Raw genomic sequence first — 230,686 nt, 5'->3', positions numbered from 1 at the left:
TCATCGCGGCGAGCAGGCTGCCGAATTCGACCACCGAGCCGTTGATCTTCAGAACCCACCATGCGAACGCGTAACGGAACGCGTCGCTGGCGAGCCCGACGCAGACGAGGCCGATCTGGAGCCGCGTCACGTTGACCGAGATCGATTCGATCTTCAGGATCTTCAGGATTCGATTGGCGTTCATGCCGAGGCGCGCGAACGGTCGGCGCGTTCGATGTCGTTTACGTCCGGGCGCCCGTCGAGATCGAGTTGACGGTGCTCGGGCCGATCGTGCGCGCCGGGCCGCTTCATGACCAGTTTGGCGCGCAACAGGCGGATCTCGTGACCGGCGTTGACGGGGAGAACCGCGCAGCGCAGCCATGCCGGGTAGCAGACGTATGCGCCGGGCCGCGCGACGAATTCGAACGGCCGGCCATACGGCAGGCCGGGAACGAAGACGCTGGCGCAGCCCGCGCGGGGGTCGCGGATCATCAAGGTGCCCGAATAATTCGCCGGTGGCGCGGCCTCGTCGCTCGACACGTCGAGCACGACGATGACGATGTGCGTCGCGTCGGGCATGTCGTCGCACAGCGCTTCGAGGTGTCCTGCGGACCAGGTCTCGATCCGCGGCTCGCGGAGTTCGGCGTCGCCGAGCGCCCGCGCGTGCGGCGCGTCCGCGACGATCGGGCCGATCGCGTCCTCGAGACGCAGGATGCCGGCCGGATCGGCGGCGCGCTTTTGGGCGGCGGCCAGCGCATCCGGCGGCATCGTTCCCGACAGGATGTAGGTGGGCCATTCGAGTATCAGGTCGATCATCGGCTCATCCTCGGCATCAGGTAGATGTTGAACGGCACGCAGATGCGCTCGCCGGCCTCGTAGTGAGGATGCACCCAGTGCTCGAGCCAGCTCGGGAACAGCAGCAGCGATCCGCCGACCGGGCGGATCGTCCGGATGCTGCGCGCGGTCACGGGCGCGGCATGGCGAGGGTCGATGAATTCGATCGCGCCGTCTCGCGCGGCGGATGCGCAGCCGGCCGGGGTGCGAACGTAATACACGCCGGACCAGACCGAGCTGTGGTGGATGTGATGGTTGTGGTGATGCCCCGCGCGATTGATGACGCTCCACCCTTCCAGGATGACGTCGAAGTCGTCGGTGGTGATGCCGGACAGCCGGTTCATCTGGCGCATCGCGGTGGTGATGCGCTCGACGAGGAACGTCCTGTCGGCGTCGTCGTGACCGAAGAAGTCCGCCGCGGATTGCCATGCGTCGGCGTTGCTGGCCTTCGCGCTCGGCTCGGTCGACGCGCGCTTCGAGATCGCGTCGGCGAGCCGCGCGTTGATCTCGGCCGCGTCGTCGAGCACCTGCCGGTAAATGAACACGGGCCAGCACTGCCACAGTGACGGAGCAATTTCACGAAACAAGATCGCCTCTCCTGGGGAATCGTTCATTGGATCGGGCAAGGAGCGACGCGATTTCGGCGCCGGCCGGAAGCAATGAATCGTGCGGCAGCGCGCGCAGAATGCCGACGCAGCCGTCCAGATAAGTGAGCAGGTCGCGGACGCGCCGTTGCGACGGCGCATCGGCCTGCCTCGCGTACCAATGCGCGAGCGTCGCGGCGACGTGCGCCGCGCCGATGACTTCCGTCGGATTGCGATTGGCGGTTCCGGAAGGCAGGACGAAGACTTCCCGGTAGTCGATTCGATGAAACGGCATCAGTTCCTCGAGGAAGTACATCCAGTTATGGCAATGCTCGTGGATGATCTGCTCGCAGAGTTCTCGTGGCGTGGCGAATGCGGCGTCGGAGAGGAACACGCGTTGCGGTGTCGCGTAGCACGAGCACCCGATCACGTCGCTGCTGTCGAGCCGGTGGTATTTCACCGGGAACAGGATCAGCCGCTGCCATTCGGGCGCCGCTTCGACGATGCTCGCGCGCGCCGATCGCACCTGCTGCAATTGCAGGGCGGAGAGCGGGAGCAACGGGAGATCGCAACCGATGCCGGCGGCGCCTCGAAGCTTCAGGGCTTGATCGGGATCGAGCCAGTCGGCGTCGATGGCGGGACCGACGATGTCGTCGCCCAGGATTTTTCGCACCCGGCCGATCAGCGTCAGCAGCAGGTCCGATTTGAACGGCTCGTCGAGGAAAGGGAGTCCGTGAAAAATCTCGTCGATTTTTTTCATGTCAACTTGCCCAGGGCTCGTCATGGAGGAAGTTCTCCAGGTCCCGCGACTTGACCCGGTAGCGCTGCGGATCGCCGAGCGCGCGAAGGAGCGCGCTTCGGTCGACGCCCTGTTGCGCGGCCGAATCGATCAGCGTCTCCCAGGTCCGCTCGCCGAACCATCGTTCGCGCAGATCGCCGATGATTCGCGCTGCCTGTTCATCGGACAAAATTTCGCGGGCGACCAGGTGGCGCGCACCTTCGCGCAAATGAACCAGCGGCTCCGAAATCGGCGCGTACGGAGGGCGAGGCGAGTGAAGCATCATCACTTCGTCATCCGGAAGATCGGGATCGTCGACGAAGCGCTGCGCCACCGAGCCATACGGCGTCATGCCGTACCGTTGCAATTCCGCGGCGCGTATGGCTCCCATCGAGGACAGCCCGAAGACGCGCACGCCGGCGTCGAGCATTTCCAGAATCTCCCAATGGGCGACGGACGGCACGTCTCCAAAGCGGCCGTCGATCAATGCGACGGCCGCGCCGCGCGAAAGCGTGCCGCCCAACGCGCGGATGTCGCCGCGCGCGGCCGGTCCGTGAATCACCAGATCCGGGCGGACCAGGAGCCGATTCGGCAAGCCGAACGCGGTGGGGCCGACGAACACGTGGCAGATCACGGCCGCCCTCCCGTCGAGCGAATGTAGTCCAGCAGGCGCCGCCCCACCTTGCCGGTGGCGCGGGAGAAGTGCTCCATTTGCGGAATGACGACGCGCACCACCTGGAGAGGATCGTCCGGCTGCGTGAAACGATGGCGCAGGACCCGCGCAAAGCCGGCCGAGCGGATCTCGTCGATCAGCCGCGCGACGGCGTGCTCGGGCGAGCGCTTGCGGATGTCCTGTTCCGTGACCTCGATGCCGCTCGAATACGCGTCGAGGATGTGTTCGATCTCGGCTTTGCTGGCGTCGTACGTCTTGCTTTCCGATGGCGCGAGACGTTCGTCGAGATCGTCGCGGCCGCCGTGGATCACCGTCAGGCGGCTTTGAACCGCTTCCAGCAGGGCGGCGCGAGCGGCCGACTGGAAATCCGAGTGGCACGCCGTCCCGCCGTTCACGTACGACAAGCTGGCGCCCTCCGTGGCCGCCACGACGGCGTCGACGAAAAAGAGGCCCATGTCGTACCGGGAGCGCATCTTGAGCGTCAGTCCCGCCGCGTCGATCCGCTGCGCAAGCCCGGCCGCGTCCCCGGCCAGCAGGCGCAGCGGCGTCGCGCGGGAGCGGGGCGAGACGGTGTCGAACGACTGCTGATGCCGTTCGACCACCTCGCAGATCGCGTGCAAGGTTGCTTGTTCGATCGTCGTTCCGCACGCCATCCCGCAACTGGTGGCCCGCAGGAAGTTCGCTCCGTACGGGGGCGGGCACGGCATGAACACGCACTCCATCGGCACGAATACGTCGCCCGCGCCCGAGAGGTTTTCGAGCGGCACCCAGCCGATGGGTTGCGTGCGCTTCAACGTCGCGCCCAGTTCCGGGCAAAAGTCGAGTATCGAAATGCCGTGCTCGGCCTGCATGGCGGCCGAGGACGCAAAATGCGCGGTCTCGGCCGGTATCCGCTCCGCATGCCAATACTCGATCGCCTCCATGATCGCGCTGATCCTGGCCGCTTCGCGCGTCATGCCTTTGCCGGCATTGACGGCGAGCGTCAGCGACAGCGGGCGAATGGCCGAATACACCGGCACGCCGATGACGTCCATCCGCGTGATATCCGTCACCCGCGTGATTCCGCAGCGTTCGAGATAGGGTTGCGTCAATGCCAGCGTTTCGGCCAGGTCATGTGACGACGGCGGCATGAACGACTGATTCGAAGATGAGGATGTCTCGAAATAGACCGGATGTTCTTGCATCACACTGCCTGTATGAAAAGCAAATGTGGCATGTCAGTCATGCGCAATAAAGATGGAAATCATTGAGGCGATAAATGAATCGATAATCGCCCGACAGTAAATGCTGCACTGCGGGGCGACTTGAATCATTTAGGGGTGATTCGTCGAGACGAAAGGATCAGTTCTTGAAGACCTTTTTCGATTCGATCGTTTCGTCGATGGTGCTGCGACTGACGATTTCCTCGACCCTGGCGCCGTCCTCGCTCTGGATCGGCCGGGACAGGCGGACGGAAACCTCGGCGCGGATCTGGAAGTTGTTTTGCACGGCGGCGCTGTGAAATTGCGCCGTTTCGCGCAGGCCGTCGCGGAACAGATCGACGAGACGTTCGATGTCGCCGTCGTTCAGATCGATGCGTTCGATTTGAGCACGTTCCTCGTCGGTCGTGCGGCGCGTGATGTTTTCATACGGGAAAGGTCCAGCGACGATACTCATATATTGCTCCTCAATGGATAGATCAACATAAGAAGACATCAGTCAGCATGAAGTCGGATTGCCGCCATGGAATTTTTGTAAATAATCAAAAAAATTGATTATCCGGTTTGACAAATATCCAAGGCCTGGGAAGGCTAGCATGTTAAATAAACAAACAGCAAGCTAATTTAAAGGTTCCTGTCTAAGATGACAGGTTATTGATTCGGCGCATGAATTGAATCGAAAGACATGGCCCTAATTCACGGTAATGGCGAGTTGCACGAAAACCGCGACGTTCGGAGGGAGGCGTGCCGTGTGAAATCGGTTCGACGGCGCTTCGGCGGCGTGCATGGATCGCACGCGTGCGGCCTTGCGCGATACGCGGCGTGAAACGATCGGCCGGTTAGTGAGGACGGGTGATCCGGCTGGCGCCGCGCGTGCTCGCATGCGGCATTCGGAATATTCCGCGTTTGTCGAGATTGTCGCGTTTATTGCGTTGATCTCGTTGATCGACGCGCATCGGGAACGAGAGATCCTCGGATTTGTGCGACGCGCAACCGGCGACGGCCGAACGTTCAACAGGATGTCGCCGAGTTGCGCGGTGCGCGCGGCGCCGTGCCGGACACAGGCGCGCCGAGCGCATGTTCGATTCAAGTGTCGGCGATGGCCAAGGTTGCCCGTCTGCATTGAACGTTCGCGAATGAGTTTGCTGCGGTCGTCGCGCGATCGATGGCGGCCCGCCGACGGCATGCGGGACGTTTCCGGTTCGGATGATGTCGGAGCCGTCGAGATGCCGGCTTCGCGCATGCGGCGGCGGACGATTTCGGCGTACGCGTTCGGGCGGCAACGCATCGCGTGCCGGTCACGCTCAGGTGTGCTGGCTGTCGTTCGCTTCGTCGAACGCGCCCGTTTCTAAATCGTTCTTGAAGTGCTGGAGCCAATCGCTCGCGTCGCCGAGCGGATATTCCCTCGTCACGTGCGTCGAGCGTCGGGTGATCGTGACGAAGCCCATCTGGCCGAAGTTTTCGTCGCTCTTCGGGTCCGTCGTGTCCGTTTCGCGAAGCGCGAAATCGCTTCCCGACAGGCCGCGGCCGTGCAGCGCCGCGAGATAGTCCTTGTGTTCGTTCGGTTCGATCAGTCGCATGGTCGTTCTCCCGTGCGTTCGATGTTCAATGAGCGCGCCGCGCGTTTCGCCGCGCCGACGCGATCGGCGTCGCGCGCCTCACGCGCGGCGGGGCCGACGATCGACATACGTCGTCTCGCGTGGCGGGGCGTCGTGCGGGGCGGCTTCGTGGCGCGGGAAGGGGCGTCACCGACGCAGGCCCTTCATGTTTTCCGCTTCCATGGCCGCTCGCCATTCCTCGTTTGCCTCGATGGGGTCCATCTCGTCTTCCACCGACGACATCGCGCGTTCGGCGACCGCTCGCGTCTCGTCCGACAGGAAATCCGCCGCGCCGGCATCCTCCTCCGGCGGCAGCATCATGTCGCGAATCATCGCCTGCAGTTCAGGCGTGTCCCACGGTAAGCCGCGCTGAGTTCGAATCTTGATGTAATGCCTTACTTCAGCGTTCTGCTCGGGCGTCAACGGCAAGCCGCGGAAGGTGCTTTCAGGGTCGGGAGGAATCATGGTGTGTTCTCCGGCTTTGGCGCCTTTAGTTTAGCGCTGTGGGACGGCCGGAGGGGATAGCGGAAGTTGATCCATGCGGAGATTCGCGCCTGTTCGGCCGTCGGTCGGCATGCGCACCGGTGTGTCGTCACGCGCCGTTCGTCGTTCGCGTCTTGCCTTCGTCGCCGGCTTTCGGATGCACATACGGCAATTCATGGGGAATCCCTTGGCGCAGGAAATTGCTGATCGCCTGGTTGATCCGCCTCTCGGAGGCCAGGTTGTCGGCCATCGGAAAATGCAGCCCCTTGACCATGTCGAACCGGTGGATGTCGATGGCCGCATTCATCACCGCGCCGAAGGCGGCGGCCGATTCCACCGCCGCGCGGTAGCCGAGGCACGCCATCGCGACGAACCCGAAGGGCACCAGAAGCCAGTATCCGTGACGCAACAGGAATCCGAACGACACGAGTGCGCAGACGACGAACGTGGGCACGAGACGAACGGAAACGTCGAGCTGGTTGCGGGCGCTATCGACGAGGCGGCCCAGCCCCTCGCCGATGTGCGGGTAGAGCCTCGGCCAGACGGTCACGGCGTCGAGCCCGTAGCGGCTGGTCGCGAGATCCTCGGCCGCTCGGAGCGCGTTGCCGAGGCTCGTCGGAAGCAGCCGGTCTTCGGCGGGGTAGTACTTGAGCAGCCGGCGCGCCGCCGAGTCGACTTCCGATTTCCGGCTCGGTGTCGGCGGCTGTTCGATGTTTTGCACGATGGCGACCAGCGCGTCTCTTTTCTTCTTCTGCCGATTCAAAAAGAGCTTCCCGAGGCGGCTGGATGACGCCAGTTTTCCCCAATAGCCCTCGAGCACCCGCACCAGCGCTTCCTGCAACGGCATGGTGAGGAGAGACAATACGAGCACGGCGAATATCAGCCCGAGCGATTGGGTCAGGTCCAGTTCTCGTATCGCCTTCGCAAAACTCGCCCATGACGGGGACGCCGCAGGCGCGCCCGACGCATTCAGTCCCACGATCAACACGGCCACCGACAGGATCGGCAGGAACGCGACGAGGAAGAACCTGGCGCCCAGCTCCTTGAATCCCGCTTCGAACAGCGCGTCGAACTTCATGCCGGGGACCCCGCCGCGACTTCCATTTCACGGGGCGAATGGCCGTTCTGACACTTGGGCGGCGGCACGCCGTCGAGTGGAATGATGTCCACCTGGCGATGACATTCCGGACATTCGTATGTCCGCAGCACGAATCGGGCGACGCCCGGCAGCGATCCTTGTCCGGCGCCGCCGAAACTGGTCAAGAGAAGCTGAAAGTCGCCGGAACGTTTCGCCTGCGCCATCGATTTCTTCGTCACCAACGCCGAGATCGATTCGAATTTGGGATTGGCTCGGTGGATATAAAGTTTTACGACGAATTCAGGATGGGCGTCCAGGTAGCCGCTTATCCAGTCGAAAGTCGCGGTGACGTCGGTTTTAACCGGAATCCCGATGCGAGCCGATACGGGCTCCACCGTCTCGGCCTGAATGGCGTCGAATATTTGCCTGAACGCTTTCATCGCACTCTCCAGCCTCGCGGCATCTCGCTTCGGCGCCGGCGTCCGGTTCAGTCGGCCGGTTGCGCCTGTCGGGGCACGCTCGAAATCGAGCGCGTGCGGCCTCGCGCGAAGCCACATGCGCCGATCGGAGCGGCGGGCGCTTGCGTCGACGCTCGGTCGCGTGCGCGCGGGTTCAAAAGCGCCGACGCGTCGAGCGCGCGAGACGACGCGCGCTCAGGAGAGCGAACGGATCTCGGCGATGTTCCGCGTGAGCGAGCTCGCCGCGGGCGAGCATTGCGCGGCGGCAAGCGATCGCCGACATTCGACGCCCGGCGATGCGTGCGATGCGTGCGGCGTCGAGCGCTTCCCATTTCGTTTTCTGTCTCGTTTCCCATGTCGTTCCGTTTGCGAGCACGGCGAACCGCGATCCGGGTTCGTTTGCGTCACCCCGTGTTGCTCGGATTCCCCGATCCGAACGCCTTGTTGAACGCCGTCTCGAAGCTGTTCACGCCGTTCGCGTCGACGATTTGCGCCATCGTCGCCGCGTAGTCGATGAAGTAGGGCGCGGCGCCGAGCAGCAGCGAGATCTGGTGCGCGTAGCTGAGCCCCGCCTGGTCGAGCGCCATCGACGTGTCGACGAGCCCCGCGAATCCCGCGTCGTTCAGCACGCCCGGCCCGAGCCATCCGATCGGAATCGAGAACCAGCCCGCCGCCTGTTCGTTCGTCGTCACGAGGTTCGGCAGCAGGCCGAGCATGTTGCTCGCGTTGAAGCCGTTCGGCATCGACAGTTGCGCGAGCGATTCGGTCACGCCCGCTGCGTTGTCGGCCGAGTTGATCGCCGTCGACGTGCTCGTGAAATCCGCGAACTTCTGGCCGAACGCGCCGATGTTCAGGAAGTTGTCCGGCTTCGCCGCGCCGCTGATGCCCGTGCCCGCGATCGCGCCGATGCCCGCGCCGAGCAGCGTGCCGAGCACCGCGCCCCATGCGGCGCCCTTCGCCATCGCGATCAGCATCGATTCGGCGTTGCCCTTGCCGCCCGCATAGCCGATCGCGAGCCCCGTGCCCGCGCCCGCGAGCGTGCCCTGGATCGCGCCCGCCGCGACGAACGACAGGAATGTTTTCGTGCCGCCGATCAGCGTGTCGATGCCCGCCGCGGCCGCGCCGCCGAGCGCGCCGCCGATCAGCGACGTCGCGCCGCCCAGGAACGCGCCGAGGAACGCGCCCGCCCACAGATTGCCGCCCGCCTTCTGCGCGGCGAGCTCGCCCGCGATCGCGCCGCCCAGGCTGCCGAGCGCGACGCCCGCGAGGAGCCACCCGCCGATGTTCGCGGACAGCACGCCGAGCGCGACGAGCGTCGCGCCGCCCGTGAAAATCGCGCCGACGACGCAAGCCGCCGCGAGGATCGCGACGCCGATGATCTCGAGCACGCTCAGGAAGCTGCAGCCGTTCGGGTCCGCGAGCAGGATCGGATTGCCGAGGCAGTACGCGTACGGGTTCCACGAGCCGACCGTGTACACGCTCGTCACGACGGGGTCGGGGCTGATGAACTGGCCTGCGCGCGGGTCGTACCACCGCAGGCCGTGGCAGACGAGGCCCGTCGCGTCCGTCGCGCCGAGCGCGAGCGCCACCACGGCGACGCCGCCCGCAAGCGCCGCGCCGTCGGCCGGGCGCGCGTAACCGAACGGCGTTTGCCGCACGCGCGTGCCGTACGCGCCGTTCGAATCGGTGACGAGATCCATCACGCCGAGCGCGTTCGGATGCACGAAGGTCAGCGCGCCGCCGATGTCGGCCGCGATCCGCTGCCTGCCGAACGTGATCCATACGATCGCCGCGTCGCCCTGGAATTCGATGTCCTCGGTCGGGCTGAAGTAGGTTTGCGCGCCGTTCTTCGTCGAGCGCGCGCGGCGGCCCTGGTAGTCGTAGGTGTGCGCGATCTGCGTCGCGTCGGGCAGCGTCACGCCGCTCAGATGATCGGCCGCGTCGAACGCCGCCGCGCCGAAGCGGCCCGTCGTCATCCGGCCGGCGGCGTCGAACGCGATCGCCGCGCCGCCGATCGACGCGAGCCGGTGCGTGCCCGGCTCGTACGTCAGCGCGCCCGCGTCCGTGGCGGCCGTCGCGTTGAACGCGTCGTCGAAGGTCCAGCCGTGCGTGTCCGCGGCCGTCGCGCCTTGCCGGTAGTTCGCGCTCGTCAGGCGGCGCAGCGCGTCGTAGCCGAAGTCGACGCTGTCGTCCGCGGCGTTCGCGCTCGCGAGCGTCGTGGCGAGGCCGTCGCGGCGCGTGAGCGTCGTGTCGCGCAGTACGTTGCGCGATGCGTCGAGCACGCGTATGCGCGCGATGCCGCCCGCGTTCGCCGCGTAGTCGATCAGCGTCGACGCGCCGTTCGCGTAATCGATCGACGTCAGGCGTCCGAACAAATCGTAGGCCGCGTCCTTCACGACGCCCGATGCGCTCACGAGCCGCCCGTCGGCCGCATAGCCGTAGTCGATCGTACGGGCCGCGCCGCCCGGCGCGGTCGCGGGCAGCGTCGCATTCGCGAGGCGGCCGAGCGCGTCGTACGCGCGCCGCATGACGAAGCTTTGCCCGGTGGCGGCGACGGTGCGCGCGGTGGTCGTCTTGCGTCCCGCTTCGTCGTATTCGAAGACGACCGCGCCGATCTCGTCGGTGATGCGCCATACGCGCGTGAAGCGATTCGCGGTAATGCCGTCGGCGGGCGGCGCGCCGCTCGCGTCGGCATATTCGTAGCGCACGCGCGGCGTCGCCTCCGCGTCGTGATACACGTTCGTCACGCGGTTCATCGCGTCGACGTCGGTGCGCACGATCTGGCCCGCCGCGTTCGTGCGCGCGCGCTGGTTGTCCGATGCGTCGAGGAAGAACACCGTGCGGCCCGTGTCGGGGCTTTGCTGCGCGAACACGCGGCCGAGCAGGTCGAGCGTGAACGCGACGTGCGCGCCGCCCGGCAGCGTCACGTCGCTGACCTTGCCCGACGGCGCATAGCCGTAGCGCTGCTCGACCCAGTGATCGCCCGCGTTGCGCGCGACCGACACGAGCTGGCCCGCCGCGTCGTACACCTGCCGCTCGACGTCGGCCGCCGCGGCGCCCGGCCATGTCTCGCTCGTGATCACCGTGTCGCCTTCGCGGCGGCTCGTCACGACGAGCCCGTCGGGCCGCGTGAGCTGCACGAGGCGGCCGAGCGCGTCGTAGATCGAGGTGGTCGCGCCGGTGCCGTCGGGCGGCGGCTGCCAGCCCGCGCCCGTCGCCGCGTACGGCAGGAACGATGCGGCGACGAGGCCGCGCGCGTTGCGCCGCACCGCGTTCGTGACGGTCCATTGGCCGGGCGCGGCGGCGGGCGTGCCCTTGCCGAGCACGTTGCCCGCGCCGTCGATCCACGTGACGGCGGGCACGGTGTCGTTGCCGCCGTGCGCGCTGCGCGTGGCGCTCGTGATCGTCGAGATCGCGCCCGCCGCGTACGCGAACGCGATCGTCGGCAGCGCGGCCGTGTCGAGCGGGCCGATCGTCGCGACGACGCGGCCGAGCGCGTCGAATGCGTCGGTCGTCAGGTGGCCGTTCGCGTCGGTGAGCGACGCGGTCTGGAACACGCGCGCGTCGGTCGTCGCCGACACCGCGTTGCCGAGCGCGTCGATCACCTTGACGACGCGCTGCCCGTTCGCGTCGTATTGCAGCGTCTGCTGCGCGCCGAGCGGGCCTTTCGTCGCGAGCGTCGGCCCCGTCGCGTTCGATCCGCGCGCGTGCGCGCGCCGCGTCTTCCACCAGCCGGACGCGTCGCCGCTCAGCCGGTGGTAGCCGTACTGCGTGAGATCGGGCGGATGGTCGCCCCAGACCGACGCGGCGAACGCGTCGTCGAACACGCGGTCTTCGATGCGTGTGACGAGGCCTTGCGTCGCCTGGCCTTCGGGTAATCCGGTGAACGCGTCGCCGTCGTAGAAGCAGATCGATGCGGACACGATGCCGCCGCCGGGCGCGGTCTGCGTGATGCGTGCCGGCAGCCTCAGGTTCTTGCCGCCCGTCGCGAGCGTGGTCGTCGTCGTCACGTCCTGGTCGAGCGCGGCGACGCCCGTGCGCTGCGCGCGCGTGCGTTGCGACGTGACGTCGCCTTCGTTCGTGATCGCGAGATAGTCGACGGTGCGCGTCGACACGACCGCGCCTTGCCGCTCCCAGCGCTCTTCAGTCGACGTCGTGCAGTACGGCACCGCGATTTGCTTGCCGTTGCCCGCCGTCGACGCGACGAGCAGCGCATCGTACGCATGCCGCGTGATCGAATACGGCCGGCTCTCGAGCGGCGAGCCGTCGAGCCCGTACGTCGCGGTGACGAGCGGCTTGCGGCGCAGCGCGCCTAACTTGAGCGCGTCGTCGTTCGTGAGCGGGCGGCTCGGATCGGCCGGATCGAGCCCGAGATGAAACGTCGTCTCGACGCGCAGCGTCGGGCACGACGCGTCGCCCAGCTGTTCGCTGTCGACGCGGCCGAAGCCGAGGAACGTGCGCGTCGCGGGATCGTAGCGCGCGTCGTGATAGGCGTAGCGGGTCGACGTCGTCGCGCCGGTGCCGTGGTCGGTCTGGTCGGTGCGCGCAACGCACTGGATCGGAAACGGATGATAGGTTCGCCACGGCGCGCCGGCGGTGGCGTCGTCGCGCGCGTATTCGGTGCTCGTCCGGTAGCCGATGTGCGTGCTCTGCGCCGCGCCGTGCGTGAGATCGGTCAGCAGATACGGCTTCGCGCCGCCGCCGAGATCGAGATAGGCCTGGCGCGACGCGCCCGCGATCGACGGCAGCTGGAAATGCACGCCCGCCGTGCCCGAGCCGAGCAGGTCGACGACCCGGTAGCTGCCCGGCAGCGCGACCGGCGTGCCGGGAATCGCGACGGGCGCGGCGAGCCGCGTCGCGCCGACGTTGCGCCATAGCGTGACGGATTGCAGGCCGACGTAGACGAGGTCCGCGCAGCCGTCGCCGTCGACGTCATACAGCGCGAGCCGGCGCGGATCGAAATCGCGCGCGAACGCGGGCGACGGCGTCATCGCGATCGCCGCGTCCCAGCCGCCGTCCGCGCGCGCGGGCCAGTACGTGAGCCCGCTGCCCGTCACGCGCACGATGTCCATCAGCCCGTCGCCCGTCATGTCGGCGAGATGCACGTGCGGATCGGCGAGCGATACGGGCGGCGTGCGCGCGGGCGGCAGCACGCGCGGCGCGTCGGACCACGTCGTCGGGCCGTCGCGCAGGTACATCAGCCAGCCGCGCCCGGTGTCGAGCAGGATGTCGGTGATGCCGTCGCCGTTCAGATCGAGAAAGCGCAGCCGCACGTCGCTCGGCGAGACGGCGGGCGCGCGCTCGAACACGATCGGCCGGCCGAAGCCCGCGGGCTCCGAGCCGCCCGGCGCGGATAGCGGGTAGTAGCCGGAGAACGGCTCGTCGAGCACGAGCACGTCGACGCTGCCGTTGCCCGACATGTCCGCGAACGCGACGGACGGCGCCGACAGGCGCAGCGGCGCGGCCGTGCGCGCGAGCGGGCGCGGCGCGCCGAACCGGCCGCCGCCGAGGTTCGGATGCATCGTCGGCATGCCGTCGCCGAGATGGACGATGTCCGGCAGCCCGTCGCCGTTCAGGTCGACGAGATCGGTGTTCGGATCGGACAGCGGCGTCGTCCAGCCCGTTACCGGCACGAGCGCGGGCGCGCCGGGCTTCGAGTACGCGAACGTGCGATCGGGCGCGGCGAGGATCGAGCCGTCCGCCGCGTGGCCTTGCTCGCGGATCGTCGCGAGCAGCGAGCGGCCGTGGCCGTTGTCGTCGTCGTACAGCAGCGTCCAGCTGCGCACGAGGCTCTGCGCTTCGGTTCTCGCGTGCAGCTCGATGCGGCTGCAGCGCTTGTCGAGCGTGACGGGCGCGCCGTAGCCGCCGTCGACGAGCACGTCCGGCCGGCTCTCGTAGACGAACACGAGCTGGTACGTGCCCCACGCGATCGTCTGCGGCACGCGGTTGCCGCCGTCGGCGAGCCACGTGTACGCGATCGCGTTGCCGGCGCTGTCGGTGCAGCGATCGACGAGCCACGCGGCGGGCAGCGCGCCGCCGTCGCCGATCTGCGCGTTCGCGCTCGTGCCGAGCGTGTACTGCGTATCGGTCTTGTCGGTGGCCGTCCACGACGCGCCGGTGAATTCGATCAGCAGTCCTGTCGCATCGACGATCGGCCGAAAGCGCCGCGCGCCCATGTCGACGAGCTCGCCGACGCCGACGAGCGTGCACGCGCCGGGCGGCGCGGGCTCGGCCGCGCCCGTCGCCGGCGTGATCCTGCGGCGGATCGTCATCAGCCCGAGCGACCAGCCGAGGCCGAACGGCCCGTCGCCCGCGCCCGCCGAATACTGCAGCGTGTGCGGCGGCGTGATGCCGTTCGGGCCGGCCGGCACCGTCAGATCGAACTTCAGCGTCGCGGTGCCCGTGTTCAGATCGACGCTGAAGTCGCCCCCATCGCCGCTGACCGATCCGCCGCCGGAAGGCAGGTTCAGGATCTCGTCAGCGGTACCGCTTGTCTTGGCCACGGTTCGCCTCCCGATCGGAATTCAGCTGCGCGGCTTGAACGCGTAGTCGATGACGAGCACGAGATTGATGAGCGACGACAGATCGAGCTTGCCGCCCGGCGCGAGCGACGGATTCGCGGCGGCGCCGAGCGTGAGCGTCCAGTCGCCGAGCGCGGAGCCGCCGACGGCGCCCGCCCACGCGCTGCCCGCGCCCTGCGACGAGATCGCGCCCGTCGCGTCGGTCACGCCGGACAGCGCGCTCTTGCCGGGCGCGGCCAGCGCGATCGTGACGTTCGACGCGGACGTGCCCGGCTTCATCGCGACGAGCAGGCTCGCCGCGGTGACGCTCGGCGCGGTCTGATCGATCGGGAAATCCGCGGCGGACAGGTTGAGCGTCAGCGCGCCCGTCGACACGAAGCCGTAGAACAGGTCCGGATACAGCCATGCGAGCGGAATCGAACGCTCGCGGTTGTAGAAGCCGGGCCGGCTCGCGAGCTGCGCGAGCACGGGCTGCACGAGGCGCGGATCGAAGCGCGCTTCGTAGATGAACGTCAGCACGACGTCGGTCAGCGTGCCGTAGTTGATGTCGTTGAGCGCGGGCGGCAGGCTCAGTGTCCAGCTGCTCGCGACGCCCGCGCCTTCGAAGATGCCCGTCTGGTTGTCGGGCGGCGGCGCGAGCACCGCGTCCTGCACGGGATCGTAGTCCGAAATGATTTGCGTCTCCGCGCTCTGCACGCGCACCTTGCTCGGCGCGGCGGGCGTCGCGACGTCGGCGGGCAGCCGGTAGAACGAGATGCCGTCGTTGCCGAGCGTGCCGGACACGCCCGTGGGCGGCACGATGCCCTGCACCGACACGAGCACGCGCCGGATGCGGCCCTGGTAGGTGCCGGGGTAGGCGGAATCGAAATCGTCGAGCGTCGTCTCGAACGTCATCGTGCCCGTCTTGCGGAGCTGCGTCTCGAACAGGTAGCCGTAGCGGCTCGCGAGCGAGATCGACTGCTTCAGGTACTGCTTCTTGCCGCGCTTCGCGTTGACGAGATCGTCGGTGAACGACTGGATGTCGGCCATCAGCGCGTCCGCGGCGAGCAGCCCGTCGACGACGCCCTGATACGACGCCTTGATGAACGACACGCTCGTGTCGTTCTCGAAGTTGTACGCCTGCTGCATCAGCTTCGCCGCGCGCAGCGCCATGTCCATGTAGCGTTCGTAGATCTGATCGACGAAGTTGCCCATCGCTCGCCAGACCTGCGGCGTGAACGTGTCCGCATCGAACACGCCGAGCGTCTGCGCGGCCGCTTGCGCGTTGAGCTGAGCGACCGCGAGATTCGCGCCGGCCGCGCTCACCTGCGCGTTCGCCGCGGCGGCCTGCGCCTGGGCCTGCGCGAGCGCCTGCTGCATTTCGCTCGTCGTGCGGTTCATGCTGTCGATCTGGAACTGCTGGCTCAGGCGGTTCGCGGCGAGATTGGTGGCGGCCGCGACGGTCGCCGAATCGCCGGAGATCCTCTGGCCCGACAGATATTGGTTCGCCATCGCGCTCACGCCGTTGTAGTCGCCGTCGTCGCCGCCCGACACCTGCTGGCCCGTCGCCTGGATGATGATCACCTGGCTGTTGAGCGATCCGTACTCCTGCGCATTCTTCGCGGCGTTCGTCGCGCGCGTCTGCGCGACCGTCACGCCTGCCTGATACGCCTGCGCCTGCGCTTGCGCGACGGCGAGCTGCTGCTGCGCGGCGTTGACCTGGCCGTTCGCCTGCGACACCTGGTTCGCGAGCTCGGTGCGCGTCAATGTCGCCTGGTCCGCCTGGTTCCAGAAGTTGATGACCTGGTTTTCCGCCTGCTGCGCGAGCTGCGCGAAATTGATCGCGACCTGCTGCAGATAGCTGAACGACCAGATCGGCACGGCCGCCGCGTAGGTGCCCCAGTAGTCGAGCCCCGCGCCGATCTGCACGAGCTTCGCGTAGACCTTGAGAAGGACGGCCGCGATCGCGACGTCGTCGGCCGACACGCCGCTCGTGCCCGTTTGCGCGAGCGTCGCGAGCTGCGGCAGCAGCGCGGTCGCGCTCTTCGCGGCGCTCGCGAGCCCCGCGATCTGGTAGAGCGACGCCGCGGGCGCGGCCGGGCTGCCCGGCGTGACGACCTTGCTGTAGATCGCCGTCGCGCCCGCGCGGTCGCCCTGCTGGTAGAGGCTGTCACCCCAGGCGCCGTAGAGCCCCGCGAGCGCGACCCACACGTACGGGCCTTCCGTCGTCGTGTTGATGTACGCGTAGGCCGCCGCCTGCAGGTAGTAGGTCTCGGCGTTCGCGTAGTCGCCGAGCGCCTGGTAGCACTGCGCGATCGCGAGCGGGATCGTATAGAAGTAGTCGTGCGGGAGCAGCACCGAGCGCTCCCAGAGGCTGTTCGCGTTCGTCAGCGCGTCGGGCAGCGCGGTCGCGGCCGCATGCGGCGCATAGAGGATCGTCTTGATCGACGCGATGTCCGGCGTGCCGCTCGCCGCCCACTGGATCGTCTTGACCGCGGTTTGCGCGCCGCTGCCCGTCAGGAGTCCGACCTGCTTTTGCGCGAGCAGCGTGATCGGCAATTTCGGTATCGGCAGGATCTTGATCGGCGTGAGCGCCGCGGGCGCGAGGTCGATGCCGCGTTGCGGCAGCGCGCCTGTCACCGCCGGATGAAAGGCCGGCGTCGCGCCCGGCGCGGCCGGCGGCGCGACGTTCGGATTCGCGGCCGGATGCACGGTCGGGTTCGGCATCTGCGGCGGCGAGAACGCGCCGGCGACGGTCGCGTCGAGCGCCTTCGCACGCGCGACGGCCACGCTGCTCGCGGCGCTGTTGCCTTGCGCCGTGTAGACCGATGCGAGCTGCATGTCCGACAGCGCCTGCGCGGTCGCGGCCGGATTCGCGCTGACGGGCGTGAGCCCCGCGCCGTGCAGCGCGGCGGCGCCGGCGAGCGCCTGCGCGGGCGGCGGCGTCGCGGGCCGCACGGGGCTCGCCGGCGCCGGCACGGACAGCACGTTCAGCCATTGCGACGTCGCGGACAGCAGCGAATCGAAGAGCGCGGGATCGCGCGGCAGCCGCGAGCGCAGCCTGCCGCCCAACTCGGGGTCCCATTGCGGATCGAGCTGCGAGTAGATCAGCGATTCGCAGGCGAAGTAATCGTCGAGCGCGTCGTCGTACGCGCGGGCCTTGAACGACGCGGCGGCCGACGCGAGCAGCGCATCGATCTGCGCGAGCAGCGCGGCGTCCGTGTTCGACGTGCCGACCGCGCGCGGATTGACGGGCGGACGATCGATGAAGCTGTAGGTCAAAACGCGCTGTGTGAGCGAAAGCATCGTGGCGCCCCCCGGCAATGGCGCGCGGCCGCGTTCGATCGCCGGATGGCGGTCGGCCGGCCGAGCACCTGGTTCACTGTTGCAACTTCGTTCGCGCGGACAGCGATGACGGCGTCGAGCGGTGCGCGCCGCTTTTGCCGAGGCAATGCGAAATCGAAAACCGGCGTGTCGAGACAATGGGAGTGCATGCCCGTGTGCATGCGGGCGCGTCGTCTCTTTAAATGATTCCTTGTCTCAATATCGTTATTGTCAGATCAATTCGACTGTCGAAATTTTTCCAATTCGCCCGAAAAGACAAACCGCCGACAGCCAGGTCGAGACGCGCCCTGTTCTTGCGCGGATGCGTGGGACCCCGTCGCGGCGTGCGCCGCGCACCGCGAGCAAGCGGTTTCTTTCTGACTTCGCGCGCTTGCCGGAACGTGGCTTGCTCTACTTTAGGCGGATATTCGGTTAAGTCAATTCGCAACTTTGAAGCAATTCGTTCGCCATTGGATCGGCTGGCCGATTTCATTTAAAAGGCCATTCAATTGCGTCGGCAATTAATTAAGAATTACATGCCGGCATGCAAGGGCGAGCAAGCGGGCGCTGCCGGTTCGATGCGAAGGCGCACGGCGCTTGCGCCGCGTGCGCCGCCTGCGGCCGGTGCATGGCCGGTGCGCGGCCGCCGCTTGCCTCGAATGCGACGTGCGCCGCCTGCGGCCGATCACGTTCGGTCACGCTCGACCCTTCGGCGCGCACGGAAACGAGACGGCCGATTCGCCGCGCGTCATTCGGCATCCTGACAGAACAATTTCAATCCGATGTCGGAATCGTCGACGACATAGCGGGCGCGCCGCGTCGCTCATGCGCGTGTCGCTTCGCCCGCCGCGCGAAAAACAAAACCCGGCGGGCCCCACCGGACCGCCGGGTTTTTCGTTTGCGCGTTGATTGTTCTATCGATCCCGCCGAATTTGGGCGAGAACGCTTGTGTTATCGCGCAACGACTCCAAGGTGCCACCGAACGCGTTTTTATTCCGGACGGGCGATGCGTTGCCCGCCGGGCGCCGTTTCGAATCGACGACGCACGATTTGCCGCAGCCGATGTCCGTCGCGCGTGCTCCGCTCGCCGCCGCCGCGGTTCGCCGCGGCGGCCGGTTCGCAGTCAGCCGGCCCTCGTTCGACGGTCACAGGCCGAGCGTGCCGCTCTTGCTCGTCCCCCCGATGATCGGCGCGCAGACGGTCAGCCGGTAATCCAGCTTCTTGCCGGGCACGTCGAGCGTCAGATCGACTTCGGACTTCAGCTTGTCGACCGCGCCGCCGAACCTGCCGCTCGGATGCGCGGGGTTCAGCGTGCAGCCGCCGATCCACTGCCGGGCGATGTACAGCTCGGCCGTCGCGGAAGCCGGTTCCCCGCTGACGCGAAACTCCAGCGTGACCGGGCCGATCGTCACCGAATGGCCGGACGCGTTGAAGATACTCTCGTCGAGCTGGTCGGCCCGAATGTGTGCGAGCAGGTCCTGGTTCATGCCCGTTCTCTTGTTGTTGTCGTCAGGAGATCGAAGCGGACGAGCGGCGATCGTCCGCTTACTCGGCGTCGAGCGTCGCCGCGGCGGCCGACACGGCCTCGTGACGAAACAGCCCGACTCTCACGGGGATGATCCCGTTCGCACCGCGAATGAAGATCTCCTTGTGATACTGGCTCTCGAACGAGCAAGTCGGCGTGCGGTACTTCTTGACGGTCGGCGACGGGCGCCCCGCGATGCCCGCGACCTCGAGCAGCACCCCGCCGATGAAGCCGGGATCGTGCACGAGATGGATGTTGCCGACGTTGAGCGGCGCCGCGCCTTCCGCGACGATGTGCAGGAACCCCGGCGTATGCGGGCTCAGGGCCGTGAACGTGGCCGTTGCGCTCGTCACCGAGACGAGGACCCGGCGTGGCTCGATGATGTCCGACGAACTCATGTTGGTCTCCGCGCGCTGCTTGTCCGCAGCGTCATGTATCGAGAGAAGCATCGTTGCCGGCATGCGGCGGTGCCGGTGAAACGAACGATACGGCGGCGGCGGAGCGAAATCCATTACATGCGATTACGCGCGGCGAGCCATGCGACGGATCGTTCGTCCTTCCTGCGCTCGCGTGCCGCAGGCGACATGACGGGCCGTCGAGGCGGCGGCCCGCGTTTCCGTTTTGCGTTCGATTGCATTCGAGCCAGGCGACGCACGCGCGACGTCGCGACGTCGCGACGTTCGGCGCTGTCACGGCGCTGTCACGGCGCGGCGCCATGCGCGATCGATTCGCGGCGCGCGCGGCCTGCATCGATGCGCGCGGCCGTCGCCGACGCCGGGGTTCGACGCGCAATCGATTTCGTCGCCGCCGCCCGTTGCCATGCAGGCCGGCGTGCGCGTGTGCGCATGCACGCGTGAAAACATCCTGTTTCCGACCGGCGCTTATATCGACTGTAACAGTCGACGATGCATTCGATTCGACGGCCGCGTGCCTATTGCGCGGCGTCGCGATGAAGCGCATTCGACGCGCCGCGTTTTCGCATCCGCATATCGATAATCGCGACGCATCGCGCGCGTTTCGAGCGGCCGTCGGTCATTCGATAAAAAAGGCCCGGCGATCCGTCGCCGGACGCCGGGCTCTTTCGTTCGCTTGTTGTTGTTCGACGATTTTCTGGCTTTGACGGAATTCGTCGTCTGTTGTCATGCAAACGATTCGGAATGCGGTGCGGTTCGCCGCCGGCCGGTTTCGATCCGGCCGGCGCGCCGCGCTCACGCGGCGTCGAGCGACTGCAGGAATGCGTCGGCTTCTTCGTGCGGGATCTGCTTGACCTCGACGACTTCGGTCTTGTTGCTGCCGTGCACGACGATCGTCGGGTGGAACACGCCCTGGAACGTATGTCGCACGCGATACGGCCGCGTGCCGTTCGTGAGCGGTCCCGTCCAGCCCATCACGTCGATCTTCAGTCCGCCGACGAAGTGCGGATCGCGTACCAGTTGAATGCCAGTCGTGAAGCGCGGCGCGTTGCCTTCCACCTCGACGATGAGGGCGCCGGGCACGCGCAGACCGAGCCACACGTAAGTGGCGCTCGCTTTTTCGAATGGTTCGGGTCCATAAAATCCCATGGCGGTCTCCAAACGCTAGATATCCGTAACATTTTCGGAATATTGAATCGTGACCGGCTTACGGCCGCGCCGGTGAAACAAAAAATAGGCAACGCGATCGGCGAAATCCATTACACCCAATTACGGCTTGTCGGCGATGCGGCGCTTGCCTATGATTCAACAGAATCTGATATTCGACCGTCAATCATTCACATAAGACGCGCACGACGTCCTAATCGGGTGCCGCCGGACGCCGTGCATTTTTCCGCAGGTCGACGAAATGGCGTTATTGGAAAACGGTCTTTCCGGGGAAGCCAGTCTGCTGCGCGCGCACCACGTATTGGGTCGCGATCCGCAGCGTTGCGACACGGTCATCGCCGATCCCTACGTGTCGCGCATCCATGCCAGCATCTGCTGGGCGGCGGGGCAGTGGGAACTGCACGATCACGGCCGCAACGGCACGTTCGTATCCGGGAGGTTCGTCGGCGAAGGCGAGTGCGTGGCGTTGCGCGACGGCGACCTGATCCAGTTCGGCAGCAGCGGCTCGGTGCGCTGGCGCGCGCGCCAACTGAGCGAGCCCGTCGACATGCTGTGGCCGCTGCGCGCGCCCGCGCAGCCGATCGCGCTCGATCGCGCGCAGGCGCTGCCGGGCGCGGCGATCACCGTGAGCCGCTCGGCGCAGGGCGACTGGCTTTGCAACGACACGGCGCCCGCGCGCGTGCTGCGCGACGGCGACGCGGTGATCTGCGGCGATTTCGCGTGGCAGCTCGTGCTCGCGCATCGCAACGTCACCGCCGCGCTGCCGCGCGTCGTGCAGGCCGCGACCTTGCCGCAGCGCGTCGACTTCACTGTGAGCCGCGACGAAGAGCACGTGACGGCGACGCTGCATACGCGCGGCGGCGCCGTCGACCTTGGCGCGCGCGCCCATCATTACTGCCTCGTGACGCTCGCCCGCGCGCGCTTTGCCGATGCGCAGGCCGGTTACGACGCCGCGTCGCAGGGCTGGATCGAGCTCGACGTGCTCGCGCGCATGCTCGGCCTCGACGAATCGCACGTCAACGTGCAGATCCATCGCGCGCGCACGCAGTTCCTGCCGCTCCTGTCCCCCGGTTCTCCCGAGCTCGTCGAGCGCCGCCGAGGCGGCGTGCGCTTCGGCGCGCTCGCTTTCCGCGTCGTGCGCGGCGACCGGCTCGAATGCCAGTCGGCCGAGTCCGACGCTTTCACGATACCGCCCGATCCGGTCGCGCGCGGCGCGTCGACGCTCGTCTCGCCCGCCGCGCTGGGCTGAGCGGCGCTTCATGTCTGCTTCCGCACGGGCCGATCGCGCGCGCGCCGGCGATCGCGGCGCGCTGCGCGCGATCGCGCCGCCGCTGCCCGGCGACGGCGACGAGCTACAAGGCGAGCACCGTTACCGGCTCGGCGCCGTGCTCGGCGAAGGCGGCGCGGGCCGCGTGCACGAAGCGGTGAGGCTCGACACGTCGCAGCGCGTCGCCGTCAAGCTGCTGCGCGAGGACGCGCCGCGCGGCGCGCGCGAGCGCACCCGCCTGCGCGCGCGCTTTCGCCGCGAGATGGCGCTGTGCGCGCGGCTGTCGCATCCGAACATCGTCGCGCTGCTCGACAGCGGCGAGACGGCGGACGGCGTGCTGTTCGCGGTGTTCGAGCACGTTGCGGGCCGCACGCTGCGCGCGCTGCTCGCGGCCGACGGCGCGCTGCCCGCCGAGGCGACGGGCGCGCTGATGGCGCAGGTGCTCGACGGCCTCGCGCACGCGCATGCGAACGGCGTCGTGCATCGCGACTTGAAGCCGCAGAACGTGATGGTGACGACGCGCGACGGCGAGCCGTGCGCGAAGATTCTCGATTTCGGCATCGGCGCGCTGCTGCCGGACGCGCATGCGGGCGACGAACTGACGCTCACCGCGACGACCGAGGTGCTCGGCTCGCCGCAGTATTGCGCGCCCGAGCAATTGCGCGGCGAACCGCCGACCGCGAAGAGCGACTTCTACGCGTGGGGCCTGATGGTGATCGAATGCCTGACGGGGCAACCGGTGATGCAGGGCGCGAGCGTCGCGGACGTGCTGTATCAGCACCTGAGCCCCGTCGACGTCGCGCTGCCGCCCGCGATCGCCGCGCATCCGCTCGGCGACGTGCTGCGCGATGCGCTCGGCAAGGACCCGCGCCAGCGCGCGGAATCCGCGCAGACGCTTGCGAACCGGTTTCGCGCGATTCATTTTCCGGCGCTCGTCGGCGGCTTGCGCTACGGACGGCGCGCGCAGGCGGAGCCGGGCGTCGCGTATCGCGACCCCGGCGGGACGATCGCGGTTGACGCGCCCGTCGGGCGGCGGCAGATCACCGCACTGTGCTGCCGTGTCGCGGTCGCCGCGAACGGCGCGCAGCCGGACGACGCCGCGGCGGCCGAGGAAGCGCTCGACGTATTCCACGCGCAGTGGCTCACGCGCTGCTCGGACATCGCGGTGCGCTATGGCGGCCACGTCGCGGGCGCGCTCGGCGATACGCTGCTGTTCTACTTCGGCTATCCGGAAGGCATCGATCGGCCCGCTCAGCGCGCGTGCCGCGCGGCGCTCGAAATGACGCGGCACGCGGGGCAGACGGCGCTCGCGCCGCAACCGTCCGCCGACGGCGCGAGCGCGCCGGCATGGCGCATCGAGATCGCGGGCGCGATCCACGTCGGCACCGCGCTTGCGAACGCACGCGGCGCGTCGGGCGGCGCGATCGCGAGCGCGGCCGTCGGCCTGCAGCGCATCGCGCAGCCGGGGCGCATCCTGTTGAGCGACGAAGCGGCGCGCGCGCTCGAGCGCCACGTCGACGCCGCGGCGACGTCGCTCGCATTCGCCGCGCCAGGCGCGGCGCCGCAGCCCGTGCGCGAACTGCTCGGCGAGCGCTACGAGCGCGGGCCGTTCGAATCGCTCGAGCTCGGCGACGCGGCGCCGATCGTCGGGCGCGACCGCGAGCAGGCGGTGCTCGCGCGCGCGTGGCGCGATGCGGTGCGCGCGGCGGCGGGCGGCCCGCGCGCGGCCGCGCGGCGCGCGACGCTCGTCGTCGGCGAGCCGGGAATCGGCAAGTCGCGGCTCGTTCACGCGCTGCGCGAGACGGTGCGCGCACAGCACGGCGCGTGCGCCGCATGCGTGTGCCTGCCCGAGCAGACGAACCACGCGCTCTTTCCGATCCTGCGCTTCGTGCGCGCGCACTGGCAGCTCGACGCGGGCGATCCGCATGCGCTCGACCGGATGCTCGGAGCGTTCGACGGCGATCGCGCGTCCGCGCGCGCGACGCTCGCCGCATGGCTCGGCCTGCCGGGCGGCGCGGACAAGCTGCGCTGGTCGGGCGCGCGGCAGCAGCAGGCGCTCTTCGACGTGCTGTGCCAACTGCTCGGCTCGCTCGGCGGCGGCGGCCCGGTGCTGCTGATCGTCGACGACGTGCAATGGGTCGACAGCGCGACGGGCGATTTTCTCGACACGCTCGCGCGCCACCCTGCATGCGCGGCGGTGTGCGTCGTGCTGACGTCGCGGCCGGAGCAGCTCGAGCGGTGGCGGCGCGGCGCCGAGCGGCTGATGCTGCGCCGCCTGTCGGCTGCCGCGACGCGCAACCTGATCGTGTCGCTGATGCCCGACGCGGGCGCGGACCGCGCGGCGCTCGACTTCCTCGTGAAGCGCACGGGCGGCGTGCCGCTGTACGTCGAGGAAACGATTCGCGCGCTCGTCGAAGGCGGCATCGTGCCGACTGCGGGCGCGCGCCTGCCGGATCTCGCGGAAGCGGGGCGCTGCCCGCTGCCGGGCAGCCTGCGCGAGACGCTCGAGCTCGCGCTCGAACGCGCGGACGACGCGCTCGACACCGTCCAGCTCGCCGCGACGATCGGCCTCGAAGTCGACGCGCGGTTGCTTGCCGACGCGTCGCCGCGCGCGGGCGCGGAGCTCGACGACTGCCTGCGGCGTTTGCTCGAAGGCCGCGTGCTGTACGCGCAGCACCGCATCGGCGGCGCGACGTACGTGTTCCGTCACGCGCTGCTGCGCGAGGCCGCGTACGAATCGATGCCGGCCGCGACGCGCCGCGAGAATCATCGGCGCGTCGCGCAGGCGCTGCTCGCGCGTCCCGCGGGCGGTGATCCGGCGGCGCGCTCGGCGAGCATCGCCGATCATTTCGCGCGTGCGCATGCGTTCGCCGATGCGGCGCCGCACGGCATCGAAGCGGCGCGCCGCGCGCTCGAGCGCGCGCTGCACGACGACGCGATCCGCTATGCGGGCGCGGTGCGCGGCTGGCTGCTGCATTGCGACTATCCGGGGCGGGACGAAGACACGGTCGCGATCGATTTGACGCTCGCGCACGCGCAAATGGCGCGTGACGGCTGGGGCGATCCGCGCGTGCGCGAGCACACCGACCGCGTGCTGTCGCGCGTCGGTGCGCTGGGCGACGCGAAGGCCGCGGCGAGCGCGCTGTGGACGATCGCCGTGTATCACCACGTCGCCGGCGATCGCGCGGCGGTGCGCCGCATCGGCGCGCAGCTGTCCGAGCTCGCTCGCGCGTCGGCGCGTGCGGATCTCGGCGTCGCCGCCGATACGCTGCACGGAATGAGCCGCTGGATCGACGGCCACTACGCGCTCGCGCTCGGCGCGTTCGACGCGGCGCTCGCCGCCTACGATCCGCGCCGCGACGGCGATCATCGGCGCACGTTCGGCCTCGACACGCGTGCGTGGGCGCTGTCCGCGCGCGCGAGCGTGCTGTGGGGCATCGACGACGACGTCGCGCGCACGCTCGCGCTCGCGCACGACGCGGTTCATGTCGCGACCTGCAGCGATCATCTGCCGACGATCGGCGTGACGATGATGTACCTCGCGCGGATGCAGCAATGCGCGGGCGATCGCGACGGCGCGCGCGCGACGTCGGACGCGGTGCTGCGGCTGTCGCGCTGCTACGGGCTCAACGCGGTCGAGCGCTACGCGGCCGTCGTGCGCGCGTGGTGCGACGGCGATCGTGACGCGGCGCGCGCGAACGTCGACGCGTTGCGCCAATCGGGCTGCATGCTCGGACTCACGTATTACGCGTCGGTCGTCGCCGACATCGACGCGGCGCGCGGCGACGCACGCGCCGCGATCGCGACGCTCGACGAATGTCTCGCGCTCGCCGAATCGACGGACGAGCGCTATTACGTTGCGGAACTGCTGCTCAAGAAGGCGCGCTGCTTGTGTGACGCGCAAGGTCGAAGCGCGGCCGACGTGAGCGAAGCGGCCGGCGCGGCCGAATTGGCCGAAGCGGCCGTCGCGCTATGCGCGCAGGCGGCCGCCGTCGCGCGGCAGAGCGGCATGGCGCGAATCGAGAAGAAAGCGCAGACGGAGCTGCGCGAGTTGCAACGAGAACTCCGTTCAACCACGGGAGAAAAGCGATGATGGACCGAAGCCCCAGTATGCCGTCGTACGACCAGTTTCTCGAATACCGCGCCGTGATCGTGCAGGCGATCGCCGTGGCGTGGCATGACTCGAAGTTTCGCGAGCGGCTGGTCGCCGATCCGGTCGGAACGTTGCATGAGTACTTCGACTATCGGTTTCCGATGAAGATGCATTTGGAGGTGCACGAGAACAGCTCGGCGTGGACGCCGCTCACGAACGGCGGCTGGACGACGAACGAGGTCAACCGGCTCGCGCTCATGCTGCCGCCGGCGCCGCCGCCGGAGCAGCGCGCGGCCGCGCTCGCCGCGTACAACGCGAAGCACATTAGTCTGTTCGGACCGGACCGCAAGGAGATCTGACATGGCCGACAACAACGCAGTCCCCACTCAGGAATCACTGCTCGAGTTTCAGGAAGTCTATCTGCGCGCAATCGCGCTCTCTTGGGAGAACGAAGCGTTCAGGCAGATGCTGCTCGCCAATCCGTACGATGCGCTCGAACGCTATCTCGACTATCGCTGCCCGTGGATTCTGGATCTCAAGATCGTCGAAGTCGCCGCGAAGGACGGGTACGGCTGGCATCGCGAAACGCAGCGCTGGCATCTGCCTGTCAACACGATGAGCGTCGGCATTCCGACGCGGCCCGCCAACATCGCCGAGGAAGGCATCGCGCTCGCCGAATACAACGACGCCGGGCCGGCGTATCTGTTCACCTGCTGCTGAGCCGTCCACACGGCGACGCGCGGCGCGGCCCGAGGCGCTTGGTTCGCGGGCCGCGCCGCCCACTTCGATCGCGGTGTCCGATACGGGGGGACGATGCTCGACGACTTCTCGCGCGTGCTGCGTTTCAAGCCGCATCTGCTGGTGCGTGACGCCGGTCCCGGCGCGTTGTATGTGGTGGACGAATTCAGACGCTCGGTGCTGCCGGGCGACGTGTTTCCCGCGCTGGCCGCGTGCATGCGCGACGGCCTGACGATCGCGCAGACCTTCGCGGCGCTCGCCGCGCGCTTTTCGCAATGGGAGTTGCTCGGCGCGCTCGATCATCTGGCGCGGCGCGGCTACGTGCGCGCGGACGCGCCGGGCGAGCGCGACGCCGCGATCGGCTTCTTCGAACGAACGGGTGTGGACGGGGATGCGGCGGCCTGCATCGCATCGCGGCTCGCGGTCGCCGTCGAGGCGTTCGGCGTCGATCCGCGCGCGCAGCTCGACACGTTCGCCGCGTGCGGCATCGGCGTGGCGCCGGATGCGGCGCTGACGGTCGCGTTGACCGACGGCTACGATCGCGCCGAGCTGACCGATGCCGCCGAACGCGTGACGGCGCGCGGCGGCGCGCTGCTCGTCGTCGCGCCCGATCGTGTGGAGCCGCTGATCGGGCCGCTGCTTGGGCCGCTGATCGGGCCGCTGTTCGGCGCGTCGATCGGTCAGCCTGCGGCTGCAGCGGCATCGTCGACGGCGTCCGGCGAGACCGACGCGCCGCCGTGCATCGAATGCGTGCGCTACTGGACGGCGCTGAACCATCCGGTCGAGACGCTGCTTGCGCGCATGCACGGCAGCGGCGCGGCGCGCCTGCCGAGCGTGCACAGCCGCGCGAGCGCCGCGGCCGTCGCGGCCGTCGTCGCGTCGTTCGTCGAGCAGATCGCGGTGAACGCGCAACGCCGCCGTCATGCGGGCTCGCACATCGTGTCGCTTCGCATCGATACGCTCGCTACCGCCGCGCACCGCGTGGTCAGGCGCGCGCAGTGTCCGCGCTGCGGCAATGCGGCGTGGATGCGCGAGCAGGCGGAGCGTCCGGTGACGCTCGCGTCGGCGCAAGCCGGGGCGCACCGCGAAGGCGGCCATCGGACGCTCGCCGCCGGCGATCTCTTCAAACGCTACGGACATCTGATTTCTCCGGTGAGCGGCCCGATCGCCTATCTGCATCCGATGCCGGGGCGCAACGCCGGCATGCGGCACGTGTACGTCGCGGGCTATCTGGTGTGTCCGCAGCGCGCGCCGCGCGAGAACCGCTTCGACAAGCTGTGCTCGGGCAAAGGCGCAAGCGATGCGCAGGCGCGCGCGAGCGCGCTCGCCGAAGCGCTCGAACGCTTCAGCGGCGTTTATCAGGGAGACGAAGCGGCGTTGCGCGGCAGCCTCGCGGAGCTGTCCGCGCACGCGCCGCCGCATGGCGCGCCGATCGACGTCAACGCGCTGCAGCAATACAGCGATCGCCAGTTCGAGCGGCGCGAGCGCCACAACGCGACCACCGACGATCCGCGCAAGCAGGTGCCGCAGCGCTTCACGCCGCAAAGCGTGATCGACTGGACGCCTGCGTGGTCGATCGCGACGGGCGCGCGGCGGCTCGTGCCGCTTGCCTATTGCTACGCGGAAGCGCCCGCGTCGAGCGGCACCGCGTATTGCGTGCACAACCCGAACGGCTGCGCGGCGGGCGCGTGCATCGAGGAAGCGATCCTGCAGGGCCTGCTCGAGCTCGTCGAGCGCGATGCGGTGGCGATCTGGTGGTACAACGAACTTTGCCGGCCGGGCATCGACATCGCGAGCTTCGGCGATCCGTATTTCGACGCGCTCGTCGCCGAATACGCGTCGCTCGGCTGGCGCTTGTGGGCGCTCGACATCACGCACGACCTGCGCATTCCGGTGTTCGTCGCGCTCGCGCGCGAAACGGCGACGGGACGCTTCTCGATCGGTTTCGGCTGTCATCTCGACAGCCGGATCGCGCTGCAGCGCGCGCTCACCGAGGTGAACCAGTTGCTCGACGTCGGCGCGTCGGCGCCGCCGCCGTGGGACGCCGACAAACTGTCCGGCGAGGCCTTCCTGCATCCCGATTCCGCGCTGCCGCCGATGCGCGCGCCGTTGCGTGCGACGGGGACGGCCGCCGATCTGAAGAGCGACGTCGAACGCTGCGTCGCGCGGCTGTCGGCCGCGGGCATCGATACGCTCGTCGTCGACAAGACGCGGCCCGACATCGGGCTGCCGGTCGTGCAGGTGATCGCGCCCGGCCTGTGCCACTTCTGGCCGCGCTTCGGCGCGCAGCGGCTGTATTCGGTGCCCGTTCTCGAACGTTGGCGCGAGCGGCCGCGCGACGAAGACGCGCTCAATCGCGCGCTGCTGTTTCTGTAGCGGCGTGGCCGGCGGCCGCGGCTGCCGGGCTTTCGGGCGCCGCGCCCGTTGCGCGCGCGCGGCGCGTTCGCATCGATGCCATTCGACGAGGAACGCACGTCATGACTCAAGCACAGAATCAGCCGTTCGCCCGCCCGTCGCGCATTGCCGAAGCGGAGTGGCAAGCGCGCGTTCAACTGGCGGCCGCCTATCGGATCTTCGACCATCTCGGCTGGAGCGAGCTGATCTACAACCACATCTCGCTGCGCGTGCCCGGCGAGGCCACCCATTTCCTCATCAATCCGTTCGGGCTGCATTACCGCGAGGTCCGCGCGTCGAATCTGGTGAAGGTCGACGTCGACGGCCATCCGGCCGGCCATGCGGACTGGCCGGTCAACCCCGCCGGCGTGACGTTTCATGCGGCGATTCACGCGGCGCTGCCGGATGCGCACTGCGTGATGCACGTGCACACCACGCCGACGATGGCCATATGCGCATCTCGGCGCGGGCTGTCGTTCTCCAATTTCTATGCGGCGCAACTGCACGGCCGCGTCGCCTATCACGATTTCGAAGGCATCACGGTGCGGCCCGACGAAGGCCAGCGGATCGTCGACAGCGCGGCGGGGCGCCCGGTGCTGCTGCTGCGCAATCATGGGCCGGTCACGATCGGCCGCACGCTTGCGCATGCGTTCTCGCTGATGTGGCTGCTCAATCGCGCATGCGAAGTGCAGGTCGCGACGCAGGCGGTGGGCATGCCGCTCGAGATCGACGCGCCGATTCTCGACGCGTGCGCGCGCGATTCGCTGAATCTCGATCCGCGCTACGGCGCGGGGCAGGATGCGTTCGATGCACTGCAGCGAATCGTCGATCGGCTCGATCCGAGCTATCGGAGCTGAATGCGCGGGGCGCGATGATTGCGCTCGAAATCGTTCACCGGATCGACTTCAAATATTAAGAATCAATTGATCCGGAACATCGTCATTCGGAAGCAAAATTTGATGGTTTATTGTTTGAATTTAGATTTCAATAGATTATTTTCGCATGCTGTCGATGCGGCATGCATACGAATGTATTTTCGTCCGATGTTTGGCCGAACGGCATGCCAGAAGAGCCAAAGCAGGAAAAGCGGATGTCGCGTACGGAGCGCCTTAATTTGAAATGAATTGCGTCACCCAGCCCACACACTCGCGTCACGATGTCGTGGATGATCGCATCAAGTCGAATGGGCGCAAATCAAAATCGATTTGGTATCCGAATTTCGGATCGATTAACGGAATGCGTCCTCGAAATGATCGCGGCCTGCCGCTTCCGGTGATGCATCGATGGCTTCCGTCCCCAGTCGATTGTTTTGCGATCCGATCGCACGGCGCGTTCGGCGCTCGCGCGCGGCCATCGCGATCGCGCTGACGGCGGCCTTGCTCGGCACGGCGCTGCTGTCGGCCGAGCTTCGCGAAATTGCGCGCGGCCGCGCGTATTTCGCGATGCCGGCGAGCATTTGCGCGCACCTTTCCCGTCGCGCGTTCGGCGCGGGCGGCATCGTCGCGGCGCCGTCATGGCACGCGGCGCAGAGCGGCGCGGCGGCGTTCGTCCACGCGCCGCGTGACGATGCGGCGCCGGATCTCGACGCGATCGAGCGCGTGCTCGGCCGCATCGGCGTGCACGAGCGGCGCGCACGCGGCACGACGTGCACGGCGGATGCGGCGAACGCGATGGCCTCGGACGAATTGCTCGGGTGGCGGCTCGGGCCCGCGCGCGCATGCACGCTCGCGCAGTCGGCGTGGGGCGATGCGCCCGACCGCAGCACCGACGCCGTGCCGCGCACCGCTTCGAACACGATGCCGCGACGGTCCCAGGCGGGCGCCGCGGCAGTCCCACAATTTCGCTCGCACTCGAACATGATTCACTCGACGTTTCGCGAACCGCTCGCCATCATGCTTGCCCTCGGCGTACTCGGCATGATCGCGCTCGCACTGCTGCCCGTGTTCCGGATCAGACGGCTCGCGCTTCGCCTCGGCGAAGCGGAAGGGGCACTCGCCATGAGCGAGGCGCGCGCCCGCGCGGCGCTCGTCGCCGTCGGCGACGGCGTGATCTTCACCGGCCGGGCCGGGCGCGTCGAATGCCTGAATCCCGCGGCCGAGCGATTGATCGGCATGCTTGCCGACGATTGCCGGGGCCGCCCGCTCGTCTCGGCGCTGCGCTTGTCGCGCGCGGACGGCGAAGCGGCCGATTCGTCAGGCTCGCCCGTCTCGCCCGACGCATCGCTCGGCGATCTCGAGGAAGGCGGCAGCCGCGATGTGATGCTGCATCGCACCGACGGCGGCGCGATCGCCGTGCGCGCGACGGCGTCGTCGATCGCGCCGCCGTCCGGGCACGTGCCGCGCGCATCCGGCAGCGGCCGCGTGCTCGTGCTGAAGAGTCTCGCGACGGAGCACGACCTCGTGCGCCGCCTTGCATGGCAGACGACGCACGATCCGCTCACCGGCCTGCCGAACCGCGCGGAGTTCGAACGTCACGTTCACTTCGCGCTCGCGGCCGATGCGTGCGGCCCGGTCGCGCTGCTGTTCGTCGATCTCGATCGCTTTCGGATCGTCAACGACACGTGCGGCTACGCGGCGGGCGACGCGATGCTCGCCGCGCTCGCCGCGCGCCTCGTCGCGTGCGCGGCGTCGGCCGGCATCGTCGCGCGGCTCGGCGGCGACGAATTCTGCGTGCTGCTCGACGCGCACGACGAAGCGGCGGCCGTATGCGCGGCCGAGCGCTTGCGCGCGAGCGTCGACGGCTTCGTGTTTGCGTGGGACAGCCAGCCGTTCTCGGTGACGGCGAGCGTCGGCGTCGCGCTGCTCGGCGCGCCGGAACGCACGCGGCGCGTCGAGGATGCGGTGCGCCTCGCGGGCATCGCGTGCGACGTCGCAAAGGCGCGCGGGCGCAATCGCGTGCAGCTCGCCGATCCGCACGATCGCGAGCTCGCGCATCACATCAGCGATGTCTCGTGGTGCGCGCGCGTGAGGCAGGCGCTCGAATTCGACGATTTCTGCCTGTACGTGCAGCCGATCGTCGATACCGCGACGCACGGCGAGACGGGCTTGCCGCCGCGTGCGAGCCGAGGCGAGCTGCTGCTGCGGATGGGCGCGCTCGGCGAGCGCGACAGCGTCGCGCCGCCCGGTCTTTTCATACGCGCGGCCGAGCGCTACGGGCTCGTGACCGACATCGACCGCTGGGTCGTGCGCACGGTGCTCGACGCGCTCGCGCGCACGCGTTGCCGGCGCTTTACCGAATATGCGATCAATCTGTCCGGGATATCGATCGGCGACGAACGCTTCCTCGGCTACGTGCTCGAGCAGTTCGCGCGCACGGGTGTCGCGCCGGCGCTGATCTGCTTCGAGATCACCGAGACGGCCGCGATCGCGAACCTCACCGGCGCGCTGCGCTTCATGCACGAGCTGAAGGCGCTCGGCTGCCGGTTCGCGCTCGACGATTTCGGCGCGGGGATGGCGTCGCTCAGCTATCTGAAGCAACTGCCGGTCGAGTATCTGAAGATCGACGGCAGCTTCGTGACGGACATCGCGAACGATGCGGCGAGCCTCGACATCGTTGCTTCGATCAACGACATCGGGCATGCGATGAACTGCAAGACGGTTGCCGAATACGTCGACAGCGCGGCGACGCTGCAGAAGCTCACCGCGCTCGGCGTCGACTATGCGCAAGGGTATTACATCGGGCGGCCCGTGCCGTGGTGCGAGGCGGCGTATTCGTAGCGGCGCAGGCGGCGCAGGCGGCGATCACGGGCGGCGATCGTCAGCCGTGCGCCGCGTACCGTTCGTCGTGCTTCGCTCGCCAGTCGCCAGTCGCCGGTCGCCCGACGTCAGACATCGGCCGTCAGCCACCAGCCACCAGCCATCAGCCATCAGGCTCAGGCTCAGGCTCATGCATCCGCCGCGGGCCGCGGCGCAGGCCGCGCGAAGATCGACACGCGGCGCCGGTACAGCACGTACGCGAGCGTCGCGGCGACCGCCGTCTCGGCGATCAGCACCGCGGCGGCCGCTCCCTGCTCGGCGAAGAACTTCGCGAGCAGCGGCAGCAGCGCGACGTTCAGCACGCCGGACGAAATCAGCACGCGGCTGAACGCGGTCTTCATGCCGAGCGGAAGCATCGTCTGCACGCCGAACAGATCGGTCATGCCGGCCATGAACGGAATGAACGCCATGCAGCGCAGCACGCCGACGGTGGGCTCGTAGGTCGAGCCGTACAGGATGTGCACGGCGAGCGGCGCGAGCGCGAAGATCGCGAGCGAGATCGTGAGCACCATCGCGCCCTGCACGACGAGCAGCTTGCGCAGAAACGACATCGCGTCCTCGCGCGCATGGTGCATCAGATAGCTGACGTGCGGATATGCAGCCGCCTTCAGCGGCTGCAGCAGGCTGATCGCCGAGCGGATCAGCTTGTCGCCGGCGGCGAAGTAGCCCGCCGCGACGTTGCCCGACACGAAGCCGAGCAGCACCGTGTTCGTCGATGCGTAGAACGCCACCGACGTCGACGCGAGAAACACCTGCCAGCCGCCCTTGAGCGCCGCTGCGACGTCGGCTGCGCCGATGCGCACGAACTCGACTTCGCGTTGCACGATCAGATAGCCGAACACGAGCACGCCGCAGACGAGCGGCACCGCCGCGTTGATCGCGACGGCGTCGATCAGGTCGGCGGGCGAGCGCACGAGCAGATACATCGCCGGCACGCTGAGCGCGCGGCACGCGAACAGCGTCATGCTGTAGATGCGCAGCTTCTGGATGCCCTGGAAATACCAGCCGGGCGTGAGCGCCGCGCCGACCGTCATCCCGAAGCCGATCACGAGCAGTGTGCGATCGATCGCGAAGCGGTCGATCACGAACGTGAGCGCGAGCAGGATCGCGAAGCCCGCCGCCGTGATCGCGGCCTGCGCCGCGAACGTCGCCCAGAAGATCTTCGAGCGCGCCGCGAGATCGTCGTGCGCGAGCGCGACGCGCGGCGTCGCGGTCAGATCGAAGCTGTAGTTCGTGAAGTTGATGAAGTACGTGATGACGGCGAGCACGAGCGACAGCTGTCCGTAGGCTTCCGGCCCGAGTACGCGCGTGAGGAGCGGCAATGTGACGAGCGGCACGACGTAGGTCGAGATCTGCAGCGTCATCAGCAGCAGAAAGTTCTTGCGGACGGTCGTCATGCGTGGCCTTCGCGTCGCACGGGCGACATCGTGTCGCGCGCGCTCGTGGCGCGCGCGATGGGGTAAATCGGGTCGATCAATCGCATTGCGGCGCGAGTTCCCGGGCTTCGTCGGCGCTCAGCTGCAGCAGCGCGCTCAGGCGTTCGGCGTAATGCTGTCGCGTGTAGAGCGACCAGTCGTAGCGGCGCTGCGGGTCGCGCAGGTGCGCGCGCAGCGCGTCGAGCGCTTGCGCGAGGCTCGCGTCGTTGCGCGCGTAACGGATCTTGTTGCCGATCTCGTCGCCGAAGCTCGACAGGCTGCCGACGTCGTGGACGAGCACGGGCAGCCCGATCATCGCCGCCTCGACGATCACGAGCGGCGCATTCTCCGCCCACACCGACGGCAGCACGAGCGCATCGTGCTCGCGCAGCGCGACGAAGAGCTGCGCGTGATCGAGGCGGCCGGCGAAACGCAGCTGGCCCGACGCGAGCAGCTCGGCGTACTTGCTTTCGAGCGCCGCGCGCTGGCCGCCGTCGCCGTAGACGGTCACGCTCGCGATGCGTTCGAAGCGCGATGCGCGCGCGAGCTCGAGGAATTCGTCGAGCCCCTTTTCGGGATCGATGCGGCCGACGAACGCGAGATCGAGCCGCTCGCGATCCGCGCATTTCGGCTCGCGCGCCGTGAGCGCGGTGCTGACCGGATTGTGCAGCAGCGCGGTGCGCGTGATGCCGCGCTGCGCGAGCGCGTCGCGCATGTACGGGCTCGGGCAGAGCAGCAGATCGAACACGTCGGCCGGCTGCACGAGCGCGTCGATCGCGTGCCAATGCAGCTTCTTGATCGCGTCGTGCAGCACGCCGCGCGGGCTCGAGCGCTCGAAGAGCCGCGTGCGGCGCGTGAGCGCGTCGAGCGGCAGCGGCGTCGCGCGGCCGCCCGGATACGTGAGCAGGTTCGGGTTGTAGAAGACGAGATGGTAGTCGTGGCACGTGAGGTACACGCGACAGCCGGCGCGCCGCTTGTAGCGTGCGATCACCGGCACGACGGAAGGCGACAGCAGGTTGTGGTAGTTGTGCACGAGCACGCGCTGCGGCGCTTCTCGTTCGAGGGCGGCCGCGAGCGCGCGCGCGGCGGGCGCGTTCCATGCGCGCGCCGCGCCGTTCGACGCGCCTTCGAACGCGCTCTCGTCGAACGTCGCGACTTCGACGCCCGGCTGCGCGCGCAAGACGTCGACCGATGTCCGGTAGACCTCTTCGGCGCCGCCCTTGCGGGCGAAATCGTTGATGACCAGTACTTTCATGCGAAACGACGCGGGCGGTTCGCCCGCGTTTGTCAGTGCTCGCCGAGCGCGCGGACGGGCTCGGCGGTGGGCGCGAGCTCGGCTGCGGCCGGCTTCGCCGCTTCGGGCGCGGGTTGCGCGCTCGCGCGGCCGTAACGGTCGTCGAAGCGAACGATGTCGTCTTCGCCGAGATAGTCGCCCGATTGGACTTCGATGATCTCGAGCGCGATCTTGCCCGGATTCTCCAAGCGGTGAACCGCGCCGACCTCGATGTACGTCGATTCGTTCTCGCTCAGGAGGAACGTCTCGTCGCCGCGCGTGACCTTCGCGGTGCCGCGCACGACGATCCAGTGCTCGGCGCGATGATAGTGCATCTGCAGCGACAGCTGCTTGCCCGGATCGACGACGATGCGCTTCACCTGGAAGCGCTCGCCGCGATCGATCGAATCGTAGTAGCCCCACGGGCGCTGCACCTTGCGGTGGTCCCGCACCTGCTCGTGCTGGCCGGACTTCAGGCGCGCGACGACGGTCTTCACGTCCTGCACGCGATGCTTGTTCGCGACGAGCACCGCATCCGGCGTTTCGACGACGACCACGTCCTTCAGCCCGACGCACGCGATGAGCCGGCCTTCGGAGCGCGCGAAGCTGTCTTCGGTGCCTTCGAACAGCACCTCGCCGCGCGCGACGTTGCCTGCTTCGTCCTTCGGCAGCAGTTCCCAGATCGCGTCCCACGAGCCGACGTCCGACCAGCCCGCCGCGAGCGGCACGATCACGCCCGGGATGCCGAGCGCGCGCGCGCCCGTCAGGCGCTCCATCACCGCGTAATCGATCGAGTCGGACGGGCATGCGGCGAATTCGGCCGCGTCCGCCTTGAAGAACTGGCCGTCGTTCGTGCCGTTGCGCCACGCGGCTTCGCAAGCCGCATGCATGTCCGGCTGCAGCGCGCGGATCGCGGCGAGCCATGTCGACGCGCGCACGACGAAGATGCCGCTGTTCCACCAATAATCGCCGGATTGCAGGTATTGCTGCGCGAGCTCCTGATGCGGCTTTTCGACGAAGCTGTCGATCGCGTGGCCGCTTGAGGCACCGTGCGAATCCGCGAGCGGCGCGCCCACCTTGATGTAGCCGTAGCCCGTCTCGGCGCGGCGCGGCAGCACGCCGAGCGTGACGATCGCGCCGTCTTGCGCGTAGCGCGCCGCTTGCGCGACCGCATCTTGGAACGCGCGCGTGTCGGACACCGCGTGATCGGCGGGCATCGCCGCGAGCACCGGATCGCCGTGATGCGCGAGCGCTTCGAGCGCGGCGAGCGTGAGCGCGGGCGCCGTGTTGCGCGCGGCCGGCTCGAGCAGGATGCGCGCGCGCAGCCCGCGGGCGCTCACTTGCGCGGCGCTCGTGAAGCGATGCTGTTCGCCGCAGACGAGCAGCAGCGTGTCGGCGAGCTCGGCATTTGCAATGCCCGTCAGGCGGCGCGCGGTCGAGGACAGCGGCGATTCGTCGGCGATCAGGTCGATCAGCTGTTTCGGATGGTGTTCGCGCGACAGCGGCCAGAGGCGCGTGCCGGAGCCGCCCGCGAGAATCACGGGCAGGATGCGCGGCGGCGCCGGTTGCGGCGCGGCGGAAGTCGGGTTCGTAGCGAGATCGGTCATCGGTTCATTCCGGAATCGGCCGGAAGGCGGCCGGCGAGCGCGTAGCGCTCGTTGGTGGAGTCGGCGTCGGCTTGGCGCGTCGTGCGCGGTGCAGCCGTTGCAACGGCGCCCGCGCTTGTCGCGGTGCCGACGCGATCGAGCAGATCGCGCACGGCCTTCGACGGGCTGCTCGCCGGGCGCAGCATGCCGATGTACGGCGCGCCGTGCTCGAGATACGGCCCGTCGACCTTGCGGAAGCCGAAGCGGCTGTAAAAGTCTTCGCGGTGCGCGCTCACCTGCACGCGCACCGGCGCATCGGGCCAGCGCGCGTGCGCGGCGGCCAGCACGTGTTCGATCAACGCGTCGATCGTGCGGTCGTCACGATGCGCGGCGCTCGTCAGGATCTTGTCGATCGTCGTTTCGGGATCGATGTCGTCACCCGGCAAGAGACGCGCGTAGGCGGCGATCGACGGCCGTTCGCCGCGCTTGTCCGTTGCGAACACGTGGATAGCGAATTCGTCCTTGCCGTCGATGTCGAGATACGTGTGCGCATCCTCGACGACGAGGACTGCATTGCGTGCGCGAAGGATCATGTAAAGCTCGTTCGAATTCAGATACCTGAATTCGCAGCATGTCCAGTCCATGATGGAGATTCCTCGGTTCAGGGCCGCGTGCCGCGTCGTGCGGCGCGGGTTTGGTGCGCCGCGACATGAGAAGTTTCCGATGCGGCCTATGGACGCAACGATACGAGCGGACCTCCGGCCGTTCTGTTCGAAAGCGTACCGTGCGCGTTGCGAGCGGGACGCGGTGTGCGGCGCGCCGCCGATGTGTGCGGTGCACACGAGGCGTGCCGCCGATCCCTGCGTACTGTGCGCTTCCGCACATAGGGCGTGCGAGCTTGTTCGGATAATGGCCGCGATGCGATGACGACGCGCCACCGTGCCACCCGCGCCGCTCGCTGACGACGCGACCTGCGTTCGATTCGACGCGCCTTTGCGCACATCAAAAGGACTTCCTGTTTGAAGGTAGCAATCGTTCACGACTGGCTGGTGGTGTATGGCGGCGCGGAGCGCGTGCTTGCGCAGATGATCGACTGTTTTCCGCAGGCCGACATCTACAGCCTCGTCGATTTTCTCGACGACCGCTCGTGCCTGCGTGGCCGGCCGGTACACACTTCGTTCATCCAGAAATTGCCGTTCGCGCGCAGCAAGTACCGTAGCTACCTGCCGCTCTTTCCGCTCGCGATCGAGCAGTTCGATCTGTCCGGCTACGACCTGATCCTGTCGAGTTCGTATGCGGTCGCGAAGGGCGTGCTGAACGGCCCGGACCAACTGCACGCGAGCTACGTGCATTCGCCCGTTCGCTATGCGTGGGATCTGCAGCATCAGTATCTGAACGAGGCGGGGCTCGCGCGCGGCGTGAAATCCGCGCTCGCGCGCACGCTGCTGCATTACATCCGCAATTGGGATGCGCGCTCCGCGAACGGCGTCGATCTGCTCGCGGCGAACTCGCACTTCGTCGCGCGCCGCATTCGTAAGACGTATCGCCGCGACGCGACGGTCATCTATCCGCCCGTCGACGTCGATCATCTCGCGCTGCGCGACACGAAGGAAGATTTCTATCTGACCGCATCGCGCCTCGTGCCCTACAAGCGCATCGACCTGATCGTCGAGGCGTTCTCGCACATGCCGTCGCGCCGGCTCGTCGTGATCGGCGACGGCCCCGAGGCAGAGAAGATCCGCGCGCTCGCGGGGCCGAACGTCACGCTGCTCGGCTATCAGTCGTTCGACGTGCTGCACGATCATCTGCAGCGCGCGAAGGCGTTCGTGTTCGCGGCGGAAGAGGATTTCGGCATTTCGCCCGTCGAGGCGCAGGCATGCGGCACGCCCGTGATCGCGTACGGCAAGGGCGGCGTGTGCGAATCGGTGCGCGCGGCGGGCCCGGTGCCGACAGGGCTTTTCTATGCGAAGCAGACGTGCGACGCGCTGATCGATGCAATCGACCGGTTCGAGGCAATGCCCGCGGGTACGTTCGATCCGCACGCGTGCCGCGCGAACGCGCAGCGTTTCAGCGCCGCGCGATTCCGCTCGGCATTCTCGCGTTTCGTGCTCGAAGGCTACGCCGCGCTGCAAGCGGAATTGGGCGAGACTTCCGGCGCCGCGCCGGCGCACAACGCCTCGATCGTCGCCTCGGCGCAGGCCGAGCCGCTCGCATCGGGCGTCGCGACGGACGACGGCGCGTCCGTCGAGCGCGCCGCGCCGACCTCGCCGCTCGACGCCTCCCGAAGCGACACGCTCGCGCGCATCTGAGCGCGAGCGTTTCCTCGATCCGACGCAATGCGACTTTTTTTCCTGCTGACCAATTTTGGCGATCCGTTTCTCACGGCGCCGCTCGCCGTCGCGGTGCTGAGCTGGCTCGCGGCGACCGGGCGCCGTCGCGCCGCGCTTTATTGGGCGTTCGGCTTCGCTTGCGCGGCGGGTCTCGTCGCGTTGACGAAATTTGTCTATGCGGGCTGGGGAATCGGCATTGCCGCGTGGCGTTTCACCGGTGTAAGCGGTCACACGATGCTCGGCGCGGCGGTGTATCCGCTCGTCGCGGCGATCTGCGTGCGCGACGCGCACGTGCGGCGCGCGATCGCGGCGGGCCTCGCATTCGCGCTCGCGATCGGCGTTTCGCGCGTGCTGCTCGGATTTCATTCGTGGTCCGAAATCGCATCGGGCTGGTTGGTCGGCGCGGGCGTCGCGCTGCTGACGGCAAGCCGTTTGCGTCGCGCAAGCGCCGCACAAGCCGATCCGGCGGGTTCGGCACCGCTACGCGCACGCCGCATTGAGCGCGTGCGCGCCGGCGCCATCGCGGTACGGCGTCCGGCAAGCGTTTCGCGATCGACGATCCTGTTCGTCGCGGCTGCCTGCACGATCGCGGTGTCGTGCTACGGGCGCAGCGCGCCCGTGAGCGCATGGATCTCGCACGCGGCGCCGAAAATCGCGGAATGGAGCCGTGTCTGGCTCGACGACGATGCGCGCTGAACGCGCGAGGCACATTCAAGCGGCATAAACGAGGTACACGGACAACTCGAAGAGACTTTCAATGAAACGATCGAACGGAATTGCACACATGTCTTATCTCAATAATATCGGGCGCAAAACGGCGGATCTGGAGGAATTTGTTTCATTCATACACAAACATTACGGCGCGACTGCGCGACAATGAGCGGGCAGGGGTGAAAGTGTCCTATTCGGGCCGTGTCAATTGCCCAATAAATGGTCAACGATGGTCAAATCACGGTTGGAAATCGATCGCAAAAGAGCGCGAATGGTAGAGTAACTTCGACAGTCGGCTTCACGAGCACGACGCTGTAAAGCCATCCTGAGAGCGAGGTGAAAAAGATCACGCGGCATGCCGCGCGATCCGACCGGACGAGTTCAACGAGCCCGGCCAACGGGCGATTCGACGTGTGCCTCGGCTTTCGGAGCCGGCCATGCGTCGCTCGTTCAGGGCCGCTTGCCGATTGCGCGGCGCGCCGCATGAATGAAAACGCGGCCGAAACGATACGTCGCCGCTTTCTTTGCGAAATCTAACCATCAATCAGAGACCAACGAGGCATCTGACGTGCGCTCCCGAACGATACGAACGGGTGCGTCCCGGCATCGTGTACGGGCGGGGCGCGACACCCTCCCATCTCGCACTGTATTGCCGGTAGGCGGACGATCGTCGGCTTTCGCCCACACACGAATTCGTCGAGTCACACAGTCAGTTCATGATCGGAGGCACCAATGACGACTAGCGCGATCATCGGGGGTCTCTCCCGGGGATCTATCCGACAGCGACCGTTGATTTACTGGACGCATCAGCCATCGACGCTGCTGCGCAAGGAGCTCGCGCGCCGCGACTGGAAGATCTCCATGGTCACGAGCGCGAACCAGGTGCGCACGACGGCGGGCGAAGTGACGGGCGGCATCCTCGATCTGAGCGCGGTGTCGAGCGGCGAGATGAACGCGGTCGCGGCCGTGTGCGCGTCGCTGCGCAACGTCGCGTGGGTCGCGCTCGTCGAAGCGCATCAGGCGAACGTGCCGGAAGTGCGCGCGCTGCTGCGCGATTACTGCTTCGACTACATCACGCTGCCCGCGTCGCACCAGCGGATCGCGGACGCGGTCGGCCACGCATACGGGATGGAGTGCCTGTTCGCGCCGAGCACGGCGCCCATCGCGTCCGCCGATCAGGGGATGATCGGCACCTGCGATGCGATGCTGCAATTGTTCGACACGGTGCGCCGCATCGCGCGCACCGACGCGCCCGTGCTCGTGTCGGGCGAAACGGGCACCGGCAAAGAGCTCACCGCGGCCGCGATCCATCAGCATTCCGCGCGCCGCACGGGGCCGTTCGTCGCGGTCAACTGCGGCGCGATTCCGCCGCATCTGCTGCAGTCCGAACTGTTCGGCTACGAGCGCGGCGCGTTCACGGGCGCGAGCACGCGCAAGATCGGCCACGTCGAATCGGCGAACGGCGGCACGCTGCTGCTCGACGAGATCGGCGATCTGCCGCTCGAGAGCCAGGCGAGCCTGCTGCGCTTTCTGCAGGAGCGCACGATTCATCGGCTGGGCGGCAGCGATCCCGTGCCCGTCGACGTGCGCATCGTGTCGGCGACGCACGTCGACCTGCGCGGCGCGATGAACGAAGGGCGGTTCCGCGCGGACCTGTATCACCGCCTGTGCGTGCTGCGCGTCGATCAGCCGCCGCTGCGCGCGCGCGGCAAGGACATCGAGCTGCTCGCGCGGCACATGCTCGAGCGTTTTCGCGCCGATGCGCGGCATCGCGTGCGCGGCTTCTCGACCGACGCGATCTCGGCGCTCTACAAGCACGACTGGCCGGGCAACGTGCGCGAGCTCATCAATCGCGTGCGCCGCGCGCTCGTGATGGCGGAAGGGCGGCTCGTCACCGCGCACGATCTCGAGCTCGACCATTGCACCGAAGTCGCGCCGCTGTCGGTCGCGGCGATTCGCAAATCGATCGAGCGGGAAGTGATCGAGCTCGCGCTGCTGCGCAATCGCGGGCGTCTCGCCGGCACGGCGCGCGAGCTCGGCATCTCGCGCGCGACGCTGTATCGATGGATGGAAGCGTACGGCATCGAGCGTCCGCGCAGCACCACATCGACCGCCAACTGACGTGCCGGCGAGCCGAGGCGAATGCGGCGCGCTTGCGCGAGCGTCGTCGTCAGGGCGACGCGGCGGCATCGGCGGAAGCCGCGTGCGGCGCGCCGTGCCGTGCGCCCGTCGGCCGGGGTCGCAATTGCGGCCCGCGCGTCCTGTCTCCCCAGCCCGTCAGCGTGTCGATGCAGAGCTCGATGACCATCTCGGCGGCCGACGTGCCGTACACCGAATGATCGAGCAAGCGGATCATCTCGACGCTCACGAGCGGCGAGCGCTTGAATGCGCGGCGCGGCGAGCCGAAGTAGCGGGTGAACTCGTCGACGCCCGGATCGAAATCGCCGTAGACGAGCATCGTGTGGATGCTCCGGTCGGTGAGCGCCCTGATCAGGCCGCGCGGCGTGTCGGGTTTCGGCCGGCGGCCGAGCCGCTCCGCGAGGCGTCCCGCCGGCGCGCTCAGGCGCGCGGTGACGTGGCGGCGCAGCGCGCTCAGCACCGGGCGCAGATCGCGGCCCTCGCGCAGCAGACGGCGCCATTTGCTCCAGTCCCGCATCGATGCGAGATAGCCGCGCGCGGAATTCGTCTGCTGTTTGCGCGCCTCGGCGATCGTGAGCCCGCGCGGCCAGATGAAGCGCGGCAGATTGACCGCGATCACGCCGGCCGCCGCGCGCGCGTGCGCGGCCGCATGCAGCGCGGCGAACGCGCCCGAGCACACGCCGAACGCGACGACCTGCCGCCGGCAGCGCGCGCCGAGCCAGTCGACGGCCGTGGCGACGTCCGCGATGGCCGGATCGGAATACAGCACTTCGGCCTGATCGTCCGGCGCGTGCGCGCCGCTGTCGCCGATGCCTTCGATGTCGATCCGCAGCGACGCGATGCCGCGCTGCGCAAGCGTGCGCGCGAGACGCACGCCGATGCGGCCGTCCGCGCTTCGCGGGTTCGCCGCGGTGTTCGCGATCAGCAGGCAAGGCGTGCCGGCGCGCGCGGGCGCGACGGGCTCGCACAGCGTGCCGACGAGCCGCTTCGGTCCGATGTGGACGAGCGTTTCGGCGATGCCGTCGAACGCGAACGTGATGGGTGACGCGGCATTCGGCGCGGGCGCATGATGACGCGCGTCGCGAGCGTGCGCGATGTCGGGCTTGCGCGCGGCGCGCGATGCAATGGTGATCGCGTCGTCGTGCGCATGCGCGGCGGCCGCGCGATCGGCGTGGCCGGCCGCGATCGGTTCCGCTGCCGCCGCCTGTTCGCCGAGGCCGATCCAGCGCGCGACGGATTCGAGCGCCGCGTGCGGCACGCGCGAGCGCGCGCCTTCCTGCAGCGCGCTCGGCCACTCAGGGAACGATTCGATGTGCGTCGACACGCCGCGCGCGACGAGCGCGGCGCGCAGCGCGGGACTGTCCCCATAGTCGGTGTCGACGAGCAACGCGGCGCGCGGCAGCGCGATCGTCGTCGCGACCGCGTTGCTCAAATCGACTTGCTTCAGATCGGCGACGAAATCGGCCGGGTAGCGATGGCCGAGAATGTTGAGCCACGGTTCCACGTGATGCTGCTCGCGGATCGCGGGCGGCGTTGTATCCAGCCAGCGCTTTTGGACGATCGACAACTCACGCAGATACGCGCGGCCGCGCACCACGGGCGCGAGCCCGACGAACGCATCGACGGCGGGCGCGTCGTCGCCCGCGAGCGCGAGCATCGCGAACGCGGCGCCCGCGCGCAGGCCGACGAGCGTGACGCCATCGACGCTCGCTTGATCGCGCAGCACGGCGAGCGCGCGGCGCACGCTCGCGACGCTCGCGGGCAGCCGGCCCGGCGCGAGATCGTCGCCCGCCGAATCGCCCGCGCACGGGTAATGAAAGCGCAACACCCACATGCCGTCTTCGGCGAGGCGCTCGGCGAGCGCGCGGACCACTTTGTGCGTCCACAGCGCTTCGTGCCCGAGCGCCTCGCAGATGAGGACGCCGCGCCGCGTGCGTCCCTCATGCAGCCATCCTAAGCAATCGTCGAATCTGACTGGTCTCAATTTTCTATCCTCGGGCGAATGGTCTTGTTGGAATTCAGTGCTCGCACCTCGATCGCGGGCGGCGCAGCGAGGGCGGCGGACGCGTCGGGCGGATTGTCATGGGAATGGGGAGAGTGAGGGTCGGCGGCGAGCTCGATCCGCGCGGCGGCACCCGGCGCGAGATGAAACCAGTCGATGTCGGGCAGCAGCCCGGGCGCGGACACGTGCACGTAGCGCGCGAACGTACGCGTCTGCACGTCGACGCACCAGCGGCCGTCGCGATAGGCGGCGCTCGCCTCGAGGCCGATGTCGGCGCGCTCGAACACGGTCGGCGCGGTGCGTTCCGGGAAGTGGAACGCTTGCGAAAGCAGCGCGCCGTCGGCCGCGTGCAGCGATGCGATCACGACGTCGTGCTCGCGCGGGCCGAAGCGGTATGCGTACGTGAAGTCGAAGAAACGACCCAGCAGGTCGGCGGAGTTCACGCATTCGCCCGCGTGCGCGTCGATGCGCAACGTGCGGCCGGCGCGCGCGATCGGCGTCTTCCCGTCGCGCAGCGCGACGAGCTCGATGCGCGCGTCGAGCGGCGTCGGCGCGTCGTTGAGCACATGCACGTCGAGGCCGTTGAGTCCCTCGTCGGTGAGCAGGATCTGCCGCGGCTGCGACACGCGCTTCAGCGCATGCCACGCGGATTTCGGCCGTCCGTGCGCGTCGACTAGGCCCCAGCCAGCGCCCGGCATCACATCCTGGAACTGCCAGACGAGCGCGCCCGCGCACGACGAGCCGACGCGCCGCCACTCCGACAGCGTCTGCGCGATGAGGTCGGCGACGATCGCGCGCGACAGCGTGAGATAGCGCGCCGGGTCGCAGCTGCGCAGACGCGCGGGCTCGACGCCGTACAGCGTGCGCAGATAGTGATCGCGCACGTCGTCGAAATCCCACGGCGCGCCCGGATCGCGCGGCACTGCGCGTTTCCAGCTGGGCTCGTGCGCGGCGGGCGAGCCGATCGACGCGAGGGTTGCGTCGCACGGCACGTTCGCGAACGCGAGGCACTCGCTCGCGAAGCGCACGCCGGCGCGGCGCGCGTCTTCAGGCGGCCGCAGGTACGCGCCGACGCCGTAGTAGTGCGCGACGCCTTCGCGCGGCGCGAACGGCAGCACGCCGCCGTGCGGCGAATCGGCGACGTAGATCGCATCGGGCCGATGCGTGGCGCACAATTCGGCAAGCAGTTGCTCGGTCGCGGGCACGCGGCGCTCGTCGGGCGCAAGCCCGACCATCGCCGCCTGTTGCGCGATCTCACTGCCGCCGCACAGCACCGCGATCGACGGCCGCGCCGCATGCCGGCCGAGAAACTGCTCGGCCTCGCGCTTCAGCGATTCGGCAAAACGCGGATCGGCGCTCGGATAGTCGAAGTTCGCGAGCATGAAGTCCTGCCAGACGAGGAGCCCCAGTTCGTCGCACAGCGCGTAGAACGCGTCGGCTTCGTAGGTCATCGTGCCGCCGACGCGGATCATGTTGCAGCCGGCGTCGCGCGCGAGCGCGAGCGCGCGGCGGTAGGCGGCCGGATCGGCCTGCAGGCCGAGCGGGTCGGCGCTCGTCCAGCATGCGCCGCGCGCGAAGACGGGCGTGCCGTTGACCGACAGCGCGAAGCCTCGGCCGTCGCCGCCGCGTTCGACGGCGATCGTGCGAAAGCCGGTTCGCGCGAGCGGAATCGTCGCGTCGCCGATTTCGACGCCGACGTCGTACAACTTCGGTTCGCCATGCGTGTGCGGCCACCACGGCGTGACGTTCGGAATCCTGAGCGTTGCGCGCGCGGTGCGCGGGCCGGTTGTCTCGAGCGTCGCCGCGTGCGCGCCGCACACGAGCCGCGCACGCATCGTTTGCGCGAGCGGCGCGGCGAATTCGAGCGTGGCGTCGAGCACGCCGTCGCGGCCGTCTAGCGTCGCGCGCAGCGTGTCGCGCACGATCGTCGGCGCGCCGGCCGGATTCACGATCTCGATCGAGCGCCACGGCCCGATCGGTTCGATCGCCGGGAACCAGCCCGGCATCCGGCCGAGAAACGTCGTGCGCACGCCGCGCAGCGCGGGCGTGTCGACGAGGCGCGTGCGCCAGCGCGCGCGGCCCCGCGGCGCATGCGCGGCGAGGTGGCGTTCGAGCGAGCGGAAGCAGAGGGCAAGACGATTCGCACCGCCGAGCGTCACGGCGATGTCGTGCGCGACGTACATGTTGTCCGAGCAGAGCAGCAGCGCGTCGTCGAGCCAGACCTCGGCGATCGTCGCGAGCCCGTTCAGCCGGACGATGCGCGGCCCCGCGCCGTGCAGCGTCGTTCGATACCAGTAGTCGCTATCGCCGAGCGGATACGGATGCGCCGGATCGAAGCGCCGCGCGCCGGCAAGCGCCTGCGCGACCGTGCCGGGCACGGGCGCGGCGCACCAGCCGGCTTCGGAGAGCTCGCTCGGCCGCGCGATCGCGCCGGCGGGCGTCGCGATCAACGTCCATTGAGCGGCGCTGCGCGCCACGCGATCCGGCGCGGATTTCATCTGACCGTGGAGACGGGCCTCGGCGGCACGTACAGCGTGCCGAACGGCGGATTCGGCTCGGCCTTGCCGGGCGGCGCGATTCGCGCGACGCCGTCGACGAGCGAGGCGTACGCGCGCTCGAGAATGTCGAGACTGCTCTCGCCGCGTTCCTCCTTGCCGCGTGCGCTCGCACGCGCGAGGCGGAATTCGAGCACCATCGATTCGGACGCGATCGTGTCGCACGCGGCGACGAGCGTGTCGAACGCGCCGTTGCAGCCGCTCGCCTCGAGCCAGCGCAGATAGCGGCCGAACAGCTCGAAGTTCGCGCCGAGCTGGCGCAGCGTATTGAACGAATACACGTGGAAGTACGAGATCGGCCGCGACGCGATCGTCTTCGCGTCGCGCGCGAGCTGCTCGCGGAACGCGGCGATCGGGTTCGATGCGGGCCGGCGCTTCAGGTGGCGCGCGAGGAGGCCGAGCGACGCTGCGCACAGCTCGCGTTCCTCGAGCGGCTTGAATCGCCGCTTCGCGCATTCGACGTACGGCACGAGCTGCGTCGGCCCGTGCTTGCCGAACAGGCCGTCGTAATCGATGCCTTCCGCGAGGTAATAGCCGCTGTTGTGGAAGTAGCCGACGCGGCGGCGTTCGCGATCGATCGCGTCGATGCCGATCGTCGTTTTCGTGTGCTCGGTCTGATAGCTGTTGCCGCGCGTGTCGGGCAGATACCATGCGTCGACTTCGACGAGCATCAGGTTGCCGCGCGCGACCTGGTTCTCGACGTGCGCGTCGACGGGTTCGAAGATCGCGTGCTCCTGCACGACGATTCCGTACAGCGTCTCGAGATCCTCGAACGGAAACTTGAAGAACGAGAACTGGTCGCCCTCGAAGTCGAGCGTGATCGTAAACGGCAGCGCCGCGTACGGATTGAGCCCCCACCAGCCGAGCACCTCGATCCACAGATCGACGTAGCAGTTGGTTTGCTTCCAGACCATCTGCGGCCCGTGCAGCGCGTGCGGGCGGTAGTGCCGCACGCGATGCCGGATGTCGGTGAAGATTTCTTCGAGCGACGCGCCGTTCGCCGGCGCGTCGAGCAGGATGCTGCTCATCGATGTCCCCACAGTACGTCGCGTACCGCTTGCGGCCATGCGTCCGGATCGAAGCCGTGATGCCTGAAGAGGCCGAGCGTCAGGCGCTCGAGGCCGAAGCCCACGCAGCCCGTGTGCGCGACCGCGGCCTCGGCCGTCTTGATGCCCCACAGCAGGCCGAAGTGGTCCATGTGGTAGTTGAAGCTCAGGCACGCGGTCAGGCGGCCGTCGTATTCGATCGGAATCAGGAGTTCGAACTTCAGGTTCTGATCGCGCTGGCTGCTCGCGACGATCTTGCCGCCGCGGCCGAAAAACGGATCGTTCGCGAGATCGATGCTGTTCGGCAACTGCAGCGCGTCGATCATTCGCGTGCCGCGCTCGATCCAGTCCTGGCGGAACGCGAGGATCTGCTCGGGTGTGCCGATCCGGATGTATTCGCGCATCCGGAACAATTGCATGCGCGTCGGATCGAGCGACGGCTCGTGGCGGAAGCAGTACGAGAACGCATCGACGATCCGGCCGTCGGCGGGCAGCGCGCCGCGCTGCGCGACGACCGGATAGACCGGGTAGCATGCGGCGGGCGTCATCACGACATAGGTCGGCTTCTGATTCTCGGTCCAGTCGTCGCCGCGATCGAGGCATTGCAGCACGCGCTGGTGATCGTGCTCGTTGCCGCAAAAACTGTGCACGGTGCCCGCGAGTTGCGGGAAGCTCTTCAGATATTCGCTGCGCTCGAACTCGGGGCGGCTCATCGCGGGCGGGAAGCGCAGCACTTCCGCGTGCTGGTCGGCGCCAAGGCGCGTGATGTAGCCGTCGAGCGCGTCGACGACGCGTTCGAACTTCTCGCTGCGGCCGAACAGGCCCTGAATGCCCGTCGAGATCAGCAGCCCCGCTTCGACGAGTTCGTCGCGCAACGGGTTCACGCCGCCGCGATCGATGGGCGCCCGAGCCGCTTCGGCCGCGCGCGCGGAAGGGTTGGTCATGTCGTTCAAATCTCTCTCTCCAGCGTTGCGGGACGCAACGCGAGCAGCAGGTTCGCCGTGTTGGCTTCGATGCGATCGTTGCTGATCATGAGCGGCGCCGAATGCAGGTCGCGGATGTGGCGGCCGAGCGTGTATGGCGTGCCGTTCTTGTACGACGCCATCCCGCAGATCATCGTCGCGTGCTTGACCACGTCGAGCGCGGTCGTCGACACGTAAGTCTTCAGCGTGTTGATCTCGGCCGCCTGCGCCATCGACGCGGACCACGAGCGCGCGGCGCTCTGCTCGTGCAGGCGCAGCGCGCCGTCGATGCGCGCCTGCATCGCCTGCAGCAGCGCGAGCGCGTCGGCGATCCGGCGGCCGGACGGCGGCAGCGTGCCGCCTTGCTTTTGCATCTGCGCGCGGAAGAACTGATGCGCGCGCAGGAACGCGTCGTTCGCGATGCCGGTCCACACGGCCGCCCACAGGATGTGCGACGTTGGCACCATGGTCCGCTCGGCGATCTGCGCGAACGGCACCGGGAAGATCTGCTCGCAATAGCCGCGCGCGTCGAGCGCGAAGCCTTCGCTGCAGGTGCCGCGCATGCCGAACGTATCCCAGCCGCTGCGGCGCGTGAGGGTTGCGTTTTCCTTCAGCAGCGTGACGAGCACCTGCTCGGCGGCGGGCGCGTCGCGATCGCGCCGCGCGGTGACGAGGATCGCGTCGGCCTGCGCGCCGTACGAGATGGTCGGCGCGAGTTTCGCGAGCGTGAACATGTCGCCGTCCGCTTCGATCGCGCAGCGGCTGTTGCGCAGATTGCCGCCGACTTCCTCTTCGGAGGTCGCGGAGGCGAGCAGCCATTCGCGCTCGGCGAGCTGCTCGATGAAGCGGCGATGCCAGTCGCTCGACAACGCATGATCGACGATGCTGGCGACCTGCGTCTGATGCATCGCGTAGATCATCGCGGCCGACGAGCACGCCTGGCCGATGATCCCGCACGCGGCGGAAACGGCCGCGAGCGACGCGCCCCGGCCGCCCAGCTCGGTCGGCACGAGCGCGCCGAGCAGACGTTCTTCGCGCATCGCGTCGATCGCTTCGGTCGGAAAGCGCGCGTCGCGATCGACGGCATCGGCGAAGCGCGCGGCGACTTGCGCGACGCGGCGCGCTGCTTCGTTCAACGTATGATCTTCCGCAAGCGGGGATTCGACGGCAGCGACGCGTGCGCTGCCGGTTTCGGCGTCGAAGCGCTTCATGCGGATTGCTCGGCGCGCTGCAGTTGCGTGACGGCCCCGGCGAGCGAATCGATGCTTTGGAACAGCTGGCGATTCAGCATTTCGTCCGGAATCTCGATGTTGAAGTGCTTCTCGATGGCAAGCATCAGTTGAATCGTGTTCAGCGAAGACAGACCTGCCTCGTACAGATCGTCGCTGTCCGCGATGTGGTCGATCGACGCTTCGAGATGCGCGACGTCCTTGATGATTGTTCTCAATTCGTTTTTCATCTGGCGGCTCCGGCTTGAATGAGGGTCCCCGTACCTGCGGGCAAGACTCATGACGCCCGCGTGGCGTATCGTGGCTAGTAGACCATCGGGCATGCGGTGGTTCTGTTCGGCACCTAACCGACGTAGTCGCGCACCGCGCGGAGGGCGTGCACCGTGCGCCGCGCGTGCGTTGACGGTGCCGTACGAAGATGTCGCATGAAGCGCGCGCCGCCGCGAGCGTGCGGCGCGAAGCGGGGTCAGCTGCGCAATTCGGTGAGCGCGCCGGACGCGCTCGTCGGCGCGGACAGGATCTTCTTCATCTCGTCGCGGATGATCGTGTGGCATCCGCACGACTGTGCATCGAGCCCGGGCAGGTCGACGAGGATGATCGAGCTGCGGTACTGGCGGATCAGCCCCATCTTCTGGATGTCGCCCGCCGCGTCGGTGACGGTTTCGCGACGCACGCCGAGCATCTGCGCGAGCATGCTGTGCGTGACCTGGATTTCGACGCTGCGCGAGCGGTCGTACGCGAGCAGGAACCACCGGCAAAGCTGGTTCTTCAATACGTGATGCCGGCTGCAGAACGAGATCTGCTTTGCCTGCGCCATCAGCAGATGCGTGCAGCGAAAGATCGCCTGGCGGATCTGCGCCGATTCCTCGAGCAGGTTCGACAGCACGCGCGCGCTGAGCCGATACGAAAAGCCGTCGCGGCAAGTTATCACGCGGCACGGCGTCGCACCGTCGCTGCCGACGAGCTGCGGGCTCACGATCCCTTCGTTGCCGATCTCCGCGATCTCGAGCGTCATGCCGTCCGACGATGCGTACTGAATCGAGATGACGGTCGTGACCGGCAGGTAGACGTGCTCGAGCGGCGTGCCTGGCTCGCACAGCACCTGCCCCGACTTCACGTGCACGAGCTGCAGATGGCTTGCGAGCGTCGCGCGCTCGGCGACGCCGAGCGATGCGAGAAAACGGTTGGCGTCGGTGCGGTGCGGCAGCTCGATGATGCCGCCTGTCCTCGTCGACGGCTCTTTGTATTCGCGGTAGGTCACGGCTTGTCCTTCCCGGATCGGAGATCCGGAGCAACGGCGCAGGGCCCCCTGAAGGCGCCGCGCACGATCAAACCTGCCTGGCTAGACAGGTGTGGTTTTTATTTGTTAATTCGACTTGACGTTGAAAATCCAATTTCAGATTATCACGGCGGATTTTTTGAGGTTTGCGTGCGATGCGCATTTCACAAATTTTGACATTTAGGAATATTCCTAGATTTTTTGAGAAAGTACTTAATTGCTTCGTAAGGAATAATCGGTTTTACCATTTTTAATGCATTGCACGCCGACATTTCGGTATCTATTTCCGATTCAAGAAATTCGTTTGGCAATTTTTACCATTTCCCGAGAGAGGTGGTCGGTGAGCTTTTTGTGTTTTTGTTAAATCGTTTGTAATCAATGAATTACAGACGTTGTGTGGGCTGGATGACAGAGTGTGTCAACTGTTCGTTGACTCACCTTTGCGACAGTTTTCAAAGAACCGCTGCGAACTTCCGTTTTATTGAGATGAAATGGTCATATCATTCCATTGGCGCCTGTAAAAGTGCGCCGGCCGTTGTGCGGGAAGGGTTAAGCGCTAAGCGCCGGGGGCGTTGTAAAGATTACGAAATTGTTAGATGAGACACCTGCTGTCGCTCGAACTGTATCAAAGTGTCCACGGATGAGACGCTTTCGGTTGGCGGCTAAATATTCAGATAGGAATTCTCCGGCCAATGCCTTTATATATTAAGGAATTGCACCAATTGGCACGTTAATCGCTTAAGGGTTTTCACCCCCGCGAAGAGGGTGGTGCGTCAGTGTGTAAGAGGACGACCAGAAGGGCCGCCGACACGATTCCGAGGAACATACGATTCTTGCTGTGACCGTGTCTTGCGAAACGGAATCCTGCGCCGCAAACGAGCGGCGCCGACAAACCGGGACACGAACATGCTTCATCAGAACAATGGGTTTCATGCCAACGCCCTGCTGGGCTCGCTCGACGACGACAGCCTTCGCGCGCTCGCGCCGCACCTCGAGCTCGTGAAGATCAAGAGCGCCCAGCTGCTCTGCGAAACCGACGAGCCGATGCGCCACCTGTATTTCCCGACCACCGCGATGATGTCCGTGCTGTATCTGATGGAAGACGGCGCGATGGTCGAAGTCGCCGCGGTCGGAAGCGAAGGCGTGGTCGGCGTGTCGACGCTCGCCGACTACGGCAGCGGCGGCGCATCGGGCCGCATCGAGGTGCGCAGCGGCGGCTACGCGTATCGCGTGCCGACTCAGGTATTCCGGCGCGAATTCGATCGCTCGCTCGACACCTTCCAGCTGATGCTGCGCTACTGGCAGGCCGCGATGACGCAGATCGCGCGCGGCGCGCTCTGCAACCGGCATCACTCCGTGAGCGAGCAACTGAGCCGCTGGCTGCTGCTCGCGCACGATCGCGTCGAAGGCGACGAGCTCGCCGTCACGCAGCAGACGATCGCGAACATGCTGGGCGTGCGGCGCGAAGGCATCACGGAAGCGGCGGGCAAGCTGCAGGAGGCGGGACTCATTCGCCAGCGCCGCGGCCACATCACGGTGCTCGACCGGCAGGGTCTCGAGGCGCACGCGTGCGAGTGCTACGGCGTGATCCGCGGCGAATTCAACCGCCTCATTCTCGAGGCGAGGCGCGACGCGCATGCGCCGCAGCCGGTTCCGGCGGAAGGGCGGCCGCTGCGCGTCGCCGCGTATCACGGTGCAGTGCGTTCGGCTGCTTGAGACGAAATAACAAGAAACGCGGAGATTCACTGATGTTGGGACTCTTGAACAAGTTGCTCGATGTGTTGCTGGTCGCGGCGGGGGCGCTGGTCGCGCAATTGCTGTACGACGGCGGCATGCTCGACGTGTCCGACGAGCAGCGTACGGCCATCGCGCTGCTGTGCACGCTGACGCTGATCGTGTTTCCGGCGATCGGCGTCTATGACGGCGCGCGCGAACAGATGTCGTATCGCACGCTGTCGCGTGTGCTGCTCGGCTGGCTCGGCGTCGCGGCGGTTGCCGCGACCTTCACGTTGCTGCTGCACGGCGACGCCGACGCGTCGCTCGCGTGGCTTGGCCGAACGATGCTGATGTCCGGCACGGTGCTGCTGCTCGGCAAGGTGTCGATTCACGGCGTGCTGACCGGCTGGCGCAGGCCGGGCGCGAAGCCGCGCGCGGTCGCGATCGTGGGTTCCGAGGTCTACGGGCGCGCGGTGCTCGAGCAATTGCGCGCGGCGTCGTCGCACGGCTACGAGGTCGTGTGCGTGTTCGACGAAGGCGTGCAAGCCGTCGATGCGAAGCGTCAGGTCGGCGGCGTGCCCGTCGTTTCCGATCTGCGCGAGCTGAAGCGCCACGTGCGCGCGGGTGCGATCGACGAGATCTGGCTCGCGCTGCCGCTGTCGCACGAGCGGCAGATCCAGCGGATCGTGCGCGAGTTTCGCCATGATTTCGTGAACCTGCGCTTCCTGCCCGACGTGCGCGGCATCACGTTCTTCAACCGCTCGGTCACGCAGGTGGTCGGCATGCCGGCGATCAATCTCGCGACGAGCCCGCTGTCGATTCCGCAGCTCTGGCCGAAGTTCATCTTCGATCGCATGTTCGCGCTCGCGGTGCTGATTCCGCTGTCGCCGATTCTCGCCGCGCTTGCGCTCGCGGTGAAGCTGTCGTCGCCGGGGCCCGTGCTGTTCCGGCAGAAGCGCAAGGGCGTGGACGGCCGAGAGTTCGAGATCCTGAAGTTCCGCACGATGCGCGTGCATGCCGAGGCGGCGGGCGTTGTGCGCCAGGCGTCGCGCAACGATTCGCGGATCACGAAAGTCGGCGCGTTCCTGCGCCGCACGTCGCTCGACGAACTGCCGCAGTTCTTCAACGTGCTGTTCGGCCAGATGTCGGTCGTCGGTCCGCGTCCGCACGCGATCGAGCACGACGATATCTACAAGGAGCTCGTCGACGGCTACATGTACCGTTATCGCGTGCGCCCCGGCATCACCGGCTGGGCGCAGGTGAACGGCTATCGAGGCGAGACGCGCAAGGTCGAGAAGATGGCCGCGCGCGTGAAGTTCGACCTCTTCTACATGCAGAACTGGACCTTCTGGTTCGACATCAAGATCATCCTGATCACGCTCGTCAAGGGATTCGTCGGACGCAACGCGTTCTGAACGCCGAGCGCTCGCGCATCGGAACGCGACCGCGGAGAACTCCGCTTCGACGACCACGCTACCAAGGAGAAACCACAAGATGTTCAAGCCCCTAGCATGGGCGGCCGCCGCGGCGGCCGCCTTGTCGGGCTGTGCGCTGGCCCCCGGGCCGGCGCTCGATTCGAGCCGCATGAACGACAATCTGAGCGCACCGACGGATTCGGCGGTGTACGACGTCAAGCTGATCACGCCGCAGCTCGTCTACACGCTCAAGCAGGCCGACGAGGCCGACACGCGCGCGAAGGAAGCGGGGATCGCGCAGAGCCTGCCCGCCGCGCCCGCCGACTATCGCGTCGGCCCGGACGACGTACTCGGCATCGTCGTATGGGATCACCCCGAACTCACGCGCGGCGGCAGTAACGGCACGGGCACCGACACGTCGCCGCTCGCCGACATCGGCACGCTGCAGGCGTCGGGCGGCCTGGGCGGCGTGCTGCCGCAGCAGGTCAGCGCGTTCGGCACGAACGGGCAGGGCGAGGTCGATTCGCCGGGCCAGCGCGTCGCCGCCGACGGCACGATCTTCTTTCCGACGATCGGGCGCGTGCGTGTCGAAGGGATGAGCCCCGTGCAGATCGCCGCGCTGCTGTCGCATCGGCTCAATAAACAGATCAGGAATCCTCAGATCGACGTGCGCGTGACGCAGTACCGCAGTCAGCGCGTGCAGGTGACGGGCGACGTGAAGAACCCGGGCCAACTGTCGCTGACGGGTTCGCATCTGCGCGTCGTCGATGCGCTCAACCGCGCGGGCGGCGGCAATCCCGACGCCGATCTGCAACGCGTGCTCGTCACGCGCGGCGACCAGGTGATGACGATCGACGTGAACCGCATCCTGAATCGCGGCGACTTGCGCCAGAACATCGTGCTGCAGGCGAACGACATCGTTCACGTGCCCGATCGCACGCAGAACCGCGTGTTCGTGATGGGCGAGGTGCCGAAGCCGCAGACGGTCTACATGAACCAGGGGCAGTTGTCGCTCGCGGATGCATTGAGCGCGGCGGGCAGCATCGATCCGACGGGGGCGAATCCGCGCCAGGTGATCGTGGTCCGCCATCCGAATCCGCCGCTTGCTCAGGCACCCGGCGTGCAAAGCGGACTGCAGGAAGGCCTGAAGAAGGTCAACTACGCGCCCGAGCACAACAAGCCCGAAGTGTTCCGCCTCGACATGACGCAGGTGGACGCGCTGATGCTCGCGACCGAGTTCGACATGAAGCCGCTCGACGTCGTGTACGTGGGCACCGCGCCCGCCGCGCGCTTCAACCGGATGCTCGCGCAGATCCTGCCGACCGCCGAGTCGTTCTATCTGATCTGGTCGGTGAGCCACGGCCGCTGACGCATGCGGATGCGGCGCACGGCGACGTTCGCGCGCCGTGCGCCGCCTTGTGCGCTGCGTTGTGCGCCGCGTTGTGCGACGGAACGCACAGACCGCGCGCCACGGAACGACGACACTTGAACGTGTATAGCGTACATCCGCGACTGTCGCGGATGCGACCGTCAACCAGGTGTCGTCACGCCGCCGCTGCCGCCATGAATCTGTCTTCCCCCTTATCCAAACCGTCGCCGCATGTGCTGCGAGATCGTCAGGACTTCGATGTAATGACGGCGAGCGTGTCGCAGGCGGCGAGCGCCGTGCACGACGTGCCGCCTCGCGCCGCGCTCGCCGCCGAGCGTTCGGGCGTCGCGGCGTTGCCGGCGCCCGTCGCGATCAACGGCAAGTTCACGTCGCAGCGCCTCACGGGCGTGCAGCGCGTCGCGCACGAGTTCACGTCGGCGCTTGCGCGTCTGTTGCCGGGCGAGCGTAATCCGACGCTCGTCGTGCCGCGCGATCACGCGAGCGATGCGCTGCCGCCTGCGGTCGCGCGTCGCGTCGTGCCGCGGCTGCGCGGCGCGCTGTGGGAGCAACTGGCGCTGCCGTTCGCGACGCGCGGGCAGACGCTCGTCAGCCTCTGCAACGTCGGGCCGCTCTTCAAACGCAACCAGGTGGTGATGATTCACGACGTCGCCGTGTTCGACTTTCCGCAGGGCTATTCGCTCACGTTCCGCCTTTGGTATCGCTTCGCGTTCTGGATGCTCAAGCGCCGCGCGCGGCACATCCTGACGGTGTCGCGTTTCTCGAAGGAGCGGATCGTCGCGCGTCTCGGCGTCGCGCCGACGGACGTGTCGACGATCGTGTCGGGCGTCGACCACTTCGGACGCGTCGAAAGCGATCCGTCGGTGCTAGAGCGGCTCGGCCTCGCCTACGACGGCTACGTGCTGATCGTCGGCTCGATCGCGCCCGGCAAGAATCTCGCGCGCACGCTCGACGCGATCGCGCGGCTCGAGCGCACGCACCCCGAGCTCAAGTTCGTGATCGCGGGCGGCAGCAACGTCAAGATTTTCGGCGCGTCGCAGCTCGGCGAGAACGCGAGCGCCCGGAACGTCACGTGGGCGGGCTACGTGAGCGACGGCGAGCTGAAGGCGCTTTACGAGCATGCCGGTTGCTTCGTGTTTCCTTCGTTATACGAAGGATTCGGCCTACCGCCGCTCGAGGCGATGTATTGCGGGTGTCCCGTGATCGTGTCGCGGGCGGCGTCGCTGCCCGAGGCGTGCGGCGACGCCGCGCTGTATTGCGACGCGCACGACGCGATCGACATCGCGGCGACGATCGCGCAGCTGATGGGCAATGCCGAGCTGCGCCGCGAGATGCGCGAGAAAGGGCGCAGGCACGCGTCGCGGTATCAATGGGACGTCGCCGCGAAGCAACTGATCGGCGTGCTGCGCGCGCTCGATTGACGCAAGCCAAAAGAATGTCGAGAGGGCGTCGGAAGCGGTGGCCGAGCCCGGCCTGAATCGCGTCCGTATTGCGGTCGTTTGGCGATCGTAACGCGTGACGACGCGATTCCACGTAACGCGCGCGAGCGATCGTCGAACCGGTAGCTCGCCGGCATCGACGCGATGCCGGACACGCGGCCGTCGCTGTCGCCTTCGCCGTCGCCTTCGCCGGTGCGGCCGCGGAGGCTGCGCGCGTTGAGCGTGAGGTACGCGCCCGCGCCGGCGGAAAGCCTGACCTTGTCATCGAGGAGCGCGTGCGCGAGCCACCGATGCGACATGTAGTACGCGGCGCGCACGCCCATCAACATGCCCCAGCCGTGCGAGTTCGAACAGCCGCGCCCTTCGGACGCGGCGGTCGTGTCGAGATACCGGTACGGGCCCGCGACCGCCGAGATCACGAAGCGGTTGTCGCGCAGCGGCGGCCGGCTCCAGAGCCGGACCGCCTGGCCGTCGCGGTGGTGATTCGTAATGTGTCCCTCGTTGTACTAGGCGAAGCCCCGGCGGCCGCATAGCGGCCGAGCCCTTCCTGATAATCGAACGCCCGCGTGTAGCTGTGAGCGCCTCTGCCCGAGAGCAGACCGCCGAACGGCGCGAATTCCTGCGCGTGCGCGGATGTCGCGGCGAGCGCGGATGCGCGGACCGCGCTTCGCAGCGGAAACCGGCGGGACAGGGCGGTGCGAAGAGGCGACGACGACAGGCGGAGAACTGGCGCAACCTTTCACATGGTTTGATTCGGGTCGAACCGATTGTCGCGTAAATGGCAGGAACGTGACGTGACGCGCCGGCGCGCGACGCTGATTTCGCAAATGGCGGAAGAGACGAGCGGGAGCCGTTCGCGCGCGATGCGACGATGCAACGATGCGGCGTATTGCGCGTGCGGTGAAAGTCCGGCGGCGGCGCTTCGTACGAGCTCGCATCGCCGTGCGAGCGACGTCGCCGCGCAATCGTGCGCGGGCGGACGAGCCGGGCAAAAAAAGCGGCCCGAAGGCCGCGTCCAAACTCGCAGATTTTCCTTCGGACGGAAGGAAACAAGCAACTGTGTGCAACGAGTGTAGCGAAACCTCGCGTGCGGATTCAGCCCGTTTCGTGCAAATCTGTGTTCTCGGCGGCAGCTTTCCGCCTGCCGGCATCCGTGCATCGGCCGCCGGACGCGATGTCGCGCGCGGGCGGACGCGGCGGGGCGATCGCATCGCGCCGAGCGCCGCGCGTGCAAGATCGTCTACCATCGGAATTCAAGCGGGCGGCGTGCGCGCCCGCGCAATGTGCTCGACGATCGTAAGGAGGAGCCATGTTGACATTGCGCAAGATTGGAATCGGCGTGCTCGCGTGCGCGTTCGCGGCGGGCATCGCGCGTGCGGAGACGGTGAAGCTCGCCGCGAACCTGCAGCCGTCGAGCGAGGTGCCGCCGACGACGAGCAAGGGCTCGGGCGCGCTCGACGCGACCTACGACACGGCCACCCACACGCTGCGCTGGAACGTCGCGTACCGCGACCTGACGGGCCCGGCTACGGCCGCGCATTTTCACGGCCCCGCGCCCGTCGGCCAGAACGCGGGCGTTCAGGTGCCGATCCCGAAGGACGCGCTCGCGAGCCCGATCGCGGGCGAGAAGGCGCTGACCGACGAGCAGGTCGGCGACCTGATGGCGGGCAAGTGGTATTTCAACGTGCATACGAAAGCCCATCCGGGCGGCGAGATTCGCGGCCAGATCCGGCCGGCGAACTGAGCCGCGCAGGCGGATTTAGAGGGGCCAATCGACGGACGCGCGCCGAATCGCACGTAGTATCGTCACGTTCTTCTGGTTCGGAGTGCGTTCGATGAGTTGGCAGAGCAAAGTCGCGTGCTGGCTGCTGCGCCGGCAATTTCGGCCCGAGACGCTGCGGCCCGTGATCGATCCGGCGCGCGCGCGGCGTCTGACGAAGCTGCGCATGCGCGTGCCGCGCCGCCCGCCCGCGGGCTGGCGGCTGCGCGAGCGCTACGCCGACGGCGACGCGCCGCTGCGCGGAGAATGGCTCGAGCGCGCGGACGCGCTGCGCGGCCACGCGCGGCACAGCCGGATGCTGCTGTATTTCCACGGCGGCGGCTATTACTTCTGCTGCCCGCAGACGCATCGGCCGCTCGTGTTCGCGCTGACGAAGCACGCGGGCGTGCGCTCGTTCTCGCTCGACTACCGGCTCGCGCCCGAGCTTCCGTTTCCGGCCGCGCTCGACGACGCGCTCGCGGCGTACCGGCATCTCGTCGCGGCGGGCACGCCGCCCGAATCGATCGTGTTCGGCGGCGATTCGGCGGGCGGCGGCCTTGCGCTCGCGACGCTCGTCGCGCTGCGCGACGCGGGCGATCCGCTGCCCGCGGGCGCCGTGCTGTTCTCGCCGTGGACCGATCTCGCCGCGACGGGCGACACGCTGCGCTCGCACGACGGCCTCGATCCGATGTTCGCGGGCGCGGCGCTCGGCCGCGCGGCGCGCCTCTATCTCGGCGACACGCCGGGCACGCATCCGTACGCATCGCCGCTATACGCGGATTACACGGGATTGCCGCCGCTCTTCATCCAGGCGGGCAGCACCGAGGTGCTGCTCGACGATTCGCGGCGCGTCGCGCACAAGGCGCGCGCGGCGGGCGTGCACGTCGAGCTCGAGGTGTGGCCGGAGATGCCGCACGTGTGGCAGATCTACGTGCCGTTCGTGCCCGAATCGTCGCGGGCGCTCGAGCGCGCGGCCGCGTTCGTGCGGCGCGTCGCCGTCGAGCGCGCGACTCAGCGCACGGCCGACGCGTCGATCGCCTGATACGCGGCCTTCACGGCCGCCTGCCCGTACTTGCGCTCGAGCCGGCGCACCGCGAAGTGGCCGTGCGCGGCCTGCTGGAAGTGGTCGATGAAGAGCGTATTGACGGTTGCGCCGAGCACGGCGCCGATCGCCGGAATCGACTTCGCGGCGATCTGCTCGGTCACCTGCACCGAAAAGCGCGACGCGATCGACTGCACGAGGCGTAGCAGGGCGGTCGAGCCGTGCGTCGCGAAACCCTTCGACGCCATCTCCGACGAGGCTTTCGACACCGCCTGCGCGAGTGCGCCGCGCAGCACGAAATAGCCGATGTCGGCGTCCTCCTCTTCCTTCTCGCGCCTGTCCCGCCGCGCATTGCCGCCGGTTTTGTCCGCGCCCGGCAGCGGGCCGAAGCCGCCGCCCATCCCGAGCACCGCGAGGCATTGCAGCTGCGCCTCGGCGGCCGACAGATCCTCGCCCTCGCTGCGCGCGATGTCGCAGATCGAGCGGAACATCAGCGTCGTCGTGACGGGCAGCTCGACAGGCAGCGCGAACAGGCCGAACGCGCCGCCCGCCGCGCCCGTCGTCGCGACGGCGAGCTTGTGCAGCAGGTTGCTCGGCTTGCTCGGCGTCTCGCCCTCGCTCGCGACGCCGTCCGACTTGCCGAGCGTGCGCAGCGCGATGTGCAGGCACTTGCGCAGCGCGAGCTGCGTCGCGTCGTTGATCTTGTCGGTCGCGAAGCCGGGCAGCTTGCCGATCATCTTCTCGACGGGCGCGCCGACGACGCTCGTCAGCTTGATCGTCAGCGACGGGCTTTCGAGCGCCTGCTTCGCCCGGCGCAGCGTGTCGAGATCCTCGGCCGACAGCGTCGGCCCGGTAACGATTGTGAGCGGTTCCATCTGACTCCTTCGCGGCGCGCATCGCATGGGGGGCGCCGGCTAGGTTACCCGATGCATGATAAAATTTTTAATTCGTTGACGCATCAAAAGTTGCGCGAACAAAAAATGGCTGTCCATACCGCCGCCCACCATTCGAGCGGGCAAGTCCTTCCGTTTCGAGAATCGCTGCTCGCGATGCTCGGCATTTCCTTCGTGACGATGCTCGTCGCGCTCGACCAGACGGTGGTCGGCACCGCGCTGCCGACGATCGTCGCCGAGCTGCGCGGCTTCGACCTGTACGCGTGGGTCGCGACGTCGTACCTGCTCGCGTCGGTGATCACGGTGCCGATCTTCGGGCGGCTCGGCGACTATTACGGGCGCAAGCCGTTCGTGATCGCGTCGCTCGTCGTGTTCACGGGGGCGTCGGTGCTGTGCGGGATGGCGCAGGACATGCTGTCGCTCGTGCTCGCGCGCGGGTTGCAGGGAATCGGCGGCGGGATGCTCGTCGGCACCGCGTTCGCGTGTATTCCGGACCTCTTTCCCGATTCGGTCGTGCGGCTGCGCTGGCAGGTGCTGATGAGCTCGGCGTTCGGCATCGCGAACGCGATCGGGCCGTCGCTCGGCGGCGTGCTCACGCAGAACTACGGCTGGCGCTCGGTGTTCTACGTGAATCTGCCGGTGGGCCTGCTGTCGCTTTTCTTCGTGTGGCGCTATCTGCCGCACATGCGGCACGTCGAGCACAGCGCCAAGATGCGGCTCGACTGGCCGGGCGCGCTCCTCATCGCGGCGACGCTCGGCGCGATGCAGCTTTTCGTCGAATGGCTGCCGAAGTACGGGATCGGCGGCTGGCCGACGCTGCTGCTCGTCGCCGCGCTTGCGGGCGGCGTCGCGCTGTGGCGCTGGGAGAAGCGCTGCGCGCAGCCGATTCTGCCGTTCGACATGTTCTCGAACCGTGCGCTGTCGGCGCTCTTCATTCTCGCGATCCTCGCCGGCTTCGCGATGTTCTCGCTCCTTTTCTACGCGCCGCTGCTGTTCCAGGGCGGTTTCGGGATGTCGCCGCAGCAGGCGGGCGTCGTCATCACGCCGCTCGTCGTGTTCATCACGATCGGCAGCATCATGAACGGCCGCGTGATCACGCGCATCCGCCACCCGAATGCGATGCTGTACGTCGGTTTCCTGCTGTTCGCGATCGCGTGCGGGGGCGTCGTCGCGTCGACGCACGCGACGCCCGGCTGGGCGCTGATGGCGCTGATGGTCGCGGGCGGCGTGGGCCTCGGCTTCGTGCTGCCGAACCTGACCGTGTTCGCGCAGCAGACGGCGGGCCGCGAGCATCTCGGGATCGCGACCGCGCTGCTGCAATCGCTGCGGATGGTGGGCGGGATGGTCGGCACGGCGCTCACGGGCACGCTCGTCAACCAGCTCTACGCGAGCGGCGTGCGCGACGCGCTCGCCGCCGACGGCGCGCTGCGGTGGCAGGCGAGCCTCGCCGATCCGCAGGTGCTGATCGACCGCGCCGCGCAGGCGCGCCTGGTGGACGAACTCGCGCGCGCCGGGCATCATGGCGCGCGTTTGCTCGAAGCGGCGCGCGAGTCGCTCGTCGGCGCGATTCATATCGGCATCGCGCTCGGCGCGCTCGTCGCGCTCGTCGCGGTGTGGCAAAGCCGCCGCGTGCCGCCCGTCGAGCTGCGCCGCAAGCTCGAGCCGACCGTCGTCGCCGAGTGAGCGGGCGCTTGCTCGCGCCATCCCTATCAGTTTGCTTATCGGAGCCGAAGTCAGCGCATGGAAGAACAGGACCGCATCGCGATCTTGCAGCAGTTCGGACGCACGTACCGCGCGTTCATGGCCGCGTTCGAGACGCACGTCGGGCAGCCGCTGCCGCGCTGGCGCATCATGGTCGCGCTCGAGCAGCAAGGCGGGGCTTCGTCGCAGAAGCGGCTCGTCGAGCTGTTGCGCGTCGATCCGGGCGCGCTCACGCGCCAGTTGAAGACGCTCGAGACGCTCGGCTGGATCGACCGCGAAGCCGATCCGCGCGACAACCGCGTGACGAACGTGAAGCTGACGAGCGCCGGGCGCGCGGCGTTCGAGGCGTGCCTGCCGCGCCGCAATGCGTTCCTGCACGACACGATGGCGTCGCTGCCGGACGATGCGCTCAATGCGCTGTCCGGCGCATTGGCGATGCTGGAGGCGCGCGTCGCCGAAGTGGGCGGCGCGCCGCAGGCGAAGGCCGCGACGCGCTGAGCGCGCGGCGTGCATGCGGTGCGCGCCGCCGCGCGCGCCGGCTCAGAGTTCGATGCGCGTGCCGAGCAGCGCGAGGAATTGCGACAGCCACGCGGGATGCGCGGGCCACGCGGGCGCGGTGACGAACGGCGCGTCGGTGACGGCGGCGTCGACCGGGATATCCGCATATTCGCCGCCCGCGAGCCGCACTTCCGGCGCGCACGCCGGGTAGGCCGAAATCCGCTTGCCGCGGATCACGTCGGCCGCCGCGAGCAATTGCGCCGCGTGACAAATCGCCGCAATCGGCTTCTTCGCTTCGGCGAACGCGCGCACGAGCGCGATCACTTTCGGGTCGAGACGCAGATACTCCGGCGCGCGGCCGCCGGCGATCGCGAGCGCGTCGTAGCCCGTTGCGTCGACGTCGTCGAACGTCGCGTTGAGCGTGAACTGGTGGCCGGGCTTTTCCGTGTACGTCTGATCGCCTTCGAAATCGTGAATCGCCGTCTTCACCTTGTCGCCCGCGCGCTTGCCGGGGCAGACGGCGTCGACGTGATGGCCGATCGCGAGCAGCGCCTGGAACGGCACCATCGTCTCGTAGTCTTCGGCGAAATCGCCCGTCAGAAACAGAATCTTCTTTGCTGCCATGGCCTTCTCCTGTTGAACGACGTCGGATGATCCAGGACGAACGGGCAGTGTACTCCGGCCCGCCGCGATGCAGATGACGCGCGCGTGAAGCGCGCGTGACGCAAGGGGCGATCGGGTGCGCGGCCGCCGCACCGGCGCGGCGCGCACGGATGATGGGGCCGTCGGCGTCAGGATGCTTGGCGAGGCGGCTGCCCTCTCGGCGGCGCGGAGAAGGTGGCGCCGGACGGAATGAAATGATGCGCGGAGCGCGGCGCGGATGGGCGAAGCGTGCGGCGTGCGGGCGTTGCGCGAGCGTGCGCCGCCGATCGCGAAACGAACGGGCGCGGGAACGGCGAATCGAGCGGCGACTCGGCATGCACGGCACGCGCGGCATGCACGACGCGCGTGGCGCTAGCGCGCGCTCGTGCGCGACTGCTTCGCGCGAACGCCGGCTGCCCGTGCGCCAGATCGCTACTGCGGCCCGCCAAACGTGCGTCGACGCCGCAAGTGCGCGTGGATCGCCTCGGTCACGTGACGGCGCGAATCGATGACGAAGTAGCGAAGTAGCGACGAAGCGACGAAGCGACGAAGAGCGGCGGCCGCCGCTCGGGTGCGACGCGGCACACGCGGCGTCGCGCGTCGTCATGCCGCGCCGTGCGTTGCCGCACTCGGTCGCCCCTCGCGAGCGGCCGCCGCTCGCGCCGCCGGCCGCTTGCGTGAAACGCGAGTCGACGTCAGAAGTACGTCTCGATCACTTCGGTCACGCGGTACTGCGGATCGACGACGAGCAACTGCCGCCATTTGTCGAACGTGAGGCACGGGTGCGAGATGTCGAACGCCACCATGTCGCCGACCTTCAGGTCCGCGCCTGCCGGAATCTTCAAGTACGCGTGCTGATCCATCAGCCCGGTCACCTCCCAGCCTTCGCCCGGCGCGATCTCGCGCGGCAGCCCGCCCGCGCTCGGGCGGAAGTGGCGCGCCGGCTCCGGCAGGCCCGCGTCGAACGCCGAGTCGCGCTTGCCGAGCGCGATGATCGCGCGCTCCGGCTCCGGAATCGATTGCACGTACGCCCACAGTTGCAGCGCCGGCAGCAGGCCTTCGCCCATCTTCCGCGCGATCGGGTTGCGCGCGAAGATGTCGGTCTGCGCCTTCTTGTAGATGCCGACGTCGTGCGTCAGATAGCAGCCGGGGCGCAGCACGACGTCGATCACGCCGGCGTCGGACGCCTGCGCGAACTCCTCGGCGACCACGTCGTACCATGCGGAGCCCGCGCCCGACAGCAGCGCCGGCGCGCGCGCGAAGCGGCCCGCCGACGCGAGCTCGTGCACGAGCCCGACCGCGCGCCTGAGGAACGCGCGGATCTCGCCTTCCTCCTTCAACACGCCTTCGTACAGCTCGATGCCCGCGAGCTTCAGCACGCCCGCGTGGCGCGCGATCGCGGCGAGCACCGCGTCGCGTTGCGCGTCGTCGCGCACGCCGGTGCGCCCGCCCGGCACGCCGAGCTCGAGCAGCACGTTGAGCGGCTTGCCCGCCGCGCCGAAGAAGCGGCCGAGTTGCTCGACGCCGTCGACCGAGTCGACGAGGCAGAAGAATTCGAAATCGGGGTCGGTCAGCAGCTCGGCGATCATCGCCATGTTGTGCTTGCCGACGAGCTGGTTCGCGAGCAGCACGCGCCGCACGCCGCCGTGGTACGCGGCGCGCACCTGATGCGCGGTCGCGAGCGTGATGCCCCATGCGCCCGTTTCGAGCTGGCGGCGGAACAACTGCGGCGCCATCGTCGTCTTGCCGTGCGGCGCGAGCTTCACGCCGTATTCGGCGACGAACGCCTGCATCCACTTCAGGTTGTGCTCGATCCGCTGCGCATACAGCACGGCGGCGGGCAGGCTCACGTCCTCGGCGAGCAGATTCCATTCGAGGCGGCCCGCGTCGGCGAGCGGCACGCTCGCGCTCGGCACGTTGCCGAGGCCCTTGCCGAACGGATCGATCGTCGCTTCCTGATAGTTTGTAACTTTCATCTCATCTCGCTCCATCGTCCATATATATCGATGCGAAGTTGACTTCGCGATAGTACAGAAAGTAGCATCGCTGCGGTGATGTTATTTATTAACAAGCCGGTTCGCACCGGCTGCCCCTGCAAGCACGCCGCGTCCCCATGACCTCGTCCATCGAGCAGCCCGCCTTCGACATCGTCGCCCGGATCACCGAGTGCGCGCCCGAGCTGCGCGACGCCGAGCGCAAGGTCGCGGCGCTGATCCTCGGCGATTTGGCCCAGGCCGCGCACGCGAGCATCGGCGCGCTCGCCGCGCAGGCGGACGTGAGTGTCGCGACCGTCACGCGTTTCGCGAAGGCGGTCGGCTGCCGCGACGTGCGCGAGCTGAAGCTGCGGCTCGCGCAGGCGGCGGCGGTCGGCCAGCGCTTTCTGACCCCGGCCGAGGCCGACTCGGAGCGCGACGCAACGCCCGTCGCGCGCGTGTACGAGGACGTGCAGATCGCGCTCGAGCACAACCACCGGCTGCTGCGCCAGACGCCGTTCGACGGGCCGGCCACGGCCCTCGCCGCCGCGAACATGATCTACGTGTACGGCCAGGGCGGCGGCTCGACCGCGCTCGCCGACGAGCTGCGCTTTCGCCTCGTGCGCTTCGGCCGGCCGGTCGCGAGCTACCAGGACGCGCTGTTGCAGCGGATGGTCGCGAGCACGGCGGCGCCCGGCTGCGTCGTCGTCGCGCTGTCGGTGTCGGGGCGCGTTCCCGAGCAGATCGAGAGCTGCGCGCTCGCGAAGCGCTACGGCGCGACGCTCGTCGCGATCACCGCGCCCGCGTCGCCGCTCGCGCAGCTCGCCGATCACCTGATTCCCGTCGTCGCGTTCGAAACCGATTTCATCTTCAAGCCGTCGACATCGCGCTATGCGATGCTGATGGCGCTCGACGTGCTCGTCACCGAAGTCGCGCTGCGGCTCGGCGACGACTGCCGCGAGCTGTTGCGCCGGATGAAGCACGCGCTCGACCTGCACCGCGGCGGCGGCGACCGCCAACCGTTAGGAGACTGACATGCACTCGCATCCCGAAGCGGCCGATACGCTGATCGTCGGCGCGCAGTTGTACGACGGCACGGGCGCGCCTCCCGTCGAGCGCGACGTCGCGATTCGCGGCGACCGGATCGCCGCGATCGGCAACCTGTCGAACTGGCTCGCCGAGCAGGTGGTCGAGGCGAACGGCCGCGCGCTCGCGCCCGGCTTCGTCGACGTGCACACGCACGACGATACGCACGTGATCGACGCGCCGCAGATGCTGCCGAAGATTTCGCAGGGCGTGACGACGGTGATCGTCGGCAATTGCGGGATCAGCGCGTCGCCTGTCGCGCTGAGCGGCGATCCGCCCGATCCGATGAACCTGCTCGGCGCGCGCGAGGCGTTTCGCTATCCGACCTTCGCCGCGTACGTCGACGCGGTGGGCGCGGCGCGGCCGGCCGTGAACGTCGCGGCGCTCGTCGGTCATACCGCGCTGCGCAACAACCAGATGGACCGGCTCGACCGCGCGGCAACCGAATCCGAAATCGCCGCGATGCGCGTGCAGCTCGAGGAGGCGCTCGCGCACGGCGCGCTCGGCCTGAGCTCGGGGCTCGCGTACGGCTCCGCGTTCGCCGCGCCGACCGAAGAGGTGATGGCGCTCGCCGAGCCGCTCGCGAACGCGGGCGCCGTCTACACGACGCACATGCGCACCGAATTCGACGCGATCCTCGACGCGATGGACGAGGCGTACCGCGTCGGCCGGCATGCGCGCGTGCCCGTCGTGATCTCGCATCTGAAGTGCGCGGGGCCGTCGAACTGGGGGCGCAGCGGCGAAGTGCTCGCGTCGCTCGAGGGCGCGCGGCGCATCCAGCCCGTCGGCTGCGACTGCTATCCGTACAGCCGCAGCTCGTCGACGCTCGACATCAAGCAGGCGACGGGCGACATCGACATCACGATCACGTGGTCGCGGCCGCATCCGGAGATGGCGGGCAAGCTGCTGAAGGCGATCGCACGCGAATGGGGCGTGCCCGAGCAGGACGCGGCGCGCCGATTGCAGCCCGCGGGCGCCGTGTATCACAACATGTCGGAGGACGACGTGCGCCGGATTCTGTCGCATCCGGCGACGATGGTCGGCTCCGACGGCCTGCCGAACGATCCGCTGCCGCATCCGCGCCTCTGGGGCGCGTTTCCGCGCGTGCTCGGCCACTACGCGCGCGACGAACGGCTGATCCCGCTCGAGGAGGCGGTGCGCAAGATGACGTCGCTGTCGGCGCGGCGCTTCGGGCTCGCGCAGCGCGGCGAAGTGCGGGTCGGCCATCACGCGGACCTCGTGCTGTTCGACGCGGATCGCGTGCGCGACGCGGCGACGTTCGAGCAGCCGCAGCAGCCGGCGCACGGGATCGAGGCGGTGTGGGTGAACGGCGTGCTGTCGTATTGCGGCGGCGCGCCGACGGGCGAGCGCGCCGGCCGCTTCGTCGCGCGCGGCGCGCGCGCCGCGGCGACGGCGGACGACGCGTTCTGAACGTGCCTGATTGCCGTGATGGAAGCGGCTCCCGATCCGGTCGAGGCGCGTGGCGGTAATCGAACGTCGGCAATGGAACGTCGGCAATGGAACGTCGGCAATGGAACGTCGGCAATGGAACGTCGGCAATGGAACGTCGGCAATGGAACGTCGGCAATGGAACGTCGGCAATGGAACGTCGCGCGCCGCGCGCCTTGCGCGGGCGGCGCGCGTTGGCAAACGAAACGAAGGAGTGAAACGATGAAGCGATATGGCGTGGGCGAAGCGAAGGGCACGGGCGGTCAGGTGATGCCGTTCGCGCGTGCGGTCGAGGCGGACGGGTGGCTCTACGTGTCCGGCCAGACGCCGATGGTGAACGGCGAGGTCGTCGAGGGCGGGATCGTCACGCAGTCGAAGCAGGCGATCGAGAACGTGATCGCGATCCTGAAGGAAGCGGGCTACGGCCTCGAGCACGTCGTGCGCTGCGGCGTGTGGCTCGACGACGCGCGCGATTTCGCGTCGTTCAACAAGGTCTTCATCTCGTATTTCGGCGAGCATCCGCCCGCGCGCGCGTGCGTGCAGTCGAGCATGGTGATCGACTGCAAGGTCGAAGTCGACTGTATCGCGTACAAGGCGCCGGCGAAGTGACGCGGCGCGCGCCGCGCGCGGCACGTCGGCGGTAAACGAAAAACGGGGCCCCGAGCGGGCCCCGTTTTTTCATGGGCGAACCGGATCGGCGCTCGCGGGCGGGGCGCGGCTGATCGATCGCCTCGCACCATCCCGCGCCATCTCTCGCCATCTCGCGGCAAGCCGAGCATTCGCACGCAGGCGGCGCTCGGTGACGGCCGATGGCGGCGCGCGACGCTCGCGCCGCGAGCGTCACCGCCCGCGCGTCACTGCCGCGCGGTGCGTGCGTTGTCCGGCATCGGCTGGTTGTAATTGGTGCGGAACGGATTGATGTCGAGCCCGCCGCGGCGCGTGTAACGCGCGTAGACGGCGAGCTTCACCGGCTTGCACGCGCGCAGGATGTCGACGAAGATCCGCTCGACGCACTGCTCGTGAAAGCCCGTGTGATTGCGAAACGAAATGATGTAGCGCAGCAGGCCGGCATGATCGATCGGCGCGCCGATGTAGTGGATCTGCACGCTGCCCCAGTCTGGCTGGCCCGTCACCGGGCAGTTCGATTTCAGCAGATCGGTGACGAGCGTCTCCTCGACGGGCGCCTCGTCGTGCGATGCGGTGAGGAACGACGGATCGGGCTCGTAGACGTCGGCTTCGAGATCGAGGCGGTCGAGCGACAGCCCGTCGAGCTCGTCCATCTGCAGCTTGCGGAATTCGGCGGGCGGCGCAAGGCGCACCGTCACGTTCGCGCCGCATGCGGCCGACACGTCGCGCTTGAGCGTGTCGCGCACCGCGTCGATCGATTCGAACGCGGTCTGCGCGAACGAGCCGAGATACAGCTTGAACGACTTCGATTCGACGATGTTCGGCGATTCGGCCGGCACGTAGAACGTCGCGATCGCGACTTGCGGCTTGCCGCGCGCGTTGAGCCACGACAGCTCGTACGCGTTCCAGATGTCGGTGCCGAAGAACGGCAGCTGCGCGCCGATGCCGATCTGCTCGCGCGCGCCCGCGCGCGGGATCGGAAACAGCAGCGACGCATCGTAGGCGCCCGAGTAGACGGTCGTCTTGCCGAGCGGGGAGTGTTCGGGGTTCATATCGTATGGGGATTGCGGATCAGGACAGGAAGAGGCGATACGCGGGATTGCCGCTCTCTTCCCAGAACGGATAGCCGAGCGCCGCGAGGAAGCGCTCGAACTCCGCGTGGTCGGCCTGCGGCACTTGCAGGCCGACGAGGATCGAGCTGTAGTCGGCGCCCTGGTTCCGGTAGTGGAACAGGCTGATGTTCCAGTCGGGCGCCATCGACGACAGGAACTTCATCAGCGCGCCCGGCCGCTCGGGGAATTCGAAGCGGAACAGCCGCTCGTCGTGCGCGAGCGGCGAGCGGCCGCCGACCATGTAGCGGACGTGCTGCTTCGACAGCTCGTCGCCCGACAGATCGACAGTGTCGAAGCCGTGCACGGCGAAGTTGCGCGCGATCTCGTCCGATTCGTCGCGCCGCTTGATCTGCACGCCGACGAAGATGTGCGCCGATTGCGCGTCGGCGATCCGGTAGTTGAACTCGGTCACGTTGCGCTCGCCGACGAGCGAGCAGAAGCGCTTGAAGCTGCCGCGCTCCTCGGGGATCGTCACCGCGAACACCGCTTCGCGCGCCTCGCCCACTTCGGCGCGCTCGGCGACGAAGCGCATCCGGTCGAAATTCATGTTCGCGCCGGACGTGATCGCGACGAGCGTCTCGCCTTCGATGCCTTCGCGCTCCGCATACCGCTTCGCACCCGCGACCGCGAGCGAGCCGGCGGGCTCGAGCACGCTGCGCGTGTCCTGGAACACGTCCTTGATCGCCGCGCAGAGCGCGTCGGTGTCGACGGTCAAGACGTCGTCGAGATACGCGGTGCAGAGCCGGAACGTCTCCTCGCCGACGAGCTTCACCGCGGTGCCGTCGGAGAAGAGGCCGACCTCGGCGAGCTCGACGCGCTCGCCCGCGTCGAGCGAGCGCTTCATCGCGCACGAATCGTCGGTCTGCACGCCGATCACCTTGATCTCGGGCCGCACCGCCTTCACGTACGCGGCCACGCCCGCCGCGAGCCCGCCGCCGCCGATCGGCACGAAGATCGCGTGGATTGGTCCCTGATGCTGGCGCAGGATTTCCATCGCGACCGTGCCCTGGCCCGCGATCACGTAAGGATCGTCGAACGGATGGACGAACGTGAGGCCGCGCTCGGCCTGCACCTTCACCGCGTGCGCGTAGGCGTCGCTGTACGATTCGCCCGCCTGGATCACCTCGACGGTCGGGCCGCCGTGCGCGCGCACCGCGTCGACCTTCACCTGCGGCGTCGTCACCGGCACGACGATCACGGCCTTCACGTTCATCCGCGCGGCCGAGAACGCGACGCCCTGCGCATGATTGCCCGCCGACGCGGTGATCACGCCGCGCGCGAGCGCGTCGGCTGGAATGTGCGCCATCTTGTTGTACGCGCCGCGCAGCTTGAACGAGAACACCGGCTGGTTGTCCTCGCGCTTCAGATAGACGGGGTTGTTCAGTCGCGCGGACAGATTGCGCGCGCGTTCGAGCTCGGTTTCGAGCGCGACGTCGTACACCCGGGCGGTCAGGATTTTCTTCAGATAATCGTGGGAGGCCATGAGAGGGCGTGAAAAGCGTGGATGCGGCGGAAAAAGGCAATGATAGCGCCAACCCTCGCCGTTTCGGCCTTAACTGAATGGTTACCGACCGTCCGGACGGCGAATCGGGCGCTTGCCGGGCGCCGTCGGGCGACTGAAAGGGGCGCGCGCCGCGCCGCGTCGCCGGCCGCAAACCCTCGTCGCCCGGGCGGCGCGGCGGATTCGACGGGTCATTCGGCCGCCGCGCCGACGATTAACGCGTTCGTCCAACCTGGGTTAGAATTTCGTTTTGAATCAAGGATCGGAAGATGCAAAGGCAGTCTCGGATCGTCCTGTTGAAGCCGTCGCCGCGCGCCGCGGGTCCTGCGGCGCAACGGCACGCGCGCCGCGCGCGATCGTGTTGACGGTACCGAGCGCCGCCGGGCCGTGTCGACCGGAGTCGCGCGTGAGCGCCTGCTCCGGCTCCTTGCGAAGCGGTCGTTCCGGAATCGCGCTCGAACGCGCGCTCCGGGCCCACGCAAAGCAGTCACGCGCCGGGTAACAGAAGATTTCCCCAAAATCGCGCACCACGCGCTTGCCGGATTCGCGCTCCTTCGTCGCGCGCCGGCCTCCGAATCGTCCGAACATGAACGCACCGCAAGTTTTCGATCCGCACGGCGCGGCAGCCGCCGTCGCCGCCGACCCCGCTCCGCGCCTGCGCGAAATCCCCTACAACTACACGTCGTTCTCCGATCGCGAGATCGTGATCCGCCTGCTCGGCGACGAAGCCTGGGCCGCGCTCGACGAGCTGCGCGCCGAACGCCGCACGGGCCGCTCGGCGCGGATGTTGTACGAAGTGCTGGGCGACATCTGGGTGGTGCGCCGCAATCCGTATCTGCAGGACGATCTGCTCGACAATCCGAAGCGCCGCGCGCTCCTCGTCGAGGCGCTGAACCACCGCCTGTCCGAGATCGAGAAGCGCCGCCGCGCGGATCTGTCCGAGCACGGCGACGTGGCGGGCCGCGAGCGCGCCGCGCGCGTCGAGATGCTCGCCGCGGCCGCGCAGCGCGCGGTCGACGAATTCGCGCACGAGTTCGAGAAGATGGCGGAGCTGCGCCGCCGCGCGACGAAGGTGCTCGGCCGCTGCACGCAGAAGGACAACATCCGCTTCGACGGTCTCGCGCGCGTGTCGCACGTGACGGACGCGACCGATTGGCGCGTCGAGTATCCGTTCGTCGTGCTGACGCCCGATACCGAAGCGGAAATCGCGAGCCTTGTGAAGGCGTGCTTCGAGCTCGGCCTGACCGTGATCCCGCGCGGCGGCGGCACGGGCTACACGGGCGGCGCGGTGCCGCTCACGCCGTTCTCGGCCGTGATCAACACCGAGAAGCTCGAGCAGCTGGGCGCCGTCGAGCTGACCGAGCTGCCGGGCGTCGCGCACAAGGTGCCGACGATCTTCTCCGGCGCGGGCGTCGTCACGCGCCGCGTGACCGAGGCGGCGGAGGCGGCCGGCTACGTGTTCGCGGTCGATCCGACCTCGCTCGACGCATCGTGCATCGGCGGCAACGTCGCGATGAACGCGGGCGGCAAGAAGGCCGTGCTCTGGGGCACCGCGCTCGACAACCTCGCGTGGTGGCGGATGGTCGATCCCGAAGGGAACTGGCTCGAAGTCACGCGCGTCGAGCACAACCTCGGCAAGATCCACGACATTCCGGTCGCGCGCTTCGAGCTCAAGTGGTTCGACGGCGCGCGCGCGCCGGGCGAGAAGCTGTTGCGCGCCGAGACGCTCGACATCGAAGGCCGGCGCTTTCGCAAGGAGGGCCTCGGCAAGGACGTGACGGACAAATTCCTCGCGGGCCTGCCGGGCGTGCAGAAGGAAGGCTGCGACGGCCTCATCACGTCCGCGCGCTGGGTGCTGCACAAGATGCCCGCGCACACGCGCACCGTCTGCCTCGAATTTTTCGGCCAGGCGCGCGAGGCGATCCCGAGCATCGTCGAGATCAAGGATTACCTGTTCGAGACGTCGAAGCAGGGCGGCGCGATCCTCGCGGGCCTCGAGCATCTCGACGAGCGCTACCTGCGCGCGGTCGGCTACGCGACGAAGAGCAAGCGCCAGGCGTTTCCGAAAATGGTGCTGATCGGCGACATCGTCGGCGACAACGCGGACGCGGTCGCGCACGCGACGTCCGAAGTCGTGCGGATGGCGAACGGCAAGAGCGGCGAGGGCTTCGTCGCGGTGAGCGCCGAGGCGCGCAAGCGCTTCTGGCTCGACCGCAGCCGCACCGCCGCGATCGCGAAGCACACGAACGCGTTCAAGATCAACGAGGACGTCGTGATTCCGCTCAACCGGATGGGCGAGTACACCGACGGCATCGAGCGGATCAACATCGAGCTGTCGATCAAGAACAAGCTGCAGCTCGTCGACGCGATCGAAGCGTTCTTCACGGCAGGCAGCCTGCCGCTCGGCAAGAGCGACGACGCGAGCGAGATCCCGAGCGCCGAGCTGCTCGAGGACCGCGTGCAGCAGGCGCTCGATCTGATGAAGCGCGTGCGCGCGCGCTGGGAATTCCTGCGCGACAAGCTCGACATGCCGCTGCGCGAGGCGCAGCACTATCTCGTCGCGCTCGGCTGCGAGGCGCTCGCGGAGAAGTTCGCGGACCGCGTCGACGCGCAGCCGGACGCCACCGTCTTCCACGTGGCGCAGGACCGCACGGTGCGCGTGTCGTGGAAGCAGGAAATTCGCGCCGAGCTGCGGCAGATCTTCAACGGCGGCGCGTTCAAGCCGATCCTCGACGACGCGCAGGCGATCCACAAGCAGGTGCTGCGCGGCCGCGTGTTCGTCGCGCTGCACATGCACGCGGGCGACGGCAACGTTCACACGAACATTCCGGTGAACTCCGACAACTACGAGATGCTGCAGGACGCGCACGCGGCGGTTGCGCGCATCATGACGCTCGCGCGCTCGCTCGACGGCGTGATCTCCGGCGAGCACGGCATCGGCATCACGAAGCTCGAGTTCCTGACCGACGACGAGATCGCCGAATTCCGCGCGTACAAGCAGCGCGTCGATCCGCAGGGCCGCTTCAACAAGGGCAAACTGCTCGAAGGCGCGGACCTGCGCAACGCGTACACGCCGAGCTTCGGCCTGATGGGCTACGAGTCGCTGATCATGCAGCAGTCCGACATCGGCGCGATCGCCGAATCGGTGAAGGACTGCCTGCGCTGCGGCAAGTGCAAGCCGGTGTGCGCGACGCACGTGCCGCGCGCGAATCTGCTGTACAGCCCGCGCAACAAGATCCTCGCGACGTCGCTGCTCGTCGAGGCGTTCCTGTACGAGGAGCAGACGCGCCGCGGCGTGTCGATCAAGCACTGGGACGAGTTCAACGACGTGGCCGACCATTGCACCGTCTGCCACAAGTGCGCGACGCCGTGCCCCGTCAAGATCGACTTCGGCGACGTGACGATGAACATGCGCAACCTGCTGCGCAAGATGGGCAAGAAGAAGTTCAACCCGGGCAGCGCGGCGGGCATGTTCTTCCTGAACGCGACGAATCCGCAGACGATCAACGCGACGCGCGCGGTGATGATGGGCTTGGGCTACAAGGCGCAGCGCCTGGCGAACGACGTGCTGAAGAAGGTCGCGCAGAAGCAGACGGCGCACCCGCCGTCGACGACCGGCAAGCGGCCCGCCGTCGAGCAGGTGATCCACTTCGTCAACAAGAAGATGCCGGGCAACCTGCCGAAGAAGACGGCGCGCGCGCTGCTCGACATCGAGGACAACAAGATCGTGCCGATCATCCGCAACCCGAAGACGACGACCGTCGATTCGGAGGCGGTGTTCTACTTCCCCGGCTGCGGCTCCGAGCGCCTGTTCTCGCAGGTCGGCCTCGCCACGCAGGCGATGCTGTGGGAAGCGGGCGTGCAGACCGTGCTGCCGCCCGGGTATCTGTGCTGCGGCTATCCGCAGCGCGGCTCGGGCCAGTACGACAAGGCGGAGAAGATCGTCACCGACAACCGCGTGCTGTTCCACCGGGTCGCGAACACGCTGAACTACCTCGACATCAAGACGGTGGTCGTGTCGTGCGGCACCTGCTACGACCAGCTCGCCGGCTACGAATTCGACAAGATCTTCCCCGGCTGCCGGATCATCGACATCCACGAGTTCCTGCTCGAGAAGGGGCTGAAGCTCGACGGCGTGACGGGCACGCGCTACATGTATCACGATCCGTGCCACACGCCGATCAAGACGATGGACCCGGTCAAGCTCGTCAACGATCTGATGGGCGCGCAGCACGACGGCTACAAGATCGAGAAGAACGAGCGCTGCTGCGGCGAATCGGGCACGCTCGCCGTCGCGCGTCCGGACGTGTCGACGCAGGTTCGGTTCCGAAAAGAGGAAGAGATCAAGAAGGGCGCCGCCAAATTGCGTAACATTCCGGTGGTGTCGGGCAACGGCGCGAACGGCTCGGCCGCCGGCGTGTCGGACGTGAAGATCCTGACGAGCTGCCCGGCGTGCCTGCAGGGCCTGTCGCGCTACAACGAGGACGCGAACATCGAGGCCGACTACATCGTCGTCGAGATCGCGCGCCACATGCTCGGCGAGAACTGGATGGCCGACTACGTCGCGCGCGCGAACAACGGCGGGATCGAGCGCGTGCTGGTGTAAGGTGACGAACGTTCCACCAGTGAAGGAATTGACGATGGATTGCGTATTCTGCCGCGAAGATGGCGGCGAGCTGCTCTGGAAGGACGACGCGGTGCGCGTCGTCCTCGCGACGACCGAAACCGATTACCCGGGCTTCTGCCGGGTGATCTGGCATGCGCACGTCGCCGAGTTTTCCGATCTCGACGAGGCCGAGCGCGCGCATCTGATGCGGATCGTCTACGCGGTAGAGAAGGCGGTGCGGCGGGTGATGCAGCCGACGAAGGTGAATCTCGCGAGCCTCGGCAACCAGGTGCCGCACGTGCACTGGCACGTGATTCCGCGCTTCTCGAACGACGCGCATTTCCCGCAGCCGATCTGGGCGCCGCGCCAGCGGTCGGTGTCCGACGCGCTGCTGCGGCTGCGCGCCGCGCAGGCGACCCTCTTGCACAACGCGGTGCACGAGGAGATCGAGCAGGCGGTGAGCGGAGGCCGGGCATGAGCGGCCAGGCTTCGACGGCGCCCGTGCCGTCCGGCGTCGTCGTCCATGCGGTGTCGCGCGTGCTGGAGTTGCAGTATCCGAGCGGCGAGAGCTTTCGCGTGCCGTTCGAGCTGATGCGCGTCTATTCGCCGTCGGCCGAAGTGCGCGGCCACGGGCCGGGCCAGGAGACGCTGCAGACCGGCAAGCGCGACGTGACGATCACGGCGCTCGAGCCGGTCGGCAACTATGCGCTCAAGCCGACGTTCTCGGACGGCCATTCGACGGGCATCTATTCGTGGGAGCTGCTGTACGAGCTCGCGACCCGGCAGGACGCGCTCTGGCGCGAATATTTCGACAAATTGAAGGCGGCGGGCGTCGAGCGAGACGCGCCAATGCCGGCGGACTCGCTGCCGCGAGGCCACCACCACTGAACGACGGCGCCGGGCGGCGCCGTTTGCCATTGATAGAGGATCAACGCGATGAGCAAAACCCACTTCGGCTTTGAGACCGTCGAGGAAAACGAAAAAGCGAAGAAAGTCGCGGGGGTGTTTCACTCGGTCGCGAGCAACTACGATCTGATGAACGACTTGATGTCGGCGGGCCTGCACCGCGCGTGGAAGGCGTTCACGATCGCGCAGGCGAACGTGCGGCCGGGCTTCAAGGTGCTCGACCTCGCGGCCGGCACGGGCGATCTGACGAAGGCGTTCGCGAAGGCCGCGGGGCCGACGGGAGAAGTCTGGCACACGGACATCAACGAATCGATGCTGCGCGTGGGCCGCGACCGCCTGCTCGACAAGGGCGTCGTCACGCCGTCGCTGCTCTGCGACGCGGAGAAGCTGCCGTTTCCCGACAACTACTTCGACGTCGTCACCGTCGCGTTCGGCTTGCGCAACATGACGCACAAGGACGCCGCGCTCGCCGAGATGCGCCGCGTCGCGAAGCCGGGCGGCCGCGTGATGGTGCTCGAATTCTCGAAAGTCTGGGAGCCGCTGAAAAAAGCGTACGATCTCTATTCTTTCAAAGTATTACCGTGGCTTGGCGACAAGTTCGCGAAAGATGCCGACAGTTATCGGTATCTTGCTGAATCTATCCGGATGCACCCGGATCAGGACACGCTGAAGACGATGATGGAACAAGCTGGGCTCGACGCCGTCAAATATTACAATTTGTCAGGTGGCGTGGTAGCTTTACACGTGGGAACCAAGTATTAAGGGGTTCCATCCATACAATTTCCTTTCAGCTTGGAGGCCAGGATGTCCGAATCGCGTTCGTCGTTTAACCGCAGCAGAGAGCCGAAGTCGTTGGCGCGGCGAATCGGCACGTTCCTGATGGTCGGCCTCCTCGCCGCCGGCACGTTCGCGTCGCTCGACGCCGAGGCGAAGCGCATGGGCGGCGGCCGCAGCGTCGGCCGCCAGTCGCAGACGCTGCAGCAGCGCCAGGCGACGCCGCCCGCGCAGCAGCCGATGCAGCAGGCGGCGCCCGCCCAGGCGCCGCGCCAGCAGCCGGCGCCCGCCGCGCAGCCGAATCGCTCGCGCTGGCTCGGCCCGATCGCGGGGCTCGCGGCCGGCCTCGGCATCGCGGCGCTGCTGTCGCATCTGGGGCTTGGCGGCGCGTTCGCCAGCATGATGGCGAACGTCATCGTGATCGCGCTTCTCGCGATGGTCGGCATTTGGCTCGTCCGCAAGTTCATGAACCGGCGCGGCGCGCAGCGGCCGGCCTACGCGGGCGGCCAGCCGTCGCTGAACCAAGGCGGTTACGGCCAGGATGCGGGCGCTCGGCGCGAGGCGTCGCCGAACGGCGCGTTCGGGGGCTCGGGCAGTTCGTACGCGGGCGAAGCGCAGCGCGTGTTCGGCGGCACAGCCGCCGCGACGACGGCCGCTGCGGCCGCCGCGCCTGCGGTGCCGGCGGGCTTCGATACCGAAGCGTTCCTGCGTAACGCGAAGGTCTATTTCGTGCGCCTGCAGGCCGCGTGGGACGAGGGCAACCTCGCCGACATCCGCGAATTCACGACGCCCGAGATGTTCGCCGAAGTGAAGATCGATCTCGACGGCCGCGGCGCGGGCGCGAACCAGACGGACGTCGTGCAGCTCGACGCCGAGCTGCTCGCGGTCGAGGATCGCGGCAACGAGCACTTCGCGAGCGTGCGCTTCCACGGCCTCATCCGAGAGGCGCAGGGCGCGGCGGCCGAGCCGTTCGACGAAGTGTGGAATCTGTCGAAGGCCGGCAGCCAGGGCTGGCTCCTCGCGGGCATCCAGCAGGCGAGCACGCACTGACGGAAGTCGTGCCGCGCGGCGCGCCTCGCGAGGCCGCGGCCGAACCGACGTTACAATAGAAGCCCGCGCAGGCGCCCTGCCTGCGCGGGCTTTTCATTGCCAGCCAGATGACCCTTGCCGCCAAGCCGTTTGCCGCCGCCGTCAATCACCTGCTCGCCCGCGAATCCTGGGCGCGCGACCGCCTGATTCCCTATGCCGGCAAGACCGCCCGGCTCGAAGTCCCGCCCGTGACGCTCGTGCTGCTCGTGCAGCCGGACGGCTATCTCGCAGCCGTCGACGCGCACGACGCGCGCCAGTTCGACGTGTCGATCGCGCTGTCGAGCGGCGGCACGGGCGGCCCGTTCGACGCGGCGGCCGCGTTCGTGCAGGGCGGTCAGGCGGCCGTGATGAAGCACGTGAAGATCGACGGCGACGCGGAGTTCGCGACCCAGATCGCGAAGCTTGCCGAGCACCTGCGCTGGGAGCCGGAGGAGGATCTCGCGAAGATCGTCGGCGACGCGGCCGCGCACCGGATCGCGACCTTCGTGCGTTCGACGGGCGAGCACGCGCGCCGTTCCGGCCGCAACGTGCTCGATTCGATCGCCGAATACTGGCTCGACGAGAACCCGCAGGTCGTGCGCAAGAGCGTGCTCGCCGATTTCGACGCGGAGCTCGCGCGGGCGCGGGACGGGCTCGCGCGCGTCGAGAAGCGGATCGAACGACTGGAGCAAAAAATCGACGCGCGCGCGGGCGGCAGCTCGCGACGCGCGCAGTGAGGGCCGCAAGGCATGCGCATTTTCCGTTTCGTCAAAATCGTCTTCACCGTCATCCGCTTCGGCCTCGACGAGGTGATGCTGTCGCGTATCGAAAACCGTCGCGTGAAGCTCCTGCTGCGCATCACGACGATCGGGCGCCGTTTCTCCGATCCGCCCGCGGTGCGGCTGCGCCGCGCGCTGGAAAGCCTCGGGCCGATCTTCGTGAAGTTCGGCCAGGTGCTGTCGACGCGGCGCGATCTGCTGCCCGTCGATTTCGCGAACGAGCTCGCGAAGCTTCAGGACCAGGTGCCGCCGTTCGATTCGGCGGTTGCGATCGGTCTCGTCGAGAAGGCGCTCGGCGCGCGCATCGACGAGCTGTTCGATGCGTTCGAGCGGGAACCCGTCGCGAGCGCGTCGATCGCGCAGGTGCACTTCGCGAAGCTCAAGCAGGGCGAGCACAAGGGCAAGGCGGTCGCGGTCAAGGTGCTGCGTCCCAACATGCTGCCCATCATCGATTCCGATCTCGCGCTGATGCGCGACATCGCGACGTGGGCCGAGCGCCTGTGGGCGGACGGCAGGCGGCTCAAGCCGCGCGAGGTCGTCGCCGAATTCGACAAATACCTGCACGACGAGCTTGACCTGATGCGCGAGGCGGCGAACGGCAGCCAGCTGCGCCGCAACTTCGTGGGGCTCGACCTGCTGCTCGTGCCGGAGATGTTCTGGGATTACTCGACGCCGAGCGTGCTCGTGATGGAGCGGATGGCGGGCGTGCCGATCAGCCAGGTCGACACGCTGCGCGCGGCGGGCGTCGACATTCCGAAGCTCGCGCGCGAAGGCGTCGAAATCTTCTTCACGCAGGTGTTCCGCGACGGCTTCTTCCATGCGGACATGCACCCCGGCAACATCCAGGTGAGCCTCGATCCGAAGCATTTCGGGCGCTATATCGCGCTCGATTTCGGCATCGTCGGCGCGCTGTCCGATTTCGACAAGAATTACCTCGCGCAGAACTTCCTCGCGTTCTTCAAGCGCGACTATCATCGCGTTGCGACGCTGCATCTCGAATCCGGCTGGGTGCCGCCCGATACGCGCGTCGAGGAGCTCGAAAGCGCGATCCGCGCGGTCTGCGAGCCGTACTTCGACCGCGCGCTGAAGGACATCTCGCTCGGCCAGGTGCTGATGCGCCTGTTCTCGACGTCGCGCCGCTTCAACGTCGAAATCCAGCCGCAGCTCGTGCTCTTGCAGAAGACGATGCTGAACGTCGAGGGGCTCGGCCGTTCGCTCGATCCGGAGCTCGATCTGTGGAAGACCGCGAAGCCGTATCTCGAGCGCTGGATGGCCGAGCAGATCGGGCTGCGCGGCTGGTACGAGCGCTTCAAGGTCGAGGCGCCGCAGTGGAGCAAGACGCTGCCGCAGCTGCCGCGCCTCGTCCATCAGGCGCTCACCGCGCATCACGAGGCGCCGCGCGCGATCAGCGACGACCTGATCCGGCAGATACTCGTCGAGCAGAAGCGGACCAACCGGCTGCTGCAGGCGCTCCTCGTGTTCGGGCTCGCGGTCGGCGCGGGCGCGGTGATCGCGCGGGTACTGATCGTCATCGCGTACGGCGGCTGAGCGCGGGGCGCAGAATTCAGACGAGCGCCGCCCACGGCCGGCGCGGGAAAGGCGAGCAACGGGTATGACGAGCGAAACGAAGAAATCCGATGTGGCCGCGCATGCGGCGGGCGATGCGAAACCGGCGAGCGCGGCGGCTTCGGCGATCCCGGCCGCTCCGGCTACTTTGACTACTTCGGGCACCACGGCCGCGCCTGCCGCTCCGGCCGCGCCCGCCGCTCCGTCCGAATCGTCCGAATCGTCCGAGGCGAAATTCGCGACGCGTGACCCGGGCGACGCATCGTTCTGGGACGAGCGCTTCGAGCAGGGCTTCATCCCGTGGGACGCCTCGCGCGTGCCGGATGCGTTCGCCGCGTTCGCCGCGCGGCATCCGGCGCGCCCCGTGCTGATCCCGGGCTGCGGAAGCGCATATGAGGCGCGCTGGCTCGCGCGCGCCGGCTGGCCCGTGCGGGCGATCGACTTCTCCGCGCAGGCGGTCGCGGCCGCGCGCCGCGAGCTGGGCGACGACGCGGAGCTCGTCGAGCAGGCCGACTTCTTCACGTACGCGCCGCCGTTCGTCCCGCAATGGATCTACGAGCGCGCGTTCCTGTGCGCGATCCCGACAAGCCGCCGCGCCGACTACGCGCGGCGAATGGCCGAACTGCTGCCGGCGGGCGGCTTCCTCGCCGGCTTCTTTTTCATCGGCGCGACGCGCAAGGGGCCGCCGTTCGGAATCGAGCGCGCGGAGCTCGACGCCCTGCTTTGCCCATACTTCGCGCTCGTCGAGGACGAGCCCGTCGCCGATTCGCTGCCCGTGTTCGCCGGACGCGAGCGCTGGCTCGCGTGGCGCCGCTTGTAGCGGCCCGCTGGCGCGGACCCGGGGTGGCGTCCGCCTTTCGGCTATAATTCAAGGCTTTGCAAGCCTTTTATACCGGTTATTGTTTCTGCGGGAAAATACCATGCCGATCTACGCCTATCGTTGCGAAGCGTGCGGTTACGCGAAGGATGTGCTTCAGAAGATGAGCGACGCGCCGCTGTCGCAGTGCCCGGAATGCGGGAAGGACGCGTTTCGCAAGCAGGTCACGGCGGCTGGGTTTCAATTGAAAGGTTCGGGCTGGTACGTGACGGACTTCCGCGGCGGTTCGGGCGGCAAGAGCGCGCCGGCAGGCGCGTCGGCCGCGGACGGCGACAAGGCGAACGGCGACAAGGCGGCAGCGCCCGCCGCCGCATCGGACGGCGCGGCGGCGAGCGCGCCGGCCGCGCCCGCGCCCGCCGCCGCGCCCGCGAGCAGCACTTGACGGCTGCGCCGCCCGTGTCGGCGGCGCGCTCCGCGCCTGGCGAACCGGCGCGATTTTTCGACGGCAGATGATGAAAAAGACGACCCTCAAATCGGTGTTTTTGACCGGACTCCTGGTTCTCGTCCCGCTCGCGATCACGCTGTGGGTGCTCGGGCTCATCATCGGCACGATGGATCAGACGCTGCTCCTGCTGCCCGAATCGTGGCAGCCGGAGCGGCTGCTCGGCTTCCGGCTGCCGGGGATCGGCGCGGTGCTGACGCTCGCGTTCATCTTCGTCGTCGGGCTCGCGACGCAGAATTTCATCGGCCAGAAGCTCGTCACCTGGTGGAACGCGGTCGTGCGGCACATTCCCGTCGTCGGGCCGATCTACACGAGCGTGAAGCAGGTGTCCGACACGCTGCTGTCGAGCAGCGGCAACGCATTCCGCAAGGCGCTCCTCATCGAGTATCCGCGCCGCGGCGCCTATACGATCGCGTTCCTCACCGGCACGCCGGGCGGCGACGTGGTCAATCACCTGAAGGAAGAGTACGTGAGCGTCTACGTGCCGACGACGCCGAATCCGACGTCCGGCTTCTTCCTGATGGTGCCGAAAAGCGAGGTCGTCGAGCTCGACATGTCGGTCGACGCCGCGCTCAAGTACATCGTCTCGATGGGCGTCGTCGCGCCCCCGGCGCCCGCGGCCGCGCCCGCGCGCCGCCCCGTCGAGCCGCCTATGTAATGCCCGGGAGAGAGAGCGGCTCTCCCCGTTGACCACTACGAAAGAAAGCAAACATCATGTCGATGCGAACTGAATACTGCGGTCTCGTGACCGAACACCTGCTGGGCCAGACGGTGTCGCTGTGCGGCTGGGTCCAACGTCGCCGCGATCACGGCGGCGTGATCTTCATCGACCTGCGCGATCGCGAAGGGCTCGTGCAGGTGGTGTGCGATCCGGATCGCGCCGAAATGTTCACGGCCGCCGAAGGCGTGCGCAACGAGTTCTGCATCCAGGTGAAGGGCCTCGTGCGCAGCCGTCCGGAAGGCACGGTCAACGCCGGCCTGAAGAGCGGCAAGATCGAAGTGCTGTGCCACGAGCTGAACGTGCTGAACGCGTCGGTCACGCCGCCGTTCCAGCTCGACGACGACAACCTGTCGGAGACGACGCGCCTCACGCACCGCGTGCTCGATCTGCGCCGTCCGCAAATGCAGCACAACCTGCGCCTGCGCTACCGCGTCGCGATCGAGGCGCGCAAGTACCTCGACGAACAGGGTTTCATCGACATCGAAACGCCGATGCTGACGAAGAGCACGCCGGAAGGCGCGCGCGACTACCTCGTGCCGTCGCGCGTGAACGCGGGCCAGTTCTTCGCGCTGCCGCAGTCGCCGCAGCTCTTCAAGCAGCTCTTGATGGTCGCGAACTTCGATCGCTACTACCAGATCACGAAGTGCTTCCGCGACGAGGATCTGCGCGCCGACCGCCAGCCGGAATTCACGCAGATCGACTGCGAGACGTCGTTCCTCGGCGAGCAGGAAATCCGCGACCTGTTCGAGGACATGATCCGTCACATCTTCAAGACGACGATCGACGTCGAGCTCGACGCGAAATTCCCGGTGATGCCGTATTCCGAGGCGATGGCGCGCTTCGGCTCGGACAAGCCGGACCTGCGCGTGAAGCTCGAATTCACCGAGCTCACCGACACGATGAAGGACGTCGACTTCAAGGTGTTCAGCACGCCCGCGAACACGAAGGACGGCCGCGTCGCGGCGCTGCGCGTGCCGAAGGGCGGCGAGCTCACGCGCGGCGACATCGACGGCTACACGGAATTCGTGCGCATCTACGGCGCGAAGGGTCTCGCGTGGATCAAGGTCAACGAGCGCGCGAAGGGCCGCGACGGCCTGCAAAGCCCGATCGTCAAGAACCTGCACGACGCGTCGATCGCGGCGATCCTCGAGCGCACGGGCGCGCAAGACGGCGACATCATCTTCTTCGCGGCGGACCGCGCGAAGGTCGTCAACGACAGCCTCGGCGCGCTGCGCCTGAAGATCGGCCACTCGGAGTTCGGCAAGGCGAGCGGCCTCGTCGAGTCGGGCTGGAAGCCGCTGTGGGTCGTCGATTTCCCGATGTTCGAATACGACGACGAGGACGCGCGCTATGTCGCCGCGCACCATCCGTTCACGAGCCCGAAGGACGAGCATCTCGAATACCTCGAGACCGACCCGGGCCGCTGCCTCGCGAAGGCGTACGACATGGTGCTGAACGGCTGGGAAATCGGCGGCGGCTCGGTGCGTATCCACCGCGAGGACGTGCAGAGCAAGGTGTTCCGCGCGCTGAAGATCGGGCCGGAAGAGGCGCAGGCGAAGTTCGGCTTCCTGCTCGACGCGCTGCAGTACGGCGCGCCGCCGCACGGCGGGATCGCGTTCGGCCTCGACCGCATCGTCACGATGATGGCGGGCGCCGATTCGATCCGCGACGTGATCGCGTTCCCGAAGACGCAGCGCGCGCAGTGTCTGCTCACGCAGGCGCCGAGCCCCGTCGACGAGCGCCAGCTGCGCGAGCTGCACATCCGCCTGCGCCAGCCGGAGCAGCCGAAGGCGTAAGGCGCGCCGCGCGCCGGCCGCGGCCGAATCCGGTTTCCGGATCGGCCCGCGCTCGGCGCGGCCGGCGGCAACCGACCGCATTCGGCCACTGTCTCCGGCCACCGCATTCGATGGCGTTTGGCTGGCATCGGCGGTAGCCGAAGGAAACCGCAGAAATGGGCGCGCAATGCGCCTTTTTCGTTTTTTGCGGTACAGTCGGACCCATGGTTTTTTGACGGTGCCGCGCTGCCCGCCGTTTCGCGCGGGCTGGCGCCGATGACTTCCCGATGACGAAACCGCCGAAAATCCCCGAATCCGTCCTCGTCGTGATCCATACGCCCGCGCTCGACGTGCTCGTCATCAAGCGCGCCGATCAGCCCGACTTCTGGCAGTCCGTCACGGGGTCGAAGGATGCGCTCGACGAGCCGATCGCCCAGGCCGCCGCGCGCGAAGTCGCCGAGGAGACGGGCATCGTCGTCGGCAGCCCAGGCGTTCCGCCCGCCGCGCTCGTCGACTGGCATCACGCGATCGAATACACGATCTACCCGCAATATCTGCACCGCTACGCGCCCGGCGTCACGCGCAACACCGAGCACTGGTTCAGCCTCGAGGTGCCGGGGCGCGTCGACGTGACGCTGTCGCCGCGCGAGCACACCGACTATCTGTGGCTGCCCTATCGCGACGCGGCCGCGCGCTGCTATTCGCCGTCGAACGCCCAGGCGATCCTGCAGTTGCCCGAGCGCCTCGCGTCGCGCGCAGCATGAGCGGCAAGACTCGCCACCGTCTCGCGCAGTTGCGGCAGATGTTCCTGCACGAGCGCGGCTCCGCGTCGCGGCTCGCGTTCACGTCCGGCAACGCGGTGCGGCTTTGCGACGGCGGCGCGGCGTTCTTCCCCGCGCTGATCGAGCGGATCGACGCCGCGCGCGAGCGCATCGCGCTCGAAACCTACATCTTTCGCGACGACGCGGTGGGCCGCGCGGTCTCCGACGCGCTGATCCGCGCGGCCGCGCGCGGCGTCCACGTGCGGGTCATCACCGACGGAATCGGCACCGAGCGCCTGCCGCTGTTCGGCACGTGGCCCGACGCGGGGGTCGAGCACCAGATCTACAACCCCTATCTGTTCGGCCGCTTCGGCTTCTCGCGCACGCACCGCAAGCTCGCGGTCGTCGACGACGCGCACGCGTTCTGCGGCGGCATCAACATCGTCGACGACTTCGAGCAGAACGGCGAGCGCCTGCCGTATCCGCGCTGGGATTTCGCGCTCGAGCTGCAAGGGCCTGTCGTCGCCGACATACGCGCGGCGTTCGAGGTGCAGTGGCACCGGATCGCGGCCGGCCACAAGCGCTTTGCGGAGTTCATGCCGCACGGCGTCGACAGCCCGGCGTTCGCCGCGCGCTTTCGCCGCTGGATGCGCAGCCACCGCTGGGTGAAGGCGGGCGCGCTGCGCAACGTGACCGAGCCTAGCGCCGCGTTCGTCGCGCGCGACAACGTCGTGAACCGGCGCGCGATCGAGAAGGCGTATCTCGCCGCGATCGGCCGCGCGCGCCAGTCGATCCTGCTCGCGAATCCGTACTTCATGCCGGGGCGCAAGCTGCGCCGCGCGCTTGCCGGCGCGGCGCGCCGCGGCGTCGACGTGCGGATACTGATCGGGCGCAACGAATTCGCGTCGCTCGATATGGCGGTGCCGTTCCTATATCATGCGTTGCTGCGCTCGGGCGTGCGGGTTGCCGAATACGACCGGACGATGCTGCACGGCAAGGTCGCGGTGATCGACGATCATTGGGCGACCGTCGGCTCGTCGAATCTGGACGCGCTCAGCCTGATGCTGAACAATGAGGCGAACGTCGTGCTCGTGCGGCACCGCGAAGAGACGGCCGCGCTGCGCGACGCGATCGCCGCCGCGTTCGCCGACGGCCGCGAGATCGACCCCGCGCTCTATGCGGCGCGGCCCGCCGTCGAGCGGTTCCTCAACTGGTTCGCGTACACCGCGTACCGGGGCGCGATGAAGCTTCTGACGGTCGGCGGATACGACTAAGCATTCGCTTCATTCGCTTGCGCAAGCGGCGCGCCGCGGCCTGCACAGGGCCTCCTCCCAAGGGCGCGCGACCCTGCAAAATAGCGGGGACGGTTAGAAACCGATTTCTAATAATTTCCTTGTTTCGCCGACGGCCGCACTCAATAATAGTACGGCCGTTCGATTTTATTCGGTCACCTTGAACGGTTATTAAAAGCTATGCGAAAAGGCGAACAGACGCGTGCCGCGATACTCGAAGCAGCATTGGACCTTGCCAGCCGTGACGGGCTCGAGGGCCTGACGATCGGCCTGCTGGCCGAGCGCATGCAGATGAGCAAGAGCGGCGTGTTCGCGCACTTCGGATCGCGCGACGACTTGCAGGTCGAGGTCGTGCGCGAGTACCACCATCGTTTCGAGAACGAGGTGTTCTTTCCGAGCCTGCGCGAGCCGCGCGGTTTGCCGCGCTTGCGGGCGATGCTCGCGCGCTGGATCGAGAAGCGCATCCAGGAAGTGACGACGGGGTGCATCTACATCAGCGGCGCCGTCGAATACGACGATCGCCCGGACAGCGCGGTGCGCGAGCAGTTGATCGCGAGCGTGAAAGCGTGGCGCGCCGCGCTGCTGCGCGCGATTTCGCAGGCGAAGGAAGAAGGGCATCTGCGTGCGGACACAGATCCGAACCTGATGCTCTTCGAGTTGTACAGCTTCACGCTCGGTCTGCATCACGACGCACGCTTCCTGCATCAGCCGGACGCCGTGCGCCTCACGTGGGCCGCGCTTGAAAAGACGATTGTTTCGTACCAGAGCGAGAGCCGTTAGCGGCGGCACGACCGCCGCCGGGGAGCTCGAGCCGATTGCCTTATCTTGGAGAGAGTCATGGGACAGTACGCCGCGCCGTTGCGCGACATGCAATTCGTGTTGCACGAGCTTCTGAACGTCGAAGCCGAGGTCAAGCAGATGCCCAAGCATGCTGATCTCGACGCCGATACGATCAACCAGGTGCTCGAGGAGGCGGGCAAGTTCTGCTCGGAGGTGCTCTTCCCGCTCAACCAGGTCGGCGACCGCGAGGGCTGCACGTATGTCGGCGACGGCGTCGTGAAAACGCCGACGGGCTTCAAGGAAGCGTATCAGCAGTACGTCGAGGCCGGTTGGCCCGCGCTCGGCTGCGATCCCGATTACGGCGGCCAGGGCCTGCCCGCGTTCGTCAACAACGCGCTGTATGAAATGCTGAATTCGTCGAACCAGGCATGGACGATGTATCCGGGCCTGTCGCACGGCGCGTACGAATGTCTGCACGCGCACGGCGCGCCGGAGCTGCAAAAACTCTATCTGCCGAAGCTCGTGTCGGGCGAATGGACGGGCACGATGTGCCTGACCGAGCCGCACTGCGGCACCGACCTCGGCATCCTGCGCACGAAGGCCGAGCCGAACGGCGACGGCACGTATTCGATCACCGGCACCAAGATCTTCATCTCGAGCGGCGAACACGACCTCTCGAAGAACATCGTTCACCTCGTGCTCGCGCGCCTGCCGGACGCGCCGAATGGCACGAAGGGCATCTCCCTGTTCATCGTGCCGAAGTTCGTCCCCGAGGCGTCGGGCGAGCCGGGCGAGCGCAACGGTGTCAAGTGCGGCTCGATCGAGCACAAGATGGGCATCCACGGCAACTCGACGTGCGTGATGAACCTCGACAACGCGAAGGGCTGGATGATCGGCGAGCCGAACAAGGGCTTGAACGCGATGTTCGTGATGATGAACGCCGCGCGTCTCGGCGTCGGCATGCAGGGCCTCGGCCTCACGGAAGTCGCGTACCAGAACTCGCTCACGTACGCGAAGGAGCGCCTGCAGATGCGCTCGCTGACGGGCCCGAAGGCGCCGGACAAGCCGGCCGATCCGATCATCGTTCACCCGGACGTGCGCCGCATGCTGCTCACGCAGAAGGCGTACGCGGAAGGCGCGCGCGCATTCACGTACTGGTCGGCGCTGCAGATCGACAAGGTGCTGTCGCACGGGGATGAGGCGGTGCGCAAGGAGGCGGAGGATCTCGTCGCGCTGCTCACGCCGATCATCAAGGCGTTCCTGACCGACAACGCGTTCGAGTGCACGAACCACGCGATGCAGATCTACGGCGGCCACGGCTTCATCTCCGAATGGGGCATGGAGCAGTACGTGCGCGACGCGCGGATCAACATGATCTACGAAGGCACCAACTCGGTTCAGGCGCTCGACCTGCTCGGCCGCAAGGTGCTGGGCGACATGGGTGCGAAGCTGAAGAAGTTCGGCAAGATCGTCGCCGAGTTCGTCGAGGCGGAAGGCGTGAAGCCCGAAATGTCCGAATTCGTCACGCCGCTCGCCGACATCGGCGAGAAGGTGCAGAAGCTGACGATGGAAGTCGGCATGAAGGCGATGCAGAACCCGGACGAAGTGGGCGCGGCGGCCGTGCCGTACCTGCGCACCGTCGGTCATCTGGTGTTCTCGTACTTCTGGGCGCGGATGGCGCGCATCGCGCTCGACAAGGAAGCGTCGGGCGATCCGTTCTACAAGTCGAAGCTCGCGACCGCGCGCTTCTACTTCGCGCGCCTGCTGCCGGAAACGGCGGCGTCGATCCGTCTCGCGCGCGCCGGCGCGAAGACGATGATGGAAGTCGACGAAGCGCTGTTCTAAAGCGACCGCCGGGCGGCGCGCGACGCGCACCGCCCGAACGACCGATTCTTAGCACTCACACGCCGCGCGCGCGTCCTCACGACCGGCGACGCGCGGCTCAATCCGGAGGAGTCCCGTGAGCAATTTCAACATTCGCAAGGTCGCCGTGCTGGGCGCCGGCGTGATGGGCGCGCAGATCGCCGCGCATCTCGTCAACGCGCGCGTGCCGGTGCTGCTGTTCGATCTGCCCGCCAAGGAAGGCCCGAAGAACGGCATCGCGCTGAAGGCGATCGAGAACCTGAAGAAGCTGTCGCCCGCGCCGTTCGGCGTGAAGGACGACGCGAAATATCTCGAACCCGCGAACTACGAAGACGACATCGCGAAGCTCGCCGACTGCGACCTCGTGATCGAGGCGATCGCCGAGCGGATGGACTGGAAGCACGACCTGTACAAGAAGGTCGCGCCGCACATCGCTTCGCACGCGATCTTCGCGACCAACACGTCGGGCCTGTCCATCACGACGCTGTCCGACGGCTTCGCCGACGAGCTGAAGGCGCGCTTCTGCGGCGTGCATTTCTTCAACCCGCCGCGCTACATGCACCTCGTCGAGCTGATCCCGACCACGCACACGCGCGGCGAAATCCTCGACCAGCTCGAAACGTTCCTGACGAGCGTCGTCGGCAAGGGCGTCGTGCGCGCGAAGGACACGCCGAACTTCATCGCGAACCGCGTCGGCATCTTCTCGATCCTCGCCGTGATCACCGAAGCCGAGAAGTTCGGCCTGCGTTTCGACGAAGTCGACGATCTGACCGGCAGCCGTCTCGGCCGCGCGAAGTCGGCGACGTTCCGCACGGCGGACGTGGTCGGCCTCGACACGATGGCGCACGTGATCAAGACGATGCAGGACAACCTCGCCGACGATCCGTTCTTCCCGGTCTACAAGACGCCCGCCGTGCTCGCGAAGCTCGTCGAGCAGGGCGCGCTCGGCCAGAAGACGGGCGGCGGCTTCTACAAGAAGGAAGGCAAGGCGATCAAGGTGCTCGACGCGAAGACGCTTTCGTACGTCGATTCCGGCGCGAAGGCGGACGAGACCGTCGGCCGCATCCTGAAGCGCCCGCCCGCGGAGCGCCTGAAGCTCCTGCGCGAGACGCAGCATCCGCACGCGCAGTTCCTGTGGTCCATTTTCCGCGACGTGTTCCACTACATCGCGTTCCATCTCGAGTCGATCGCCGACAACGCGCGCGACGTCGACCTCGCGATCCGCTGGGGCTTCGGCTGGAACGAAGGCCCGTTCGAAGGCTGGCAGGCCGCGGGCTGGAAGCAGGTTGCCGAGTGGGTGCAGGAAGACATCGCGGCCGGCAAGGCGCTCGCCGGCGTGCCGCTGCCCGCGTGGGTGCTCGAAGGCGTCGTCGCCGACCAGGGCGGCGTGCACACGGCCGAAGGCTCGTGGTCGCCCGCGACGAAGCGCTTCGCGCCGCGCTCGAATCTCGCTGTCTACGGCAAGCAGGTGTTCCGCGCGCCGCTGCTCGGCGAAGCGGGCCGCGATCCGAAGACGTTCGGCAAGACGCTGTTCGAAACCGACTCGGTGCGTGCGTGGGTGGACGACCGCGCGGGCGAGGACGACGTCGTGATCGTGTCGTTCAAGTCGAAGATGAACACGATCGGCCCGGGCGTGATCGACGGCCTCGCGCAGGCGATCGATCTCGCCGAGAAGGATTACAAGGCGGTCGTGATCTGGCAGCCGACGTCGCTCAAGCTCGGCAATCCGGGCGGCCCGTTCTCCGCCGGCGCGAACCTCGAAGAGGCGATGCCCGCGTTCATGATGGGCGGCGCTGCGGGCATCGAGCCGTTCGTGAAGAAGTTCCAGGAAGGCATGCTGCGCGTGAAGTACGCGCACGTGCCGGTGGTCGCGGCGGTGTCGGGCCTGGCGCTCGGCGGCGGCTGCGAGCTGATGCTGCATAGCGCGAAGCGCGTCGTGCACGTCGAGAGCTACATCGGGCTCGTCGAAGTGGGCGTCGGCCTCGTGCCGGCGGGCGGCGGCCTGAAGGAAGCGGCGCTGCGCGGCGCGGAAGCGGCGACGGCCGCGGGCATGACGAGCGAGCTGCTCAAGTTCCTGACGAAGTCGTTCGAGAACGCGGCGATGGCGAAGGTGTCGATGTCCGCGCACGAAGCGCGCGCGATGGGCTACGTGAAGCCGTCCGACACGATCGTGTTCAACGTGTTCGAACTGCTCGACGTCGCGAAGAAGGAAGCGCGCGGCCTCGCGGCGGCGGGCTACCGCGCGCCGCTGAAGGCGAAGGAAATCCCGGTGGCCGGCCGCTCGGCGATCGCCACCATCAAGGCCCAGCTCGTCAACATGCGCGACGGCCGCTTCATCAGCGATCACGACTTCCTGATCGCGAGCCGCATCGCCGAGGCGGTGTGCGGCGGCGACGTCGAGGCCGGCAGCACGGTCGACGAGGAATGGCTGCTCGCGCTGGAGCGCCGTGCGTTCGTCGAGCTGCTCGGTACGCAGAAGACGCAGGAGCGGATCATGGGCATGTTGCAGACCGGCAAGCCGGTTCGCAACTGATCGGGTCGAGCGGACAACTTTGCATGGGACCGGAGTCGGCGCTGAGGCGCCGGCTCCGGTCGACAGGAGCGAGAAATGAGCAAACAGTTGCAAGACGCATACATCGTCGCCGCAAGCCGCACGCCGATCGGCAAGGCGCCCCGCGGTGCATTCAAGAACACGCGCCCGGACGAGCTGCTCGTCCACGCGATCAAGTCGGCGATCGCGCAGGTGCCGGAGTTCGACACGAAGCTGATCGAAGACGCGATCGTCGGCTGCGCGATTCCCGAGGCCGAGCAGGGCCTGAACGTCGCGCGGATGGGCGCGCTGCTCGCGGGCCTGCCGAACACGGTCGGCGGCGTGACGGTGAACCGCTTCTGCGCGTCGGGCGTCACCGCGCTCGCGATGGCGGCGGACCGCATTCGCGTCGGCGAATCGGACGCGATCCTCGCGGCCGGCGTCGAATCGATGAGCATGGTGCCGATGATGGGCAACAAGCCGTCGATGTCGCCGCACATCTTCGATCGCAACGAAGACGTCGGCATCGCTTACGGGATGGGCCTCACGGCCGAGCGCGTCGCCGAGCAGTGGAAGGTGAGCCGCGAGGACCAGGACGCGTTCTCGGTCGAATCGCACCGGAAGGCGCTCGCCGCGCAGCAGGCGGGCGAGTTCAAGGACGAGATCGCGCCGTACACGATCATCGAGCGCTTCCCGAATCTCGCGACGGGCGCGATCGACACGAACACGCGCGTGATCGCGCTCGACGAAGGTCCGCGTGCGGACACGTCGCTCGAAGGCCTCGCGAAGCTGAAGACGGTGTTCGCGAACAAGGGCTCGGTGACGGCGGGCAACAGCTCGCAGACGTCGGACGGCTCGGGCGCGCTCCTCGTCGTGTCTGAGAAGGTGCTCAAGCAGTTCAACCTGACGCCGCTCGCGCGCTTCGTCAGCTTCGCCGTGCGCGGCGTGCCGCCGGAGATCATGGGCATCGGCCCGAAGGAAGCGATTCCGGCCGCGCTGAAGGCGGCGGGCCTGAAGCAGGACGACATCGACTGGATCGAGCTGAACGAGGCGTTCGCCGCGCAGTCGCTCGCCGTGATCCGCGATCTCGGCCTCGATCCGTCGAAGGTCAACCCGGTCGGCGGCGCGATCGCGCTCGGCCACCCGCTCGGCGCGACGGGCGCGATTCGCGCGGCAACCGTCGTGCACGGGCTGCGCCGTCGCAACCTGAAGTACGGGATGGTGACGATGTGCGTCGGCACCGGCATGGGCGCGGCGGGCATCATCGAGCGCCTCTGAGCGGAGCGCGCGACGCATGATGACGACGGTGCGCGGGCGGCCAGCTCGCGCACCGTTTTCTTTTGTTTATCGCAGGAAACAGCCATGGAGACGGCTCAGATGGATATCCAGGTCGAAAACGCGGGCGGCGTGCTGACGATCACGCTCGCGCGCCCGTCGAAGAAGAACGCGATCACCGCGGCGATGTACCAGACGATGGCCGATGCGCTCGCCGCGGCGCAGGACGACAAATCGGTGCGCGCGATCCTGATTCGCGGCAGCGACGGCAACTTCAGCGCGGGCAACGATCTCGACGATTTCATGAAGGCGCCGCCGAAGGACGAGAATGCGCCCGTGTTCCAGTTCCTGCGCCAGATCGCGAGCGCGCAAAAGCCGATCGTCGCGGCGGTCGCGGGCGTCGCGGTCGGCATCGGCGTGACGTTGCTGCTGCACTGCGATCTCGTCTATGCGGCCGACACCGCGCAACTGTCGCTGCCGTTCGCGCAGCTCGGCCTGTGCCCGGAGGCGGCGTCGAGCCTGCTGCTGCCGCGCCTCGCCGGCCATCAGGTCGCCGCCGAGAAGCTCCTGCTCGGCGAGCCGTTCGACGCGCTCGAAGCGCACCGGATCGGCCTCGTGAACCGCGTGCTGCCCGCCGCGGACCTCGACGCGTTCGCGGCCGAGCAGGCGGCGAAGCTCGTCGCGCTGCCGGCGTCGTCGCTGCGCGCGACGAAGGCGTTCCTGAAGAAGGGGGCCGGCGCGGAAGTCGCCGCGCGGATGTCGGAGGAAGGCGAGCAGTTCGGCAAGATGCTGCGCTCGCCCGAAGTGCGCGAGGCGATCACCGCGTTCTTCGAGAAGCGCAAGCCGGACTTCCGTCAGTTCGACTGAGCGTGGCTGCGGCCGCTGCTGCTGCGGCGGCTGCGCGAGGCGGCGGCTTGCCGGCCGCCCCGTCCGCGTGCGAATTCCGGCGCGGCGGCTCGTCGCTCGCCGGCGCGCACGAATGGCGATGCGGCGGCGCGCTACGCGGTGCCGTAGTCGACGTAGCCCGCCTCGCGGCAGAAGCTCACGAGCCGCAGCCCGGCCTGCCGCGCGATCTCGATCGCGAGCGACGACGGCGCGGAGATCGTCGCGACCATCGGAATGCCGACGCGCGCGGATTTGCGCACGAGCTCGTAGCTCGCGCGGCTCGACAGGAACACGAAGCCGTTCGTCATGTCGGCGCGCGCAAGCGTGAGCGTGCCGATCAGCTTGTCGAGCGCGTTGTGGCGGCCGACGTCCTCGAACGCATGGACGATCGCGCCTGCCGCGTCGCACCACGCGGCCGCGTGCAGGCCGCCCGTTTGCCGCGTGAGCGCCTGATGCGCGGGAAGATCGCGCGCCGCGCGTGCGATCGCATCCGGCGCGAGGCGCGCGAGAAAGCCGGTATCGGGCACGCGTTCCGGCACGAGATCGAGCAGATCGATGCTTTCGATTCCGCATACGCCGCAGCCGGTGCGCCCCGCGAGCGCGCGGCGCTTTTCCTTCAACGCGGCGAACGCCTGCTGGACGACCGTCAATTGCACTTCGGCGTGCGGCAGCGGCCCGTCGCCGTGCAGCACGACCTCGATGTCCTTCACGTCGCTGCCGCGCCCGACGATGCCCTCCGACACCGCGAAGCCGACCGCGAACGCCTCCAGATCGCGCGGCGTGCACATCATCACCGCATGCGAGATGCCGTTGAACACGAGCGCGACAGGCCATTCCTGGCCGACGCTGTCGACGGCCGCCTCGAACGCGTCGCCGCGCCGCCTGCGCACCGCGAGCTCGACGATGCCGCGGGGTTCGACGGTTTCGGACAGGCTCACGGGGGGCTCCTTCGATTGGGCGGGATGGGCGAGCGGGGCGCGACGTCAGGCGGCACGCCCCGCTCGTCGCGAAGGTTCTAAAATACTCCAGACGGGCCAAACGTGCCGGCAAACGTCATAGTGGGTGCAAACATGGGACTGAGCGACGCGCCGTTGCTGTTCAATTTCGAAATCGAATCGTCGGAGGATCTGACCTACATTCCGATGATCGTCCGTTTCAACCTCGACCGCTTCGGGCTCAGGATCTCGCTCGAGCAATGGCAGATGCTGCCGATCGAGGATCGCAAGCTGCTCGCGCGCTTTCCGGCCGACGAAGACGTCGTGATCGAGCCGAATTTCGATCATGCGCTCTTCGAGATGCTGCGCACGCACGCGAACGTCGAGCCGACGTGGTTCCAGCCGGACGAGCATCCGGCCTGGCGCGGCGTCGAGATGGTGCCGGATGCGCTCGTCGCGCAGAGCGGGCTGGCCGGGCTGCCGGCGCCGTCCGCCGTGCAGTGGGCGACGCTCACGCCGTTTCAGCGCTACGTGCTCGCGAAGCTGTCGCGCAAGCCGAAGCTCAATCACGACTTCATTCCGGCGATGCGCGAGTTCGGCCTCGCCGCGCACTGAGCGGGCGAGGCAAAGCAAATCGCGGCGCGCATCGCCGCGGCGCCCCGTGCGCGGCCCGCGCGGCCCGCGCGCCGGTGCAACACGCGGGCGAAACGCGCGCAAAACGCGGCGGCGCTTATTCGAGCGGCGGCAGCGCGCGCGGGCGGCGATCGGAGTCGGTTGCGACGTAGGTGAGCGTCGCTTCCGTCACCTTGACGATCTCGCTCATCAGGCTCATCCGCTGCGCGTAGACCTCGACGTCGACCGTCACCGACGTGTTGCCCGTCTTCACGATGCTCGCGTAGAAGCTCAGCAGATCGCCGACGAACACCGGCTGCTTGAACAGGAACGAATTGACCGCGACCGTCGCGACCCGGCCGTTCGCGCGGCGGCTCGCCGGGATCGAGCCCGCGATGTCGACCTGCGCCATGATCCAGCCGCCGAACACGTCGCCGTGGACGTTCGCGTCGGACGGTTGCGGCACGACGCGCAGCGCGGGCGGTTTTTGCGGGAGTTGCAGGGACGAATCGGTCATGGTTGAAGCTTCCATCCTGTAAGAAAAACGGCCGGCTCGCGCGTTTTCGCGGACCGGCGCCTGCGAGGCGGCGGGCAGCGGCGCGAACCGGCTTCTGCGACAATGCAAAGTTATGAAATTGTACGAGAAAGTGTGAACTTGGGCCGCGCCGCACACGCCGCGTCGCGTAGGTCAGGCTGCGTAGGTCGAGCGGCGCACGCCGAGCCGCGCACGCCGGGCCGTGCTGGTCGCATGCGGGTTGTGCCTTCGCGCCATGCCATTCGACCATGCGCGACGATCTGCGCGATTCGGCCGCCGGAGCCCCGCCGCGTACGCCGCACCGCGCGACGGCTACGGCCCCAAGCACGCGCACTTTCACCGACGAAGCGAACCACGAACTCCCCATGCGCCGCTATCCCGCTTCCTCCGAGCCCGCGCCCGTCGTGACCGGGCCGCGCAACGACTGGCAGACGATCCGCTCGCTGCTGCCGTATCTGACTGCCTACAAGTGGCGCGTCGCGTTCGCGCTCGCGTGCCTGATCGGCGCGAAGGTCGCGAACCTCGGCGTGCCCGTCGTGATGAAGCGGATCGTCGACGGCCTCGCCGCCGTCCAGCAACTGACCGCGCTCGGCCGCGCCGAGCAGTCGGCGAGCATCGTGCTCGCGAGCGGGGTCGGGCTCCTCGTGGTCGCCTATGCGCTCGTGCGGCTGTCGACGTCGCTTTTCACCGAGCTGCGCGAAATCCTGTTCTCGAAGGTGACGGAGAGCGCGGTGCGGCGGCTCGCGCTGCAGGTGTTCCGGCATCTGCACGGCCTGTCGCTGCGCTTTCATCTCGAGCGGCAGACGGGCGGCATGTCGCGCGACATCGAGCGAGGCACGCGCGGCATCCAGCAGCTGATCTCGTATTCGCTCTACAGCATCCTGCCGACGCTCGTCGAAGTGGGGCTCGTGCTCGGCTTCTTCGTCGTCAAGTACGAGGCGTACTACGCGTACGTGACCTTCGCCGCGCTCGTCGCGTACATCGGGTTCACCGTGAAGGTGACCGAGTGGCGCACGCATTTCCGCCGCACGATGAACGAGCTCGATTCGCGGGCGAACTCGCGCGCGATCGATTCGCTGATCAACTACGAGACGGTCAAGTACTTCGGCAACGAGGAATGGGAGTCGCAGCGTTACGACGAAAATCTGAAGCGCTATCGGAAGGCTGCGATCCGCTCGCAGAATTCGCTGTCGTTCCTGAATTTCGGCCAGCAGGTGATCATCGGCACGGGGCTCGTGTTCATCCTGTGGCGCGCGACGCAGGGCGTGCTCGCGGGCAAGCTCACGCTCGGCGATCTCGTGCTCATCAACACGTTCATGCTGCAGTTGTACATTCCGCTCAACTTCCTCGGCGTTGTCTACCGAGAGCTCAAGCAGAGCCTGACCGACATGGACCGGATGTTCGGGCTGCTGTCGGCGGCGCGCGAAGTGGACGACGCGCCCGGCGCGAGCGCGCTGAAGGTGAGCGGCGCGCAGGTGCGCTTCGAGCGGGTCAATTTCAGCTACGAGCCGTCGCGGCAGATCCTGCACGGCGTTGATTTCACGATCGACGCCGGCACGACGACGGCGGTGGTCGGCCACAGCGGTTCGGGCAAGTCGACGCTGTCGCGGCTGCTGTTCCGTTTCTACGACCTCGATCGCACGGCGGGCGGCGCGATCACGATCGACGGCCAGGACATCCGCGACGTGAAGCAGGAAACGCTGCGCGCGTCGATCGGCATCGTGCCGCAGGACACGGTGCTCTTCAACGACACGATCTACTACAACATCGCGTACGGCCGGCCTTCGGCGACGCGCGACGAGGTGATCGCGGCCGCGCGCGCCGCGCACATCCACGCGTTCATCGAGAGCTTGCCGAAGGGTTATGACACGCCGGTCGGCGAGCGCGGGCTCAAGCTGTCGGGCGGTGAGAAGCAGCGCGTCGCGATCGCGCGGACGATCCTGAAGAACCCGCCGATTCTGTTGTTCGACGAGGCGACGTCCGCGCTCGATTCGCGCTCCGAGCGCGCGATCCAGCACGAGCTCGAGCAGATCGCGCGGCACCGGACGACGCTCGTGATCGCGCACCGGCTATCGACCGTCGTGCATGCGGACCAGATCATCGTGATGGACCACGGGCGCATCGTCGAGCGCGGCACGCACGCGCAACTGCTGCGCGCGGACGGCCTTTACGCGCAGATGTGGGCGCTGCAGCAGCAGCGCGCGGCGGCCGACGGCGCGGCGGCGGAAGAGGTTTGACGGCGGCGGCGGCCGCCGCGACGATGCGGCGCCGAAAAGCCGAAAAGCCGAAAAGCCGAAAAGCCGAAAAGCCGAAAAGCCGAAAAGCCGAAAAGCCGAAAAGCCGAAAAGCCGAGCAATCGCGAAACCGTGAAACTCACCGAAAGCCGCGCAGTCGAGCATGAGCGCAACGGGAAGCCAAGCGGCTGACCGGTCGAGCGCTCGAGCAGGCGTGCAGCCAAGCGATCGACCGGCCGAGCGGCCGAGCCAATCGATCAGCCGATCAGCCGAACGGCGAACCGGACATCCAATCGATCAGCCGACTGACCGGCCGGAGGGAGCCCTCAACGCCGCATCGAGTTCGCCGAGCTGCGCGGGCGTGCCGACGTTCTCCCACAGCCCCGTGTATAGCTCGCCCGTCGCGCGGCGCGCGGCGATCGTCTCGCGATAATAGGGCGTGAGCGCGCGGCGCGTGCCGGCGGGCAGAGCGCGGAACATCCGCGTGTCGTACAGCGCGATGCTGCCGAACGTGACGCGCGGCGCGCCGTCGAGCGACAGCAGGCCGTCGCCGTCGAGCGCGAAATCGCCCGCCTGATGGAACGGCGGGTTCGGCACCATCACGAGGTGCATGCCGGGCTCGGAGGCCGCCGCGAGCGCGGCCGCGCGCGTGCGCAGCGTCGCGTGATCGAAGTTCGCGTAGACGTCGCCCGCGACGCCGACGAACACCTTGGGGCCCGCGCCGTCCTCGATGAGCGGCAGCGCCTGGGCGATCCCGCCCGCCGTCTCGAGCGCCTCGCGCTCGGCCGAGTAGCGCAACCGCACGCCCCAGCGCGAGCCGTCGCCGAGCGCGGCCTCGATCTGCGCGCCGAGCCACGCGTGATTGACGACGATCGTGCGGATGCCCGCCGCGGCGAGCCGCTCGATCTGCCAGACGATCAGCGGCTTGCCGCCGGCGGCAAGAAGCGGCTTCGGCGTCGTGTCGGTGAGCGGGCGCATTCGTTCGCCGCGCCCGGCGGCGAAGATCATCGCCGTATCGAGTGTGTGCGTCATCGTTCAGAACGTGTAGCCGATGTCGGCCGTCTTGCCTTCGAGTTCGTCGAGGAGTTTCGCGAACGGCGCGAGCGGCCGGTAGCGCAGCGCGACGCGCCGCGCGTAGCCGAGAAAGCGCGGCAGGTCGGCGAGATAGTGCGGCTTGTGATCGCGGTAGTTGATCCGCGCGAACAGGCCGAGCACCTTGATGTGGCGCTGCAGGCCCATCCATTCGAGCTGCCGGTAGAACTCGCCGAAGTCCGGCTCGACGGGAAGCCCCGCCTTCCTCGCCTTTTCCCAGTAGTACGCGAAGCAGTCGAGCTCGAACTCCTCGTCCCAGCTGATGAACGCGTCGCGCAGGAGCGATACGACGTCGTACGTGAGCGGCCCGTAGACCGCGTCCTGAAAGTCGAGCACGCCGGGGTTCGGCTGCGCGATCATCAGGTTGCGGGGCATGAAGTCGCGCAGCATGTAGCCCTGCGGCTGCGCCTGCGCGCTCGCGATCAGCAGCGCGAAGGTGCGGTCGAGCACGCCGCGCGCGTCGTCCGGGAGCGTCTTGCCGAGATGCCGGCCGACGTACCACTCGGGCATCAGCTCCATCTCGCGGCGCAGGAACGCTTCGTCGAACGGCGGCAGCACGCCTTCGCGCGACGCGAGCTGCCAGCGGATCAGCGCGTCGAGCGCGTCGCGCATCAGCGGCCGCGCGGCGGCGGGCGCGGTGGGGTCGAGCGCCGAGATGTACGAGCGCGTGCCGAGATCCGTGACGAGCATGAAGCCCGCGTCGAAATCGTGCTCTAGCACTTTCGGCGCGTGCACGCCCGCCGCGTCGAGCAATTGCGCGATCTGCACGAACTCGCGGCACTTCTCGGGCGGCGGCGCGTCGACGGCGATCGCCGTGCCGCCCGGCGCGGCCGCGCTCGCGACGCGGAAATAGCGGCGGAAGCTCGCGTCGGCGGACGCCGGGGCGAGCGACGCCGGGTCGAGCGCGTAGCGGCCGGCGAAAGCGGCGAGCCAGGTGCGCAGACGGGTGAGACGGGGATCGGCTGGAGGCTGCGTCATTGAAAGTCGGGGAGGGGGAACGTCTTGCCATATAATACCCCACGACTTTTTTGACGCGTCCCGTGTCAATTCCCGCCGGCGCGGGCCCGCAGCCCGCTACGCCGTCCGTTTGCCCGTTTTCCCCCGGTATGCGCGAAGCCGCAGTCACGGTTCGATTGCGCGGGCTGCGGCGTGCGAAGGCCGGGTTTGACAGGGTCGATTCGCCGAACGATAGATGCCGCCTAAAACGTTATTCCCGCTCGTCCCAGCTTGCGATGCCGCGCCGCGCAAAAAACGGCTCGCGGTCGCGCTTTTGGCCGTACCGGGCCTCGTGCCGGCGGTGTCGCAGGCCCAACTGACGGGCGTCGCGGCCGAGCCGCAGACGTTCGGTTCGCCGTGGGACCTGCGCCTCGCGCCGCAGCTCGACGAGCATCCGCAAAAACAGAGCGGCAAGCCGGCGACGTTCGTGCTCGGCGACCACACGAGCGGCACGGCCGATCAGGATCTCGCCGCGAAGGGCTCGGCCGAGATCCGCCGCGGCAACGCGGTCGTCAAGGCGCAGGCGATCCACTACGAGCAGGACACCGACATGGCCGACGCGTACGGCAAGGTCACGGTGTCGAACGGCGGCACGACGTTCTCGGGCCCCGAGGCGCATCTGAAGGTCGAGGCGAACCAGGGCTTCATGACGACGCCGAAGTACCATTTCACGGCGACGGGCGGCTCGGGCAGCGCCGAGCGGGTGCAACTGCTCGACAGCGAGCGCTCGGTGTTCACGAACGGCACGTACACCGGCTGCCAGTGCTCGTCGAACCCGGCGTGGTACATCAAGGGCAGCGAGTTCGATTTCGATACCGGCGCGGACGAAGGCGTCGCGCGCAACGGCGTGCTGTTCTTCCAGGGCGTGCCGCTCTTCGGCAGCCCGTGGCTCACGTTTCCGCTGTCGGGCGAGCGGCGCAGCGGCTTCCTGCCGCCGACGTTCTCGCTCGATTCGTCGAGCGGCTTCGAGTTCGCGCTGCCGTATTACTTCAACATCGCGCCGAACCGCGATCTGACGGTCACGCCGCACATCATCTCGAAGCGCGGGATCTTCACGCAGGCGACGTTCCGCTATCTGTCGACGAACTACTCGGGCACGCTGACGGGCGAATACCTGCCGGACGACCGTGTCGCGAAGCGCAACCGTTACGCGATTTACTGGCAGCACCAGCAGAACTTCGGCAACGGCTTCGGCGGCTACGTCTATTACAACAAGGTCTCGGACAACACGTATCCGGAGGACCTGGGGTCGACGAACCAGTTCCTGAACGGGATCCAGACCATCTATCAGCAGGAAGCCGGCCTGACATACAACAACGGGCCGTGGTCCGTGCTCGGGCGCTACCAGCACTGGCAGACGCTCGCGCCGTCGGTCGCGCCGTACGGTCGCGAGCCGCAGTTGAACGTGAAGTACGCGAAGTACAACGTCGGCGGCTTCGACTTCGGCGCGGAAGCCGACTATTCGCGCTTCCGGATCACGACCGCCGACCAGCCGGAAGGCGACCGCGTGATGTTCAACCCGTACGTGTCGTACGGGCTGTACGGTCCCGGCTACTTCGTCGTCCCGAAGGCGCAGTTGCACATCGCGTCGTACGACCTGACGACGACGACGGGCGGCGTGCCCGGCCAGCCGAAGCGTTTCACCTATTCGATCCCGACGCTCAGCTTCGATAGCGGGCTCATCTTCGACCGCTCGGTGCGCCTGTTCGGCCAGGACTTCATCCAGACGCTCGAGCCGCGCCTGTACTACGTGTACACGCCGTACCGGAACCAGTCGGACGCGCCGCTCTTCGACACGGCCGTGTCGGACTTCGGGCTCGCGGAGATCTTCACGCCGAACACGTTCGTCGGCAACGACCGGATCGCCGACGCGAACCGCCTGACGGCCGCGCTCACGACCCGCTTCATCAATCCGACGACGGGCGACGAGCGCGCGCGCTTCGTGATCGCGCAGCAGTACTACTTCACCGACCAGCGCGTGACGCTGCAGCCGACCGAGGCGCCCGCGACGGCGCGGCACTCGGACCTGATCCTCGGCGCGTCGGTCAAGCTCGGCGCGGGCTTCGCGTCGGAAACCGCGTTCCAGTACAACGTCGACAACAACCAGCTCGTGAAGTCGAGCGTCGGCTTCGGCTACAGCCCGGGCGAACGGCGCGTGATCAACGTCGGCTATCGCTACACGCGGCAGAACCCGACGCTCAGCAACGAGCCGATCAACCAGGTTCTCGTGTCCGCGCAATGGCCGCTCACGCGGCGGCTCTATGCGGTCGGCCGCTTCAACTACGATCTCGCGAGCAGCCGGGTTGTCGACGGTCTCGTCGGCTTCCAGTACGATGCCGACTGCTGGGCGCTCGGCGTCGGCGTCCAGCGCTACGCGAACGGCGTGAATACGTCGGGGCAGCAGAACTCGTCGACCCGCGTGCTCGCGCAACTCGTGCTGAAGGGTCTGACGAGCGTCGACAACGGCCTCGTGTCTGCGTTCAGGGCCGGCGTGCAGGGCTACACGCCGCTGCCGCCCGCGCCGGCGCCGCTGTCGCGCTTCAGCAATTACGATTAACCGCCGAGGAGGCGTTCGCGGCGAGCGGCGTTCGCGCAGCCCGCTTTCAATGGAGTACCTGTGGCAATGAAGAAAACCCTTCGCTTCGCGGCTATCGCATCCGGTCTGCTCGCGTCGCTCATCACGGTCGCGCCGGCCGCGTCCGCGCAGGCGCTGCGCGCGCAGGGCGCGTCGCTCGCCGACGAGGTGGTCGCCGTCGTCAACAACGACGTGATCACCGGGCGCGAGCTCGATCAGCGCGCCGGCCTGATCGCGCGCCGCCTGCAGCAGCAGAACGCGCCCGTGCCGCCGATGGACCAGTTGCGCGCACAGGTGCTCAACCAGATAGTGCTCGAGCGCATCCAGGTGCAACGGGCGAAGGACGACGGCATCGTCGTCGACAACGCCACCGTGCAGGCGACGCTCGGCCGCCTCGCGCAGGCGAACGGGATGTCGCTCGAGCAGTACAAGGCGCGCATCGTGGCGCAAGGCGTGCCGTGGGACGTGTTCGTGGGCGATGCCCGCACCGAGCTGATGCTCTCGAAGCTGCGCGAGAAGGAAGTCGACAGCAAGATCACCGTGTCGGACGCCGAGGTGGCGAGCTACATCGCGAGCCAGCGCGGCCCGAACGCCGGCTCGCAGCAGGATCTGCGGCTCGAGCACGTCTTCGTGAAGGCCCCGACGAGCGCGCCGCAAGCGGACATCGACGTCGCACAGAAGAAGGCGGAAGGCCTGCTGCAGCAGGCGCTCGCGTCGGGCGCCAATTTCGAGCGGCTCGCGAAGAACAATTCGGAGGCCGACGACGCGAAGAAGGGCGGCGATCTCGGCTTCAAGTCGCCGTCGTCGCTGCCGTCGGACGTCGTCGACGCCGTGTCGAAGCTGCGCCCCGGCGAGGTCAACCCGACGCTCATCCGCGTGCCGGACGGCTTCGAGATCGTGCGCCTCGTCGAGCGCCGCGCGAGCCAGAACCCGGCCGCGTCGCCGAAGATCGTGCAGACGCACGTGCGCCACATCCTGCTGCGCGTCGGCGAAGGCAAGTCCGAATCGCAGGCGCGCCAGCAGCTGATCGACATCCGCCGGCAGATCGAGGCGGGCAGCGATTTCGAGAAATTCGCGCGCACCTATTCGCAGGACGGCTCGGCTTCGCAGGGCGGCGATCTCGGCTGGATCAGCCCGGGCGAGACGGTGCCCGAATTCGAGCGGGCGATGAACGCGCTGCAGGACGGCCAGGTCAGCAACCCGGTGCGCACCGAGTACGGCTACCACCTGATCCAGGTGCTCGGCCGACGCGACGCGGAAGGCTCGGTGCAGCAGCAGATGGACATCGCTCGCCAGGCGATCGGTCAGCGCAAGGCCGAGCAGGCGTACGCGGACTGGCTGCGCGAGCTGCGCGATTCGTCGTACGTGCAGATCAAGCTGCCCGTCGCCCAGTAAGCGCATAGGCGCATCATGTCCGCCAGCCCGCAGCCGCTGCGCATCGCGATCACGACCGGCGAGCCGGCCGGCGTCGGCCCCGAGCTGACGGCCCGCGCGCTCGCCGACGCGGCGACGCGCTGGCCGGACGCGCGTTTCACGGTGCTCGGCGACGCGAATCTGATCGCGCAGCGCGCGGCCGCGGTCGGCGTCGACTGGGTGCGCGTGACGGCGGGCGGCGCGAATGCGGATGTCGCAGGCGCGCACGTCGGGAATGCGCATGTCGCCGACGCGCATGTCGCCGACGCGCATGTCGCCGTCGTGCATCGCGCGCTTGCCGCGCCGGCCGAAGCCGGCAAGCTGAATCCGGCGAACGGGCGCTACGTGCTCGATCTGCTCGATGCGGCGATCGACGGCGCGCTCGCCGGCGAATACGACGCGATCGTCACCGCGCCGCTGCAAAAGAGCACGATCAACGATGCGGGCGTGCCGTTCACCGGTCACACCGAATATCTCGCCGAGCGCACGCACACGCCGCGCGTCGTGATGATGCTCGCGGGCACGGGCGAGCGCCCGCTGCGCGTCGCGCTCGCGACGACGCACCTGCCGCTCAAGGACGTGTCGGCCGCGCTGACGATCGACGGTCTTGCCGATACGCTCGCGATCGTCGATCGCGACTTGCGCGGCAGCTTCGGTCTTGCCGCGCCGCGCATCCTCGTGACGGGCCTGAATCCGCACGCGGGCGAGAACGGTTATCTCGGCCGCGAGGAAATCGACGTGATCGAGCCGGCGCTCGAACGCGCGCGGGCGGCGGGCATCGACGCGCGCGGCCCGTACCCGGCCGACACGCTGTTCCAGCCTCGCTACCTCGAGCATGCGGATTGCGTGCTCGCGATGTTTCACGACCAGGGACTGCCGGTCCTCAAGTACGCGACGTTCGGCGAAGGCATCAACGTCACGCTCGGCCTGCCGATCATCCGCACGTCGGTCGATCACGGCACCGCGCTCGATCTCGCCGGCACGGGCCGCGCCGATCCGGGCAGCCTCGTCGCCGCGATCGACACCGCCGTGACGATGGCGCGCCATCGGCGCGCGGGCTGAGTTTTCGCGTCATTCGTTTTTCTATCTCTCGATGTCGAACAGCAGACAGCACCAAGGGCATTTCGCGCGCAAGCGCTTCGGGCAAAACTTTCTCGTCGATCACGGCGTGATCGACGCGATCGTCGCGGCGATCGATCCGAAGCGCGGCGAGCGGATGGTCGAGATCGGTCCGGGCCTCGGCGCGCTCACCGGGCCCGTGATCGCGCGGCTCGCGACGCCCGATTCGCCGCTGCACGCGGTCGAGCTCGATCGCGACCTGATCGGACGCCTCGAGGAGCGCTTCGGCGATCTGCTCGAGCTGCACGCGGGCGACGCGCTCGCGTTCGACTTCGGCTCGCTCGCGCGGCCGGGCGGCGCGCCGTCGCTGCGGATCATCGGCAATCTGCCGTACAACATCTCGAGCCCGCTGCTGTTCCATTTGATGTCGTTCGCGCCCGTCGTGATCGACCAGCACTTCATGCTGCAGAACGAAGTCGTCGAGCGGATGGTCGCCGAGCCGGGCACGAAGGCGTTCAGCCGGCTGTCGGTGATGCTCCAGTACCGCTACACGATGGACAAGCTGATCGATGTGCCGCCCGAATCGTTCCAGCCGCCGCCGAAGGTCGATTCGGCGATCGTGCGGATGATTCCGCACGCGCCGCACGAGTTGCCTCACGTCGACGTCGCGGTGCTCGGCGAAGTGGTGACGGCCGCGTTCTCGCAGCGCCGCAAGATGCTGCGCAACACGCTTGGGGGCTATCGCGACCTGGTGGATTTCGACGCGCTCGGCTTCGATCTCGCGCGCCGCGCGGAAGACGTCGGCGTCGACGAGTACGTGCGCGTCGCGCAGGCGGCCGGCGCCGTGCGGCGGACGGGCGGTTGAGAGGCGACTTGAGAGGCGACTTGAGAGGCGACTTGAGGGGCGACTTGAGGGGCGACTGAGGGGCGGGCGGCCGGCGACGGGCGGCGCAAAGGGCGGCGCGTCGCGGGATCGCGCGGCCGGTGTCGGCATGTCGGCGTGTCCACGAAGCCGCCGGATCGGCAAAACGACTAAACGGCTAAACGGCAAATCTGCAACGCGCCCCGCCACGGCCGCCGGCCGGATAATCCTCCGTTTCCCGCCTACTTGCCGCGATCCCCTTTCGGCGGCGCGTTGACGAGCCCGATGCCCGCCAGCACGAGCGCGGCCGCCGCGCCGAAGCGTGCGTCGACCGAATCGCCGAGCAGCAGCACGCCGAAGCTCACGCCGAAGAGCGGCGCGAGAAACGTAAACACGGAAAGCCGTGCCGCGCTATAGCGCGTCAGCAGCCAATACCATGCGAGATAGCTCGCGAACGCGACAATCACGCCTTGATACGCGAGGCTCGCGACGGCGAGCGGCGTCACGTTCGCGAGCGTCGTCTGTCCGGTGACGACGGCCAGCCCGAGCAGCGCCGCCGCCGACACCGTCAGCTGGTAGAACAGCGTCTTGCTCGCGCTCGCGCGCGCGAGCGACGTCGAGCGCACGACGACCGTCGTCGCCGCCCACATCACGCCGCCGAGCACGCCGAGCGCGTCGCCCGCGAGCCCGGCGAGCGTCGATGCGCCGCCCGCGGCCGGCCGCGCGAAGCCGTCGGCGAATGCGACCGCGATGCCCGAGAACGCGATCGCGACGCCCATCCATTGCATGCGGCGCATCTTCTCGCCCGGCGCGAACAGGTGCAGGCCGAGCGCGGTGAAGCACGGCGCGGTGTAGAGGAAGATCGCCATGCGCGCGGCGCTCGTCAGCGTGAGGCCGAAAAAGAGGCAGACGAATTCGCCCGCGAACAGCGTGCCCGCGGCGACGCCGGCGCCGAACGTGCCGTCCGCGCGAAAAAGCGACGTGCCGCGCGCGCTCGCCCACGCCCACACGCCGACGGCCGCGATCGCCGAGCGCAGCCCGGCTTGGAGCATCGGCGGGATTGCGTGCGTCGCGCTCTTGATCGCGACTTGCTGGAAGCCCCAGATCGCGCATAGCAGGATCATCACGCCGATCGCGCGCAGATCGAGCGCCGGGCGTGCCGGCGCGTAGGCGACGGCGCTCATCGGACGCCCCCGAACGCGGTGGCGCGCGCCGTGGATATGCCGGCGGCCGGGCGCTCGGCGGACAAGCTCGGTTCGAGGAAGAAGGTTTGCACGGTTTGCGGGCCGGGGGAGCGGCTGTCGGAAAGGTGGTTCGATTCGTCGCGGGACGCGGCGCGGGCGGCCTCGTCGCGGGGTGCGGCGGGCGGCGATGCGGCGCGCATGCCGCACCGCTGCCTGCCGCGACGATCTTAACCGATCGCGCCGCGCGCCGCCTGCCGTCGTGCATGGCTTCCGCTGCCCGGATGGGCGGTGCGGCGGCCGGCGAGAATCGCGCGGGTCTGGTACATTCGCACGTTCAAGCAAGTCCCCACGGAGTACATCATGCGTTTGCTTCACACGATGCTGCGAGTCGGCGATCTCGACCGCTCGATCAAGTTCTACACCGAGCTGCTCGGCATGAAATTGCTGCGCCGCGACGACTATCCGGACGGGAAATTCACGCTTGCATTCGTCGGCTACGGCGACGAGCGGGACCACACGGTCATCGAGCTCACCCACAACTGGGACACGAAGTCGTACGACCTCGGCACGGGCTTCGGCCACCTCGCGCTCGAAGTCGACGACGCGTACGAGGCGTGCGAGCGGATCAAGGCGCAAGGCGGCAAGGTCACGCGCGAAGCCGGCCCGATGAAGCACGGCACGACGGTGATCGCGTTCGTCGAAGATCCGGACGGCTACAAGATCGAGTTCATCCAGCGCAAGCCCCACTGAGCGCTGTCCGGCCGCACGGGGCGCTGCGGCGCTCCGCGCCGGCTCGCATCCGGCGCGCGATGCGTTCGCGCCTGCGCGCCGAGTCGTTTTTCCTTTCCCACGATTCCTTTTCATGAACCCGTTTTGCTCGGGCTGCGAAGCTCGGCGGCGCGTTCGCGTTCGCGCTTGCGCGCGCTTCCGCGGGCGGCGGCGCGGTTCGGGCGATGCGCCGCGCCGCGCGCGGGCGTAGGCGGGCGAGTCGGCGCATGCATCGGTCGTGCGGCGCGGGACGACGGCGGCGAGAGGAGGGGCGGGCGCGGAAGCGCCGAATCGAATCGGTGCGGCGCCTGCCGCATCGAAAGCGCGCCGCGAAAATCGATGTCCGATTGCGGTTGCGCGCGGCCGCGTCCCCCGGGCTACCGCTCGCCGCGTTCGGCCGCCGCCCTTTCGATCGGGCGACGGGCGGCGCGCTTTTGCGAGCGCCGCGCGCTCAGAGCGCCGGCAGCAGCTCCGGCGGATGATGCTTGAGCGTATGCCGCGCTTCGCGGAATTCCGGAAAGATCGATTCGACCGTCTGCCAGAACGCCGGGCTATGGTTCATCTCGCGCAGATGCGACAGCTCGTGCGCGACGACGTAATCGACGATCGACATCGGAAAGTGGACCAGCCGCCAGTTCAGGCGGATCTTGCCGTCGCTCGAGCAACTGCCCCAGCGCGTCGCGGCCGACGACAGCGCATACATCGAATACGTGACGCCGAGCTTCTGCGCATACACCGCCAGCCGCTCGCCGAAGATCCGCTTCGCTTCGCTCTGCAGCCACCCCTGCACGCGGTCCTTGATCTGCTGCTCGCTCGCGTGCGCGGGCAGCCCGAGCTCGAGCGTCGCGGCGGCCGCGTCGAAGCTGAGCGCACCCTTCGCCGACGCGAGCGCGATGGTGACGGGCTTGCCGAGGTACGGAATCTGCGCGCCTTCCTTCCAGTCGATCTGCGGCAGCGCGCGCTGCTCGGCGCGCGTCTGCCATTCGGCGAGCTTGTTGAAGATCCAGCGACGCTTCTCGGCGATCGCCGCTTCGATGTCGGCGAGCGTCACCCAGCGCGGCGCGGTGATCGTGAGGCCGCTGCCGTCGATCGCGAAGCCGATCGTGCGGCGCGCCGAGCGCTTGAGCTTGTATTCGAGGACGCCGCCGTCGAGCGCGAGCGTGCGGCGACGGGAGCGGTCGGCGTCGGGCGGCGCAGCGGGTGCGGCGGGCGCAACGGACGAAGCGGGCGGAACGGCGGAAGGGGAAGCGGGAGACGCCGAGGCGGCCGGCCCGTCGAAGAGCGGCAGGTCGAGCTGGCGGTGATCGAGAGCCACGACGGCCGGCCGTGGCCTGGGACGCTTCGGCATCAGTTCGCTTCGTTTGGCAGTGCGCAATGGGTGAAACTCGCTTGACTTCAGGTACGCGCGGCGTCGGACGAGCGTGCGGCGCCGCGTGCGCCGTCGCGCTCGTGCCGGTACGCGTCCGGATCGATGCGGCGCATTTCCGCTTCGATCCAGTTCTCGACACGTTCGTTCAATTGATCGGGGGTGAGGCCTTGCGTGTCGATCGGCTTGCCGATCGACACCGTGACGGTGCCGGGATACTTCATAAACGAGTTGCGCGGCCACACGCGTCCCGCGTTGTGGGCGATCGGCACGACGGGCGCGCCCGCGCCGATCGCGAAGCGCGCGCCGCCCGTCTTGTACTTGCCCTGACTGCCGACCGGCGTGCGCGTGCCTTCGGGGAACATGATGACCCACGCGCCGTCCGCCATTCGCGTGCGGCCCTGGCGAATCACCGAATCGAACGCGTTCTTGCCGTCCTTGCGGTTGATGTGGACCATGTGCAGCATCCCGAGCGCCCAGCCGAAGAACGGCACGTACAGCAACTCGCGCTTGAACACGTAGCAGAGCGGCTTCGGCATCAGCGCGGGCAGCGCGATCGTCTCCCACGCGGACTGATGCTTCGGCAGCAGCACGGCCGGGCCGTCGGGCAGGTTCTCGTAGCCTTCGATGCGATAGCGGATGCCGTTCAGCCAGCGCGCGACGAAGAGCGTCGACTTGCACCAGCCGGCCGCCATCCAGTAGCGCGCGTTCGGGCGCAGGAACGGGAACGCGATGAAGCACGCGGTCGCGTACAGCGCCGTGTAGACGATGAAATAAACGAATAGGAGCAGGGAGCGGGCGAAGCGCATCGGCGTGACGTTACGGTGAGGGAGGACGCGCGCGGGTCGGCATCACTCGTGTTCTTCGGAAAGGAAATCGAGCGCGAACGCGCGCAGGTCGTCGTGCACGCGCGTGCCTTGCGGCAGCCCGCCCGCGGCGAGCGTCTTCTTGCCCTTGCCCGTCAGCACGAGGTGCGGCCGGAAGCCGAGCGCCGCGCCCGCCTGCAGGTCGCGCAGCGAATCGCCGACGACGGGCGTGTTCTGCGGATCGATCTCGAAGCGCTCGGCGATCAGCTTCATCATTCCCGGCTGCGGCTTGCGGCAGTCGCAGTGGTCGTCGGCGGTGTGCGGGCAGAAGAACACCGCGTCGATCCGTGCGCCGACCGCGGCCGCCGCGCGATGCATTTTCAGATGCATCGCGTTCAGCGTCGCCATGTCGAACAGGCCCCGGCCGATGCCCGACTGGTTGGTCGCGACGACGACGCGGTAGCCCGCGTGGTTGAGCCGCGCGATCGCCTCGAGGCTGCCGGGCAGCGCGATCCATTCGTCGGGCGACTTGACGAACGCGTCCGAATCGACGTTGATGACGCCGTCGCGGTCGAGGACGACGAGCTTCTTGCTGGGACTGGTCGGCATTGCGTGGCCCCCGGCTTCAGGCGGCGAGCTTCGAGATGTCCGCGACGCAGTTCATCTGCTGATGCAGCGCGGACAGGAGCGCGAGCCGGTTCGCGCGCAGCGCGGGGTCCTCGGCGTTGACCATCACGTCGTCGAAGAACGCGTCGACGGGCGCGCGCAGCGCCGCGAGCGCGGAGAGGGCGCCCGTGTACGCGCGCGCCTCGAGCTGCGACTGCACGCGCGGCGTGACCGCGGCGAGCTGCTCGGCGAGCGCCTTCTCGGCGGCTTCGACGAACAGCGTCGGCTGCACCGCGCCGTTCGCGCCGCTTTCCGACTTCTTCAGGATGTTCGAGATCCGCTTGTTCGCGGCCGCGAGCGCTTCGGCTTCCGCGAGGCGCGTGAATTCGCGCACCGCGTCGAGGCGCGCGATGATGTCGTCGAGGCGCGTCGGGTTCAGGCTCAGCACCGCGTCGACTTCGCCTGCCGTGTAGCCGCGCTCGCGCAACAGGCCGCGCAGGCGATCGATGAAGAACGCGTAGATCGCGTCGGTCGATTCGGCGACGCCCGGCACCGCCGCGAAGCGCTCGTACGCGGTGCGCAGCAGCCAGACGAGATCGAGCGGCAACTGCTTTTCGAGCAGCAGACGCAGCACGCCGAGCGCGTGACGGCGCAGCGCGAACGGGTCCTTCTCGCCCGTCGGCGCGAGGCCGATGCCCCAGATGCCGACGATCGTCTCGAGCTTGTCGGCGAGCGCGACCGCGGTCGACACGGGCGCCGTCGGCAGCGCGTCGCCGGAGAAGCGCGGCTGGTAGTGCTCGGTGCACGCGACAGCGACGTCTTCCGGCTCGCCGTCGTGGCGCGCGTAGTACGTGCCCATCGTGCCCTGCAGCTCGGGGAACTCGCCGACCATGTCGGTCAGCAGGTCGGCCTTCGCGAGGCGCGCCGCGCGGATCGCGATCGTCGCGTCGGCGCCGATCGCGGGCGCGATCTCGCCCGCGAGCGTTTCGAGGCGCTCGACGCGCGCGAGCTGCGAGCCGAGCTTGTTGTGATAGACGACGTTCGCGAGCAGCGGCACGCGCTCGGCGAGCGGCTTCTTCTTGTCCTGTTCGAAGAAGAACTTCGCGTCGGCGAGGCGCGGGCGCACGACGCGCTCGTTGCCCTCGACGATCTCGTCCGGCGTCTTCGTCTCGATGTTCGACACGATCAGGAAGCGCGAGCGCAGCTTGCCCGCCGCGTCGGTGAGCGCGAAGTACTTCTGGTTCGTCTGCATCGTGAGGATCAGGCACTCCTGCGGGACTTGCAGGAATTCGTCCTCGAAGCGGCACGGATAGACGACGGGCCATTCGACGAGCGACGTCACCTCGTCGAGCAGCGCTTCCGGCATCACGACCTGGTCGCCGTCGGCGTGCGCGGCGAGCTGCGTGCGGATCGCTTCCTTGCGGTGCGCGAAGTGCGCGATCACGCGGCCTTTCTCGCGCAGCGCGTCCGCGTACGCGCTCGCGTGCTGGATCGCGACGAGGCCGTCGGACAGGAAGCGGTGGCCGAGCGTCGTGTCGCCCGCGTCGATGCCGAACGCGGACACGGGCACGATGCGATCGTCGTGCAGCACGGTGAGGCGATGCACGGGGCGCACGAACTGGACGTCGGTGCCGTCCGGGCGCTGATAGGTCATCACCTTCGGGATCGGCAGCTTCGCGAGGGTTTCGTCGAGCGCGGCCTGCAGGCCGTCGGCGAGCGACGCGCCGGGCGCCGCGTAGTTGACGAAGAACGCTTCGGCCTTGCCGTCGTGCGCGCGCTCGAGATCGGCGATCGACAGGTTCGGGCGGCCGAGCGCGGCGAGCTTCTTCGCGAGCGGGGCGGTGGGCAAGCCTTGCGCGTCGAGCGCGACCGACACCGGCAGCACTTTTTCGCGGACCTGCTTTTCGGGCGCGACGGCGCGCACGTTCCGGACGACGACGGCGAGGCGGCGCGGCGTCGCGTAGCGCTCGAACGCGAGCTCGCCTTCGATCAGGTCGCGCGCGGCGAGGCGTTGCGCGATGCCTTCGGCGAACGCGTCGCCCAGGCGCGCGAGCGCTTTCGGCGGCAGCTCTTCGGTCAGCAGTTCGACGAGCAGGGAAGCGGAATGGTTTTGCGTCATGGTGTGAAGAATCTCGTCAGTCCTGATCGATCTTGCGTTCGGCCTTCAGCGGCGGCGCCCACGCGGGCTGCGCGGCCTCTTGCGCGTCGGTGGTCAAGCCCGGCACGCCCGGCACCGGGTTGCCGATCATCGGGAAGCCGAGCTTCTCGCGCGAATCGTAGTACGCCTGCGCGACGAGCCGCGACAACGCGCGGATGCGGCCGATGTACGCGGCGCGCTCGGTCACGGAAATCGCGCCGCGCGCGTCGAGCAGGTTGAACGTGTGGCCCGCCTTCAGCACGAGCTCGTACGCGGGCAGCGCGAGCTGCGCGTCGATCATCCGCTTCGCTTCCGCTTCGTAGCTGCTGAAGAACGTGAAGAGCAGCTCGACGTTCGCCTGCTCGAAGTTGTAGGTCGACTGCTCGACTTCGTTCTGGTGATAGACGTCGCCGTAGGTCAGGCGGCGCAGCTCGGGGCCGTTCGGGCCTTGCTCTTCCCACTCGGTCCAGATCAGGTCGTAGACGTTCTCGACTTTCTGCAGATACATCGCGAGGCGCTCGAGGCCGTAGGTGATCTCGCCGAGCACCGGCTTGCAGTCGAGGCCGCCCACTTGCTGGAAGTACGTGAACTGCGTGACTTCCATGCCGTTCAGCCAGACTTCCCAGCCGAGGCCCCACGCGCCGAGCGTCGGGTTTTCCCAGTCGTCCTCGACGAAGCGCACGTCGTTCTGCTTCAGATCGAAGCCGAGCGCTTCCAGCGAGCCGAGGTACAGGTCGAGGATGTTCTCCGGCGCGGGCTTGAGCACCACCTGATACTGGTAGTAGTGCTGCAGGCGGTTCGGGTTTTCGCCGTAGCGGCCGTCCTTCGGGCGCCGCGACGGCTGCACGTACGCGGCGCGCCACGGCTCGGGGCCGATCGCGCGCAGGAACGTGTGCACGTGCGACGTACCGGCGCCGACTTCCATGTCGATCGGCTGGAGCAGGGCGCAACCCTGCCTGTCCCAATAGGACTGGAGCGTCAGGATGATTTGCTGAAACGTAAGCATGAGAGGCCTTCGTGGCGCTGGGCGCCGCGCTTCGGGCGGACGGCGCGAGCGGGGCTGGCGCCGGCAGCTCGCGCGGCGCGCGGCTTGGGTCTGTGCTGAAACGCGTAATTTTACCGGATCGGCGGGCAGGTGCGGCCGGAACGGGGTGGGGCAGCCCTCCATACGCGTTCGCGGGCGACGAAATCGCGGGAAAACGGGCGGATGCGCGGGGGCCGATCGGCGGCGCGTCGGCGCGCGATTCGCGGGCGGCCGCGGCGCGCACGGCGCGCACGGCGCGCACGGCACGCACGGCACGCACGGCACGCACGGCACGCACGGCACGCACGGCACGCACGGCACGCACGGCGCGCACGGCACGCACGGCGCGCACGGCACGCACGGCGCACACGGCGCACACGGCACGCACGACGCACACGGCACACACGGCTCACACGGCTCACACGGCTCACACGGCTCACACGGCTCACACGGCTCACACGGCTCACACGGCTCACACGGCTCACACGGCGCGCGCCGCGCCGTGCGCGCGGGCGGCGCACGGCCCCAGCGGCGGATCGCCAGTCGGCCATTCGACGGACGCGCGCGGCGACGAAGCACCCGCGCATTTTCGAGACGCCGGGCGGCGGCGAGCCGGTAAGATGGTGGCTTCCGCGCCGCGTCGCGCGCCACGCCGTCTTCGTGACGATCGCCCATGTCCTCCGCTTCGCCCGGCCCGAACGTTCCGTTGCTGCCGCCCTTCGTCGCGATGCTTCGCCGGGCGCTCGACGCCCGCGGCGACGCGCGCGCGATCTGGCTCGAAGCCGCCGGCCTGCTGCATCCCGTCGACGACGGCGCGATCCATCGGCTGACGATGGCGCTCGTCGGCGACGGGCGCGCCGACGACGCGGTCGAACTCGCGCGCCTCTGCGACGCGCTCGCGCCGACATCGCCCGCCGCCGCGTTCAACCACGGCTACGCGCTGCAGCACGCGGGGCGTCACGCGGAGGCGATCGCGCCGTACCGGCGCGTGCTGGCCGTCGAGCCCGCATGGCCGTCGCTGAAGAACAACCTCGCGATCGCCGTCCGGATGACGGGCGGCGACGACGCCGAGGAGCTCGCGCTGCTCGAAGGAGCGGCCGCCGGCGCGCCGTCCGAGCCCGATGCGTGGATCAATCTCGTCATCGCGCGGCTGCGCCGCCACGACCTGCCGGGCGCGCTCGACGCGTCGGCGAAGGCGCTCGCGCTCGCGCCCGACAGCCCGCTCGCGCTCACCAACGCGGCGATGGCGTACAAGGAGGCGCAGCGCTGGGACGACGCCGAGCGCGCGTCGCGGCGCGTCATCGAGCTCGAGCCCGGCGATGCGTCGCACCGCTTCAACCTCGCGCTGATCCGGCTCGCGCGCGGCGACTACGCGAGCGGCTGGCCGGCGCACGAACTGCGCTGGAGCGGCGCGCCCGAGCTGCGCGGCAAGCTGCCGGCGCTGCCCGGCCCGCGCTGGCGCGGCGAGCCGCTTGCCGGCAAGACGCTGCTCGTGTGGGGCGAGCAGGGCATGGGCGACCTGCTGCAGTTCGCGCGCTTCGTGCCGGCGCTCGCCGAGCGCGTGCATCGCGAAGGCGGCCGGCTCGAATGGAATGCGTTTCCGCAAATGGGCGATCTGCTCGTGCGCAGCCTCGGCGCGCACGTCGACGGCTATCGTGCGGGCGGCGGCGTCGACGCGCTGCCGCCGTTCGACTACGAGCTTGCGCTGATGAGCGTGCCGTGGATGCTCGGGCTCGGCGATGCGCTGTTCGGCGATACCGTCCCGTATCTGCGCGCCGACGACGCGGCGCTCGCGCGATGGCGCGCGCGCTTCGCCGAGTCCGCGCAGGCGGGGGCGACGCCGTTGCGCGTGGGGCTTGCGTGGACGGGCAGCCTCGCGCATCAGCGCAATCCGTTCAGGCGCGTCGGTCTCGACCGGTACGTCGCCGCGTTCGGCGGGATCGGCGGCGTGACGTTTCATTCGCTGCAGCCGGGCGCGTCGGCGGACGTCGCGGCAGCGCGCTCGGCGGGCTTTCCGATCGTCGACGACACGGCCGAGTTGCGCACGTTCGACGATACGGCCGCCTACGTCGGCGCGCTCGATCTGATCGTGAGCGTCTGCACGTCGGTTGCGCATCTGGGCGGCGCGCTCGGGCGCCCGACGTGGGTGCTGCTCGACGTCAATCCGCACTGGGTGTGGCAGCTCGGGCGGCGCGACAGCCCGTGGTATCCGAGCGCGACGCTGTATCGTCAGCGCGAGTTCGCGCGCTGGGAGCCGGTGATGGACGAGGTGGCGCGCGATCTGCGCGCATGGGCGCAGCGCGCGGGCTGAAGAACGCGCCGCCGGCGGGCGGCGCGCGGAGAGCGTCAGCCGCGCCGGCGCAGCCCCGGCCCGAACGCGAAACCGAACGCGAGGAACAGCAGCGACAGCGCGAGCACCGTCGCGTTGCCGCTCGTCACGTACGGCGTGCGTCCGGCCGTGCCTTCGATCCGCACGTCGAGCGAGCCGATCGTGTAGGGCTTCAGCTGGCCGAGCACGCGCCCTTGCGCGTCGATCGCGGCCGTCATCCCGGTGTTCGTCGCGCGCAGCATCGGCCGGCCGGTCTCCAGCGAGCGCATCCGTGCGATCTGCAGGTGCTGGTCGAGCGCGATCGTGTCGCCGAACCACGCGAGGTTCGTCACGTTGACGAGCACGCCCGGCGACACCGGATTGTCGCGGATCGTCGCCGCGATCTCCTCGCCGAAGATGTCCTCGTAGCAGATGTCCGCCATCACCGGCTGGTTGCGCACGATGAACGGCTGCTGGACCGGCGCGCCGCGCGCGAAATCGCCGAGCGGCATCTTCATCAGGTCGACGAACCAGCGAAAGCCCCACGGGATGAATTCGCCGAACGGCACCAGATGGTGCTTGTCGTAGCGGTAGATGTCGCGCGAATGCGGCGTCACGCCGTACAGGCTGTTCGTGTAGTCGACGATCCGGCCGTCGGCCGTCACCGTGCCGCCGACCGCGCCGAACAGCACGGCCGTGTCGGTCGTGTCGCTGAACGCGCGCACCGCGCGCGCGAACGGCTCGGGCAGTTCCTGGATCAGCACCGCGATCGCCGTCTCGGGCGTGACGACGAGATCGGCCGGCTTCTCGGTGATCATCTTCTGATACATCTCGATCGCCGCCTTGATGCCCGCTTCCTCGAACTTGATGTCCTGCTTCACGTTGCCTTGCAGCAGGCGCACCGCGAGCGGCGCGTTCGCGGGCACGGTCCACGGCACGAGCGCGAGCAGTGGGCCGATCGCGACGAGCGCGACGGCCGCGAGCGCCGGCGCCGCGACGCGCGGCGCGCGGGACGCACGCGGGGCGGCCGTCGCGCTCGTCGCCGTCGCATCGGTTCGGCCGTTGCCGCGGCCGTTTCCGGTTCCATTGCCATCTTCGCGCGCGCGCACGATCGCCTGCACGGCGAGCGCCGCGACGAGCGCGAGCATCCAGCCGATCCCGTAGACGCCGACGATCGACGCGTAGCCGGCGAGCGGCCCGTCGACTTGCGCATAGCCGCTCGCGAGCCACGGAAAGCCGGTGAGCACGGTGCCGCGCAGCCATTCGCCGGCGGCCCATGCGCTCGCGAACGCGAACGCGCCGTGCCAGGTCGGCGAGAACGGGCGCGGCTCGGCGGCCTGGCCGTTTTGCGCGTGTCCCGCGCAGAACGACCAGAGCCCCGCCGAGAAGGCCGGATAGATCGACAGATACAGGCAGAACAGCACGAGCGCGCCGCCCGCGAGCGGCGCGGCCATCTCGCCGTACACGTGCATGCTGATGTAGAGCCACCAGATGCCGGTGATGAAGTTGCCGAAGCCGAACGCGCCGCCCGTGGCCGCCGCGTGCTTCCAGCTCGTCGTGCGCGTGAGTTGCGCGAAGAGCCATGCGAATACGACGAACTGCAGCCAGCCGCCGTGAGGCGTCGGCGCGAACGTCAGCGTGTTGGCCGCGCCCGCGAGGAGCGCGGCCGGATAGTGCCAGACGGGCAGCGCACGGCCGGCGCCCGTAGAGGAGACGCTCGATTGCGAGCGGGTCGAGATCGGTTCGGCCATGCGTTGCGTCGAAGGAGCGGGTTGGGAAACGGAGGCCGCGCGTCAGTCTTCGCCGGCTGAGCTGCTGCGCCGGCCCGCGAGCGGCGCGCGGCGCACGAGCAGCACGTGGATTTGGCGGGCGTCGCCGCGCTGGATCTCGAACAGCAGGTCGCCGAGGCGCACCTTCTCGCCGCGATGCGGGACGCGGCCGAAATGGTGCGTGATGAGGCCGCCGATCGTGTCGACTTCGTCGTCGGAGAAATCGGTGCCGAACGTTTCGTTGAACTGCTCGATCTCGGTCAGCGCGCGCACGCGATAGCGGCCGTCCGGCGCGGCGATGATGTTGCCGGCTTCCTCGTCGAAGTCGTATTCGTCCTCGATGTCGCCGACGATCTGCTCGAGCACGTCCTCGATCGTGATGAGGCCCGCGACGCCGCCGTATTCGTCGACGACGATCGCGAGGTGGTTGCGGTTCACGCGGAAGTCGTGCAGCAGCACGTTCAGCCGCTTCGATTCGGGGATGAAGACGGCGGGGCGCAGCATCCCGCGCACGTCGAATTCCTCTTCCGCGTAGAAGCGCAGCAGATCCTTGGCGAGCAGGACGCCGATCACGTTGTCGCGGTTGTCTTCGTACACCGGGTAGCGGGAGTGTGCTTTTTCGAGCACGAACGGGATGAAGTCCTCGGGCTTGTCGGCGATGTTGAGCGCGTCCATCTGCGCGCGGGGCACCATGATGTCGCGCGCGCACAGATCGGACACCTGGAACACGCCCTCGATCATCGACAGCGAGTCGGCGTCGATCAGGTTGCGCTCGTGCGCATCCTGCAGGATTTCGAGGAGCTCGGCCCGCGAATCGGGCTCGGGCGAGATGAAGTCGGTCAGACGCTCGAGCAGCGAGCGCTTTTCATGCGGTTTGTCGGAGGATTTTCGACTGGGATACGAATCGTTCATGGTGGTGCGCCCTGCGTATCGAAGGCGCGCTGTCACGGAATTGGCAAGGATACACCAAGGCTATGGCGCGTCCGTGTCGACGGGCATGCGCGCGAGCCGCAGCGGCGCGTCGCGCGATTCCGGCCGAGCGGCGCGGCCTCGGGCGTCCCTCATCGTAGCGCAGAAACGCTCACGCGGGCAGCGGCGGAAAAAAACGGCGGATGCGAAGCGGCGCGCGGCCGGTGCGCGGGCGGGTGGGCTTGCGGGGCGCGCGCACGTCCGGCGCCGGTGGTGCGAGACGGCGTGCGGCGGCTGTGGCGGCATTTGGCGATCGCATCGCGCCTTCGCATCCCTCGTTTGGCATCCGGCAACCGGTACTCGGCGTTCGGCGCGTCGCGCGACCGCTCGCCGCACCGTCCGCCCACGCCCGCCGACCGACTGCGTTGACAGAGTCGGCGGCGTTGAGAGCGTCAGCCCTTCGGCCGCTATCTGCAGCGCGCGAGCAGCGCCTCGAGCGCCTGATCGGGCATTCCGCTGTCGCGCAGCGCGTCGACGGTGCGGCTCACGTAGTCGAGCGTGGTGCCGTAGCGGCCGCTCGCGCAGCCGAACACGATTCTCACGACGTCGTCGTGCAGCTTGCCGGTATAGGTCGGGACGTCGCGCCGCATGACGAACGCGAGCGCGCTGACCCGCTCACGGCCCGCGAGCGCGCACGGCAGCCACGCGGGGCGGTACGAGCCCATCGCCATCTCGCGCCGCCACAGCGCCTCGAGGTGCGGTATCGCGGTGCGGCCGGCGAGCCGGAACGCAAGCCCCGTGCACGAGCCGCCGCGGTCGAGCGCGAGCACGAGCCCAGGCTGCTCGGGCGTGCCGCGGTTCACGCGCGACCACAAATAGAGCCCGCGGTGGTAGCCGTGGACCTTCGCGCGCACCGACTCGACGGCGGGCATCCCCGGGTTCCAGATCAGCGAGCCATAGCCGAACAGCCACAGATCGCTCGTGCGATCCCAGCCGGCCAGCGTCGCGCCGAGCGACGCCGCGAGTTCGTCGTCGCTCAGGTAGCGCGCTTCGCCGAGCGACGGAGGGTATGGGCAGCGGCTGGGTGCGGGGGCGGGGCGGCTCACGGGCGGGCAGGGCGGCGCGAATCAGCGGTACGGATTCGGGAAGCCGAGCTTTGCGAGGATGTCGGTTTCGAGCGCTTCCATCTCGGCCGCGTCCTCCTCTCCGCGCTCGTGGTCATACCCCTGCGCGTGCAGCGCGCCATGCACGAGCAGATGCGCGTAGTGCGCGACGAGCGTCTTGCCCTGCTCGCGCGCCTCCTTTTCGACGACGGGGCAGCACAGCACGAGATCCGCGACGGTGACGCCGTCCGGCTCCTCGCCGTACGCGAAGGTCAGCACGTTCGTCGCGTAGTCCTTGTGCCGATAGCTGTGGTTGAGCGCGCGCCCTTCGTCGGCGCCGACGAAGCGCACGGTGAACTGCGCGTCGGAGAAGATCGCGGGCTCGAGCCATTCGGCGATCACCTTGCGCTTGGGCAGCGACTTGCGCTGCGCGTCGCCGATCTCGTCGCCGTACTGGACCGCGAGGTCGAGCTCGGGCTCGCGGTCGTGCGCGTCTTCGCCCGCGTCGCTCGTTTCGTCGTGAGCGAAGTCCGGATTCTCGTCGGCGCCGACTTCGACCGTCACGCTATCGTAGTGCTCGGGGCGCAGCGCGATCGTCGCGCGCAGCGACGGGTCCGCGTGCTGAGCGACGATCGCGACGGCCGCGTCGCCCGAACTGCCGGACAGGTCGAACATCAGGCTGCGGCCGTCGGCGAAGTCGACGCGCAGCGCCTGCGCGTCGACCGATTTGACTTTGCCTTTCGCATCGAACAGCGACAGGCGAGGAAATTCGGGTTGCGCTGCCTCGGCGCGCGCGGACTTGGTGGAACGGGACGATTTCATCACGCTGACGTCGGTTTGAACGCGGTTGAGGATACACCAAACGGACGAGCGTCCGGGGGCCAATTGGCGAGTTGTCGCGAGTGGGGAGGGGGCTTGCGCGCGGCATTTTTGGGCTCGCCCGGCGACGATTCGGGCGAGGCCCGGCGCGCAGTATCAGGCGCGTGCGGCCGGCGTGCGGCCGGCGGTTCTTGGGGGCGAGCGTTGCGCCGACACGCGCGGCAGGCGGGCGGGGCGCGCATCGGCCGGCATGGGACCGGTGCCCGAGCGCTGCGGATCGTCGACGGGGCGGCGGGCGCGCCGTCGACGGATTCGGATTGCGATCCGTCGCGCGTCGCCGCGCGCGAACCCGGTCGATGGCGTTGCCGTGCGGAACGGACGATCGGGCGACTGGTCGCTCAGGCGCTCCCCGGAAGATCCGCCGATCGACCGGCCGAGCGATCGACCAATCGAGCGGCCGAGCGGCCGATCACGCGAACGATCACGCGACCGATGATCGCGCGACGAACGATCGAGTGATCAGGCGGCCTGCGCGAGCGGTGCGAGGCGCCGCCCGCGCAGGCCGTGCACGCCGCCCGATCGGCAAGCACGCTTCCGTTCGTGGCGCGCTTCGGCCCGATCGTCCCGCGCGGCCGCGCCGGCGCGACGCGTTCACTCGTCCTTGTGCTGCGCGTGGAACTCGTCGTAGGCCTCGACGATGCGCGCGACGAGCGGATGGCGGACCACGTCGGCGCTCGTGAAGCGCGTGAGCGCGATGCCGCGCACGCCGCCGAGCACCTGCTGCGCCTCGATCAGGCCGCTCTTCTGCGCGCGCGGCAAATCGACCTGGCTCGTGTCGCCCGTGACGACCGCCTTCGAGCCGAAGCCGATCCGCGTGAGGAACATCTTCATCTGCTCGGGCGTCGTGTTCTGCGCCTCGTCGAGGATGATGAACGCGTGGTTCAGCGTGCGGCCGCGCATGTACGCGAGCGGCGCGATCTCGATCATCTGCCGCTCGAACATCTTCGCGGTCTTGTCGAAGCCGAGCAGATCGTAGAGCGCGTCGTACAGCGGCCGCAGGTACGGATCGACCTTCTGCGCGAGGTCGCCGGGCAGGAAGCCGAGCCGCTCGCCGGCCTCGACGGCCGGGCGCGTCAGCACGATGCGCTTGACCTGGTCGCGTTCGAGCGCGTCGACCGCGCACGCGACCGCGAGATACGTCTTGCCGGTGCCCGCCGGGCCGACGCCGAACGTCACGTCGTGCGACAGGATCTGCTTCAGGTACTCGCGCTGCGCGGGCGTGCGGCCGCGCAGATCGGCGCGGCGCGTATAGAGCTTCGGCGCGCCATCGTCGATGTGCTCTTCGTCGCCGATGCGCACGACGGGCTCGTCGAACGGATGGTCCGGATCGCCGCGAAACCGCACGTCGACTTCGGTCCCGCCGTTGCCTTCGCCATGGCCGTTACGGCGCGGATTGCCCGGATGGCGGGCCTCGACGAGCGCGAGCTGGATATCGTCGACCGACAGCGGATCGCGCGCGCGGTTGTAGAAGTCCTCGAGCGCCGTCAGCGCGGTTTTCGCGCCGCGCCCGCGAATCGCGATCCGGTGGCCGCGCCGCGTGAGCGTCACGTCGAGCGCCTGTTCGATCTGCCGCAGATTTTCGTCGAGCGGGCCGCAGAGATTCGCGAGGCGCGCGTTGTCGTCGCGCGGCGCGGTGAATTCCAGTGCTTGAGCGGTTTTCAAAGTGGCGTCGGGTTCCTGTAGGGCATTCAGTGCGTGGCGGCGCTCGCGTCGTCGTGCGCGAGCACGAGCTCGCCGCGCAGCGAGTGCGGATACGCGTGATTGATCTTCACGTCGATCATCTGGCCGATGAGGCGCGGGTGCGAGGCGAGCGGCGCGGGGAAGTTCACGACCCGGTTGTTCTCGGTGCGGCCCGCGAGTTCGTTCGGGTCCTTGCGCGACGGTCCCTCGACGAGAATCCGCTCGACCCTGCCGACCATCGACTGGCTGATGCGTGCGACGTTCTCCTCGATCGTCGCCTGCAGATGTTGCAGGCGTTTGAGCTTGACCTCGCGCGGGGTGTCGTCGGCGAGGTTCGCGGCGGGCGTGCCGGGGCGCGGGCTGTAGATGAACGAGAAGCTCGTGTCGTAGCTCATCTCGTGGACGAGCGCCATCGTCTTGTCGAAGTCGGCTTCGGTCTCGCCGGGGAAGCCGACGATGATGTCCGTCGACAGCGACAGGTTCGGGCGGATCGCGCGCAGCTTGCGGATCACCGATTTGTACTCGAGCACCGTGTAGCCGCGCTTCATCGCCATCAGGATGCGGTCCGAGCCGTGCTGGACGGGCAGGTGCAGGTGGTCGACGAGCTTCGGCACCTTCGCGTACACGTCGAGCAGGCGCTGCGTGAATTCCTTCGGATGCGACGTCGTATAGCGGATTCGCTCGATGCCGGGGACGTCGGCGACGTATTCGATCAGCGTCGCGAAATCGGCGATTTCGCCGGAGCCGGCCGCGAGCGGGCCCCGATATGCGTTCACGTTCTGGCCGAGCAGCGTGACTTCGCGCACGCCCTGATCGGCGAGGCCGGCGATCTCGGTCAGCACGTCGTCGAGCGGGCGCGACACTTCATCGCCGCGCGTGTACGGCACGACGCAGTAGCTGCAGTACTTGCTGCAGCCTTCCATGATCGACACGAACGCGCTCGGGCCTTCGACGCGCGCGGGCGGCAGGTGATCGAACTTCTCGATTTCGGGGAACGTGATGTCGACCTGCGCGCGGCCGCTCGCGCGGCGCGCGTCGATCATCTGCGGCAGGCGGTGCAGCGTCTGCGGGCCGAACACGAGATCGACGTACGGCGCGCGCGCGACGATCGACGCGCCTTCCTGGCTCGCGACGCAGCCGCCGACGCCGATCAGCAGTTCCGGCTTCGCCTCTTTCAGCTCGCGCACGCGGCCGAGATCGGAGAACACCTTTTCCTGCGCCTTCTCGCGCACCGAGCAGGTGTTGAAGAGGATGATGTCCGCGTCTTCGGGGGTGTCGGTCTTCTCGAGGCCTTCGGCGGCGTTGAGCACGTCGACCATCTTGTCGGAGTCGTACTCGTTCATCTGGCAGCCGAAGGTCTTTACGTAAACTTTCTTGGTCATGAGGATTCGCCGTTCGCAGTGGTTGACCTGGGGGCGTCGTTCAAAGTGGATCGGGGGACGGATCGGCGCGCCGCCAGCCGCGCGATGCGCGCGCCGCGTACGGGAAGATGCCGCCGGGAAAGCTTTGTATTATAGCTTTTCGGGCTTCGCGGAGCGGGCGGCGGCGCGTCGCGCGAGGCGGGGCGGCGTTTGGCCGATCGCGCGGCGGGCGCACGGGCAAGGGCGGCCGGCACCGAATTGCGGCGGGGCGGCAGGCACGCGCGCCGCTTGGTGCGATCCTCGCGCCGACGAACCGACGAACCGACGAACCGACGAACCGACGAACCGACGAACCGACGAACCGACGAACCGACGAACCGACGAACCGACGAACCGACGAACCGACGAACCGACGAACCGACGAGCCGACAACCGACAACCGACAACCGACAACCGACTAGTCAATAAGCCTACGAGGCAAGAAGCGAGGAGCCGAGAGCCGAGAGCCGAGCGAGAATCCAAGAAGCGGAAAGCCGCGGCGGCGAGCACCGATTCGCGCGGCCGGGCCGAGCAGCGCGCCAAAGTGCCGAAGCGCCGAAGCGCCGAAGCGGCGTGCGCCCCGCGTCACCGGCACGCGTTCAGCAGACCCTCGAGCGCCTTTTCCTCCTGCGCGAAGCGCTCGACGAGAAAATCGAGCAGCACCCGCACGCGCGGCGCCATGTAGCGCTTGCCGTGATAGATCGCGTGCAGCGGCGCGTCGTGGTGCCGCCACTCGGGCAGCAGCACCTTGAGCCGCCCCGCGCGCACGTCGGCCGCGATGTCCCAGATCGATTTCAGCGCGATGCCGTAGCCGCGAATCGTCCATTCGCGCGTGAGGCCGCCGTCGTTCGTCTCGTGCGCGTTCGCGAGCGGCACCGTGTAGGTCTGCGTGTCGTCGCCGCGCGTGAAGCGCCACACGTTGAGCGGCCCCGACGCGATCGTGATCACGTTGCACGGAAAGCGGGCCAGATCGAGTGGGTCTTTCGGCGCGCCGTGCTTGCCGATGAACGCGGGCGACGCGCACAGCACGCGCCGGTTCGCCGCGAGCCGCCGCGCGATCAGCGCGCCGTCGGGCGGCGCGGCGAAGCGGATCGCGAGATCGATCTCGTCCTGCCAGAGGTTCGACGACGAATCCGACGCCGTCACGGAGAACGTCACGTCGGGATAGCGCGCGTTGAATTCGTCGAGCCAGTCGAGCAACTGATTGCGCCCGAAATCCGACGTCGACGACAGCCGCACCTTGCCGCTCACGACGTTGCGGCCTTCCTGAAGCATCGCGTCGGCGTCGTCGAGCGCCTGCAGCGCCTGCCGGCAGCAGTTCAGGTACAGGCGGCCCTCGTCGGTGAGCCGCAGCCGCCGCGTCGAGCGCTCGAAGAGGCGCGTCGACACCTGCGCCTCCAGCTTCGCGAGCCGCGCGCTCGCGGCGGCGGGCGTCAGGTTCAGCTTGCGCCCGGCGGCCGACAGGCTGCCGAGCTCGGCAGCCTCGACGAACAAGCGGATGTCGCCCAATCGATCCATGCGATTTTCAGATATTTTTTGAAAATGATTCAAATGCTACGCCAATTATCAAAATTCTTCTGATTCGGGACAATGCGCGCTCGTCAGTTTTTTGATGCGGCGCCGCATGAGTCGCGCCGCATTCCGCACCGGAGCGTCTCATGCCTCTACCGTTACTCGCGCTCGCGATCAGCGCGTTCGCCATCGGCACCACCGAATTCGTCATCATGGGCCTTTTGCCCGACGTCGCGCGCGATCTCGCGGTCACGCTGCCGTCCGCGGGCCTCCTCGTCAGCGGCTATGCGCTCGGCGTCGCCGCGGGCGCGCCGCTGCTCGCCGTGCTCACCAGCAGAATGCCGCGCAAGGCGGCGCTGCAACTGCTGATGGCGATCTTCATCGTCGGCAACGTGCTGTGCGCGGTCGCGCAAAGCTACGGGATGCTGATGATCGCGCGCGTCGTCACGTCGTTCGCGCACGGCTCGTTCTTCGGCATCGGCGCGGTCGTCGCCGCGTCGCTCGTGAGCGCCGACAAGCGCGCGAGCGCCATCGCGCTGATGTTCACGGGGCTCACGCTCGCGAACGTGCTCGGCGTGCCGTTCGGCACCTTCGTCGGCCAGACGCTCGGCTGGCGCGCGACGTTCTGGATCGTCGCGGCGCTCGGCGTCGCGTCGTTCGCCGGCGTCGCCGCGCTCGTGCCGAAGCAGCGCGATGCGGCGGGCGTCGCGCTCGGCCGCGAGCTGCGCGTGCTGAAGGAGCCGCAGGTGTGGCTCGCGCTCATGATGACGGTGCTCGGCTTCGGCGGCGTGTTCGTCGTGTTCACGTACATCGCGCCGATCCTCGAGGACGTGACGCGCTTCCCGCCGCACGCGGTGTCGCTCGTTCTCGTACTGTTCGGCGTCGGGCTCACGATCGGCAACACGATCGGCGGCAGGCTCGCGGACCGCGCGCTGATGCCGTCGCTGATCGCGATCCTCGTCGCGCTCGTCGCCGTGATGGCGGTGTTCGCGAAGACGAGCCATCTGCCCGTCGCGGCCGCCGTTACCGTGTTCGTGTGGGGGGTCGCTGCTTTCGCGACGGTTCCTCCGCTGCAGTCGCGGGTGGTCGAGAAAGCCGCGCATGCGCCGAATCTCGCGTCGACGCTCAATATCGGCGCGTTCAACGTCGGCAATGCGGGCGGCGCGTGGCTGGGCGGCGTCGCGCTGTCGCACGGCATGCCGCTCGACGCGCTGCCGTGGGTCGCGGCCGTCGTCACGCTCGCCGCGCTCGCGGTCACCGTGCTCGCCGCGCGGCTCGATACGCGCGTCTCACAGGGTGCGGCCGCAACGGCGCAATGACGCATCGCGGAACGCCGTCCTCTGCGATCCTGATAACAGTGTGAAGATAACTTTGTTTGACGGCCCCCGAGCGGATGTTAGTCTTTGGCTCATCTGAAACCGTTGGGCTTGCTTTGGCCCTGGAGGCAACGTCATGCATTCTCCGTTGGCGCTCGTGCGCGATGTGTCTTCACCGGATGCCGCCTCGGCGGCCGATGCCGACGCGTCGTACGAGTCGTTCGATGCGCTCGAGCGGCTCGTCGGCGTGAATCTCGCGCGCCTGCGCGCGGAGCGCCAGTTGTCGCTCGATGCGCTCGCGCGGCTCTCGGGCGTGTCGCGGGCGATGCTCGCGCAGATCGAATCGGCGCGCAGCGTGCCGTCGATCAAGGTGCTCTGCAAGGTCGCGGCCGCGCTGAAGGTGTCGGTGGCCGCGTTCCTGCGGCGTCATGCGGTCAATGGTTTCGAGCATCTGAGCGCCGAGCGCGCGGTGCGCGTCGTCAGCTCGAACGGGCGCTTCTCCGCGCGCGCGCTGTATCCGGAAGGCGAGCCCGCGGTCGCCGAATTCCACGAGCTGCGGATCGCGCCGCTGCACACCGAGCCGGGCGCGTCGCGCGCACCCGGCACGAGCGTGAATCTCGTCGTCAGCGAAGGCACGCTCGAAGTCAGCATCCACGATCGGCGCCAGTTGCTCGCGACGGGCGACGCAATCGTGTTCGACGCCGATCAGCCGTACACGCTGCGCAACCCCGGCGATACCGAGGCGCGTGCGTTTCGCGTGACGGTCAACGCCGAAGTGCCGCCGCGCTGGCACGTGCCGGCGTGACGCCGAGCGTTGCGGCGCACGCTCGCGCGTCGCGGTCTAGCACGGTTTAGACGGATTCGTCAGTAGGGTCTTGTCGGCTTCTCGCTGCGGCGCGTCCGCAGGTGTTGTATGCTTCACCGGCCGGTTCGTCCGGCAATCAGTGCGTCTTCAGGGCGGGGTGAAATTCCCCACCGGCGGTAGGCCGGCATGTTGCCGGCGAGCCCGCGAGCGCCCGCGCAATGCGTGGGGTCAGCAGATCTGGTCCGATGCCAGAGCCGACGGTCATAGTCCGGATGAGAGAAGATGTGCAGATGGTCATGTGCGCCAGGCCTCGTCCGCTGCGCGCGCGGCGTCGTCCGCGCGGCGCGGAAGCGGTGTCGCGCTGTCTGTTTGCTAAGCCCTGAAACGTTTTTCGCCCCATTTTTTCCGCGAGGAGCGTTTCATATCATGTCGTTTCCGTTGCCTTCGAAGTCGGCGCCCGCCGACGCTTTCTCCGATCTCCCGTTGCTCGACGCCGAACCGGTGCCGCCGCGCATCGCCGCCGCGCTCGCCGCGCTGCGCGAAGGGCGCGCGGTCGTGCTGCAGGACGACGACGACCGCGAGAACGAAGCCGATTTGATCGTCGCCGCCGAGCGTCTCACCGACGAGACGATGGCGCTGCTGATCCGCGAGTGCAGCGGCATCGTGTGCCTGTGCCTGACCGACGAAAAGGTGCGCGCGCTCGAGCTGCCGCCGATGGCGCAATTGAACGAAAGCAAGAACGGCACCGCGTTCACGGTGTCGATCGAGGCGCGCGTCGGCGTGACGACCGGCGTGTCGGCCGCCGATCGCGTGACGACGATTCGCGCGGCGATCGCCGACGGCGCGTTGCCGCACGACATCGTGCGCCCCGGCCACGTGTTTCCGCTGCGCGCGGCGCCGGGCGGCGTGCTCGCGCGGCGAGGCCATACCGAGGGCACCGTCGATCTCGCGATCCTGGCCGGGCTCGAGCCCGCGGGCGTGCTGTGCGAGCTGATGAATCCGGACGGCACGATGACGCGCGGCGCCGACGTCGAGCGCTTCGCCGCGCAGCACGGGCTGCCGATGCTGACGATCGCCGAGCTCGTCGAATTCCGCGAGCGGCTCGCGGCCGCGCGCGAACGCGACGCGTGCTGCGAGGACGTTGCCTGATCGATTCCGGTTTGCTCGGCGACAGCGTGCGGCGGGCGAGCCGCGCCGCGCGCGAAGCGACGTTGCGCGACTACGACTGCACGCCGCCGAATTCGCCGCGCAAGCCCGCCTCGACGAGCGCAGGCAGCTCGTCCATCGAGCGCATGATGCGCGTGATCCCCATTTTGCGCAGTGCGTCTTCGTAGCCGCCGGGAATGTGGCTCGCGCCGACGAACGCGATCGTCTTCATGCCCGCCGCGCGCGCCGCGTTCAGCCCCGACACGCTGTCCTCGACGACGACGCAGCGCGCCGGCTCGACGCCGAGCGTGCGCGCCGCGTGCAGATACACGTCCGGATAGGGCTTCGGCCGAGCGACCTGCTCGGCGCTGAACACGCGCTCGCCGAACACGTCCGTGAGCGCCGCGCGCTTGAGCGAGTTGCGCACGCGCTCGAGCCGGCTGTTCGACACGACGGCCGCGGGCAGCGCGATCTTCGACAGCGCGTCGCGCACGCCGGCGATCGGCGCGAGCCACTGCGCAAGGCCGATCTCGATGTTGTGCTCGATCGTATCGAGGAAATTCGCCGGCATCGCAATGCCGTGGCGCGCTTCGAGGCCCGCGAGAAAGCGCGAAGTCTGCTGGCCGAACGCGGCTTTCGCGTCGACCGTGAAATCGATCGCGGGAAACGTGGCCGACAGCGTGTCGAACAGCACGCGATCGGCGATCACTTCGCTGTCGACGAGCACGCCGTCGCAGTCGCAAATGAGGTGGTCGAGCATAGGAAAACAACGAAAAATGGGACGAGGCGACGAAGCATCATGATACGTGCTTTGTCGCGGCGGGGCGCGGCTCGTCGGCGCGAATCATGGTGCGACACGTTGCGTGGGCCGCGCGGCGCTCGTTCGTGTTCGCATGCGTTGGTGCGGGCGAGCGCGCGGCAGCGAGGGCGAGGCTCCGCGCCGACGCTCGTGACGCTGCGCGATTTCCCGCGAGGCAATGCGGACGCAAAGCGGCGAGCGAGCGTGAAGCAAGCGGCGGCGAGGGGCGGGCAGGGGGCCATGCTCCCGGCGCGCGGTGCGGCGTGGCGCGTCGTGTCGATGTCGATGTCGAATCGACGGACGCATGATCGATGCAGGCTCGCACGTTCACGTCCGCGCGCGAGCCGCGCGGGTGCCGATCATCGTCGCGTCGTGCGGCTGCCTGTCGCGGGCCCGGCGGCACGCAGCCGCATGCCCTCGATGCTCGCGCCGCGCCGTCGACGCGAGGCTCGGCCGGCCCGATCGGCCCGAGCCGCTCGGACTGCGAGCGCTTGCGGCGTGCTCTTCAGCATCACGACGCCGACGTGAATGCCGCAATGCCGACCCATTGCAGCGCACTCGGCCGCTCGCCGCGCACGAAGAAGCCGAGCAGCGCCATGAAGCCGCTCGCGAGCGAGCTGAGCACGGTGACGATCGCGACGTGGCCTGCCGTCGAGCCGTACGCGAGCGAGAAGAAGCCGACCAGGCTGAATACGCTGATCGACAGGGCCAGCGGCACGATCGAGCCGGGCGGCGCGGACAGGTTGCGCGCGCGGGCGAGCGCCGCGAACAGGATCGCGACGGCCGTCAGGTAGCAGATCCGGATAGATGGGGGGCGCTTTCGAAGGATTCCGAACCGGCTCGGCCCGCCCCGCCCCGATTCGGCTCACGCCAATTGAAAACCCCCTCGCTCGTTGCCGGGCGAGGGGGCCGGGGCCGCGGCGAGCGCGCGGCGGCATGCGACGCTGCGCTCAGTGCGCCGTATGCAGATACAGATACAGGTTCGCCGCGAGCACGCCGCCGACGAGCGGCCCGAGCACCGGCACCCACGCATAGCGCCAGTCGCTGTCGCGCTTGCCGGGAATCGGCAGCAGCGCGTGCATGATGCGCGGCGACAGGTCGCGCGCGGGGCTCATCGCGTAGCCCGTCGGGCCGCCGAGCGAGATGCCGATGCCGAGCACGAGCAGGCCGACGGGCAGCGCGTCGAGCGCGCCGAGGCCGACTTGCGGCGACGCGAGATACAGCACGCCGAGGATCAGCACGAACGTGCAGATCGCCTCGGTCAGCACGTTGTGCGTGACGCTGCGGATCGCGGGCGCCGTGCAGAATGCGGCGAGCTTCAGATCGGGATCGGCTTCCTTCGCGAAGTGCTGGCGATACGCGAGCCATACGAGGAACGCGCCCGCCATGCCGCCCAGCATCTGCGACACGATGTAGCCGCCCACCTTCGCCCATGCGAACTTGCCCGCGAGCGCGAGGCTGATCGTGACGATCGGATTCAAATGCGCGCCGGAGAACGATGCGGTCACGTAGACCGCGACGAATACCGCCATCGCCCAGCCCATCACGATGACGATGAGGTCGGCGCCTTTGCCTTTGGTCTTCGCGAGCAACACGTTCGCAACGGCGCCGTTGCCGAGCAGCACGAGGAGAGCCGTGCCGATGAACTCCGCGATATATGGTGACATGATGTGTCTCTCTACCGGTATGGCGGGCTCGCGGCTTGCGTCGCGCGGCCCGCCTGATTGTTGTGAATGTGATTGTCGAATTGCTTTTGATACGGATGCCGAACGATGTTGCTCAGTGCGTGTCGTCCGCCCACGCCTTCGCCGCGCGCACCGCGCGCTGCCAGCCGGCGAGGCACGTGCTGACCTGATCGCTCTGCATCGACGGCGCGAAGCGGCGCTCGAGCTGCCATTGGCTGTGCAGTTCGTCGACGTTCTGCCAGTAGCCGATCGCGAGGCCCGCGAGATACGCGGCGCCGAGCGCGGTCGTCTCGGTGATGCGCGGACGCACCGCGTCGACGCCGAGCAGATCGGCCTGGAACTGCATCAGCAGGTTGTTCGCGCTCGCGCCGCCGTCGACGCGCAGCTCGCCGATCCGGATGCCCGAATCGGCTTCCATCGCCTTCAGCACGTCGAGCGACTGGTACGCGATCGAATCGAGCGCCGCGCGCGCGAGGTGCGCGGACGTCGTGCCGCGCGTGACGCCGAAGAGCGACCCGCGGGCGCGCGCGTTCCAGTGCGGCGCGCCGAGGCCGGCGAACGCGGGCACGAGATAGACGCCGTCCGTGTGCGGCACGCCGCCCGCGAGCGCCTCGATCTCCGACGCGCTCTTGATGATCCCGAGCCCGTCGCGCAGCCATTGCACGACCGCGCCCGCGATGAAGATGCTGCCTTCGAGCGCGTAGTTGACCTTGCCGTCCACCTGCCACGCGATCGTCGTGACGAGATTGTTCCGCGATTCGATCGGCTTCTCGCCGGTGTTCATCATCAGGAAGCAGCCGGTGCCGTAGGTGTTCTTCACCATGCCGGAGGTCGTGCACATCTGGCCGAAGAGGGCGGCCTGCTGGTCGCCCGCGATGCCCGCGAGCGGAATCTTCGAGGCGAACACCGTCGTCTTCGTCGGCCCGTAGATCTCGGACGACGGCCGCACTTCCGGCAGCATGTTGCGCGGAATCTCGAGCGCGTCGAGGAGCTCGTCGTCCCAGTCGAGCGTATGGATGTTGAAGAGCATCGTGCGCGATGCGTTCGTCACGTCGGTCACGTGCAGCTCGTGCTTCGTGAAGTTCCAGACGAGCCAGCTGTCGACCGTGCCGAACGCGAGCTTGCCCTGGCGCGCCTTCTCGCGCGCGCCTTCGACGTTGTCGAGAATCCAGCGGATCTTGGTCGCCGAGAAGTACGAATCGATCGGCAGGCCGGTCTTCGCGCGGACCTTCTCGCTCAGGCCCTGCTCCTTGAGCTGGTCGCAGAAATCGGCGGTGCGGCGGTCCTGCCAGACGATCGCGTTGTAGATCGGGTGGCCCGTCTCGCGATCCCAGACGATCGTCGTCTCGCGCTGGTTCGTGATGCCGATCGCGGCGATCGCCGTGCCGTTCAGGCCGACCCGCGTGACGGCTTCCGCCGCGACGCCCGCCTGCGTCGACCAGATCTCCTGCGGGTCGTGCTCGACCCAGCCCGGCTGCGGATAAATTTGCTCGAATTCCTTCTGCGCGATCGACACGATGTTGCCTTGTCGATCGAATAGCATGGCGCGGGAGCTGGTCGTGCCCTGGTCGAGCGCGAGGATGTACTGATCCTGCATGTGTCTCATCTCCATCCGTACGTAGTTGTGATACGCGCCGCGGGCGCGGCGCGTTCCTGATGTTTCCTGTCGTCGTTCGTTGCCGCCGGCGTCGACGCGCCGGTCAGTGCACGGCGCTCGCCGCTTCGCGCGCGGCGCCGAACCAGGCGTCGAGCGCGGCCGTCACGGTGTCGAGCGTGCCCGGCGCGACATGCAGACCGAGCTTCGAACGCCGCCACAGCACGTCGTCCGCGCAGCTCGCCCATTCGGCGTCGCGCAGATAACGCAATTCCGCTTCGTAAAGACCGGGCGCGAGCTCGGCGCCGAGCGCGGCGAGCGATTTCGCGTCGCCGATCACGCGCTCGGCGCGCGTGCCGTACGCGCGCGCATAGCGGCGCGCGAGCCCGGCGGGCAACCACGGATGACGTTTCGCGAACGCTTCGGCGAACGGCGCGAAGCGCGCATCGGCGATGTCGCCGCCAGGCAGCGGCACGCCCGCCGTCCACGCGCCGCGCGATGCGCCGAGCATGCCGCCCAGCATGTCGGTCGCTTCCTCGGCGAGCTTGCGGAACGTCGTGATCTTGCCGCCGAACACCGACAGCAGCGGCGCGCCTTCGCCGCCGTCCATCTCGAGGCGATAGTCGCGCGTGACGGCGGACGGGTTGTCCGCGTTCTCGTCCTCGAGGAGCGGGCGCACGCCGGAATAGGTCCAGCACACGTCGGCGGGCGAGATCTTACGCTTGAAGTAGCGATTGATCGACTCGCACAGGTAGCGCGTTTCGTCGCGGTCGATGGCGACGCGCGACGGATCGTCGTGATATTCGACGTCGGTCGTGCCGATCAGCGTGAAGTCGCGCTCGTACGGAATCGCGAAGATGATCCGCTTGTCCGGATTCTGGAAGATGTAGGCGTGGTCGTGATCGAACAGGCGCCGCGTGACGATGTGGCTGCCCTTCACGAGCCGCACGCTGTGCTGCGCGCCGCGGCCGAGCGCGCCGTGCAGCACGTCGCCGACCCACGGGCCGGCCGCGTTCGCAACCGCGCGGGCGCGCACGTCGAGCGTCGTGCCGTCGGCGCGCTGCAGCCGCGCGTGCCATTGCCCGTCGCGGCGCTCCGCCGACACGAGCTTCGTGCGCGTGAGGATGCGCGCGCCGCGCTCCTGCGCGTCGAGCGCGTTCAGCACGACGAGCCGCGCGTCGTCGACCCAGCCGTCCGAGTAGACGAAGCCGCGCTTGATCGAATCGACGAGCGGCGCGCCCGCGGGGTGGCGGCGCATGACGATGCCGCGCGAGCCGGGCAGCAGCTCGCGCTTCGCGAGATGGTCGTACAGGAACAGGCCGATGCGGATGAGCCATGCGGGGCGCAGGTTCGGCATGTGCGGCATCACGAAGCGCAGCGGCCATATGATGTGCGGCGCCGCGCGCAACAGCGTCTCGCGCTCCTGCAGCGCCTTGCGCACGAGCCCGAATTCCTTGTACTCGAGATAGCGCAGACCGCCGTGGATCAGCTTCGTGCTCGACGAGGAGGTGTGCGACGCGAGGTCGTCCTGCTCGCAGAGGAGTACCGACAGGCCGCGGCCGGCCGCGTCGCGCGCGATGCCCGCGCCGTTGATCCCGCCGCCGACGACGAGCAGATCGTAACGATTCTGTTGAGTCACCCGCTGATCCTACCGTTCGTATGTTCGTGTAATAGAAAATGAGCGAACCAGAAATGTTCGCATTCGAAATTTAACGAACACAATCGAAAAAGTAAAGTTCGCTTTTGAGGGTCGGGTGGCGCAGCGCACGCTCTGGGACGATACTGGCGCATGACCAACGAGCGAGGGGATGCACATGCGTACGATGATCACGGCGGGCGCGCTCGCGCTGCTGGCCGGATGTGCGGGCGGGCCGGCGATGTTCGGTAGCTGGGGCGGGCCGTCGTTTTCCGAGCTGCAGCGGACTTGCGGCGACGTGCGGGACTACGGCGACGACGCGCAGGCCGTCTATTCGGCGGCATTCGATGCGTGGGTCGCGAAGCGACACGGCAAGCTGACCGACGCGCGCTTCTGCGCGTTCGAAAACGAACTTGCGCAGCGCCACGCGGCGCTCGGGACGAACGCCGACCCGGCTGAACGAAGCCGCTGGGTGAGCTATCTCAACGACGCGCGCGCGCAAGCGCTCAGCTGGCGGGCGGCGGTAGACCCGTCGCTGCGCGGCAGTTGAAAGACGGCAGAGGAGTGGGCCGAACGGGCGCCGCCTGGCACTGGCCGCGCCCGTTCGGCCGGAACATCACGAATAACGGAGCTTGATCGATCGCAAGGCCGCGTCGCCGATTTCGGTGACGCAGTATTTCCTGCCGGAGCCGAGCGATTCCAGCTTCACGAGCTGCCGCTCGAGCAGCGCGTCGAGTTCGTCGCGGTCCATGTCGGCTTGGTCGGGGGCATCCTTCACAAGCAACAGCGTGGCGAATTCATGCGGACTTAGCATCGTTCTCTCCATGACAACCGTACTGTCCCGGGCGCAAATGTCCGGTCGAGTGACCCAGCAAGGGAAGGCGTGGGGGGAAAGCCGCTGTCCCGGCCTTGGCGTTATTGACGTCGCCCCGGTTGCGCCGAGCGCGCAACCGCGCCGGGGATTTGGAGTGTAGTCAAGCGAGCCGGCATCTACAAATCGCACCCCGATAATTTTCTGATTGACATCAAGAAATTCGTCAGGCGGTTGCGACGGTGCGCCAATTCCTTGATTTCACTTGAAGTTTTGGGTGCGGCGCAGCAATGCGCGGTGCCGCTCGCGCGGCCGCCCGGTCAGTCGGCGACGTAGACCTGCGTGCCCGCCTGCGCGATCGTGTCGGCCATCTCGTCGGGAAGCGGCTTGTCGGTGAAGAGCGCGTGGATCTGGCTCAGATGCCCTTGGCGCACGAGCGCCGGGCGGCCGAACTTCGAATGGTCGGTGACGAGGTAGACGGTGCGCGCGTGCTGGATGATCGCCTCGGCGACGCGCACCTCGCGCGTGTCGAAGTCGCGCAGCGTGCCGTCGTTTTCGATCGACGAGGTGCCGATGATCGCGTAGTCGACCCTGAACTGGCGGATGAAGTCGATCGCGAGCTCGCCGACGATGCCCTTGTCCCAAGGCCGCACGATGCCGCCCGTGATCAGCACCTCGCATTCCGGATAGCCGCTCATCATGCTCGCGACATTCAGGTTGTTCGTGATGACGTGCAGGCCGCGATGCCGGTTGAGCGCGCGCGCGACCTCCTCGGTCGTCGTGCCGAGGTTGATGAAGAGCGACGCCTGATCGGGGATGTGCGACGCGGCGAGCGCGGCGATCTTGCGCTTCTCGTCGTGGAACATCCGCTGGCGCGCGGTGTACGACACGTTCTCCGAGCTCGTGGGCAGGCTCGCGCCGCCGTGGTAGCGGCGCAGCAGGTTCAGGTCGGCGAGCCAGTTGACGTCGCGGCGGATCGTCTGCGGCGTCACGTTGAAATGGGCGGCGAGATCGTCGACAGTGACGAAGCCGTCGCGCTGCACCCATTCGAGCAATTCCTGCTGACGTGCGTTCAGGGTGAGGCGGGGGTCTCGTGTCATGTTCGCGGGTTTCGATTCGGCTCGATGGGACGGGGCACTGGAGGCGGCCATTTCGCATTGTAAGGGCTGTTCGCGCCGATTCGACGGGCGGGCGGCGCATGCCGCCGCGCACGCGGGCCGATCTCGGTCTAGACTCGATTCATGTCGTTCCCGCATCAATTCATGTGACAAATGAATTTGTCGGGGCCGCGTATTCGCGCTGGAATGTTTGTTTCGATCCTCTTTACCGTTGGCCTGAGATGAATCTTCATTCGAAACCGCCCGGCGCGACGTTCTCGTGGCGCAACCCGTATCCGACGACGCGCGTGCCGGTGTTCGCGCGCAACGTAGTCTCGACTTCGCATCCGCTCGCCGCGCAGGCGGGGCTCAGGATGCTGTGGAAGGGCGGCAACGCGATCGATGCGGCGATCGCCGCGGCGGCCGCGATCACCGTGGTCGAGCCGGTGTCGTGCGGCCTCGGCGGCGATGCGTTCGCGCTCGTCTGGGACGGCGCGAAGCTGCACGGCCTGAACGCGTCGGGCGTCGCGCCCGCCGCATGGAACGTCGATTATTTCCGCCGCCGGCACGGCGAGGCGGGCAACGGCCTCGCGCGACAGCCGACGCGCGGCTGGGACACCGTGACGGTGCCCGGCGTGATCGCCGGCTGGGAGGCGCTGCACGCGAAGTTCGGCTCGCTGCCGTTCGCCGATCTGCTCGAGCCGGCGATCGAACTCGCGGAGCGCGGGCACGCGGTCGCCGCGATCGTCGCGCACAAGTGGGCGGCCGCCGTGCCCGAGCTGAAGGATCAGCCGGGCTTCGCGCAGGCTTTCATGCCGCGCGGCCGCGCGCCCGAGACGAGCGAGCTGCTGCGGCTGCCCGACCACGCGAAGACGCTGCGCACGATCGCGGCGCAAGGCGCGCGCGCGTTCTACGAAGGCAGCATCGCCGACGCGATCGCCGCGTTCTTCCGCGAAGGCGGCGGCGCGCTGAGCGCCGCCGACCTGCGCGCATACCGGCCCGAGTGGGTCGAGCCGATCGGCAAGGACTACCGCGGCTACACGGTGCACGAGATCCCGCCGAACGGGCAGGGGATCGCCGCGCTGATCGCGCTCGGCATCATGGAGCGCTTCGATCTCGACGATCTGCCGCTCGACTCGGCGGATTCGCAGCACGTGCAGATCGAGGCGATGAAGCTCGCGTTCGCCGACGTCTACCGCTACGTCGCCGATCCGCGCGCGATGGAGGTCACGCCCGCGCAGATGCTCGACGACGCGTATCTCGACGCGCGTGCGAAGCTGATCGACGTCAGGCGGGCGACGCACTTCACGTTCGGCATGCCGCGCGCGGGCGGTACGATCTATTTGTCCGCGGCCGACGAGCGCGGCATGATGGTGAGCTTCATTCAGTCCAACTACATGGGCTTCGGCTCGGGCCTCGTCGTGCCGGGCACGGGGATCGCGTTGCAGAACCGCGGCTGCGGATTCTCGATGAATCCGGCGTCGCCGAACGTCGTCGCGGGCGGCAAGCGGCCGTTCCATACGATCATCCCGGCGTTCGTCACGCAGCAGGTCGAGGGCGTGCGGCACGCGGCGATGAGCTTCGGCGTGATGGGCGGCGACATGCAGCCGCAAGGCCATCTGCAGACGATCGTGCGGATGCTCGGCTACGGCCAGCAGCCGCAGGCCGCGTGCGACGCGCCGCGCTGGAAGGTAAGCCGGTCGTTCACGCTCGACGTCGAATCGACGCTCGACGCATCGGTCGTCGATTCGCTTGCCGCGCGCGGTCACACGATCCAGGCGATCGACGATCCGTACATGGACTTCGGGTCCGGGCAGTTCATCTGGCGGCTCGATCGCGACGAGCCCGACCGGGGCTACGTCGCGGCGAGCGACAGCCGGCGAGACGGTCTCGCGGCGGGCTTTTGACGCGCCGCGCGCGTCACCTGCAATGTCCGTTGCGGGCGAAACGATATCGAAAGGCATTTCAAAAGAGGCTTTCGCTTTCCATATCGCTCGCCTTTTCGAATTACGCGTCTAATATTGCGTGATAGCCGCCGTGGAACTGCGATTGCCGGTTAAGGTCAGTGCTTCGAAGCACGATCGAAAAAGTCCGGCTAAGATGGCCGGACATGTCGAATAACCGATTTCAACGCGCCGCAACCGGCGGAATCGCGCGCGGCGCGGTCCGTCGCGAATGCGAGGCGGCGTTTGGGAGCGCGAAACATGTTGGCTGATACCACGCACGAGATGCCCTGGCGCATCGAAGACATCGACTTGACGCGCATCGACCGTCAACGCGCCGCGGCGAACGAGGATCTGTTGCTGCTGCTGTGCGCGGCGTCGTTCATCGAGAGCGGCTCCGATCTTTACACGAGCAATTTGAGCCAATTCTTCGACGGCGATCCCGAAGTGTCGGCATGGCTCAACGCCGAATGGGAACACGAGGAATTGCAGCACGGCCGCGCATTGAAGGCGTATATCGCGCACGTGTGGCCGGAATTCGATTGGGATCTCGCATTCGCGAATTTCTTCGAAGAGTATTCGAAGACCTGTTCGCTCGAAGCGTTCGAGAAGACGCGCGCGCTCGAGATGGTCGCGCGTTGCGTCGTCGAGACGGGCACGGCGACGCTCTATCGCGCGATCAACGAATGCTCGGACGAGCCCGTGCTCAAGGAAATCACCGACAACATCCGCATCGACGAAGTCCGCCATTACAAGCATTTCTTCCGCTACTTCAAGAAGTACAACAAGGTCGAGGGCAACGGCCGGCTCGCGGTGCTCGGCGCGCTGATGCGGCGCGTGCTCGAGATCAAGAACGAGGATTCGGAGATCGCGCTGCGGCACGTGTTCGCGATCCGCTACCCGGAACGTGTGGGCGATTCCGCGTATTGCCGCGAGCGGACCGCGCGCGTGAACGCGCTCGTGAGGCGCAACCTGTCCGCCGACATGTGCGTGAAGATGCTGCTCAAGCCGCTCGACTTGCCCGCGAAGATCCAGCCGGGCGTCCACTATCCGCTGACGAAGCTCACGCAGCACGTGTTCTTCCGTTAGGGCTAGTTCACGCTGATAACGGGCTTGCGAACGTGCCTTTGCGCCCGCAGGGCAAGGGTGCTATTGCGACGACGAACGACGCCGCAATGCGGGCGCACGGGCACGTTCCCGTGATCGAAGAAATCCTTCGAGGGGCTGGCCGCCAGAAGAGCCGATCGCTGCGTCATGCTCCTTGCGAATACGTCGAGTATTCGCTTCGTCGCAATCCTTGCGCGCGGCCCTTCCGGCGGCCGGCGCAAGCCCGTTATCAGCGTGAACTAGCCCTGAGCGCCGGCAACGCGTCGCGCGGTATGCTGCGGGTTTCGTTCGACACGACACGCAGCAGGAGAGCACACCGTGACCGATTCGCACCGACGCACTCTCGAACGGACGACGTATGACGCGTGGCCGCGCGCGGCGCTCGCGCTGTTCGACGGCGACGATCTCGCGCGCAAGGCGGGGTTTGCCGCTGCGCTCGTGGTCGTCGATCGCGATGTCGATCCGCCGCAGCCGCGCACGACGCTGCTGAGCGCGGGCGAGCTCTATGCGCCCGATGCGCGGTCGCTGCGCTTCTCACTGTGGCCGCAGTCGCGCGCGGCGCGCGCGCTCGCCGCGCATCCCGACGCGACGCTCACGTTCGTCGCCGACGGCGCGTTCCATCAGGCGCGCTTGCGCATCGATTCATCCGATTCGACCGACGACGGACTCGCGCGCTTCGTCGCCGCGCTCGTCGACGGCGAAGCGCAGCGGGTCGGCTATGCGCGCCTCACCACGGGGATCGCGTTCGAGCTCGCGCGAGCCGACGCGCCCGCCGTGCTCGCGCGCTGGGCGCGGCAGATCGCGCAGCTCAGGCGTTGAACGACGTGCGGGCCGCGCGCCGAAAGCAGATGACGCGAACACTTGGGCCGCGCGCGGGGAGGCGGGAAGGCGGCATGATGTTGGTCGACGTGACGTGACGTGACGTGACGTGACGCGACGCGACGCGACGCGACGCGACGAGGCGAGGCGAGGCGAGGCGAGGCGAGGCGAGGCGCTTCGACGCGCGGCCCCGCCACGCATGCCGATGCTCAGCGGCCGCGCTGGCCGCTGCGCGACGAACGGCTGCGGTTCGCATGCGTGCCGCCGCCGTTCGAATTGCCGTTGCCCGCCGGGCGGCCGTTGCCGCCGCGTGCCTGCTGCGGCTTGGCGGTCTTCGCCTGCGCACCGCCGTCGCGTCGCGCGGCGGGCTGACCTTGCTGCGCCTGCGGCTGGCTCGCCGCGCGCGGCGAGCGATTGCCGCGGCCGCCGTTGCCTGCGCCGCTTCCGTCATTGCCGCTGCCGCCACTGTTGCCGCCGCGCTGTCCGCGACGCTGGATCGGCTCGGGCTTCGCGTTCGGGTCCGGCTCGAAGCCCGGGATCACTTCCTGCGGAATCTCGCGCTTGATGAGCCGTTCGATGTCGCGCAGCAGTTGCTTCTCGTCGACGCACACGAGCGACACCGCCTCGCCGTTCGCACCCGCCCGGCCGGTGCGGCCGATCCGGTGCACGTAGTCCTCGGGGACGTTCGGCAGATCGAAGTTGACGACGTGCGGCAACTGGTCGATGTCGATTCCGCGCGCGGCGATGTCGGTCGCGACGAGCACCTGCAGCGTGCTGCTCTTGAATTCGGCGAGGGCGCGCGTGCGCGCCGACTGGCTCTTGTTGCCGTGGATCGCCATCGCGCTGATGCCGTCCTTCGTTAGCTGCTCGGCGAGCCGGTTCGCGCCGTGCTTCGTGCGCGTGAACACGAGCACCTGGAACCAGTTGTGCTTGCGGATCAGATGCGTGAGCAGCTCGCGCTTGCGGTCGCGATCGACCGGGTGGATCTTCTGCGCGATCGTCTCGGCCGTCGTGTTGCGGCGCGCGACTTCGATGAGCGCCGGCGAGTCGAGCAGGCTGTCCGCGAGGGATTTGATCTCGTCGGAGAAGGTGGCGGAGAACAGCAGGTTCTGGCGCTTCGCCGGCAGCCGCGCGAGCACGCGCTTGATGTCGTGGATGAAGCCCATGTCGAGCATCCGGTCCGCCTCGTCGAGCACGAGGATGTCGAGGCTCGACACGTCGATCGTTTTTTGCTGCATGTGATCGAGCAGGCGCCCCGGCGTCGCGACGACGATGTCGACGCCGCGCTTCAACGCGTCGATCTGCGGATTGATGCTGACGCCGCCGAACATCACGGTCGAGCGCAGCTTCACGTACTTGCTGTACGCGCGCACGCTTTCCTCGACTTGCGCGGCGAGCTCGCGCGTCGGCGTGAGGATGAGCGCGCGCACCGCGCGGCGCGCGTTGCGGTTTTCGCCGTAGAACGCGTGGAGGCGTTGCAGGATCGGCAGCGTGAAGCCGGCGGTCTTGCCGGTGCCCGTCTGCGCGCCGGCGAGGAGGTCGCCGCCGCCCAGCACGGCGGGAATGGCCTGAGCCTGGATTGGCGTGGGCTGCGTGTAGCCCAGCTCGTTGACGGCCCGCACGAGCGGTTCGGCGAGGCCGAGAGATGCGAAAGACATAGATACTCTTGATTATTGATGAGGCGGCGTCCTCGCGCGGCCCGCGCGGAAAACGGACGTCGCCGGAAAAACAAAAGGGCGCGGCCGCGGTTTCCCGCAGCCGCGCCCCGTTAGCGTCACCCGATACTCAGTCGAGAGGCGCGGAACGCAGGTCGCTCACCTGTTGCGGCGAAACCGGCGAACCGTTGTTGCCCCACGACATCCGGATGTACGTGACAACCGCCGCGACTTCCTGGTTCGACAGCGACTGCGCGAACGGCGGCATCCCATACGGACGCGGATTCTTGAACGTGCTCGGCGGGTAGCCGCCGTTCAGCACCATGCGGATCGGGTTCACGGCCGATTCCATCATGATCGAACGGTTCTGCGCGAGCGGCGGGTAAGCGGTCGGCTTGCCTTCGCCCTGCGCGCCGTGGCAGGTCGCGCAGTTGTCCGCGTAGATCTTCTTGCCCTGCTCGAGCAGCGTCGTGCCGAACTGCTTCGACGGCTCGTACTGCATGTTCTTCGGCGCTTCGGCCTTCTGCGGGATCGACTTCAGGTAAGTCGACATCGCGCGCGTGTCCTCGTCCGTCATGTACTGCAGGCTGTTGTGGACGACGTCCGCCATCGGGCCGAACACCGCGCCCTTGTTCGACACGCCCGCCTGCAGCAGGTTGGACAGCTCCTGGACATGCCAGTCGCCGAGGCCGAGCTCCTTGTCGTTCGTGAGCGACGGCGCGTACCAGTTCTGCAGCGGAATCAGGCCGCCCGCGAAGGCCGCCGAACTCACCGGGCCGCCCATCATGTTGATCGACGTGTGGCACATCGAGCAGTGGCCGAGGCCTTCGACGAGATACGCGCCGCGGTTCCACTCGACCGACTTCGTCGGATCGGGCTTGTACTCGCCTTCCTTGAAGAACAGCGTGCGCCAGCCGATCAGCAGGTTGCGGTTGTTGAACGGGAAGCGCAGCTCGTGCGGACGGCTCGGCGTGTTGACGGGCGCGACGGAGCGCAGGTACGCGTAGATCGCATCCGAATCCGCGCGCGTGACTTTCGTGTAGCTCGCGAACGGGAAGCCCGGATAGAGCAGGCTGCCGTCCTTCGAGCGGCCCGTGTGCATCGCGCGGTAGAAATCGTCCGATGTCCACTTGCCGATCCCGTACTGATCGTCCGGCGTGATGTTCGGCGTGTACATCGTGCCGAACGGCGTGGCCATCGGCAGGCCGCCCGCGAACGACTTGCCGCCGCGCACGGTGTGGCACGCGATACAGTCGCCGACGCGCGCGAGATATTCGCCCTTCTTGATGAGCGCGGCCTGGTCGGCGGGCGTCGCGGCGACGGCGGCGTTGCCGTGCAGCGTGTCGTTGCCCGGCCACAGGACGGGCACGAGGGCCGCTGCCGCGACGATCGCGACAGCCGAGAGTGCAAACAGGGACTTGCGTTTCATTGTGTCTGTCTCCCTTGCCTTATTGCGGTTCGCTGCCGCAGGCGAGCGGAGTCTTCATCGAGCGGGCCGGGGCCGGCACCGGGTTGGCGGGCGCCGGCTGCGCGGCGAGCCACGCGGTCACGGCGGTCACGTCCTCGTCGGACAGCTTGCTCGCGATTTCATGCATGCAATCGGGCGCCTTCGCATGGCGCGTGCCCGAACGCCAAGCGCCGATCTGCGCGCTCAGATAGTCGCTATGCAGGCCGACGAGACCCGGAATCGCGGGCTGCATGCCGGTGAGCGCGGTGCCGTGGCACGCGACGCACGCGGGCAGCTTGCGCGCCGGATCGCCGTGCAGCGCGAGCTGCTTGCCGCGCTCGACGACCGCGGCGGGCACCGTCGGCTTCGTCGGCGCCGGGTACGGCGGACGCTGCTGCGAGAAGTGCTCCGCGATCTCGCGAAGGTAGTCGTCGCTCAGATACGTGAGCAAATAGTTCATCGGCGGGTACTTGCGGCGACCGTCGCGGAAATTCACGAGCTGGTTGTACAGGTACTCGGCCGGCTTGCCTGCCAGACGCGGGAAGTAATCGTTGTCGGTGCCCTGCCCGTGCGTGCCGTGACAGGCCGTACAGCCGCGCACGCGCTCCGCCATCGTGTCGGGCGCCTTCAGGGGCGCCTTCGCGGCGGCCGGCTCGATGGGCTTGGTTTGCGCTTGCGCAGTGCTCAGAAGGCCCGCTGCGCCCATCAACACAACAGCGAGCAGCGGACGGAAAAGGCGTCTAGAAGACACACGGGACTCCATTGTTATTCGTCGGGGACCTGACCGGGCTCCGATCGGCTCGGCATGACGGCAAGAACTAACGAGGGCAGGCAGCCGGGCTGCTGCGACGCGGCATTCTATCATCGATGGATAATGGCGGCTATTTGACGCGGAGGGCACGGTTCCATGCCGCGGTCGGGTTGCGACAATTTGACGCGCGAATGACGGTTCGAACGCGCCCAAACGTCGGACAAGCTGCGCAGGCGGCGGCGAAGCCCGTACACTTCGGGGGCGCGGCGTCGGGACGGCCGGCCGCGCCGGCGCCGATTTCTTTTCTTTCATGCGAGTCGATGAAGTCCTCTTTTTCCTGTTTGCCTGAAAACAACAGTCGATCCTTTCACGCCTTGCGCGCGGCGCGCGTCGGGGCGGCATCCGGCGCGCGCCGCGCGGGCGGTGCGCGATGAAGATCGACAGCCTCTGGTTCGGCCAGGCGGCGCTCGCCGCGCTCGGCGACGTCGCGTTTGCGGTCGCGGTGGGCTCCGCGCTGATCGGCGCGTGGCTCGCGAACGACGGCGCGAAGAGCGTGATCGCGCCGTCGCACCCCGCGTGGCGGCAATCGCTGCGCTCGCTCGCGGTTGCGGCGGCCGTGCTCGTCCTCGCCGACGTCGGCTGGCTCGTCTACCAGGCCGCTGCGATGAGCGGCGCGGGCTTGCGCGGCGCGTTCGGCGCGATCCCGGTCGTGCTCGCGCAGACGCACGTCGGGCATGCATGGAGCGTTGCGTGCGGCGGCGCGGTGCTGCTGTTCGTCGTCGCGCTCGCCCGGCCGAGCGGCCCGCTCGCCGGCGCGTTGCTCGCGCTCGCGACGCTCGTGGTTGCGGCGGGCAAGGCGTCGCTCGGCCACGCGGCCGATTCGGGCGCGTTCTCGGCCGCAGTCGGCGTGCAGACCGTGCACGTCGCCGCGACGGCCGCGTGGGGCGGGCTCGTGATCGCAGGCGGGATGGCGGTGCTGCCGGCGCTCGGCTCGTCGATCGCGCGCGGCGCGATGATCCGCATTGCGCAGCGGCTGTCGCGCGGGTCGATCGCCGCGCTTGCGTTCGTGGTCGTCACGGGCGTGCTGAACACGATTCGCGGCACGGGCGGCGATTTCGCCGCGCTCGACGGCAGCACGTGGGGCCGCATCCTGCTGCTGAAGCTCGCGCTCGTCGCGCTCGCGCTGGTGCTCGCGGCGCTCAACCGCTTCTCGGCGTTGCCGCGGCTGCGCCGCACCGCGTCGACCGAGGACGCGCACACGTTCCGCAACGTGCTGCATCTCGAGGCGCTCACGATGATCGGCGTGTTCGTCGCGGCGGCCGTGTTGTCTTTCACCGCGCCGATCTCGGTGAGCTGACGCGGGCTCGGTCGCTCGGGCGCGAGTGGACTGGGGCCTGGTTCGGGCGTGACTCGGGGCTTGGGCGGGCGACAGGCGCCGGCTGCAGGCACGATACGCGGGCCGCGGCAAGGGGGCGAACGCGATGCGGCGATGCCAAGACCGGCCCGCCGATCGCCGCGTCGGTCATCGACGCGACGCCGGCCGGACGCCGGGACGCCTCGGTTTCGGCGCGGCATGGGCGGCGCCGTGGCGGCCGGCCGTGCTTGCCCGCCGGCCGCTGCCGGATGCCGCCTGATGCGCCGGCCTGCCCGACGGCTGGCGGCGCGTGCGTTCGTTCACATCGGCGATCCCCCGTTCGGCGCGCCGCGTCGCGATGTCTTCGGCCTGTGCGGCATCGGTGTCGGCATCGGCGTCGAGCGCCGTGTGTCGAACGTCAGGCGCTGTGCGTCAAGCGCCGGGCAGGCGTCGGGTGTCCGGCATGGCGGCCGCGCATCGGCCGTTCGGCGCATCGTCAGGCGGCAAGCGGCAAGCGTTCGGGCTCCGGCGTCGAATCAGGCGTTCGGCCGCGGCCGGGGCTGTGCGAACACGCAAAACTACACGGCACGGTTTTCGGGTGCCGCTCAACCCTTCCCGCGCCGCCCCCGGCCAATACCGCGCGATTCGAACGATCGACTCTTTCGACCGCCGCGATCGGCGTGCGACTTCACACGGCCTCGGCCCGTCGCCGGCGCGATGCGTTGCCTGCCGTGGCCGTGCGCGCGTGTCTTCACCACTCGGCGACGCTGCCGTCCGCGTGCCGCCAGACCGGATTGCGCCAGCGGTGTCCGGTCTTCGCCATCTCGCGCACCTTCTCCTCGTCGACGTCGATGCCGAGCCCCGGCCCCTGCGGGATCGCGACGAAGCCGTCCGCGTAGCGGAACACTTCGGGATTTCGAAGATAGTCGAGCAGATCGCTGCCCCGGTTGTAGTGAATCCCGAGGCTCTGTTCCTGGATGAACGCGTTGTGGCTGACCGCGTCGAGTTGCAGGCACGCGGCGAGCGCGATCGGCCCGAGCGGGCAGTGCAGCGCGAGCGCGACGTCGTAGCTCTCCGCGAGCGTCGCGATCTTCCTGCACTCGGTGATCCCGCCCGCGTGCGACGCGTCCGGCTGCACGATGTCGACGTAGCCGCCTTCGAGGATGTGCTTGAAATCCCAGCGCGAATAAAGCCGCTCGCCGAGCGCGATCGGCGTGCTCGTCTGGTTCGCGATGTCGCGCAGCGCCTCGGCGTTCTCCGACAGCACCGGCTCCTCGATGAACATCAGCTTGTACGGATCGAGTTCCTTCGCGAGCACCTTCGCCATCGGCTTGTGCACACGGCCGTGGAAATCGACGCCGATGCCGACGTAAGGCCCGACCGCCTCGCGCACCGCCGCGACGTTCGCGATCACTTTTTCGACCTTGTCGAACGTGTCGATGATCTGCAGTTCCTCCGAGCCGTTCATCTTCACCGCCTGGAAGCCGCGCTCGACCACCGCGCGCGCGTTGTTCGCGACGTCGCTCGGCCGGTCGCCGCCGATCCACGAATAGACCTTGATCCGGTCGCGCACCGGGCCGCCGAGCAGCGCGTGGACGGGCGCGCCGTGATGCTTGCCCAAGATGTCCCAGAGCGCCTGGTCGATGCCCGCGATCGCGCTCATCGTGATCGGGCCGCCGCGGTAGAAGCCCGCGCGGTACATCACTTGCCAGTGGTCCTCGATGCGAAGCGGGTCCTGGCCGACGAGGTAGTCGGCGAGCTCGTGCACGGCCGCCTCGACCGTATGCGCGCGGCCTTCGACGATCGGCTCGCCCCAGCCGACGATGCCCGCGTCGGTCTCGATCTTCAGAAACAGCCATCGAGGCGGAACGACGAAGGTTTCGAGGCGGGTGATCTTCATTGCGGGTGTCTCCTGTTGTCTGCATGAACCACGCGTGAATCGTACAGCGGCGCCGCGCGAAAGTCGTATCGATCGCGCCTGTGCGCACATAGTGGGCGCGGCGGCCGGATGCGCGCCGTGCGTCGACGCGGCACGCCGCCGGATCGCGCGGCGCGTCGGGCGCGGATCGCGGCGCGCGAGCGGGGTCGGGTGCGATTGATCGCCTTCGCCGCTCGTGCGCCGCCGGACGGTTGCGGTCCGTACGGCCGAGCGTTACCGTACGGCACCGGCCGGGCGTCCGGGCGCGGCGCGGCCGCGTCGCCGGGCCGGACACGATCGAAGGAGGCGACGATGCTTTACACCGGCAGCTGCCATTGCGGCAGGATCAAGTTCGAGGTGGAAGGGGAGATCGAGAGCGCTTGCGCTTGCAACTGTTCGATGTGCGTGCGCAAGGGCTCGCTGCTGTGGTTCGTGCCGCGTGACGCGTTTCATCTGAAAACGCCCGACGACGACATCGCGACCTATCTGTTCAACGAGCGCACGATCCGGCATCGGTTCTGCCCGACCTGCGGCATCCACCCGTTCGCGGAAGGCACGGACCCGAAGGGCAACGCGATGGCGGCAGTCAACATCCGCTGCATCGACGGCATCGATCTCGACGCGGTGCCGGTCCGGCATTTCGACGGGCGCGCGCTCTGAACATATCGAGCGCGCCGGCCCAAATCGGGATCGCGCGGCGCGTGCGGCATGCGCCGCGCGCGTCACTACGCCGTCCGGCTCAGCGCGGCTGCTGCCGGACGACGCGCTTCAACACCCAGCGGATCGACGAGCCGTCGGCAGGCGGATTCGGCACGCTGTGTTCGGCGATCTCGAGCTGGTATTCGTAGCCGGGGCGGTAGTCGAAGCCTTCGATGCCGCTGTACCAGAGCTGCCACGGCTCGCTCGGGCTTGTGCGCACCTGCAGGCAGTCCATCGGCGCGACGCCGACGCAGCGCGCCGTTTGCGCGGCGACGTAGACGGTCTTCGTCGCGGTTTGCGGCGCGGCCGCCGGCGCGATGGGCGCGTTCGCCGCTGCATTCGTCTCGCAGCCGGCAAGGCCGGCCGCGCCGGCGAACGCGACGGCCGCGAGCGCGCGGCGTGGCATATCGAGCATGACGTTCCTCGTCGATCGAATCGCGATTGGACCCGATCGCGCCGGACGGGTTCACGGTGCGTGGGCGCGCCGTTTTGCGCGCGGCGCGCGCGACTCGCGTTTTCTCGACGCGGCGTTGCGGCGTGCGATGGCCGCGGGGCCGTCGCCGTAGTTGCAGTTGTCGTTGTCGTTGTCGTTGTCGTTGTGATTTCGACCGCGATTTTAGTTGCGATTTGGGTTGCGATCGCGATTGCGCAGCCGCGTTGCGGCACCCCGAAACCACGAAACCACGAAACCACGCGGCAACGCCACCGACTCCAACGCCGATGCGTCGCGGACTTGACGCCGACGCGATGCCGGCCGGCCGCGAAGCGAAAACGGACTCGCCCCATCGACCGTGCGAACCGGGCGTCCCCGCCGCATGCGCGGATTCCCGCCAGGCAGCCGGCATCCGCGCGGCGCGACGCGGGGCTGACATCGTCGCGTCACGCATCCCGTCATAAGGTGTCGGCGCTGGCGGTGACGGCGCTGACGCGCGCGGCCGGGCGCCGATGCCCGCGGCCGCCGCGCCGTCGCTTGCTTTCATTCCTTTCCCCACGACTCTCCGACGATCGAACGAAATCATGCCGAACAAGCCAGCTTCCGACGCGCCGCCGACCGAGCAGCCTTGCGCCGTCTCTCGCCGCGGCTTCCTCAAGTTCGCCGGCGTATCCGGGCTCGCGACCGCCGCGAGCGGCCTCGCGGCCACGCGGGCCGCCGCCGCCGCGCCCGACGGCACGCCCGAGCAGATTCATCTGACCTGGGGCGACGCCGACGCGCGCGAAGTCGTCGTATCGTGGGCGTCGCTCGCGGCCGCGACCAACCCGCGCGTGCGCTTCGCGGGCCCGAACGAAGCGTGGCGGACCGCGCACGGCGTGCAGCGCACGTACACCGACGGCCTAAACGGCGAAGTGGTGTTCACGTATCACGCGCGGCTGCACGGCCTCAAGCCGGGCTCGGCGTATCGCTACGAGGTCACGGCCGACAACGACGGCAACGCGGCGAAGCCGTTCGCCGCCCGCTTCGAGACCGCGCCGCGCGGCCGCTCGCCGTTTCGCTGGACGAGCTACGGCGACCTCGCGACGCCGAACACCGGCTGGGTGCTGTCGTCGCCGCAGAGCCGCTTCGCGGTGCAGGCGATCGAGCGCTTTCAGCCGCTCTTTCATCTGCTGAACGGCGATCTCTGCTACGCGAACCTGAACCCCGCGCATCAGCCGGCCGTGTGGCGCGACTTCGGCAACAACAATCAGACGTCCGCCGCGAACCGTCCGTGGATGCCGTGCCCCGGCAATCACGAGATCGAGTTTCACAACGGCCCGCAAGGCCTCGACTCGTATCTCGCGCGCTACACGTTGCCCGAGAACGGCACGCGTTTTCCGGGCCGCTGGTACAGCTTCCGCGTCGGCGCGGTGCTGTTCGTGTCGCTCGACGCGGACGACGTCGTCTATCAGGACGCGGCCGCGTTCGTCGCGGGCCCGAACCCGCTCGTGCCGGCGGCGAGCACCGGCAACGAGCCGATCGCCCCCGGCACGTCGTTCTACGTGCGCGGCTACAGCCGCGGCGAGCAGACGCGCTGGCTCGAAGAGACGCTGCGCCGCGCGTCGCGCGATCGCGACATCGACTGGATCGTCGTGCAGATGCATCAGGACGCGCTCAGCTCGTCGAAGACGGGCAACGGCTCGGACAAGGGCATCCGCGAGGCGTGGCTGCCGCTCTTCGACCGTTACGGCGTCGACCTCGTGCTGTGCGGCCACGATCACGACTACGAGCGCAGCTTTCCGGTGCGCGGCTGCAACCACCGCGCGGGCGTCGACGCGGCGACGGGCGAGGTCGTCGACACGCTGCAGCCGCGCCCCGTCGTCACGTCCGATCCGGCCGACGGCAAGTTCGACACGTCGCACGGCACGATCCACATGATTCTCGGCGGCGGCGGCACGAGCGCGCCGCTCGACGTGTACGGCGAGAATCCGGCGACGGGCTTGCCTCAGGCGCGCGTGTTCACGAAGTCGAACCGGCCGGTGCCGGGCGCGGCGCCGAACACGTTCGTGCGGCACGGCGCGGATGCGGTGGAGGATGCGATCTGGTCCGCGCGGCGCGACACGGGCACGGGCTATGGGATCGCCGTGTTCGACTACGATCCGGGCGAGCACGGCGGCAACACGACGATCACCGTGAACTACCATCACGCGCCGGGCGCCGATCAGCAGCCGACGGCCGAGTACGAGCTGTTCGAGACGATCGTGCTCAGCAAGGCTCGCCGCGCGTAAGCGGCGCGGCGGCGCGCACTGCCCGGTGCGCGCCGTCCGCGCCGTCGGGCGCGTTGGAGTTGGCGTTCGCTGCCGAGCCGGACTTGCGCCGGATCGGCAGCGTGATCGTAAACGTCGTGCCGCGGCCGACGCGGCTCTCGACGTCGATGCGCCCGCCGTGATGCTCCACGATGCCGTGCGAGATCGACAGCCCGAGCCCCGTGCCCTGGCCGACGGGCTTCGTCGTGAAGAACGGATCGAAGATCCTGCCGATCACGTCCTCGGAGATGCCCGCGCCCGTGTCGGCGATCGAGATCGACACGGCGTCGGCGTCGTGCGACGTGCGAATCGTGATCGTGCCGTGCGCGTCGATCGACTGCGCGGCGTTGACGAGCAGATTCATGAACACCTGGTTCAACTGCGCGGCGTTGCATTCGACGAGCGGCAGGCTGCCGTATTCGCGCACGACGTCCGCCTTGTACTTGAGCTCGTTGTGGACGACGTTCAGCGTGCTCTCGAGCCCCGCGTGCAGATCGGCGAGCGCCCATTCGTCGCCGCTCGGCCGCGAGAAATCGCGCAGGTCGCCGACGATGCGGCGCACGCGCATCGCGCCGTCGATCGATTCGTCGATGAGCGCGACGATGTCGCTGCGCACGTAGTCGAGATCGACTTCGCGCGACACCGCGTCGAGCGGCGCGCGCGCGTCGGCGCAAAGCGTGCGCGTGAGTTTTTCCTGCGCGGCGATCACATCGAGGAGACCCTGCACCCAGCCCTTCAGCGTGTTGAGATTCGCGTTGACGAAGCCGATCGGGTTGTTGATCTCGTGCGCGACGCCCGCTGCGAGCTGGCCGATCGACGCGAGCTTTTCCGATTGCAGCAGCTGCACGTGCGTTTCCTCGATCTGACGAATCAGCCGGCGCTGCTCGTCCTTTTCGTGCTCGAGGCGCGCCTGCGCGGCCTTGCGTTCGTCGATTTCCTGCTCCATTTTCTTGCGCGTGCGCTGCAGCACGTGCGTCGTGCGCTCGTACTGCTGCAGCGCGCCTTCGAGCTCGCTCGTGCGCTTCGTGACGAGCTCCTCGAGCGCGTCGGTCATGCCGCGCAGGAACGCGGTGCGCGCATCGAAACGCGAGACGACGAGCGTCGCGCTCAGGATCGTCGCCGTGAAGAGCGCGATCGTCGCGCCGAGCCACGCGCCACTGATTTCGCCGGCGGCGCCGCACACCGCGTTCGCCGGAAAATGCGCGGCCGCCATGCCCGTGTAATGCATGCCCGTGATCGCGATGCCCATCATGCCCGCCGCGCCGATCCGCTTCGCGAACACGTGCGGCTCGTTCTCGTCGCTCAGGCGATGCGCGATCCAGAGCGCGATCGTCGACGCGCCGATCGCGATCGCGATCGATGCGACGAAGAGCGTGCGGTCGTAGCCGATCGCGGGGTGCATTTGCAGCGCGCTCATGCCGGTGTAGTGCATGGCCGCGATGCCGAGCCCCATCAGCACGCCGCCCACCGCGAGCCGCTCGTGCGTGAGCGCGGCGCGCGTCAGCGCGTTCAGCGCGAAGTACGAGACGATCATCGCGATCGCGAGCGAGGCGAACGTGTGCCCGAAGTCGTAGCCGAGCGGAATCGGCAGCGAGAACGCGAGCATGCCGACGAAGTGCATCGCCCAGATGCCCGTGCCCATCGCGGCCGCGCCGCCCGCGAGCCACGCGTGCCGCATCCGCGGCTTGTCGAGGAGCGAGATGAGCGCGCTCAGATCGAGCGCGGTATACGACGCGAGCGTCGCGACCGCGAGCGACAGTACGACGAGCGGGATGTCGAAGGTTCCGTGCATGAGGAGCGGCTCGTCTCGGTATGCGCGACGGCGACGGCGACGGCGGCGCGCGCGTCAGCCTTCGCGCATCGAGGCCGCCGCGGCATCGGCGTTCGGCGGCGGCGTCTGGATCAGGATCGTGAACGGCGTGGCTTCCTGCGCTTCGTAGCGCCGCACGAGCGCGACCTGATGCGCGGACACGACACTGCCTTTCGTCATCAGCAGCACGCCGCGGCTCGTGCGCAAATCGTCGGCGAGCCGCATGCCTTCCAGCAGCTGGCCGCCCGTGATCTGCGCGTACGGCGTGTTGCAGCCGAACGTCGCCAAGTCCTTCGCGAGCGCGACGAAACGATCGACGATCTGCGGGTCGTAGCGCATGCCGGCCTGCGACTGGATGAGCGCGATCGCCTGATCGGGCAGCAGGCGATGATTGACGATGCCGCCGCGCTGGAGCCCTTCGTAGTCGCGCGCGACCGCGAGAATGCGCGAGCCGAGCGGGATGTCTTCGCCCGCGAGCCCGTCGGGCGTGCCTCGGCCGTTGAAGCGCTCGTACTGGTGGCGAATGACGTGCGCGACGTGATTGAGCTGCGTGACGGGCGTGAGCACCATCTGCGCGCGCAGCGCATGCTGATGAAACTGGCGGCTTTCCTCCGCGCTCATTCGGTCGATTGATTTGCGCAGCAGCTCGTCCGGCAGCGACAGCTTGCCGATTCCGTGCAGCAGCCCGGCGAAATGCAGGTCCCGCGCCTGCAGCTCGCTCATGTCGAACGCGAGCGCGAGCCGCTTCGCGAGTTCGCCGATGCGCCGCGATTCGCCGCCCATCACGCCGCAGCGCAGCTCGATCATGTTCGCGCCGACCTGGATCATCGTCATGAAATTGCGCTTCAGGTCGCGTTGCGCGTCCTCGAGGAACATCACGGTTTGCCGGATTTCCTCGGTGCGCGCGTGCACTTGCGCTTCGAGCTCCGTGCTGAACGCGACGAGCGCCTCGTTCTGCTTCTGCGTGATCGCGAACAGGCGGGCGGTCTCCTGGCGCAGCCGACGCTGCTCGAGCGCCTGCTTGACCGTGAGCAGCAGATCGTGATCGTCCCACGGCTTGTTCAGGTAGCGATACACGCCGCCTTCGTTGATTGCGCTCACGACCGCGTCGATCTCGGAGTAGCCCGTCAGCAGGACGCGCATCGTGTCCGGGCGCAGCGTCTGCGCGTGAGCGAGGAATTCGGCGCCCGTCATGCCGGGCATTCGCATGTCGGAGACGATGAGGTCGACGTCGCCGGCGGCGAGCACGTCGAGCCCCGCCGCGCCGCTGTCGGCCGTCACGACCTGATAGCGCGCCGTGCGCAGCAGACGCTTGAGAGCGGAGAGGATGCTCGGTTCGTCGTCGACGATCAGGATCACGGGGGACGCGTTGCCGACCATGTTTGCGGGAGCGGCGTTCGTCGATCGGGCGTGATCGGCCGCGCGCGGGTGCGATGCATCCGCCGCGATGGGCATTGTCGGTTCCTCGGGTCCGTTCACGAAGCCTCCGTTTCATTTTTGTCATCGGCTGGCTGAGATATCGGCGTGCGGCCGTGCGTCCTTGAGCCAAAAAAACGGGGCGTCAGCGTATCTACCTAGACGGCGCGTTCGATACCGCCCGCGACGTGCGCGTTTGGTGTGTGCGCATCGAAAGAATCGTCGCGACCGTTTCGGTTGCGGGTTGCGGCGCTCGCGCGACACCGATTCGCATGCGGGATGCGCGACCCGCATGCGCCACGGATCGTGAGGCTAACGAAGCGATGCATCGGCGCGCGTCGATCGACGGCTTGATTCGATTGGGCTTACGGCATCGCGTAAAAGATGCGGGTGTCGCCGCCGCGAGTTTCCATCGGCGGAAAATTTTGACCGATGCGATGCGGTGCGGTGCGGTGCGCGTCGCGCCGATGACGAATGCGAAGCGTACGTACGCGACGCCCGCGCGCGCTGCGCGTGCTCGCGCGGCCAATTGTCTTACCTCCCGTTACACAAGCGACACCATCGTTTCACCTCGGTCGCGACGCGCCTCCTAGAATGCATTGGACGGGTTGCGGCGCATCCGAGTCCATGGCCGGTGCGCTCGCGGCGACGGCGTCGAACGCGTTGCCGCTCCCGGCCCGCAGCACCGCAGCCCCGTTCATCGATCCGTTGATGAATTTCACCCTAAGGAGAACGTATGACTCGCCGCTCTACTTTTTCGCTTGCCGGTGCGTGCGCCGCAGGTCTGTTCGTCTTCGCGACCGCCGCGTCCGCACAAACCGCTCCCACGCCTACGCCGACGCAACCGCGCCCCGAGGCGGCCGCTGAAACCGGTACGCGGCTGCACGAGGCCGATCAGGCTTTCGTCACCGACGCGACGAAGGCGGTGTCGACGCAGCGAGACGCCGCGCGCATCGCGAATTCGCGCTCGAGTGATCGCGCCGTGAAGGCGTTCGCGGAACGGGTCGCGAGCGACAACGAGAAGCTGTCGCAGACGCTGCGCGCCGCGAGCCCGCGCGGCGTCGACGTGCCGCACAACGATCCCGATCCCGCCGTGCTCGACGGCATCAAGAATCTGCGCGGCGACGCGTTCGACAAGGCGTACATCGAGCAGGTCGCGCTCGAAGGCAACCGCAAGACGCTGTCGGTGTTCCAGGCCGAGCTCGCATCGGGCCGCAACGAGCAGCTGAAGAACGCTGCGCGCAAGGGCCTGCCGGTGATTCAGGCGCACTATCAGCAGGCTCGGGAACTCGCGAGCCGCAAGCACCTGCCGGGCGACGCGTCGCAGTGACGGCAGTCGTTCGCGGGCCGTCGCCGCGCGCGCGGTAACGCATGCGCGGGTGACGAGACCGTTCGACGCGCGTTGTGAAGGAGGCGCATCGAACGGCAAACGAACAGGCGGCGCGCGGGTGCCGCCTGTTTTCGTATCGACGCCGCGACGGCCGGCACGCGCTGCTCAGAACGTTTGCCAATCGGCATTCGGGCTCGCCGCCGCGAGGGCGGGAACGGGCGCGGCGCTCGCGGGCGCGTGCGGCGGGGCGGACGCGATGCGCGTCGCGGAGCGCTTGCGCGCGGCGGGCATGCGCTGGAGCGGCGTCGCGGCCGCGGTGCCGGCTTGCGGCGCGCGCGTGTCGTAGCGCCGCGCAGGCGCGGGCGCGTTCGACCGGAACACGGCCACTGCATCGACGAGCCGCTGCGTGCGGTGCTTCAGGTCGTCGGCGGTCGCCGCCGATTCCTGCACCAGCGCGGCGTTCTGTTGCGTCATCTGATCGAGCTGCGCGACGGCGACGTTGACCTGGCCGATCCCGTCCGACTGCTCGCGCGTGGCCGAGCTGATCTCGCCGATGAGGCCGGCGACCCGCGCGACCTGCGATCGGATATCGTTCATCGCTTCGCCCGCCTGATTGACGAGCGCGCCGCCCGCCGCGGTTTTCTCGACGCTGTCGTGGATCAGCGCCGCGATCTCCTTCGCCGCGTTCGCGCTGCGCTGCGCGAGCGTTCTCACTTCGGCCGCGACGACCGCGAAGCCGCGGCCCTGCTCGCCCGCCCGCGCCGCCTCGACGGCCGCGTTCAATGCGAGGATGTTGGTCTGGAACGCGATGCCGTCGATCACGCCGATGATCTCGCGGATCTTGCGGCTCGACGCGCTGATCTCGCCCATCGTGTCGACCGCCTTGCCGACCACCGCGTCGCCTTTCGCGGCGGCATCGCGCGTCGAGCCGGCAAGCTCGCTCGCCTGCATGGCGGTGTCCGCGTTGTTGCGCACCGTCGCGGTCATCTGCTCCATCGACGCGGCGGTTTCCTCGAGGCTCGCGGCCGCCTGCTCGCTGCGCGCGCTCAGATCGTCGTTGCCCGCGGTGATCTTGCCGCTCGCGTCTTGCAGGCCGGACAACTGCTCGCTCACGTCGTCGACGAGCGAGCGCAGGTTGAGGCCCGCCTGATTGACCGCCCGCATGATCATGCCGATCTCGTCGATACGGTTCAGGTGAACATTGTCGCCGGCCTGGCCCGCGGCGACCGCGAGCGATTGCTTCAGCACGCGCTGCAGCGGCGCGGTGATCTGCGCGGCGAGCCAGAATTCCGCGAGCAGCAGCAGCATTGTCTCGGCGGCGGCGAAGCCGTCGAGCATCGCGCCGCGCAGCCCGAAGAGGAACGCCATCCACGCGGAGCCGGCGAGGAGCGTGAGCAGCGCGGTTCGGATGCGCCAGCGCGCGCTGAGCGTCTGCAGCAGCGACGTCCATCCGAGCAGCCCGGTGCGCACGATCAGACCCTGATGAAACTTCCTGCCGCGCGCGCCGTGCTCGCGAAAGTCGCGATAGAGCGCTTCGGCCCCGGCGATCTCGTCGCGCGACGGTTTCGTGCGCACCGACATGTAGCCGACGAGTTGCCCGTTGCGGATCACGGGCGTCGCGTTCGCGCGCACCCAGTAGTGGTCGCCGTTCTTGCGGCGGTTCTTGACGAGCGCGGTCCACGAGCAGCCGGCCTTCAACGTCGCCCACATGTCGGCGAACGCCTCGGCCGGCATGTCGGGATGCCGAACGAGATTGTGCGGCTCGCCGATGATCTCGTCGCGCTCGAATCCGCTCACCTGAATGAACGCCGCGTTCGCATACGTGACGTAGCTCTGGGGATCGGTCGTCGACATCAGCGTGGCGTCGTCGGGGAACTCGAATTCCCGCTGGGTGACAGGAAGATTGGCGCGCATGGAAGGCTCTCTGCAAGGTCCGCAACGTCGAATGTCGCGATTGCGGCGGAGTGCGCAGTCCGGCGACATGATCGGGTTTACGGACGATTTCGCGAGAGCTGAGTGGGGGAAATCCATGACGCGCGCTTGACGCCGGTCAACGTGCGCGCAATCGTGCAATCGTCTGCCGGTTCGCCGCGGCGACGGGAAAACGATCGGTATCCAGATTTTCGGGCGAGCGAGGCGGCGCGGCCGACGCTCGACGGGTGCGCCCCGTCAGCCGCGCGACAGCAGCAGCACGAGCGGCATCGTGAACGCCGCGAGCGCGGTCTGCACCGTGATGATGCCGGCCGCGAGCCGGTGATCGCCGCCGAGCAGCTTCGCCATGATGTACGCCGAAGGCGTGCACGGCAGCGAGTTGAACAGCACGATGATCGTGAGCGCCGGCCCCTTGATGCCGAGGCTCACGCCGATCCAGAGCGTGACGAGCGGCACGAGCAGCAGCTTGATGAACGACGATTGCAGCACGGGGCCGCTCGCCGCTTTCGCGGCTTTCATGTCGAGCCCCGCGCCGACCGCGAGCAGGCCGAGCGGCAGCGAGGCCGAGCCGAGGATCGACAACAGGCTCGCGAGCGTGCCGGGCAGCGCGAGGCCGCTCAGGTTGAAAAGCGCGCCGAGCAGCACCGCGACGATCACGGGATTCTTGACGAGCGCATTGCCGACCTGCTTGAAGGAGGGCGTGCCGCCGCTGCCGTAGTGCATCAGGATCACGATCGACGCGACGTTCAACAGCGGGATCGCGATCGCGATGCTGATCGACGTCAGCGTGAGGCCGACGCTGCCGTACATCGCGGCGGCGGCCGCGACGCCGACGTACGTGTTCGGCCGCAACGCACCCTGGATCACCGACGAAAACACCGCGCCCGGCTGCCGGCTCCACGCGCGCCACGCGTACAGCACGAGCGCGCCGCAGCCGACCGCGCCGAGGATCGCCGTCGCGATCGGGCGAATCGCGAATTGCGCGAGGTTCGCCTTCGCGACCTGGCTGAACATCAGCGCCGGAAACAGATAGTAGTAGTTGAGCGTCTCGCACGGCAGCCAGAACGCATCGGCGAGCAGCCTCCGCCGGCGTATCACGAAGCCCATCAGGATCAGCGCGAAGATCGGCACGAGCGCCGCCATGACGTTGGCCATCGAATGCTCCGTCATAGCGCGGTCTTCGCGAGCACGGCGGCGCCGTACGCGCCGATGAAGCCCGTCATTGCGTGCTCGTACAGCGATGCGCCCGCGCGCCGGAACATCGCGTTGCCGAGCGCGACGTAGACGAGCGCCGCGATCGGCGCGACGGCCGCGCCCGACCAGCTCAGCGCGGCGGGCCGCAGCAGCGCGAGCGTGCCGAGCTGGATCGTGCCGAACAGCAGGTAGTAGCGGGCGACGATCGCGCGGATCTCGTCCTTGTCGCGCTGCCCGCTCGCCGCATAGACGGCGAGCAGCGCGCCGCCCATGTTGGTTAGCCCATGCACGACGCCCATCAGGACGACGTAGCGTCGGTCATGCCGCGCGATGCGCGCGCGCAGGCGGTCGCGCAGCACCGGCGCGACGCGCACCACGGCGGCGGCCAGCATCGCGCCGCCGACGAACAGATCGACGCGCGCGTTGAGCTTCGTCAGCACGAGCGTCGCGAGCGACACGACGACGACGGCCGCGCAGACCGCCATGTTGCCGCGCTCGCGAGCGGGCAGCGGCAGGCCGCGGCTCGACCACACCTGGATCGCGGACAGCGTCATCGACGCGGGCAGCAGCAGGCCGAGCACCGCCGCGAACTCCACGCCGAACAGCAGCAGCGTCGGCGTGCCGAACACGAGGATTCCCATCCCGAAGATCGATTGAATCAGCGCGAGCGCGGTGACGAGCGCGGCGAGCAGCGTGAGATCGTGCATGTCAGGCCGCCTCGAGCGCGCGGTTCGCCGGCCAGCGCAACGCTTTCGCGAGCGCGCCGACGCGCACCGTCTGCAACGCGTTCAGCGACGCGTCGTTTTCGTCGCTCGCGGCAAGCACCGTCAGCACGACGTCGCGTTCGTCGATGCGCCCGTCGCGCCAGAGCGCTTCGAGCGCGGCGGGCACGGCGTCGGCGGCCCCCACGTCGAGCCTCGGCAGATGCACGCCCGTCGTGCCGGGCAGCAGATTCCACGCGCGCACGCGCGCGCGGTCGCTGCCGACCGCGACGATCGGCTGGCGGATCTGCGCCATCGACACGAGCCGCGCCGCATGCCCGGTGCGCGACAGCACGACGATTTTCGTCACCGGCAGCGTGCGCGCGAGCGCTTGCGTCGCCGCGCGCAGGTCGTCGTAGTCCGCGTCGGAGGCGGCGCGCGCCGACGCCGCGAGCGCCGCGCGATGCGCGTCGGCGAGCGCGGCGATGCCGTGCAGCCGCGCCACCGCCTCGACCGGAAACTTGCCGACCGCCGTTTCGCCGGACAGCATCACGGCCGACGCGCCGTCGATCACCGAGTGCGTGATGTCGCCGATCTCGGCCTTCGTCGGCAGCGGGCTGTCGATCATGCTGTGCAGCAGCTCGGTCGCGACGATCACGGGCTTCGCATGACGGCGCGCGCTCGCGACGATCGTCCGTTGATGGAGCGATACGTAGTCGAGACCTGTCTCGACCGACAGGTCGCCGCGATCGATCATCAGCGCGTCGGCGGCGGCGGCGATCTCGTCGAGATGGTCGAGGCCGCCGCGGTTTTCGACCTTCGCGACGATCTGCGGCGTCGCGCCGTCGACGAGCGCGCGGATCGCGCCGACGTGCGCGGCCGATTCGACGAAGCTGATGCCGACGAAATCGACGCCCGTCTCCTTCGCGAACGCGATCATCTCGCGATCGCGCGGCGTGACGAGATCGTGGCCGAGATCGATCTCCGGCACGTTGATCCCCTTGCGGCTCTTCAGCGTGCCGGCGGTTTCGGCGATCACGAGCACGTCGCGGCCGCGCACCGCGTCGACGACGAACGACAGCGTGCCGTCGTCCGCGTAGACGCGCACGCCGGCGCGCAGTTTCTCGTGAAAGCGCGCGTAGTTGACGGGCACTTTCTGCGAGCCGTCGTGCGACGGATCGGTCGTCAGCGTGACGACGTCGCCCGCGGCGAACGACGGCTCGACCCGCAACTGCGTCGTGCGGATCTTGCGGCCGGGGATGTCGAGCAGGATCGGCAGATCGGGCAGCGTGTCGCGCAACGCCGCGATCGTCGCGCGATGCCAGTCGAGATCGCCGTGCGAGCCGTTCAGCCGCGCGACGCTCATGCCGGCGCGATGCAGCGCCCGCAGCGCGTCCGGCGCGGCCGAGGCCGGCCCGATGGTGGCGATGACGGTGGTGGTTGTCATATTTCCTCGCGTTGTTCTTGTATGACGGAAATATGACAGACCGCTATCGGCACCGAAAATAATAAAAATTCCGCTTTTTATTTTGTTTGGTCATAAGCGGGCCGCGGCGCGGTGCGGCGGGCTGCGGGCCGCTTGCCGCGTCAGCGCAGCAGCCGGTCGAGGAGCGGCGACGAGAACACGCGGCGCGGATCGTAGCGGTCGAGCGTGCGCAGCGCCGCGTCCCAGTTGTCGTCGGAAGGCAGCCCCTGCCGGAATAGATCCGGAATCGTCGCGCCGATCATCGTGTCGTCGCTCCAGGCGGCGGAGCTCGTGTAGCCCCAGCCCTTGGACCACTCCGGCCGCACGGTCGCGTAGCCGCCGCTGTAGTTCGACAGCATCCACTGCTCGATGTCGCGATAGAAGCGGTTCGCGTCGGGCGTGCCCGGCAACGTCAGGATGTCGAACCAGATTGCGACGTCCCAGTCGGGATGGTCGGGCCGTGGCCGGAGCGCGGACAGCGACGGCGCCGTCGCGCCCGGAGCGACTTCGTCCGGCGAATCGACGCCCGTCACGCGAATCTCGACGGGGCCGTTCATCGGATAGCTGCCGGCCGCGCGATAGTCGGCGATCCGCTGCCGATACGCGCCGACGAACTCGTTGATCGCGCGCTGCACGTTCGCGCGGCTCGTCAGCACCGCATAGCCGTTCGCGGTCACGCGCAGCGTCGTCGGCCGCACGTAGTTCAGCACCGTGCGCGACCACCCCCAGAGATTCGTCGCCGGCGCGAACGGGTTAGTCAGGCCGAGACACGTGATCGCGTATAGCGTCTTGCCGAACAGCGGCGTCAGCTGGAATTCGCCGTTCAACACGATGCGGCTCACCAGATCGGACAATTCCCTCGGTAGCGAATCGGAGAACGGATAGTTGTACGGCTGATCGACGGCGCGCGCGCCGGCCGGTCGGTTCGGCCGGACGCTCCAGACTTTCAGCCACGGAGCGCCGGTGAACGGATACCAGATCGCTTCGATGCGGCCCGAGCGCCGCAGGAACGATTCGACGGTTCGGCCTCGCGCGCCCGCGCGGGCGAACAGCTCGGATGCGGGGATATCGACGAAGCTCTCGCATTGCAGCCGCTGATTCGCGCCCGCCTGCAGCGTCGCTTCGACGATGAACGCGCGGCCGACGTGCGCGAGGAACGGGCCGATGTCCGGATCGGTCCGCTCGAACGTGCGCAGTGCGTAACGGCCCGACGACGCGTCGTGAACCACCGCGGTCAGCGACAGCACCGCGTTGCTGAGCGAGCCGTACGTGTGCCCCGGCAGCCGCGTTTCGCCCGCGGCCGGCAGCGCGGTGCCGTGCGCGCCGATCGCGAGCGCACCGCCGAGCGTGATGTCGCCGGGCGCGGGAAACGCCGTCATGCCGAGCCCGTACTGCTCGAGCGTCGCGAGCAGCGCGTCCATCGACACGCCCGCCTGCGCGGTGACGCGCGCGGGCGTCGTCGACGCGTCGACCGACACCGCCGTCAGATGCTTGGTCGTGTCGACGAGCAACACGCGGGCGTTCGCATCGTTCGCCGCGACCGCGAGCGGCGACCAGTTGTGCATGTGGCCGAGCGCTCGCGCGCGATAGCCGTGCTGCGCCGCCCAGTTGACGATCGCGACGACGTCGGCGGGCGTCGCGGGCGCCGCCGTCCACAGGTTCGCGACGGCGATTTCGCCGCTCCAGTTGCGAAACGCCTGCTTGTAGAGCGCGATGTCGGCGGGGAAATTCGGCGGCGTCGAGCCGGCGGGCTGCGCGTGCGCGGGAATCGGCCGGATCGGCGTCCATCCGGCGACGACGCCCGCGCCGGCGAGACGCGCGAGATCGCCGAGAAACGCGCGGCGACGAAGATGCGGCGTCGGGTCTCCATGGATCTTTTTCATGGTCTTCTCGAAATATTATTTATTGCGTAATAAAGGAGCGAAACGTTGGAGTGAGCCGTAATGCGTTTCCCTCTTCGACCACGTGCTTTTTGTTCGATACGCGTTATTGTTTTTGAAAAGATCGTTGTTGCTCGCTCGGAAGCCATTGGATGATAGGCGCCGAGGCAGGTGCGTCAAGCGGATCGGCGCGGCGATAGCGCGGACGGAAAAAAAGGCGGATGGCGAGATGGCGGGGCGGTGCGACGCGCCGTCGCGACCACACGAGCGAGCGGATCGCCGTGCGTTTTCAACCGCTCGCCGGCGCGGACGCGAAGCGCCCGACGAGCACGCCGGCGGCGATGCCGATCGATGCCTGCACGCGGTGCGCCGAAAGCGGTTTCCACGGCGCGCCGCGGAACTTCGGAATCCGCACGGTTGTCTGCCCGCGACGCTGGCGTTCGCCGTGCCGCGCTTCGAATGCTTCGAACGTTTCGAATGGTTCGAGTACGTCAAGCGCCTCGAATGCTTCGCCCACGTCACGCGCGACGCGGCGAGCTTCTGGCCGTCGCCGAGCAAGGAGAGCGCCGCGTCGATCCGGCGCAGGTCGTCGTCGAGCGCCGCGCCGCCGATCTTCTTCTTGACGACCGTATAGCCGCGGTCGAGGTCGCTGCGCATCTCGTCCTTCAGCTTGCCGAGATCCCGGCCGAGGTAGTAGTAGCCCCCCGCCGCACAGACGAACACCTTGCGGTTCGGCGTGCCGTCGCCGTGGCGTTCGGCGAGCAGGCGAAAGAGCGGCTTGTCCTCGATCTTCGCGACCGCGTCCCACTCGGCCACGGCGAGCGTGCCGATCGCGACGGCGCGCTCGCCGTGGCCGCCCTGCTTCTCGTTCGCGAAGAGCGCCGCCTAGATCCGGTGCGGATCAAGATTGTCGCGCGCGTCGTCGACGAGGCTCGCGGGGGCGGCGTCGAGCAGGCGGGCAATGAAGCGCTCGCGCAGCAGCATGCGCTGGCCGTAGCGGCTGTTCGAGTTGAAGCCGTGGCCGGCGACGGGCTTGTCGTCGCGGACGACGTCGGTGATCACGGCGACGACGCTCGGCGTCATCTTGCTGAAGTCGATATACGCGTTGCGGCTCGGAGAACCGATCGATACGGCTTGCTCGCGGATGTCTACGATTCTCATCGCGTCTCCCGGGCGCATCGGCGGCCGATGCATCGTTGGCGAAGGCGTCGGGGCGCACTCGGGCCCGACGCACTAGGTTGGTCGCGCGAGCCGGGATTGGAATGAACCGCGAGTCACTTGGTTATTGACTTTTAGTGCAAGCCCATCAGAGCGACGGCCCGACGTTCTTCGTGCTCGTCGCGCGCCTGGGCCCGCCGGCGCCGGCGGGCGACACGCCTGCCGCCGCGTGAGGCGGCTGCCGCGCGTGAGATAATCGCCGCTCCATCGCCAACGATGATGCGGCCCCGCCGCGCCCGATACGTTGAATCTCCAGCCCGTTTCCATCGACCAGATCGACGATTTCGACGAGATCGTCGACGTCCGCACGCCGCTCGAGTATGCGGAGGACCATATTCCGGGCGCGCTGAACGCACCCGTCCTCAGCAACGAAGAGCGGGTGATCGTCGGCACAATGTACAAGCAGGTGTCGCCGTTCGAGGCGACGCGCGTCGGCGCGGCGATGGTCGCGCGCAACATCGCCGCGCATCTCGACACGACGTTCGCCGACCGCCCGCGCAACTGGCGGCCGCTCGTCTATTGCTGGCGCGGCGGCAAGCGCTCCGGATCGATGGCCGTCATGCTCAACATGATCGGCTGGCGCGCGCGGCAGCTCGACGGCGGCTACAAGGCGTACCGCCGCTCGGTCGTCGACGCGCTCGGCCGATTGCCCGCCGAGTTTCGTTACGTCGTCCTGACGGGGCACACCGGAAGCGGCAAAACCCGGCTGCTGCACGCGCTCGCGCAGGCGGGCGCGCAAACGCTCGATCTCGAAGCGCTCGCCGCGCACCGCGGCTCGCTGCTGGGCGCGCTGCCGAGCGGCGAGCAGCCGTCGCAAAAGGCGTTCGACACGGCGCTCGTCCGCGCGTTGCGCGGCTTCGCTCGCGAGCGGCCGGTGTTCATCGAGGCGGAGAGCCGGCGCATCGGCTCGATCACGTTGCCGCTCGCGCTGCTCGCCAGCATGCACGAGGCGGATTGCGTGAACGTCGAGACCCAGCGCGAAGAGCGCGTCGAGTTGCTGCTGCAGGATTACGGGCATCTGTTCGACCGGAGCGCGTTCTTCAAGGTGCAGCTCGAGAAGCTCGTGCCGCTGCACGGTCACGCGCGCATCCGCAAGTGGCACGAGATGCTCGACGAGGGGCGTCTTGGCGAGCTGTCCGAAGAGCTCGTCGACGTTCACTACGATCCCGCGTATGCGCGCAGCAGCCGCGAACATTTCGTTCGCCTGCCGCGGGCCGAGCATTTCCCGTTCAGGCCGACTGCGGCCGACGTCGTGGAGCAGGCGAGGGCGTTGCTCGCGCATCTCGACGCGATGAGCGCGAGCGTCTGACGCAGGCGGGATTGAGCGGAACGTGGCGCGGATCGCGCGCGAGTGCCGTTTGCAGGACGCTGCGCTGCGCGCGCCGAACGAGCGGGCTGCAGCCGCCGCGCATCGCATGGCGTGAATTCGCGAGCATCCGTTTGGACGGATGACGGCGCACATGCCGGCGCATATGCGCCGATCGAGCGATCAGCGATCCTGAACGACGAGATTCAAACGGCGATTCAAACGGCGATTCGAGCGCGCGTTCGAACGACGCATCGGCACGCATGCGCCCGATCGCCCGGCGCTTGCACGGCCGATTCTTTTCGAGCGCGGCCGGTGCCGCTTAATGCCCGATCGCATCGCCGCCGTCCGGTGGCGCGGGCTGCTCTCGCACGCCGCTCGCGATCGGCGCGCCTGACGCCGCATGCGTGTCCCGATGCTTGACGGCGTGCTCGACCGCATGCTGCGCGGCGGGCACGACGACGGTCGGAAAGATCGCCGCGAGGGCGACCCACAGCACCACACCTGCAACCATGATCGATCTCCGAAAGAGTCGCGCGGCGGCGACGTGCGCGTCGATGCAATCGATACGAATCGAGCCGCATGCGAGCGCATCCGTCGAGTGCATGGCGATGCGGAAGGCTGATGCACCGCTGCGGTGCGTGCGGCAAGAATCGCGTCGCGCATGCGTTGCACGGCACGGCACGGCGAACGCATCGATGGATCGGTGCGCACTCTCACGCAACCGCCGCGCTCGCCTCGGCATCGGGCGATCCGCGCGCGACGCACAGGCGCTGCGACTCGTTCGGCGCCACGCGCATGACGAGGTACTGCGATCACTGTACGAGCAACGCCGCCTCGGCTTTTGATCGAACTCAATCGGAGCGGACCTGACATCGCGCGGCGCGATGACGGGTGGATGTCGTGCGCTTAGTGCGTTTCGTGCGCGCCGCTCGCGGCGGCGGGCCGCGGGGCGCGGGGCGAGGGCGGTGTGCGTCGGCGTGGAGATGGCGTCGCCTGGTCGAGGCGGCTGCGGCGTTTCGCCATCGCGTAGAGCGGCCGCGATGTCAGACGATTCGTCGCGATCGCGAGGCGCGACATCGCGGCGGCGTCGCGCGCGATTCGCGGATAGTCGCCGGCAAGCGGTCGCGCGCGCGACGGATGCGCTGGGTCCGGTGGCGCCGCACGTCGTCGATCCTTGGCCGACGAGCCTTCGCCCGATGCTCGCATTGCATGCGCGGCCCGATGCGGTGATCGCGCTCGTCACGCGGTACGGCAGGACGCCGGGCGGCGCGACCGCGCGCCGCCAAGCGGGCGGGCGCACGCGCAAGCTCGCCGCCGCCTGTTTCGGATCGTCGGGAAACGCGGTCGGGCCGGCGAATCGCGTTGGACAGGATGCACCGCCGCGTGCCGAGAATTATCGGCGGGCCGAGCCGAAAAGCGGGCGCGAGCCCGACGCGCACGATCGCGAATGCCGCGAGCGCGAACAGCCGGTTCGCGGGGAATGCGGCGGGAAATCACGCGTTCGGTTACGCAAGCGCGGTCGCGCGCGGCCGCGGCCGGACCGGCGCGCCCGCCGCTGCCCGGACGACCGTCGCGACGCCGATCGGCGCGAGCATGAGCACGAGCACGCGCGAGCCTCGGTGCGCCGTTACGCGCGCCGTCGCCGACGTCGGATCACGACGCGCGCGCCCGACTTGCATCAGCGGCATCGAAGCGCCGTTCTCCGGAACGTCGCGCGCTTGCGAAATGACGCGAACGCATGCGTGTAGATCGGGTTATTCGCACTGCAACTTCTGCGCAGAGCGCGTAAATTGAAAGAGACGCGTCGCGCTCGAGCGACGGCGTGACCGTGGCGGCGAGCGTTGACTCAACGCAACGTTTCGGCGAAACCGCGGTCGAGAATGATCGGATCAGCCGCTCTGTGCGGCGTCGCGCGACGGCCTGTCGCGAACGGCGCGCACGCCCGGGCTGCGGTCGTCCGGAGACGATTCATGCATCCTGCGAAGACGCCCTTTCTCGCCGTGCGCGATCTCGCTCGCCCGCTGCGCGGCGACGCGGGGGATTTCGACGAATTGATCGACATCGCGAACGACGCCGATGTGGTGCTGCTCGGCGAGGCGACGCACGGCACGCACGAGTTCTATCGGATGCGCGCGCAGATCACCGCGCGCCTGATCGACGAATGCGGTTTCGACACCATTGCGATCGAAGGCGACTGGCCCGATGCGTGGCGCGTGAATCGCTACGTGCAGGGCGACGCCGCGATCGGCGGCGTCGACGCGGCGCTCGCGGACTTTACGCGTTTTCCCGCATGGATGTGGCGCAATCGCCCGATGCGCGAATTCGTCGGCTGGATGCGCGATCACAACGCGACGCTGCCGCGCGAATCGCGGGCGGGCGTCTACGGGCTCGATCTGTACAGCCTGTACCGCTCGGCCGATGCGGTGATCCGCTATCTCGACGACGTCGATCCCGATGAGGCCGAATTCGCGCGGCGGCGCTACGCGGCGCTCGATCACGTGCGCGAGCCGGGGGCGTACGGCTACGCGGTCGCCACGGGCGCGCGGCCGGCCGCCACCGTCGACGCGGTCGCGCAACTGCTGCGGCTGCGCGCGAACGAGGCGGCGTATCTCGCGCAGGACGGCATCGACGCGCTCGATGCGCAGTTCTTCGCCGAGCGCAACGCGCAGGTCGTCGTCAACGCCGAAACCTATTACCGCGCGATGTTCGGGCCGCGCGCGAACACGTGGAATCTGCGCGATTCGCACATGCGCGACACGCTTTTCGCGCTGCGCCGCTACCGCGCGCGTCGCGGCGGCACGGGGCGCGCGGTCGTCTGGGCGCACAACTCGCACGTCGGCGACGCGCGCGCGACCGAGATGCACCTGCGCGGCGAATGGACGCTCGGCCAGCTCGTGCGCGAGTCGCTCGGCGAGCGCGCGCTGTCGATCGGCTTCACCGCCTACACGGGCCACGTGTCGGCCGCGTCGCAATGGGACGGCGACGTCGAACAGAAATGGATGCGCCCCGCGCTGTCCGACAGCTACGAACGCCTCTTTTATACGACCGGGCTCGACCGTTTCTTCCTGCCGCTGCGCGAGATCGTCGCGCAGCCGCTCGGCGAAGCGCTGCTCGAGCGCGCGATCGGCGTGATCTATCTGCCGCGGACGGAGCGCGACAGCCACTATTTCATGTCGTCGATCACGGGGCAGTTCGATGCGCTGTTCCATCTCGACGAAACGAGCCCGCTCGAACCGCTCGCGCCGCCCGATGCGTGGCATCCGCGCGAAGAGCCGGTGTCCGCGCCGTGACGGCGGCGCGACGTGGAGATGACGATGCAGATTCAGGAAGTACGGATACCTCTCGGAAAGGTCGAATTGAACGGCATACTCGCGACGCCCGAGCATGCGTCGGGAATCGTCGTGTTCGCGCACGGCAGCGGCAGCAGCCGGTTGAGCCCGCGCAATCAGGAGGTCGCGGCGGTGCTGCAGCGCGCGGGTCTCGCGACGCTCCTGTTCGATCTGCTGACGATCGAGGAGCAGCGGCGCGACGCGGTCACGGCCGAGTACCGGTTCGCGATCGCGTTCCTCGCGCGCCGGCTCGTGAGCGCGCTCGACTGGCTGCGCGAGCGGCGCGACGTCGGCGAGTTGCCCGTCGGCCTGTTCGGCGCGAGCACGGGCGCGGCGGCGGCGCTGATCGCGGCGAACGCGCGCGGGCGTGTCGTGCGCGCGGTCGTCTCGCGCGGCGGCCGTCCCGATCTCGCGGGCGACGCGCTGCCGCGCGTGCGCGTGCCGACACTGCTCATCGTCGGCGAGCGCGACGAGGAGGTGATCCGCCTCAACCGCCTCGCGGCCGGCTGGCTCATCGGCGAGTCGAAGCTCGTCGTCGTGCCGGGCGCGACGCATCTGTTCGAGGAGCCGGGCACGCTCGACGAAGTCGCGCGCGTCGCGGCGGATTGGTTCGTCGCGCATCTGCCCGAAGACCGGGATGCGCACAAGAGGCATCGAAGATGACGAAACCCGTTCGCGACGGCGCGCTGCTGACCGACCTGTACGAATTCACGATGCTGCAGTCGTACTTCGACTGCGGCATGAACGACGCGGCGACGTTTGAGTTCTTCGTGCGCAAGCTGCCCGCGCATCGCAATTTCCTGATGGCGGCGGGCCTCGAACAGGTGCTCGACTATCTCGCCGACCTGAAGCTCGACGCCGGCGAGATCGAGGGGCTGGCGAGCACGGGGCTCTTCAGCGACCGGTTTCTCGCGTCGCTCGAATCGCTGCGCTTCACGGGCTCGGTCCGCGCGATGCGCGAAGGCACGCTGTTCTTCGTCGACGAGCCGATCCTGCAGATCACCGCGCCGATGCGCGAGGCGCAGCTGATCGAAAGCCGCGTGATGAACCTGCTGCACTACGAATCGATCGTCGCGAGCAAGGCGGCGCGCGCGGTGCTCGCGGCGCCGGGCAAGACGCTCGTCGATTTCGGCCTGCGCCGCGCGCACGGCGCGGAGGCGGCGCTGCTGTCGGCGCGCGCGAGCTACGTCGCGGGCTTCACCGGCACCGCGACCTTGCTCGCCGGCTTGCGCTACGGCATTCCGGTGTACGGCACGATGGCGCATTCGTACGTGCAGGCGCACGCCGGCGAGTCGCTCGCGTTCGAGCATTTCGCGCGCTCGTTTCCACGCAACGCGATGCTGCTGATCGACACGTACGACACCGAAGCGGCTGCGTACAAGGTGATCGACGTCGCGAAGAAGCTCGCGCGCGACGGCATCGAAGTGAAGGGCGTGCGGCTCGACAGCGGCGATCTCGCGCAGCACGCGATGCGCGTGCGCGCAATTCTCGACCGGGCGGGGCTCGATCGCGTGACGATCTTCGCGAGCGGCAATCTCGACGAATACAAGCTCGAAGAGCTGATCGGCAAGGGTGCGCCGATCGACGGCTTCGGCGTCGGCACGCGAATGAACACGTCGGCGGACGCGCCGTACGCGGACTGCGCGTACAAGCTGACCGAATATGCGGGCGTGCCGCGCCGCAAGCGCTCGGAGGGCAAGGCGACGTGGCCCGGGCGCAAGCAGGTGTACCGCCGCTATCGCGACGACGGCGTCATCGACGGCGACAGCCTCGCGCTCGCCGACGAAGCGCATCCGGGCGGCGCGCTTCTCGAGCCGTTCGTGATCGACGGCGAGCGCGTCGCGCCGCTGCCGAGCCTTGCCGGCATTCGCGCGCACGCGAGCAAGGAGCTCGGCGCGCTGCCCGCGGCGCTGCGCGATCTCACGCACGCGGCCGAGTATCCGGTCGCCGTGACCGACGCGTTGATCGCGCTCGCGCAGCGGATCGACGCGCGCACGGCGAGCGAAGCGCGCGCATAGCGCGACGCGCGGGCCTGCGCGCATTGCGCGTGGACGCGAATCCTTGCATGCGTCGGCATGCATTCGAACGAGCCGCGGCATGACGACTTCGTGCGCGTCGCGGCGAAGGAGGCGTGATGAACGATTATTTTCGCGATCGCGTCGATGCCGGCCGGCAGCTTGCCGCGCATCTCGCCGATTATGCGAACCGCAGCGACGTCATCGTGCTCGCGCTGCCGCGCGGCGGCGTGCCGGTCGCGTTCGAGGTTGCGAAGGCGCTGCGCGTGAAGCTCGACGTGCTGATCGTGCGGAAGCTCGGCGCGCCCGGCAATCCGGAGCTCGCGATGGGCGCGATCGCGACGGGCGGCGTCGTGCAGCTGGAGCGGTCGGTGCTGCACGCGATGCACGTGAGCGATCGCGAGCTCGCCGACACGATCGAGCGCGAGCGCACCGAGCTCGCGAGGCGCGAGGCCGCGTATCGCGGCCGCCGCGCGCCGCCCGACGTCGAGGGCCGCACCGTGATCGTCGTCGACGACGGCATCGCGACGGGCTCGACGATGCTCGCCGCGCTCGAAGCGATGCGCGCGCACAAGCCGGCGAAGCTCGTCGCGGCGGTGCCCGTCGCGTCGCCGAGCAGCGCGGAGAAGGTCGAGGAGGTCGCGGACGCCGTCGTCTGCGTGATGCGGCCGGACTGGCTGATGGGCATCGGTCAGTTCTATCGGAATTTCGACCAGACGAGCGACGACGAGGTGCGCGAGCTGCTCGGCCGCGCGAGCGAGTGGGAATGGTCGGGCGCGGACGGCGCGCCGACGCCGGACGCGGGCCCGTTCTGAGCGCGGCTGGCCGCGCGGCGTCGAGCCGGCGTTCGATCGATCGAACGCGCATCGCGTGCGCTCAGCCCGCGGCGGCGGCCTTACTGCCCACGTCGTTCGCACCCGGCTCGGCGGGCGCTTTCAGCAGCGGCTGCAGCGCCGGCGCGAGCGTCTTCAGCAACTGCACCGCCATCGCGCTCGTGAAATCGTAGCGCGCCGCGTACGGCTCGTGAACGTACGCGGTCAGCACGCCGAAGAACCGATCGTCGATCGAGAACGCGAACGTCGCGCTGCGATTGACCTTGCGCGATTCGATGAGGCGCGCGCCGCGCGCGTACACGTTGAAGCGCTGGTCGCCCGTGCCCGTCTTGCCGTACACGGGCAGCGTCGGGCCGTTCGGGAACGCGAGCCCCTGCGCGAGGCGGCGGCCCGTGCCCTTCTGCACGACGTCGCCGAGCAGCGCGTGCACCTGGTTCGAGATTTCCGGCGACAGCAGCGGCTGCGGCGGCGCGGCGGCGCGCACGAAGCGCGTCTCGTACGGCGTGCCGGCCGCGAACTCGAGCGACGAGATCCGCTCGTTCGGCACCTTCTCGCCGTTGTTCGCGATCAGGCCGACGAGCTTCGCGAGCGCGGCCGGCTGATCGCCCGATGCGCCGATCGCCGCCGCGTACGACGGCGTCAGGTGATCGAACGGGTAGCCTAGCGCGCGCCACGATTGCCCGATCTCGTCGTACGCGCGCAGCTCGACCATCCGCTTGATGCGGCGGTCCTGCGTCGCGTGGTAGCGCGTCTTGAAGAGCCACGAGTACGACGTGATCCGCGCGTCGCGGCTCGCCTTCTGCACGTTGTCGAGCGATGCGTCCGGATGCTTGCGCAGATACGCGAGCGTCCACAGCGCGAGCGGGTGCACGCCCGCGATGTAGCCGCGGTCGTTCAGGTTGAAGCGGTCGATCGCGTACTTCGTGTAGAGCTTGTCGAGCGCGTCGTCCGACAGCTTCTCGGCGGCCGGCGTGCCGTGCAGCGTCGCGCGCATTTTCGCGTCGAACCACGGGCGCGGCGCTTCGGGCGCGACGCTGCGCAGCACCGTCGCGACGCGCGGCGGCGACTTGCGCACGTTGTCGAGCATCGCGGCGAGCGCGTCGTCGTCGGGCTTGCCCGCGTATTTCGTATAGAAGCGCTTCACGTACACGCGGCTCTCCGCATCGACGAAGCGCATCAGATAGCGCTGGCGCTGCGCGGGATCGTCGAGCCACGACGTCGACGGCCCGCTCGTGCGGATCATCTCGTAATGGACGATGTCGCGCATCAGCCGCACGAACACGAGGTTCACCGAGTTCTGGAACGCGACGTGCACGGTCAGTATCCGGCCGTTGTCGGATTTCTCGAAGTTCGTGAAGCTCTGCGCGCCGCCGCCCGTGTAGAACGTCTCGCCAGGACTCGCCGAATACTTGCGCTCGACGGACGCGGCGAGCATCGCCTGCAGCGAACGATCGTGCGTATGCGCGAGATAGTCGAGCGCCCAGCGCGTGAGCGCGTCGGTCGGATCGGGCTTCACCTTCGCGAGCTCGGCGGCGCTCATGCCCGCGTAGCGCGCGTGCAGCTCGGAGACGATCTGCAGATACGTGACGATCGTGCGCAGCTTCGCGGTCGAGCCGAGATTCAGGCGCGCGCCCTGGTTGATGTCGAACGGCTGATCGACGCTGTCGGTTTGCACGCGCAGGAGGTTCGCGCCGTTGCGTCGTTCGTACAGCGTGAAGCTGTACAGGATCTTCGACGGATCGTCGCCGGCGCGCAGCATCTCGAAGCCGTAGAGGCCGGCTTCGCGCGCGCCGTCGCGCGTCGCCGCGCGCGCGAGGCCCGCCGCGACCGCCTGCTGCACCTTGTTGTTCAGCGTATCGGTCGCGCGCAGGTCGAGGCGGTCGAGCTGATAGACGTTGTCGATGCCGAGCGCGCCGAGCAGGTGCGAGCGCGCGGACGTCACCGCCTTGCGCGTGACGAACGATTGCGCATCGGGCGCGGCGGGCGGCGCGCTGCGCTCGATGCGCGCGGCGAGCGCGGCGTCGCGCAGCGCGGGTGAGATCACGCCGCCCGTCGCGACGAGGCGCAGGTAGCTGTCGGTGAGCCGCTGCAGCGTCGGGAAGCCGCTGTTCAAAAAGTACGACGGCGCGCGCTGCGCGATCATCAGCGACAGCATCTGCCGGAATGCGACGCCTTGCGCTTCGACGTTGTCGGGCGTCGTCGGCGCGGCGAGCAGCCGGTTCACTTCGTCGAAGTCGCGGCCGTACCACGCGGCGAGGCCGTCGCCGATGCCGGTGATTTCGCCCACGCGCGCGCGCGCGGCGAGCGGCACCGAGTTCAGGTAGTGGACGACGATCGCGTGGCGCGCGGCCATCGTTTGCGGGCCGTTCAGATACGCGCGCACGGATGCCGACGCGATCTGCCGGAGCTTTTCGGGCGGCGTCGCCGTGCGGCCGTCGGGCGAGTGGCGGAACTTCTCGAGCTGCGTCGCGAGCGTGCTGCCGCCGGGCGTCGCCTGGCGGCGGTTCACGAAGCGCAGCCCCTGGTCGGCGAGCGCGCGGCTGAAGCGCCCCCAGTCGATCGCCGGGTTGCGGTTCGGCTGATTCGGGTCGAGCAAATAACGATCCTCGATGAAGAGGAGCGATTGCACGACGAGCGGCGGGATCGACTCGAAGCTGTCGTACACGCGGTGCGGATAGACGACGCCGAAGAGCGGCGAGCCCGTCGAATCGACGATCGACAGGCCGGCCTGGTCTTTTTCGCCGTACGGCAGGAACAGGCCGTCGTCGGCGAGCGACAGCATCCGGTCGGACGCGCGCGCCTGCGACGCGACGACGAAGCCGCGCGACAGCAGCCGCTGCTGGAACGACGGCAGCAGCGCATAGCCGAGCCGCAGGTCGTACGGGCCGTTTTCGGGGAAGCGGATGCGGTTGCTCGCGCCTTCGTCGACGCTGTAGCCGACGTCGCGGGTCAGTTCAGACAAGAAACGCGCCTGTAGCCGGGAGGTTTCGATCTCGATCTGAACGACGCGCGCGATGATCGCAAGCGCGACCACGATGATCGCGATCAACGACCATTTGAGCGCCTTCCAGAACGACAGGGTTCCGGTGGGGCGAAGGGGAATCCGAATCAGCGGCCGATTCATGGCGGCGTCTCCCGGAGAGCTGCGGCACTCGCCGAGCCCATTTCGCTTAGTTTAGTACCGAATTGTGGAAGCCACTGTACGGGTTGACTCTGAAAAACCACAGTGGGTGTGGAAACGTTTCCGTATGCGTCGCGCAGCTCGCGGCAGTGGCGGCGGCGATGTCCGGAAATGGTGCGGCGCGCACCGTTCGCGGGACGCACGGCGGCGCTCGCGCCGCCGGCCGCGCGACGGCGGCGTCGCGGAGGGCGCGCGGCGGTGCGATTTGCGCGGTGGACGTCGTCGCGAGGCGACGCGGCAGCGCGAAGGAGGGCGGTAACGGAGGCGGCGCCCTGGATGGCTTGCGTCGCTTGATGCGGCGTCAGCCGGACGGTGTCGTCTGCGCGGACTTCATGTCCGCGCGGGCGGAGGTGACGATCGTTGCTTGCCGCTTGCCGCTTGCCGCTTGCCGCTTGCCGTCTTTCGCCTGTCGCTTACCGTTTGCCGCAGCATCGCCCGTTGCCCGTTGCCCGTCGCCCGTTGCGCGAACGAACGTTGCTACACGAGCTGCGCGATTGCGCCGCGCGGCTCGCATCGGTGCAGCGCGCGGCCGGTGTCCCGCGAATACACGACGAGCCGGATGAAGCCGTTCGGCGGCGCGTGCAGCGCGAAGAAGCCGTCCATCACGTCGATGAACACCTTCAGGCTGTTCGATGCGAACGCGGCTTCGTCGAGCGTCAGCTCGACTTCGAGGCCGCGCACGAACGTCGGCATCGGTTTCACGGCCATCCAGCGCACGGCGGCCTTGTGATCGAGATTCGCGATGCCGTCGATTTGCGCAACCGCGCTCGACGAGCGCGCCGCATATTGAACGAGCAGCGACTTCAGCGCACCAAGCCCCGACGGCCGCAGCAGCAACGCGTGCGGCGTCATCGCCGCGATCAGCCGCCAGAGCGCGCCGTGGTCGCGCGCAAAGCGGCGGGTCGGCGTCGGCCGGCGCAGGATCGCGATCCTGCCCGGCAGATTGTCCTTCTCGTTGAACAGGTCGCCGTCGGGATCGCCGATCGGCAGCGTCTGCGGATAGTCGCCGTTCGTGCAGGTGAGCTCGACGTTCAACTGACCGGCACGGGGCCGCACGAGCGCGCCGTCGGCGTCGACGAGCCTGAGCGCCGCGGGCGCCGCCGGGCGCGCGCCGTGCGCGAACGGATCGCGCTCCGGCGCCCAGTAGAGCGGTTCCTTGCGGCCGCGCTGGCCGTGCAGCAGCGAGTGATACGGCGTCACGTCGACGCTCGCGCCGTGCTCGCCTTCGCGCGCGATGCGCACCGCGTCGATCGATCGCACCTCGATGCCGTTCGACTTCAGCGCCTGCGGCGCGACGGGATAGGCGGCCGCGGCGTCGCGCAGCGAGATCGGCATCGCGTCCTGGCTGAACAGATTGACGATCGGCGTGCAGAAGAGGCGCAGGTTCGAGGCGGACAGCGTGTCGAGCACGCGCGCGCGCCGCGAATCCATCGCGACGTCGACGACGGGCAAGTGCAGCGTCAGGCGCCGGCACGGGCCGGCCGCGCGCGCGATGCGTGCGACGTCGATGTCGACGAAATCGAATTTGGCCGGGAAGGCGAAATATTCCATCAGCAGCCGCAACGGCGACGCGTCGCGCGCGGGGGCGAGCAGCGCGTCTTCGTCCGCGAACCCGACGGGCGCGAGCGGCACCTTCGACAGCGGCTTCCAGCGCCCGTCGCCGTCGAGCTCGACGAACGCGGCGGGCACGTGCATCGCGAACGTGTCGAGAAGCGCGGCGACGAGCGGCGCGTCGCCGTGCAGATGCACGCGCAGGCTGCGCGCGTGCGATGCCGACAGCGCAAGTTGCGCCGGCTGCGCTGTCGGCGAATCGAACGTGATCGACACGATGCCCGTCGACGACGGCGGCATCTGCGCGGCGGCCGGCGCGGCCGACGCCGGCCGAAAGCGTGCGTCGACGATCGACACGGGCGCGAGCGCGACGTCGTACGCGGTGCGGAACCGATTTGCGCCGACCCGGCTTTCGAGTGTCGTGCCGCGCCGGATCGTCACGCTTTCCGTCAATTGGCTGAACAGCGACGCCGCGTCGAACTGCGCGATCGAGCACGCGGGAAACGGGCGCAGATAATCGGGGCACGCGGTTTCGACGAGCGCCTCGGTGAACTCGGGATACTCGTCGTCGAGCGTCTCGCCGATCTGCGCGCTCAGCAGCGCGAACGACTGGAGCATACGCTCGACATGCATGTCGTCGGTCTGGCCGTCGGCGATCCCGAAGCGCGTCGCGATCTTCGGATGACGGATCGCGAATTCGCGCACCGCGTTGCGCAGCAGCGCGATCTCGCGTTCGTAGTAGGGAAGGAGGTCGTTCATCGGAAAGAGGCGGTCGGGATTCGGGCCGATCGGCGCGACCGGCCGCGGGGCTCCGTGCGGCGCGCGGTCATGCGCGCGTCGCGCCCGACGCCGACGCGATCGCGCGTTCCGCGAATGGCGGCGGGGCCGCAGGCGTTCAGTCGACGGGCGCATGGCGTCGCAGTGCCCATCGCGCGCCGGACGCCGGAATCGCCGTCGAGATGCGCGGCCGCGCGGCGATGCCGAATACGGCCGAAGCGCGCCGTCTCGAAGCGTTTCGATGCGGCGAGCGAGAAATCATTACCGCGATTGTCGAGGTACGCGTCGAGTGGCCACATTATTGCCGCCTTGCGTTCAAATTCGCGCCGGGGAATGATTCAATATCGTTGTGCAGCCGATATCGGCATGCGCCTGATTAAACCAGGATTCGCGGGCGGCAAGGATGAATATTCCACGTGATCGTGCAACCGCGTGATATGTAAGGTATTTTTAATGCCGGAAACAGTCGTCGCGCCAATCGTGGAGGCGATGCGGCTCGGCCCGGATTCATGCCCGGGGATTTTCGGCGTACGCGCGAATTGGCGCAACCGCTCGTCATTCGTTCGAGTATGGTGCCGCACGATCCGGTCATCGAATTGAACCATCCGGCGAAGGCGGCCGATTATGGTTTGGTTTGCGCCGGCGCGCGGATACGGGCGCGGCGCGGTTCTCGTCATTCGCGATCGCCGCGGGCGGGGCGCGATCGGCGACCGGCCGAGCGGCGCGCCGGCGGACGCGCGCAAGCAACCGTCTCGCAGGCGGGCGCGGCGCCTTGACGGAAGCGCCGCCGCTGCAGAATATTCGGGGCAGGTCGCAACGAAGGCACGCGATGCGTTCGATCCGTTTCAGCAGACCGATATCGACGAGCGGCGCCAGGCCGCCCAACCCGCCAGCGCGTTCGCCCTTCGCCCGGAACCGGACGGGCGCCGCGCCGGCGCAACCCAAGGATTCGCGCAACCATGGCCTCGACCCGGAATCGCATGCGGCGCCACCTGAAGATCCTGTCGGGCCTGATCCTGCTCTGCGTGCTGCTCGCTTTCGCGGGCGCGACTGCGTATCTGCGCGCGAGTCTTGCGCAACTCGACGGTGACGTCCGCGCGCCGCTGCTCGGCGCGCCGATGACGGCCGAGCGCGACGCGTTCGGCGTGCCGACGATTTCCGCGCGGGAGCGCGTCGACGCCGCGTACGGGATCGGCTATCTGCATGCGCAGGACCGCTTCTTCCAGATGGACATGCTGCGCCGAAGCGGCGCGGGCGAGCTGTCCGAGCTGTTCGGGCCGATCGCGCTCGACGTCGATCGCGACCATCGCCTGTTCCGGTTCCGCGCGCTCGCCGCAGCAGTTGTCGCGCACTTGCCGGCTGACGACTTGCGCGTGCTCGAGCGCTACACGCAAGGCGTGAACGACGGCCTCGCCGCGTTGCGCGCACGCCCGTTCGAATACGCGCTGCTGCGCATGCAGCCGCAGCGGTGGCGGCCCGAGGATTCGCTGCTCGTGATCTGGGCGATGTACTTCGATCTGCAAGGCCGGCTCGCGTCGCGCGAGTTCGCGCGGCACTGGCTGCGAGCGCACTCGACGCCCGAGCAGCTCGCGTTTGTGCTGCCGACGTCGAGCCGCTTCGATGCGCCGCTCGACGCGCCGGGCGTCGCCGCGCCGATCGCGCGGGTGAGCGCGGCCGCGCCGGCATGGCTGCGCGAAACGAAGCCCGCGGCGACGATCAACAGCGTGTCGCTCGACGAGCAGTCGTCGGTCGGCAGCAACAACTGGGTGCTCGCGGGCAGCCGCAGCGTGGGCGGCGCCGCGATCGTCGGCGACGACATGCATCTGTCGCTCGGCCTGCCGAACATCTGGTATCGCGCGGCGTTCAGGTTCGCGGGCGGCGCGGGGCCGGCCGCGCGGGTCGTCGGCGTGACGCTGCCCGGGCTGCCCGCCGTCGTGGTCGGCAGCAACGGGCGCATCGCGTGGGGCTTCACGAACGGCTACGCGGATTGCCTCGATCTGCTGCCGCTCGAGCGCGACGTGCGCGACCCTGATCGCTTCAAGCTCGGCGGCGCGTGGCAGACGGCGCGCGCGCGCGTCGAGACGATACGCGTGCGCGGCGCCGCGCCCGTCGAGCTGACCGTGCTCGAGACGACGGCCGGCCCCGTGCGCGAAATCGGCGGCGAGTTCTACGCGGCGCACTGGATCGCGCAGGCGAGCGGCGCGGCCAACCTCGAATTCATGAAGATGATCGATGCGGCCGGCATCGAGGACGCGATCAGGGTCGCGAACGCGGCGGGCCTTCCCGCGCAGAACATCGTGATCGGCGACAGCTCGGGGCGCATCGGCTGGACGATCGCGGGCGCGCTGTCCGATCGCCGGGGGCGGCCGGACGACGGTGGCAACGACGCCTCGACCTGGCAGGCGGCGCTGCCGTCCGACGCGTATCCGCGCATCGTCGATCCCGCGGGCGGCCAGCTCTGGACGGCGAACAACCGGCAGCTCGCGAGCGACGCGTACCGGCTGATCGGCGATGGCGGCGCGGATCTCGGCGCGCGCGCGAGCCAGTTGCGCGACGGCCTGACGGCGCTCGGGCGCACCGACGAGCGATCCGCATACCGGCTCGATCTCGACGATCGCGCGCGCTTCATGTCGCTCTGGCGCGACCGGGCGCTGCGCGTGCTCGACGAAGCGGCGCTCGCCGGCCATCCCGAGCGCGCGGAGTTCCGGCGCCTGCTCGCGAGCGGCTGGACGGGGCGCGCGAGCGCCGACTCGGTCGGATACACGCTCGCGCGCGGCTATCTGTACCGGCTCTACGACGTGCTCTTCGGCGGACTCGACGCGCGCCTGAAGCAGCAACAGCGCGACGCCGACTACGCGCTGGCGAATCCGCGCTGGCCGGTCGTGATCGCGCGGCTGCTCGACGAGCAGCCGCCCGCGTGGCTGCCCGCCGACACGGCGAGCTGGCGCGACGTGCAACTGATGGCGATCGATCGGACGATTGCCGCGCTGACCTCGAAGGGCGCGCCGCTCGCCGAAGCCACCTGGGGCGAGCGCAACACGCTGCGGATCGCGCATCCGTTCGCGCGCAGCGTGCCGCTCGCGGGGCGCTGGCTGTCCGCACCCGCCGATCAGGTGCCGGGCGATGCGAACATGCCGCGCGTCGCCGCGCCGAAGTTCGGGCAATCGGAGCGGATCGTCGTTTCGCCGGGGCACGAGGAGCACGGGCTCTTCAACATGCCGGGCGGGCAGAGCGGGCATCCGCTCAGTCCGTTTTTCCTCGCGGGACACGAGGCATGGGTGAAGGGCGAGCCGATGCCGTTCCTGCCGGGGCCGACCGAGCACACGCTGCGGTTCGCGCCATAGTTCGGCGCACGAACGATCGGCGTCGGCGCATCAGCGCATCGGTTCACGGCGGCCGTCGATCCGGCCGCGTGCGGGCGGCGCGCCGGATCGCGCGACCCGCAGGACTATTCGGCGAAAGCGAATAGTCGCGAAGCGGCTTGAACCGGCGCCGTCGCGTGCTCTATTCTGTCCTGTTGGCGATTCGAAGGGGGACAGCATGGACCGCATTCAGGCAATGGAAGTTTTCACCCGCGTGGTCGATGCGAACAGCTTCACGCGGGCCGCGGAGACGCTCGGGATGCCGCGCGCGTCGGTGACGACGATCATCCAGAATCTCGAGGCGCTGCTCGGCGTGCGCCTGATGCATCGGACGACGCGCCGGCTGTCGCTGACGCCGGAAGGCGCCGCGTACTACGAGCACTGCATCAAGATCATCACCGAGATCGCGGAAACCGATGCGAGCTTTCAGATCGGCAACCGCAAGCCGAGCGGCGCGCTGCGCGTGCATATGCCGAGCTCGCTCGGGCGGCGGCTCGTGATTCCCGCGCTGCCGATCTTCCGTCAGCGCTACCCGGACATCGTGCTCGATCTCGGGCTGTCCGATCGCCCGGTGGACCCGGTCGAAGAGGGGATCGACTGCATGATCCGCGTCGGGCCGCTCGAGGATTCGTCGATGGTCGCGCGGCGGATCGGGATGCTCAAGCGCGTCACGTGCGCGTCGCCCGATTACCTGAAACGCTTCGGCGAGCCCACGCAAATCGAGGAGCTGGCCGCGCACCACGCGGTGAACTTCCGCGCGAGCCACGGTTCGCGGCCGGTGCCGTGGGTGTTCGTGATCGACGGCAAGCCGGTCGAGGTCAGGTTGAACGGCGCCGTGACCGTCAACGATTCGGATGCCTACGTGACCTGCGGCGTCGAAGGCTTCGGCATGATCCAGCCGACGCTGTTCATGGTGCTGCCGCACCTGCTCGACGGATCGCTGCGGGAGGTGCTGCCGGGCTTCAATCCGAAGCCGAAGCCGATTTCGATCGTCTATCCGAACAATCGGCATCTGTCCGCGAAGGTGCGCGTATTCGCCGACTGGATCGCCGAGCTGTTCGAATCGACGCCCGCGCTCGAAGGCGGCGAGGATTGGCGCGGCGGCGTCGCGGCGCGGGAAGCGCAGGGGAGGCGCGGGCAGGTGGCGGCGTAGCGTTCGCGATGCGCGCGTCGGCGCGCGCCGGCCCGACGAGCGCCGCTCCATGCCTGCCTGCGCGCGCCGCGCCGCGAATCAGTTGCGCAGCCGGCGGACGATGCGGCTGAGCGCGTCCAGATGAACCGGCTTCGGGACGAACTCGTCGAAGATCGCCCGATCGCCCTTGAGCAACGCGGATTCGTACGCGCTCACGCCGAGTATCGACGTCTTCTTTTGCGTGCCGGCCGACGTCGCCCAGCGGATCTGCTCGGCCACTTCGAAGCCGCTCAGATCGGGCAGCTCCAGATCGAGCACGACGATGTCGTGCTGGCGCTCGCCGAAGCATCGCAGCCCTTCCTTGCCCGTGCCGCGCAAATCGACCTGAATGCCGAGGGCCGTCAGCATCGCGCCGAGCGTTTCGCGCGCGTTCTCGTTGTCGTCGACGACGAGCGCATGCAGGCCGCGATGCGGCGTCTGCAATGACGGTTGCGCCGCGTCGCCGGACACATCGGCGCTGCCGGGCAGCTCGACGGGCAGCGTGACGACGAATTCGCTTCCTTCGCCGACGACGCTTCGGACGTCTACATGTCCGTGCAGCGCGACGACGAGCTCCCGCACGACCGCGAGCCCCATGCCGATGCCGTCGACATGGCGGACGCCGGGGGCGTTCACGCGAAAGAACGGCTCGAAGATCTTCTGCAGCATGTTCTTCGCAATGCCGACGCCGGTATCGCGCACGGCGATTCTCATCGCGCGCTTCGCGGCGGTGCCCGTCAGATCCGCCGAAATCGAAATCGTCCCGCTGTTCGTGTATTTGATCGCGTTTTCGATCAGGTTCGATACGATCTGCTGGATCAGCTTGCGGTCCGATTTGACGACGAGATCGGGCGGCTCGACGCGCAGCGCCGCCGTCAGGTGCTTGTCGCGGGCCCTGGTGCGCAGCGGATCGAGGACCTCGGTCAACAGCGGCGCGACCTGGACGGTCTCCGCTTGAACGGATCGATTCGTGGACCGAAGCTTGATGTAGTCGGTGAGCTCCTTCACCTGCGCTTCGAGCGACGCGGCCGAGTTCTGCAAGCGCTTGATCGTCTTCGTGTTGGCTTCGGACTGCGGGCGCGCGAGCAGAACCTCGATCGATCCGCAGATCGCCTGCAACGGCGTGCGCAATTCGTGGCTGACCATGCCGAGGAACGCGTTCTTCGCGGCGATCATCTCGAATGCGCGGTCGGACGCCTGACGTTGCGCGTCGAGCGCCGCCTGTTGCCGTTCGAGCAGGCTGCCGCGCGTGCGTATCGTGTAGAAGAGGAGCAGGAACAGCGCGCCGAGGATGACGCCGAGCACGCCGCCCAGCATGACGATCGCGCGCCGCTTCTCCTTGAGCTGATGGAACGTGAAGTCGCGCTGCTCCATTTCGATCGAGCGAAAGTAATTCGCGAGCGCGTTCACCTTCGGCCAATGTCCGGCAAGATCGCGCAGGACGCGTTTCGCATCGTCCGGGCGGTCGCGCAGCGCGGGAACGTCGCGACGCAGGCTCGTCATGAAGCGGGCCAGCTCGTCGATGTCGTCGCGAGCCTTGGGGATGCTCAGCCAGTAGGCGGACACCTCGGACGGCCGCTGGAGGAAGCCGAACGACGCTTCGAGGCTGTCGAGCTGGAGCAGCACGCCGTCGAAGTCGCGATCCTGACGGGCCGCGTAGAGAATCAGTTGCCGATCGAACCGGCTGAACGAGTTTCGATATTGCGCAGCAGTCCAGAACACACCTTCGCGCGGGCCTTCCAGAATGCCTTCCTTGACCGACGTGCCGAGCAGGTCGTACAGCAGGAACGCCCACGCGGCGAAGCCCAGAATCCACAAGGACCCCAGCGCGACGATGATTTTTTCATTTCGCCATCGAACCTTGCTCATTTCACGGTGAGCCCGATGATCTGCCATGCAAACTTCGCTTCGCTGATCGGCGTCTTCAGCTCGTCGGGGAACCGGTCGCGCGGATACATGATCCACAGCGGCCCATAGCTGTTGTTGTCGAGCACCTTGCCGTTCATCTTCCGCGCGAGAATGACGCCGTATTTGTCGGCATCGGAAATCGGGATCGTGAACGTGTATTCGTCGATGCAGTGGAATTCGATTTGCGTGCCGGTCGCGCCGACGGTCTTGAGGATGTCGGTGAGGCGCGGGCCGGTGAACGTGGCGCTTGGCGTCCAACTCGTGGACGTGGTGATCGAATGCTGCGGCAGGGCCATCAGATCCGCTTCGGAAAAGACGTACGCGTGCCGGCCCGATTGATTGGCATGCCTGATGTTTCCGTCGACCGTGAACTTGAAGGGGGCGGCGTAAGACGAGATCGCGACGCCCAGCAGCAGCGTCAGCGCGAAGCTCTTCATCCATTCGATCGACATTCGCATCGCTTCATCCTCTCAAAGTGGTGGTTCAGCTTGCATGCGCGTTGGGCGGGTACGCGATCTTCAGCGCGCGCGCCACTTCGGCGAACAAGATCGGCAGCCTGATCGGCTTTTCTTCGCAGCGGGCGTTGAAGCTCGATACGACTTCCGCGATTTCGTCCTCGCTTGCCTCGCCGGTCGAGATTTTTCCGGTCAGCAGGAAGATCGGCGCGTCCGCGTTTTCGCTCGTGCGGATGCGGCGCACGAGGCCGGCGGCGGTTTCCGCGCCGAGCATCCAGTCGAGAATGTATCCGTCGAAATCCTCGACTTCCAGCGCGTCGCGAAAGGACGCGCTGTCGTGATATGCGATCGCGGCGACGCCCTTCTCCGCGAAGTACTCGCAGATCGTTTCGGCGACGTCGGGCGAATCGTCGACGACCGCGACCCGCACTTCGTACGCGCTGCTCTCGCTCGATCGAAGCTCGACGACGTCGACGGGATAAGCGCGGCCTTCCGGCGCGTGCTTATTTTCATAGACGACCCAGCTGTCCTGCCATTGGAGCGCGACGAAATCCGAATCGGGCTGGTTGCTGGCCTTCGTCGAAATCGCCGCGCGGCACCGGAAGCGCCGCGTCTCGATGACGAGCGTCGCATCGTGCATCTCGACCGCCGGGCTCGACTGGGCGCCTTTGTCGTCGAGCAGGATCGCGGGCGGCACGCCGAAGTACGAAGCGATGTCCTGAAGCTGCGACAGATTCCATGGAATCTGCCCTTTCATCTTGCGCGTGACGACGGAAAAACTCAGGCCGAGGATATTGGCGATCGTCGTGTTGTGGCTGCGCGGCGCAATGCCCGTCCGGGTGAGGAGATCTCGGACTTTGATCGCGGTGATCAAGTCGGCGTTGGCTGGGTCCGGTTGGGTCATCTTGATGCGCTCCTCGCTGGATTTTTGGGTGGAAGAATAACAAACGTGACGCAATGTGCAAGCTTCTTCCGCCTGAATTGCCTTGACATGCCAATTTTCTGCATTATTATGACGTTTCGCGTCACCCTTGTTTGTTGCGTCACATTGGATGACGGACGGTGCATGGCGATGCAGGCCTTCGATGCGAGAGAAAAACGAGTGCGTCGGGCCGAAAGATTCGACATAGGGAACCTGAGAGAGTCCTTGAGCGGTGGCGTCCGATGGCGGCGGTGTCGTACCGCTGCGTCGGGCGTGTGGCGTGGTGTGGATTCAAGCGATTTCGATTTGCAGTCCAAATAAAAACTCGAGGTCACGCCCAATGCACTGCCGTTTGTCCGCATCGTCGCTGCTGGCCGCGTGTGCGCAGAATTCGTCCGGGAGCGACGCGGTGCGGATATGCGACGACCACGGCTGTTCCGAACGGCCGAAAAATCAGGTTTCCTACGAGTTGGAGAGCGACGTCGTGGATCAGGAAGACTCGCGGATCGCGGCATTGAAGGGGCGCGCGAAGACGCAGCCGAAGGTGGCTTGCGCCCCGGGCCTGCGATGCTTCCGCGGTGACGGCGTGCGGCAGGGCAGCTATCAGGCGCTCATGTGGACGGGCAATGCGGCGTAGCGCGGCAATCTGCGAGCGCAGAAAGCGTTCGGCGTGTTCTATCTGTTCGGTCCCGAGGGGGCGGCCGGATTCGCGCGAGGCGGACAAATGGCTGCGCGATTGCCGCGGGTCGTGACGACAAGGAATCGGAGAAGCTGCTCGAGCAGGTGCGGGGCGGCGAAGCAGGTGGACGGGGACGACTTCAAATGGCGCACGCGATGGCGTGACGTCTATTAGGACTACCGGTATTCGGGCTACCCGTACTTGGGCGTCTGGCGTCAGTCGGACGGGTGCGGGTATTGACCGGGTATCGGCCGAAACGGGGCGATCGCAGGAGACCAACTCATCGCACGTCTTGCCGGGGGCTTCGCGGCGTTTGCACGAGTGCGTGAGCCGAAAACAGAGACCAACGATATCGATAAGCACGTGAAGATCATCCTCTCCAACCTGCTCGTTTTGAAGGCGGCGGGCTTGACGGCGCACGCCTCGCGGCGTGCGGCGTGCGGCGGCATCGTGACGCCCGGCGGCCAGAATGCGGGCGCGACGGGCGCGGCGTGCGGCGCGGTGAACGCAAGCGCCGATTCGATGCTGCAGCATTGCAGCGTGCCGCCCGGCACGATCGCGGTCGACGACGGCCGCAATGCGGAATGGTGGGGGGCGAGGGGAGCTCGAGGGCGACCCATTCAGGCGCGATGCTCGCCGGCTTCGGCGGAAACGTCGGCGGCGGGTCGAGCGGTTTTTCGACGTCGCCGGAAGGCAAGGCGACCGCGGTCGCGTTCGTCGGCGCATGGAACGAACTCGTCGTCGCGGTGCGCAATTACAAGGCGCAGGACGTGAAGGGCGGTTTCGGGCGCGGCGGCCAGTTGCAGGTCAACTGACTAGCTGACGAACCGACGAGCGAGATGGACGCGCCGCCGATGCGCTCGCTTGTGGGCGACGGCGGTCGGCGGCGCGGGGTCTTTCGTCTTCGATGGAGAGAAGCGGCGGCAGGTTGCCGCATCGCCTGCGGTGATTCGCGGGCGGGGTCGAAGGCGAGGGAAGGGCCGGCATCGCAGGCCGAGGTTCGGTTCGGGGGCCGGATTTCGGTTTGGCGGGGTTCCGGGTTCGTGACGAACGCGGGCTGCCGCCTGTTTCGGGCGACTCGAAAGCTGCAGCATACGCAGCCGGGCGCTTCGATCGATGCCGGCGATGTGGTGGCGACTTGCGCGCGGGAGCGCTGCGCCAAGTGGCTGGCTGAGTAGTAAAGAGAAAGCCCCCGGCGATCGGCTGATCGTCGGGGGCTTTGAGTTTTCCGGAGAGTCGGGAACTAGAATTCTGGGCCCGGAGATGACGCCGCGCTCAGCGCGGCCCGGTTGGCGTGCACGGCGGCCCGAGCGGCGTGCCGTACAACGGATGATCGCTCATCAGGTCGAGCTTCTCGATCGCCCAGCCCGAAGGTTGACGTCGGAACGTCAGGTAATAGCGGCCTGTCGCGAGCAGCTCGACGCGTCCTTCGGACAGCGTTGCGTCGCGCGTCTGCATCCAGTTGACGGCGGCTTCCGCGCGGTCGCTGGCGATGTCGATGAGCGGCGTCACGAGATTGTGCCGCGCGGTCGCGGTCGGTCGGCTCGTCGCGTTGCCGAACAGCACTTGCGCAAATCGCGTGAGCTGCGCCTGGCCGCGGACGAAACAGCCGGGGCCGTCGTCGGCGGGCTTGCCCGCGTTCCATACATGCTGCGTCCACACGCCGTCGGGCGTGAACATGCGGGTGAACCGGTCCACCCGGCTTTGCGTCGATTCGCCGACGGTGTCGGCGTCGAGCGTCGCAACGTACTGCGCAATGAGGTACTGGATCTCGATCGCGTCGGCCGCTTTCGCCGGCGTCGTTCTCTGGTTGTTGGAGGTCTGGGCGAGGCTGGCGCAGGACAACGCGGCGAACGTGAGCGTGCCGATCAGCCGGCCGGCGCGAAGCGGGATTCGATTCACGATGACGTACCTGTTCTAATGATGACGCGGTAAACGGAAGAAACGGGCGAACTTCGGCGGGTGTTGCGCGGTACGCGCCGACGCGGGCCGGCCGAGCGTCGGCGACAAAAGAGGGCGTTCGCGGGCCGCGAGAGCGCGGGCGGCGCGGCAGACCTTCTGCATGACGAAGGAATGTCGCGCCCGGCCGTTCATCGGTTGCCGAGCCGGAGCAACAGCGCAAGGCCGCCGACGAGCGCGCCCACCGTGCAGATGCCGGGCCAGCCGGCGTGGTTCAACGCGACGTTGCCCGCCTCCGCACCCGCGGCGACGCCGAACATTGCGCCCGTGATCAGGATGCCGTTCAGGCGGCTGCGTGCGGCGGGGTCGATCGTGTTGACGATCGTCTGGTGCGAGACGAGCGCGGCCATCACGCCGAGGTCGAATAGCACGGCGCCGATCGCGAGCGCGATCATCGAGCCCGAGAAAATCCACATGCCGACGAACGAGCTGATGACGAGCAGGCAGCCGAGCCGAATCGCATGGATCGGGCCCGCGCGGTCGGCGAATCGTCCGAAGAGCGGCGCGGCGAGCGCGCCAGCCGCCCCCGCGACGCCGTACGCGCCCGCGACGCCCGAGCCCTGGTGAAATGGCGGTGCGGCGAGGACGAGCGCGAGCGTCGACCAGAACGCACCGAGCGACATCGCGAGCAGGCTCTGCGTGTAGACGGCGCGCCGCAACGCCGCATGCCGGCGCCATAGCTCGAAGAGGCTCGCCATCAGCTTCCCGTAGCGGCCGGCGACGCTCACGCGCAGCGGCGGCAGGAAGCGCCACACCGCGAGCACGATCAGGCCTTCGAGCACCGCCGCGACCGCGTAGATCGCCCGCCAGCCGAGCTGCTGCGCGACGAACCCGCCGAGCGTGCGCGACAGCAGCACGCCCGTCAGGAGTCCTGTCGTCACCGTGCCGACCATGCGGCCGCGATGCGCCTCCGGTGCGAGCTGCGCCGCGACCGGGATGAAATCTTGTCCGACGCTGCTGAACAGGCCGATCGCGGCGCTCGTCGCGAGAAGCGTCGCGTAGTTCGGCGACAGCACCGTGGCGGCGAGCGACACGATCAGCAGCAGCCCCTTGGTCATGATCAGCGAGCGGCGGTTCAGCATGTCGCCAAGCGGCGCGAGCAGCAGGATGCCGAGTGCGTAGCCGATTTGCGTGAGCGTCGGCGCCCAGCCGATCAGTTGCGAAGGGACGTCGAATTCACGTTGGACGAGGCTCAGGATCGGTTGAATGTAGTAGACGTTCGCGACGCCGATTCCGGTCCCGACCGCCAGCAGCAGGACGAGACGTCGAGACAGGGTCTCCTGACCCATGGGCAACGCGGCAGGTGTCGTCAAGATGCGCTCCTTGCTTCCCAGGTTGAACGGGCAACGCCCTCGGACGGGCAGTGCGCAAGTCTCGCGCGAGGGGCGTGCGTGCGCGAACTCACATCAAGTCGAGCCGCCGAATGCAGATGCGGCCGCTTGCGTCGATTAGGTCGCCAAATATGATCTCATGCAAATAAATCTTATGCGATATTTTTTGTGTTGTCTCACGTGATAGTAACCAAATAATTCAATAAAGAGGGCCGACTCCAATTCGAGTTTCTGCCCGATTTGGCATCCAAATTCGGCGATTTTGGTCGAAATTCACCATATCGACTGGAAATTTTGTTGTTGTTGCGAATTGAACATATGCGATCTAATATTGCGCTGCATCTCGTCGAAATCGAAACAACCTACGAAGTCGTTTCCTCGTTAAAGCGGCATTTTGGGAGTGCCTGCGGATGCATATTCCACCCCGTTTTTCCTATCGCCGCCCAGTCGAGCTCGATCGCGACGCAACGGCGCGCGTTCCCGTCGTGATCGTCGGCGCGGGGCTGATCGGCCTCGCGCTCGCTTGCGATCTTGCTCAACGAGGCGTGGCGAGCGTCGTGCTGGAAGCGCGTGACGCGCCGATCGACGGTTCGCGCGCGATCGTTTTCGCCCAGCGCAGCCTCGAGATCCTCGCGCGAATGCAACTCGGCCCGCAGTTGCTCGAGAGGGGCGTGAACTGGAAGGTCGGCCGGCTGTACCACCAGGCTCGGGAGGTGTTCAGCTTCGATTTCCAGCCGGAGCCGGGCTTCGCGTGGCCCGCGTTCATCAACATCCAGCAGTCGTATATCGAGGAATGGCTCGCGCAAGCCTGCGCGCAGAGCGGTCTCGTCGAGCTGCGCGCGCTTCATCGCGTCACCGACGTGGAGAGCCGCGCCGACGGTGCGACGGTCGCGATCGAGACGCCCGACGGCGAGTACCGCGTCGATTGCGACTGGTTGATCGCGTGCGACGGCGCGCGCTCGACGGTGCGAAAGGTGCTGGACCTGCCGTTCGTCGGCGAGATGTTCCCGGACCGATTTCTGATCGTCGACGTCGAGATGCACGATGCCGAGCTCCGCGCCGAGCGGCGCTTCTGGTTCGACCCGCCGTTTCATCCGAACCGATCCGTACTCCTGCACAAGCAGCCTGACAACTTGTGGCGCGTCGATTTCCAGCTGGGCGTCGACGCCGACCCGGCGCTCGAGCGGCAGCCCGAGCGGGTCGAACGGCGGTTGCGCGCGATGTTCGGCCAGCGCGCGGCATTCAGGATCGATTGGGTGAGCGTCTACACGTTCCGTTGCCGGCGTTTGGAGCGTTTCGTCCAGTCGCGCGTCGTGTTCGCCGGTGACAGCGCGCACGAGGTCAGTCCGTTCGGCGGACGCGGCGGCAATGGGGGATTGCAGGACGTCGACAATCTCGGATGGCGGCTCGCGGCGATCGTGCGTCACGGCGCATCTCCTTCGCTGATCGATTCGTACAACGAAGAGCGGGTGTTCGCCGCTGACGAGAACATTCTCAACTCCACGCGCAGCGCGCGCTTCATCTCGCCGGAGAGCCCGGCCGTCGATACGCTGCGGCGCGCGGCGCTCGCGCTCGCACGCACGACGACGTTCGGACGTGCGCTCGTCAACTCCGGCCGCCTGTCGCGGCCGTCGGTGCTGACGGACGTCGGGCAGTTCGCCGGCGCGTCGGCGCTGCCCGGCGTGCTGAAACCCGGTTCGCCCGCAATCGACGCGCCCGTCAAGCGTGCAGGCGAGCCGGACTGGCTGCTCGCGCACCTGGGCGGTGCCGGTTACACGCTGCTCGTCTACGGCGAGCCCGACGACGCGGCGCTCGATGCGCTCGGCGCGGCGCCGAGCGCGCATCCGCTCGACGTCGTCGTGGTGTCGCCCGTACGTCACGCACACGAGCCGTCGGGCCGCATCGTCCTGTGGGATCACGAAGGCTTCGTCGCGCTCCGCTACGGGCTCGCATGCGGCAACGTGCTGTTGTTGCGCCCGGATCAGCACGTGCTCGGCTCGTTCGCGCGAGTCGATTCGCCCGAGCTACGCGCCGCGCTGCAACGGACGGTCGGCGTATCGGTTCCGATTTCGTCAGAGGAGGCGTAAACATGGGCGCAACCGCAACCGAAAACCTGGCCGGGCACCTGACGGGCGTCCGCGTGCCGGAACTCGCCGATTCGGACGCCCGTTTTTCAATGCTGGCCGATGCGTGCCGCGATCTCGACGACGCGCAAGGGCATCTGTTTCATGCGCAACTCGTTCTCGTGCTGATGCATCACATTGCAGACCCCGAGGTGTTGCGCGAGGCGATCGAGATCGCGCGCGCGGGCCTCGACTGATCCGTCGCAACGAGGGCCGCCGGTCCGCCGCGCGCGCGGCGCGCGCCCCCGCTATTGCGGCGATCCACCGCAACGCGGCCGCCGCACCGCTTCAACCACTTCAATGTGGGTATTCCGTGTACGAGGGCACGAAACCATGTTAAAGACTCCTGAATATCGAAGCGATTCCCTATACCGACAAGGCTTCGAAGATCCTCCCGGGCGCATCTTCGTGAGCGGCCAGCAGGCGCTCGTGCGCCTGCTGTTCGCGCAGGCGGCGGCCGATCGCGCGATGGGCCTGAATACCGCGGGTTTCGTGAGCGGTTATCGAGGCTCGCCGCTCGGCGGCGTCGATCATGAGCTTTGGCGTGCGCGCGAGCGTCTCGAGCAGGCGCACATTCGCTTCCAGCCGGCGATCAACGAGGATCTGGCCGCGACGGCGCTGATCGGCACGCAACGGGTCGAATCCGACGCGACGAGACGCTACGACGGCGTATTCGGGATGTGGTACGGCAAGGGGCCCGGCGTCGATCGATCGGGCGACGCGCTCAAGCACGGCAACGCGTACGGCTCGTCGCCGCACGGCGGTGTGCTCGTCGTGACGGGCGACGATCACGGATGCGTGTCGTCGTCGATGTCGCATCAATCGGACCGCACGCTGATCGCGTGGGGCATGCCGGTCATTCATCCGTCCGGGCTGGCCGATTACGAGCGCTGCGGGCTTTGGGGCTGGGCGTTGTCGCGCGCGTCGGGGCTGTGGGTCGGCTTCAAGGCGATCACCGAGACTGTCGAGGCGTCGGCTTCGGTGCCGACGTTCGAGCCGCCGCGCTTCACGATGCCGACCGTCGACTCCGGCCCGGACGGCTTGCATTGGCGCTGGCCCGATTTGCCCGGCATGCAGATCGAGCGACGTCATCCGTACAAGCTAAAGGCCGCGCGCGCGTTCATGCGCGCCAATCCGCTCGACGAAGCGGTGACGACGCCCGCGCGGCCGGCGCTCGTGATCGCGGCGGTCGGCAAGGCGTATCGAGACGTGTGCGAGGTGCTGCGGCAGGGCGGCGTGACGCTCGACCGGCTCGAGCGCGCGGGCGTCGCACTCCTGAAGATCAACGTCGTGTATCCGCTGTCGCCGCTGCTGGAGACGTGGGCGCAGCGAGCGGGCAAGGTTCTCGTCATCGAGGAGAAGCAGCCGGTCGTCGAGGAGCAGCTCAAGAACAGCCTTTACAACGCGCGGCACGATCGGCGCGCGACGATCGTCGGCAAGACCGACGAAAAAGGCGCGCCGATCGTGTCGGAACTCGAGGAACTGCGGCCCTCGCGCATTGCGTCGCTGCTGGAGCGGCAGTTGAAAGCGTTCGACGTCGCGCTGAACGTTCCGGCCAATTGGCGCGAGACGCCCGCGGCGCGTCCGGCCGACTGGCTCAGACGCACACCCTATCTCTGCTCGGGCTGCCCGCACAACACGTCGACGCGAATACCGGAGGGCAGCGAGGCGCGGCTCGGCATCGGCTGCCACGCGATGGCGGCGCGGATGCCCGAGCGCGCGACCACGGGCAGCGTGCAGATGGGGGGCGAAGGCGTCGACTGGCTCGGTCAGGCGCCGTTCGTCGAGACGCCGCACATTTTCCAGAACATCGGCGACGGCACGTTCTTTCACTCGGGCTTTCTCGCGATCCGCCAGGCGATCGCGGCGGGCGCGACGCTCACTTACAAGCTCCTCTACAACGACGCGGTCGCGATGACGGGCGGGCAGCCCGTCGATGGCCAGCTGACCGTGCGCAAGGCCGCCGAGCTCGTGCTGAGCGAGGGCGCGCGGCGCGTCGTCGTGCTCGCCGACGATCCCGCGCGCTATCGTGCGAGCGGCAGCTTGCCGAACGGCGTCGAGCTGCATCATCGCGACGAGCTCGACGACGTGCAGCGGCAATTGCGCGAGACGCGCGGCGTGAGCGTGTTGATCTTCGATCAGGTATGCGCGACCGAGGCGCGGCGCAGACGCAAGCGCGAGCCGGCGCCCGACGTGCAGACTCGCGTCTTCATCAACGAGGCGGTGTGCGAAGGCTGCGGCGATTGCCAGGTGAAATCAAACTGCCTGTCGGTCGTGCCGGTCGACACGCCGTTCGGCCCGAAACGAAAAATCGATGCGCACGCGTGCAATACCGATCTGTCGTGCATAAAAGGCTTCTGTCCGAGCTTCGTGACGGTCACGGGCAAGCCGCGCGGACGGCGGCGCGAGAAGGCGGACCACGCGGACGTGATCGCGCGCGCGGAGGCGCTCGCCGCGCCGGTGTCGCGTGCGCTCGACGATCCGTACGAAGTCATGCTGGTCGGCGTCGGCGGAACGGGCGTCGTGACCGTCGCGGGCGCGATCGGGCTCGCCGCGCATCTGGACCGGCGCGCGGTCAGCGTGCTCGATTTCACGGGCTTCGCGCAGAAGGGCGGCGCGGTGTTGAGCCACATCCGGATCGCGCGCGAGGCGGAGGTGCTGCATCAGTACCGAATCGACCGCGGCGGCGTAGATGCGCTCATCGCCGCCGACCTGCTCGTCGCATCCGAAGACGATGCGCTCGCATCGCTCGCGCGCGACAAGACGGTCGTCATCGCCAGCACCGCGCAGACGCAGACGGGCGCGATGCTGCGCGACGTCGACGCGCGCATCGAGTCGGACGCCATCCGGAAGCTGATCGAAACGATCGTCGGCGCTCAGCGTTACGACGCGATCGACGCGAAGGCGCTCGCCGCGGAGCTGCTCGACCCGATGCAGGCGAACATGCTGTTGTTCGGCTATGCGTGGCAGCGGGGCGCGGTGCCGGTGTCGCTCGCGTCGCTGAGGCAGGCGTTGAATCTGCAGGACGGCGCAACCGCGAAGTATCTCGCGTTTTCGTGGGGGCGGCTGTGGGCGGCCGCCCCCGCGTTTGTCGCCTCCCATCTCGGCGCGGCGGGCGCGGCGCAAGCGGGAGCGTGGCGTCCGGTCGACTTCGTCCGCCGCAAGAAGGAATCCGTCGACGAATTGATCGAATCTCGCGCGGCGTTGCTGGCGCAATATGAGAACGCGAGCTATGCGGCGCGCTACCGTCGAATGGCCGAGCGCGTGCGCGCGGCGGCATCGCCGCTCGGTGACGATTCGTTGGCCGAAGCGGTCGCACGCACGCTGTTCAAGCTGATGGCGTACAAGGACGAGTACGAGGTTGCGCGCCTGCATACGTCGAAGGCGTTTCTTGATGAGCTGAGCGAGCAGTTCGAAGGCCCGGCGAAGCTGACGTTCCATCTCGCGCCGCCGACGCTCGACGCGCTTTCGAAGCCAGGCGCGCAGCCGCCGCGCAAGCGCGCGTTCTCGGGCTGGATCGTTCCGGTATTCCGGGTGCTGGCGGCGAGCCGCGCGTTGCGGCACACGCCGTTCGATCCGTTCGGATGGACGACGGAGCGCCGCGACGAGCGACGACTCGTCCGCGAATACGAGCAGACGCTCGAGCGTCTGTTGCTCAAGCTGGAGCGCGACACGCTGGCGGAGATCGTCGCCTGGGCGAAGGCGCCCGACGCAATTCGCGGCTACGGGCACGTGAAGGCGCGCGCGGTCGAGAAGGTGCGCGAGCGGCAGGCGCGGCTAGTCGAGCGAATCCTTACCGGCCGCGCGGAGGCGGCGGTGCCCGTCGCCGTTCCCGCGCTCGACGAGCGCGGCGCGGAAACGGTCGAGTAGGCGCGAGAAAAAGAGAAAAGGCGAGAGCCGATGCGCGGGCCGAACGGCCCCGCGCATCGGCTCTCGTGTCGTTCAGGGCGGCGCGCATCCGCTCCGATCGCGGAGCGGATGTTCTTACGCGGGTGCGTGCAGCAGCTCCGCGAGCCGCGCGTATTTCGGATTCCGATCGGATCGATCGACGATCCAGTCGACGATGGCGAGGCGGTTCGCGCTCACGTGCGCAAGGCCCGAGTATGCGACGCACTTGCCGAACTTCGCGACCAATTCGTCGAGCTTCATCGGATTCTTCGGATTGCCTTTCGCATATGACACTTCACCCGAGAGGACAGCGCCGTTGACGCGCTGAATCGCGATCTTGATCTTGCCGTGCGTGCCGAGCGCGGCGCATTCGCAATCGGGGGCGGCGGCCGGATGGATCTTCCGGCTTACGGCGATCACGTCGGGCCGGCGAATCGCTTCCTCGGTGAAATCGCCGATGAAGAGATCGCCCGTCGCGAGCACCGTCGCGACGTTGTACGCGATGCTGAAGCGCGCCTCGACGACGCTCGTCGGCGCCTGCTTGCGCTCGACGGGCGCGCTGACGAGGTCATGGATCTGCCGGTTGGTCCGGATGTCGACGCGCTCGATCTGCGACGCGCTCAGGCGCTCCCCCTTCGTCAGCTCGAGCGTGAGTGCGGCCGCGGATGTGTTCGGGCGGCAGGTCGGGAACGGTTTGAACGCGATGCCGTCGACGTTGGCGAAGGTCTTGCCGAGATCGGCGTCGATCGTCTCGATCGCGGAACCCGGCTCGAACGCCGAGTAGTAGCCCCAGCGGCCCGTGAGAAAATCGCGCGCGCCCGTGAAGCCGTGTGACGCGAGTACGACCGCGCGAACCGCGTTCGCGGCGACGAGCCCTTGCTGATAGAACACCGTCGGCGCGCCGTCGATCATGCATTGCGTTTCGCCGAGCGCGGACGTATAGGCGATGCCCATCGCATGGCGCAGCGTGTCGCCCTTGAGCCCGTACAGCATGCCGGCCGCGGCCGTCGCGGCGATCACCTTGCATAGGTCGTAGCGTCCGCTTTCGAGCAGCGTCTCGCGGCGCGCGCGCGACAACCGGATCGACAGGTCGAGCCCGGCGATGTATGCGGTGAGAAACGACTGGTGGTCGATTTCGTCGCCGCGCAGATCGGCGATGGCCAATAGCGGCGGCAGGATCGCGACGCTCGGGTGTGTGCCGAGCGGATCGGCGACGTCGTCGAAATCGAGCGCGCGCGCCGACGCGCCGTTCAGCAGCGCGGCGGCGGGTGCGGGCAGGCGGCTCGCGCGGCCGAGCACGCGCGCTTCGGGCAGCCCGCCCCAGTGCTCGACGATGCCGGCGAGCAGCGCGACCTCGGCGTCGCGCGAGCCGGCGATCGACACGCCGAGAATGTCGATCAGCGAGTGTTTCGCAATCTCGATCGCGGCGGGATCGACGGTCGAATAGGTGAGGGCGTCGCAGTACTCGGTGATGTGGGATTCGAGGCTCACGGCAACTCCGCGGTAGTGTGGAGATTCAGATTCGGGAGAATGACCCGGGTGCGGCGGTCATGCGGAATCGGCGTGTACGTCGGCGAAGCTGACGAGCAGCGCGCCCGCCTCGACGTTGTCCGCGACGGCCACGTGCACGGCTTCGATCCGGCAACGGAGCGGCGCGGACAGCGTCATCAGCATCTTCATCGCTTCGATGCGAACCACGGGTGCGCCTTCTTCGACGACATCCGATTCGACGACGAGGACTTCCGCGATGCGCGCGGGCATCGGCGCGGCAATCGCCGTGTGCGTCGACCGGCCACCGCCGCGCGATCCGGCTGCGCGTCGCCGCGCGCCGCGCGTGTCGACGGTGCGACGGATGCCGGCATAGTCGAGCGTGACGCCGCCGTTTGCGGCGGGCGAGACGAGGATGTCGTGACGCGTGCCGTTCGCGTCAGCGACGAGCCGAACGACGCCGTCGGGCAGCGTCTCGCGAGATACGAGGCGAAGCAGCAACGAGTCGCCGTCGTTGAACGTCGCGCGATAGGTGCCGGCCTCGAGCGTGCTAACGTCGATGCGCGCGGGCGGCTCGTCTTCCGGCGCACCGCTCAACGTGCCCGTGTAAGACGTGTGAAGCAGGGGAAGGCTCATGCCGGGCGCTCCTTCGTCATGGTTGGCATTGCAGATCGATTCGACGCCGTCACGATGCCCAGGCGCGGCGGTCGTTTCGCGTCACCCACGCGGAGGGGGCCGATGCATCGACGGCCGGCTCGCCTGCGCGCGCCGGAAGCGGCGCGCCGCTGCAGTGAGCCGCAAGAGCCGCGAGCGCGTGCAACACGCGCGCGGTGTCGTCCGGCACGCGGTGGGCGAACGGGAAGTCTCGCGTGACCGACAGGTCGTAGCGCCCGAGCTTGAACGGCGGATGATCGACCAGCCACAGATGGAACGGCACGTTCGTGCTGAAGCCCGCGATCACGAGCTCGCGCAGCGCGTTGCGCGCGCGGCGCAGCGCGCGCTCGCGCGTTGCGGCGTCGACGATCAGCTTCAGGCACAGGCTGTCGAAACGCGTCGATTGCCGCGCGCCCGCGTGCACGCCCGAGTCGATCCGGATGCCGGGCCCTTCGGGTACGCGGTAGTGCGTGACGCCGCCGCCCGTCGGCAGGAAGTCCGCGTGCGCGTCTTCCGCGCATATGCGGAATTCGATCGCCGAGCCGCGCAAACGCACGTCGTCTTGCGACAGGCTGAGCGGTTCGCCGGCCGCGGCGCGCAACATCTGCTCGACGATGTCGACGCCCGTCACGGCTTCGCTGACCGGATGTTCGACCTGAATGCGCGCGTTCATCTCGATGAAGTAGAACCGCTCGTTGCCGTCGACGAGAAATTCGACCGTGCCCGCGTTGTCGTATCCAACTTCGCGCGCGACTGCGAGCGCGGACTCGTGCAGCCGCTCGCGCAGTGCATCGGACAGCGCGGGCGCGGGCGCCTCCTCGACGATCTTCTGCCGACGCCGCTGCACGCTGCATTCGCGCGTGCCGAGATGCAGCAGATTGCCGCGACGATCCCCGAGCACCTGCACTTCGATGTGGCGGATTCGCTCGCCGAGGAAGCGCTCCAGATAGATGTCGTCGCTGCCGAATGCGAGCTTCGCCTCGCGGCGCACCTCGGCCAGCGTGTCGTCGAACTGCTCCGCGCGCTCGACGACGCGTATGCCGCGGCCGCCGCCGCCGAGCGCCGCCTTGATCAGAATCGGAAAGCCGATTTCGGCCGCGGCCGTTGCCGCTTGTGCGTCGTTGGCGACCGTCGCGCCCGGCACGACGGGCACGGCTGCGCGTTGCGCGGCCGCGCGCGCCTCGATCTTGTCGCCGGTGCGGCGAATCGCTTCGGCATGCGGCCCGACGAAGACGAGCCCCTCGGCCGCGCAAGCCGCCGCGAACGCCGCGTTCTCGGCAAGCGGGCCGTAGCCGGGCGCGACCGCGTCCGCGCGCACCGCCTGCGCGATCGAGATCACGGTGTCGATCAGCGTCGCCGGATTCCACGCGTCGATGTGGAACGCCGAATCGGCGGCGAGCACGAAGCCGGCGTTGTCGTCGTCGTCGGTGTAGATCGCGACGGTTTCGATGTCGAGCAGCCGGCAGGTGCGCACGAAGCGCAGCGCGATCTCGCCGCGGCAGCAAAGCAGGACGCGTTTCACGCTCATGTCGCGAGCTCCGACGGCGTTTGCTCGGCTTGCTTGAGTCCTCGCCCGAGCACCGTATGCGCGCGCGTGAATTCGCCGGCGCTCACGGCGCCCGCGACCGACACTTCGCCCGCGAGCGCGACGGCGGCAGCGATCTCGGCGAGCTTGCGAGCGTCGTCCTCGCAGCCGAGCATGCGCAGGCACTCCTGTTGCGCGGGCAGGCGCGTGCCACCGCCGACGACGCCGACGATCACGTTCGGCAGCGTGACGGCCGCGAGCAGATCGCCGTTGTCCAGAACGTCGAAGGTCGTGCACGCGTTCTTGAACGATACGGTAACGAACGCCGGGTCCTGGCCGCACGCGATGAAAAGCGCGGTCAGCGCGTTCGCGACATGAATGTTCGGCGCGGTTGCGCCGCGTTGCGCGAGCAGCGTGTTGCACGCCTGCAGGAAACGGCGCATCCGCGCCGGAGTCGTGCGCAGACGGGCCTCGACCAGCGCGGCCGGAATGCGCACGCTCGCCGATACGTAGCGGCCCTTCGCCTGATCCGCGACGAAACGCTTGTCGCCGCCAAGCGTGTTCAGGTAGCCGTCGACGAACTGCGGGCAATGCTCGGCGATGTAGCGGCAGGCCGCCTCGTTCGCCTTCGTCGCCATGTTCAGGCCCATCGCGTTGCCGGTCTCGTATGTGAACGCAAGGCCGACGAGATCGCCCTGCAACAGCGGCGTGACTTCGAGCAGGCGCGCGTGACGGCTCGTCGCGTTCGCCGCGTCGACGACTTGCGCGACGTGCTCGCGCAGCCATGCGTCGAATGCGCTCGCGTCGTCGGCCGAGCGCAGCACGATCGCCGAAACTTTGGTGAGCGCGTCGCCGAGAAAGCGGTACGCGGGCCGGGTGTCGGTCGGCTGCGCGTTCGCGAGCAGCGTCGTCGTGCAGCCGCCGCTGTCCGAGATCAGATTCATGCCTCGCGAGAACGACGCGACGAGCGCGCCTTCCGTCGTCGCGAGCGGCACGACGAACTCGCCGCGCGCGTGCGCGCCGTTGATCTTCAGCGGGCCCGCGAGCCCGAGCGGAATGCCGACGAAGCCCGTGAAATTCTCGCACGTGCCCTGCACCGCTTCGGGCGCAACGCTCGCGCCGCCGAGATGCGGATAGCGCTTGCCCGTCTCGGCTTCGACCCAGCGCAAGCGCGCGTCGACCTGGGCGGCGGCGTAGTCGTTTTGCGAATCTCTCGGAATGCCCATTTGTTTTCTCTTGTCTAGAGTTGGATGTTCGAATGGCGTCGGCCCGGCGCGCCCGCGATCTTCTCGCGCAGCAGCGTGAACGTCGAGACCACGGCATTGCGCAGTTCCGCGGGCTCGACGAGCCCTTCGATGTACGCGCGGCTCGCCGAATAGCGCGCGCTCGCGTGCGCATTGCGGTATTCGTCGATCAGCGCGCCGCGATGTTCGGCCGCATCCGGCGCGTTCGCGAGCTCCTTGCGGAAAATGACGTCGACCGCGGCCTCCGGCCCCATCACCGAGATCTCCGCGTCGGGAAAGGCATAGATCACGTCCGTCGCGGAGCGGTTCGCGAGCGTCGGATAAGCGCCGCCATACGCCTTGCGCAACACGACGGCGAGCTTCGGCACGACCGCCTCGCAATACGCGTGCATCAGCTTCGCGCCCGCGCCGATCACGTTCGAGCGTTCCTGCTGTTTGCCCGGCAGATAGCCCGGCACGTCGACGAGCGTGAGGATCGGAATGCCGAACGCGTCGCAGGTGCGCACGAACCGCGCGGCCTTTTCCGACGCGTCTATGTCGAGACAGCCGGCAAGCCACGCGGACTGGTTCGCGACGATGCCGACGCTCTGCCCGCCGATGCGGGCGAAGCCGACGACGATGTTGCGCGCATACAGCCGATGCACCTCGAGGAACACGTGATCGTCGGCGGCCAGCTCGATCAGGCGGCGCACGTCGAACGGCTCGGTCTTGCTCGAGGGCACGATATCGTCGATGCCGTCGAGCGCGCGCGGCAGCGTCGCGGGCCCGAGCGTCGCCGGCACGAGCGACGCGTTGTTCTGCGGCAGATACGACAGGAGCTCGCGCGCGATCGCGATTGCGTCGTCGGCCGATTCGGCCAGAAAGTGCGCGAGCCCGGTTTCGGCCGCATGCAGATGCCCGCCGCCGATTTCCTCCTTCGTGACTTCTTCGCCGGTCGCGCGCCGAATCACCGCGGGGCCCGTCAGGAATAGTGCGGACTCCTTGTCGACCATCACGATGAAATCGGTGAGCGCTGGCGTATAGGCTGCGCCGCCCACACAGTCGCCGAGTATCAGAGAGATCTGCGGCACGACGCCCGACGCGCGCACCGTCTTGTAGAACACGTGGCTGAACTGCGAGTCGGCGTCGACGCCTTCGTGGATGCGCAGGCCCGACGAATGATTGAGCGCGACGATCGGCACGCCGATGCGCAGCGCGAGATCGAGCACCTTGCCAATCTTCAATGCGTGAATGCGGCTCGAACTGCCGCCGAGGAAGCCGCCGTCGTGTGCATAGACGAGCACGGGGCGGCGGTCGATCGTGCCGTGCCCGGTCGCGATGCCGTCGCCCGGCTGCTTGCGGCGATCCGCGCCGAACCATGTGCAGTCGTGTTCGGCGAGCGCGTCGAGTTCGCGGAACGAGCCGGGATCGAGCAGTTCCCGAAGCCGTCGGATATGGACGGGGGGCTCGGCAGCTTGAGGTTGCCGTTCGCGCGAACGTTCTTCTACTCCGGAAAGATCACTCATCGAATCGCCTTGAGATGTGCTTCGATGGCGCAATCGTCTTTCACCCGGTGCAGCAACGAGTCAACGACGATGCTCAGGGTAAGTTGGAGTACTGACCGACTCCGGGAACAATTCACCGGCGAGAATAAATCATGTGCGATTTAGTCGCAATACTCCATATTTTGTCCGCCAAAATGCGAATCGACGAGTGCGACGAAGGATTGCCGACGCGAGAACGGCCGGGCGGCGAAGGAGGGGAAAGAAAGGCGTGCGGCCGACGGCAGTGCGGCGGACGCGAAGAATGGAATATCGGGTGGGCGCCGGGGGCGGCGCGCGGCCGTTTCGCCGCGGACGTTACTCTTCGGCGGAAGTTGCGATCGTATTCAGCACCGAATCGACGAGCGCGAGCTGATCGGCGCCGACGCCGTGCAGCAGTTTGCCCTTGATGCGCTTGACCATCGTGTCGACCTGCTCGCCGACGCGGCGGCCGGCGTCGGTCAGATACAGCGTTTTCGCGCGGCGGTCCGATGTGTCGTCGCGGCGGACGACGAGGCCGGCTTCCTCGAGCTGATCGAGCAGGCGAACGAGCGAATGGCCCTCGATGCCCAGATGCTCGGCGAGCGTGCGTTGACGCAAACCTTCGCCGAGCTTGTAGATGAGCCAAAGCGGCGTGGACGTCGCTTCCGACAGATTCAGCTTGCTGAGCTCGACGTCCGCGACCTTGCGCCACATGCGCGCCGCTCGCTGGAGGCGCAGGCAGAACGTATCTTCAGCGAGGGAGAGCAAAGTGGAAGACATTCAGTGTGACCAACTCGAAAATGAACGGTATTCGGAGTACGCGGGCCGCCGCGAATCGCGGGGCGCGCAGTGCGCCGCGCCTGCCCGCCCAACGTTCGCGGGACATGCCGTCTCCTGGTTTTGCGGCGCGCATGCTGCGTCTAGAGTAATTAATCCAATATAGCATATGTTTCGCCGCCGCTCGTGTGGGCCCGAGACCTGAAACTACCGGGTTGACGCGCATTCGACTTCCTCGGAGCGATGCTTCGCAAAGGCGAATGCGCGCGCCGTCCGGGTCGTTTGCGCGAGCCGCTCGGACAGGCCCGCGGGCGCGTGCGCGATCAGGTCGCGCCAGTCGGCGAGCCTGCGCTGGAAACGTTCGAGCTGCGCGAGAAGCTCGGACGCGTTGATCTCGAAGATGCTCGCCCACACGGCGGGTTCGGACGACGCAAGCCGAATCTGCTCGTCGAGACTGCGGCCGATGAACGGCGCGACGTCGCGGCTCTCCGGACGGTCGAAGGCGAGATTCTCGACGAGCGCGAACGCGAGCAGATGCGGTAGGTGCGAAGTCAGCGCGACCATGCGGTCGTGCGTCGCCGGGTCCGAGCGCTGCGGAGTCGCGCCAAGCGATCGCCAGAATGTTTCGACGCGCGCCGTCGCGTCCGCGGGCGTCGCGTTCGTCGGCGTGATCAGGCAGCTCTTGCCCTCGAACAGATCGGCGCGGCCGGCGTCGAGGCCGCCTTTTTCGCCGCCCGCCATCGGATGCGCGGGCACGAACGCGAAGCCGGGCGGCAGCCGTCCCGCGAGCATGCGAATCACCGACTGCTTCGACGACGCGACATCGGTGACGGTCGCTCGCGGATTGCCGCGCGCGAGCCGTTCGACGATGGCGGCCACCGCGCTCACGGGCACGCAGACGACGACGAATTCGGCGCGCGACAGGCCGTCGAGCGAATCCGGCGCGTCGTCGATCACCGAGCCGGCGACGGCGCGGCGCCGAACGTCCTCGTTCGCGTCGAACCCGATCAGCTCGACGCCGGGAAGGCGTTGCCTCGCCGCGCGCGCAATCGAGCCGCCGAGCAGCCCCAGCCCGACGATGCCCACGCGCTGGACCGAAAAGCGTTCCATTCGGCTTTCTCCTCGAGCGAGAAATCGCTCGTCGATCCCAGTATATTCACACTTTACATCTCAAGCGACTAATATTGTTGCGATAAAAAAGAGCGCCCGACGTCGCCGTATCCGGCTGCGCTGGCGGATGACTCCGTCGTTTTCAGGAGAAGCAATGGGTCGGTCCAGATATTCGATCGGCGAGACGCGCAGCGACTGGGTGTCGCTGGCCGCGTCGCACACGCCCGAGCACCGCTTCGCGGCGCAGGCGAAGTTGGCGTCCGCGTTCTCCGCGTTGTTTCTCGCGTTCGCGGCCGAGCATGGCGCAAGTGCGCTGCTGTCGTTCGCCGTCGACTGCAGGAGCACGCCCGAGCCCGGCAGCAAGTGCCTGATCGCATGGAGCGTCGAGGCCGTCGAGCCGCATTCGGGCCTCAACGGCGACGTCGTGCGCTTCAACGGCCGCGCGTGGCTGCCGGATGGCGCGACGGTGTTGTCAGGGACGGCGCGCGCGGTCGTCTTTCCGTCGACTCGCGTCGATTCGACCGATGGTGGGGCCGACGAGAAGCCGTTTCCGCCGCATCCCGCGCCGTTCGCATGAACGTCGCGCGGCAAACGGAAATCGTGCGGCTCGAACGGGGTTTAAATTAGATTGCATGCGATCTAATCTCGTGCGATTATTGGTCGCAAGTGTCGACCGTCCGAGCGATGCGGGCCAGCGAGCCTATCGTTCCGACGGAGCGGCGATGCGCGCGCCAGCCGGTCCGCTCGTCGCTCGCGGGACCTGAGAGTGCGGCGCATCCGATGCGTCGAGCGGCCGTGATGCGCGGCCGCGAGCGATGTCCGGACGTGCGTCGTGACGGCGGCCGAGTCGAACTGCTCGGCCCGCCGATCCAATGATAAGCGATGCTGAATTGTTGCGGGATCTCATCGATGCCGGGCGAGCGTGCGTCGCTCGTTGCGCCGGTTGCGCGGCGAGCGGCCAAACGATGCGTCTCGGCAATGCGATCAACCATTCCGAAGAGCAGGAGTCAGTCGTGTCCAATGCTTCCGCCGAAAGCCTGTTTCGTCCGCCTTATCTGAAGAGCTACCGTTCGTATGCGGAGCCGCTGACGGTCATCTGTTCGCTGTTGTCCCGTGCGGACAACTCGCCGCTCGGCGAACGCCGCAGGGACCCGAACCTGCTGCTCGACGCCCGCGGCGAACTGATCAAGGACCCTGCGGCCGAGACGAGCGCGTTCGAGTCCAACCCGAACGTCGCGTTCGAGAAGTGGACAGAGTACTGGCGAAAAGTACATGGCCCGCGCTTCATCTACGCGCAGCCGCCCGTGGCAAACGGCATTCAGCATCTGCTTCGCTACGACCAGATTCATCGGCTGCCGGCCGGCCCGTCGAGCGGCGCGCCGCTGCCGTACGAGCCGCCCGTCGACGCGAACGGCAAACTGTTCGACACCGTGATCGGCCACATTCCCGAATATCGCCGTCCGCAGTGGGACGGCATCGCGTATCTCGGCTTCGAGAACGTCGCCGGCCTGCAGGCCGTCTTCAGCCAACCGGAGATCGCCGCGAAGGTCTTGCCGGAAGACCAGGCGATCTTTCGCGAGCTGTGCCCGGTGCTCGCGCGCCAGCACATCATCGTGCCGAGCGAGACGCAGCGCGAATCGTTCCTGCTCGTGAAGGTCGCTCGGCGCAATGCGTCGCTGTCCCGCGCGGATTTTCACGACGCCTGGTTGAACCGGTACGCGCCGCGCGTGCTCGAGCAGGCCGCGACGAGCCGCTACGTCAAGCGCTACGTGCAATTGCACAACGTCGGTCCGATTCGGGAAGGCGAGCCGTTCTTCCACTCGGTCGGGCACACGATCGACGGCGTGTCGATTCTCGCGTTCACGTCGATCAACGATCTCGAGGACTTTCTGCTGGACCCCGGTGTGGTGGGGCTCGCCGACGAAGAGGCGAAGCTCGTCGCCGCGGACACGAGCGAATATTGGACCGCACTTGCATATCAAGTGGTCAATCAGATCTTCCCGGAAACGTCGACGCGATGACGACGGCGGCGGGCCCGCGCATCGCGTGCGCCGCGTGGGCCGCTCGAGCGATGCGCCGGCACGCGTGATCGCGCCTGCGCGACGGAGCAACGCTGACGTGCTCGATGCATGACGTATGCCGCGACGAGTGTGGCTGGAGTGAGGCAAGTCCCCGCTGGCGCGAGCCGCGGGCGGTTATCTGCTTTGTCGGAGCCTGACTGTGGATCACTACGATTACGATGTGTTGATCGGCGCCACGCTTCCCGTGGGCCAGGCGCAACCCGAGCCTGCGTTGCATGCCGCCGTCGCGCCGATCGGCGACTGCGGATCGCGTGTCGATCCGGATGGTACGCGAGAGGGCCATCATGACGCACGCTGATTGGTCGCCTTCGTCGTGGCGCGGGCGGCCGATTCATCAGGTGCCGACTTATCCCGACGCCGCGAAACTCGCGGAGTCGGAGGAGCAGTTGCGGCGATTGCCGCCGCTTGTGCTCGCTGCGGAGATTCGCGATCTGAAGGCGCAACTCGCGGACGTCGCGCGCGGCAATGCGTTTCTGCTGCAAGGCGGCGATTGCGCCGAATCGTTCGCCGAATTTCATCCGAATGCGGTGCGTGATCTGCTGCGCGTGTTTCTGCAGATGTCGACCGTGCTTGCGTTCAGCACCGGGCTGCCCGTCGTCAAGGTGGGCAGAATCGCCGGGCAATTCGCGAAGCCTCGCAGTTCGCCCGACGAGACCATCGGTGGTGTCACGCTGCCGAGTTATCGCGGCGACATCATCAACGGCATCGAATTCACGGAAGCGGCGAGGCGGCCCGATCCCGAGCGCGTGCTGAAGGCATACTCGCAAGCGGCAGCGACGCTCAATCTGCTGCGCGCGTTGAGCCACGGCGGCTTCGCCGATATGCGCCACGTGCAGCAATGGAATGCCGGCTTCGTCGCGTCCGCGCCGCAAGGGCAGCGCTATCGGCAGATCGCGTGCCGGATCGAGCAGGCGCTCGTGTTCATGAACGCGTGCCGCGTGTCGCCGGATTCGGTGCGTTCGCTGCGCGAGACCGATCTCTACACGAGCCACGACGCATTGCTCCTGCATTACGAAGAGGCCCTGACGCGGCCGGATGCGCTGACCGAGGATTGGTACGACTGCTCGGCCCACATGCTGTGGATCGGCGAGCGCACGCGCGGCATCGACGACGCGCACATCGAATTCCTGCGAGGCGTCGCGAATCCGATCGGCCTCAAATGTGGTCCCGCGATCAAGCCGGACGATCTGCTGCGCCTGATCGACGCGCTGAATCCCGACAACGAGCCGGGGCGTCTCACGCTGATCGCGAGAATGGGCGCGGAAAAGTTGCCGGAGCTATTGCCGCGCCTCGTGCGAATGACGAAGAGCGAAGGGCGGGAGGTAATCTGGTCGATCGATCCGATGCACGGCAACACGGTCAAGTCGGCGTCCGGCTACAAGACGCGCCGCTTCGAAAGCATCCTGCTCGAGGTCGAACGCTTCTTCGACGTTCACGAAGCCGAGCGCACGCATGCGGGCGGTCTGCATCTCGAAATGACGGGCACCGACGTGACGGAGTGCACGGGCGGCGGACAGCAGATTCGCGACGATCAGTTGTGCGAACGCTATCACACGCATTGCGATCCGCGGCTGAATGGTTCGCAGGCGCTGGAGCTTGCGTTTCTGGTCTCGGAAAAGCTGTCGGCGCGGCGCGATCCGCGCGAGAGCCTGCAGCGCGACGAGCAAGCGGCGTGAGCCGGCCCGGCCGACTGTACGAGTGTCTGTCGTTTCATCCGTCGTGCATGGCGCGCGAACGCATACGCTGCGCGCTGTGTGCGCCCCATTCAGCCAGCCGACGAGGACTTCATGTCGACGACCAGCGTCTCCAATTTCGATATCGTTTTTGATCCGGTTTCACTCGGCGGCTTACGCGTGCCGAACCGCATCGTCATGGCACCGATGACCCGGCGGCAGTCGCCGGGCGGCGTGCCGGACCGCGACGTCGCGCGCTACTACGCGAAGCGCGCCGAGGGCGGCGCCGGATTCATCATCACCGAGGGGACGTACGTCGACCATCCGGTGGCAGGCGGGTTCGCCGACGTTCCGCACTTCTTCGGCCGGGAGGCGCTCGAAGGCTGGCGGCGCGTCGTCGACGGCGTGCACGCGGCGGGCAGCGTGATCGCCGCGCAGCTCTGGCATCTCGGCAACGTCAGGCAGCGCGGCACGCCGCCCCATGCGGAGCTGCCGGGCATCGGGCCCGAGCGGGTCGTCAAGGACGGCGTCGTCGCGGTCGAGGCGTTGACGGATGCCGATGCGCGGGATATCGCGGCGTCGTTCGCACGCGCGGCGTACGACGCGGTCGAGGCCGGATTCGACGCGGTCGAACTGCACGGCGCGCATGGCTATCTGCTCGACCAATTCCTGTGGGCCAAGATGAACACGCGCACCGACGCGTACGGCGGCTCGCTCGAGAACCGGCTGCGCCTGTCGGTGGAAGTCGCCGAAGCGGTGCGCGCGGCCGTCGGCCCGAACATACCGCTGATCTTCCGGTTCTCGCAATGGAAGGTGCAGGACTATACGGGCTTCATCGTCGAATCGTCTGCGGAACTGAAGACGATGCTCGACGTGCTCGTCACCGCGGGCGTCGATATTTTCGACGTCAGCACGCGACGCTTCTGGGAGCCGGCGTTCGCGTCGGAAGGCGACGCCGATTTGGCGTCGCTCGTGCGCGAGCTGTCCGGCAAGCCGGTCATCATGGTCGGCAGCGTCGGCATCGACAGCGCGTTCTCGGCTGCGCAAGTACGCGGCGCGGAGGGTTTGGTGGTCGGCATCGAGAATCTCGATCGCGCGGTCGCGCGCGTCGAGGCGGGGCATGCGGACTGCATCGCGCTCGGACGCGCGCTGCTCGCGGATCCGGAATGGCCGGCCAAAGTGCGGACGGGCGAATTCGATCGTATCGTGCCGTATCGCAAGGACATGTTCTCGACGTTGACGTGACGGCGCCGATGAGACGGCCCGCGAGCGAGCGTCGCACGCGGCGGGCGCTTTGCCCGCGACGCGTCGCCGTGCGCGACGCACGTCAGCCGCGCACGGCGACGACGATCTTGCCGAACGGTCCGCGGTCGAGATGGGCGAATGCAGCGCGCACATCGGAGAACGGATAGACGAAGTCGATCGTCGGCTTGATCGCATGCCGGTCGGCTGCGCGAACGAACGCTTCGAACGCCTGCCGGCTGCCGACCGATACGCCGTGGATCGACGCGCGCGTCAGCATCAGCGGAATCGCGTCGATGAGTATCTTCGGACTGCCAAGAAAACCGACCTGCACGATATGGCCATGATCCGCGACGGCGGCGACGGAATGTGTGACGTTCTCGCCGCCGATGAGTTCGACGATCACGTTCGCGCCGCGTCCGCCGGTGAGTTCGAGAACCGCATGTTCCCATTCGGGCGCGCGCGTCGTGTTGATGCCGGCCCATGCGCCGAGCGATTTCGCGCGCACGAGCTTGTCGTCGTGACGGGACAGCACGATCGTCTTCGCGCCGAGCGCGCGGGCGATTTGCAGTCCGAACAGTGCGACGCCGCCCGTGCCCTGAACGACGACGGTTTGACCTGCTGCGAGCTGCCCGCGCTCGACGAGGGCGACCCAGGCGGTCACGCCGGCCACGGGCAGCGTCGATGCCTCGACGTCGGACAGCGACGCCGGTGCGCAGACGGCCGCCGATTCCGGCAGCACGACGTATTCGGCGAGCACGCCGGGCAGCGGCCCGCCGAGCGAGCGCTCGCATCGGCGCATTTCGGGAGGCAGCGCGCCGCTGATCCAGGGCGTCCAGAAGTTGCCCATCACGCGATCGCCGCGCTTGAATCGTTCGGTATTCGGGCCGGTTTCGACCACTTCGCCGCACATGTCCGAGACGGGCGTAAACGGCATCGCGAGTTTGGTCGACATCAACTGCCCTTCGATCACGAGCTTGTCTCGATAATTCAATGACGCCGCCGCTACCCGTACCAGCAACTCGCCGTCGCCGGGCTTCGGCACGGGCCGCTGCGCGAGTGCGAGCCGATCGATGCCGAATGCGTCGAGTTCCCACACCTTCATCGTTTGCGCCATCTGGTGTCCCACCCGAAAACGGATTCGCGCCGCCGCGAATTCCCTTGATTCATTCTAGGGGTGGGGCATGCGTGCCGGTGGCGATATCTGTTCCGAACACCTGCGCCATTTCGTCGCCAATTTCATGAATCGAATCAGACTGACTCATCTTCAAGGAATGGTTGCATTCGTGCATGCAGTCGGCGCGGGCAGCTTCACGGCCGCCGCGGCGCGCATGGGGCTGTCCAAGTCGGCCGTCGGCAAGAACGTGGCGCGGCTCGAGGCGCGTCTCGGCGTGCGGCTGCTCGAGCGTACGACGCGCGCACTGACGCCGACGACCGAGGGACGCCTGTACTACGAAAGTTGCTTGCGGATTCTCGACGAACTCGGACATGTCGAATCGGTGCTCGCGCAGCGGCGTCATGAGGTCGCGGGGCCGCTGCGCATCAGTCTGCCGACGTCGTTCGGACGGCGCTGGGTGCTGCCCGTTCTGTTCGGGCTGGCCCGTAGACATCCGCTGCTACAGCTCGACGTATCGTTGACCGATCGATTCGTCGATCTGGTCGATGAGGGAATCGACGTCGTCGTGCGTCTCGGCGAGCTGCGCGACAGCGCGAATCTGGTTTGTCGGCGGCTCGGCGTTCAGCGATCCGTGCTGTGCGCGTCGCCGGCATATGTCGCCACGCGAGGGCGGCCGAGGACGATCGACGAGCTCGAAGCGCACGATTGCATTGTGTTCGCCCGCGACGGGGCGACGATTCCATGGGTGTTTTCCGATGCGTGCAACGGGGCTGTAACGGCGCGAGTGCGTGCGAAGCATACGATCGGGCAGGGCGACGCATTGCGCGATGCGACGCTGGCTGGCGCGGGGCTCGCGTATTTGCCGACGTGGCTGGTCGCCGACGATGTGCATGCGGGCAAGCTCGAAATCGTGCTGTCGGAATTCACCGGGGGCGAGATGCCGATTCATGCGCTTTGGCTCGCGGCGCGCAAACTGTCGCCGAAGGTGCGGGCGGTGATCGACGAGTTGATCGAGTATTTCACGCCGGTTCCGCCTTGGGACAATCGTCCACGCATTACTCTGCCGTGAGTCGACTGCATGCGTCACGGGTATCATCGTGCCTGTGCGTCGCCCGTCGCGGCATTCTTCCGTTTTTCCCCGGTCAATCGATGTCCCAGTCTGCAACGCTCTCCGAGGTTCTTACTCTTGCCGAAGTACAGTCGCTTGCCGACACGAAGACCTTTGCGCGCGGCAAAGCCTATTTCCACGAGGGCGTGGTTTCCCGTCTCGAGGAGCGTGGCGGCGCCGTTCACGCCACTGTACGTGGCACGCATCGTTACCGGGTTGAACTCGGCGTCGATGACGATGGCGAACTCGCTTATGACTGTACCTGTCCGGTGGGAGACGATGGCGTTTTCTGCAAGCACGCTGTCGCTGTTGCGCTCGCCTGGCTCGAGAATTCCGGTGGAGAGGTGTTTCATGCCGAAGAGGCGGCTCCCGGCAAGCCACGCAAGAAGCGGAAGACCTACGAGGAAGTGATTCGCGAATACGTCGCGACGCTCGACAAAAATGAGCTTCAGGAATTGTTGCTCGAAGCCATCGAACGCGACCTGTCGTTTCGTGACAAGCTGCTGTTCGCCGCGCGTGCGACGGGGGCCTCCGACTTGCCCGGCATGAAGGCCGCCGTCAGGCAGGCGACACGCCTTTCCCGGCCACTGGACTGGCGGGAGGCTAGCGCATACGGCGATGGCCTGATGTCGCTGGCCGACATGCTGCGCCGGAGGCTTCACGGACCTCACGCCGCACAGGTAGTCGAGCTATCCGAACTGGCGATTGCGGGCGCCGAAACAAGCCTCGAACAGATTGACGACTCCGGTGGCGACGTGATGCCGGCGATTCTCGAACTGGCGTCTGTGCACCTCGATGCCTGCAAGTTGACTGTCCCCGACCCAGTGAAGCTCGCGGAGCGGCTATTCCGATTTCAGACAGAAGGCAAGTGGGACACCTTTTACAACGTTTTGCCGGCGTATGCGGAGCCACTGGGCAAGAACGGTTTGAGCCGCTACCGCGAGCTCGTCAACGAGGCTTGGGAAGCGCTGCCCGCGCTCGCGCCGGACAAGGAATATCGACGGTCACACGACTCGCCGCGCATGCAGCTCGAACGCGCGATGGGGGCGCTGGCCGAACTCGATGGAGACGTTGATGCGTTGATACGCATTTACTCGAAGGACCTGTCGAGTCCGTACCGCTTTCTGCTGGTGGCGGAGCTTTGTGTCAAGCACGGTCGCCCGGATGAAGGGCTCGCCTGGGCCGAGCGCGGCATCAAGGAGTCCGGCAAGAGCCATGACCAGCGCCTGCTCGACTTCTGTATCGACGCGTATCTGCGTCGCAGCGAATTCGACAAGGCCGATGCGTTCGCGTGGCGCCGCTTCGAAATGCGCCCGACAGCCGAGGCGTTTCCCGCCTTGATGAAGGTTGCCACGGCTACTGGCAGGCATGATGAGACGCGGGAGCGCACTCTTACGCACCTTTGGGCGCTGGTCAGGGAAGAGGAGGCCGCTGCAAAATCGAAGCGCAATGTCTGGCAGCGGTCGACGCGGACCGAACTGGTCAGGATTTTTCTTGCTGGAAAAGAGAACGACGCCGCATGGGAAACGTTTACCGGCGGACCGGTCGTAATGCAGCTATGGCCGGAAATGGCCGCTGTCCGTGGCAAGACACACCCGCACGACGCCATTGCCCTCTATCACAGGCTGCTGCCGGTTGCTGCCGAAAGCGGTACGCGCAACGCCCGATATGACGAGGCGTTTGAAATCGTGCGGGCCATCGGCATGTTGCGGGCGAAGTTGGATGAACGTGCGGAATTCACCCGTGAACTGGAAGAGATTCGGGCAGCATATCGCGCAAAGCGCAACTTCATCAAGCTGCTGGCCAAACTGTCCTGAAGTCGCTCGCAGGTCGTTTCGGGCCGAAGTCGACCGTAACGAACCCATAAGGCGAGACCCCTCGCCACGCATTGCAAGGTCCTCCTGAGAAGGGACGCATCGCAGGAGATATCGCGCTGCATCAGGTGAGACTTTTGGCGTTTAACAGGTGCGGCCGGGCGAAGGTGCGAGGGTAAGCTAAGAAGGTATCGGCGCGGATATAAATCGCCTCTCTATTCTCTTGTGAACGCAGCGCACGGGTGGTAACCGCCGGATAGGCGGCTTAGAAAATACGCAGTCTCGTCTTGACCCTTGTCCCGCTCATCGGACAGCCGGACGTCTCCGTGAAGTCGCTGCGTTCCGTTAGCCGCCGTGCAGGCGGGTTGAACGTAGTAACGAAGAGAGAGCCCGCCTGATGGCGGGCTCTCTCTTTCAATCGCTGTTACGGTCCGTCACTCCTCGCCAAAGTAGTCGAGGTCTATCTTCTTCACGACGTACTGCGTTGTGGCGGCGGCGCACGTGAGCGCACGGGGGCATTGGGCCGGCGAGGTCTCGCGGTATTTCGGGCGGCGGGGGCGCCCTCGCCACTTAGCAGTTAGAACGAAAGCATGACGTTGTGCGCGCTCGCATAGAGGAGGACGATATCGACCTCTCGATGGATTTTGCCGTTACTGCTAGGAAGTGAGGTGACCTTGGCTGCCAGCTCGCGCGCTGCATGGACGACATTCGCGGGACCGTTCGGCGAAGCAAGGTAGTTGCGTGTTTTGCGGCATGCGGCCTCGCTCTTTGTAAGCGCGTTGAAATAGGCAAGAGTGCGCGTCGTGTGGATATCGGGCTTAATGACCTCGAAGCCCGCGTCGACCAGGCCGTGAAACACCGTCGTCTGTCCCCAGCCGATGCCCAAGGTGAAGCACAACGGGGCAATCGCCTGTCGCAAGGCTCTGACATCCGCACACCTTCCGAGGTCTATGCCAATTTTGAACTCGGCAGCACCGGTTTCCTTCGACTGAACCGCACCGGGAATCGTGGAGGCTGGTTGGTTTAAGTTAATGCGGACACGTCAGCGGCATTTCTGAGTTGTCTGTAGTAGTTTGCCTCAGCTTCAGCGGGCGGGATATAGCCGAGCGGTTCCATCAGCCGATGATGGTTGTACCAGGCGACCCATTCCAGCGTTGCCAGTTCGACGGATTCCCTCGTTTTCCAAGGGGCGCGCCGATGAATCAGTTCCGTCTTGTACAGGCCGTTGATCGTTTCGGCCAGCGCATTGTCGTAGCTGTCGCCCCGGCTGCCGACTGAGGGCTCGATGCCGGCCTCAGCCAGCCGTTCGCTGTAGCGAATGCTGACGTATTGAGCCCCCCTGTCGGAATGATGAATCAAAGTCCCGTCCTCGCCCGGTTGGCGGTAAGCGCCTCGCGAAGGCCGTCCGCAATCCGGCGCGCACGTGAGGCATGATTGGTTATCGAGCGCTCATGTTGGCCCGCTGGCAATCAGCCCGTGGAGGCAGGTGGGCAAGACTTCCCTGGCAGCTTTTTTGCCACGTTCCAGGGTAGTAATTCGTCGATGCGGTTAATGGGGTGATCAGCGATATGGGTCAGCACGTATTCGAGGTAAGCGCGCGGGTTGATCCCGTTCAGCTTGCACGTGCCGATCAGGCTGTACATCGCCGCGGCCCGTTTCCCCCCACTGTCGGAGCCGGCGAACAAGAAGTTCTTTCGACCCAGACTCACACAGCGCAACGCGTTTTCGGCCAGGGCGTTGCTGATCTCGGCACGGCCCTCTTCGCAGTACAGCACGAGGGCATCCCACTGATTAAGCGAGTAATGGATCGCTTTGGCCAATTCGGATTTCTTCGACAGCGTCGCGAGTTTGTCCGTCATCCACGTCTTGATGGCCGCGAGCAGCGGGATGCTTTTCTCCTGGCGCACGCGCAGCCGCTGCGCGGCGGGTTTGCCGCGGATGTCGGCCTCGATCGCGTAAAGTGCACCGATCAGCTCGAGCACCTCCCGGGTCGCCTCGGCAGGCGTTCGGGCATGCACGTCGTATATGTACCGTCTCGCGTGGTCCCAGCATGCCGCCTCGCGAATCTTGCCGCTCTCGTACAGTTCGTTGAAGCCGCTGTAGGCGTCGGCTTGCAAGATACCCTTGAATCCGTCCAGGTGGGTCTGGGGATGAATGCCTTTGCGGTCCGGCGAGTAAGCAAACCACACTGCGGCCGGTTCGGTCGAGCCCGAACGAGTGTCATCGCGCACATACACCCACAGGCGCCCCGTCTTCGTCTTCTTCTTGCCCGGCTCGAGTACCGGGATAGGCGTGTCATCCGCGTGCAGCTTCGACGGCGCCACCGTGTAGCGGCGCAGTGCCTCGGTCAGCGCATCGCAAAGGGCCTCGCACTGGCCGACCCAGCGGCCCATGCTGGCCGGGTCGAGCTTCACGCCGTCGCGCGCGGCTATCTGCGACTGGCGGTACAACGGGGCGTGGTCGGCGTACTTCGAGACGAGGATGTCGGCCAGCAGGCTCGGATGGGCGATGCTGCGCGTAATCGGCAGGCCGGGCATCGCCGGCTGCGAGAAGTGGTGGCCGCACGGGCAAACCGTCTTGCGCCGGATCGTACGAATCACCTTGAACACCGCCGCGACGCGGGCGAGCTGCTCGGACACGTCTTCTCCGAGCGGCTGCATTGCGCTGCCGCACTTCGGACACGTTGCGTCAGCCTCCAGTACACGTTCTTCGCGTGGCAGATGCGGCGGCAGCGCTTCTTTCGGCGATGCGTCGCTCACAGGCGTGCTTGCGCTTGATTGGCGGGCGCGCCGCACATCGGCGACGCCACGCTCGCCCGTCAGGTCCTCGAGCGCTGTTTCTAGCCGTGCAACCTCGCGGTCCAACTGCTCGGACTTGCGTCCGAATTGCATGCGCCTAAGCTTGTCGAGCTGAGCCTTGAGTTGCTCGATCTCCAGATCGCGCTCGGCAAGCTGAGCACGAGCCTCGAGCAGCAATGCTCGCAGCGTTTCAACATCGTCAGGAAGTTCGGCGCCGTTCGACATGCGGCGCAGTTTACGAGCCTTCTGCTCGGTTTACAACATCGACAGTGCAGCGGTGCGACGCGGTTGCCGCCAATCGATGCCTTCGAGCAACATGGACAATTGCGCTGCCGTCAGATGAACCTTGCCGCCATCGGCCTGCGGCCAGACGAAACGACCACGCTCAAGCCGTTTCGCAAGAAGCCAGAGCCCGTCCTCGGTTGCCCACATGAGCTTCACGAGATCGCCGCGCCGGCCCCGGAAGATGAACACGTTGCCGCTGAGCGCATTGTCCTCGAGCGCCGTGTGCACCTTCGCCGCCAGCCCTTGGAATCCGCAGCGCATGTCGGTGACGCCGGCCACCAGCCAGACTCGGGTACCCGTGGGAAGAGAGATCACGATTGCATGCTCCCCAGTACAACACGTAGCGTGTCGGCGTCCACAATGCCGTCCACCTTGACGACCACCTCACCGAATCGAATCTCGATTGTCCCGGCTCGAGTAGTGCGGTTGCCCACTGCCCGAGCTTCCGAGGGCATGGTCACGCGCTGCGCCGGCGTTTCATCGACCACCGCCACCGGAATCAGCGACGTCGTTTGGGCCAGCAATTGCTCGCGATAGCGACGCCGCCACGTGAACAGCATGTTTGCATTGATGCCATTCTCGCGCGCCAGCTTTGCGACCGAAGCACCCGGCTCGCATGCCGCGGCCGCAAGACGGCGTCGAAACTCGCGATCATAGTTTGGGCGCCCCTTGCGGCTCCCGGGCTTGGCTTCCGGCTCTGTCACGGTGATGTCCATCAAATCGAAAATGATGGGCACCACTTTGATGTCGCTTCTCGCCCTCGTCTACGACGGTCGCCGTGAGGCGCTTACTTCTGGTCTTTGGTGCCGGGTAGTGCTGTGGGAATACGGTCTATCTGTCGGCTGACGCTTTGTGCAGGCGTGCCCGCCGTTGACACTTCGTTGACAGAGGCCAGAAACGACAAAGGGTTAGCCTAAGCTAACCCTTTGATTTGTTTGGTGGCGAATCAGGGACTCGAACCCCGGACCTGCGGATTATGATTCCGTCGCTCTAACCGACTGAGCTAATTCGCCAACAGGAGGCGAATTATGGAGGGCGAGTTGGGGAGTGTCAAGCCCTTTTTGTCGATTCCCTTAAAAAAGGCCGAAGGCATCGATGCAGGGGCTCCCGCCCAGCCCGATCCGTCGACGAGGCGATCGGCTGGTTGCCCAACTGTCGATCGCCGTTCGCCGTCTGCCGGACGCCCCGCTTCCCGCACCTCCCGCGGCGCGCCCCCATCAATCCCGCGCGTAAATATTCGAATCCTTGGTTTCCTTCACGAACAGCAGCCCGATCACGAACGTGACGAGCGCGACGCCGATCGGATACCAGAGCCCGGAATAGATGTCGCCCTTCGCCGCGACGATCGCGAACGCGGTCGCGGGCAGGAAGCCGCCGAACCAGCCGTTGCCGATGTGATACGGCAGCGACATCGACGTATAGCGGATGCGCGTCGGGAACATCTCGACCAGCATCGCCGCGATCGGACCGTACACCATCGTCACGTAGATCACGAGAATCGCGAGAATCACCGTCGTCATCGGCCAGTTGAGCTGCGCCGGATCGGCCTTCGCCGGGTAGCCGGCTGCCTTCAGCGTCGACGCGAGCGTCTTGTCGAAGGTCTTCGCCTTGTCCTTCGCGTCGGCGGCCTTGCCGTCGTACGTGTCGATCGCCGTGTCGCCGATCCGTACCTGCGCGAGCGTGCCTGCCGGCGCGGCGACGTTCTCGTAGTTGAGGCCCGCCTTCGCGAGCGCGCTTTTCGCGATGTCGCACGACGTCGTGAACTTCGCGGTGCCCACCGGGTTGAACTGGAACGAGCACTCGCCGGGGTTCGCGATCACCGTGATCGGCGCTTTCTGCGTGGCCGCCTCGAGCGCCGGATTCGCGAAGTGCGTGAGCGCCTTGAAGAGCGGGAAGTAGGTGAGCGCCGCGATCAGGCAGCCGGCGAGGATGATCGGCTTGCGGCCGATCCTGTCCGACAGCGAGCCGAAGAACACGAAGAACGGCGTGCCGATCAGGAGGGCGAGCGCGATCAGGATGTTCGCGCTCGCGCCGTCGACCTTCAGCGTCTGCGTGAGGAAGAAGAGCGCGTAGAACTGGCCCGTGTACCAGACGACCGCCTGGCCGGCCGTCAGCCCGACGAGCGCGAGGATCACGATCTTCAGGTTGTTCCATTGGCCGAACGCTTCGGTCAGCGGCGCCTTCGACGTCTTGCCCTCGGCCTTGATCCGCAGGAACACGGGCGATTCGTTCAGTTGCAGCCGAATCCACACGGACACGGCGAGAAGCAGGATCGACGCGACGAACGGCACGCGCCAGCCCCAGTTGCCGAACGCTTCCTCGCCGATCGCGGTGCGCACGCCGAGGATCACGAGAAGCGACAGGAACAGGCCGAGCGTCGCCGTCGTCTGTATCCACGACGTGTAGAAGCCGCGGCGATGCGAGGGCGCGTGCTCGGCGACGTAGGTCGCCGCGCCGCCGTATTCGCCGCCGAGCGCGAGGCCCTGCATCAGCCGCATCGCGATGAAGATCACGGGCGCGGCGATGCCGATCGATGCGTAGCCCGGCAGGAAGCCGACGACGAACGTGGAGATCCCCATGATCACGATCGTGATGAGGAACGTGTGCTTGCGGCCGACGAGGTCGCCGAGGCGTCCGAACACGATCGCGCCGAACGGCCGGACGGCGAAGCCCGCCGCGAAGCCGAGCAGCGTGAAGATGAACGCCGCGGTCGGATTGACGCCTGAAAAGAAGCTCTTGCTGATGTAGGCGGCGAGCGAGCCGGCCAGATAGAAGTCGTACCACTCGAACACGGTGCCGAGCGACGACGCGAAGATCACGCGCTTTTCGTCGCCCGTCATCGGCGTGTGCGCAATTTGTCCGCCAACCGTTGCCATGAATGTCTCCAATTTTGATATAGGGGCGCGCGCCCTCGCGAGAGGGCGGCTCCGAGTCGATTATTGGAGGGCAAACTTACGGCGCACTGACTCGGCGCGTCAAAATCTCGCACCTTCGATTTGTGGTTTATGTCGACCTTCGTCGCTTAAGTGTATTTATTTTTGCCTCAAAAGTCGCGTACGTGCTTTTTTGGCCGTGCGGGCGGCCGGGCCGCTTAGGGTTATTCCGGGGCCGCCGGCCGTAAGCCGAGGCTCACGCGCACGAGCGTGCCGGCGAGGCGCGGCGACGTTTGATACACGTTGTCGTCGATCGTCAGCGTGCCGCCGTGCTGCGCGACGATCTCGCGAACGATCGCGAGGCCGAGCCCGCTGCCGTCGCCTTCGCGGCCGAGGATTCGGTAGAAGCGCTCGACGACGCGCTCGCGCTCGTTCGCCGGAATGCCGGGGCCCGTGTCCTCGACTTCGACATGCACGACGCGGGCCGCGCGATCGGCCCGCACGCGCACGGTGATGCGGCCGCCCGCCGGCGTGTAGCGGATCGCGTTGTCGATCAGGTTGCCGAGCATCTCGCGCAGCATCACCGGGTGACCGTCGATGCGAAGCGGCCCGGCGGCGGCGTCCGGGCCTTCGTAGCCGAGGTCCATTTGCTTCGCGAGCGCGGCCTGCACCCAGTCGCGCACGGCCTGCCGCGCGAGCGTCGCGATTTCGACGGGCTCGAACGTGAGCCCCGTCGCGCGGTTTTCCGCGCGCGCGAGCGCGAGCAACTGGGTGACGAGCCGCGCCGCCTGCTCGGAGCTCGTCGCGATCTGCTCGAGCGAGCGCGCGACGTCGTCCGGCACTTCGTGGCGCAGCGCGAATTCGGCCTGCGTGCGCAAGCCGGCGAGCGGGGTTTTCATCTGATGCGCGGCGTCGGCGATGAAGCGCTTTTGCAGCGTGATGTTCTGCTCGAGGCGCGCGAGCAGATCGTTGAACGACGTGACGAGCGGCTCGATCTCGGGCGGCGCGCGCTTCGCCTCGACGGGCGACAGGTCGTCCGGGCGCCGGTTGCGGATGTGCGTCTGCAGCGCGGTGAGCGGCGCGAGCCCGCGCGACAGCCCGAACCAGACGAGCAGGATCGCGAGCGGCAGGATCACGAACTGCGGCAGGATCACGCCCTTGATGATGTCGTTCGCGAGCGCGTTGCGCTTGTCGAGCGTCTCGCCGACCTGCACGAGCACGGGCTGCGAGCCCGTCGCGCCCGGCAGCGCGACGGTCGTGTACGCGACGCGCACGTCGTTGCCGCGCAGCATGTCGTCGCGGAACACGACGACGCCGGGCGACGGCCGGTCGTCGTCGCGCGGCAGCGGCAGGTCGGCCTCGCCCGCGACGAGCTCGCCGCGCGTGCCGAGCACCTGGAAGTACAGGCTGTCGACGTTGTCGGCGCGCAGGAAGTCGAGCGTCGCCTGCGGCAGTTTCAGTTCGGCGACGCCGTTGACCGGCGTGATCTGCCGCGCGAGCACGTACGCGTCGGTTTCGAGCGCGCGGTCGAACGGGCCGTTCGCGATCGTTTTCGCGACGAGATAAGTGACGGCGATGCTCATCGGCCAGAGCAGGAGGAGCGGCGCGAGCATCCAGTCGAGAATCTCGCCGAACAGCGAGCGCGGGCGGGGGCCTTCGGCGGCATCGGTTTCGTCTGGCGGCGCGAACGGGTTCTCGTAGCGCGCGTCGCGCGCGGCGTCCGCATCGGATGCCGCATCGGCCGGGCCGCGCGCGGCGTGAGGGGAACGGACCGGCGTGGCCATCGGCCGCTCGCTCGCGGGTGGGCTCAGCGCAGCGACGGGCTCGCGGCGGAGGCGGCCGGCTGCGGCGCGGCTGCGGCCGGCGCGTCGTTCGCCGCGGGCGCGGCTTTCTCGAGGCAGTAGCCGAGGCCGCGCACGGTGGTGATGCGCACGCCGCTCGGCTCGATCTTCTTGCGCAGCCGGTGGACGTAGACTTCGATCGCGTTGTTGCTGACTTCCTCGCCCCATTCGCACAAGTGATCGACGAGCTGCTCTTTCGACACGAGCCGGCCGATCCGCTGCAGCAGCACCTCGAGCAGCCCGAGTTCGCGCGCGGACAGCTCGAGCACGCGGTCGTTCGCATAGGCGATCCGGCCGACCTGGTCGAACGACAGCGAGCCGTGCCGCACGACGGTCGGCCCGCCGCCCGCGCCGCGCCGCGTCAGCGCGCGCACGCGCGCTTCGAGCTCGTTGAGGGCGAACGGTTTCGCCATGTAGTCGTCGGCGCCGAGATCGAGCCCCTTCACGCGCTCGTCGACGCTGTCGGCGGCCGTCAGGATCAGCACGGGAAGGTTCGAATTGCGCGCGCGCAGGCGCCGCAGCACGTCGAGGCCGGACATTTTGGGCAGGCCGAGATCGAGGATCAGCAGGTCGAACGCCTGCATCGACAGGGCCGTGTCGGCCTCGACGCCGTTCCTCACGTGATCGACGGCATAGCCCGATTGGCGGAGTGACCGGGTGAGACCGTCCGCGAGTATGCTGTCGTCTTCGGCGATGAGAATTCGCATGATGCGCAACCGATTGCTGCTCCGCGGCGATGGCGCTGCGCGCGGCTGTCTCCGAAATATGGGCGATGCCTGCCCGCAACGCGGGCTTGCATAAACCACTGTTTTTTTATACAGTATCTGCATCGCGCACCTAACGGCTTGCTGGCCGTGTCGAAGCCGGTGCGTTTGTATCAGACGCTGCTCATCATAGCAAAGGACGATTCATGGAAGAAAGCAAGAAAGGCTCCGGGCTGACTGCCGAAAAGAGCAAGGCGCTTGCCGCCGCGCTCGCGCAGATCGAGAAGCAGTTCGGCAAAGGGTCGATCATGCGGCTCGGCGACGGCGAGGCGGTCGAGGATATCCAGGTGGTGTCCACGGGGTCGCTCGGCCTCGACATCGCGCTCGGCGTCGGCGGCTTGCCGCGCGGCCGTGTGGTCGAAATCTACGGGCCGGAATCGTCCGGCAAGACGACGCTCACGCTGCAGGTGATCGCCGAGCTGCAGAAGCTGGGCGGCACCGCGGCGTTCATCGATGCGGAACACGCGCTCGACGTTCAGTACGCATCGAAGCTCGGCGTGAACGTGCCGGAGCTGCTGATCTCGCAGCCGGACACCGGCGAGCAGGCGCTGGAAATCACCGACGCGCTGGTGCGCTCGGGCTCGATCGACATGATCGTCATCGACTCGGTCGCGGCGCTCGTGCCGAAGGCCGAAATCGAAGGCGAGATGGGCGATTCGCTGCCGGGCCTGCAGGCTCGCCTGATGTCGCAGGCGCTGCGCAAGCTGACGGGCACGATCAAGCGGACGAACTGCCTCGTGATCTTCATCAACCAGATCCGGATGAAGATCGGCGTGATGTTCGGCAACCCGGAAACCACGACGGGCGGCAACGCGCTGAAGTTCTATTCGTCGGTGCGCCTCGACATCCGCCGGATCGGCTCGATCAAGAAGAACGACGAGGTGATCGGCAACGAAACGCGCGTGAAGGTCGTCAAGAACAAGGTGTCGCCGCCGTTCCGCGAAGCGATCTTCGACATCCTGTACGGCGAAGGCATTTCGCGTCAGGGCGAGATCATCGATCTCGGCGTGCAGGCGAAGATCGTCGACAAGGCGGGCGCGTGGTACAGCTATAACGGCGAGAAGATCGGCCAGGGTAAGGATAACGCGCGCGAATTCCTGCGCGAGAATCCGGAAATCGCGCGTGAGATCGAGAATCGCATTCGCGAATCGCTCGGCGTCGCCGCGATGCCGCAGGGTGCCAATTCCGAAGCCGAGATCATGGACGAAGAGGAGTAATGCGCAAGAACCGGGAGGGCGCGGATTCGCGGCAGGCAGGGCACGGTGCGCGGACGGTGTCCGCCGACGAGCCCCGCGTCGAACGCGAAGCGCGCACGACGGTTTCGAGCGAAGGGCGGCCGGTCGGCCGCCCGGCAGCGAGGGCATCCGATGATGCCCTCGTTTCGTTTGGGCGAACGGTTGCGCTGGAATCGGACGATTCCTTCGATCCGTACGAATCGTTCGATGCTCACGACGCTGCGCGGCGGCGTTCGTCGGCAAGCGTCGTCGGTGCGAACGACGATGTGTCCGGCGGCGGTCGGGCAGGCGGCTTGCGTACCGAAGGCCGCTCGCGGGCGTCGTCAGCGTTTTCGTCCGCGAAGGAGCGGGGGGAGACGGCGGGCGACGTCTATACGCGAACGAGTCAGGTCGGGCCCCGGTCGCGTCGGCGCGCGCCGCCTTTTCATTCCGATTCGTCCGCGCCCGCGTCCGGGGGCGCCGAGCGCTCGCCGGCATCGCAGCGTCCCGCGCGCACGCTCAAAGGGCGCGCGATTGCCTATTTGTCGCGTCGCGAATACAGCCGCGCGGAGCTTGCACGCAAGCTCGCGCCGCACGCCGAAGAAAGTGACGATATCGAGTCGTTGCTCGATGCGCTCGAGCGGGAAAACTGGCTGTCCGACTCGCGGTTCGCCGAAAGCCTCGTGCATCGGCGCGCGTCGCGCGTCGGTTCGGCGCGCATCGTCGGCGAGTTGAAGCGTCATGCGGTCGGCGACGCGCTCGTCGAGGCCGTCGGCACTCGATTGCGCGAGAGTGAATTCGAGCGCGCTCAGTCGGTTTGGCGCAAGAAGTTCGGCACTGTGCCGCAAACACCTGCCGAGCGCGCGAAGCAGGCGCGCTTTCTTGCGATGCGCGGTTTTTCGAGCGCGACGATCGCCAAGTTACTGAAAGGCGACGTCGACGAATTCGGCGGCGATTGAACGCAACGAGCCGGTTGCGCCGGTGCGCTTTCGCTGATTCGCTTTCTCCAGCTTGCGTCGGACGGCAGGGCCCGATGCAAGAATTTGCACGAATGCCTTGCAACGGCCCCGTGAGCCGCTACGCTGACTAATCGACCATCGACCATCGACCATCGACCATCGACCATCGACCATCGACCATCGACCATCGACCATCGACCATCGACCATCGACCATCGACCGCCGACCGCCGACCGCCGACCGCCGACCGCCGACCGCCGACCGCCGACCGCCGACCGCCGACCGCCGACCGCCGACCGCCGACCGCCGACCGCCGACCGCCGACCACCGACCACCGACCACCGACCACCGACCGCATCGCGCCCCGAAACCCTCGAAACCTCGCACGGGGCCAGACCGGGCACGGGCGGGCGATATGCTAAAATCGCCGAGTTTCCCTCTTCGGCTTCACCTTCCCGCATGCCGCTATCCGAGCCCGTATCCCGTCAGTTGCGCCATCGCCGCGCAATTCGAGCGGAAGCCTACGAGCGTGCCGACGGCTTGTGGGACATCGAAGCCTGCCTGACCGATCACAAGCCGCGCGACGTCGCGCTCGCGTCTGGCGCCAGGCCGAACGGCCTGCCGATTCACGAGCTCTGGCTGCGCGTCACGATCGATCGCGAACTCAATATCGTCGACGTCGACGCGTCGTCCGACTGGGTACCCTATCCCGGTCAATGCGAATCCGCCCAATCCGCCTACCGCGTCCTCATCGGGCTCAACCTCTTCCGCCATTTCCGTCGCGACGTCTCCCGGCTGCTGTCGGGCGTCGCCGGCTGCTCGCACCTGACCGAGCTGTGCGCGGTGTTGCCGACGGCCGCGATCCAGGCGTTCGCGGGCGACGTATGGGACGTGCGCGAGCAATTGGGCGGCCAGACGGACGGGCGAGGCCAGCCGGCCGCGGAGCCGCCGTTCCAGCTCGGCCGTTGTCACGCGCTGCGGTTCGACGGAGAAGCGGTTCGGCAGTTCTATCCGCGTTGGTACGGCGCGAGCCGCCCCGCGCGCGAGGGCTCGGACGGTGCGAAGGAATGAGGGCGAACGCTTGAATCGTCAGAAGAAGCGATCGTCAATCGACTTTTTTTAGCCAACTCACAGACTGAAGGAATCACGCATGAAGATTCACGAGTACCAGGGTAAGGAAATCCTGCGGAAATTCGGAGTCGCGGTACCGCGCGGCAAGCCGGCGTTCTCGGTGGACGAGGCCGTCAAGGTGGCGGAAGAGCTGGGCGGCCCGGTCTGGGTCGTCAAGGCCCAGATTCATGCGGGCGGCCGCGGCAAGGGCGGCGGCGTGAAGGTCGCGAAGTCGCTCGAGCAAGTGCGCGAGTACGCGAACCAGATCCTCGGCATGCAGCTGAAGACGCACCAGACCGGTCCGGAAGGCCAGAAGGTCAACCGTCTGCTGATCGAAGAAGGCGCGGACATCAAGAAGGAACTGTATGTCGGCATCGTGATCGACCGCGTGTCGCAGAAGGTCGTCGTGATGGCGTCGAGCGAAGGCGGCATGGACATCGAGGAAGTCGCGGAAAAGACGCCGGAAGCGATCCACAAGGTCGCCGTCGAGCCGTCGCTGGGCCTGCAGGACGCCGAAGCCGACGATCTCGCGAAGAAGATCGGCGTGCCGGACGCGTCGCTTGCGCAAGCGCGCGAAATCCTGAAGGGCCTGTACAAGTCGTTCTGGGAAACGGACGCGTCGCTCGCCGAAATCAACCCGCTCGTGCTGACGGGCGACGGCAAGGTGATCGCGCTCGACGCGAAGTTCAACTTCGATTCGAACGCGCTGTTCCGTCATCCGGAAATCGTCGCGTACCGCGATCTGGACGAGGAAGATCCGGCTGAAATCGAGGCGTCGAAGTTCGATCTCGCGTACATCTCGCTCGACGGCAACATCGGCTGCCTCGTGAACGGCGCGGGCCTCGCGATGGCGACGATGGACACGATCAAGCTGTTCGGCGGCGAGCCGGCTAACTTCCTCGACGTGGGCGGCGGCGCGACGACCGAGAAGGTCACCGAAGCGTTCAAGCTGATGCTGAAGAACCCGGGCCTGAAGGCGATCCTCGTGAACATCTTCGGCGGCATCATGCGCTGCGACGTGATCGCGGAAGGCGTGATCGCGGGCTCGAAGGCCGTGAACCTGAACGTGCCGCTCGTCGTGCGCATGAAGGGCACGAACGAAGACCTCGGCAAGAAGATGCTTGCGGAATCCGGCCTGCCGATCATCTCGGCGGACAGCATGGAAGAAGCGGCGCAGAAGGTCGTCGCCGCGGCTGCGGGCAAGTAACGAGCCGCCCGCACCTGGCGCCGCGCGCCAGGCCCCCAAGCGGGGCGGGAGGATTCGGGGCAGCCCGGCGTTTTCCCGAGCGCAACATTGAACACGCATGGCGGCGCGGTTTTCTCGCGACGCCGATCGAACAGAGGTCATTACATGTCGATTCTGATCAACAAAGACACGAAGGTCATCACGCAGGGCATCACCGGCAAGACCGGCCAGTTCCACACGCGCGCCTGCCGTGAATACGCAAACGGCCGCGAAGCGTTCGTCGCGGGCGTGAACCCGAAGAAGGCCGGCGAGGATTTCGAAGGCATTCCGATCTACGCGAGCGTCAAGGAAGCGAAGGAAGAAACCGGCGCGACCGTGTCGGTCATTTACGTTCCGCCGGCGGGCGCCGCGGCTGCGATCTGGGAAGCGGTCGAAGCCGATCTCGATCTCGCGATCTGCATCACGGAAGGCATCCCCGTGCGCGACATGATCGAAGTGAAGGACCGCATGCGCCGCGAAGGCCGCAAGACGCTGCTGCTCGGGCCGAACTGCCCGGGCACGATCACGCCGGACGAACTGAAGATCGGCATCATGCCGGGTCACATCCACCGCAAGGGCCGCATCGGCGTCGTGTCGCGTTCGGGCACGCTGACGTATGAAGCCGTGGCGCAGCTGACGGCACTGGGCCTCGGCCAGTCGTCGGCGGTCGGTATCGGCGGCGATCCGATCAACGGCCTGAAGCACATCGACGTGATGAAGATGTTCAACGACGATCCGGATACGGACGCGGTCGTGATGATCGGCGAAATCGGCGGTCCGGACGAAGCGAACGCCGCGCAGTGGATCAAGGACAACATGAAGAAGCCGGTCGTCGGCTTCATCGCGGGCGTCACGGCGCCTCCGGGCAAGCGCATGGGCCACGCCGGCGCGCTGATCTCGGGCGGCGCGGATACGGCCGAAGCGAAGCTGGAAATCATGGAAGCGTGCGGCATCACGGTTACGCGCAATCCGTCGGAGATGGGCCGCCTGCTGAAGGCAGCGCTGTAAGCATCGGTTTCATCGCCACGAAAAACGCCGGCTTAGCCGGCGTTTTTTGTTATGCTCGCGCAATCGTTCCGTAAGCCTTGCGCCGGGCCGCCCGGCGCGGGCGGAACGCATGCCGGCCCCACTTCCTTCGCTTCGCTCTCATGTTCGAATTCTTCGCCTCGCTCCATTGGGGCGCCGTCGCGCAAATCGTCGTCATCGACATCCTGCTCGGCGGCGACAACGCGGTCGTGATCGCGCTCGCCTGCCGCAACCTGCCCGCGCAACAGCGCGTGCGCGGCGTGCTGTGGGGGACGGCGGGCGCGATCGTGCTGCGCGTGGTGCTGATCGCGTTCGCGGTGCTGCTGCTCGACGTGCCGCTCCTGAAGTTCGCGGGCGGCGTGCTGCTGCTGTGGATCGGCGTGCGGCTGATGGCGCCCGCCGACGACGCGCACGACAGCATCAAGCCCGCCGACAGGCTGTGGGACGCGGTGAAGACGATCGTGATCGCCGACGCGGTGATGAGCCTCGACAACGTGATCGCGATCGCCGGCGCGGCCGAACAGGCGGACCCGGGCCACCGGATCGCGCTCGTGATCTTCGGCCTGCTCGTGAGCATTCCGATCATCGTCTGGGGCAGCACGCTCGTCCTCAAGCTGCTCGATCGCTTCCCGATCTTCATCACGCTCGGCGCGGCGCTGCTCGGCTGGATCGCCGGCGGCCTGATGGTCAACGATCCGGCGGGCGACCGCTGGCCGCTCCTCGACACGCCCGCCGCGATCTACGGCGCGAGCGTCGCGGGCGCGCTCTTCGTCGTGATCGCCGGCTACGCGCTGAAGAAGCGGCGCGCGGCATCGGGCGCGGCGGGCTCCCGCTGACCGACGCACGCGTTTCGCGGCGTCGGCCGTCCGGCCGACTGCCCGCGTCGCCGGCCGCTGGCTACGATCGACACGCCTGCCTCATCCGGCAGGCGTGTTTCGTTTTCGGAGCCTGTCATGAGCGAAGATCTTTCCGTTTTATCGTCGTTTTCGGCGCTTTCACTGCCGCGCGTGGGCGGCGTGCGCGCGCTGCGCCGGATGTGGCGCGCATCGAGGCTCGCGGCGGGGCGTGGCCGCGGCTTCACGTTGATCGAATTGATGATCGTGCTTGCGATCGTCGGTGTCGTCGCGGCGTACGCGATTCCCGCGTATCAGGATTACCTCGCGCGCAGCCGGGTCGGCGAGGGGCTCGCGCTCGCGGCGTCCGCGCGGCTCGCGGTCGCGGAGAACGCGGCGAGCGGCGGCGGTTTCGCGGGCGGCTACGTGTCGCCGCCGGGCACGCGCAACGTCGAATCGATTCGCGTCGACGACGACACCGGGCAGATCGTGGTCGCATTCACGACGCGCGTCGCGGCGGCGGGCGCGAATACGCTCGTGCTCGTGCCGTCGGCGCCGGACCGGGCGGACACGCCGACGGCGCGCGTCGCGCTGTCGAAGGGCGTCGTCCAGGCGGGCGCGATCACGTGGGAGTGCTTTGTCGACGGCAAGGCGTCGTCGTCGCTTCCCGCGCCGGGCGCCGGGCCGATGCCGACCGACGCGCCGACCCTGGCCGGCAAGCTCGCGCCGCCGGAGTGTCGCGCGTGAAGGGCGGCGGCGGGCGGCGGCGAAGCGCCGGAAGGGCACGGCGGGGTGCGTAGCGAGGGGACGGGGCGAGCGATGGGCGGGGGCCGCGCCGGACGTCGCGGGCATTGGCCGACAAACAGGCCATTGCCGCGGCACCGCATTGGTGCGTGACGCGATGACGAGGTGCGACCGGTGCTCCGGGCCCGCACAGCGGGAGGTTTTTTTTGTATAGTGCGCCGGTTGCTGACACCCGGTTCGCTCATGCCTTCCTCTTTTCTGCGTTCTTTGTCGCTGATCGCGCTTGCAGTCGCCCTGATCCTGCCGTATGCGGTCACGAATCACACGTATCCGATCCCGACCTTCTATTCCGAATTCGCCGCGTTCGCGCTGTATTGGGTGCTCGGCGCGACCGTCGTCCTGCTCGTGAAAGCCGAGCGCACCGCGCAGCCTTTCGCGGCGCCGTTGGCGCTCGTCGCGCCGCTCGGGTTCGGCGCGGTGCTGCTCGCGCAGGTCGCGCTGCTGCCGCTGCGTCAACCGTCGATGAACTGGCTCGCGGTGGGCTATTTGCTCGGCGCGCTCGTCGCGATGCAGTCGGGCTACGCGCTCGCGCGCGCGAACATGGCCGATATGGTCGCGCGGATGATCGCGGGCGCGACCATCGTCGGCGGCATCTTCGCCGTCGCCAGCCAGCTCGTGCAGCTGTTCCATCTGGAGCCGACGTTCTCGCCGTTCGTCGTGTCGTACGGCGTGAGCGTCGATCGCAGGCCGTACGGCAACATGGCGCAGGCGAATCACCTCGCGACCTACATCGCGTTCGCGCTCGCGGGGGCACTCTATCTCGTGCAGACGCGCCGAATGCCGGCGCTCGCGTGGGCGGCGCTGTCGGTGTTCCTGTCCGTCGGGCTCGCGCTCACCGTGTCGCGCGGGCCGTGGCTGCAGGTGGGCGTGATGGTCGTCGCCGGCTTCTGGATGGCATTCGCGCAGGGCCGGCGCGATCCGGCAGCAAGCCGGGCGCGCGCGTGGGCGATTCCGATCGTGCTCGGTGCGTTGTTCGTCGCGGTCAACGTCGCGGTGCGCTGGGTGAACGTGCACTACCACCTCGGCCTTGCCGAATCGGCCGCCGACCGCATGCGCGACGCCGGCCAGATCGCGCCGCGCCTCGCGCTCTGGAAATACGGCCTCACGATGTTCCGCGAGCATCCGCTGCTCGGCGTCGGCTGGGGCGAGTTCCCGATTCACCAGTTCGAGCTCGTGCGCAAGCTGGGCGGCGTCGAGATCGCGAACAACTCGCACGACATCTTCATCGATCTGCTCGCGAAGTCCGGCTTGCTCGGCATCGGCGTGCTGGTGGTCGCGCTCGTCGCGTGGTTCGTACGCGCGCTGCGCGTGCCGCACACGGAGAGCCGCGTGTTCGGCTTCGCGCTCGTCGGCATTCTGCTGATGCACGCGCTGGTCGAATATCCGCAGCAGTACACGTTCTTCCTGCTGCCCGTGATGTTCGTGATCGGCCTGCTCGAGACGAAGCCGCTGCGCGTGCTGCCGGGCCGCGCCGCGTTCGCGTTGTTCGCGGCGCTGTCCGTGGCGGGCCTCGTATCGCTGTATCCGGTGCTGCGCGATTACCAGCGCGCGGAAGTGCTGTACTACGGCACGAATCCGGCCGAGCAGTACCGCGAAAATCCGTCGTTCCTGTTCGGCGCATGGGGCGATTACGGCGCGGCGACGCTGCTCGCGATCTCGCGCGACAACCTGCCGGCGAAGCTCGCCGCGCACGAACGCGCGATCGCGCTGCTGCCGGGCGAAACCGTGCTGCGCCGCTACGCGGTGTTGCAGGCGCTCGACGGCCGTGAGGCCGACGCGCTCGACACGGTCGAGCGGCTGCGCGTGTTCGCGGAAGAACTGCACGACTGGCCGGTGCAGCTCGCCGCGCTGTACAAGCTGCTCGACGATCAGCCGTCGCTGAAGTCGTTCAAGGCGGCGCTCGTCGCGACGTACGGCACGCCTGCTTCGACCGTATCGGCAGACGATGAGGAAGACGACAGCGACGATTGATATCGAAGCGCTCGGCGCTTCGGGGCCGGAACCCGCCGCAGGCCGTGAAACCGCCGCTTCTTGCGGCGGTTTTTTATTGGACGGCGCGAAGACAGAGGGGCGCGATTGCGTGATGCAGCACCGGCAACGCGTGACGCGCGATGCGCGGCGGCGCGCTCCGCCGGCTCGTCACGCGCGCGAAACGGTGAGCGCCGCGGCGCCGATGCAGCGAATCGCATCGCGCGCGACGCATGAGCCGGCATCGCTTTGCCGACGTGCATCGTTGGAGTTGGCCACCGCCGCGAGAATTCGCGACGACGAGAAATCGGCGCGGCGGGCACCCCGAGAGACCGCGCGCA

180 protein-coding genes, 1 tRNA gene, 9 pseudogenes and 1 riboswitch (2 of these 191 running past the window's edge) are annotated in these 230,686 nt (G+C 67.8%); of the genes and pseudogenes, 87 read left to right on the top strand and 103 right to left on the bottom strand.

The annotated features are described in order from the left end of the window. From WT60_RS17400 to WT60_RS17315, 18 genes are all read right to left on the bottom strand, one after another. Positions 1–184, bottom strand: the 5' portion of a protein-coding gene (locus tag WT60_RS17400) for an MFS transporter (RefSeq protein ID WP_059575835.1). The gene continues 1,157 nt to the left of window position 1, outside the view; only the first 184 of its 1,341 coding nucleotides appear in the window; the start codon lies at positions 182–184; the stop codon falls past the left edge of the window. Beyond that, on the bottom strand, positions 181–795 hold the full coding sequence (locus WT60_RS35235; RefSeq protein ID WP_060356813.1) for a hypothetical protein: 615 nt from the start codon (positions 793–795) through the stop codon (positions 181–183). Before WT60_RS35235 ends, WT60_RS17400 begins: the two co-directional genes overlap by 4 nt. Continuing rightward, complete coding sequence (locus WT60_RS17395) at positions 792–1,400, bottom strand: TIGR02466 family protein (protein ID WP_161788635.1); 609 nt, start codon at positions 1,398–1,400, stop codon at positions 792–794. Before WT60_RS17395 ends, WT60_RS35235 begins: the two co-directional genes overlap by 4 nt. After that, positions 1,390–2,157, bottom strand: a complete 768-nt coding sequence (locus tag WT60_RS34535; RefSeq protein ID WP_038744429.1) for an HEXXH motif-containing putative peptide modification protein — start codon at positions 2,155–2,157, stop codon at positions 1,390–1,392. Before WT60_RS34535 ends, WT60_RS17395 begins: the two co-directional genes overlap by 11 nt. A 1-nt stretch (position 2,158) precedes the next feature. Further along, on the bottom strand, positions 2,159–2,809 hold the full coding sequence (locus WT60_RS17390) for a TfuA-like protein (protein ID WP_059575837.1): 651 nt from the start codon (positions 2,807–2,809) through the stop codon (positions 2,159–2,161). After that, entirely contained in the window at positions 2,806–4,032 is a 1,227-nt protein-coding gene (locus tag WT60_RS17385; RefSeq protein WP_060356814.1) for a YcaO-like family protein, read from the bottom strand. The genes WT60_RS17390 and WT60_RS17385 overlap by 4 nt, the downstream gene beginning before the upstream one ends. Before the next feature lie 157 nt (positions 4,033–4,189). Further along, positions 4,190–4,504: a hypothetical protein gene (locus WT60_RS17380; RefSeq protein WP_038744427.1), complete on the bottom strand. Its 315-nt coding sequence runs from the start codon at positions 4,502–4,504 to the stop codon at positions 4,190–4,192. Positions 4,505–5,351: 847 nt separating this feature from the next. Continuing rightward, positions 5,352–5,627 carry a hypothetical protein gene (locus WT60_RS17375; protein WP_060356815.1) on the bottom strand — a complete coding sequence of 92 codons (276 nt, stop codon included), beginning with the start codon at positions 5,625–5,627 and terminating at the stop codon, positions 5,352–5,354. A 165-nt stretch (positions 5,628–5,792) separates the two neighbouring features. Next, on the bottom strand, positions 5,793–6,110 hold the full coding sequence (locus WT60_RS17370; protein WP_038744425.1) for a hypothetical protein: 318 nt from the start codon (positions 6,108–6,110) through the stop codon (positions 5,793–5,795). A gap of 127 nt (positions 6,111–6,237) precedes the next feature. Beyond that, the gene (locus WT60_RS17365) at positions 6,238–7,206 is read right to left on the bottom strand and encodes a hypothetical protein (protein ID WP_059575841.1); all 969 of its coding nucleotides are present in this window, start codon (positions 7,204–7,206) and stop codon (positions 6,238–6,240) included. Next, entirely contained in the window at positions 7,203–7,646 is a 444-nt protein-coding gene (locus tag WT60_RS17360; protein WP_038744423.1) for a hypothetical protein, read from the bottom strand. Before WT60_RS17360 ends, WT60_RS17365 begins: the two co-directional genes overlap by 4 nt. Before the next feature lie 422 nt (positions 7,647–8,068). Next, positions 8,069–14,167 carry a toxin TcdB middle/N-terminal domain-containing protein gene (locus WT60_RS17350; RefSeq protein ID WP_060356816.1) on the bottom strand — a complete coding sequence of 2,033 codons (6,099 nt, stop codon included), beginning with the start codon at positions 14,165–14,167 and terminating at the stop codon, positions 8,069–8,071. A 21-nt stretch (positions 14,168–14,188) separates the two neighbouring features. After that, a complete protein-coding gene (locus WT60_RS17345; protein ID WP_060356817.1) occupies positions 14,189–17,470 on the bottom strand; it encodes a hypothetical protein in 3,282 nt (1,093 codons plus the stop codon). Next, positions 17,443–17,658 carry a hypothetical protein gene (locus WT60_RS35720; protein WP_081989341.1) on the bottom strand — a complete coding sequence of 72 codons (216 nt, stop codon included), beginning with the start codon at positions 17,656–17,658 and terminating at the stop codon, positions 17,443–17,445. The genes WT60_RS17345 and WT60_RS35720 overlap by 28 nt, the downstream gene beginning before the upstream one ends. Before the next feature lie 975 nt (positions 17,659–18,633). Then, positions 18,634–18,975: a hypothetical protein gene (locus WT60_RS17330; RefSeq protein ID WP_038744420.1), complete on the bottom strand. Its 342-nt coding sequence runs from the start codon at positions 18,973–18,975 to the stop codon at positions 18,634–18,636. 58 nt (positions 18,976–19,033) lie between these two features. Then, on the bottom strand, positions 19,034–19,411 hold the full coding sequence (locus tag WT60_RS17325) for a hypothetical protein (RefSeq protein WP_038744477.1): 378 nt from the start codon (positions 19,409–19,411) through the stop codon (positions 19,034–19,036). A 634-nt stretch (positions 19,412–20,045) separates the two neighbouring features. Then, a complete protein-coding gene (locus WT60_RS35715) occupies positions 20,046–20,225 on the bottom strand; it encodes a hypothetical protein (RefSeq protein ID WP_082717533.1) in 180 nt (59 codons plus the stop codon). After that, a complete protein-coding gene (locus tag WT60_RS17315; RefSeq protein ID WP_038744419.1) occupies positions 20,222–20,575 on the bottom strand; it encodes a hypothetical protein in 354 nt (117 codons plus the stop codon). The genes WT60_RS35715 and WT60_RS17315 overlap by 4 nt, the downstream gene beginning before the upstream one ends. A 268-nt stretch (positions 20,576–20,843) precedes the next feature. On the opposite strand from WT60_RS17315, the gene WT60_RS17310 reads away from it, so the two are divergent. The 6 genes from WT60_RS17310 (at position 20,844) to WT60_RS17285 (ending at position 29,942) form a co-directional block, all read left to right on the top strand. Next, positions 20,844–21,842, top strand: coding sequence for an FHA domain-containing protein (locus tag WT60_RS17310; protein ID WP_052145001.1), 999 nt, complete (start codon positions 20,844–20,846; stop codon positions 21,840–21,842). A gap of 10 nt (positions 21,843–21,852) precedes the next feature. Beyond that, positions 21,853–25,953 carry a TOMM system kinase/cyclase fusion protein gene (locus WT60_RS17305; protein WP_060356818.1) on the top strand — a complete coding sequence of 1,367 codons (4,101 nt, stop codon included), beginning with the start codon at positions 21,853–21,855 and terminating at the stop codon, positions 25,951–25,953. Next, positions 25,950–26,312 carry a BMA_0021/BMA_0022 family TOMM bacteriocin gene (locus WT60_RS17300; RefSeq protein ID WP_038744416.1) on the top strand — a complete coding sequence of 121 codons (363 nt, stop codon included), beginning with the start codon at positions 25,950–25,952 and terminating at the stop codon, positions 26,310–26,312. Before WT60_RS17305 ends, WT60_RS17300 begins: the two co-directional genes overlap by 4 nt. Position 26,313: 1 nt before the next feature. Continuing rightward, entirely contained in the window at positions 26,314–26,673 is a 360-nt protein-coding gene (locus tag WT60_RS17295; RefSeq protein WP_038744415.1) for a BMA_0021/BMA_0022 family TOMM bacteriocin, read from the top strand. A 93-nt stretch (positions 26,674–26,766) separates the two neighbouring features. Next, entirely contained in the window at positions 26,767–29,067 is a 2,301-nt protein-coding gene (locus WT60_RS17290) for a TOMM precursor leader peptide-binding protein (protein ID WP_060356819.1), read from the top strand. A gap of 101 nt (positions 29,068–29,168) precedes the next feature. Beyond that, complete coding sequence (locus WT60_RS17285; protein WP_038744413.1) at positions 29,169–29,942, top strand: class II aldolase/adducin family protein; 774 nt, start codon at positions 29,169–29,171, stop codon at positions 29,940–29,942. Positions 29,943–30,313: 371 nt separating this feature from the next. Here the strand turns inward: WT60_RS17285 and WT60_RS35230 are convergent, their stop codons facing one another. Further along, positions 30,314–30,541: a hypothetical protein gene (locus WT60_RS35230; RefSeq protein ID WP_236860832.1), complete on the bottom strand. Its 228-nt coding sequence runs from the start codon at positions 30,539–30,541 to the stop codon at positions 30,314–30,316. Between WT60_RS35230 and WT60_RS17270 the strand changes: the two genes are divergently transcribed. After that, positions 30,462–32,801: an EAL domain-containing protein gene (locus tag WT60_RS17270; protein WP_060356830.1), complete on the top strand. Its 2,340-nt coding sequence runs from the start codon at positions 30,462–30,464 to the stop codon at positions 32,799–32,801. The genes WT60_RS35230 and WT60_RS17270 overlap by 80 nt on opposite strands. A 167-nt stretch (positions 32,802–32,968) precedes the next feature. Here WT60_RS17270 and WT60_RS17265 read toward each other — a convergent pair whose 3' ends face one another. The 5 genes and pseudogenes from WT60_RS17265 to WT60_RS35225 form a co-directional block, all read right to left on the bottom strand. Beyond that, positions 32,969–34,237, bottom strand: a complete 1,269-nt coding sequence (locus WT60_RS17265) for an oligosaccharide flippase family protein (RefSeq protein ID WP_038744412.1) — start codon at positions 34,235–34,237, stop codon at positions 32,969–32,971. 76 nt (positions 34,238–34,313) lie between these two features. Further along, positions 34,314–35,510: a glycosyltransferase gene (locus WT60_RS17260; RefSeq protein ID WP_060356820.1), complete on the bottom strand. Its 1,197-nt coding sequence runs from the start codon at positions 35,508–35,510 to the stop codon at positions 34,314–34,316. Between the two features lie 32 nt (positions 35,511–35,542). Beyond that, a complete protein-coding gene (locus tag WT60_RS17255; protein ID WP_059575863.1) occupies positions 35,543–37,135 on the bottom strand; it encodes a mannose-1-phosphate guanylyltransferase/mannose-6-phosphate isomerase in 1,593 nt (530 codons plus the stop codon). Continuing rightward, a complete protein-coding gene (locus WT60_RS17250) occupies positions 37,132–37,758 on the bottom strand; it encodes a drug:proton antiporter (protein ID WP_038744408.1) in 627 nt (208 codons plus the stop codon). Before WT60_RS17250 ends, WT60_RS17255 begins: the two co-directional genes overlap by 4 nt. Before the next feature lie 17 nt (positions 37,759–37,775). Then, positions 37,776–38,115, bottom strand: a pseudogene (locus WT60_RS35225) (hypothetical protein). An 18-nt stretch (positions 38,116–38,133) separates the two neighbouring features. Here WT60_RS35225 and WT60_RS17240 point away from each other — a divergent pair. The 3 genes from WT60_RS17240 (at position 38,134) to WT60_RS17225 (ending at position 42,276) form a co-directional block, all read left to right on the top strand. Then, positions 38,134–39,423, top strand: a complete 1,290-nt coding sequence (locus tag WT60_RS17240; protein WP_038744406.1) for a glycosyltransferase family 4 protein — start codon at positions 38,134–38,136, stop codon at positions 39,421–39,423. A 27-nt stretch (positions 39,424–39,450) separates the two neighbouring features. Further along, on the top strand, positions 39,451–40,140 hold the full coding sequence (locus WT60_RS17235; RefSeq protein ID WP_060356821.1) for a phosphatase PAP2 family protein: 690 nt from the start codon (positions 39,451–39,453) through the stop codon (positions 40,138–40,140). A gap of 747 nt (positions 40,141–40,887) precedes the next feature. Continuing rightward, positions 40,888–42,276: a sigma-54 dependent transcriptional regulator gene (locus tag WT60_RS17225; protein ID WP_038744401.1), complete on the top strand. Its 1,389-nt coding sequence runs from the start codon at positions 40,888–40,890 to the stop codon at positions 42,274–42,276. Positions 42,277–42,325: 49 nt separating this feature from the next. On the opposite strand, the gene WT60_RS17220 is transcribed toward WT60_RS17225, so the two are convergent. From WT60_RS17220 to WT60_RS17190, 7 genes are all read right to left on the bottom strand, one after another. Further along, complete coding sequence (locus WT60_RS17220; RefSeq protein ID WP_060356822.1) at positions 42,326–44,278, bottom strand: alpha/beta hydrolase; 1,953 nt, start codon at positions 44,276–44,278, stop codon at positions 42,326–42,328. Next, the gene (locus tag WT60_RS17215; RefSeq protein WP_060356823.1) at positions 44,275–46,794 is read right to left on the bottom strand and encodes a glycoside hydrolase family 2 protein; all 2,520 of its coding nucleotides are present in this window, start codon (positions 46,792–46,794) and stop codon (positions 44,275–44,277) included. The genes WT60_RS17220 and WT60_RS17215 overlap by 4 nt, the downstream gene beginning before the upstream one ends. Continuing rightward, positions 46,791–47,879 (bottom strand): DUF1839 family protein, encoded by a 1,089-nt coding sequence (locus WT60_RS17210; protein WP_038744396.1) that lies wholly within the window; start codon positions 47,877–47,879, stop codon positions 46,791–46,793. Before WT60_RS17210 ends, WT60_RS17215 begins: the two co-directional genes overlap by 4 nt. Continuing rightward, positions 47,876–48,850, bottom strand: a complete 975-nt coding sequence (locus WT60_RS17205; protein WP_081989329.1) for an amino acid--[acyl-carrier-protein] ligase — start codon at positions 48,848–48,850, stop codon at positions 47,876–47,878. The genes WT60_RS17210 and WT60_RS17205 overlap by 4 nt, the downstream gene beginning before the upstream one ends. After that, positions 48,847–50,070 (bottom strand): acyl-CoA dehydrogenase family protein, encoded by a 1,224-nt coding sequence (locus tag WT60_RS17200; RefSeq protein ID WP_059644052.1) that lies wholly within the window; start codon positions 50,068–50,070, stop codon positions 48,847–48,849. The genes WT60_RS17205 and WT60_RS17200 overlap by 4 nt, the downstream gene beginning before the upstream one ends. Continuing rightward, on the bottom strand, positions 50,067–50,318 hold the full coding sequence (locus WT60_RS17195) for an acyl carrier protein (protein ID WP_038744391.1): 252 nt from the start codon (positions 50,316–50,318) through the stop codon (positions 50,067–50,069). The genes WT60_RS17200 and WT60_RS17195 overlap by 4 nt, the downstream gene beginning before the upstream one ends. A gap of 236 nt (positions 50,319–50,554) precedes the next feature. Beyond that, on the bottom strand, positions 50,555–51,349 hold the full coding sequence (locus WT60_RS17190) for a Crp/Fnr family transcriptional regulator (RefSeq protein WP_038744389.1): 795 nt from the start codon (positions 51,347–51,349) through the stop codon (positions 50,555–50,557). Between the two features lie 924 nt (positions 51,350–52,273). Here WT60_RS17190 and WT60_RS17180 point away from each other — a divergent pair. The 4 genes from WT60_RS17180 to WT60_RS17165 all read left to right on the top strand — a co-directional run bounded on the left by WT60_RS17180 (position 52,274) and on the right by WT60_RS17165 (position 57,306). Further along, complete coding sequence (locus tag WT60_RS17180; protein WP_060356824.1) at positions 52,274–53,083, top strand: Crp/Fnr family transcriptional regulator; 810 nt, start codon at positions 52,274–52,276, stop codon at positions 53,081–53,083. A gap of 32 nt (positions 53,084–53,115) precedes the next feature. Beyond that, entirely contained in the window at positions 53,116–54,498 is a 1,383-nt protein-coding gene (locus WT60_RS17175) for an undecaprenyl-phosphate glucose phosphotransferase (RefSeq protein ID WP_038744385.1), read from the top strand. Between the two features lie 79 nt (positions 54,499–54,577). Next, the gene (locus WT60_RS17170; protein ID WP_059575869.1) at positions 54,578–55,867 is read left to right on the top strand and encodes a polysaccharide biosynthesis/export family protein; all 1,290 of its coding nucleotides are present in this window, start codon (positions 54,578–54,580) and stop codon (positions 55,865–55,867) included. 194 nt (positions 55,868–56,061) lie between these two features. Continuing rightward, positions 56,062–57,306 carry a glycosyltransferase family 1 protein gene (locus tag WT60_RS17165; protein ID WP_059644047.1) on the top strand — a complete coding sequence of 415 codons (1,245 nt, stop codon included), beginning with the start codon at positions 56,062–56,064 and terminating at the stop codon, positions 57,304–57,306. A gap of 31 nt (positions 57,307–57,337) precedes the next feature. Here WT60_RS17165 and WT60_RS17160 read toward each other — a convergent pair. After that, positions 57,338–58,015, bottom strand: a pseudogene (locus tag WT60_RS17160) (hypothetical protein); the annotation flags it as partial. 618 nt (positions 58,016–58,633) lie between these two features. Between WT60_RS17160 and WT60_RS17145 the strand changes: the two are divergent. Continuing rightward, the gene (locus WT60_RS17145; protein WP_038744379.1) at positions 58,634–59,068 is read left to right on the top strand and encodes a CHRD domain-containing protein; all 435 of its coding nucleotides are present in this window, start codon (positions 58,634–58,636) and stop codon (positions 59,066–59,068) included. A 91-nt stretch (positions 59,069–59,159) separates the two neighbouring features. Beyond that, positions 59,160–60,125, top strand: coding sequence for an alpha/beta hydrolase (locus WT60_RS17140; RefSeq protein WP_060356825.1), 966 nt, complete (start codon positions 59,160–59,162; stop codon positions 60,123–60,125). Here the strand turns inward: WT60_RS17140 and WT60_RS17135 are convergent. Next, a complete protein-coding gene (locus WT60_RS17135) occupies positions 60,095–61,000 on the bottom strand; it encodes an EcsC family protein (RefSeq protein WP_038744375.1) in 906 nt (301 codons plus the stop codon). The genes WT60_RS17140 and WT60_RS17135 overlap by 31 nt on opposite strands. A gap of 105 nt (positions 61,001–61,105) precedes the next feature. Between WT60_RS17135 and WT60_RS17130 the strand changes: the two genes are divergently transcribed. Beyond that, a complete protein-coding gene (locus tag WT60_RS17130) occupies positions 61,106–62,701 on the top strand; it encodes an MFS transporter (RefSeq protein ID WP_038744373.1) in 1,596 nt (531 codons plus the stop codon). A gap of 57 nt (positions 62,702–62,758) precedes the next feature. Next, the gene (locus tag WT60_RS17125) at positions 62,759–63,217 is read left to right on the top strand and encodes a MarR family transcriptional regulator (RefSeq protein ID WP_059644044.1); all 459 of its coding nucleotides are present in this window, start codon (positions 62,759–62,761) and stop codon (positions 63,215–63,217) included. 42 nt (positions 63,218–63,259) lie between these two features. Here WT60_RS17125 and WT60_RS17120 read toward each other — a convergent pair whose 3' ends face one another. Both WT60_RS17120 and WT60_RS17115 read right to left on the bottom strand, forming a co-directional pair. After that, positions 63,260–63,841: a DJ-1/PfpI family protein gene (locus WT60_RS17120; protein WP_038744369.1), complete on the bottom strand. Its 582-nt coding sequence runs from the start codon at positions 63,839–63,841 to the stop codon at positions 63,260–63,262. Between the two features lie 713 nt (positions 63,842–64,554). Beyond that, positions 64,555–65,835, bottom strand: coding sequence for an amino acid deaminase (locus WT60_RS17115; RefSeq protein ID WP_060356826.1), 1,281 nt, complete (start codon positions 65,833–65,835; stop codon positions 64,555–64,557). Between the two features lie 137 nt (positions 65,836–65,972). Between WT60_RS17115 and WT60_RS17110 the strand changes: the two genes are divergently transcribed. From WT60_RS17110 to WT60_RS17100, 4 genes are all read left to right on the top strand, one after another. Then, positions 65,973–66,866 (top strand): MurR/RpiR family transcriptional regulator, encoded by an 894-nt coding sequence (locus tag WT60_RS17110; protein ID WP_060356827.1) that lies wholly within the window; start codon positions 65,973–65,975, stop codon positions 66,864–66,866. 1 nt (position 66,867) lies between these two features. Continuing rightward, positions 66,868–68,349, top strand: coding sequence for a D-aminoacylase (locus WT60_RS17105; protein ID WP_060356828.1), 1,482 nt, complete (start codon positions 66,868–66,870; stop codon positions 68,347–68,349). Between the two features lie 86 nt (positions 68,350–68,435). Further along, entirely contained in the window at positions 68,436–68,585 is a 150-nt protein-coding gene (locus WT60_RS34530) for a hypothetical protein (RefSeq protein WP_186448543.1), read from the top strand. 4 nt (positions 68,586–68,589) lie between these two features. Further along, entirely contained in the window at positions 68,590–68,976 is a 387-nt protein-coding gene (locus WT60_RS17100) for a RidA family protein (RefSeq protein ID WP_004189219.1), read from the top strand. 245 nt (positions 68,977–69,221) lie between these two features. Here the strand turns inward: WT60_RS17100 and queF are convergent, their stop codons facing one another. Together queF and ilvA are read right to left on the bottom strand one after the other, a co-directional pair. After that, positions 69,222–70,046 (bottom strand): NADPH-dependent 7-cyano-7-deazaguanine reductase QueF, encoded by an 825-nt coding sequence (gene queF, locus WT60_RS17095; protein ID WP_038744705.1) that lies wholly within the window; start codon positions 70,044–70,046, stop codon positions 69,222–69,224. Between the two features lie 19 nt (positions 70,047–70,065). After that, the gene (gene ilvA, locus WT60_RS17090) at positions 70,066–71,589 is read right to left on the bottom strand and encodes a threonine ammonia-lyase, biosynthetic (protein ID WP_060822136.1); all 1,524 of its coding nucleotides are present in this window, start codon (positions 71,587–71,589) and stop codon (positions 70,066–70,068) included. On the opposite strand from ilvA, the pseudogene WT60_RS35710 reads away from it, so the two are divergent. The 19 genes and pseudogenes from WT60_RS35710 to WT60_RS16990 all read left to right on the top strand — a co-directional run. Beyond that, positions 71,578–71,663 (top strand): annotated as a pseudogene (locus tag WT60_RS35710) (DNA methyltransferase); the annotation flags it as partial. The gene ilvA and the pseudogene WT60_RS35710 overlap by 12 nt on opposite strands. Positions 71,664–72,193: 530 nt before the next feature. Continuing rightward, positions 72,194–76,213 carry an FAD/FMN-binding oxidoreductase gene (locus tag WT60_RS17075; protein ID WP_038751218.1) on the top strand — a complete coding sequence of 1,340 codons (4,020 nt, stop codon included), beginning with the start codon at positions 72,194–72,196 and terminating at the stop codon, positions 76,211–76,213. Between the two features lie 34 nt (positions 76,214–76,247). Beyond that, on the top strand, positions 76,248–76,691 hold the full coding sequence (locus tag WT60_RS17070) for an HIT family protein (protein WP_038751154.1): 444 nt from the start codon (positions 76,248–76,250) through the stop codon (positions 76,689–76,691). After that, the gene (locus WT60_RS17065) at positions 76,688–77,101 is read left to right on the top strand and encodes a DUF971 domain-containing protein (protein WP_038751156.1); all 414 of its coding nucleotides are present in this window, start codon (positions 76,688–76,690) and stop codon (positions 77,099–77,101) included. The genes WT60_RS17070 and WT60_RS17065 overlap by 4 nt, the downstream gene beginning before the upstream one ends. A gap of 48 nt (positions 77,102–77,149) precedes the next feature. Further along, complete coding sequence (gene ubiE, locus WT60_RS17060) at positions 77,150–77,881, top strand: bifunctional demethylmenaquinone methyltransferase/2-methoxy-6-polyprenyl-1,4-benzoquinol methylase UbiE (RefSeq protein ID WP_038751157.1); 732 nt, start codon at positions 77,150–77,152, stop codon at positions 77,879–77,881. Between the two features lie 42 nt (positions 77,882–77,923). Further along, positions 77,924–78,943 (top strand): TIM44-like domain-containing protein, encoded by a 1,020-nt coding sequence (locus WT60_RS17055; RefSeq protein ID WP_060355571.1) that lies wholly within the window; start codon positions 77,924–77,926, stop codon positions 78,941–78,943. Positions 78,944–79,050: 107 nt separating this feature from the next. Next, positions 79,051–79,698 (top strand): SCP2 sterol-binding domain-containing protein, encoded by a 648-nt coding sequence (locus WT60_RS17050; RefSeq protein ID WP_038751161.1) that lies wholly within the window; start codon positions 79,051–79,053, stop codon positions 79,696–79,698. 12 nt (positions 79,699–79,710) lie between these two features. Continuing rightward, positions 79,711–81,288, top strand: coding sequence for a ubiquinone biosynthesis regulatory protein kinase UbiB (gene ubiB, locus WT60_RS17045; RefSeq protein ID WP_059577303.1), 1,578 nt, complete (start codon positions 79,711–79,713; stop codon positions 81,286–81,288). A 64-nt stretch (positions 81,289–81,352) separates the two neighbouring features. Continuing rightward, complete coding sequence (locus WT60_RS17040; protein WP_060355572.1) at positions 81,353–82,126, top strand: methyltransferase domain-containing protein; 774 nt, start codon at positions 81,353–81,355, stop codon at positions 82,124–82,126. Positions 82,127–82,226: 100 nt separating this feature from the next. After that, positions 82,227–82,565, top strand: a complete 339-nt coding sequence (locus WT60_RS17035; protein ID WP_060355573.1) for an FmdB family zinc ribbon protein — start codon at positions 82,227–82,229, stop codon at positions 82,563–82,565. Between the two features lie 67 nt (positions 82,566–82,632). Further along, positions 82,633–83,283 (top strand): DUF502 domain-containing protein, encoded by a 651-nt coding sequence (locus WT60_RS17030; protein WP_038751168.1) that lies wholly within the window; start codon positions 82,633–82,635, stop codon positions 83,281–83,283. A 56-nt stretch (positions 83,284–83,339) separates the two neighbouring features. Further along, positions 83,340–85,142, top strand: coding sequence for an aspartate--tRNA ligase (aspS, locus tag WT60_RS17025; RefSeq protein WP_060355574.1), 1,803 nt, complete (start codon positions 83,340–83,342; stop codon positions 85,140–85,142). A 266-nt stretch (positions 85,143–85,408) separates the two neighbouring features. Then, a complete protein-coding gene (gene nudB, locus WT60_RS17020) occupies positions 85,409–85,885 on the top strand; it encodes a dihydroneopterin triphosphate diphosphatase (protein ID WP_059577295.1) in 477 nt (158 codons plus the stop codon). Continuing rightward, positions 85,882–87,156 (top strand): cardiolipin synthase ClsB, encoded by a 1,275-nt coding sequence (gene clsB, locus WT60_RS17015; protein ID WP_059644012.1) that lies wholly within the window; start codon positions 85,882–85,884, stop codon positions 87,154–87,156. Before nudB ends, clsB begins: the two co-directional genes overlap by 4 nt. A gap of 198 nt (positions 87,157–87,354) precedes the next feature. Next, entirely contained in the window at positions 87,355–87,954 is a 600-nt protein-coding gene (locus WT60_RS17010) for a TetR/AcrR family transcriptional regulator (RefSeq protein ID WP_004522799.1), read from the top strand. Between the two features lie 57 nt (positions 87,955–88,011). Then, entirely contained in the window at positions 88,012–89,799 is a 1,788-nt protein-coding gene (locus tag WT60_RS17005) for an acyl-CoA dehydrogenase C-terminal domain-containing protein (protein WP_038751175.1), read from the top strand. 115 nt (positions 89,800–89,914) lie between these two features. After that, positions 89,915–92,350, top strand: a complete 2,436-nt coding sequence (locus tag WT60_RS17000) for a 3-hydroxyacyl-CoA dehydrogenase/enoyl-CoA hydratase family protein (RefSeq protein ID WP_059670227.1) — start codon at positions 89,915–89,917, stop codon at positions 92,348–92,350. A gap of 75 nt (positions 92,351–92,425) precedes the next feature. Continuing rightward, positions 92,426–93,625 (top strand): acetyl-CoA C-acyltransferase, encoded by a 1,200-nt coding sequence (locus tag WT60_RS16995; RefSeq protein WP_038751178.1) that lies wholly within the window; start codon positions 92,426–92,428, stop codon positions 93,623–93,625. Positions 93,626–93,724: 99 nt separating this feature from the next. Then, complete coding sequence (locus tag WT60_RS16990; RefSeq protein ID WP_059577287.1) at positions 93,725–94,489, top strand: enoyl-CoA hydratase; 765 nt, start codon at positions 93,725–93,727, stop codon at positions 94,487–94,489. A gap of 131 nt (positions 94,490–94,620) precedes the next feature. On the opposite strand, the gene fdhD is transcribed toward WT60_RS16990, so the two are convergent. Then, positions 94,621–95,445: a formate dehydrogenase accessory sulfurtransferase FdhD gene (gene fdhD / locus WT60_RS16985; RefSeq protein ID WP_038751182.1), complete on the bottom strand. Its 825-nt coding sequence runs from the start codon at positions 95,443–95,445 to the stop codon at positions 94,621–94,623. Between the two features lie 132 nt (positions 95,446–95,577). Between fdhD and WT60_RS16980 the strand changes: the two genes are divergently transcribed. Continuing rightward, entirely contained in the window at positions 95,578–96,057 is a 480-nt protein-coding gene (locus WT60_RS16980) for a nitrate reductase associated protein (RefSeq protein WP_038751184.1), read from the top strand. A gap of 115 nt (positions 96,058–96,172) precedes the next feature. Here the strand turns inward: WT60_RS16980 and WT60_RS16975 are convergent, their stop codons facing one another. Continuing rightward, entirely contained in the window at positions 96,173–96,586 is a 414-nt protein-coding gene (locus tag WT60_RS16975) for an acyl-CoA thioesterase (RefSeq protein WP_100185318.1), read from the bottom strand. 368 nt (positions 96,587–96,954) lie between these two features. Here WT60_RS16975 and WT60_RS16970 point away from each other — a divergent pair, with 368 nt between their 5' ends. After that, positions 96,955–98,826 (top strand): ABC transporter ATP-binding protein/permease, encoded by a 1,872-nt coding sequence (locus WT60_RS16970; protein ID WP_059577310.1) that lies wholly within the window; start codon positions 96,955–96,957, stop codon positions 98,824–98,826. 294 nt (positions 98,827–99,120) lie between these two features. Here WT60_RS16970 and murU read toward each other — a convergent pair whose 3' ends face one another. Further along, positions 99,121–99,855, bottom strand: a complete 735-nt coding sequence (gene murU, locus WT60_RS16965; protein WP_060355575.1) for an N-acetylmuramate alpha-1-phosphate uridylyltransferase MurU — start codon at positions 99,853–99,855, stop codon at positions 99,121–99,123. Between the two features lie 3 nt (positions 99,856–99,858). Continuing rightward, positions 99,859–100,893, bottom strand: coding sequence for a phosphotransferase (locus tag WT60_RS16960; RefSeq protein ID WP_059644003.1), 1,035 nt, complete (start codon positions 100,891–100,893; stop codon positions 99,859–99,861). A gap of 214 nt (positions 100,894–101,107) precedes the next feature. Here WT60_RS16960 and WT60_RS16955 point away from each other — a divergent pair, with 214 nt between their 5' ends. The 4 genes from WT60_RS16955 to rsmA all read left to right on the top strand — a co-directional run bounded on the left by WT60_RS16955 (position 101,108) and on the right by rsmA (position 106,823). Continuing rightward, the gene (locus WT60_RS16955) at positions 101,108–103,468 is read left to right on the top strand and encodes an LPS-assembly protein LptD (protein WP_060355576.1); all 2,361 of its coding nucleotides are present in this window, start codon (positions 101,108–101,110) and stop codon (positions 103,466–103,468) included. Positions 103,469–103,534: 66 nt separating this feature from the next. Continuing rightward, positions 103,535–104,881, top strand: coding sequence for a peptidylprolyl isomerase (locus WT60_RS16950; RefSeq protein WP_059643997.1), 1,347 nt, complete (start codon positions 103,535–103,537; stop codon positions 104,879–104,881). A 15-nt stretch (positions 104,882–104,896) separates the two neighbouring features. Further along, positions 104,897–105,961: a 4-hydroxythreonine-4-phosphate dehydrogenase PdxA gene (gene pdxA / locus WT60_RS16945; protein WP_038751196.1), complete on the top strand. Its 1,065-nt coding sequence runs from the start codon at positions 104,897–104,899 to the stop codon at positions 105,959–105,961. Positions 105,962–105,992: 31 nt separating this feature from the next. Continuing rightward, positions 105,993–106,823, top strand: coding sequence for a 16S rRNA (adenine(1518)-N(6)/adenine(1519)-N(6))-dimethyltransferase RsmA (gene rsmA / locus WT60_RS16940; protein WP_038751198.1), 831 nt, complete (start codon positions 105,993–105,995; stop codon positions 106,821–106,823). Between the two features lie 239 nt (positions 106,824–107,062). Here the strand turns inward: rsmA and WT60_RS16935 are convergent, their stop codons facing one another. Then, complete coding sequence (locus WT60_RS16935; protein ID WP_038751200.1) at positions 107,063–108,004, bottom strand: DMT family transporter; 942 nt, start codon at positions 108,002–108,004, stop codon at positions 107,063–107,065. 360 nt (positions 108,005–108,364) lie between these two features. On the opposite strand from WT60_RS16935, the gene gloA reads away from it, so the two are divergent. Beyond that, the gene (gloA, locus tag WT60_RS16925; RefSeq protein ID WP_059670225.1) at positions 108,365–108,754 is read left to right on the top strand and encodes a lactoylglutathione lyase; all 390 of its coding nucleotides are present in this window, start codon (positions 108,365–108,367) and stop codon (positions 108,752–108,754) included. Positions 108,755–109,223: 469 nt separating this feature from the next. On the opposite strand, the gene WT60_RS16915 is transcribed toward gloA, so the two are convergent. From WT60_RS16915 to glyQ, 5 genes are read right to left on the bottom strand one after another with little or no spacing between them, the layout of a single operon-like run. After that, entirely contained in the window at positions 109,224–110,120 is an 897-nt protein-coding gene (locus tag WT60_RS16915; protein ID WP_038751208.1) for a SprT family zinc-dependent metalloprotease, read from the bottom strand. Positions 110,121–110,167: 47 nt separating this feature from the next. Next, on the bottom strand, positions 110,168–110,947 hold the full coding sequence (locus tag WT60_RS16910; RefSeq protein WP_038751210.1) for a lysophospholipid acyltransferase family protein: 780 nt from the start codon (positions 110,945–110,947) through the stop codon (positions 110,168–110,170). Between the two features lie 42 nt (positions 110,948–110,989). Continuing rightward, positions 110,990–111,553, bottom strand: a complete 564-nt coding sequence (gene gmhB, locus WT60_RS16905) for a D-glycero-beta-D-manno-heptose 1,7-bisphosphate 7-phosphatase (protein WP_059577267.1) — start codon at positions 111,551–111,553, stop codon at positions 110,990–110,992. A 16-nt stretch (positions 111,554–111,569) separates the two neighbouring features. Continuing rightward, on the bottom strand, positions 111,570–113,669 hold the full coding sequence (gene glyS, locus WT60_RS16900; protein ID WP_038751214.1) for a glycine--tRNA ligase subunit beta: 2,100 nt from the start codon (positions 113,667–113,669) through the stop codon (positions 111,570–111,572). Positions 113,670–113,685: 16 nt separating this feature from the next. Next, complete coding sequence (gene glyQ, locus WT60_RS16895) at positions 113,686–114,693, bottom strand: glycine--tRNA ligase subunit alpha (RefSeq protein ID WP_081989874.1); 1,008 nt, start codon at positions 114,691–114,693, stop codon at positions 113,686–113,688. Positions 114,694–115,384: 691 nt separating this feature from the next. Between glyQ and WT60_RS16885 the strand changes: the two genes are divergently transcribed. Beyond that, on the top strand, positions 115,385–117,022 hold the full coding sequence (locus WT60_RS16885) for a hypothetical protein (protein ID WP_038751904.1): 1,638 nt from the start codon (positions 115,385–115,387) through the stop codon (positions 117,020–117,022). Between the two features lie 35 nt (positions 117,023–117,057). Here WT60_RS16885 and lnt read toward each other — a convergent pair whose 3' ends face one another. The 7 genes from lnt to WT60_RS16845 form a co-directional block, all read right to left on the bottom strand. Beyond that, positions 117,058–118,770, bottom strand: coding sequence for an apolipoprotein N-acyltransferase (gene lnt, locus WT60_RS16880; protein ID WP_060355578.1), 1,713 nt, complete (start codon positions 118,768–118,770; stop codon positions 117,058–117,060). 42 nt (positions 118,771–118,812) lie between these two features. Beyond that, complete coding sequence (locus WT60_RS16875) at positions 118,813–119,700, bottom strand: transporter associated domain-containing protein (RefSeq protein ID WP_038751910.1); 888 nt, start codon at positions 119,698–119,700, stop codon at positions 118,813–118,815. Positions 119,701–120,164: 464 nt separating this feature from the next. Further along, on the bottom strand, positions 120,165–120,803 hold the full coding sequence (locus tag WT60_RS16870; RefSeq protein ID WP_038751913.1) for a gamma-glutamylcyclotransferase: 639 nt from the start codon (positions 120,801–120,803) through the stop codon (positions 120,165–120,167). Between the two features lie 21 nt (positions 120,804–120,824). Further along, positions 120,825–121,622 carry an rRNA maturation RNase YbeY gene (gene ybeY / locus WT60_RS16865; protein WP_059575269.1) on the bottom strand — a complete coding sequence of 266 codons (798 nt, stop codon included), beginning with the start codon at positions 121,620–121,622 and terminating at the stop codon, positions 120,825–120,827. A gap of 648 nt (positions 121,623–122,270) precedes the next feature. After that, the gene (locus WT60_RS16860) at positions 122,271–123,341 is read right to left on the bottom strand and encodes a PhoH family protein (protein ID WP_038751919.1); all 1,071 of its coding nucleotides are present in this window, start codon (positions 123,339–123,341) and stop codon (positions 122,271–122,273) included. A 26-nt stretch (positions 123,342–123,367) separates the two neighbouring features. Beyond that, positions 123,368–124,741, bottom strand: a complete 1,374-nt coding sequence (gene miaB / locus WT60_RS16855) for a tRNA (N6-isopentenyl adenosine(37)-C2)-methylthiotransferase MiaB (RefSeq protein WP_038751922.1) — start codon at positions 124,739–124,741, stop codon at positions 123,368–123,370. Between the two features lie 603 nt (positions 124,742–125,344). Next, positions 125,345–126,277 carry a LysR family transcriptional regulator gene (locus tag WT60_RS16845; protein ID WP_038751924.1) on the bottom strand — a complete coding sequence of 311 codons (933 nt, stop codon included), beginning with the start codon at positions 126,275–126,277 and terminating at the stop codon, positions 125,345–125,347. 140 nt (positions 126,278–126,417) lie between these two features. On the opposite strand from WT60_RS16845, the gene WT60_RS16840 reads away from it, so the two are divergent. From WT60_RS16840 to ribB, 3 genes are all read left to right on the top strand, one after another. Next, complete coding sequence (locus WT60_RS16840; RefSeq protein WP_059643979.1) at positions 126,418–127,590, top strand: MFS transporter; 1,173 nt, start codon at positions 126,418–126,420, stop codon at positions 127,588–127,590. A gap of 133 nt (positions 127,591–127,723) precedes the next feature. After that, positions 127,724–128,392, top strand: a complete 669-nt coding sequence (locus tag WT60_RS16835) for an XRE family transcriptional regulator (protein WP_038751929.1) — start codon at positions 127,724–127,726, stop codon at positions 128,390–128,392. Between the two features lie 139 nt (positions 128,393–128,531). Then, positions 128,532–128,680: riboswitch (FMN riboswitch) on the top strand. Positions 128,681–128,818: 138 nt separating this feature from the next. Next, the gene (gene ribB, locus WT60_RS16830) at positions 128,819–129,541 is read left to right on the top strand and encodes a 3,4-dihydroxy-2-butanone-4-phosphate synthase (RefSeq protein WP_038751933.1); all 723 of its coding nucleotides are present in this window, start codon (positions 128,819–128,821) and stop codon (positions 129,539–129,541) included. Between the two features lie 70 nt (positions 129,542–129,611). On the opposite strand, the gene WT60_RS16825 is transcribed toward ribB, so the two are convergent. The 5 genes and pseudogenes from WT60_RS16825 to glpD all read right to left on the bottom strand — a co-directional run bounded on the left by WT60_RS16825 (position 129,612) and on the right by glpD (position 135,255). Next, on the bottom strand, positions 129,612–130,298 hold the full coding sequence (locus tag WT60_RS16825; protein ID WP_038751935.1) for an HAD family hydrolase: 687 nt from the start codon (positions 130,296–130,298) through the stop codon (positions 129,612–129,614). Positions 130,299–130,819: 521 nt separating this feature from the next. Then, a pseudogene (locus WT60_RS16820) lies at positions 130,820–131,145 on the bottom strand (EamA family transporter); the annotation flags it as partial. Positions 131,146–131,287: 142 nt separating this feature from the next. Then, positions 131,288–132,004, bottom strand: a complete 717-nt coding sequence (locus WT60_RS16815) for an MIP/aquaporin family protein (RefSeq protein WP_038751938.1) — start codon at positions 132,002–132,004, stop codon at positions 131,288–131,290. Between the two features lie 112 nt (positions 132,005–132,116). After that, positions 132,117–133,619 (bottom strand): glycerol kinase GlpK, encoded by a 1,503-nt coding sequence (glpK, locus tag WT60_RS16810; RefSeq protein ID WP_038751941.1) that lies wholly within the window; start codon positions 133,617–133,619, stop codon positions 132,117–132,119. Between the two features lie 103 nt (positions 133,620–133,722). Further along, entirely contained in the window at positions 133,723–135,255 is a 1,533-nt protein-coding gene (gene glpD / locus WT60_RS16805; RefSeq protein ID WP_059575265.1) for a glycerol-3-phosphate dehydrogenase, read from the bottom strand. Positions 135,256–135,430: 175 nt separating this feature from the next. Here glpD and WT60_RS16800 point away from each other — a divergent pair, with 175 nt between their 5' ends. Further along, on the top strand, positions 135,431–135,802 hold the full coding sequence (locus WT60_RS16800; protein ID WP_038751984.1) for a hypothetical protein: 372 nt from the start codon (positions 135,431–135,433) through the stop codon (positions 135,800–135,802). Positions 135,803–135,868: 66 nt separating this feature from the next. On the opposite strand, the gene WT60_RS16795 is transcribed toward WT60_RS16800, so the two are convergent. Beyond that, entirely contained in the window at positions 135,869–136,066 is a 198-nt protein-coding gene (locus tag WT60_RS16795; RefSeq protein ID WP_038751987.1) for a phage tail assembly chaperone, read from the bottom strand. A 317-nt stretch (positions 136,067–136,383) separates the two neighbouring features. Continuing rightward, positions 136,384–137,163, bottom strand: a complete 780-nt coding sequence (locus tag WT60_RS16785) for a DeoR/GlpR family DNA-binding transcription regulator (protein ID WP_038751947.1) — start codon at positions 137,161–137,163, stop codon at positions 136,384–136,386. 239 nt (positions 137,164–137,402) lie between these two features. Here WT60_RS16785 and WT60_RS16780 point away from each other — a divergent pair, with 239 nt between their 5' ends. The 3 genes from WT60_RS16780 to WT60_RS16770 all read left to right on the top strand — a co-directional run bounded on the left by WT60_RS16780 (position 137,403) and on the right by WT60_RS16770 (position 141,029). Then, positions 137,403–139,067, top strand: coding sequence for a gamma-glutamyltransferase family protein (locus tag WT60_RS16780; RefSeq protein ID WP_059643976.1), 1,665 nt, complete (start codon positions 137,403–137,405; stop codon positions 139,065–139,067). Positions 139,068–139,364: 297 nt separating this feature from the next. Next, complete coding sequence (locus WT60_RS16775; RefSeq protein WP_060355579.1) at positions 139,365–140,192, top strand: ferritin-like domain-containing protein; 828 nt, start codon at positions 139,365–139,367, stop codon at positions 140,190–140,192. Positions 140,193–140,528: 336 nt separating this feature from the next. Continuing rightward, entirely contained in the window at positions 140,529–141,029 is a 501-nt protein-coding gene (locus WT60_RS16770) for a hypothetical protein (protein ID WP_038751955.1), read from the top strand. Between the two features lie 209 nt (positions 141,030–141,238). On the opposite strand, the gene WT60_RS16765 is transcribed toward WT60_RS16770, so the two are convergent. The 3 genes from WT60_RS16765 to WT60_RS16755 form a co-directional block, all read right to left on the bottom strand. Then, a complete protein-coding gene (locus WT60_RS16765; protein ID WP_038751958.1) occupies positions 141,239–142,687 on the bottom strand; it encodes a DEAD/DEAH box helicase in 1,449 nt (482 codons plus the stop codon). Positions 142,688–142,814: 127 nt separating this feature from the next. After that, positions 142,815–144,113: a cytochrome c gene (locus WT60_RS16760; RefSeq protein ID WP_038751961.1), complete on the bottom strand. Its 1,299-nt coding sequence runs from the start codon at positions 144,111–144,113 to the stop codon at positions 142,815–142,817. A gap of 19 nt (positions 144,114–144,132) precedes the next feature. Beyond that, positions 144,133–144,894: a c-type cytochrome gene (locus WT60_RS16755; RefSeq protein ID WP_060355580.1), complete on the bottom strand. Its 762-nt coding sequence runs from the start codon at positions 144,892–144,894 to the stop codon at positions 144,133–144,135. 418 nt (positions 144,895–145,312) lie between these two features. Here WT60_RS16755 and WT60_RS16745 point away from each other — a divergent pair, with 418 nt between their 5' ends. Then, complete coding sequence (locus WT60_RS16745; RefSeq protein ID WP_038751966.1) at positions 145,313–146,239, top strand: CopD family protein; 927 nt, start codon at positions 145,313–145,315, stop codon at positions 146,237–146,239. Between the two features lie 748 nt (positions 146,240–146,987). On the opposite strand, the gene dgoD is transcribed toward WT60_RS16745, so the two are convergent. Then, positions 146,988–148,136: a galactonate dehydratase gene (dgoD, locus tag WT60_RS16740; protein ID WP_038751969.1), complete on the bottom strand. Its 1,149-nt coding sequence runs from the start codon at positions 148,134–148,136 to the stop codon at positions 146,988–146,990. A 330-nt stretch (positions 148,137–148,466) separates the two neighbouring features. Here dgoD and WT60_RS16735 point away from each other — a divergent pair, with 330 nt between their 5' ends. After that, the gene (locus tag WT60_RS16735; protein WP_059575259.1) at positions 148,467–148,814 is read left to right on the top strand and encodes a GFA family protein; all 348 of its coding nucleotides are present in this window, start codon (positions 148,467–148,469) and stop codon (positions 148,812–148,814) included. Between the two features lie 79 nt (positions 148,815–148,893). Here WT60_RS16735 and WT60_RS16730 read toward each other — a convergent pair whose 3' ends face one another. Continuing rightward, positions 148,894–149,268 carry a DUF4377 domain-containing protein gene (locus tag WT60_RS16730; RefSeq protein ID WP_059575257.1) on the bottom strand — a complete coding sequence of 125 codons (375 nt, stop codon included), beginning with the start codon at positions 149,266–149,268 and terminating at the stop codon, positions 148,894–148,896. Between the two features lie 602 nt (positions 149,269–149,870). Between WT60_RS16730 and WT60_RS16725 the strand changes: the two genes are divergently transcribed. Next, positions 149,871–151,553, top strand: a complete 1,683-nt coding sequence (locus tag WT60_RS16725) for a metallophosphoesterase family protein (protein ID WP_060355581.1) — start codon at positions 149,871–149,873, stop codon at positions 151,551–151,553. On the opposite strand, the gene WT60_RS16720 is transcribed toward WT60_RS16725, so the two are convergent. Both WT60_RS16720 and WT60_RS16715 read right to left on the bottom strand, forming a co-directional pair. Beyond that, positions 151,531–153,363, bottom strand: coding sequence for a histidine kinase (locus WT60_RS16720; protein ID WP_060355582.1), 1,833 nt, complete (start codon positions 153,361–153,363; stop codon positions 151,531–151,533). The two genes, WT60_RS16725 and WT60_RS16720, sit on opposite strands and share 23 nt — an antisense overlap. Before the next feature lie 54 nt (positions 153,364–153,417). Further along, positions 153,418–154,860: an HD domain-containing phosphohydrolase gene (locus WT60_RS16715; protein WP_059669622.1), complete on the bottom strand. Its 1,443-nt coding sequence runs from the start codon at positions 154,858–154,860 to the stop codon at positions 153,418–153,420. Between the two features lie 673 nt (positions 154,861–155,533). On the opposite strand from WT60_RS16715, the gene WT60_RS16700 reads away from it, so the two are divergent. Then, positions 155,534–156,127: a DUF4142 domain-containing protein gene (locus WT60_RS16700; protein WP_038748852.1), complete on the top strand. Its 594-nt coding sequence runs from the start codon at positions 155,534–155,536 to the stop codon at positions 156,125–156,127. Positions 156,128–156,292: 165 nt separating this feature from the next. Here the strand turns inward: WT60_RS16700 and WT60_RS16695 are convergent, their stop codons facing one another. From WT60_RS16695 to WT60_RS16670, 6 genes and pseudogenes are all read right to left on the bottom strand, one after another. Next, positions 156,293–158,041 (bottom strand): PAS domain-containing methyl-accepting chemotaxis protein, encoded by a 1,749-nt coding sequence (locus tag WT60_RS16695; RefSeq protein ID WP_038748854.1) that lies wholly within the window; start codon positions 158,039–158,041, stop codon positions 156,293–156,295. 255 nt (positions 158,042–158,296) lie between these two features. Next, a complete protein-coding gene (locus WT60_RS16690) occupies positions 158,297–159,214 on the bottom strand; it encodes an AEC family transporter (RefSeq protein ID WP_038748943.1) in 918 nt (305 codons plus the stop codon). An 11-nt stretch (positions 159,215–159,225) separates the two neighbouring features. Further along, positions 159,226–159,960 (bottom strand): TSUP family transporter, encoded by a 735-nt coding sequence (locus WT60_RS16685; RefSeq protein ID WP_038748856.1) that lies wholly within the window; start codon positions 159,958–159,960, stop codon positions 159,226–159,228. Position 159,961: 1 nt separating this feature from the next. Next, positions 159,962–161,401, bottom strand: a complete 1,440-nt coding sequence (pyk, locus tag WT60_RS16680; RefSeq protein WP_060355583.1) for a pyruvate kinase — start codon at positions 161,399–161,401, stop codon at positions 159,962–159,964. A gap of 140 nt (positions 161,402–161,541) precedes the next feature. Next, entirely contained in the window at positions 161,542–163,302 is a 1,761-nt protein-coding gene (locus tag WT60_RS16675; RefSeq protein WP_060355584.1) for a cholesterol oxidase substrate-binding domain-containing protein, read from the bottom strand. A gap of 528 nt (positions 163,303–163,830) precedes the next feature. Continuing rightward, positions 163,831–164,460 (bottom strand): annotated as a pseudogene (locus WT60_RS16670) (mandelate racemase); the annotation flags it as partial. Positions 164,461–164,761: 301 nt separating this feature from the next. Between WT60_RS16670 and mnmH the strand changes: the two are divergent. Then, the gene (gene mnmH / locus WT60_RS16665) at positions 164,762–165,826 is read left to right on the top strand and encodes a tRNA 2-selenouridine(34) synthase MnmH (protein WP_038748864.1); all 1,065 of its coding nucleotides are present in this window, start codon (positions 164,762–164,764) and stop codon (positions 165,824–165,826) included. A gap of 319 nt (positions 165,827–166,145) precedes the next feature. On the opposite strand, the gene WT60_RS16660 is transcribed toward mnmH, so the two are convergent. After that, entirely contained in the window at positions 166,146–166,337 is a 192-nt protein-coding gene (locus WT60_RS16660; protein ID WP_059669625.1) for a hypothetical protein, read from the bottom strand. Between the two features lie 485 nt (positions 166,338–166,822). Beyond that, positions 166,823–167,485, bottom strand: a pseudogene (locus tag WT60_RS35220) (sulfonate ABC transporter permease); the annotation flags it as partial. A 311-nt stretch (positions 167,486–167,796) separates the two neighbouring features. On the opposite strand from WT60_RS35220, the gene WT60_RS16650 reads away from it, so the two are divergent. The 4 genes from WT60_RS16650 to WT60_RS16635 all read left to right on the top strand — a co-directional run bounded on the left by WT60_RS16650 (position 167,797) and on the right by WT60_RS16635 (position 171,985). Beyond that, positions 167,797–169,116 carry an erythromycin esterase family protein gene (locus WT60_RS16650; protein WP_038748868.1) on the top strand — a complete coding sequence of 440 codons (1,320 nt, stop codon included), beginning with the start codon at positions 167,797–167,799 and terminating at the stop codon, positions 169,114–169,116. 24 nt (positions 169,117–169,140) lie between these two features. Then, complete coding sequence (locus tag WT60_RS16645) at positions 169,141–169,818, top strand: alpha/beta family hydrolase (protein WP_038748949.1); 678 nt, start codon at positions 169,141–169,143, stop codon at positions 169,816–169,818. Next, the gene (locus tag WT60_RS16640) at positions 169,815–171,173 is read left to right on the top strand and encodes a nicotinate phosphoribosyltransferase (RefSeq protein WP_038748870.1); all 1,359 of its coding nucleotides are present in this window, start codon (positions 169,815–169,817) and stop codon (positions 171,171–171,173) included. Before WT60_RS16645 ends, WT60_RS16640 begins: the two co-directional genes overlap by 4 nt. Positions 171,174–171,289: 116 nt before the next feature. Then, a complete protein-coding gene (locus tag WT60_RS16635) occupies positions 171,290–171,985 on the top strand; it encodes a phosphoribosyltransferase (protein ID WP_038748871.1) in 696 nt (231 codons plus the stop codon). Positions 171,986–172,046: 61 nt separating this feature from the next. On the opposite strand, the gene WT60_RS16630 is transcribed toward WT60_RS16635, so the two are convergent. The 4 genes from WT60_RS16630 to WT60_RS33760 all read right to left on the bottom strand — a co-directional run bounded on the left by WT60_RS16630 (position 172,047) and on the right by WT60_RS33760 (position 178,189). After that, positions 172,047–175,127 (bottom strand): transglycosylase domain-containing protein, encoded by a 3,081-nt coding sequence (locus tag WT60_RS16630; protein ID WP_038748873.1) that lies wholly within the window; start codon positions 175,125–175,127, stop codon positions 172,047–172,049. 534 nt (positions 175,128–175,661) lie between these two features. Then, a complete protein-coding gene (gene tssF, locus WT60_RS16620) occupies positions 175,662–177,494 on the bottom strand; it encodes a type VI secretion system baseplate subunit TssF (protein ID WP_038748875.1) in 1,833 nt (610 codons plus the stop codon). Beyond that, positions 177,491–177,811 carry a hypothetical protein gene (locus tag WT60_RS16615; protein WP_038748877.1) on the bottom strand — a complete coding sequence of 107 codons (321 nt, stop codon included), beginning with the start codon at positions 177,809–177,811 and terminating at the stop codon, positions 177,491–177,493. Before WT60_RS16615 ends, tssF begins: the two co-directional genes overlap by 4 nt. A 39-nt stretch (positions 177,812–177,850) precedes the next feature. Continuing rightward, complete coding sequence (locus tag WT60_RS33760) at positions 177,851–178,189, bottom strand: hypothetical protein (protein ID WP_145986812.1); 339 nt, start codon at positions 178,187–178,189, stop codon at positions 177,851–177,853. A 282-nt stretch (positions 178,190–178,471) separates the two neighbouring features. Between WT60_RS33760 and WT60_RS16605 the strand changes: the two genes are divergently transcribed. Continuing rightward, the gene (locus WT60_RS16605) at positions 178,472–180,856 is read left to right on the top strand and encodes a penicillin acylase family protein (protein ID WP_060355585.1); all 2,385 of its coding nucleotides are present in this window, start codon (positions 178,472–178,474) and stop codon (positions 180,854–180,856) included. Between the two features lie 196 nt (positions 180,857–181,052). Then, positions 181,053–182,027 carry a LysR family transcriptional regulator gene (locus WT60_RS16600; RefSeq protein ID WP_059575228.1) on the top strand — a complete coding sequence of 325 codons (975 nt, stop codon included), beginning with the start codon at positions 181,053–181,055 and terminating at the stop codon, positions 182,025–182,027. A 78-nt stretch (positions 182,028–182,105) separates the two neighbouring features. Here WT60_RS16600 and atsR read toward each other — a convergent pair whose 3' ends face one another. The 3 genes from atsR to WT60_RS16585 are packed head-to-tail and all read right to left on the bottom strand — an operon-like array spanning position 182,106 to position 185,312. Further along, the gene (atsR, locus tag WT60_RS16595; RefSeq protein ID WP_060355586.1) at positions 182,106–183,914 is read right to left on the bottom strand and encodes a hybrid sensor histidine kinase/response regulator AtsR; all 1,809 of its coding nucleotides are present in this window, start codon (positions 183,912–183,914) and stop codon (positions 182,106–182,108) included. Then, positions 183,911–184,411, bottom strand: a complete 501-nt coding sequence (locus tag WT60_RS16590) for a molybdopterin-dependent oxidoreductase (RefSeq protein WP_038748886.1) — start codon at positions 184,409–184,411, stop codon at positions 183,911–183,913. Before WT60_RS16590 ends, atsR begins: the two co-directional genes overlap by 4 nt. A gap of 25 nt (positions 184,412–184,436) precedes the next feature. Further along, positions 184,437–185,312: a helix-turn-helix domain-containing protein gene (locus WT60_RS16585; protein ID WP_038748888.1), complete on the bottom strand. Its 876-nt coding sequence runs from the start codon at positions 185,310–185,312 to the stop codon at positions 184,437–184,439. A gap of 358 nt (positions 185,313–185,670) precedes the next feature. Between WT60_RS16585 and WT60_RS35215 the strand changes: the two are divergent. Together WT60_RS35215 and WT60_RS35705 are read left to right on the top strand one after the other, a co-directional pair. Next, positions 185,671–186,249, top strand: a pseudogene (locus WT60_RS35215) (sel1 repeat family protein). 132 nt (positions 186,250–186,381) lie between these two features. Next, positions 186,382–186,824: pseudogene (locus WT60_RS35705) on the top strand (hypothetical protein). 460 nt (positions 186,825–187,284) lie between these two features. Here the strand turns inward: WT60_RS35705 and WT60_RS16560 are convergent. Both WT60_RS16560 and WT60_RS16555 read right to left on the bottom strand, forming a co-directional pair. After that, entirely contained in the window at positions 187,285–187,911 is a 627-nt protein-coding gene (locus WT60_RS16560) for a nuclear transport factor 2 family protein (protein WP_060355587.1), read from the bottom strand. A 188-nt stretch (positions 187,912–188,099) separates the two neighbouring features. After that, positions 188,100–189,281 carry an MFS transporter gene (locus WT60_RS16555; RefSeq protein WP_236860831.1) on the bottom strand — a complete coding sequence of 394 codons (1,182 nt, stop codon included), beginning with the start codon at positions 189,279–189,281 and terminating at the stop codon, positions 188,100–188,102. A gap of 428 nt (positions 189,282–189,709) precedes the next feature. Here WT60_RS16555 and WT60_RS16550 point away from each other — a divergent pair, with 428 nt between their 5' ends. The 3 genes from WT60_RS16550 to WT60_RS16540 all read left to right on the top strand — a co-directional run bounded on the left by WT60_RS16550 (position 189,710) and on the right by WT60_RS16540 (position 195,292). Next, positions 189,710–191,386, top strand: a complete 1,677-nt coding sequence (locus WT60_RS16550) for an FAD-dependent monooxygenase (RefSeq protein WP_082759296.1) — start codon at positions 189,710–189,712, stop codon at positions 191,384–191,386. 2 nt (positions 191,387–191,388) lie between these two features. Further along, a complete protein-coding gene (locus WT60_RS16545; RefSeq protein ID WP_059643920.1) occupies positions 191,389–191,619 on the top strand; it encodes a DUF2783 domain-containing protein in 231 nt (76 codons plus the stop codon). 136 nt (positions 191,620–191,755) lie between these two features. After that, on the top strand, positions 191,756–195,292 hold the full coding sequence (locus WT60_RS16540; RefSeq protein ID WP_060355589.1) for an indolepyruvate ferredoxin oxidoreductase family protein: 3,537 nt from the start codon (positions 191,756–191,758) through the stop codon (positions 195,290–195,292). A 114-nt stretch (positions 195,293–195,406) separates the two neighbouring features. Here WT60_RS16540 and WT60_RS16535 read toward each other — a convergent pair whose 3' ends face one another. The 7 genes from WT60_RS16535 to WT60_RS16505 all read right to left on the bottom strand — a co-directional run bounded on the left by WT60_RS16535 (position 195,407) and on the right by WT60_RS16505 (position 203,610). Continuing rightward, on the bottom strand, positions 195,407–196,801 hold the full coding sequence (locus WT60_RS16535; protein WP_038748902.1) for an MmgE/PrpD family protein: 1,395 nt from the start codon (positions 196,799–196,801) through the stop codon (positions 195,407–195,409). Positions 196,802–196,858: 57 nt separating this feature from the next. Next, positions 196,859–197,434, bottom strand: coding sequence for an acetyl-CoA carboxylase biotin carboxyl carrier protein subunit (locus WT60_RS16530; protein ID WP_236860830.1), 576 nt, complete (start codon positions 197,432–197,434; stop codon positions 196,859–196,861). Between the two features lie 49 nt (positions 197,435–197,483). Then, the gene (locus WT60_RS16525) at positions 197,484–198,980 is read right to left on the bottom strand and encodes a biotin carboxylase N-terminal domain-containing protein (RefSeq protein ID WP_060355591.1); all 1,497 of its coding nucleotides are present in this window, start codon (positions 198,978–198,980) and stop codon (positions 197,484–197,486) included. Further along, complete coding sequence (locus WT60_RS16520; protein ID WP_060355592.1) at positions 198,977–200,203, bottom strand: hydroxymethylglutaryl-CoA reductase; 1,227 nt, start codon at positions 200,201–200,203, stop codon at positions 198,977–198,979. The genes WT60_RS16525 and WT60_RS16520 overlap by 4 nt, the downstream gene beginning before the upstream one ends. A gap of 14 nt (positions 200,204–200,217) precedes the next feature. Further along, positions 200,218–201,726: an acyl-CoA carboxylase subunit beta gene (locus WT60_RS16515; RefSeq protein ID WP_038748913.1), complete on the bottom strand. Its 1,509-nt coding sequence runs from the start codon at positions 201,724–201,726 to the stop codon at positions 200,218–200,220. Between the two features lie 333 nt (positions 201,727–202,059). Then, on the bottom strand, positions 202,060–202,437 hold the full coding sequence (locus WT60_RS16510) for a MarR family transcriptional regulator (protein ID WP_038748957.1): 378 nt from the start codon (positions 202,435–202,437) through the stop codon (positions 202,060–202,062). 270 nt (positions 202,438–202,707) lie between these two features. Then, positions 202,708–203,610, bottom strand: coding sequence for a prephenate dehydrogenase/arogenate dehydrogenase family protein (locus tag WT60_RS16505; RefSeq protein ID WP_060355593.1), 903 nt, complete (start codon positions 203,608–203,610; stop codon positions 202,708–202,710). Positions 203,611–203,764: 154 nt separating this feature from the next. On the opposite strand from WT60_RS16505, the gene WT60_RS16500 reads away from it, so the two are divergent. The 5 genes from WT60_RS16500 (at position 203,765) to WT60_RS16485 (ending at position 208,609) form a co-directional block, all read left to right on the top strand. Continuing rightward, positions 203,765–204,187 carry a hypothetical protein gene (locus tag WT60_RS16500; protein ID WP_038748915.1) on the top strand — a complete coding sequence of 141 codons (423 nt, stop codon included), beginning with the start codon at positions 203,765–203,767 and terminating at the stop codon, positions 204,185–204,187. A gap of 436 nt (positions 204,188–204,623) precedes the next feature. Next, positions 204,624–205,631: an EthD domain-containing protein gene (locus WT60_RS16495; protein ID WP_226377155.1), complete on the top strand. Its 1,008-nt coding sequence runs from the start codon at positions 204,624–204,626 to the stop codon at positions 205,629–205,631. Between the two features lie 199 nt (positions 205,632–205,830). Beyond that, on the top strand, positions 205,831–205,989 hold the full coding sequence (locus WT60_RS34525) for a hypothetical protein (protein ID WP_156432257.1): 159 nt from the start codon (positions 205,831–205,833) through the stop codon (positions 205,987–205,989). Continuing rightward, positions 205,976–207,367 (top strand): 3-deoxy-7-phosphoheptulonate synthase class II, encoded by a 1,392-nt coding sequence (locus tag WT60_RS16490; RefSeq protein WP_038748917.1) that lies wholly within the window; start codon positions 205,976–205,978, stop codon positions 207,365–207,367. The genes WT60_RS34525 and WT60_RS16490 overlap by 14 nt, the downstream gene beginning before the upstream one ends. 195 nt (positions 207,368–207,562) lie before the next feature. Beyond that, positions 207,563–208,609, top strand: a complete 1,047-nt coding sequence (locus WT60_RS16485) for a 12-oxophytodienoate reductase (RefSeq protein ID WP_236860829.1) — start codon at positions 207,563–207,565, stop codon at positions 208,607–208,609. An 82-nt stretch (positions 208,610–208,691) separates the two neighbouring features. Here WT60_RS16485 and WT60_RS16480 read toward each other — a convergent pair whose 3' ends face one another. Next, complete coding sequence (locus WT60_RS16480) at positions 208,692–209,723, bottom strand: NAD(P)-dependent alcohol dehydrogenase (RefSeq protein ID WP_060355594.1); 1,032 nt, start codon at positions 209,721–209,723, stop codon at positions 208,692–208,694. A 169-nt stretch (positions 209,724–209,892) separates the two neighbouring features. Here WT60_RS16480 and WT60_RS16475 point away from each other — a divergent pair, with 169 nt between their 5' ends. After that, complete coding sequence (locus WT60_RS16475; RefSeq protein ID WP_231752741.1) at positions 209,893–210,792, top strand: LysR family transcriptional regulator; 900 nt, start codon at positions 209,893–209,895, stop codon at positions 210,790–210,792. 80 nt (positions 210,793–210,872) lie between these two features. Then, positions 210,873–212,648, top strand: coding sequence for a DUF6880 family protein (locus tag WT60_RS16470; RefSeq protein WP_060355595.1), 1,776 nt, complete (start codon positions 210,873–210,875; stop codon positions 212,646–212,648). Positions 212,649–213,222: 574 nt separating this feature from the next. Here WT60_RS16470 and WT60_RS16465 read toward each other — a convergent pair. The 9 genes and pseudogenes from WT60_RS16465 to WT60_RS16425 all read right to left on the bottom strand — a co-directional run bounded on the left by WT60_RS16465 (position 213,223) and on the right by WT60_RS16425 (position 221,149). Beyond that, positions 213,223–213,564, bottom strand: a complete 342-nt coding sequence (locus WT60_RS16465) for a hypothetical protein (protein ID WP_060355596.1) — start codon at positions 213,562–213,564, stop codon at positions 213,223–213,225. Positions 213,565–213,668: 104 nt separating this feature from the next. Beyond that, a pseudogene (locus tag WT60_RS16460) lies at positions 213,669–214,004 on the bottom strand (integrase core domain-containing protein); the annotation flags it as partial. Positions 214,005–214,114: 110 nt separating this feature from the next. Next, positions 214,115–215,668: an IS66 family transposase gene (locus WT60_RS16455; protein WP_059584212.1), complete on the bottom strand. Its 1,554-nt coding sequence runs from the start codon at positions 215,666–215,668 to the stop codon at positions 214,115–214,117. Positions 215,669–215,698: 30 nt separating this feature from the next. Then, a complete protein-coding gene (tnpB, locus tag WT60_RS16450) occupies positions 215,699–216,007 on the bottom strand; it encodes an IS66 family insertion sequence element accessory protein TnpB (protein ID WP_348982041.1) in 309 nt (102 codons plus the stop codon). Positions 216,008–216,039: 32 nt separating this feature from the next. After that, positions 216,040–216,468, bottom strand: coding sequence for a transposase (locus WT60_RS16445; RefSeq protein WP_231752061.1), 429 nt, complete (start codon positions 216,466–216,468; stop codon positions 216,040–216,042). A gap of 196 nt (positions 216,469–216,664) precedes the next feature. Further along, positions 216,665–216,741 (bottom strand) — tRNA-Met (locus WT60_RS16440). 204 nt (positions 216,742–216,945) lie between these two features. Further along, positions 216,946–218,604 (bottom strand): MFS transporter, encoded by a 1,659-nt coding sequence (locus WT60_RS16435; protein WP_059575191.1) that lies wholly within the window; start codon positions 218,602–218,604, stop codon positions 216,946–216,948. 221 nt (positions 218,605–218,825) lie between these two features. Then, entirely contained in the window at positions 218,826–220,385 is a 1,560-nt protein-coding gene (locus WT60_RS16430) for a sensor histidine kinase N-terminal domain-containing protein (protein ID WP_060356836.1), read from the bottom strand. A 23-nt stretch (positions 220,386–220,408) separates the two neighbouring features. Further along, entirely contained in the window at positions 220,409–221,149 is a 741-nt protein-coding gene (locus WT60_RS16425) for a response regulator transcription factor (protein ID WP_038748972.1), read from the bottom strand. Between the two features lie 203 nt (positions 221,150–221,352). Between WT60_RS16425 and recA the strand changes: the two genes are divergently transcribed. The 8 genes from recA to WT60_RS16375 all read left to right on the top strand — a co-directional run bounded on the left by recA (position 221,353) and on the right by WT60_RS16375 (position 230,348). Next, positions 221,353–222,423 carry a recombinase RecA gene (recA, locus tag WT60_RS16420; protein ID WP_038748937.1) on the top strand — a complete coding sequence of 357 codons (1,071 nt, stop codon included), beginning with the start codon at positions 221,353–221,355 and terminating at the stop codon, positions 222,421–222,423. Next, positions 222,423–223,379 (top strand): recombination regulator RecX, encoded by a 957-nt coding sequence (gene recX, locus WT60_RS16415; protein ID WP_060356837.1) that lies wholly within the window; start codon positions 222,423–222,425, stop codon positions 223,377–223,379. Before recA ends, recX begins: the two co-directional genes overlap by 1 nt. A gap of 459 nt (positions 223,380–223,838) precedes the next feature. After that, positions 223,839–224,450, top strand: coding sequence for a DUF2889 domain-containing protein (locus tag WT60_RS16400; protein WP_038751708.1), 612 nt, complete (start codon positions 223,839–223,841; stop codon positions 224,448–224,450). 79 nt (positions 224,451–224,529) lie between these two features. Beyond that, entirely contained in the window at positions 224,530–225,696 is a 1,167-nt protein-coding gene (sucC, locus tag WT60_RS16395) for an ADP-forming succinate--CoA ligase subunit beta (protein WP_038751706.1), read from the top strand. Positions 225,697–225,840: 144 nt separating this feature from the next. Continuing rightward, entirely contained in the window at positions 225,841–226,722 is an 882-nt protein-coding gene (gene sucD / locus WT60_RS16390; RefSeq protein WP_038713009.1) for a succinate--CoA ligase subunit alpha, read from the top strand. Between the two features lie 140 nt (positions 226,723–226,862). Next, positions 226,863–227,576 (top strand): TerC family protein, encoded by a 714-nt coding sequence (locus tag WT60_RS16385; protein ID WP_038751703.1) that lies wholly within the window; start codon positions 226,863–226,865, stop codon positions 227,574–227,576. A 198-nt stretch (positions 227,577–227,774) separates the two neighbouring features. Continuing rightward, entirely contained in the window at positions 227,775–228,320 is a 546-nt protein-coding gene (gene pilA / locus WT60_RS16380) for a type IV pilus assembly protein PilA (RefSeq protein ID WP_081989928.1), read from the top strand. Between the two features lie 240 nt (positions 228,321–228,560). Then, positions 228,561–230,348 carry a Wzy polymerase domain-containing protein gene (locus WT60_RS16375; protein ID WP_060356839.1) on the top strand — a complete coding sequence of 596 codons (1,788 nt, stop codon included), beginning with the start codon at positions 228,561–228,563 and terminating at the stop codon, positions 230,346–230,348. A gap of 168 nt (positions 230,349–230,516) precedes the next feature. Here the strand turns inward: WT60_RS16375 and WT60_RS33755 are convergent, their stop codons facing one another. Then, positions 230,517–230,686, bottom strand: the 3' portion of a protein-coding gene (locus WT60_RS33755) for a hypothetical protein (protein ID WP_145986810.1). Its footprint extends 49 nt past the window's final position; the window shows 170 of its 219 coding nt (coding positions 50–219); its start codon lies beyond the right edge, outside the window — the gene reads right to left on this strand; the stop codon is at positions 230,517–230,519.

The organism is Burkholderia sp. MSMB617WGS (genome assembly GCF_001532025.2).
Classification (GTDB): Bacteria; Pseudomonadota; Gammaproteobacteria; order Burkholderiales; family Burkholderiaceae; genus Burkholderia; species Burkholderia savannae.
The sequence above is the reverse complement of the archived record's forward strand: the minus strand, read 5'-3'. Positions and strand labels throughout refer to the sequence as shown.

Bases quoted from the DNA above. Each gene is read 5' to 3' on its own strand.
- WT60_RS16510 (WP_038748957.1), bottom strand. From the start codon at position 202,437: ATGTGGCGCAAGGTCGCGGACGTCGAGCTCAGCAAGCTGAATCTGTCG.
- pdxA (WP_038751196.1), top strand. From the start codon at position 104,897: ATGTCCGCCAGCCCGCAGCCGCTGCGCATCGCGATCACGACCGGCGAG.
- WT60_RS17370 (WP_038744425.1), bottom strand. From the start codon at position 6,110: ATGATTCCTCCCGACCCTGAAAGCACCTTCCGCGGCTTGCCGTTGACG.
- clsB (WP_059644012.1), top strand. From the start codon at position 85,882: ATGAGCGGCAAGACTCGCCACCGTCTCGCGCAGTTGCGGCAGATGTTC.
- pyk (WP_060355583.1), bottom strand. From the start codon at position 161,401: ATGACAACCACCACCGTCATCGCCACCATCGGGCCGGCCTCGGCCGCG.
- WT60_RS16840 (WP_059643979.1), top strand. From the start codon at position 126,418: ATGCCTCTACCGTTACTCGCGCTCGCGATCAGCGCGTTCGCCATCGGC.
- WT60_RS16745 (WP_038751966.1), top strand. From the start codon at position 145,313: ATGAAGATCGACAGCCTCTGGTTCGGCCAGGCGGCGCTCGCCGCGCTC.
- WT60_RS16640 (WP_038748870.1), top strand. From the start codon at position 169,815: ATGACGAAACCCGTTCGCGACGGCGCGCTGCTGACCGACCTGTACGAA.
- WT60_RS17115 (WP_060356826.1), bottom strand. From the start codon at position 65,835: ATGAAAGTTACAAACTATCAGGAAGCGACGATCGATCCGTTCGGCAAG.
- WT60_RS16915 (WP_038751208.1), bottom strand. From the start codon at position 110,120: ATGCCGAAGCGTCCCAGGCCACGGCCGGCCGTCGTGGCTCTCGATCAC.
- queF (WP_038744705.1), bottom strand. From the start codon at position 70,046: ATGAACCCCGAACACTCCCCGCTCGGCAAGACGACCGTCTACTCGGGC.
- nudB (WP_059577295.1), top strand. From the start codon at position 85,409: ATGACGAAACCGCCGAAAATCCCCGAATCCGTCCTCGTCGTGATCCAT.
- WT60_RS16950 (WP_059643997.1), top strand. From the start codon at position 103,535: ATGAAGAAAACCCTTCGCTTCGCGGCTATCGCATCCGGTCTGCTCGCG.
- WT60_RS17180 (WP_060356824.1), top strand. From the start codon at position 52,274: ATGCTTCATCAGAACAATGGGTTTCATGCCAACGCCCTGCTGGGCTCG.
- WT60_RS17215 (WP_060356823.1), bottom strand. From the start codon at position 46,794: ATGAAATCCGCGCCGGATCGCGTGGCGCGCAGCGCCGCTCAATGGACG.
- WT60_RS16755 (WP_060355580.1), bottom strand. From the start codon at position 144,894: ATGGAGTCCCGTGTGTCTTCTAGACGCCTTTTCCGTCCGCTGCTCGCT.
- WT60_RS17285 (WP_038744413.1), top strand. From the start codon at position 29,169: ATGACTCAAGCACAGAATCAGCCGTTCGCCCGCCCGTCGCGCATTGCC.
- WT60_RS16520 (WP_060355592.1), bottom strand. From the start codon at position 200,203: ATGGGCATTCCGAGAGATTCGCAAAACGACTACGCCGCCGCCCAGGTC.
- WT60_RS16815 (WP_038751938.1), bottom strand. From the start codon at position 132,004: ATGTCACCATATATCGCGGAGTTCATCGGCACGGCTCTCCTCGTGCTG.
- WT60_RS17345 (WP_060356817.1), bottom strand. From the start codon at position 17,470: ATGCTTTCGCTCACACAGCGCGTTTTGACCTACAGCTTCATCGATCGT.
- WT60_RS17235 (WP_060356821.1), top strand. From the start codon at position 39,451: ATGCGACTTTTTTTCCTGCTGACCAATTTTGGCGATCCGTTTCTCACG.
- WT60_RS16615 (WP_038748877.1), bottom strand. From the start codon at position 177,811: ATGTGGCCACTCGACGCGTACCTCGACAATCGCGGTAATGATTTCTCG.
- WT60_RS16545 (WP_059643920.1), top strand. From the start codon at position 191,389: ATGGGCGCAACCGCAACCGAAAACCTGGCCGGGCACCTGACGGGCGTC.
- sucD (WP_038713009.1), top strand. From the start codon at position 225,841: ATGTCGATTCTGATCAACAAAGACACGAAGGTCATCACGCAGGGCATC.
- WT60_RS17290 (WP_060356819.1), top strand. From the start codon at position 26,767: ATGCTCGACGACTTCTCGCGCGTGCTGCGTTTCAAGCCGCATCTGCTG.
- WT60_RS16540 (WP_060355589.1), top strand. From the start codon at position 191,756: ATGTTAAAGACTCCTGAATATCGAAGCGATTCCCTATACCGACAAGGC.
- WT60_RS16635 (WP_038748871.1), top strand. From the start codon at position 171,290: ATGAACGATTATTTTCGCGATCGCGTCGATGCCGGCCGGCAGCTTGCC.
- WT60_RS17110 (WP_060356827.1), top strand. From the start codon at position 65,973: ATGACCTCGTCCATCGAGCAGCCCGCCTTCGACATCGTCGCCCGGATC.
- WT60_RS16935 (WP_038751200.1), bottom strand. From the start codon at position 108,004: ATGAGCGCCGTCGCCTACGCGCCGGCACGCCCGGCGCTCGATCTGCGC.
- WT60_RS17125 (WP_059644044.1), top strand. From the start codon at position 62,759: ATGGAAGAACAGGACCGCATCGCGATCTTGCAGCAGTTCGGACGCACG.
- gloA (WP_059670225.1), top strand. From the start codon at position 108,365: ATGCGTTTGCTTCACACGATGCTGCGAGTCGGCGATCTCGACCGCTCG.
- WT60_RS16550 (WP_082759296.1), top strand. From the start codon at position 189,710: ATGCATATTCCACCCCGTTTTTCCTATCGCCGCCCAGTCGAGCTCGAT.
- recA (WP_038748937.1), top strand. From the start codon at position 221,353: ATGGAAGAAAGCAAGAAAGGCTCCGGGCTGACTGCCGAAAAGAGCAAG.
- WT60_RS16435 (WP_059575191.1), bottom strand. From the start codon at position 218,604: ATGGCAACGGTTGGCGGACAAATTGCGCACACGCCGATGACGGGCGAC.
- tssF (WP_038748875.1), bottom strand. From the start codon at position 177,494: ATGAACGACCTCCTTCCCTACTACGAACGCGAGATCGCGCTGCTGCGC.
- WT60_RS17200 (WP_059644052.1), bottom strand. From the start codon at position 50,070: ATGAAGCGCTTCGACGCCGAAACCGGCAGCGCACGCGTCGCTGCCGTC.
- WT60_RS17325 (WP_038744477.1), bottom strand. From the start codon at position 19,411: ATGAGTTCGTCGGACATCATCGAGCCACGCCGGGTCCTCGTCTCGGTG.
- WT60_RS17100 (WP_004189219.1), top strand. From the start codon at position 68,590: ATGAAGCGATATGGCGTGGGCGAAGCGAAGGGCACGGGCGGTCAGGTG.
- WT60_RS17330 (WP_038744420.1), bottom strand. From the start codon at position 18,975: ATGAACCAGGACCTGCTCGCACACATTCGGGCCGACCAGCTCGACGAG.
- WT60_RS17260 (WP_060356820.1), bottom strand. From the start codon at position 35,510: ATGAAAGTACTGGTCATCAACGATTTCGCCCGCAAGGGCGGCGCCGAA.
- WT60_RS34535 (WP_038744429.1), bottom strand. From the start codon at position 2,157: ATGAAAAAAATCGACGAGATTTTTCACGGACTCCCTTTCCTCGACGAG.
- WT60_RS16525 (WP_060355591.1), bottom strand. From the start codon at position 198,980: ATGAGCGTGAAACGCGTCCTGCTTTGCTGCCGCGGCGAGATCGCGCTG.
- glpK (WP_038751941.1), bottom strand. From the start codon at position 133,619: ATGCAGGATCAGTACATCCTCGCGCTCGACCAGGGCACGACCAGCTCC.
- WT60_RS17005 (WP_038751175.1), top strand. From the start codon at position 88,012: ATGGGACAGTACGCCGCGCCGTTGCGCGACATGCAATTCGTGTTGCAC.
- WT60_RS17145 (WP_038744379.1), top strand. From the start codon at position 58,634: ATGTTGACATTGCGCAAGATTGGAATCGGCGTGCTCGCGTGCGCGTTC.
- WT60_RS17365 (WP_059575841.1), bottom strand. From the start codon at position 7,206: ATGAAGTTCGACGCGCTGTTCGAAGCGGGATTCAAGGAGCTGGGCGCC.
- lnt (WP_060355578.1), bottom strand. From the start codon at position 118,770: ATGGCCGAACCGATCTCGACCCGCTCGCAATCGAGCGTCTCCTCTACG.
- WT60_RS17055 (WP_060355571.1), top strand. From the start codon at position 77,924: ATGTCCGAATCGCGTTCGTCGTTTAACCGCAGCAGAGAGCCGAAGTCG.
- WT60_RS16970 (WP_059577310.1), top strand. From the start codon at position 96,955: ATGCGCCGCTATCCCGCTTCCTCCGAGCCCGCGCCCGTCGTGACCGGG.
- WT60_RS16725 (WP_060355581.1), top strand. From the start codon at position 149,871: ATGCCGAACAAGCCAGCTTCCGACGCGCCGCCGACCGAGCAGCCTTGC.
- gmhB (WP_059577267.1), bottom strand. From the start codon at position 111,553: ATGCCGACCAGTCCCAGCAAGAAGCTCGTCGTCCTCGACCGCGACGGC.
- pilA (WP_081989928.1), top strand. From the start codon at position 227,775: ATGTGGCGCGCATCGAGGCTCGCGGCGGGGCGTGGCCGCGGCTTCACG.
- WT60_RS16795 (WP_038751987.1), bottom strand. From the start codon at position 136,066: ATGCTAAGTCCGCATGAATTCGCCACGCTGTTGCTTGTGAAGGATGCC.
- WT60_RS17265 (WP_038744412.1), bottom strand. From the start codon at position 34,237: ATGACGACCGTCCGCAAGAACTTTCTGCTGCTGATGACGCTGCAGATC.
- WT60_RS17255 (WP_059575863.1), bottom strand. From the start codon at position 37,135: ATGACCGATCTCGCTACGAACCCGACTTCCGCCGCGCCGCAACCGGCG.
- ilvA (WP_060822136.1), bottom strand. From the start codon at position 71,589: ATGGCCTCCCACGATTATCTGAAGAAAATCCTGACCGCCCGGGTGTAC.
- recX (WP_060356837.1), top strand. From the start codon at position 222,423: ATGCGCAAGAACCGGGAGGGCGCGGATTCGCGGCAGGCAGGGCACGGT.
- WT60_RS34530 (WP_186448543.1), top strand. From the start codon at position 68,436: ATGGAACGTCGGCAATGGAACGTCGGCAATGGAACGTCGGCAATGGAA.
- aspS (WP_060355574.1), top strand. From the start codon at position 83,340: ATGTCGATGCGAACTGAATACTGCGGTCTCGTGACCGAACACCTGCTG.
- WT60_RS16375 (WP_060356839.1), top strand. From the start codon at position 228,561: ATGCCTTCCTCTTTTCTGCGTTCTTTGTCGCTGATCGCGCTTGCAGTC.
- WT60_RS17135 (WP_038744375.1), bottom strand. From the start codon at position 61,000: ATGGAACCGCTCACAATCGTTACCGGGCCGACGCTGTCGGCCGAGGAT.
- WT60_RS33760 (WP_145986812.1), bottom strand. From the start codon at position 178,189: ATGACGAGAACCGCGCCGCGCCCGTATCCGCGCGCCGGCGCAAACCAA.
- WT60_RS35230 (WP_236860832.1), bottom strand. From the start codon at position 30,541: ATGCTCGCCGGCATCGCGAAATACGCGCGGCCGCGCGCAATTTCGCGA.
- WT60_RS17070 (WP_038751154.1), top strand. From the start codon at position 76,248: ATGGATTGCGTATTCTGCCGCGAAGATGGCGGCGAGCTGCTCTGGAAG.
- WT60_RS17170 (WP_059575869.1), top strand. From the start codon at position 54,578: ATGTTCAAGCCCCTAGCATGGGCGGCCGCCGCGGCGGCCGCCTTGTCG.
- WT60_RS17250 (WP_038744408.1), bottom strand. From the start codon at position 37,758: ATGGACTGGACATGCTGCGAATTCAGGTATCTGAATTCGAACGAGCTT.
- sucC (WP_038751706.1), top strand. From the start codon at position 224,530: ATGAAGATTCACGAGTACCAGGGTAAGGAAATCCTGCGGAAATTCGGA.
- WT60_RS16500 (WP_038748915.1), top strand. From the start codon at position 203,765: ATGGGTCGGTCCAGATATTCGATCGGCGAGACGCGCAGCGACTGGGTG.
- WT60_RS17035 (WP_060355573.1), top strand. From the start codon at position 82,227: ATGCCGATCTACGCCTATCGTTGCGAAGCGTGCGGTTACGCGAAGGAT.
- WT60_RS17030 (WP_038751168.1), top strand. From the start codon at position 82,633: ATGATGAAAAAGACGACCCTCAAATCGGTGTTTTTGACCGGACTCCTG.
- WT60_RS16630 (WP_038748873.1), bottom strand. From the start codon at position 175,127: ATGAATCGGCCGCTGATTCGGATTCCCCTTCGCCCCACCGGAACCCTG.
- glyS (WP_038751214.1), bottom strand. From the start codon at position 113,669: ATGACGCAAAACCATTCCGCTTCCCTGCTCGTCGAACTGCTGACCGAA.
- murU (WP_060355575.1), bottom strand. From the start codon at position 99,855: ATGACGCACACACTCGATACGGCGATGATCTTCGCCGCCGGGCGCGGC.
- WT60_RS16960 (WP_059644003.1), bottom strand. From the start codon at position 100,893: ATGACGCAGCCTCCAGCCGATCCCCGTCTCACCCGTCTGCGCACCTGG.
- WT60_RS16585 (WP_038748888.1), bottom strand. From the start codon at position 185,312: ATGACCCAACCGGACCCAGCCAACGCCGACTTGATCACCGCGATCAAA.
- WT60_RS16470 (WP_060355595.1), top strand. From the start codon at position 210,873: ATGTCCCAGTCTGCAACGCTCTCCGAGGTTCTTACTCTTGCCGAAGTA.
- miaB (WP_038751922.1), bottom strand. From the start codon at position 124,741: ATGACCAAGAAAGTTTACGTAAAGACCTTCGGCTGCCAGATGAACGAG.
- WT60_RS16505 (WP_060355593.1), bottom strand. From the start codon at position 203,610: ATGGAACGCTTTTCGGTCCAGCGCGTGGGCATCGTCGGGCTGGGGCTG.
- WT60_RS17075 (WP_038751218.1), top strand. From the start codon at position 72,194: ATGAACGCACCGCAAGTTTTCGATCCGCACGGCGCGGCAGCCGCCGTC.
- WT60_RS17165 (WP_059644047.1), top strand. From the start codon at position 56,062: ATGAATCTGTCTTCCCCCTTATCCAAACCGTCGCCGCATGTGCTGCGA.
- WT60_RS16785 (WP_038751947.1), bottom strand. From the start codon at position 137,163: ATGACACGAGACCCCCGCCTCACCCTGAACGCACGTCAGCAGGAATTG.
- WT60_RS16980 (WP_038751184.1), top strand. From the start codon at position 95,578: ATGGGACTGAGCGACGCGCCGTTGCTGTTCAATTTCGAAATCGAATCG.
- WT60_RS17010 (WP_004522799.1), top strand. From the start codon at position 87,355: ATGCGAAAAGGCGAACAGACGCGTGCCGCGATACTCGAAGCAGCATTG.
- WT60_RS16515 (WP_038748913.1), bottom strand. From the start codon at position 201,726: ATGAGTGATCTTTCCGGAGTAGAAGAACGTTCGCGCGAACGGCAACCT.
- ubiB (WP_059577303.1), top strand. From the start codon at position 79,711: ATGCGCATTTTCCGTTTCGTCAAAATCGTCTTCACCGTCATCCGCTTC.
- WT60_RS16730 (WP_059575257.1), bottom strand. From the start codon at position 149,268: ATGCTCGATATGCCACGCCGCGCGCTCGCGGCCGTCGCGTTCGCCGGC.
- WT60_RS16885 (WP_038751904.1), top strand. From the start codon at position 115,385: ATGTCCTCCGCTTCGCCCGGCCCGAACGTTCCGTTGCTGCCGCCCTTC.
- WT60_RS35720 (WP_081989341.1), bottom strand. From the start codon at position 17,658: ATGCACTCCCATTGTCTCGACACGCCGGTTTTCGATTTCGCATTGCCT.
- WT60_RS17210 (WP_038744396.1), bottom strand. From the start codon at position 47,879: ATGAGCAGCATCCTGCTCGACGCGCCGGCGAACGGCGCGTCGCTCGAA.
- WT60_RS17300 (WP_038744416.1), top strand. From the start codon at position 25,950: ATGATGGACCGAAGCCCCAGTATGCCGTCGTACGACCAGTTTCTCGAA.
- WT60_RS16845 (WP_038751924.1), bottom strand. From the start codon at position 126,277: ATGGATCGATTGGGCGACATCCGCTTGTTCGTCGAGGCTGCCGAGCTC.
- WT60_RS16760 (WP_038751961.1), bottom strand. From the start codon at position 144,113: ATGAAACGCAAGTCCCTGTTTGCACTCTCGGCTGTCGCGATCGTCGCG.
- WT60_RS17385 (WP_060356814.1), bottom strand. From the start codon at position 4,032: ATGCAAGAACATCCGGTCTATTTCGAGACATCCTCATCTTCGAATCAG.
- WT60_RS17140 (WP_060356825.1), top strand. From the start codon at position 59,160: ATGAGTTGGCAGAGCAAAGTCGCGTGCTGGCTGCTGCGCCGGCAATTT.
- WT60_RS16400 (WP_038751708.1), top strand. From the start codon at position 223,839: ATGCCGCTATCCGAGCCCGTATCCCGTCAGTTGCGCCATCGCCGCGCA.
- WT60_RS17380 (WP_038744427.1), bottom strand. From the start codon at position 4,504: ATGAGTATCGTCGCTGGACCTTTCCCGTATGAAAACATCACGCGCCGC.
- WT60_RS16650 (WP_038748868.1), top strand. From the start codon at position 167,797: ATGCATCCTGCGAAGACGCCCTTTCTCGCCGTGCGCGATCTCGCTCGC.
- WT60_RS16645 (WP_038748949.1), top strand. From the start codon at position 169,141: ATGCAGATTCAGGAAGTACGGATACCTCTCGGAAAGGTCGAATTGAAC.
- WT60_RS16780 (WP_059643976.1), top strand. From the start codon at position 137,403: ATGAATCTTCATTCGAAACCGCCCGGCGCGACGTTCTCGTGGCGCAAC.
- WT60_RS16660 (WP_059669625.1), bottom strand. From the start codon at position 166,337: ATGGTTGCAGGTGTGGTGCTGTGGGTCGCCCTCGCGGCGATCTTTCCG.
- WT60_RS16990 (WP_059577287.1), top strand. From the start codon at position 93,725: ATGGATATCCAGGTCGAAAACGCGGGCGGCGTGCTGACGATCACGCTC.
- WT60_RS16775 (WP_060355579.1), top strand. From the start codon at position 139,365: ATGTTGGCTGATACCACGCACGAGATGCCCTGGCGCATCGAAGACATC.
- WT60_RS16875 (WP_038751910.1), bottom strand. From the start codon at position 119,700: ATGAACGATTCGTATCCCAGTCGAAAATCCTCCGACAAACCGCATGAA.
- WT60_RS16600 (WP_059575228.1), top strand. From the start codon at position 181,053: ATGGACCGCATTCAGGCAATGGAAGTTTTCACCCGCGTGGTCGATGCG.
- WT60_RS16800 (WP_038751984.1), top strand. From the start codon at position 135,431: ATGCGTACGATGATCACGGCGGGCGCGCTCGCGCTGCTGGCCGGATGT.
- WT60_RS16455 (WP_059584212.1), bottom strand. From the start codon at position 215,668: ATGTCGAACGGCGCCGAACTTCCTGACGATGTTGAAACGCTGCGAGCA.
- WT60_RS17105 (WP_060356828.1), top strand. From the start codon at position 66,868: ATGCACTCGCATCCCGAAGCGGCCGATACGCTGATCGTCGGCGCGCAG.
- WT60_RS16490 (WP_038748917.1), top strand. From the start codon at position 205,976: ATGACGCACGCTGATTGGTCGCCTTCGTCGTGGCGCGGGCGGCCGATT.
- ybeY (WP_059575269.1), bottom strand. From the start codon at position 121,622: ATGAAATCGTCCCGTTCCACCAAGTCCGCGCGCGCCGAGGCAGCGCAA.
- glyQ (WP_081989874.1), bottom strand. From the start codon at position 114,693: ATGCTTACGTTTCAGCAAATCATCCTGACGCTCCAGTCCTATTGGGAC.
- WT60_RS16605 (WP_060355585.1), top strand. From the start codon at position 178,472: ATGGCCTCGACCCGGAATCGCATGCGGCGCCACCTGAAGATCCTGTCG.
- ribB (WP_038751933.1), top strand. From the start codon at position 128,819: ATGTCGTTTCCGTTGCCTTCGAAGTCGGCGCCCGCCGACGCTTTCTCC.
- WT60_RS16955 (WP_060355576.1), top strand. From the start codon at position 101,108: ATGCCGCCTAAAACGTTATTCCCGCTCGTCCCAGCTTGCGATGCCGCG.
- WT60_RS17360 (WP_038744423.1), bottom strand. From the start codon at position 7,646: ATGAAAGCGTTCAGGCAAATATTCGACGCCATTCAGGCCGAGACGGTG.
- WT60_RS17295 (WP_038744415.1), top strand. From the start codon at position 26,314: ATGGCCGACAACAACGCAGTCCCCACTCAGGAATCACTGCTCGAGTTT.
- WT60_RS17315 (WP_038744419.1), bottom strand. From the start codon at position 20,575: ATGGGATTTTATGGACCCGAACCATTCGAAAAAGCGAGCGCCACTTAC.
- WT60_RS17175 (WP_038744385.1), top strand. From the start codon at position 53,116: ATGTTGGGACTCTTGAACAAGTTGCTCGATGTGTTGCTGGTCGCGGCG.
- WT60_RS16385 (WP_038751703.1), top strand. From the start codon at position 226,863: ATGTTCGAATTCTTCGCCTCGCTCCATTGGGGCGCCGTCGCGCAAATC.
- WT60_RS16910 (WP_038751210.1), bottom strand. From the start codon at position 110,947: ATGCGCTTCGCCCGCTCCCTGCTCCTATTCGTTTATTTCATCGTCTAC.
- ubiE (WP_038751157.1), top strand. From the start codon at position 77,150: ATGAGCAAAACCCACTTCGGCTTTGAGACCGTCGAGGAAAACGAAAAA.
- WT60_RS16690 (WP_038748943.1), bottom strand. From the start codon at position 159,214: ATGGCCAACGTCATGGCGGCGCTCGTGCCGATCTTCGCGCTGATCCTG.
- WT60_RS16835 (WP_038751929.1), top strand. From the start codon at position 127,724: ATGCATTCTCCGTTGGCGCTCGTGCGCGATGTGTCTTCACCGGATGCC.
- WT60_RS16995 (WP_038751178.1), top strand. From the start codon at position 92,426: ATGAGCAAACAGTTGCAAGACGCATACATCGTCGCCGCAAGCCGCACG.
- WT60_RS17040 (WP_060355572.1), top strand. From the start codon at position 81,353: ATGACGAGCGAAACGAAGAAATCCGATGTGGCCGCGCATGCGGCGGGC.
- WT60_RS16720 (WP_060355582.1), bottom strand. From the start codon at position 153,363: ATGCACGGAACCTTCGACATCCCGCTCGTCGTACTGTCGCTCGCGGTC.
- WT60_RS35235 (WP_060356813.1), bottom strand. From the start codon at position 795: ATGATCGACCTGATACTCGAATGGCCCACCTACATCCTGTCGGGAACG.
- WT60_RS16700 (WP_038748852.1), top strand. From the start codon at position 155,534: ATGACTCGCCGCTCTACTTTTTCGCTTGCCGGTGCGTGCGCCGCAGGT.
- WT60_RS16430 (WP_060356836.1), bottom strand. From the start codon at position 220,385: ATGGCCACGCCGGTCCGTTCCCCTCACGCCGCGCGCGGCCCGGCCGAT.
- WT60_RS17195 (WP_038744391.1), bottom strand. From the start codon at position 50,318: ATGAAAAACGAATTGAGAACAATCATCAAGGACGTCGCGCATCTCGAA.
- WT60_RS17305 (WP_060356818.1), top strand. From the start codon at position 21,853: ATGTCTGCTTCCGCACGGGCCGATCGCGCGCGCGCCGGCGATCGCGGC.
- WT60_RS17130 (WP_038744373.1), top strand. From the start codon at position 61,106: ATGGCTGTCCATACCGCCGCCCACCATTCGAGCGGGCAAGTCCTTCCG.
- WT60_RS16480 (WP_060355594.1), bottom strand. From the start codon at position 209,723: ATGGCGCAAACGATGAAGGTGTGGGAACTCGACGCATTCGGCATCGAT.
- WT60_RS17225 (WP_038744401.1), top strand. From the start codon at position 40,888: ATGACGACTAGCGCGATCATCGGGGGTCTCTCCCGGGGATCTATCCGA.
- WT60_RS16485 (WP_236860829.1), top strand. From the start codon at position 207,563: ATGGCACCGATGACCCGGCGGCAGTCGCCGGGCGGCGTGCCGGACCGC.
- WT60_RS16675 (WP_060355584.1), bottom strand. From the start codon at position 163,302: ATGAAAAAGATCCATGGAGACCCGACGCCGCATCTTCGTCGCCGCGCG.
- WT60_RS16685 (WP_038748856.1), bottom strand. From the start codon at position 159,960: ATGCACGATCTCACGCTGCTCGCCGCGCTCGTCACCGCGCTCGCGCTG.
- WT60_RS17050 (WP_038751161.1), top strand. From the start codon at position 79,051: ATGACCCTTGCCGCCAAGCCGTTTGCCGCCGCCGTCAATCACCTGCTC.
- WT60_RS16590 (WP_038748886.1), bottom strand. From the start codon at position 184,411: ATGCGAATGTCGATCGAATGGATGAAGAGCTTCGCGCTGACGCTGCTG.
- WT60_RS16735 (WP_059575259.1), top strand. From the start codon at position 148,467: ATGCTTTACACCGGCAGCTGCCATTGCGGCAGGATCAAGTTCGAGGTG.
- WT60_RS16425 (WP_038748972.1), bottom strand. From the start codon at position 221,149: ATGCGAATTCTCATCGCCGAAGACGACAGCATACTCGCGGACGGTCTC.
- dgoD (WP_038751969.1), bottom strand. From the start codon at position 148,136: ATGAAGATCACCCGCCTCGAAACCTTCGTCGTTCCGCCTCGATGGCTG.
- rsmA (WP_038751198.1), top strand. From the start codon at position 105,993: ATGTCGAACAGCAGACAGCACCAAGGGCATTTCGCGCGCAAGCGCTTC.
- WT60_RS17375 (WP_060356815.1), bottom strand. From the start codon at position 5,627: ATGCGACTGATCGAACCGAACGAACACAAGGACTATCTCGCGGCGCTG.
- WT60_RS17065 (WP_038751156.1), top strand. From the start codon at position 76,688: ATGAGCGGCCAGGCTTCGACGGCGCCCGTGCCGTCCGGCGTCGTCGTC.
- WT60_RS16530 (WP_236860830.1), bottom strand. From the start codon at position 197,434: ATGAGCCTTCCCCTGCTTCACACGTCTTACACGGGCACGTTGAGCGGT.
- WT60_RS16825 (WP_038751935.1), bottom strand. From the start codon at position 130,298: ATGCTCGACCACCTCATTTGCGACTGCGACGGCGTGCTCGTCGACAGC.
- WT60_RS16695 (WP_038748854.1), bottom strand. From the start codon at position 158,041: ATGCGCGCCAATCTTCCTGTCACCCAGCGGGAATTCGAGTTCCCCGAC.
- WT60_RS17120 (WP_038744369.1), bottom strand. From the start codon at position 63,841: ATGGCAGCAAAGAAGATTCTGTTTCTGACGGGCGATTTCGCCGAAGAC.
- atsR (WP_060355586.1), bottom strand. From the start codon at position 183,914: ATGAGCAAGGTTCGATGGCGAAATGAAAAAATCATCGTCGCGCTGGGG.
- WT60_RS16975 (WP_100185318.1), bottom strand. From the start codon at position 96,586: ATGGAAGCTTCAACCATGACCGATTCGTCCCTGCAACTCCCGCAAAAA.
- WT60_RS16765 (WP_038751958.1), bottom strand. From the start codon at position 142,687: ATGTCTTTCGCATCTCTCGGCCTCGCCGAACCGCTCGTGCGGGCCGTC.